This is a genomic window from Bacillus tequilensis, assembly GCF_012225885.1.
Taxonomy (GTDB): domain Bacteria; phylum Bacillota; class Bacilli; order Bacillales; family Bacillaceae; genus Bacillus; species Bacillus tequilensis.
This window is the reverse complement of the sequence record NZ_CP048852.1, coordinates 562,457-793,142: the sequence shown is the minus strand read 5'-3', so window position 1 is coordinate 793,142 and position 230,686 is coordinate 562,457. Positions and strand designations below refer to the sequence as shown.

The 230,686-nt window shown below is 44.3% G+C and carries 213 protein-coding genes, 4 tRNA genes, 3 rRNA genes, 11 pseudogenes and 3 riboswitches (2 of these 234 cut by a window edge); of the genes and pseudogenes, 80 read left to right on the top strand and 151 right to left on the bottom strand.

Going from position 1 to position 230,686, the window contains the following annotated elements; genetic code table 11:
- Positions 1–4,099 carry the 3' portion of a multifunctional 2',3'-cyclic-nucleotide 2'-phosphodiesterase/3'-nucleotidase/5'-nucleotidase gene (locus G4P54_RS04110; protein WP_167871862.1) on the top strand. 290 nt of this gene lie to the left of the window's left edge, so only the last 4,099 of its 4,389 coding nucleotides appear in the window; its start codon lies beyond the left edge, outside the window; it ends in the stop codon at positions 4,097–4,099.
- A 36-nt stretch (positions 4,100–4,135) separates the two neighbouring features.
- On the opposite strand, the gene G4P54_RS04105 is transcribed toward G4P54_RS04110, so the two are convergent.
- The 4 genes from G4P54_RS04105 to treP form a co-directional block, all read right to left on the bottom strand.
- A complete protein-coding gene (locus G4P54_RS04105) occupies positions 4,136–4,801 on the bottom strand; it encodes an NAD(P)H-dependent oxidoreductase (protein WP_167871861.1) in 666 nt (221 codons plus the stop codon).
- Between the two features lie 139 nt (positions 4,802–4,940).
- On the bottom strand, positions 4,941–5,657 hold the full coding sequence (gene treR / locus G4P54_RS04100) for a trehalose operon repressor (RefSeq protein ID WP_167871860.1): 717 nt from the start codon (positions 5,655–5,657) through the stop codon (positions 4,941–4,943).
- 20 nt (positions 5,658–5,677) lie between these two features.
- The gene (gene treC / locus G4P54_RS04095) at positions 5,678–7,366 is read right to left on the bottom strand and encodes an alpha,alpha-phosphotrehalase (protein ID WP_167871859.1); all 1,689 of its coding nucleotides are present in this window, start codon (positions 7,364–7,366) and stop codon (positions 5,678–5,680) included.
- A gap of 72 nt (positions 7,367–7,438) precedes the next feature.
- Positions 7,439–8,851, bottom strand: coding sequence for a PTS system trehalose-specific EIIBC component (gene treP / locus G4P54_RS04090; RefSeq protein WP_167871858.1), 1,413 nt, complete (start codon positions 8,849–8,851; stop codon positions 7,439–7,441).
- A 193-nt stretch (positions 8,852–9,044) separates the two neighbouring features.
- Here treP and G4P54_RS04085 point away from each other — a divergent pair, with 193 nt between their 5' ends.
- Genes G4P54_RS04085 through G4P54_RS04070 form a run of 4 tightly spaced genes read left to right on the top strand, consistent with a single transcriptional unit; the run spans position 9,045 to position 13,036 of the window.
- Positions 9,045–10,586: a spore germination protein gene (locus G4P54_RS04085; protein ID WP_167871857.1), complete on the top strand. Its 1,542-nt coding sequence runs from the start codon at positions 9,045–9,047 to the stop codon at positions 10,584–10,586.
- Positions 10,567–11,718 carry a Ger(x)C family spore germination protein gene (locus G4P54_RS04080; RefSeq protein WP_167871856.1) on the top strand — a complete coding sequence of 384 codons (1,152 nt, stop codon included), beginning with the start codon at positions 10,567–10,569 and terminating at the stop codon, positions 11,716–11,718. Before G4P54_RS04085 ends, G4P54_RS04080 begins: the two co-directional genes overlap by 20 nt.
- A 17-nt stretch (positions 11,719–11,735) precedes the next feature.
- Positions 11,736–11,936 carry a hypothetical protein gene (locus G4P54_RS04075; protein WP_167871855.1) on the top strand — a complete coding sequence of 67 codons (201 nt, stop codon included), beginning with the start codon at positions 11,736–11,738 and terminating at the stop codon, positions 11,934–11,936.
- Positions 11,937–11,959: 23 nt separating this feature from the next.
- Positions 11,960–13,036 (top strand): endospore germination permease, encoded by a 1,077-nt coding sequence (locus G4P54_RS04070; protein ID WP_167871854.1) that lies wholly within the window; start codon positions 11,960–11,962, stop codon positions 13,034–13,036.
- Here G4P54_RS04070 and G4P54_RS04065 read toward each other — a convergent pair.
- Together G4P54_RS04065 and G4P54_RS04060 are read right to left on the bottom strand one after the other, a co-directional pair.
- Positions 13,033–14,448, bottom strand: a complete 1,416-nt coding sequence (locus tag G4P54_RS04065) for an alanine/glycine:cation symporter family protein (RefSeq protein WP_167871853.1) — start codon at positions 14,446–14,448, stop codon at positions 13,033–13,035. The genes G4P54_RS04070 and G4P54_RS04065 overlap by 4 nt on opposite strands.
- A gap of 124 nt (positions 14,449–14,572) precedes the next feature.
- The gene (locus tag G4P54_RS04060; protein ID WP_167873821.1) at positions 14,573–14,965 is read right to left on the bottom strand and encodes a DnaJ family domain-containing protein; all 393 of its coding nucleotides are present in this window, start codon (positions 14,963–14,965) and stop codon (positions 14,573–14,575) included.
- Positions 14,966–15,222: 257 nt separating this feature from the next.
- Here G4P54_RS04060 and ltaS point away from each other — a divergent pair, with 257 nt between their 5' ends.
- Positions 15,223–17,172 carry a lipoteichoic acid synthase gene (gene ltaS, locus G4P54_RS04055; protein ID WP_167871852.1) on the top strand — a complete coding sequence of 650 codons (1,950 nt, stop codon included), beginning with the start codon at positions 15,223–15,225 and terminating at the stop codon, positions 17,170–17,172.
- Positions 17,173–17,204: 32 nt separating this feature from the next.
- On the opposite strand, the gene nagE is transcribed toward ltaS, so the two are convergent.
- Positions 17,205–18,563 carry an N-acetylglucosamine-specific PTS transporter subunit IIBC gene (gene nagE, locus G4P54_RS04050; protein WP_167871851.1) on the bottom strand — a complete coding sequence of 453 codons (1,359 nt, stop codon included), beginning with the start codon at positions 18,561–18,563 and terminating at the stop codon, positions 17,205–17,207.
- 171 nt (positions 18,564–18,734) lie between these two features.
- Here nagE and map point away from each other — a divergent pair, with 171 nt between their 5' ends.
- The 4 genes from map (at position 18,735) to G4P54_RS04030 (ending at position 20,455) form a co-directional block, all read left to right on the top strand.
- Positions 18,735–19,484: a type I methionyl aminopeptidase gene (gene map, locus G4P54_RS04045; protein ID WP_167871850.1), complete on the top strand. Its 750-nt coding sequence runs from the start codon at positions 18,735–18,737 to the stop codon at positions 19,482–19,484.
- A gap of 81 nt (positions 19,485–19,565) precedes the next feature.
- Positions 19,566–19,880, top strand: coding sequence for a DUF3243 domain-containing protein (locus tag G4P54_RS04040; RefSeq protein ID WP_024715759.1), 315 nt, complete (start codon positions 19,566–19,568; stop codon positions 19,878–19,880).
- Between the two features lie 109 nt (positions 19,881–19,989).
- The gene (locus tag G4P54_RS04035; protein ID WP_032682145.1) at positions 19,990–20,145 is read left to right on the top strand and encodes a hypothetical protein; all 156 of its coding nucleotides are present in this window, start codon (positions 19,990–19,992) and stop codon (positions 20,143–20,145) included.
- Between the two features lie 172 nt (positions 20,146–20,317).
- On the top strand, positions 20,318–20,455 hold the full coding sequence (locus G4P54_RS04030) for a YflJ family protein (protein ID WP_003239885.1): 138 nt from the start codon (positions 20,318–20,320) through the stop codon (positions 20,453–20,455).
- 39 nt (positions 20,456–20,494) lie between these two features.
- On the opposite strand, the gene G4P54_RS04025 is transcribed toward G4P54_RS04030, so the two are convergent.
- Positions 20,495–21,160, bottom strand: coding sequence for an MOSC domain-containing protein (locus G4P54_RS04025; protein ID WP_024715760.1), 666 nt, complete (start codon positions 21,158–21,160; stop codon positions 20,495–20,497).
- Positions 21,161–21,226: 66 nt separating this feature from the next.
- Between G4P54_RS04025 and G4P54_RS04020 the strand changes: the two genes are divergently transcribed.
- Complete coding sequence (locus tag G4P54_RS04020) at positions 21,227–21,502, top strand: acylphosphatase (protein ID WP_167871849.1); 276 nt, start codon at positions 21,227–21,229, stop codon at positions 21,500–21,502.
- Here G4P54_RS04020 and nosA read toward each other — a convergent pair.
- The 9 genes from nosA to G4P54_RS03975 all read right to left on the bottom strand — a co-directional run bounded on the left by nosA (position 21,493) and on the right by G4P54_RS03975 (position 31,769).
- Positions 21,493–22,584 carry a nitric oxide synthase gene (gene nosA / locus G4P54_RS04015; protein ID WP_167871848.1) on the bottom strand — a complete coding sequence of 364 codons (1,092 nt, stop codon included), beginning with the start codon at positions 22,582–22,584 and terminating at the stop codon, positions 21,493–21,495. The genes G4P54_RS04020 and nosA overlap by 10 nt on opposite strands.
- A 121-nt stretch (positions 22,585–22,705) precedes the next feature.
- Positions 22,706–23,500: an MBL fold metallo-hydrolase gene (locus tag G4P54_RS04010; RefSeq protein ID WP_167871847.1), complete on the bottom strand. Its 795-nt coding sequence runs from the start codon at positions 23,498–23,500 to the stop codon at positions 22,706–22,708.
- Positions 23,501–23,555: 55 nt separating this feature from the next.
- On the bottom strand, positions 23,556–24,857 hold the full coding sequence (gene citM / locus G4P54_RS04005; protein WP_167871846.1) for an Mg(2+)/citrate complex secondary transporter CitM: 1,302 nt from the start codon (positions 24,855–24,857) through the stop codon (positions 23,556–23,558).
- Positions 24,858–25,054: 197 nt separating this feature from the next.
- Complete coding sequence (locus tag G4P54_RS04000) at positions 25,055–26,014, bottom strand: tripartite tricarboxylate transporter substrate binding protein (RefSeq protein WP_167871845.1); 960 nt, start codon at positions 26,012–26,014, stop codon at positions 25,055–25,057.
- Positions 26,011–26,697 carry a two-component response regulator CitT gene (citT, locus tag G4P54_RS03995; RefSeq protein WP_167871844.1) on the bottom strand — a complete coding sequence of 229 codons (687 nt, stop codon included), beginning with the start codon at positions 26,695–26,697 and terminating at the stop codon, positions 26,011–26,013. The genes G4P54_RS04000 and citT overlap by 4 nt, the downstream gene beginning before the upstream one ends.
- Complete coding sequence (yflR, locus tag G4P54_RS03990) at positions 26,669–28,279, bottom strand: two-component sensor histidine kinase CitS (RefSeq protein ID WP_167871843.1); 1,611 nt, start codon at positions 28,277–28,279, stop codon at positions 26,669–26,671. Before yflR ends, citT begins: the two co-directional genes overlap by 29 nt.
- 123 nt (positions 28,280–28,402) lie before the next feature.
- On the bottom strand, positions 28,403–29,839 hold the full coding sequence (locus G4P54_RS03985; protein ID WP_024715768.1) for an anion permease: 1,437 nt from the start codon (positions 29,837–29,839) through the stop codon (positions 28,403–28,405).
- 127 nt (positions 29,840–29,966) lie between these two features.
- Entirely contained in the window at positions 29,967–31,229 is a 1,263-nt protein-coding gene (locus G4P54_RS03980) for a pectate lyase (RefSeq protein ID WP_167871842.1), read from the bottom strand.
- A gap of 192 nt (positions 31,230–31,421) precedes the next feature.
- Positions 31,422–31,769 (bottom strand): YflT domain-containing protein, encoded by a 348-nt coding sequence (locus tag G4P54_RS03975; protein ID WP_167871841.1) that lies wholly within the window; start codon positions 31,767–31,769, stop codon positions 31,422–31,424.
- A 242-nt stretch (positions 31,770–32,011) separates the two neighbouring features.
- On the opposite strand from G4P54_RS03975, the gene G4P54_RS03970 reads away from it, so the two are divergent.
- From G4P54_RS03970 to G4P54_RS03945, 6 genes are all read left to right on the top strand, one after another.
- Positions 32,012–32,380: a DUF3212 family protein gene (locus tag G4P54_RS03970; protein ID WP_024715771.1), complete on the top strand. Its 369-nt coding sequence runs from the start codon at positions 32,012–32,014 to the stop codon at positions 32,378–32,380.
- A gap of 108 nt (positions 32,381–32,488) precedes the next feature.
- Positions 32,489–33,436: a Fe(3+)-citrate ABC transporter substrate-binding protein YfmC gene (gene yfmC / locus G4P54_RS03965; RefSeq protein WP_167871840.1), complete on the top strand. Its 948-nt coding sequence runs from the start codon at positions 32,489–32,491 to the stop codon at positions 33,434–33,436.
- A 73-nt stretch (positions 33,437–33,509) separates the two neighbouring features.
- Positions 33,510–34,511 (top strand): Fe(3+) dicitrate ABC transporter permease FecD, encoded by a 1,002-nt coding sequence (gene fecD / locus G4P54_RS03960; protein WP_167871839.1) that lies wholly within the window; start codon positions 33,510–33,512, stop codon positions 34,509–34,511.
- Complete coding sequence (yfmE, locus tag G4P54_RS03955) at positions 34,508–35,509, top strand: Fe(3+)-citrate ABC transporter permease YfmE (protein WP_024715774.1); 1,002 nt, start codon at positions 34,508–34,510, stop codon at positions 35,507–35,509. The genes fecD and yfmE overlap by 4 nt, the downstream gene beginning before the upstream one ends.
- A 12-nt stretch (positions 35,510–35,521) precedes the next feature.
- Entirely contained in the window at positions 35,522–36,322 is an 801-nt protein-coding gene (gene yfmF, locus G4P54_RS03950) for a Fe(3+)-citrate ABC transporter ATP-binding protein YfmF (protein WP_024715775.1), read from the top strand.
- A gap of 95 nt (positions 36,323–36,417) precedes the next feature.
- Entirely contained in the window at positions 36,418–37,437 is a 1,020-nt protein-coding gene (locus G4P54_RS03945) for an NADP-dependent oxidoreductase (RefSeq protein ID WP_167871838.1), read from the top strand.
- A gap of 55 nt (positions 37,438–37,492) precedes the next feature.
- Here G4P54_RS03945 and G4P54_RS03940 read toward each other — a convergent pair whose 3' ends face one another.
- Together G4P54_RS03940 and G4P54_RS03935 are read right to left on the bottom strand one after the other, a co-directional pair.
- Positions 37,493–37,939 (bottom strand): GNAT family N-acetyltransferase, encoded by a 447-nt coding sequence (locus tag G4P54_RS03940; protein WP_167871837.1) that lies wholly within the window; start codon positions 37,937–37,939, stop codon positions 37,493–37,495.
- 70 nt (positions 37,940–38,009) lie between these two features.
- Positions 38,010–39,140 (bottom strand): DEAD/DEAH box helicase, encoded by a 1,131-nt coding sequence (locus G4P54_RS03935; RefSeq protein WP_167871836.1) that lies wholly within the window; start codon positions 39,138–39,140, stop codon positions 38,010–38,012.
- A gap of 174 nt (positions 39,141–39,314) precedes the next feature.
- On the opposite strand from G4P54_RS03935, the gene G4P54_RS03930 reads away from it, so the two are divergent.
- On the top strand, positions 39,315–40,871 hold the full coding sequence (locus G4P54_RS03930) for an ABC-F family ATP-binding cassette domain-containing protein (protein ID WP_167871835.1): 1,557 nt from the start codon (positions 39,315–39,317) through the stop codon (positions 40,869–40,871).
- Positions 40,872–40,990: 119 nt separating this feature from the next.
- On the opposite strand, the pseudogene G4P54_RS03925 reads toward G4P54_RS03930, so the two are convergent.
- The 7 genes and pseudogenes from G4P54_RS03925 to yfmT all read right to left on the bottom strand — a co-directional run bounded on the left by G4P54_RS03925 (position 40,991) and on the right by yfmT (position 48,599).
- Positions 40,991–41,144, bottom strand: a pseudogene (locus tag G4P54_RS03925) (hypothetical protein).
- A 538-nt stretch (positions 41,145–41,682) separates the two neighbouring features.
- A complete protein-coding gene (locus G4P54_RS03920; RefSeq protein WP_167871834.1) occupies positions 41,683–42,873 on the bottom strand; it encodes an MFS transporter in 1,191 nt (396 codons plus the stop codon).
- Between the two features lie 65 nt (positions 42,874–42,938).
- Positions 42,939–43,361 carry a MerR family transcriptional regulator gene (locus G4P54_RS03915; protein WP_162102991.1) on the bottom strand — a complete coding sequence of 141 codons (423 nt, stop codon included), beginning with the start codon at positions 43,359–43,361 and terminating at the stop codon, positions 42,939–42,941.
- A gap of 124 nt (positions 43,362–43,485) precedes the next feature.
- Complete coding sequence (locus G4P54_RS03910; RefSeq protein WP_024715782.1) at positions 43,486–43,932, bottom strand: YfmQ family protein; 447 nt, start codon at positions 43,930–43,932, stop codon at positions 43,486–43,488.
- Between the two features lie 122 nt (positions 43,933–44,054).
- Complete coding sequence (locus G4P54_RS03905; protein WP_167871833.1) at positions 44,055–45,944, bottom strand: ABC-F family ATP-binding cassette domain-containing protein; 1,890 nt, start codon at positions 45,942–45,944, stop codon at positions 44,055–44,057.
- Positions 45,945–46,267: 323 nt separating this feature from the next.
- Positions 46,268–46,672, bottom strand: coding sequence for a methyl-accepting chemotaxis protein (locus G4P54_RS21605; protein ID WP_373683402.1), 405 nt, complete (start codon positions 46,670–46,672; stop codon positions 46,268–46,270).
- Between the two features lie 469 nt (positions 46,673–47,141).
- A complete protein-coding gene (gene yfmT, locus G4P54_RS03895; protein WP_167871831.1) occupies positions 47,142–48,599 on the bottom strand; it encodes a benzaldehyde dehydrogenase in 1,458 nt (485 codons plus the stop codon).
- 247 nt (positions 48,600–48,846) lie between these two features.
- Here yfmT and bcaP point away from each other — a divergent pair, with 247 nt between their 5' ends.
- The 3 genes from bcaP (at position 48,847) to G4P54_RS03880 (ending at position 52,370) form a co-directional block, all read left to right on the top strand.
- A complete protein-coding gene (gene bcaP / locus G4P54_RS03890; RefSeq protein WP_167871830.1) occupies positions 48,847–50,232 on the top strand; it encodes a branched-chain amino acid transporter BcaP in 1,386 nt (461 codons plus the stop codon).
- Between the two features lie 89 nt (positions 50,233–50,321).
- Positions 50,322–51,029: a YjjG family noncanonical pyrimidine nucleotidase gene (locus tag G4P54_RS03885; protein ID WP_167871829.1), complete on the top strand. Its 708-nt coding sequence runs from the start codon at positions 50,322–50,324 to the stop codon at positions 51,027–51,029.
- 111 nt (positions 51,030–51,140) lie between these two features.
- Positions 51,141–52,370, top strand: a complete 1,230-nt coding sequence (locus G4P54_RS03880) for an MFS transporter (RefSeq protein WP_167871828.1) — start codon at positions 51,141–51,143, stop codon at positions 52,368–52,370.
- Between the two features lie 28 nt (positions 52,371–52,398).
- Here G4P54_RS03880 and G4P54_RS03875 read toward each other — a convergent pair whose 3' ends face one another.
- From G4P54_RS03875 to ltaS1, 6 genes are all read right to left on the bottom strand, one after another.
- Positions 52,399–53,334, bottom strand: coding sequence for a putative nucleotide-diphospho-sugar transferase (locus G4P54_RS03875; protein WP_167873820.1), 936 nt, complete (start codon positions 53,332–53,334; stop codon positions 52,399–52,401).
- Positions 53,335–53,348: 14 nt separating this feature from the next.
- Positions 53,349–54,512: a glycosyltransferase family 2 protein gene (locus tag G4P54_RS03870; RefSeq protein WP_167871827.1), complete on the bottom strand. Its 1,164-nt coding sequence runs from the start codon at positions 54,510–54,512 to the stop codon at positions 53,349–53,351.
- A 27-nt stretch (positions 54,513–54,539) separates the two neighbouring features.
- A complete protein-coding gene (locus tag G4P54_RS03865) occupies positions 54,540–55,451 on the bottom strand; it encodes a glycosyltransferase family protein (protein WP_024715790.1) in 912 nt (303 codons plus the stop codon).
- Positions 55,452–55,474: 23 nt separating this feature from the next.
- On the bottom strand, positions 55,475–56,443 hold the full coding sequence (locus G4P54_RS03860) for a GDP-mannose 4,6-dehydratase (protein WP_024715791.1): 969 nt from the start codon (positions 56,441–56,443) through the stop codon (positions 55,475–55,477).
- A 6-nt stretch (positions 56,444–56,449) separates the two neighbouring features.
- Positions 56,450–57,214: a glucose-1-phosphate cytidylyltransferase gene (locus tag G4P54_RS03855; RefSeq protein WP_167871826.1), complete on the bottom strand. Its 765-nt coding sequence runs from the start codon at positions 57,212–57,214 to the stop codon at positions 56,450–56,452.
- A 236-nt stretch (positions 57,215–57,450) separates the two neighbouring features.
- The gene (gene ltaS1, locus G4P54_RS03850) at positions 57,451–59,370 is read right to left on the bottom strand and encodes a lipoteichoic acid synthase LtaS1 (protein WP_024715793.1); all 1,920 of its coding nucleotides are present in this window, start codon (positions 59,368–59,370) and stop codon (positions 57,451–57,453) included.
- 498 nt (positions 59,371–59,868) lie between these two features.
- Between ltaS1 and G4P54_RS03845 the strand changes: the two genes are divergently transcribed.
- Positions 59,869–60,933 (top strand): DUF3900 domain-containing protein, encoded by a 1,065-nt coding sequence (locus G4P54_RS03845; protein ID WP_167871825.1) that lies wholly within the window; start codon positions 59,869–59,871, stop codon positions 60,931–60,933.
- A gap of 130 nt (positions 60,934–61,063) precedes the next feature.
- Here G4P54_RS03845 and G4P54_RS03840 read toward each other — a convergent pair whose 3' ends face one another.
- The 4 genes from G4P54_RS03840 to G4P54_RS03825 all read right to left on the bottom strand — a co-directional run bounded on the left by G4P54_RS03840 (position 61,064) and on the right by G4P54_RS03825 (position 64,003).
- Positions 61,064–61,753 carry a hypothetical protein gene (locus G4P54_RS03840; protein WP_167871824.1) on the bottom strand — a complete coding sequence of 230 codons (690 nt, stop codon included), beginning with the start codon at positions 61,751–61,753 and terminating at the stop codon, positions 61,064–61,066.
- Positions 61,754–62,055: 302 nt separating this feature from the next.
- Positions 62,056–62,700, bottom strand: a complete 645-nt coding sequence (locus tag G4P54_RS03835; RefSeq protein ID WP_167871823.1) for a Bax inhibitor-1/YccA family protein — start codon at positions 62,698–62,700, stop codon at positions 62,056–62,058.
- 108 nt (positions 62,701–62,808) lie between these two features.
- Entirely contained in the window at positions 62,809–62,976 is a 168-nt protein-coding gene (locus G4P54_RS03830; RefSeq protein ID WP_014476089.1) for a YezD family protein, read from the bottom strand.
- 154 nt (positions 62,977–63,130) lie between these two features.
- A complete protein-coding gene (locus G4P54_RS03825) occupies positions 63,131–64,003 on the bottom strand; it encodes an STAS domain-containing protein (RefSeq protein WP_024715797.1) in 873 nt (290 codons plus the stop codon).
- Between the two features lie 195 nt (positions 64,004–64,198).
- On the opposite strand from G4P54_RS03825, the gene G4P54_RS03820 reads away from it, so the two are divergent.
- The 3 genes from G4P54_RS03820 to hmoA all read left to right on the top strand — a co-directional run bounded on the left by G4P54_RS03820 (position 64,199) and on the right by hmoA (position 65,566).
- Entirely contained in the window at positions 64,199–64,681 is a 483-nt protein-coding gene (locus G4P54_RS03820) for a hypothetical protein (RefSeq protein WP_167871822.1), read from the top strand.
- A gap of 93 nt (positions 64,682–64,774) precedes the next feature.
- Complete coding sequence (locus G4P54_RS03815) at positions 64,775–65,137, top strand: VOC family protein (RefSeq protein WP_167871821.1); 363 nt, start codon at positions 64,775–64,777, stop codon at positions 65,135–65,137.
- A 102-nt stretch (positions 65,138–65,239) separates the two neighbouring features.
- Entirely contained in the window at positions 65,240–65,566 is a 327-nt protein-coding gene (gene hmoA, locus G4P54_RS03810; protein ID WP_167871820.1) for a heme-degrading oxygenase HmoA, read from the top strand.
- Positions 65,567–65,603: 37 nt separating this feature from the next.
- Here the strand turns inward: hmoA and G4P54_RS03805 are convergent, their stop codons facing one another.
- The 7 genes from G4P54_RS03805 to G4P54_RS03775 all read right to left on the bottom strand — a co-directional run bounded on the left by G4P54_RS03805 (position 65,604) and on the right by G4P54_RS03775 (position 69,332).
- Complete coding sequence (locus G4P54_RS03805; protein WP_167871819.1) at positions 65,604–66,299, bottom strand: DUF421 domain-containing protein; 696 nt, start codon at positions 66,297–66,299, stop codon at positions 65,604–65,606.
- Positions 66,300–66,562: 263 nt separating this feature from the next.
- Positions 66,563–66,835 (bottom strand): YesK-like family protein, encoded by a 273-nt coding sequence (locus G4P54_RS03800; protein ID WP_167871818.1) that lies wholly within the window; start codon positions 66,833–66,835, stop codon positions 66,563–66,565.
- Positions 66,836–66,887: 52 nt separating this feature from the next.
- Positions 66,888–67,430 (bottom strand): GNAT family N-acetyltransferase, encoded by a 543-nt coding sequence (locus G4P54_RS03795; protein ID WP_167871817.1) that lies wholly within the window; start codon positions 67,428–67,430, stop codon positions 66,888–66,890.
- A 120-nt stretch (positions 67,431–67,550) separates the two neighbouring features.
- Positions 67,551–68,120, bottom strand: coding sequence for a spore coat protein CotJC (gene cotJC, locus G4P54_RS03790; protein ID WP_003219494.1), 570 nt, complete (start codon positions 68,118–68,120; stop codon positions 67,551–67,553).
- Positions 68,121–68,134: 14 nt separating this feature from the next.
- Positions 68,135–68,398, bottom strand: coding sequence for a spore coat protein CotJB (cotJB, locus tag G4P54_RS03785; protein ID WP_024715804.1), 264 nt, complete (start codon positions 68,396–68,398; stop codon positions 68,135–68,137).
- Complete coding sequence (cotJA, locus tag G4P54_RS03780) at positions 68,382–68,630, bottom strand: spore coat-associated protein CotJA (protein WP_024715805.1); 249 nt, start codon at positions 68,628–68,630, stop codon at positions 68,382–68,384. The genes cotJB and cotJA overlap by 17 nt, the downstream gene beginning before the upstream one ends.
- 72 nt (positions 68,631–68,702) lie before the next feature.
- Entirely contained in the window at positions 68,703–69,332 is a 630-nt protein-coding gene (locus tag G4P54_RS03775; protein ID WP_024715806.1) for a TetR/AcrR family transcriptional regulator, read from the bottom strand.
- A gap of 248 nt (positions 69,333–69,580) precedes the next feature.
- On the opposite strand from G4P54_RS03775, the gene G4P54_RS03770 reads away from it, so the two are divergent.
- On the top strand, positions 69,581–70,564 hold the full coding sequence (locus G4P54_RS03770) for an amidohydrolase family protein (protein ID WP_167871816.1): 984 nt from the start codon (positions 69,581–69,583) through the stop codon (positions 70,562–70,564).
- A 57-nt stretch (positions 70,565–70,621) separates the two neighbouring features.
- Here G4P54_RS03770 and G4P54_RS03765 read toward each other — a convergent pair whose 3' ends face one another.
- The 8 genes from G4P54_RS03765 to G4P54_RS03730 all read right to left on the bottom strand — a co-directional run bounded on the left by G4P54_RS03765 (position 70,622) and on the right by G4P54_RS03730 (position 75,989).
- On the bottom strand, positions 70,622–71,470 hold the full coding sequence (locus tag G4P54_RS03765; protein ID WP_167873819.1) for an NmrA family NAD(P)-binding protein: 849 nt from the start codon (positions 71,468–71,470) through the stop codon (positions 70,622–70,624).
- Positions 71,467–71,910 carry a nuclear transport factor 2 family protein gene (locus tag G4P54_RS03760; RefSeq protein ID WP_167871815.1) on the bottom strand — a complete coding sequence of 148 codons (444 nt, stop codon included), beginning with the start codon at positions 71,908–71,910 and terminating at the stop codon, positions 71,467–71,469. The genes G4P54_RS03765 and G4P54_RS03760 overlap by 4 nt, the downstream gene beginning before the upstream one ends.
- Before the next feature lie 82 nt (positions 71,911–71,992).
- On the bottom strand, positions 71,993–72,577 hold the full coding sequence (locus tag G4P54_RS03755) for a TetR/AcrR family transcriptional regulator (protein ID WP_167871814.1): 585 nt from the start codon (positions 72,575–72,577) through the stop codon (positions 71,993–71,995).
- A gap of 108 nt (positions 72,578–72,685) precedes the next feature.
- Entirely contained in the window at positions 72,686–73,267 is a 582-nt protein-coding gene (locus G4P54_RS03750) for a spore coat protein (protein ID WP_167871813.1), read from the bottom strand.
- Positions 73,268–73,403: 136 nt separating this feature from the next.
- A complete protein-coding gene (locus G4P54_RS03745; protein WP_024715812.1) occupies positions 73,404–74,123 on the bottom strand; it encodes a YebC/PmpR family DNA-binding transcriptional regulator in 720 nt (239 codons plus the stop codon).
- 144 nt (positions 74,124–74,267) lie between these two features.
- Positions 74,268–74,441, bottom strand: coding sequence for a phosphatase RapH inhibitor PhrH (gene phrH, locus G4P54_RS03740; protein ID WP_167871812.1), 174 nt, complete (start codon positions 74,439–74,441; stop codon positions 74,268–74,270).
- Entirely contained in the window at positions 74,431–75,573 is a 1,143-nt protein-coding gene (gene rapH / locus G4P54_RS03735) for a response regulator aspartate phosphatase RapH (RefSeq protein WP_167871811.1), read from the bottom strand. The genes phrH and rapH overlap by 11 nt, the downstream gene beginning before the upstream one ends.
- Before the next feature lie 146 nt (positions 75,574–75,719).
- On the bottom strand, positions 75,720–75,989 hold the full coding sequence (locus tag G4P54_RS03730; RefSeq protein WP_240939738.1) for a lysozyme inhibitor LprI family protein: 270 nt from the start codon (positions 75,987–75,989) through the stop codon (positions 75,720–75,722).
- Positions 75,990–76,117: 128 nt separating this feature from the next.
- On the opposite strand from G4P54_RS03730, the gene yeeF reads away from it, so the two are divergent.
- The 10 genes from yeeF to G4P54_RS03680 all read left to right on the top strand — a co-directional run bounded on the left by yeeF (position 76,118) and on the right by G4P54_RS03680 (position 85,355).
- Complete coding sequence (yeeF, locus tag G4P54_RS03725; protein WP_167871810.1) at positions 76,118–78,127, top strand: LXG family T7SS effector deoxyribonuclease toxin YeeF; 2,010 nt, start codon at positions 76,118–76,120, stop codon at positions 78,125–78,127.
- A gap of 4 nt (positions 78,128–78,131) precedes the next feature.
- Positions 78,132–78,605 (top strand): antitoxin YezG family protein, encoded by a 474-nt coding sequence (locus G4P54_RS03720; RefSeq protein WP_167871809.1) that lies wholly within the window; start codon positions 78,132–78,134, stop codon positions 78,603–78,605.
- A 33-nt stretch (positions 78,606–78,638) separates the two neighbouring features.
- A complete protein-coding gene (locus G4P54_RS03715; protein WP_167871808.1) occupies positions 78,639–79,109 on the top strand; it encodes a TIGR01741 family protein in 471 nt (156 codons plus the stop codon).
- Between the two features lie 71 nt (positions 79,110–79,180).
- Entirely contained in the window at positions 79,181–79,651 is a 471-nt protein-coding gene (locus G4P54_RS03710; RefSeq protein WP_277348598.1) for a TIGR01741 family protein, read from the top strand.
- Positions 79,652–79,732: 81 nt separating this feature from the next.
- Positions 79,733–80,281, top strand: coding sequence for a hypothetical protein (locus G4P54_RS21215; RefSeq protein ID WP_240939736.1), 549 nt, complete (start codon positions 79,733–79,735; stop codon positions 80,279–80,281).
- Positions 80,282–80,494: 213 nt separating this feature from the next.
- Entirely contained in the window at positions 80,495–80,800 is a 306-nt protein-coding gene (locus G4P54_RS03700) for a hypothetical protein (protein ID WP_167871807.1), read from the top strand.
- Between the two features lie 189 nt (positions 80,801–80,989).
- The gene (locus G4P54_RS03695) at positions 80,990–82,117 is read left to right on the top strand and encodes a response regulator aspartate phosphatase (protein ID WP_167871806.1); all 1,128 of its coding nucleotides are present in this window, start codon (positions 80,990–80,992) and stop codon (positions 82,115–82,117) included.
- Positions 82,107–82,304, top strand: coding sequence for a hypothetical protein (locus G4P54_RS03690; RefSeq protein WP_167871805.1), 198 nt, complete (start codon positions 82,107–82,109; stop codon positions 82,302–82,304). The genes G4P54_RS03695 and G4P54_RS03690 overlap by 11 nt, the downstream gene beginning before the upstream one ends.
- Before the next feature lie 497 nt (positions 82,305–82,801).
- Positions 82,802–83,029, top strand: coding sequence for a hypothetical protein (locus tag G4P54_RS21210; protein WP_240939734.1), 228 nt, complete (start codon positions 82,802–82,804; stop codon positions 83,027–83,029).
- A 571-nt stretch (positions 83,030–83,600) separates the two neighbouring features.
- Positions 83,601–85,355, top strand: coding sequence for a retron Ec67 family RNA-directed DNA polymerase/endonuclease (locus G4P54_RS03680; RefSeq protein ID WP_240939732.1), 1,755 nt, complete (start codon positions 83,601–83,603; stop codon positions 85,353–85,355).
- A 1,294-nt stretch (positions 85,356–86,649) separates the two neighbouring features.
- Here the strand turns inward: G4P54_RS03680 and G4P54_RS03675 are convergent.
- From G4P54_RS03675 to srfP, 5 genes are all read right to left on the bottom strand, one after another.
- The gene (locus G4P54_RS03675; RefSeq protein ID WP_167871804.1) at positions 86,650–87,942 is read right to left on the bottom strand and encodes an AbiJ-related protein; all 1,293 of its coding nucleotides are present in this window, start codon (positions 87,940–87,942) and stop codon (positions 86,650–86,652) included.
- A gap of 769 nt (positions 87,943–88,711) precedes the next feature.
- Complete coding sequence (gene rlmD, locus G4P54_RS03670) at positions 88,712–90,094, bottom strand: 23S rRNA (uracil(1939)-C(5))-methyltransferase RlmD (protein WP_167871803.1); 1,383 nt, start codon at positions 90,092–90,094, stop codon at positions 88,712–88,714.
- A gap of 309 nt (positions 90,095–90,403) precedes the next feature.
- The gene (locus G4P54_RS03665) at positions 90,404–91,315 is read right to left on the bottom strand and encodes a diacylglycerol kinase (protein WP_167871802.1); all 912 of its coding nucleotides are present in this window, start codon (positions 91,313–91,315) and stop codon (positions 90,404–90,406) included.
- Positions 91,316–91,903: 588 nt separating this feature from the next.
- Positions 91,904–92,110, bottom strand: a complete 207-nt coding sequence (locus G4P54_RS03660; protein WP_167871801.1) for a hypothetical protein — start codon at positions 92,108–92,110, stop codon at positions 91,904–91,906.
- A gap of 470 nt (positions 92,111–92,580) precedes the next feature.
- On the bottom strand, positions 92,581–95,727 hold the full coding sequence (srfP, locus tag G4P54_RS03655; protein ID WP_167873815.1) for a surfactin resistance protein SrfP: 3,147 nt from the start codon (positions 95,725–95,727) through the stop codon (positions 92,581–92,583).
- A gap of 131 nt (positions 95,728–95,858) precedes the next feature.
- Between srfP and G4P54_RS03650 the strand changes: the two are divergent.
- Positions 95,859–96,756, top strand: a pseudogene (locus tag G4P54_RS03650) (TetR/AcrR family transcriptional regulator).
- Here the strand turns inward: G4P54_RS03650 and gatB are convergent.
- Genes gatB through gatC form a run of 3 tightly spaced genes read right to left on the bottom strand, consistent with a single transcriptional unit; the run spans position 96,743 to position 99,951 of the window.
- Positions 96,743–98,173: an Asp-tRNA(Asn)/Glu-tRNA(Gln) amidotransferase subunit GatB gene (gene gatB, locus G4P54_RS03645; RefSeq protein ID WP_167871799.1), complete on the bottom strand. Its 1,431-nt coding sequence runs from the start codon at positions 98,171–98,173 to the stop codon at positions 96,743–96,745. The pseudogene G4P54_RS03650 and the gene gatB overlap by 14 nt on opposite strands.
- 13 nt (positions 98,174–98,186) lie before the next feature.
- On the bottom strand, positions 98,187–99,644 hold the full coding sequence (gatA, locus tag G4P54_RS03640) for an Asp-tRNA(Asn)/Glu-tRNA(Gln) amidotransferase subunit GatA (RefSeq protein WP_024715827.1): 1,458 nt from the start codon (positions 99,642–99,644) through the stop codon (positions 98,187–98,189).
- A 16-nt stretch (positions 99,645–99,660) separates the two neighbouring features.
- Positions 99,661–99,951 carry an Asp-tRNA(Asn)/Glu-tRNA(Gln) amidotransferase subunit GatC gene (gene gatC / locus G4P54_RS03635; protein ID WP_024715828.1) on the bottom strand — a complete coding sequence of 97 codons (291 nt, stop codon included), beginning with the start codon at positions 99,949–99,951 and terminating at the stop codon, positions 99,661–99,663.
- A gap of 411 nt (positions 99,952–100,362) precedes the next feature.
- On the opposite strand from gatC, the gene opuE reads away from it, so the two are divergent.
- Together opuE and G4P54_RS03625 are read left to right on the top strand one after the other, a co-directional pair.
- Positions 100,363–101,841, top strand: a complete 1,479-nt coding sequence (opuE, locus tag G4P54_RS03630; RefSeq protein ID WP_167871798.1) for a proline transporter OpuE — start codon at positions 100,363–100,365, stop codon at positions 101,839–101,841.
- 105 nt (positions 101,842–101,946) lie between these two features.
- Complete coding sequence (locus tag G4P54_RS03625; RefSeq protein ID WP_167871797.1) at positions 101,947–102,645, top strand: MgtC/SapB family protein; 699 nt, start codon at positions 101,947–101,949, stop codon at positions 102,643–102,645.
- A gap of 242 nt (positions 102,646–102,887) precedes the next feature.
- On the opposite strand, the gene G4P54_RS03620 is transcribed toward G4P54_RS03625, so the two are convergent.
- From G4P54_RS03620 to pcrB, 5 genes are all read right to left on the bottom strand, one after another.
- Positions 102,888–103,889 (bottom strand): phosphotransferase enzyme family protein, encoded by a 1,002-nt coding sequence (locus tag G4P54_RS03620; protein ID WP_167871796.1) that lies wholly within the window; start codon positions 103,887–103,889, stop codon positions 102,888–102,890.
- A gap of 175 nt (positions 103,890–104,064) precedes the next feature.
- Positions 104,065–105,255: a CamS family sex pheromone protein gene (locus G4P54_RS03615; RefSeq protein WP_167871795.1), complete on the bottom strand. Its 1,191-nt coding sequence runs from the start codon at positions 105,253–105,255 to the stop codon at positions 104,065–104,067.
- Between the two features lie 15 nt (positions 105,256–105,270).
- Positions 105,271–107,277, bottom strand: a complete 2,007-nt coding sequence (ligA, locus tag G4P54_RS03610; protein WP_167871794.1) for an NAD-dependent DNA ligase LigA — start codon at positions 107,275–107,277, stop codon at positions 105,271–105,273.
- 23 nt (positions 107,278–107,300) lie between these two features.
- A complete protein-coding gene (pcrA, locus tag G4P54_RS03605; RefSeq protein WP_024715833.1) occupies positions 107,301–109,520 on the bottom strand; it encodes a DNA helicase PcrA in 2,220 nt (739 codons plus the stop codon).
- 61 nt (positions 109,521–109,581) lie between these two features.
- On the bottom strand, positions 109,582–110,268 hold the full coding sequence (pcrB, locus tag G4P54_RS03600; protein WP_024715834.1) for a heptaprenylglyceryl phosphate synthase: 687 nt from the start codon (positions 110,266–110,268) through the stop codon (positions 109,582–109,584).
- Between the two features lie 244 nt (positions 110,269–110,512).
- On the opposite strand from pcrB, the pseudogene G4P54_RS03595 reads away from it, so the two are divergent.
- Positions 110,513–112,107: pseudogene (locus G4P54_RS03595) on the top strand (FMN-binding glutamate synthase family protein).
- Positions 112,108–112,142: 35 nt separating this feature from the next.
- On the opposite strand, the gene G4P54_RS03590 reads toward G4P54_RS03595, so the two are convergent.
- Genes G4P54_RS03590 through G4P54_RS03580 form a run of 3 tightly spaced genes read right to left on the bottom strand, consistent with a single transcriptional unit; the run spans position 112,143 to position 115,224 of the window.
- On the bottom strand, positions 112,143–112,457 hold the full coding sequence (locus G4P54_RS03590; protein ID WP_003219429.1) for a YerC/YecD family TrpR-related protein: 315 nt from the start codon (positions 112,455–112,457) through the stop codon (positions 112,143–112,145).
- Between the two features lie 2 nt (positions 112,458–112,459).
- Positions 112,460–113,455: a DUF3048 domain-containing protein gene (locus G4P54_RS03585; RefSeq protein WP_024715836.1), complete on the bottom strand. Its 996-nt coding sequence runs from the start codon at positions 113,453–113,455 to the stop codon at positions 112,460–112,462.
- 26 nt (positions 113,456–113,481) lie between these two features.
- On the bottom strand, positions 113,482–115,224 hold the full coding sequence (locus G4P54_RS03580) for an adenine deaminase (protein ID WP_167871793.1): 1,743 nt from the start codon (positions 115,222–115,224) through the stop codon (positions 113,482–113,484).
- Between the two features lie 127 nt (positions 115,225–115,351).
- Here G4P54_RS03580 and G4P54_RS03575 point away from each other — a divergent pair, with 127 nt between their 5' ends.
- Positions 115,352–115,585, top strand: coding sequence for a YgaP family membrane protein (locus G4P54_RS03575; protein ID WP_167871792.1), 234 nt, complete (start codon positions 115,352–115,354; stop codon positions 115,583–115,585).
- 14 nt (positions 115,586–115,599) lie between these two features.
- Here G4P54_RS03575 and G4P54_RS03570 read toward each other — a convergent pair whose 3' ends face one another.
- Positions 115,600–116,856, bottom strand: a complete 1,257-nt coding sequence (locus G4P54_RS03570; protein ID WP_167871791.1) for an APC family permease — start codon at positions 116,854–116,856, stop codon at positions 115,600–115,602.
- 143 nt (positions 116,857–116,999) lie between these two features.
- Here G4P54_RS03570 and G4P54_RS03565 point away from each other — a divergent pair, with 143 nt between their 5' ends.
- On the top strand, positions 117,000–117,422 hold the full coding sequence (locus G4P54_RS03565; protein WP_167871790.1) for an Lrp/AsnC family transcriptional regulator: 423 nt from the start codon (positions 117,000–117,002) through the stop codon (positions 117,420–117,422).
- Between the two features lie 36 nt (positions 117,423–117,458).
- On the opposite strand, the gene purD is transcribed toward G4P54_RS03565, so the two are convergent.
- The 24 genes from purD to mneS form a co-directional block, all read right to left on the bottom strand.
- On the bottom strand, positions 117,459–118,727 hold the full coding sequence (gene purD, locus G4P54_RS03560) for a phosphoribosylamine--glycine ligase (protein ID WP_167871789.1): 1,269 nt from the start codon (positions 118,725–118,727) through the stop codon (positions 117,459–117,461).
- Positions 118,728–118,742: 15 nt separating this feature from the next.
- Positions 118,743–120,281, bottom strand: a complete 1,539-nt coding sequence (purH, locus tag G4P54_RS03555) for a bifunctional phosphoribosylaminoimidazolecarboxamide formyltransferase/IMP cyclohydrolase (protein WP_167871788.1) — start codon at positions 120,279–120,281, stop codon at positions 118,743–118,745.
- Positions 120,260–120,865, bottom strand: a complete 606-nt coding sequence (gene purN, locus G4P54_RS03550; protein ID WP_024715843.1) for a phosphoribosylglycinamide formyltransferase — start codon at positions 120,863–120,865, stop codon at positions 120,260–120,262. Before purN ends, purH begins: the two co-directional genes overlap by 22 nt.
- Positions 120,862–121,902, bottom strand: coding sequence for a phosphoribosylformylglycinamidine cyclo-ligase (gene purM / locus G4P54_RS03545; protein ID WP_167871787.1), 1,041 nt, complete (start codon positions 121,900–121,902; stop codon positions 120,862–120,864). Before purM ends, purN begins: the two co-directional genes overlap by 4 nt.
- Positions 121,903–122,002: 100 nt before the next feature.
- Complete coding sequence (purF, locus tag G4P54_RS03540; RefSeq protein ID WP_167871786.1) at positions 122,003–123,433, bottom strand: amidophosphoribosyltransferase; 1,431 nt, start codon at positions 123,431–123,433, stop codon at positions 122,003–122,005.
- Positions 123,409–125,637 (bottom strand): phosphoribosylformylglycinamidine synthase subunit PurL, encoded by a 2,229-nt coding sequence (purL, locus tag G4P54_RS03535; RefSeq protein ID WP_167871785.1) that lies wholly within the window; start codon positions 125,635–125,637, stop codon positions 123,409–123,411. The genes purF and purL overlap by 25 nt, the downstream gene beginning before the upstream one ends.
- Entirely contained in the window at positions 125,621–126,304 is a 684-nt protein-coding gene (gene purQ / locus G4P54_RS03530) for a phosphoribosylformylglycinamidine synthase subunit PurQ (protein ID WP_024715847.1), read from the bottom strand. Before purQ ends, purL begins: the two co-directional genes overlap by 17 nt.
- Positions 126,301–126,555, bottom strand: a complete 255-nt coding sequence (purS, locus tag G4P54_RS03525; protein ID WP_024715848.1) for a phosphoribosylformylglycinamidine synthase subunit PurS — start codon at positions 126,553–126,555, stop codon at positions 126,301–126,303. The genes purQ and purS overlap by 4 nt, the downstream gene beginning before the upstream one ends.
- Complete coding sequence (purC, locus tag G4P54_RS03520) at positions 126,548–127,273, bottom strand: phosphoribosylaminoimidazolesuccinocarboxamide synthase (RefSeq protein ID WP_167871784.1); 726 nt, start codon at positions 127,271–127,273, stop codon at positions 126,548–126,550. Before purC ends, purS begins: the two co-directional genes overlap by 8 nt.
- Before the next feature lie 74 nt (positions 127,274–127,347).
- On the bottom strand, positions 127,348–128,643 hold the full coding sequence (gene purB / locus G4P54_RS03515) for an adenylosuccinate lyase (protein ID WP_167871783.1): 1,296 nt from the start codon (positions 128,641–128,643) through the stop codon (positions 127,348–127,350).
- Positions 128,640–129,782, bottom strand: coding sequence for a 5-(carboxyamino)imidazole ribonucleotide synthase (gene purK, locus G4P54_RS03510; RefSeq protein ID WP_167871782.1), 1,143 nt, complete (start codon positions 129,780–129,782; stop codon positions 128,640–128,642). Before purK ends, purB begins: the two co-directional genes overlap by 4 nt.
- Positions 129,775–130,263: a 5-(carboxyamino)imidazole ribonucleotide mutase gene (purE, locus tag G4P54_RS03505; RefSeq protein ID WP_024715852.1), complete on the bottom strand. Its 489-nt coding sequence runs from the start codon at positions 130,261–130,263 to the stop codon at positions 129,775–129,777. Before purE ends, purK begins: the two co-directional genes overlap by 8 nt.
- 140 nt (positions 130,264–130,403) lie before the next feature.
- A riboswitch (purine riboswitch) is annotated at positions 130,404–130,505 on the bottom strand.
- A 79-nt stretch (positions 130,506–130,584) separates the two neighbouring features.
- Positions 130,585–130,782: an NETI motif-containing protein gene (locus tag G4P54_RS03500; protein ID WP_024715853.1), complete on the bottom strand. Its 198-nt coding sequence runs from the start codon at positions 130,780–130,782 to the stop codon at positions 130,585–130,587.
- On the bottom strand, positions 130,782–131,336 hold the full coding sequence (locus G4P54_RS03495; protein WP_024715854.1) for a DUF2179 domain-containing protein: 555 nt from the start codon (positions 131,334–131,336) through the stop codon (positions 130,782–130,784). The genes G4P54_RS03500 and G4P54_RS03495 overlap by 1 nt, the downstream gene beginning before the upstream one ends.
- Positions 131,337–131,550: 214 nt before the next feature.
- Entirely contained in the window at positions 131,551–131,718 is a 168-nt protein-coding gene (locus tag G4P54_RS03490; protein ID WP_032682149.1) for a Fur-regulated basic protein FbpA, read from the bottom strand.
- A gap of 158 nt (positions 131,719–131,876) precedes the next feature.
- On the bottom strand, positions 131,877–132,668 hold the full coding sequence (locus tag G4P54_RS03485) for a DUF6574 domain-containing protein (protein WP_167871781.1): 792 nt from the start codon (positions 132,666–132,668) through the stop codon (positions 131,877–131,879).
- Positions 132,669–132,853: 185 nt separating this feature from the next.
- The gene (pbuG, locus tag G4P54_RS03480) at positions 132,854–134,176 is read right to left on the bottom strand and encodes a hypoxanthine/guanine permease PbuG (RefSeq protein ID WP_167871780.1); all 1,323 of its coding nucleotides are present in this window, start codon (positions 134,174–134,176) and stop codon (positions 132,854–132,856) included.
- Positions 134,177–134,311: 135 nt separating this feature from the next.
- A riboswitch (purine riboswitch) is annotated at positions 134,312–134,413 on the bottom strand.
- Positions 134,414–134,554: 141 nt separating this feature from the next.
- Entirely contained in the window at positions 134,555–136,027 is a 1,473-nt protein-coding gene (locus G4P54_RS03475) for a DUF4179 domain-containing protein (protein WP_167871779.1), read from the bottom strand.
- Entirely contained in the window at positions 136,009–136,542 is a 534-nt protein-coding gene (locus tag G4P54_RS03470) for a sigma-70 family RNA polymerase sigma factor (protein WP_024715858.1), read from the bottom strand. Before G4P54_RS03470 ends, G4P54_RS03475 begins: the two co-directional genes overlap by 19 nt.
- A 110-nt stretch (positions 136,543–136,652) precedes the next feature.
- Positions 136,653–138,194: a glutamine-hydrolyzing GMP synthase gene (guaA, locus tag G4P54_RS03465; protein ID WP_162104278.1), complete on the bottom strand. Its 1,542-nt coding sequence runs from the start codon at positions 138,192–138,194 to the stop codon at positions 136,653–136,655.
- A 161-nt stretch (positions 138,195–138,355) separates the two neighbouring features.
- A complete protein-coding gene (locus G4P54_RS03460; RefSeq protein ID WP_167871778.1) occupies positions 138,356–140,566 on the bottom strand; it encodes a DUF4129 domain-containing transglutaminase family protein in 2,211 nt (736 codons plus the stop codon).
- A gap of 21 nt (positions 140,567–140,587) precedes the next feature.
- Entirely contained in the window at positions 140,588–141,769 is a 1,182-nt protein-coding gene (locus G4P54_RS03455; protein WP_167871777.1) for a DUF58 domain-containing protein, read from the bottom strand.
- Positions 141,769–142,731, bottom strand: coding sequence for an AAA family ATPase (locus G4P54_RS03450; RefSeq protein ID WP_167871776.1), 963 nt, complete (start codon positions 142,729–142,731; stop codon positions 141,769–141,771). The genes G4P54_RS03455 and G4P54_RS03450 overlap by 1 nt, the downstream gene beginning before the upstream one ends.
- Before the next feature lie 147 nt (positions 142,732–142,878).
- Positions 142,879–143,751: a manganese transporter MneS gene (gene mneS / locus G4P54_RS03445; RefSeq protein WP_167871775.1), complete on the bottom strand. Its 873-nt coding sequence runs from the start codon at positions 143,749–143,751 to the stop codon at positions 142,879–142,881.
- A gap of 411 nt (positions 143,752–144,162) precedes the next feature.
- On the opposite strand from mneS, the gene gabP reads away from it, so the two are divergent.
- From gabP to G4P54_RS03415, 6 genes are all read left to right on the top strand, one after another.
- Positions 144,163–145,572: a GABA permease gene (gene gabP, locus G4P54_RS03440; RefSeq protein ID WP_167871774.1), complete on the top strand. Its 1,410-nt coding sequence runs from the start codon at positions 144,163–144,165 to the stop codon at positions 145,570–145,572.
- Between the two features lie 150 nt (positions 145,573–145,722).
- On the top strand, positions 145,723–147,264 hold the full coding sequence (cotA, locus tag G4P54_RS03435) for an outer spore coat copper-dependent laccase CotA (RefSeq protein WP_167871773.1): 1,542 nt from the start codon (positions 145,723–145,725) through the stop codon (positions 147,262–147,264).
- Positions 147,265–147,361: 97 nt separating this feature from the next.
- Positions 147,362–148,351 carry a DUF4003 family protein gene (locus tag G4P54_RS03430; RefSeq protein ID WP_167871772.1) on the top strand — a complete coding sequence of 330 codons (990 nt, stop codon included), beginning with the start codon at positions 147,362–147,364 and terminating at the stop codon, positions 148,349–148,351.
- Between the two features lie 12 nt (positions 148,352–148,363).
- The gene (locus G4P54_RS03425; RefSeq protein ID WP_167871771.1) at positions 148,364–149,179 is read left to right on the top strand and encodes an alpha/beta fold hydrolase; all 816 of its coding nucleotides are present in this window, start codon (positions 148,364–148,366) and stop codon (positions 149,177–149,179) included.
- Between the two features lie 82 nt (positions 149,180–149,261).
- Positions 149,262–149,471 (top strand): cold-shock protein, encoded by a 210-nt coding sequence (locus G4P54_RS03420; protein WP_003234008.1) that lies wholly within the window; start codon positions 149,262–149,264, stop codon positions 149,469–149,471.
- A 183-nt stretch (positions 149,472–149,654) separates the two neighbouring features.
- Positions 149,655–149,804, top strand: coding sequence for a hypothetical protein (locus tag G4P54_RS03415; RefSeq protein WP_167871770.1), 150 nt, complete (start codon positions 149,655–149,657; stop codon positions 149,802–149,804).
- 31 nt (positions 149,805–149,835) lie between these two features.
- Here G4P54_RS03415 and G4P54_RS03410 read toward each other — a convergent pair whose 3' ends face one another.
- A complete protein-coding gene (locus G4P54_RS03410; RefSeq protein ID WP_167871769.1) occupies positions 149,836–150,882 on the bottom strand; it encodes a TolB-like translocation protein in 1,047 nt (348 codons plus the stop codon).
- 65 nt (positions 150,883–150,947) lie between these two features.
- On the bottom strand, positions 150,948–151,319 hold the full coding sequence (gene walM / locus G4P54_RS03405; protein WP_167871768.1) for a cell wall metabolism protein WalM: 372 nt from the start codon (positions 151,317–151,319) through the stop codon (positions 150,948–150,950).
- A 438-nt stretch (positions 151,320–151,757) separates the two neighbouring features.
- Between walM and bdhA the strand changes: the two genes are divergently transcribed.
- A complete protein-coding gene (bdhA, locus tag G4P54_RS03400) occupies positions 151,758–152,798 on the top strand; it encodes a (R,R)-butanediol dehydrogenase (RefSeq protein ID WP_167871767.1) in 1,041 nt (346 codons plus the stop codon).
- A gap of 46 nt (positions 152,799–152,844) precedes the next feature.
- On the opposite strand, the pseudogene G4P54_RS03395 reads toward bdhA, so the two are convergent.
- The 8 genes and pseudogenes from G4P54_RS03395 to gutB all read right to left on the bottom strand — a co-directional run.
- A pseudogene (locus G4P54_RS03395) lies at positions 152,845–153,543 on the bottom strand (MFS transporter); the annotation flags it as partial.
- 89 nt (positions 153,544–153,632) lie between these two features.
- Positions 153,633–154,604 carry an SPFH domain-containing protein gene (locus tag G4P54_RS03390; protein WP_167871766.1) on the bottom strand — a complete coding sequence of 324 codons (972 nt, stop codon included), beginning with the start codon at positions 154,602–154,604 and terminating at the stop codon, positions 153,633–153,635.
- Positions 154,605–154,634: 30 nt separating this feature from the next.
- The gene (locus G4P54_RS03385; protein ID WP_167873814.1) at positions 154,635–155,399 is read right to left on the bottom strand and encodes a TPM domain-containing protein; all 765 of its coding nucleotides are present in this window, start codon (positions 155,397–155,399) and stop codon (positions 154,635–154,637) included.
- Positions 155,399–156,424: a TFIIB-type zinc ribbon-containing protein gene (locus G4P54_RS03380; protein WP_167871765.1), complete on the bottom strand. Its 1,026-nt coding sequence runs from the start codon at positions 156,422–156,424 to the stop codon at positions 155,399–155,401. The genes G4P54_RS03385 and G4P54_RS03380 overlap by 1 nt, the downstream gene beginning before the upstream one ends.
- A gap of 65 nt (positions 156,425–156,489) precedes the next feature.
- Positions 156,490–157,173, bottom strand: coding sequence for a PspA/IM30 family protein (locus G4P54_RS03375; protein WP_167873813.1), 684 nt, complete (start codon positions 157,171–157,173; stop codon positions 156,490–156,492).
- A gap of 196 nt (positions 157,174–157,369) precedes the next feature.
- On the bottom strand, positions 157,370–158,332 hold the full coding sequence (locus G4P54_RS03370; protein ID WP_167871764.1) for a carbohydrate kinase family protein: 963 nt from the start codon (positions 158,330–158,332) through the stop codon (positions 157,370–157,372).
- 94 nt (positions 158,333–158,426) lie between these two features.
- Positions 158,427–159,803 carry an MFS transporter gene (locus tag G4P54_RS03365; protein ID WP_167873812.1) on the bottom strand — a complete coding sequence of 459 codons (1,377 nt, stop codon included), beginning with the start codon at positions 159,801–159,803 and terminating at the stop codon, positions 158,427–158,429.
- 73 nt (positions 159,804–159,876) lie between these two features.
- Positions 159,877–160,938: a sorbitol dehydrogenase gene (gutB, locus tag G4P54_RS03360; RefSeq protein ID WP_167871763.1), complete on the bottom strand. Its 1,062-nt coding sequence runs from the start codon at positions 160,936–160,938 to the stop codon at positions 159,877–159,879.
- A 202-nt stretch (positions 160,939–161,140) separates the two neighbouring features.
- On the opposite strand from gutB, the pseudogene G4P54_RS03355 reads away from it, so the two are divergent.
- A pseudogene (locus G4P54_RS03355) lies at positions 161,141–162,447 on the top strand (tetratricopeptide repeat protein); the annotation flags it as partial.
- A gap of 246 nt (positions 162,448–162,693) precedes the next feature.
- Here the strand turns inward: G4P54_RS03355 and G4P54_RS03350 are convergent.
- Positions 162,694–163,083 (bottom strand): hypothetical protein, encoded by a 390-nt coding sequence (locus G4P54_RS03350; RefSeq protein WP_167871762.1) that lies wholly within the window; start codon positions 163,081–163,083, stop codon positions 162,694–162,696.
- Between the two features lie 1,653 nt (positions 163,084–164,736).
- Positions 164,737–167,052: a glycoside hydrolase domain-containing protein gene (locus G4P54_RS03345; RefSeq protein ID WP_167871761.1), complete on the bottom strand. Its 2,316-nt coding sequence runs from the start codon at positions 167,050–167,052 to the stop codon at positions 164,737–164,739.
- Positions 167,053–167,096: 44 nt separating this feature from the next.
- On the opposite strand from G4P54_RS03345, the gene G4P54_RS03340 reads away from it, so the two are divergent.
- Positions 167,097–167,255 carry a hypothetical protein gene (locus G4P54_RS03340; protein WP_167871760.1) on the top strand — a complete coding sequence of 53 codons (159 nt, stop codon included), beginning with the start codon at positions 167,097–167,099 and terminating at the stop codon, positions 167,253–167,255.
- A gap of 168 nt (positions 167,256–167,423) precedes the next feature.
- Here the strand turns inward: G4P54_RS03340 and groL are convergent, their stop codons facing one another.
- Together groL and groES are read right to left on the bottom strand one after the other, a co-directional pair.
- A complete protein-coding gene (gene groL, locus G4P54_RS03335) occupies positions 167,424–169,058 on the bottom strand; it encodes a chaperonin GroEL (RefSeq protein ID WP_167871759.1) in 1,635 nt (544 codons plus the stop codon).
- Between the two features lie 48 nt (positions 169,059–169,106).
- On the bottom strand, positions 169,107–169,391 hold the full coding sequence (gene groES / locus G4P54_RS03330; RefSeq protein WP_003155970.1) for a co-chaperone GroES: 285 nt from the start codon (positions 169,389–169,391) through the stop codon (positions 169,107–169,109).
- Positions 169,392–169,629: 238 nt separating this feature from the next.
- Between groES and G4P54_RS03325 the strand changes: the two genes are divergently transcribed.
- Complete coding sequence (locus G4P54_RS03325; protein WP_167871758.1) at positions 169,630–170,364, top strand: CPBP family intramembrane glutamic endopeptidase; 735 nt, start codon at positions 169,630–169,632, stop codon at positions 170,362–170,364.
- Positions 170,361–170,552 carry a YdiK family protein gene (locus G4P54_RS03320; protein WP_003225680.1) on the top strand — a complete coding sequence of 64 codons (192 nt, stop codon included), beginning with the start codon at positions 170,361–170,363 and terminating at the stop codon, positions 170,550–170,552. The genes G4P54_RS03325 and G4P54_RS03320 overlap by 4 nt, the downstream gene beginning before the upstream one ends.
- Positions 170,553–170,589: 37 nt before the next feature.
- Here the strand turns inward: G4P54_RS03320 and tatC are convergent, their stop codons facing one another.
- The 4 genes from tatC to moaC are packed head-to-tail and all read right to left on the bottom strand — an operon-like array spanning position 170,590 to position 172,712.
- Positions 170,590–171,354, bottom strand: coding sequence for a twin-arginine translocase subunit TatC (gene tatC / locus G4P54_RS03315; protein WP_167871757.1), 765 nt, complete (start codon positions 171,352–171,354; stop codon positions 170,590–170,592).
- A gap of 6 nt (positions 171,355–171,360) precedes the next feature.
- Positions 171,361–171,534: a sec-independent protein translocase protein TatAY gene (gene tatAY, locus G4P54_RS03310; protein WP_003234072.1), complete on the bottom strand. Its 174-nt coding sequence runs from the start codon at positions 171,532–171,534 to the stop codon at positions 171,361–171,363.
- A 21-nt stretch (positions 171,535–171,555) separates the two neighbouring features.
- On the bottom strand, positions 171,556–172,203 hold the full coding sequence (locus tag G4P54_RS03305; protein WP_024715889.1) for a redox-sensing transcriptional repressor Rex: 648 nt from the start codon (positions 172,201–172,203) through the stop codon (positions 171,556–171,558).
- A complete protein-coding gene (gene moaC, locus G4P54_RS03300; protein ID WP_064812569.1) occupies positions 172,200–172,712 on the bottom strand; it encodes a cyclic pyranopterin monophosphate synthase MoaC in 513 nt (170 codons plus the stop codon). The genes G4P54_RS03305 and moaC overlap by 4 nt, the downstream gene beginning before the upstream one ends.
- 125 nt (positions 172,713–172,837) lie before the next feature.
- Between moaC and G4P54_RS03295 the strand changes: the two genes are divergently transcribed.
- On the top strand, positions 172,838–174,766 hold the full coding sequence (locus tag G4P54_RS03295) for an ABC-F family ATP-binding cassette domain-containing protein (RefSeq protein ID WP_167871756.1): 1,929 nt from the start codon (positions 172,838–172,840) through the stop codon (positions 174,764–174,766).
- A 222-nt stretch (positions 174,767–174,988) separates the two neighbouring features.
- On the opposite strand, the gene tsaD is transcribed toward G4P54_RS03295, so the two are convergent.
- The 12 genes from tsaD to G4P54_RS03235 form a co-directional block, all read right to left on the bottom strand.
- Positions 174,989–176,029 (bottom strand): tRNA (adenosine(37)-N6)-threonylcarbamoyltransferase complex transferase subunit TsaD, encoded by a 1,041-nt coding sequence (gene tsaD / locus G4P54_RS03290; protein WP_167871755.1) that lies wholly within the window; start codon positions 176,027–176,029, stop codon positions 174,989–174,991.
- A complete protein-coding gene (rimI, locus tag G4P54_RS03285) occupies positions 176,022–176,477 on the bottom strand; it encodes a ribosomal protein S18-alanine N-acetyltransferase (protein WP_024715893.1) in 456 nt (151 codons plus the stop codon). Before rimI ends, tsaD begins: the two co-directional genes overlap by 8 nt.
- Positions 176,478–176,486: 9 nt before the next feature.
- Positions 176,487–177,176 carry a tRNA (adenosine(37)-N6)-threonylcarbamoyltransferase complex dimerization subunit type 1 TsaB gene (gene tsaB / locus G4P54_RS03280; protein ID WP_167871754.1) on the bottom strand — a complete coding sequence of 230 codons (690 nt, stop codon included), beginning with the start codon at positions 177,174–177,176 and terminating at the stop codon, positions 176,487–176,489.
- Complete coding sequence (gene tsaE / locus G4P54_RS03275; protein WP_167871753.1) at positions 177,157–177,633, bottom strand: tRNA (adenosine(37)-N6)-threonylcarbamoyltransferase complex ATPase subunit type 1 TsaE; 477 nt, start codon at positions 177,631–177,633, stop codon at positions 177,157–177,159. Before tsaE ends, tsaB begins: the two co-directional genes overlap by 20 nt.
- A gap of 14 nt (positions 177,634–177,647) precedes the next feature.
- Positions 177,648–178,625 carry a thiamine-phosphate kinase gene (gene thiL, locus G4P54_RS03270; RefSeq protein WP_167871752.1) on the bottom strand — a complete coding sequence of 326 codons (978 nt, stop codon included), beginning with the start codon at positions 178,623–178,625 and terminating at the stop codon, positions 177,648–177,650.
- A gap of 184 nt (positions 178,626–178,809) precedes the next feature.
- Positions 178,810–178,886: transfer RNA gene (locus G4P54_RS03265), tRNA-Asp, on the bottom strand.
- A 63-nt stretch (positions 178,887–178,949) separates the two neighbouring features.
- Positions 178,950–179,026, bottom strand: a tRNA-Met gene (locus G4P54_RS03260).
- A gap of 21 nt (positions 179,027–179,047) precedes the next feature.
- Positions 179,048–179,163: ribosomal RNA gene (rrf, locus tag G4P54_RS03255) — 5S ribosomal RNA — on the bottom strand.
- Between the two features lie 133 nt (positions 179,164–179,296).
- A 23S ribosomal RNA gene (locus G4P54_RS03250) occupies positions 179,297–182,224 on the bottom strand.
- Between the two features lie 169 nt (positions 182,225–182,393).
- Positions 182,394–183,943: ribosomal RNA gene (locus tag G4P54_RS03245) — 16S ribosomal RNA — on the bottom strand.
- The 16S, 23S and 5S rRNA genes sit together here with 4 tRNA genes alongside, the layout of an rRNA operon.
- Positions 183,944–184,040: 97 nt before the next feature.
- Positions 184,041–184,114, bottom strand: a tRNA-Gly gene (locus G4P54_RS03240).
- 14 nt (positions 184,115–184,128) lie between these two features.
- Positions 184,129–184,205: transfer RNA gene (locus G4P54_RS03235), tRNA-Arg, on the bottom strand.
- A 320-nt stretch (positions 184,206–184,525) separates the two neighbouring features.
- Here G4P54_RS03235 and G4P54_RS03230 point away from each other — a divergent pair.
- Positions 184,526–185,379, top strand: a pseudogene (locus tag G4P54_RS03230) (manganese catalase family protein).
- Positions 185,380–185,490: 111 nt separating this feature from the next.
- Here the strand turns inward: G4P54_RS03230 and gmuG are convergent.
- The 8 genes and pseudogenes from gmuG to G4P54_RS03190 form a co-directional block, all read right to left on the bottom strand.
- Positions 185,491–186,150 (bottom strand): annotated as a pseudogene (gmuG, locus tag G4P54_RS03225) (mannan endo-1,4-beta-mannosidase); the annotation flags it as partial.
- 13 nt (positions 186,151–186,163) lie between these two features.
- The gene (gene manA / locus G4P54_RS03220; protein WP_167871751.1) at positions 186,164–187,111 is read right to left on the bottom strand and encodes a mannose-6-phosphate isomerase, class I; all 948 of its coding nucleotides are present in this window, start codon (positions 187,109–187,111) and stop codon (positions 186,164–186,166) included.
- Positions 187,108–187,998 carry an ROK family protein gene (locus tag G4P54_RS03215; protein ID WP_167871750.1) on the bottom strand — a complete coding sequence of 297 codons (891 nt, stop codon included), beginning with the start codon at positions 187,996–187,998 and terminating at the stop codon, positions 187,108–187,110. The genes manA and G4P54_RS03215 overlap by 4 nt, the downstream gene beginning before the upstream one ends.
- A gap of 28 nt (positions 187,999–188,026) precedes the next feature.
- Positions 188,027–188,740, bottom strand: a complete 714-nt coding sequence (gene gmuR, locus G4P54_RS03210) for a transcriptional regulator GmuR (RefSeq protein WP_167871749.1) — start codon at positions 188,738–188,740, stop codon at positions 188,027–188,029.
- A gap of 149 nt (positions 188,741–188,889) precedes the next feature.
- Positions 188,890–190,287, bottom strand: coding sequence for a glycoside hydrolase family 1 protein (locus G4P54_RS03205; protein WP_167871748.1), 1,398 nt, complete (start codon positions 190,285–190,287; stop codon positions 188,890–188,892).
- A gap of 18 nt (positions 190,288–190,305) precedes the next feature.
- Positions 190,306–191,634: a PTS cellobiose transporter subunit IIC gene (gene celB, locus G4P54_RS03200; protein ID WP_024714018.1), complete on the bottom strand. Its 1,329-nt coding sequence runs from the start codon at positions 191,632–191,634 to the stop codon at positions 190,306–190,308.
- 18 nt (positions 191,635–191,652) lie between these two features.
- Complete coding sequence (locus tag G4P54_RS03195) at positions 191,653–191,985, bottom strand: PTS sugar transporter subunit IIA (protein WP_024714017.1); 333 nt, start codon at positions 191,983–191,985, stop codon at positions 191,653–191,655.
- Positions 191,985–192,296: a PTS sugar transporter subunit IIB gene (locus tag G4P54_RS03190; RefSeq protein ID WP_024714016.1), complete on the bottom strand. Its 312-nt coding sequence runs from the start codon at positions 192,294–192,296 to the stop codon at positions 191,985–191,987. Before G4P54_RS03190 ends, G4P54_RS03195 begins: the two co-directional genes overlap by 1 nt.
- Before the next feature lie 177 nt (positions 192,297–192,473).
- A riboswitch (purine riboswitch) is annotated at positions 192,474–192,573 on the top strand.
- A 54-nt stretch (positions 192,574–192,627) separates the two neighbouring features.
- On the opposite strand from G4P54_RS03190, the gene pbuE reads away from it, so the two are divergent.
- Complete coding sequence (gene pbuE / locus G4P54_RS03185) at positions 192,628–193,794, top strand: purine transporter PbuE (protein ID WP_024714015.1); 1,167 nt, start codon at positions 192,628–192,630, stop codon at positions 193,792–193,794.
- Between the two features lie 14 nt (positions 193,795–193,808).
- Here the strand turns inward: pbuE and G4P54_RS03180 are convergent.
- A pseudogene (locus G4P54_RS03180) lies at positions 193,809–194,428 on the bottom strand (YdhK family protein).
- A gap of 158 nt (positions 194,429–194,586) precedes the next feature.
- A complete protein-coding gene (locus G4P54_RS03175; protein ID WP_167871747.1) occupies positions 194,587–195,564 on the bottom strand; it encodes an HD domain-containing protein in 978 nt (325 codons plus the stop codon).
- Between the two features lie 80 nt (positions 195,565–195,644).
- Between G4P54_RS03175 and G4P54_RS03170 the strand changes: the two are divergent.
- The 3 genes and pseudogenes from G4P54_RS03170 to G4P54_RS03160 form a co-directional block, all read left to right on the top strand.
- Positions 195,645–195,746: pseudogene (locus G4P54_RS03170) on the top strand (GNAT family N-acetyltransferase); the annotation flags it as partial.
- A 267-nt stretch (positions 195,747–196,013) separates the two neighbouring features.
- The gene (locus G4P54_RS03165; protein ID WP_167871746.1) at positions 196,014–197,402 is read left to right on the top strand and encodes an alkaline phosphatase family protein; all 1,389 of its coding nucleotides are present in this window, start codon (positions 196,014–196,016) and stop codon (positions 197,400–197,402) included.
- A gap of 65 nt (positions 197,403–197,467) precedes the next feature.
- Positions 197,468–198,172, top strand: a complete 705-nt coding sequence (locus G4P54_RS03160; protein WP_167871745.1) for a membrane lipoprotein lipid attachment site-containing protein — start codon at positions 197,468–197,470, stop codon at positions 198,170–198,172.
- Positions 198,173–198,214: 42 nt separating this feature from the next.
- Here G4P54_RS03160 and G4P54_RS03155 read toward each other — a convergent pair whose 3' ends face one another.
- The 3 genes from G4P54_RS03155 to G4P54_RS03145 all read right to left on the bottom strand — a co-directional run bounded on the left by G4P54_RS03155 (position 198,215) and on the right by G4P54_RS03145 (position 201,624).
- Positions 198,215–199,402: a macrolide family glycosyltransferase gene (locus G4P54_RS03155; RefSeq protein ID WP_167871744.1), complete on the bottom strand. Its 1,188-nt coding sequence runs from the start codon at positions 199,400–199,402 to the stop codon at positions 198,215–198,217.
- Positions 199,403–199,561: 159 nt separating this feature from the next.
- Positions 199,562–200,824 (bottom strand): glycoside hydrolase family 18 protein, encoded by a 1,263-nt coding sequence (locus G4P54_RS03150; protein WP_167871743.1) that lies wholly within the window; start codon positions 200,822–200,824, stop codon positions 199,562–199,564.
- Positions 200,825–200,949: 125 nt separating this feature from the next.
- Complete coding sequence (locus G4P54_RS03145; RefSeq protein ID WP_024714008.1) at positions 200,950–201,624, bottom strand: GntR family transcriptional regulator; 675 nt, start codon at positions 201,622–201,624, stop codon at positions 200,950–200,952.
- 248 nt (positions 201,625–201,872) lie between these two features.
- Here G4P54_RS03145 and G4P54_RS03140 point away from each other — a divergent pair, with 248 nt between their 5' ends.
- On the top strand, positions 201,873–202,610 hold the full coding sequence (locus G4P54_RS03140) for a sulfite exporter TauE/SafE family protein (RefSeq protein WP_024714007.1): 738 nt from the start codon (positions 201,873–201,875) through the stop codon (positions 202,608–202,610).
- A 34-nt stretch (positions 202,611–202,644) separates the two neighbouring features.
- Here the strand turns inward: G4P54_RS03140 and G4P54_RS03135 are convergent, their stop codons facing one another.
- From G4P54_RS03135 to G4P54_RS03125, 3 genes are read right to left on the bottom strand one after another with little or no spacing between them, the layout of a single operon-like run.
- Entirely contained in the window at positions 202,645–203,853 is a 1,209-nt protein-coding gene (locus G4P54_RS03135) for a Bcr/CflA family efflux MFS transporter (RefSeq protein WP_167871742.1), read from the bottom strand.
- A gap of 30 nt (positions 203,854–203,883) precedes the next feature.
- A complete protein-coding gene (locus tag G4P54_RS03130) occupies positions 203,884–204,054 on the bottom strand; it encodes a hypothetical protein (RefSeq protein WP_167871741.1) in 171 nt (56 codons plus the stop codon).
- 34 nt (positions 204,055–204,088) lie between these two features.
- Entirely contained in the window at positions 204,089–204,295 is a 207-nt protein-coding gene (locus G4P54_RS03125; RefSeq protein ID WP_240939726.1) for a hypothetical protein, read from the bottom strand.
- A gap of 209 nt (positions 204,296–204,504) precedes the next feature.
- Between G4P54_RS03125 and G4P54_RS03120 the strand changes: the two genes are divergently transcribed.
- Positions 204,505–204,999, top strand: coding sequence for a MarR family transcriptional regulator (locus G4P54_RS03120; RefSeq protein ID WP_167871740.1), 495 nt, complete (start codon positions 204,505–204,507; stop codon positions 204,997–204,999).
- A gap of 15 nt (positions 205,000–205,014) precedes the next feature.
- Complete coding sequence (locus tag G4P54_RS03115; RefSeq protein WP_014112842.1) at positions 205,015–205,644, top strand: nitroreductase family protein; 630 nt, start codon at positions 205,015–205,017, stop codon at positions 205,642–205,644.
- 37 nt (positions 205,645–205,681) lie between these two features.
- On the opposite strand, the gene G4P54_RS03110 is transcribed toward G4P54_RS03115, so the two are convergent.
- The 4 genes from G4P54_RS03110 to G4P54_RS03095 all read right to left on the bottom strand — a co-directional run bounded on the left by G4P54_RS03110 (position 205,682) and on the right by G4P54_RS03095 (position 210,292).
- Positions 205,682–206,422 (bottom strand): SDR family oxidoreductase, encoded by a 741-nt coding sequence (locus G4P54_RS03110; RefSeq protein ID WP_024714004.1) that lies wholly within the window; start codon positions 206,420–206,422, stop codon positions 205,682–205,684.
- Between the two features lie 20 nt (positions 206,423–206,442).
- On the bottom strand, positions 206,443–207,045 hold the full coding sequence (locus G4P54_RS03105; RefSeq protein ID WP_024714003.1) for a TetR/AcrR family transcriptional regulator: 603 nt from the start codon (positions 207,043–207,045) through the stop codon (positions 206,443–206,445).
- A 134-nt stretch (positions 207,046–207,179) separates the two neighbouring features.
- Positions 207,180–209,837 (bottom strand): MMPL family transporter, encoded by a 2,658-nt coding sequence (locus G4P54_RS03100; RefSeq protein ID WP_167871739.1) that lies wholly within the window; start codon positions 209,835–209,837, stop codon positions 207,180–207,182.
- Positions 209,834–210,292 (bottom strand): MarR family transcriptional regulator, encoded by a 459-nt coding sequence (locus G4P54_RS03095; protein ID WP_167873811.1) that lies wholly within the window; start codon positions 210,290–210,292, stop codon positions 209,834–209,836. Before G4P54_RS03095 ends, G4P54_RS03100 begins: the two co-directional genes overlap by 4 nt.
- A gap of 163 nt (positions 210,293–210,455) precedes the next feature.
- Here G4P54_RS03095 and dinB point away from each other — a divergent pair, with 163 nt between their 5' ends.
- The 6 genes from dinB to cotP all read left to right on the top strand — a co-directional run bounded on the left by dinB (position 210,456) and on the right by cotP (position 215,803).
- Entirely contained in the window at positions 210,456–210,968 is a 513-nt protein-coding gene (gene dinB / locus G4P54_RS03090; protein ID WP_167871738.1) for a damage-inducible protein DinB, read from the top strand.
- Between the two features lie 179 nt (positions 210,969–211,147).
- Positions 211,148–212,524, top strand: coding sequence for an amino acid permease (locus G4P54_RS03085; RefSeq protein ID WP_167871737.1), 1,377 nt, complete (start codon positions 211,148–211,150; stop codon positions 212,522–212,524).
- A 321-nt stretch (positions 212,525–212,845) separates the two neighbouring features.
- Positions 212,846–214,489, top strand: coding sequence for an ABC-F type ribosomal protection protein VmlR (gene vmlR / locus G4P54_RS03080; protein ID WP_167871736.1), 1,644 nt, complete (start codon positions 212,846–212,848; stop codon positions 214,487–214,489).
- A gap of 341 nt (positions 214,490–214,830) precedes the next feature.
- Positions 214,831–215,103 (top strand): spore germination protein, encoded by a 273-nt coding sequence (locus G4P54_RS03075; RefSeq protein WP_167871735.1) that lies wholly within the window; start codon positions 214,831–214,833, stop codon positions 215,101–215,103.
- Positions 215,104–215,116: 13 nt separating this feature from the next.
- The gene (locus G4P54_RS03070) at positions 215,117–215,359 is read left to right on the top strand and encodes a spore germination protein (protein ID WP_024713996.1); all 243 of its coding nucleotides are present in this window, start codon (positions 215,117–215,119) and stop codon (positions 215,357–215,359) included.
- Between the two features lie 12 nt (positions 215,360–215,371).
- The gene (gene cotP, locus G4P54_RS03065; protein WP_024713995.1) at positions 215,372–215,803 is read left to right on the top strand and encodes a spore coat protein CotP; all 432 of its coding nucleotides are present in this window, start codon (positions 215,372–215,374) and stop codon (positions 215,801–215,803) included.
- A 10-nt stretch (positions 215,804–215,813) separates the two neighbouring features.
- Here the strand turns inward: cotP and G4P54_RS03060 are convergent, their stop codons facing one another.
- Positions 215,814–216,521 carry a DUF421 domain-containing protein gene (locus tag G4P54_RS03060; protein ID WP_167871734.1) on the bottom strand — a complete coding sequence of 236 codons (708 nt, stop codon included), beginning with the start codon at positions 216,519–216,521 and terminating at the stop codon, positions 215,814–215,816.
- A 214-nt stretch (positions 216,522–216,735) separates the two neighbouring features.
- Here G4P54_RS03060 and G4P54_RS03055 point away from each other — a divergent pair, with 214 nt between their 5' ends.
- The 4 genes from G4P54_RS03055 to G4P54_RS03045 all read left to right on the top strand — a co-directional run bounded on the left by G4P54_RS03055 (position 216,736) and on the right by G4P54_RS03045 (position 218,497).
- A complete protein-coding gene (locus G4P54_RS03055; protein WP_167871733.1) occupies positions 216,736–217,320 on the top strand; it encodes a DUF421 domain-containing protein in 585 nt (194 codons plus the stop codon).
- 125 nt (positions 217,321–217,445) lie between these two features.
- Entirely contained in the window at positions 217,446–217,685 is a 240-nt protein-coding gene (locus G4P54_RS03050; protein ID WP_024713992.1) for a spore germination protein, read from the top strand.
- Between the two features lie 49 nt (positions 217,686–217,734).
- Entirely contained in the window at positions 217,735–218,028 is a 294-nt protein-coding gene (locus G4P54_RS21205) for a hypothetical protein (RefSeq protein ID WP_240939723.1), read from the top strand.
- Between the two features lie 232 nt (positions 218,029–218,260).
- A complete protein-coding gene (locus tag G4P54_RS03045) occupies positions 218,261–218,497 on the top strand; it encodes a spore germination protein (RefSeq protein WP_167871732.1) in 237 nt (78 codons plus the stop codon).
- Between the two features lie 1,043 nt (positions 218,498–219,540).
- On the opposite strand, the gene G4P54_RS03040 is transcribed toward G4P54_RS03045, so the two are convergent.
- The 4 genes from G4P54_RS03040 to G4P54_RS03025 all read right to left on the bottom strand — a co-directional run bounded on the left by G4P54_RS03040 (position 219,541) and on the right by G4P54_RS03025 (position 222,168).
- Positions 219,541–219,879, bottom strand: a complete 339-nt coding sequence (locus G4P54_RS03040; protein WP_167871731.1) for a thioredoxin family protein — start codon at positions 219,877–219,879, stop codon at positions 219,541–219,543.
- 179 nt (positions 219,880–220,058) lie between these two features.
- Positions 220,059–220,448 (bottom strand): DoxX family protein, encoded by a 390-nt coding sequence (locus G4P54_RS03035; RefSeq protein WP_007609195.1) that lies wholly within the window; start codon positions 220,446–220,448, stop codon positions 220,059–220,061.
- Positions 220,449–220,583: 135 nt separating this feature from the next.
- Positions 220,584–221,522, bottom strand: coding sequence for a ring-cleaving dioxygenase (locus G4P54_RS03030; protein WP_167871730.1), 939 nt, complete (start codon positions 221,520–221,522; stop codon positions 220,584–220,586).
- A gap of 25 nt (positions 221,523–221,547) precedes the next feature.
- Positions 221,548–222,168: a nitroreductase family protein gene (locus G4P54_RS03025; protein ID WP_167871729.1), complete on the bottom strand. Its 621-nt coding sequence runs from the start codon at positions 222,166–222,168 to the stop codon at positions 221,548–221,550.
- A 427-nt stretch (positions 222,169–222,595) separates the two neighbouring features.
- Here G4P54_RS03025 and mneP point away from each other — a divergent pair, with 427 nt between their 5' ends.
- The 4 genes from mneP (at position 222,596) to G4P54_RS03005 (ending at position 226,291) form a co-directional block, all read left to right on the top strand.
- Positions 222,596–223,489 (top strand): manganese transporter MneP, encoded by an 894-nt coding sequence (mneP, locus tag G4P54_RS03020; protein WP_024713987.1) that lies wholly within the window; start codon positions 222,596–222,598, stop codon positions 223,487–223,489.
- A 112-nt stretch (positions 223,490–223,601) separates the two neighbouring features.
- Positions 223,602–224,414 carry a MerR family transcriptional regulator gene (locus G4P54_RS03015; protein ID WP_167873810.1) on the top strand — a complete coding sequence of 271 codons (813 nt, stop codon included), beginning with the start codon at positions 223,602–223,604 and terminating at the stop codon, positions 224,412–224,414.
- Between the two features lie 82 nt (positions 224,415–224,496).
- On the top strand, positions 224,497–225,186 hold the full coding sequence (locus tag G4P54_RS03010) for a DUF554 domain-containing protein (RefSeq protein ID WP_167871728.1): 690 nt from the start codon (positions 224,497–224,499) through the stop codon (positions 225,184–225,186).
- A gap of 202 nt (positions 225,187–225,388) precedes the next feature.
- A complete protein-coding gene (locus G4P54_RS03005) occupies positions 225,389–226,291 on the top strand; it encodes a carboxylesterase (RefSeq protein WP_167871727.1) in 903 nt (300 codons plus the stop codon).
- Positions 226,292–226,728: 437 nt separating this feature from the next.
- On the opposite strand, the pseudogene G4P54_RS03000 reads toward G4P54_RS03005, so the two are convergent.
- The 3 genes and pseudogenes from G4P54_RS03000 to ydfH form a co-directional block, all read right to left on the bottom strand.
- A pseudogene (locus G4P54_RS03000) lies at positions 226,729–226,989 on the bottom strand (MMPL family transporter); the annotation flags it as partial.
- A 214-nt stretch (positions 226,990–227,203) separates the two neighbouring features.
- Positions 227,204–227,845, bottom strand: a complete 642-nt coding sequence (gene ydfI, locus G4P54_RS02995; protein WP_167871726.1) for a two-component system response regulator YdfI — start codon at positions 227,843–227,845, stop codon at positions 227,204–227,206.
- Positions 227,838–229,061, bottom strand: coding sequence for a two-component system sensor histidine kinase YdfH (gene ydfH, locus G4P54_RS02990; RefSeq protein ID WP_167871725.1), 1,224 nt, complete (start codon positions 229,059–229,061; stop codon positions 227,838–227,840). The genes ydfI and ydfH overlap by 8 nt, the downstream gene beginning before the upstream one ends.
- A gap of 243 nt (positions 229,062–229,304) precedes the next feature.
- On the opposite strand from ydfH, the gene G4P54_RS02985 reads away from it, so the two are divergent.
- The 3 genes and pseudogenes from G4P54_RS02985 to G4P54_RS02975 all read left to right on the top strand — a co-directional run.
- Positions 229,305–229,454 carry a hypothetical protein gene (locus G4P54_RS02985; protein ID WP_167871724.1) on the top strand — a complete coding sequence of 50 codons (150 nt, stop codon included), beginning with the start codon at positions 229,305–229,307 and terminating at the stop codon, positions 229,452–229,454.
- A complete protein-coding gene (locus G4P54_RS02980; protein ID WP_167871723.1) occupies positions 229,451–229,627 on the top strand; it encodes a hypothetical protein in 177 nt (58 codons plus the stop codon). The genes G4P54_RS02985 and G4P54_RS02980 overlap by 4 nt, the downstream gene beginning before the upstream one ends.
- A 14-nt stretch (positions 229,628–229,641) precedes the next feature.
- A pseudogene (locus G4P54_RS02975) lies at positions 229,642–229,825 on the top strand (carboxymuconolactone decarboxylase family protein); the annotation flags it as partial.
- 41 nt (positions 229,826–229,866) lie between these two features.
- Here G4P54_RS02975 and G4P54_RS02970 read toward each other — a convergent pair.
- Positions 229,867–230,571, bottom strand: a complete 705-nt coding sequence (locus tag G4P54_RS02970) for an ArsR/SmtB family transcription factor (protein ID WP_167871722.1) — start codon at positions 230,569–230,571, stop codon at positions 229,867–229,869.
- Between the two features lie 89 nt (positions 230,572–230,660).
- Here G4P54_RS02970 and G4P54_RS02965 point away from each other — a divergent pair, with 89 nt between their 5' ends.
- Positions 230,661–230,686, top strand: the start of a protein-coding gene (locus tag G4P54_RS02965) for a flavin reductase family protein (RefSeq protein ID WP_167871721.1). It continues 598 nt past the right edge of the window; only the first 26 of its 624 coding nucleotides appear in the window; the start codon lies at positions 230,661–230,663; its stop codon lies beyond the right edge, outside the window.

Sequence of the window (230,686 nt, the reverse complement as noted above, 5' to 3'; positions counted from 1 at the left end):
CTTGATTCAAGGGAATCCGCTGGGCGAATACGCGGTGAAATATGAAAAAGAAGACATTATCTCGGGCGCGAAAACCCACCCGATCATCAGCGTCATGAATGCGCTGAAATACGACGCCGGCACACTGGGCAATCATGAATTTAACTACGGGCTCGACTTTCTCGACGGCACGATCAAGGGAGCCGATTTCCCGATTGTCAATGCCAACGTCAAAACCACAAGCGGTGAAAACCGATATACGCCGTATGTCATAAAAGAAAAAACCGTCACTGACGAAAACGGCAATGAACAGAAAATAAAAGTCGGCTACATAGGCTTTGTCCCGCCGCAAATCATGACGTGGGACAAAAAGAATCTCGAAGGTCAGGTGCAGGTGCAGGATATCGTAGAATCAGCCAATGAAACGATCCCGAAAATGAAGGCGGAAGGCGCGGATGTCATTATCGCCCTCGCCCACACCGGCATTGAAAAACAGGCGCAATCATCCGGCGCAGAAAACGCCGTGTTGGATCTTGCCACCAAAACGAAAGGCATTGACGCGATCATCTCGGGCCATCAGCACGGACTCTTCCCTTCCTCCGAGTACGCGGGTGCCGCCAAATTCGACGTTGAAAAAGGAACGATTAACGGCATTCCGGTCGTCATGCCAAGCAGCTGGGGCAAATATTTAGGCGTGATTGACCTCAAACTCGAAAAGACAGACGGGTCATGGAAGGTGGCGGATTCCAAAGGCAGTATTGAACCCATTGCCGGCACTGTCACATCCAGAAATAAAACAGTCACAAACACCATCCGGCAAACCCACCAAAACACATTGGAATATATCAGAAAACCAGTCGGCAAAACAAAAGCAGACATTAACAGCTACTTTGCACAGGTCAAAGATGATCCCTCCATCCAGATCGTGACCGATGCGCAAAAATGGTACGCCGAAAAGGAAATGAAGGATACCAAATACAAGGACCTCCCGATTTTGTCCGCAGGGGCGCCGTTTAAAGCAGGCGGCAGAAACGGAGCCAATTACTATACGAACATTCCGGCCGGAGATCTTGCCATAAAAAATGTCGGTGACTTGTATCTTTACGATAATACCGTTCAGATCGTCAAGCTGACGGGCAGCGAAGTCAAGGACTGGCTGGACATGTCGGCAGGCCAATTCAATCAAATTGATCCGTCAAAAGGCGGCGATCAAGCCTTGCTGAATGACAATTTCCGCTCCTATAATTTTGACGTGATTGACGGCGTCACATATCAGGTCGATGTGACAAAACCGGCGAAATACAATGAGAACGGAAAAGTCATTCACGCGGACTCATCCCGGATCGTCAACCTTTCCTACGATGGCAAGCCGATCAGCCCAAGCCAGGAATTTCTTGTGGTCACCAATAATTATCGTGCGTCCGGAGGCGGCGGCTTCCCTCACCTGACGAGCGATAAGATTGTCCACGGCTCCGCTGTTGAAAACAGACAGGTGCTGATGGATTACATGATTGAACAAAAAACAGTCAATCCAAAAGCGGACAACAACTGGTCAATCGTGCCCGTTTCCGGAACGAATGTAACATTTGAATCCTCGCTTTTGGCGAAGCCTTTTGCCGATAAAGCGGACGATGTCGCTTATGTAGGTGAGTCTGTGAATGAAGGCTATGGTGTGTATAAGCTGCAATTCGATGATGATTCAAATCCTGATCCGCCTAAAGATGGACTGTGGGATCTGACCGTCATGCACACCAATGATACGCACGCCCATCTCGATGACGCGGCGAGACGAATGACGAAAATCAACGAAGTGCGAAGCGAAACAAACCACAACATTCTCCTTGATGCGGGAGATGTATTTTCCGGCGATCTGTATTTTACAAAATGGAACGGTTTAGCCGATTTGAAAATGATGAACATGATGGGCTATGATGCCATGACCTTCGGAAACCACGAATTTGATAAAGGCCCGACAGTGCTTTCTGATTTTCTAAGCGGAAACAGCGCGACCGTTGATCCGGCGAACCGCTATCACTTTGAAGCGCCTGCATTTCCGGTCGTCAGCGCAAACGTAGATGTGTCAAATGAGCCCAAGCTGAAATCATTTGTCAAAAAGCCGCAAACCTTTAGGGCGGGTGAAAAGAAGGCGCCCGGCATCCACCCTTACATTCTGTTAGACGTTGACGGTGAGAAAGTTGCCGTATTCGGACTGACAACGGAAGATACAGCCACCACATCAAGCCCGGGTAAAAGCATCGTCTTTCATGATGCGTTTGAAACCGCGAAAAACACAGTCAAAACGATACAGGAAGATGAAAAAGTAAATAAAATTATCGCTTTGACCCATATCGGCCACAACCGTGATCTTGAGCTGGCGAAAAAAGTGAAAGGCATTGACCTGATCATCGGCGGACACACTCACACCCTCGTTGACAAAATGGAAGTCGTTAACAATGAAGAGCCGACAATCGTGGCACAAGCAAAAGAATACGGCCAATTCTTGGGGCGCGTCGATGTCGCGTTTGATAAAAACGGCGTTGTGCAAACAGACAAATCAAATCTGAGCGTACTGCCAATTGATGAGCATACAGAAGAAAATGCAGAAGCAAAACAAGAGCTCGATCAGTTCAAAAGTGAATTAGAAGACGTGAAAAATGAAAAAGTCGGCTATACGGATGTGGCGCTTGACGGCCAGCGTGAGCATGTGCGCACGAAGGAAACAAATCTCGGAAACTTCATTGCGGACGGTATGCTGGCAAAAGCGAAAGAAGCAGCCGGTGCCAGAATAGCGATAACAAATGGCGGCGGCATCAGAGCCGGAATTGACAAAGGTGATATTACACTCGGCGAGGTGCTGAACGTGATGCCGTTCGGCAATACGCTTTACGTGGCCGACTTAACCGGAAAGCAAATTAAAGAAGCCCTTGAACAAGGCTTAAGCAATGTGGAAAACGGCGGCGGCGCTTTCCCTCAGGTGGCCGGAATTGAATATACCTTTACATTAAACAACAAACCTGGACACCGTGTGTTAGACGTGAAAATTGAATTGCCTAACGGAGACAAAGTTGATCTACATACGGATGATACCTTCCGTGTGGCAACGAATCATTTTGTCGGTGCCGGAGGAGACGGATATTCTGTCTTTACTGAAGCGTCCCATGGTGAAGACCTTGGCTACGTTGATTATGAGATTTTCACCGAACAGCTGAAAAAACTAGGAAACAAGGTCTCTCCTAAAATTGAAGGACGGATCAAAGAAGTATTCCTGCCGACTAAGCAGAAGGACGGCAGCTGGACACTTGATGAAGACAAATTTGCGGTTTACGCTAAAAATGCCAACACACCGTTTGTCTATTACGGAACACATGAAGGCTCTCAAGAGAAGCCTATCAATCTCAAAGTAAAAAAAGATCAGGTCAAACTTTTGAAAGAAAGAGAGTCAGATCCTTCATTGACGGTGTTCAACTACTGGTACAGCATGAAAATGCCCATGGCGAACCTCAAAACAGCGGATACCGCAATCGGAATTACGTCAACGGGAGAATTGGATGCTTCACTTGCAGATGTGTACGACTTTACAGTGAGGCAAAAAGGAAAAGAAATAAAATCATTCAAAGAGCCCGTTCAGCTTTCGCTTCGCATGTTTGACATTGAAGAAGCTCATAATCCAGCCATTTACCACGTCGACCGGAAAAAGAAAGCTTTCAAAAAGACAGAAAACGGATCAGTAGAAGATGATATCGTTACAGGATACACAAACCACTTCAGCGAATACACGATTTTAAATTCCGGTTCGAATGACAAACCGCCGGCGTTTCCGTCTGATCAGCCGACAGGCGGTGATGACGGCAGCAATGGAGGAGGCTCTGACAAACCGGGCGGAAAACAGCCGACTGATGGAAACAGAGGAAATCAGACACCTCCCGGCACGGATCCGACAAACGGCACTGGTGGAAACGGATCAAGCGGATCAGGCACTGACGGCCCGGCTGGCGGCTTGCTTCCGGACACAGCCACATCCATGTACTCCATCCTTTTGGCCGGATTTCTGATCAGTGCACTCGGAACGGCATTGTACTTGTATCAGAGAAGAAAACAGAGTAAAGCAAATCAGGCATAAAAAAGAGCTGCTCGCTAAGCGAGCAGCTTTCTTTATTTACACCCATTTCACAACATCTTCAACAGCAGATCTTGTTTTCGGGCGAGGGTCTCTTACACGGTAACCGAATGCCGCCATCACAGAAATATCAAAGCTTCCGTTTTCCAGAAGGCCTTCCTCTTCAAGAATGCGGTGAATGTGATCATACTGGAAGCCTTCGATCGGGCAGGAATCAACACCGATTTGCGCAGCGGCAGTCATCATGTTGCCAAGCGCGATATAAGTTTGTTTAGATGCCCAGTCAAACAGTGTTCTGTCGCTTTCAAGCAAATGCAAATCGTTTTTCTGGAATTCTTCTGTTTTGCTGATGTAGCCTTCGGACACGTCTTGCGGCATTTGTTTGACTTCTTTTAAATGACGTTTGATGTAGTCCGCATTATATTTGATATCCTTCGCGGTACGTGCAAGAATCAGGACGAAATGGCTTGCTGTCGGAAGCTGCTTTTGCGCGCCCCATGTGTATTCGCGAAGCTTCTCGCGGAATTCCGGATTTTGTACTACAACGAATTTCCAAGGCTCAAGGCCGAGTGAACTCGGTGAAAGTCTTCCTGTTTCTAAAATAAATTCAAAATCGCTGTCTGATACTTTTTTATTCGGGTCAAATTCCTTTGTCGCATGTCTGAAATTGTATGCGTCCAGAATTTGTTTCTTTATATCTGCCATGTGAAACACCTCTCCTTTTAGTTACTCTCATCTCTATTGTAGCCATTATGATAAAAAGTAAAAGTACGCACATTTTTGTTGGATAGTATCAATTTTGATACTAAACAAAAAAGCGCGCTGCCGCAGGCAGGCGCCTCTCTCATTTCCCCCGCCGCGCAAAATCGACAAACCTGAATTTGTCGAGACGGTGTCTGCTTTCTGTATATTGAAACAGACTCGTATCCTCCAAAAAGACGTAGTTTCTCACCACGACCATATGGTCATAGCCGCGTAAATCGAGCAGCTCTCTGTCCTCGTCCGTACACGGCTCAGCGACAATTTCTTTTTGGGCATAGCTGATCGAAAGACCGAGCTCTCCTTCTAGATATTCATATATGGAGTTTTCACAGATTTCTTTCGTCAGGTGAGGGACATGCTTTCTGAAAAAGTAATCTTTATCCAAAATCACATGTTCCCCGTCAATCTTTCTGGACCTGATGACTTCCCAGATGTCCTCATTCGGAGTGGCCTGGAGCTGTTTTTGGATCAGCTCTGACGCAGGCTCCAGTCCAAATTTGTGTACAGTTGTTTTCGTTTCTTTGCCAAGCGTTTGCGCGAGCTCCTTGAAGCTGACAAGGCCTGAGACGGGAAACTGCATTTTTTCACGGTTGAGAACGACAGAGCCCTTCCCCCTGATTTTCTGGATATAGCCGTTTTGCGCAAGCATGTGAAGCGCCTTTCGGACCGTTTCTCTAGATGTATCGTACTGTGCGGTCAACTCATGTTCAGACGGAAGAATCTCCTCTGCCTTCCAACGGCCGGCTTCGATTTCCTGTGCGATGTTTTTATAGATTGCGATGAATTTATTCACCTTCATTATGGACCACCCAGCTTAGTTTAACACGCTTTCGTTAAACGATAAACAATGGACTCATACGGGCGGAGCGTCATGTTCTGCAGTCCTTCCCTCACCCCATCGTTTGTCAACAGCACCTCTGCATTCCACTCGTCAGGCGCTAATGAATCCGGCAGTGTAAAGGCTGCCTCTGTCCCGTAAAAATTATTGATGACGAGCAGCTTTTCATTGCCGCCATGTCTGAGATACGCAAAAATGCTTGGATCATCCTTTGCGATTAACTCATACGTCCCCTCTGTCACAATGTCATATGTTTTGCGAATTTGAATCAGCTTTTGATAATGGTAAAACACCGAGTTTTGGTCCTTCAGCGCGGCTTCGGCATTGATTTCCCGATAGTTTGCGGCGACCGGTATCCATGGCGTGCCCGTTGTAAAACCGCCATTCTCCGTATCATTCCACTGGACAGGCGTTCTGGAATTGTCACGGGATTTCGCCTGTAAAATCGCTGTAATCTCGTGGTCAGCTATCCCTTTTTTCTTGAGAGCGTGATACACGTTCAGCGATTCGACATCCCGGTAGGAGCTGATATCCTTAAACTTCGGATTAGTCATTCCCAGCTCTTCACCCTGATAGATATAAGGCGTGCCCTGCATCATATGAATGGCGGTAGCGAGCATTTTTGCCGATTTCACCCTGTGCGCGCCATCATCTCCATATCTCGATACAACACGCGGCTGATCGTGATTGCACCAGAACAGAGCGTTCCATCCCCCTCCCGCATGCATCCCCGTTTGCCACTCGGATAAGATCTCCTTCAGCTTCAAAAAGTCAAACGGCGCCAAAGCCCATTTTTCGCCGTTCGGATAGTCAACCTTGAGATGATGGAAGCTGAACGTCATATCGAGTTCTTTATTTTCGGGATTTGTATAACGGATGCAATGGTCTACCGTCGTTGAAGACATCTCACCGACCGTCATACTGTCGTAATGCGAAAACACCTTTTCGTTCATTTCATGCAGATATTCGTGCACCCGCGGCCCGTCCGTGTAAAAGGAACGGCCGTCGCCTCCGTCTTCTGCATCAAGAAAGCGCTGATCTTTAGAAATCAGGTTGATGACATCAAGCCTGAAGCCGTCTATTCCCTTTTCAAACCAAAAATGCATCATGTCATAGACATGCTTTCTGACCTCTTCATTTTCCCAATTCAAATCAGCCTGTGTCACATCAAACAGATGCAAATAGTATTGGCCTGACGCTTCGTCAAGCTCCCATACCGAGCCGCCGAATTTCGACTCCCAGTTTGTCGGGACAGAACCGTTTTCCCGCTGGTTTTTCCATATATAAAAATCACGGTACGGGCTGTCCTGTGAAGAGATCGCCTCTTGAAACCATTTATGCTCTGTTGATGTATGGTTGACGACAAGATCCATGACGACTTTCAGGTCTCTATTATGTGCTTCTGTCAATAACCGCTCAAAGTCCTCCATCGTCCCGTATTCAGGATAAATCGTGTAATAATCACGAATGTCATACCCATTATCATGCTGCGGAGAATCATAAATCGGCGTCAGCCAAATGACATCCACCTGAAGTGTTTTTAAATAATCAAGCTTTTCAATAATGCCGTTCAGATCGCCGACACCGTTTCCCGTCGTATCGTTAAAGCTTTTCGGATAAATTTGATAGACCACAGCTTTTTTCCACCATGGCGTTTGTTCTGTTTTCAACTGTCTCCACCACCGTTTTTTAGAGTAAAAATGGGAAAAGGGAACGTTAAAACACGTCCCGCTCCCCATTGATTATGTTCGTTTGAATCTGGCATACGCGTATGTGCCGGCAAACGGCACGATCAATACAATCGCCATCCCGATCGCAAACGCGCCCCAGTACTGGCTCATGATTGAGAAAATCCCCGGCACGCCGCCGACACCGACGGAGCTTGCCAGTACACCTTGAGAAGAAATGTACATTCCGGCAAGCCCTGAGCTGACCATCGCAATGATAAACGGGAATCTGTATCGCAGATTTACCCCGAAGATGGCAGGCTCTGTAATGCCGAGATAAGCTGAAATCCCTGATGTGAGGGAAAGGCCCTTTTGTTTCTCATCCTTCACGATAAACATCATAGCCAGCGCAGCCGAGCCCTGTGCGATATTAGAAAGCGCCAGCATCGGCCATAAAAATGTGCCGCCGAGCTTTGAGCCGATGAGCTGCAGGTCAACTGCAAGAAACGTGTGATGCATGCCGGTAATCACGAGTGCCGAGTAGAAACCGCCATATAACAAACCGCCCAGTGCGGCAAAAGAGCCGAACACAGAGATAAGCCCCGAAGTCAGCATGTTTCCGATCGCAAATGTAATTGGACCGATCATAATAAAAGAGGCAAAGCCTGTGACGAGAAGCGTAATCGGCGCGACAACGAGCAGCTGTATGCCTTCAGGAGTGCGTTTTGTTAAAAACGTTTCAATCTTCGCCAGCAAATAGGAGGCTAGCAAAATCGGGAGCACCTGTCCCTGATAGCCAACTTTCTGCACCTCAAGTCCGAACAAATTCCATACAGGGATCTTACCGCTTTGTTCAGCGGCACCATATCCCCACGCGTTCAGCAAATCAGGATGCACGAGCATCACGCCGAGCACAATGCCAAGGAGCGGATTGCCGCCGAACCGTTTGACGGCAGACCAGCCGATTAACGCAGGCAGAAACGTAAAGGCCGTGCCTGCAATCAGGTTCATCATATTCGCGAGATCCGCCCACTGCGGATAGACTTGCACAATCGATTTTGTGCTGAAGAAAATGCCCTGCGCTGTTAAAATGTTATTGATTCCCATCAAGAGACCCGCCGTCACTATCGCAGGCAATATAGGAATAAATATATCTGCAAGCGTTTTCACAGCACGCTGCAAAGGATTCATATTTTTTTCTGAAGCCTTCTTCACTTCATCCTTTGTTGACTCCCCAATCCCCGTTTCCTTAACCAATTCTGCATATACTTTGTTGACGGTTCCCTGGCCGATCACAACCTGAAATTGCCCGTTTGTCGAAAACGATCCTTTTACTGCGTCAATTTGATCAAGCATCTCTTGGTCAACTTTGCTTTCATCTATTAACGCAAAGCGCAAACGTGTCACACAATGAGTTGCCGCTGCAATATTTTCAGCACCGCCGACTGCTTCAACAATCTGCCGTGCCGATTTGTTCAGTTCCCCCATGCCAACCCCTCCGTATCCGTTTTCATAACTTGTATATACAAATCATAAGTTTATTGTAATCTTGTATATACATGTAGTCAATCATTTTTTATAGCGCTTTCATCCTAGTTCGGGAATATCTAAAACAGACAAGGATACCCTAAAAGTCACAAACATTTTTTGGATAAGACATTGAAAAAGCAGGGTGAGCCTCATGAATAAACGCGACAAAACGCTTCAGCTCATCAAAGAGCTTGAAGACAACAAGGACAGACCAATCTCTCCCGATTTAAAGGAAAACCTCGATATGCTGACCTTATTAACAGAAGGCTGCTCAGACATCGTATTCAGACAATTTGACTTTGGAAACGGGCTGTGCGGATTTATTGTTTATATCGAAGGGATTGTAAAATCTGAACATATTCAGGATCACGCCCTCCGCCCTTTCTTGAGGCATTTGACGGATCAGATAGAAGAGCATGAAGAGGCATTGCAAAATACACTATCGATTGCAAGCGTTGCATCAGAAACAAGTGTAAGCAAAGTGGCTGAATCCATTATTGAGGGGAACGCGGTTTTATTTGCCGAGGGACATTCAAAATGCCTGATCTTAAAAATAAAAGGCGGCCAAAGAAGAAGCATTGAAGAACCGATAACAGAATCGACCATCAGAGGATCGAGAGAGGGCTTTACTGAAAGCCTCAGGGTCAATACCGCTCTCGTGCGCTTTCGCGTCAAAACGCTTCAGCTTAAAATGATTTCGTTTAAAATCGGCACAAAAACCAAAACCGACATTGTGCTGGCTTATATTGACGGGATTGCCGATCCGAAAGTCATTGACAAAGTGAAGAAAAGAATCAAAAAGATCAAGATTGATGCTGTTTTAGAAAGTGGATATATTGAAGAGTTTATCGAAGACGACACATACTCGCCCTTCCCCCAGCTGCAATATACGGAAAGGCCGGATACTGTCTCCGCCCAGCTTCTCGAAGGCAGATTTGCCATTTTCACAGATAATACGCCTTTTGTCATAACAGGGCCGATCACGTTTTGGCAGCTGATGCAGGCCAGTGAAGATTACTACGAGCGTTATTTGATGTCTAACTTGATCCGCTGGCTTCGCTATATGTTTTTAGTCGTTGCTCTTTATTTGCCGGCTATTTATGTCGCCGTTATTACATACCATCAGGACTTAATGCCGACAAACTTAATGTTCAGCGTGGCATCTTCCCGTGAACCGATTCCTTTCCCCGCCATCGTGGAAGCATTGATTATGGAAATTTCTTTTGAGGCTCTCCGTGAAGCGGGCGTGCGCCTTCCGAAAACCATCGGCCAGACCGTCAGCATTCTCGGCGCCCTTGTCATCGGGACGGCCGCCGTTGAAGCGGGAATCGTGTCTGCCCCCATGGTGATTATCGTATCGTTAACAGGGATCGCGTCATTTACCATTCCGCGTTTCAATTTAGCCATCTCTATCAGAATGCTTCGTTTCCCGCTTATGTTTTTGGCGAGTATTTTCGGGGTATTCGGCATCATGCTAGGCACGATTATTTTAGTGCTTCATTTATGCAAGCTTCAATCTTTCGGCATTCCTTATTTATCGGGGATTTCTCCGTTTAAACGTGATGAAGTAAAAGATATATTTATCCGGGCGCCGTGGTGGACGATGATCAGAAGACCGGGCACGTATTCGCGCGGCAAGGGGCGGAAGGGAGCGAAAAGAGAGGACCCTCAAGATGAAGAAAATAATATATAAGTGTGTTGCGCTGTTTCTCGTTTGTATGTTTCTGGCAGGGTGCTGGGACCGGACGGAAATCAATGACATCGCGTTCATTGTCAGCTCAGCCATTGATAAGAAAAAAGATCAGTATCGAATAGCCATGCAGATTCCCTTGGTTGGCCAATTAGGCGGACAAACAGGGGGAGGCGGAGGGACTGCCGGCTCGGAAACATGGTATGTAGATTCAGCCTCCGGCACCACGATCAGGGAAGCGAACAACAAGCTGCAAACCTCCTTGTCCCGAACGATCAATACGTCCCACAGACGTACGGTCGTTATTGGAGAGGCTATGGCGAGAGAAGGCGTCGCTCCAGTCTTTGATATTTTATCGCGAAATCCGCAAAACAGATTAACGGCGCTGATTTTAATCAGCCAGGGCGAGGCGCGGGACATTTTAAACACTGATGTGCAGATGGAACAATTTCCGGCGGAAATGATTCGCGAGCTGGCCATTATGGCTTCAAAGCGCCCTGTTTTTTTAAGCAGGTTCATGTCTGACCTATTAGAAAAAGGAAGCGACCCCTATGCACCGGTCATTACCGGATCTAAAACAAAACCCGGAGGGAAAGGGAAATCTAATTTAAAAATTGACGGACTTGCCATCTTTAAAAAGGACAAATTAGTGGATATTTTTAAAGATGACCATATGACAGCCGCCCAGATTTTGCTGAATCAAGCCCGGCAGCCAGAATTCATACTAGACCTTCCGAATCAAATGGGGAAAGCGTCCATTCAGCTTCAACAGTCCAAAGCTTCCTTTCATGCGGCTGAAAAAAACGGAAAGCTGTCGATGACAATTGAGGTCAGAGCCAAAGGAATTATTATGGAAAACCAATCCACCTATGAGACGAGAGAAAATGACCAATTTTACATCATACAAAAAGCTTTAAACAGAGCTGTAAAGGAAAACGTGATCAGCACCGTTCACCGGCTGCAAAAGCTCGAGGCAGATCCGGCCGGCTTTCAAGACCAGACCATCAGAAGTATGGACACGAAGAATCTGCAGAAAATGAAATGGGATAAGGTTTACAAGGACATGGAGATTCACGTCATTCCCATTGTGACGATTGAGCAAGGCGGTGTCTTGTATAAAACAATCAGCCATTAATGGAGGTGTGCGTCAGAATGATCAGCTATATCATACAGACAGTGATTGTGTGCATTGCCATTTACGCATACGAATGGAAAAATTTTCGTTCTGCTAACACTGCAACAAAATGGGCCTTCAGCCTGCTGATCGCAGGAAGTGCTTTTTTGTGGATTTATATGAGAGTGAATCCCCTGCTTCCGCGGCTGGGATACCTGTTTAAATATATTCCGTTTTAAACATGAAAGAAAGGACGTGCTTTATGGATAAGACCTCTGCATATCAAGGATTATTTTTCGGAGCGCTGTATACGTTAGCGGTTGGATTGAAGCATGCCCCGATCCTCATGATCGAATCGGCAAAACAAAACGCCTGGCACAGCTACATCCTCGGCGTTCTCACGGTGATTCCAGCACTCTGGCTCATGCACAGGCTGATGAAAAAGCATCACGATAAAAATATCTATGAGCTGCTAAGCGATTCCTCGCCAATCGCCGGCCGTTTTATCATTTTACTGTTCTCATTGTATTTCCTGTTAATCAACGCTCATGATATCCGTTTTTTCATCAATTTGATTAACATTTTATTTCTTCCGAGAACACCGATGACCGTGCTTGGCGCCGTTATTATCTTTGTTGCGATATGTATTGCCAGAGAAGGCAAAGAAACAATGACCCGAATGGCGCAGATTTTCTTATTTCCATTCGGCACTCTGGTCTTGCTACTTCCATTTACGCTGGTCACACAAATTGAACTGCAAAACTTGACACCGGTCTTTGAAGGTCCGATCCAGTACCTTCAATCAGGATTTTATGCGTTTGGGACAATGGGGGAATTAATCATCCTTCCGCTCCTCTTCTCAAGCAGGAGCATCCCGCTGAAACATTCCATTATCGCAATCCTCCTGGGCGCTTTATTGCTTGCCGTCATGTTATTTTGTTCAATTTCTGTCTTTGGCCCAAACCTGACATCTACTTTCTTTGATCCAGCCTATATGGTAATCAGGCAAATCCGCATTACTGATTTTCTCGATCGCTCAGACCTGATCATCGCGGCCTTATGGATTCCGGTGATTATGGTAAAGATAGCCGGGTCGCTTTATATCGTGGTATACGGACTTTCCCTTTTACACTCAAAAATCGATCAAAAAGCCATATACACACCGGCTGGCATGTTTTCGCTCGTATGCAGCTTTTGGTTCTTCCTCAATACAAATCAGCTGATCGACTTTAACAGAATAAAGCCGGTCATTAATGTAGTGATTTCCCTTCTGCTGCCTTTATTCATCTATTTGATCATGAAAACGAAAGCGATGTTCGGCGCCAAAGCAAAACACTAAGAATTTTTGGCTTCTTTTGTCTGATAAACTTGGTTCTGTTTCGTTTTCCCTCTATCTTTTAGGTAATACTGTTCGGATGTGAAAAATTCGGTGTATAGTTCTTTGACCTTTCTGCTCAATAACAACAGCGCAATCACATTTGGTACGAGAATAAAAGCTAACGCTAAGTCCAGAAAGCCCCAGATGGCTTTTGCTCCGCCTCCGGCACCTATGATAATAGCGGCTAAATAAATGAATTTGAGCACATGTCCTGCCAGCCGCCCGAACAGAAATTCAGCTTGCTTCACGCCGTAAAAAATGACAACCATAATGGTCGATACAACAAAGAAAACGAGGGAAATCGAAACGAAGTACCCTCCGCCAGCACCGAAATAGTGCTGAAACGCAGCCGTTGTCAATGCTGCCGGGTCATGTAAGGCGTTTTTCCCTGTCCAGACACCGGATGCAAGGACGACAAAAGCAGTGGTGGTGCAGATGATCAAGGTGTCAACGACAATGCCGATCACAGACCAGAACCCCTGCCTGACAGGGTGGTCAGTCATGGCCGCGGCATGTGCAATCGGAGCTGTTCCCATTCCGGCTTCGTTAGAATACAGCCCGCGGGCAAATCCCCAGCGAACGGTTTCAGCAAGCGCAGCACCTGCGAATCCCCCAACTGCTGAAGAAGAGGTAAACGCGTTCGAAAAGATGAGAGAGAAAAAGGCCGGCACTGATGACAGATTCATGAGAACGATCAGGAAACCTGCTCCTGCGTATGCCCCTGCCATAAGCGGCACGACAAGCTCTGTTACTTTCCCGATCCGCTTGACCCCTCCTATGACCACTAACCCGATCAAAAACGCAATGGCAATTCCTGCGTATATTTTATTGAAAGAAAACGTTTCGGCAAGCGAGACTGAAACCGAATTCCCTTGAACCATGATGCTAGGGATCAGCTCAATGATCAGCGCAACAGAAAAAAATACGCCGAGCCATTTCATGCGCAGCCCTTTTGTTATGTAATACATCGGTCCTCCGACAAATTCTCCCCGCTCATTTTTTTCTCTGTAATGAACAGCAAGCACACTTTCAGAAAACTTAATTGCCATTGCGAATAAGGCAATCAGCCACATCCAAAAAACCGCACCGGGTCCGCCGAACATTATTGCGGCAGGCACACCGACAATGTTCGCCGCTCCGATTGTTGAGCTAAGAGCTGATGTCAACGCTTGAAGCGGCGTGACTGTTCCCTCTCCCTTCGGCTTTTTTCCTACGCTGCCGATTGTCTGTTTGAAAATATATAAAGGATAGCGAAATTGAAAGCATTTCAGCAAAATGGTGAAATACAGTCCCGTCCCAGTCAGCAAGATGATTAACGGCGGGCCCCATAGCCAATCAGATATACGCGTTACCCATTCCAATAGTTGTTCCATCCCATCACCCTTTTCGTTTATGAGTCATTTCCCCGCAGACCGATAAACATAAACCTTGAGACAGCGACCGCTGGAACAAAAAGAGGATGGCTTTTATCAATCGCCATCCTTCAGACAAGAAAAATCAGCTTGAGGAAGGTCTGCTTCGTCCAAGCCGGTCATATACTTTATCCTTATAAAAAGCGGAAGCAGGCTTTGAAAACATGCTTTTCTTGTCGACAAGCTTATCAAGCTTCATCTGCTTTTCGGTTTTTTTTCTGATTAATTGCTCGCGTTCTTTTTCGTTATAGCACTTTGCGATTAAATGGTCTAAGGTCATGAGCTCTTTTTTGAGCGCGCCCTCGTCCTCTGTCATTCCCGCATTTTTTAACATGCGATAACCCATGCGGAGCGACTCCGGCAAGTGTGCCGCGTCATCCTTTGGCAGCGGCTTTCCCATCCCCGGCAGGTTTTCAAATTCCCCGTCTTTGATGGCGCGCTTAATTTTATCTTCAGACACAATGTGGGCAAAATCCATCATTCCACCTCTTTTCATTTATAGCTTATATGTTATCATACAGCGGCCAAAATACCATTTTATCCCTTTGTTTCTAGGAATAATCCTTATTTTACATTTGGCAATATGAAGGCTAAACGTTGATTTGACAGCGTTTTTCGCCACTTTCTTCATCGTGCGATTTTCACTTTTCTAATCTGCTGATTCGTGTTATATTGGATACGTTCGTTTTTTCTATCGTTTCGCTCGAACTGTGATCGGAAAAAAGGAGTGTAACAATGAAAACATTTATAAAAGAAAGAGGACTGACCTTCTTCCTAATTGCGGTCGTCCTGTTATGGATCAAAACGTATGTCGGTTATGTCCTGAACTTCAATTTAGGAATAGACAACACGATACAAAAAATATTGCTTTTTGTGAATCCTCTCAGCTCAAGCTTGTTCTTTCTTGGCTTTGGACTCTTGTTCAAGAAAAAATTACAGCAGACAGCCATTATAGTGATTCATTTTTTAATGTCTTTTTTACTGTACGCAAACATTGTGTACTACAGATTTTTTAATGATTTTATTACAATTCCGGTCATGATGCAGGCTAAAGCAAACGGCGGCCAACTCGGTGACAGCGCATTTTCGCTGATGAGACCGACTGACGCCTTTTACTTTATCGATACGATTATTTTGATCATCTTGGCGATCAAAATGAACAAACCTGCCGAAACGCCCAGTAAAAAATCGTTCCGAATCATTCTTGCGTCTTCGATTCTTGTGTTTTTAATCAACTTGGCAGTTGCGGAATCAGACCGTCCTGAATTGCTGACAAGATCATTCGACCGAAACTATCTTGTGAAATACTTGGGAACGTACAATTTCACGATTTATGACGCTGTGCAGAATATCAAATCCAACAGCCAGCGCGCGCTTGCCGATTCCAGCGACGTAACGGACGTAGAAAACTACATGAAAGCCAATTATGACGTGCCGAATAACGTGTATTTCGGCAAAGCTGAAGGAAAAAACGTGATTTACGTTTCTCTTGAATCTTTACAGTCGTTTATTATCGACTATAAAATTGACGGCAAAGAAGTCACACCGTTCTTAAATAAACTGGCGCATGATAACGAGACGTTCTACTTTGATAACTTTTTCCAACAAACGGGACAAGGTAAAACATCCGATGCGGAATTTATGATGGAAAACTCTCTGTACCCGCTGGCTCAAGGTTCAGTTTTCGTAAACAAAGCGCAAAACACACTGCAATCTGCTCCGGCGATTCTAAAATCTAAGAATTACACGTCTGCTACGTTCCACGGAAATACACAGACGTTCTGGAACCGTAACGAAATGTACAAAGCGGAAGGCATCGATAAATTCTTCGATTCTGCTTACTATGACATGAACGAAGAAAACACGAAAAACTACGGCATGAAGGACAAACCGTTCTTCAAAGAATCAATGCCGCTGTTGGAAAGCTTGCCGCAGCCGTTCTATACGAAGTTCATTACCCTGTCCAACCATTTCCCATTCGGAATGGATGAGGGCGATACAGACTTCCCGGCTGGAGACTTTGGCGACTCTGTCGTCAACAACTACTTCCAGTCAGCCCATTACCTGGATCAGTCCATTGAGCAATTCTTCAATGACCTGAAAAAAGACGGGTTATACGATAAATCGGTTATCGTGATGTACGGAGACCACTACGGTATCTCTGAAAACCACAATAAAGCGATGGCCAAAGTGCTTGGCAAGGACGAAATCACTGATTATGACAACACTCAGCTTCAACGGGTGCCGCTCTTTATCCACGCTGCCGGCGTGAAGGGCGAGAAAGTTCATAAATATGCCGGAGACGTCGATGTGGCTCCGACCATTCTGCATTTGCTCGGAGTGGATACGAAAGACTATCTGATGTCCGGTTCTGATATTTTATCGAAAGAACACCGTGAAGTGATTCCGTTCCGTAACGGAGACTTTATTTCACCAAAATATACGAAAGTATCTGGCAAGTATTACGATACGAAAACCGGAAAAGAACTTGATGAATCCGAAGTCGACAAGTCAGAAGACTCCCTCGTCAAGAAGGAACTTGAAATGTCCGATAAAATCATAAACGGAGACCTGCTGCGTTTCTACGAGCCGAAAGGTTTTAAGAAGGTTAACCCTTCCGATTACGATTACACAAAACATGGCGAGGATTCTTCCGAAACGTCAACAGACGGTGAAAATAAATAAGTAAAAGCGGAGAGGATGCCCTCTCCGCTTTTTTATTTTACCGCAGCTCTCAATTCCTCAGCCGCAAATTCCACATTTGGCCCAATGATCACTTGAACCGATTGCCCGCCTGATTTGACGACCCCTTTTGCGCCGGCTTTCTTTAGCAGCGCTTCATCCACTAAAGCGGTATCTTTCACAGTCAGCCTCAGCCTTGTGGCACAATGATCAATGATTTGAAGGTTTTCTTTTCCGCCGAGCCCTTTCAGCATGATGTTTTCATTGATATCCTGAACGGTGTTTTCATCCAGCACTTCATCCATGTCATCATCTTCCCGTCCCGGCGTTTTTAAATTCAACGCCTTAATCAGCACATAAAACACAATAAAGTATACTGCCGCATAGCATATACCTACCAGAAGCAGAAGCAGCGGTTTTTCTGCAATTCCGTAGCTGAGCACATAATCGATGGCTCCAGCTGAGAAAGAAAAACCTGAACGGATGCCAAGCCAGTTGACGATAAATAAAGACAGCCCGGTTAAGATCGCGTGAACCACGTATAAAAGCGGAGATAAAAACATAAATGCAAACTCAATCGGCTCTGTAATTCCTGTGATAAACGCAGTCAGGGCAAACCCGATCATCATTCCCGCCGTCGCTTTCCGTTTTGACGGCTTTGCAGTTACCACCATAGCCAGACAAGCCGCCGGCAAACCGAACATCATGATGGGGAAGAATCCGGTCATATATGTGCCCGCAGTCGGATCTTTTGCGAAAAAGCGCGCCAGATCCCCTGTCACGCCGTTATATTCTCCGAACTGGAACCAGAAAATATTGTTCAGCACGTGGTGAAGGCCTAGCGGAATTAACAGCCTGTTGAAAAGGCCGAATATGCCCGCCCCGATGCCGCCGAGTCCCAGCATCCACTCACCAAACGAGTTTATGCACGATTGAATCGGCGGCCAGACGACTCCGAATATGCCGGCTAAAATGATCGTAATAATGGCTGTGATAATCGGCACAAGCCGTCTTCCGCTGAAGAATCCAAGATACTCAGGCAGCTTTGTATCCTTGAAACGGTTATACGTGTAACCGGCAATTAATCCGGCGATGATTCCCCCAAATACCGCCATATTGTTTGTTTTATCAATTGTCTTTGTCGCCGCGTCAAGCATCAGATACGAAATCGCCCCTGATAAACCCGCGGCTCCATTGCTGTCCTTTGAAATGCCGATAGCGATTCCGATCGCGAAAATAAGCGGCAGATGATCAAAAACCGCCGTCCCCGCTTGATAGACAAACGGGATATTAAACACATCCTCTCTGCCAAGCGCAAGGATAATTCCCACAGCAGGCAGTACCGCAATCGGAAGCATAAATGACTTCCCAAGCTTTTGTAAAAATGAAAGCATGCCCATCCCCCTCATACCCTTTTTTTTTCAAATATACCATACAGGATATCTAGTGATCTATACCAGTTTTACCAGGGTATTTCTTTTTTCCCAGGTCCGTGTGTTTCCTATTTTTAAGACAGTTGTGGTAAGCTTAAGCTAGATTATTTAAAAAGAAAGCAGGAATGACAGATGATTGTAACAAACGATCAAGAATTAGAAGGACTGAAAAAAATCGGAAAAATCGTGGCGCTTGCGCGTGAAGAAATGAAACGGAAAGCAGAGCCCGGCATGAGCACAAAAGACCTCGACCTGATCGGAAAAGCGGTGCTTGATGAGCATGGCGCTGTTTCAGCTCCTGAGAAGGAATACGACTTTCCGGGTGTGACATGCATTAGCGTAAATGATGAAGTGGCTCACGGTATACCAAGCACCTCCAAAATTTTAAAAGCGGGAGATCTTGTGAACATTGACATCTCCGCTGAATTTGGCGGCTTCTATTCCGACACAGGCATCTCATTTGTGCTCGGTGAAGGAGAAGAACGCCTTCATAAGCTTTGCCAATGCGCGGAAAACGCTTTTCAAAAAGGGCTGCAGCAGGCAAAAGCAGGAAAGCGCCAAAACCAAATCGGGAGAGCCGTTTATCATGAGGCACGTTCTCAAGGCTTTACCGTCATCAAAACCCTGACCGGCCACGGAATCGGCCGAAGCCTGCATGAAGCGCCGAACCACATCATGAACTACTATGATCCATTTGATAACGCGCTTTTCAAAAACGGCACAGTCATCGCGCTTGAACCGTTTATTTCAACGAAAGCGGAAACGATTGTTGAAGCTGAAGACGGCTGGACGTTCAAGACACCGGATAAAAGCCTGGTTGCCCAAGTTGAACACACGATCGTCATTACAAAAGACGAACCGATTATCCTGACAAAACTGTAAAACACATTCCGGGCTGCCGGAAGGTTTACCCTCCTCCCATTACAGGTAAACCATCACTATTCTGCTGGAGGAGGTATAGCCATGAACAGAGATCAAGAAAAAATCCAAATTAAAAACGAAATGGATGCCATGCACGGCACAACAAAAGAAGAAATTTTACAAGACTTTGAGGAATTTAAAGACTATCTGAGCAAACAAGTGAACCGAGGCAAGAAGCTGGGATTGGATGACGGCAAGCTTGTGAAAAGCGCCGCGATCCTGGGAGACCGCCTCGCAAAGCATGAAGAGCCGCAAAACAGTGAAGAAATGCTGCTGCAGGAGCTTTGGAGCGTTGCGGACGAAGATGAGAAAAAACATTTGGCACAGCTGCTGGTCAAATTGGTTGATAAACAATAAACACACGAGCCGGGCGCATATGCTGCCCGGCTTTCTTGATATTGTCACAGCCCGGCTCCTCCAGATATGCTACACTACTATTATGTCTGTGAAAGGAGCCTTTATTTGCATGTGGTTTATTATTTTCGGCATTATTTTCTTTATTGAAGGCATTATGATAACCGTTTACGGCGTGAAGAAAAAAAACGGAATGCTCACATATATCGGCATTGTGTTCAGCATTATGACATTTGGCGTTGTCATGATGAAACTAACCGGCCATTAAATCATATTCAGCTTTTGCTCCGCATATACATACAGAAGAACATTCGTACAGATAGTGCGAAAGGCTCAGTTTTTCCCGCACCTCTTTTCAGCATCTTTTTATGGATGTTACAATGCCAATCGTTTGGTAAAATCCTCTCCATTGGGAGAGATAGGGAAAGGAGTTTTCTGACATGCATTACGGCAGTAAAGGCTGGTATGTGGCAGAATTAAAAAAGCAGGGGATCACGCACCATGAAGGAAGAAAGCTTCAAAGCTATAAAACCTATTTTCTTGCCAACCTGCTCGAAACAAAGAAAAAACAATCTTAAACATTGAAAGCCGCGCAAGTTGATATGCGCGGCTTTTTTTTATTCAACCGGCAGCAGCCTGTCCCTTTTTTTCATAAAGGACGATCTCCAGCTTGCCGACAGTGCATCTTCACTTAAAATCCGTTCAATGGCAGCGAGATTTTTTGCATCATGGTAGTTGATGCGGTTGGCAAATTGGACGGATATGGCTTTCTCCCCTCTGGACAGCAATTCAAGTTTGGCGCCGGGTGCCACCCTGCCCTCTTCCAAAACGCGAAAATAAAAGCCGGTATAGCCGGTTTGCTGAACCTTCAGCACCATTTCCTTTACGCCAAACTTTTTCGCAAGCTTTACACACGGCTGGCGCGGCTGGCTGACTTGAACAACGGCTTCATCAAGCTGAAACACATCCCCGATGCAAACGGTCTCCTCAGTCAGGCCAGCGATCGTCAGATTTTCACCAAATGCGGCGCTGGGCAGCGGTCTTGAGAGGAACTCTTCCCAAAATGGATAATGCGCGGCTGGGTAAACACAGACAGCCTTATCAGGCCCGCCGTGATTGATGAGGTCCGCCTGTCCGTCTCCTTCAAAATTCGTCCGATACAGCATGACAGCGGAATCAGCCGGCCGCTTCATGATGCCGGTTTCGATTTTCTTGCCATCATACTCAAGCGTCTGCGGCTTTCCCAGATTAAGAGAAAGGACAGAATAATGCGCTGGCTTCATACAAACACATCCCCTTTACAGGTTGTAAAATGATTGATTATCATAAAAAGAAAAGGTGGTTTTTACATGCTTCAATACCGAATCGTTGCAGACGGCCGGGTTCAAGGTGTAGGTTTTCGCTATTTTGTTCAAATGGAAGCCGATAAGCGAAAACTGGCCGGCTGGGTCAAAAACCGCGATGACGGCCGGGTCGAGATTTTGGCAGAAGGCCCGGAAAACGCCTTACAATCGTTTCTTGAGGTCGTAAAGAAAGGCAGCCCTTTCTCAAAGGTTACCGACATCTCTGTCACTGAATCCCGCAGCCTCGAAGGCCATCATCGATTTTCCATTGTTTATTCGTAAGGCTTATCCTGATAAAAGTAATTCGGTTTAACGATTGAGTTGTCATAGGACCGGTGGAAAATATGAGTGGCAGCGGGGGAAATCGGCGGAATCAGCCACGTCCAGTCCCCCGTCAGCTTTCTGCCCGCTTCTTCCTCCTGTTCTTCAAACCGTTTAAACTGGCTTGCAGCTGTATGATGGTCAACAATGCTGACACCTTGCTTTTTATACGAGTGCAGCACAGCTTTATTCAATTCAACAAGCGCTTGATCCTTCCATAACTCCATGTTGTAATCTGTAGAAATCCCGATAACGGACGCCACTTTTTTGAGCTTATCATATCGCTTTTCATCCGCCAGGTTTCTCGCGCCGATCTCTGTGCCCATATACCAGCCGTTAAACGGTGCGGCATTATAATGAATACCCCCGACCTCAAGCTTCATATCAGAAATAATCGGCACACCGTACCATTTCAGCTCCAGATCAGAAAACGCTTCGATTTCAGGATGTGTGATTGGAACCTCAATCACAAGTGAACGCGGCAGCTCATACCAGACTGGCTGCTCATCGCCTTTCATGCGAAAAATGAGAGGCAGCAGGTCAAAATCCGATCGCTCTCCGCGCCAGCCGAGCCGCTCACAGGCTGCAGTCAGGGAACGTGAAGCCGGGTCGCCGATTCTTTCTCCGTCTGATTCATATCCGGCGTACCGGATCAGCTGATGATTCCAGATTTCCACTTGTTTTTCACCCTTCTCTTCCGGAGGGAAAATCGTAATGCACGGTCTGATTTTACCATTATTGGTTGCGGTTTCAATGTGATGAAAGAGGGCGTCTCGCACATCTTCCTTCGTCCGGACGTCACGTCTGTCGATGACATTCAGCGAATTCCAAAACAATCTGCCGATGCAGCGGTTGCTGTTTCTCCAAGCCATTTTCGCTCCGTGCTCGATTTCTTCCTTCGTATGCACATAGCTTCCGGTCCGGGCAATTTCACTTTTGATGTCATCGAGACGGTCTTTCACTTCCTCCTCCTTCCCCAATTCCTGATAGCATGCGGCAATAAACGCTTTCGCTTCGTTCCAGAGTATTTCTTTTTCTTCCAACAAACTCTCTCCTTCAAATCGCTTCATGCTTTTCATTGTATCGTTTTTAAGCGGTAAGACAAATGATTTTTCTTTATATTCTTGAAAAGACAATAAAAAAACACCCGCACATGTGCAGGTGTCAAAGAGACGATAAGCGATTTGCCAATTCAGTTAAGTCGCTTCGAAAGTTTTTGCCGGTCATCGGTATGCCGTGCCCCGTCAGCAGCGCTTCCGGTTCAAGGCCGGCAAGCTTCTGAATAGATTCGGCAGCCGTCTCTGTGTCAGGCGTGAAATAAGCCGGCGGCCCGTGAAGCTCTTGTTTTTGAATCAAGACGTCTGCCATTTTCTCTTGTTCCACTGTAATGACAGCATCCCCTGCCACAAGCACGCGTCCGTCCTCGCGGAATAATGAAATATGGCCGGGCGTGTGTCCCGGGGTCGCAATCCACATCCACTCGTCAAGAAACGGAACGGAGCCGTCTTCCGGCAGCGCCTGCACATGTGAGGAAATATCGATGGAGTGCCGGGGAAACAGCGGCGACAGCTTGGCGACCAGCCCGCTTTTGCTGTCAGGACGAGCCGGAGGATAATCGTCTTTTCCTGTGACATAAGGCATTTCCCTGGAGTGGACATAGACAGGAACATCCCAATGCTCAAGGATTTCTTCTATCGCCCCGATGTGGTCAAAGTGCCCATGTGTGAGGATCATCGCCTTCAGCTGAAAATCGTCGCCGAATCTTTGTTGGGCTTCATTGACAATCATGCCGGCTGATTGAGGCATGCCGGCATCAATTAATACAAATGAACGGGATTCAGAGGGCAGCTGAATAAAATAGACATTCGCAATTTGCACGGTCAACCCGTATACCCCTTTTGCCGCTTCGAACCCCGTGCCGCTTCTGACAGAAGTCAGCGGCATATAAGGATCACTCATAATGACACCTCCGAATTGTTGTATACCGTTAGTTTGTGTCATTAGTCCTGAATTATCATACGGAAATAGAAATCGCACCGATCAATAGAGCGATAGCCGTCATGACGATCACCGCGAGAACCGCCCACTTCAATGCGAATTTTTGATGGTCGTCAATAGAAACTCCAACAAGCCCGACAAGCAAATGCGTGGATGGGACAAGCGGACTCAGCATATGAATTGGCTGGCCGATAATAGAAGCTCTGGCAATTTCCACTTTATCCACACCGTATGCGACAGCTGTTTCTGATAAAATCGGCAGCACCCCGTAGAAATACGCGTCATTCGGCATTAGGAATGTAAAAATACCGCTTGTTAAGGCCACAATCGCCGGGATCAGTCCGCCCATTTGTTCAGGAATCATCGACACAAGCGAAATCGCCATTTCATCAACCATTTTGGTGCCTGTCAAAATCCCCGTAAAAACCCCCGCCGCAAAAATCATGGAGCCGATGGCCAGAACGTTGCTGGAATGCGCCGAGATTCGCTGTCTTTGATGCTCAAGATTTGGATAGTTCACAATCAGCGCAATACAGAACGCAATGACAAACAGTACGGTTAAACTGATTTTACCCGATACTAAACATCCCACCAAAGAAAGCGTTAACAATAAATTGAACCACCAAAGCTTCGGACGCTTCCATTCATCTTCAATTGCAGCCGCCGGTTCATCGGCATTAGCCGGCTGTTTTAATTCAATCACGCCAAGGCGCTTTCGCTCCGCTTTTCCAAGCACGTACGCAACCGCAGCCATACAAAGCATCCCGCTTGCGATGACAGGGATCATCGGCCCTGTAAGCTCAGCCGGATCAACCCCCAGCGCGCTCGCCGCCCGCGGCGTCGCGCCTCCCCACGGAATCGTGTTCATGATCCCCATGCCGACTCCCGCGATTCCCGCCAGGATAATCGGCCGGATGCCAAGCATCAAATAGAGCGGAAGCATCGCGCTTGTCGTAATCATATACGTTGTCGAACCGTCTCCGTCCAAGGCGACGAGCATCGTAAGAACCGCTGTCCCAACAACAATTTTCAACGGGTCGCCTTTGACCAGGCTTAAGATTTTGCCAACCACAGGGTCAAACAGGCCTGTATCAATCATCATTCCAAAATATAAGATCGCAAACATAATCATGACCGCAGTCGGCGCGACTTGCTGAATCCCCGAAATCATCATGTCCCCGACTTCAGTAAATCCAAATCCGGCGATCAGCGCAAACACAATCGGCGTCAAAACCAATGCTGTTAAAACAGAAAGCCGTTTTGTCATGATCAATGCCATAAATACAAGCATCATAAGAAAGCCCCAAATTGCTAACACACCCATTCCCCCTCAAATGAATCCGCTTACATTTTTTTCTCCCTTACTCCCTTTTTATCTTACCTTTTTGCCATCGTATGGGAAAACCAACCGCAAGTAAATAATTTGGTTTTTTTGTATTTTTAATTTTTTAAAACCGTTTTGTTCTTTTTGATCAATTTAGATCACGACAAATAGATCCCGGATATTCCGGAATCTTAATTTCCTGTCATAATGCTTTGATAAAAAGTTGTTTGCTGTTCAAGAAACCGTTTCGTTTCCCTGCTGTTCAAATAAAAGCTTTCCCCGTCCTGATCGTTTATTTTCCGCTTCCACTCGGGTGAGGATGTGACCTTCTTTAGAGCTTGGTCCCAGTATGAAATCTCTTCTTCAGACATATTTTTCGGGCCCAAAACCCCTCTCCAATGAGAAAACACAAACGGGATCCCCTGCTCCTTCCACGTCGGTACATCCGGAAAACCGGGAAGTCTTTTATCAGACGTTACAGCAGCTAACGTGAGATCGCCGCGCCGCTCATATGTTTTCGCTTCAGACACGGTCATTGAAGCTGCTTCTATCTCATGTCTGATCAGCGCCTGAATGAGCTGTTCACTGCTGTCATACTGCAAAAATTGAATAGTAAAAGGATCAATGCCGTACATATCCGCCGCGCTGACGAACGAAAGCTGATCATCATTGCCAAACCCCGGTGCAAAGCCGATTTTCACCTTGCCTGGATTCATCTTAATCTCATCCAGTAAATCCTTGCCGTTTGTTAACGACGATCCTTTTGGCAAGGCAACCGCCTGCCATTCCTTGGAGAGAATGGCAAGCGGCGTAAAATCGCTCATTTTTAATTTGCTTTGTCTGAGAATGTCGTTGCTCAGGATTAAACTGGATGTCATGCTGATGATCCGTTTACTGCTATCATTGACATATTTCCAGCCTTTCTCTCCCCCGCCGCCGGGTTTATAGACGATATGAACATCGCCCTTCACGATCTGCTTCTGCCGCAGAACGGATTGGATCGCCTGTGCTGTGACATCCCAGCCGCCAGAAGGCTCGGCGGGGACAACAATTTCAATCGGCCCGTCCGGCAGGCGCGGCGCAGCCGCCTGCCGGATATCACCCTGCATAAAGAGTAATAGCGCAATGAATAGAAGTATACTTCTATTCATATCTCATCCGCCGCCAAATAATATTTTCTCTCCGGCCTGCCGATAATCCCGTATTCAAGTTCGGCTCTTGCTTCTTCCTTTGACACAAGGTACTCGGCATAGCGGCGGGCAGTCGTTCGTGACGCCCCCATTTTTTCCCCAAGCTCTTCCGCTGTCATTCCTTCTGACGCATTCAGAAGCACTTCCTTAATGTTCCGCAGTGTAATCGAATTAATGCCTGTCGGCAAATCCTCAACCGGCAAAGATGCCTTCACACCGTTCCCAAAAATATGATCGATCATGGATTGGCTGACCTCTGGCTGAGATAAAAGCAGCCTCCTTTTTTCTTTATACTGGAGCAGCACCTGCCTGAACTTATCAGCCGTTACGGGTTTGATCAAATAGTGGGCTATCCCTGCCCGGAGCGCTTCTTGTAAGTGACGGGTTTCTGTTGCCGCTGTGATGATCATAATATCCACTTCGGGAAAACGGCTTCGTATCTCAGGAATCATTGATGTCCCCAGCTCGTCCGGCATATAAATATCCAGCAGAAGCAAGTCTGCCTTTTGTTCCTCCAAAAGCGCCATTGTTTCTTTGCCGTTTGCCGCCTTGCCGATAATCTTGAATCCATCAAGCTGTTCAATTAATCTCTCATGGATTTGCGCAACCCGAAAATCATCCTCCGCAATCGCGATGTGAATCAAATGGATTCCCCCTTTGTTTCTCCTTCGGTATAAATACAGTGAATACCGCACCGCCGTTTTTTTGATTCGCCAGTTCGATCCAGCCGCCCAGTTCATGCACTGAATCCTTAACATTGGCCAGACCGTAGCCTCTCTTCATCCCCTTTGAAGAATAGCCTCTTTGAAACACAGCTTCGATTTTATCAGGCGGAACACCCGGACCTGTGTCCGACACTTCGATGACAATGTCATGCCCCATATCCGTGATGAAAACCACTGCCTCCTTCACACTTTGATCAGCTACAGCTTCGAAAGCGTTATCAATTAAGTTGCCGATAATGGTAATGAGATGGGACAAGCCGATATGTGCAGGAAGAGGCGCAAGCGAGCTGTTCTCATCGATAGACAGCTTGACCTTCTTTTCCGATGCCTTGCTTATTTTCCCTAACAAAATGGCCTGCACCTGCTGTGAATGGATGTTATGGAATAAGAGATCATGCTGTTCATTTTGTATCGCATATTCTTCTTTAATCAGATCAATGGCTTCCTCATACTCGCCAAGCTCAAGCAGCCCTAAGATCGCGTAAAGCTTATTTGAAAATTCATGGGTCTGCGCTCTGAGATCCTCTGAATATTTGCGTACCTCTGTCAGTTTGTCGATCAGCTTTTTCAGCTCTGTTTTCTCCCGGAAACTGACGACAATCCCATACGTCTGCCCGCCTTGCGTCATCACTTTCGTATTGATAATAAATACTAGATCGTTGACACTTACTTCCTGGTTTGGCTGCATGTCTCCTTGTTCAAGCACACTTTTAAGCCCGGCGCCCGGCATGACGTCTTCAATAGGAAGATGGATCACAGGCTCGGGAAGCTTCAGCATCTCAGCCGCCGACACGTTCATCATCGTGACGACGCCTTCACGGTTGGTAGCAATAACCCCTTCTCGAATTGCGAAAAGCATTGCATTCCTCTCCCGATAAAGAGACGCAATCTCATGCGGCTCAAGGCCAAGCGTATCCTTCCTGATGCTTTTCGCCAGCGCGGCGGCACCGGCAAATCCGAGGAGCAGCACAAGAACAGCAATCACGCTCAAATTTCTTAGATGTTTTTTAATGCTTTGCTCTGTCTCCGTCTGCAGAAAATCAACGGATACGCTGCCAATCACCTGGCTGTATCCCTTCTGCTCTTTCATAATCGGCGCGCTCCCTCTAATCACCAGCCGTTCATCCGCTTTTGTTTCAGAAACATGCGAGCCGCCAAACAACATTTCTCTGCTGCGCTCCAGCTTCATTTGGGCACTTTTACCCGTAGTGCTCTGAATGTCTCCTTTTTCGTCCAAAATATAAATGGCATAAGCGCCAGTCTGTTCTTTCATCTGTTCAATGACCTCTTGCGCCTCAGCCTCGTGTCCGCCTTTAGCCGGCGGCATATAGGAAATGGTTCTCGCTGTCTGAACCGCAAGCTGCTCAGCCTGCCTTCGTTCTTCCTGTGTATGCTGAACAGCTAACGTAATGGTCAGCACACCAATGACAAAAACCAGCAGAGCCGCAATCAGCCCCATTATTTTTGTTTGCAGGGAAAAATGGAACCGCTTTTTCACCACAGCACCAGCCGTCCTTTCTACCTAGATCATACCATTTTCCGCGGGTCATTTTCTCATTTTTCAAAATCTATTTCTTAAACAGGGGAAAATAAAAAAGGCAGACCGCGGTCTGCCTTTTTCTTTCTACCATATTCCCAGTACTTTCCACCATAATCCGCCGATCACAAGCCATACGACAATATGGACGATCGAGAGAATAAATCCGATGGACCACCATTTGCTTTGCGGAACGTAGCCTGCTCCGAAGAAAACCGGAGCCGCTCCAGCACCATAGTGAGTCGTTGACCCGAACAAGTTGCTGAAGAAGGCGAGGCTGAGCGCTGCGAGAAGCGGCGGTGCGCCCGCTGCCACGATGACAGCCAAAAACGCTGAATACATCGCGCTGATATGGGCTGTCGCACTTGCAAAGAAGTAGTGTGAATAGAAATACACAACAATTAAAATGAAGAATGCTAAAATCCAAGAGAATCCTGATACGGATGATTTCATGGCATTACTGAACCAAGACACCATGCCCAGCTCATTCAAGAAGTTGGCCAGCATGACAAGCGCCGCAAACCAAGTGAGCGTATCCCAAGCGCCCTGTTCTTTTTTGATATCATCCCAAGTCAGAACCTGTGATAATAAAAGAACGGCCAAACCGATCAATGCGGTTGTGGTCGCATCGATGTTGAAGCTGCCGCCAAAAATCCAAAGCGCAAGCACCAAAAGAAAAACGATAACCATGGAAAGCTCTGATTTCTTGAACGGTCCCATTTCTTTCAGTTTTTCTGTTGCGATTTTCGCCGCATCCGGTGTTTCTTTGATTTCCGGCGGGTACAGCTTGTAAATCACAAGCGGTGTGATGATTAAACTTACAAGTCCCGGTACAATCGCGGCAATCGCCCAGCTTGTCCATGTTAAGTCCACCCCTGCGACATCATGGGCCAGCTTGGCAATCAGCGGGTTCGCCGCCATCGCCGTTAAGAACATAGCAGATGTGATCAGATTCCCCTGAAAACCGGTTTTTAATAAGAATGCGCCGATTTTTCTCTCTGTTCCATTTGCCGGACTTGATCCGAATGTTTCGGATAATGATCTGATAATAGGAAAGATAATGCCTCCTGCACGCGCCGTGTTACTTGGAATGGCAGGTGAAAGTATTAAATCACTGAACAGCAGTGAATAAGATAGTCCAAGGGTTTTTTTCCCGAATTTCTGAACGAATACATACGAAATTCTCGCACCAAGCCCGGTTTTGATAAATCCCCGGGAAATAAAGAATGCGATGACGATAAGCCAGATGGTCTTATTCCCGAATCCGCTTAATGTATCCTCAATTGATAGTGTTCCAGTTAGTGCAGTAACCGCCAATGCAAAAATGGCAATTGCACCCATTGGCAAGGGCTTGGAGATAAAGCCGATAATTGTCGCGACAAAGATCGCAAACAAATGCCAAGCTTTAGGTTCAAGTCCGGACGGAGCAGGAATAAACCAAATGATTAGTCCCACAGCGACAGTAATAAGCAATGGAACAAGCTTTACTGCTGACTGTTTTCCTGCGTCTTTTTCTGAAGCCATAAATAGGTCTCCTCCTATATACTTGTTTTCCGATCCCCTTTCCCATTCTACTACTTAACTAAGTTAATAAACATTTTAATTAATTAAAAAACACAAAGGTGAGCAGCCCTTTGTGTTTTTCATTTTCTTAATTTAGTTTACCCGCCCCCGCTTGAGCTATAACATTCGATTTCACATTCGCGGAAGCATCGATTGTTCCGTGCAGAGACGGCGTCCAGCCGACAGAAGAACTCAGTCCGTTTGCAGCCGATGCGTTGATCTCCGCGCCGTTCAGCAATGTGCCGGAATCATATAAAGCCGTTCCCCCGCTGAACACGCTGATCGTTTTAGCAGCTGACAGTCCCGGCACGTCAATGACATTGTTTTGGGCATAGATTTTAGAGGACTTTCCGATTCCCCACGCATAGCTGAAGGCATAGTCTGAGGAGCTTGTGCTGCCTTCATAATAGTTATTGTATACGTGCACCTGTCCGAAGCGGACTCTCGGTGCGCGCTGGACGATATTTTTGTAACGGTTATGGTGAAGCGTGATTTTTAATTTGCCGTCATCGGATGTTTTGCTGTCGCTTGATCCGAAAATGGAGCTTTTATCATGATCGTGATAATCGTTGTAAGACATCGTGATATAGTTCGCGCCGTTAGAAGCATCTGTTTGCCCGTCATGATGCTGATATTTTCTGCCGAAATACTTTGGTGATGTGCTGTCCGGACGGGAGCCGTCATTAAATGTACAATGGTCAATCCATATGTGCGTGCCGCCGTTTATCGTGATGTTGTCGTATTGCGAGTTCCAGTTTCCTGAGCTGCCGTCAGTCGGGTCCCACTGCGGAAAATAATCATAGGCGTCCTGGAACTCAAGATTGCGGATAATGACATTATCACTCTTGATCTGGAAGTTTCCGCCCGCGATTTTGGCATTTGTTCCCGAACCGACAATCGTCGTATTCGCAGGAATGTCGAGCACCACACGTGCTTTTTGATTTTTCTGAGAGCGCTCTCTCGCCTCTTCTTGTGCTCCCGAAGGCTCTTTTTTGCCCCATGTGCCAGGATCATAGGCTTTCAAATATTTGTCCAACTCGTACTCTGGATCTTTATAGTCATTTAGGCCGAGCGGCTTCAGATCGTCATCCACGTTCATGTCAATTGTTCCCTTGATATAAATAATTTTTGGCGTTGTGTTGGTGTTCTTGCCTAATGCCGAGACAAGCTGGTTTCTGTTGCTGACGGTATACACGTTCGAGGACGATGCTTTAGATCCGCCTGTCGTGCCGGTTGAATACGCGCCCCAGCCATTATTTGACCCTAATGCCTGATGGCCTAAATCAGTTGCATTCGCCCCAGCCGGAGTCAACCCTAAAAACAGCGCCGTGGCTAACATCACTTTTTTCATTCACTATGAACCCCCATTTTCTATTTCGTGAGATTTTATTCCAATTTCTCACGAAAATATAATAGCAAATTGAGGGACATCGAGAACCGAAAATGTACCGCTATCTTATTGCGGCATTGTGCAAAACATCCGCCGCAAAGACCGCAAAAAAACCCAAAAGGCCGGAGTTTGCCTTTTGGGTTAGTCCCTGCATTATGCCCAGGATTTCACTTTTTCATTATCTGTCACAAAGAGAAGCACTTTCCCTTCATCTAAACGTTTCTCAAATTGAGCGGCTTCATCTTCAGAAAAACCGATTTCATGAATTTTATTTCGAAGCTCGTCGCCTTTTTTATTAAACATATTTCCTACCGCGTGCTTGAGACCTGTTTCTTTGGCTCCGATCGTGTTGGCGTTTGTGTTGTCTGCCAGCCGTTCCGTTCTGTCATCGTCGTGAGATAAGACGTATACATCCTCTTTCGCAACACCCATTTGCTGTAATTCTTCTACATCCTTCATGAGCTGTTCATCGTTTGTATACTCTTTTACAACTGGTTTCATTCCGATATTCCTCCTTCATGTTTTCTATATTTGTTTTATACCCGATCGCATATTGATAAAACAGATTTCAGAACATTGAAGAGGAAAACAGGAAGAATGGTAGTAGCCATTTATTTTACGCTCATGGTAAAGTAATAGGAAAGCAAATATTTTCAGAAAAGTCAAAACAGTAGAGAAACTGCTGCCCGGAGCAAACGATCATGAATGGCTGTCTTTATCTGTACGAGCAGGAGGTATGTCTAATGCAATACTTTTCACCAGAACAGCAATACAATGCGTGGGTTGTAAGTGATTTAGTCAAACAGATTTTCCATCAGCGATCCGGCGGTTCACCCGGAATTCACGAGCTTGCAGTCTTTGCCGAGGAACATTTTCAAATTGATATCGACTTTGTTTTCTCCATTATCATGAATATCGGTGATATTGAATTCGCACTCGCAGAAGAAATAGAAAAGAAATTGTCCGGCTATCTCGGCGCTCTCCTCCCATATGTCAACGCTGATATGCTTAAAACCTCTAAAGCCAACGCCAATGCGTTTTTGTCCCAGAGACACGGCAATGCAGTATACCATTTATTTGTGCCTGATGAAGCTTTTATGAAAAAGCAGTGAAATTGCAGCTTTCTTTACTAAAAAAATATTGACACGATAAGCCATGCTATTATAGTGTTTACATGTGATAATGATTCTCATTACTAAATCTAAAAAAGGAAGAATGACATGCGCACCTATTCTAACAAGTTGATTGCCATCATAAGTGTTTTATTGATTGCCTGCTTCATTGTATCCGGCTGTTCATCCAGCAAAAATAACAGCGGAAGCGGCGAAAGCAAGTCTAAGGATTCAAGAGTGATCCAGCATGAAGAAGGAAAAACGCCAGTGAGCGGCACACCTAAACGGGTGGTTGTCCTTGAGCTTTCATTCTTGGATGCTGTTCATAACCTTGGCATTACGCCAGTGGGCATCGCCGATGACAACAAAAAAGATATGATTAAAAAGCTTGTCGGCAGCTCCATTGATTATACATCTGTCGGTACACGCAGCGAACCGAATCTTGAGGTGATCAGCTCCTTGAAGCCTGATTTAATCATCGCTGATTCTGAACGCCATAAAAACATTTATAAACAGCTGAAACAAATCGCCCCGACGATTGAATTAAAAAGCCGGGAAGCGACATATGACGAAACGATCGACAGCTTTACAACCATTGCTAAAGCATTAAATAAAGAAGATGAAGGAAAAGAAAAGCTTGCCGAGCACAACAAAGTCATCAACGGCCTAAAAGCGGAGCTTCCGAAAGATGAAAACCGCAGCATTGTTCTCGGGGTTGCAAGAGCTGATTCGTTCCAGCTTCACACGTCATCATCCTATGACGGAGAAATCTTTAACATGCTCGGTTTTACACACGCTGTGAAGTCTGATAAGGCCTATCAAGAAGTCAGCCTCGAGCAATTGAGCAAAATCGATCCTGATATCTTGTTCATCTCAGCCAACGAAGGCAAGACCATTGTAGACGAGTGGAAAACGAACCCGCTTTGGAACAATCTAAAAGCGGTGAAAAACGGACAAGTCTATGATGCGGACCGTGACACTTGGACAAGATTCAGAGGCATCAAGTCTAGTGAAACAAGCGCCAAAGACGTGCTGAAAAAAGTGTATAATAAGTAGGACAAATGAGAAGCGAGGGGGAAATCCTTGCTTCTTCGTTTTTGCAACCAGACGCAGTAAGGAAGTGAGACTGTTGTATCATTCAGCCAAACGGCGCTCATCATCAAGACTGATGATGTTCATCATCGCATTGATTATTTTTATATTCGGGCTTGGGCTGAATCTTTCAGTGGGAGCCTCAGACATCGGCATCATAGATTCATTGAAATATCTTTTTGTATGGGACGGTTCAAAGGAACAGCTCATCATCTCTACTCTTCGCCTTCCCCGCACATTAATCGGCGTTTTCGTCGGTGCCAGCCTGGCCGTAGCAGGGGCGCTGATGCAGGCCATGACGAGAAACCCTCTCGCTTCGCCCCAAATTTTCGGTGTGAATGCAGGCGCATCGCTTTTTGTCGTTGCTTCTCTCGTCATTTTGCCGCAATCTCCCTATTCCTCCGTTGTATTCGCGTTTGCGGGTGCGGCGGCAGGCGGCGCGATTGTGTATATGATCGCCTCATCCGGCGGAATGACGCCTGTTAAGCTTGCGCTGTCGGGAATGGCGGTGCATTTGTTCCTTTCCTCTATGACTCAGGCCATCATTATTTTAAATGAGTCTGGTGAGGATGTACTTTATTGGATGACAGGCGCGATAGACGGAAGCAACTGGCAGGATGTCATGACCATCGCCCCGTTTTCTGTCATCGGCATCGGACTGGCTCTCGTGTTTTCCGGTTCTGTTTCTGTTCTCGGTCTCGGAGATGAAACAGCAAAAGGGCTTGGGCAAAATATGAGCGGCATCCGGATTCTGATCAGTTTTATCATCTTAATTCTTTCCGGCGCTTCCGTAGCCGTCGCGGGACCGATCGGCTTTGTCGGGCTGCTCGTTCCGCATATTGTCCGCAAGCTGATCGGTGAACATTATCAATACGTCCTCCCGTTTTCGGCGCTGTTCGGTGCCATTTTGCTGGTATACGCAGATGTTTTGGCCAGATGGATTGCATTTCCTTATGAATCACCGGTCGGCATCGTCACCGCGATTATCGGAACACCGTTCTTCTTATATTTGGCAAGGAAAGGGCGAAATCTGAAATGAAGAAAACAACCAGTAAACAAAAACGCCCCTTGCTGGCGATACTCATATTGGCCGTGATTCTGATCGTTCTGTCCGTCATCAGCATCGGCTTCGGCGCATTATACATTTCACCGGATGCGGTGGTCACGAATTTGCTTGGATTGGATCATTCCTTTGAATTCATCATCCAGCAATACCGTCTTCCCCGAATACTATTAGCGATTTTGGCCGGTGCCGGGCTTGCCGCGGCCGGAGCGATTTTACAGGGTGTGATCCGAAATCCGCTCGCTTCCCCGGACGTTGTCGGCATTTCTAAAGGATCAGGACTTGCGGCGATGGCAGTGATTCTGATCTTTCCTGAATCACCGGTGTACGTGCTTCCGTTCTCCGCATTTGCCGGAGCAGCCATTATTGCTGTACTATTATTAATGATAGCCCGAAAAAAGAGCATTCAGCCCTCTTCACTGGCTTTATCAGGCATCGCCTTAGGCGCGGTCTGCCACGCCGGGATGCAATATATGATGGTGAAGTTTCCGGGTGACGTGAATGCAGCGCTCATTTGGCTGACAGGCAGCCTCTGGGGAAGAAACTGGGAAGAGGTCAAACTGCTTGTACCATGGCTTTTGATTCTTTTTCCGATTGTCTGCATTCTCATACCGAAGCTGGATCTGATGTCTCTTGGCGATGAGCTGACGCAGGGTCTTGGCGAAAACGCAAACCGGCTGAGATTCATCCTGATTTTCACCGCGGTTGCGCTGGCGGGAAGCTGTGTAGCCGTCGTCGGCTCAATCGGTTTTATCGGCTTGCTTGCTCCGCATATCGCCAGACGGCTTACTGGAGAAAAAGCTAAATATTTACTTCCTGCTTCAGCATTGATTGGTGCTATTATATTATTAATTGCAGATACGTTAGGGCGCGGCCTCATGCCTCCGGTTGAAATACCGGCCGGAATATTGACAGCCGTGATCGGCGCGCCTTATTTCTTATATTTATTGAAATTCGAAGCGAGGAAACAGTAGGGAGAGGATACCATGGGAAAACTGGCTGCAGACCAGCTCACTCTTTCATATGACAGCACAGTGATTATTGACGGAGTAGACTTACAGATAGAAGAAGGAAAAATCACTGCGCTCATCGGCGCCAATGGCTGCGGGAAATCAACAATCCTCAAATCACTCGCCAGGCTGATGGCTCCAAAAAGCGGAACAGTGCTATTAGAAGGAAAAGATATACACCGCCAGCCGTCAAAAGAAGTCGCAAAAAAGCTGGCCATTCTTCCTCAATCTCCTCAGGCGCCTGAAGGATTGACGGTAGAGGAATTATGCTATTTCGGCAGACATCCTCACAAAAAGCTGTTATCCAAGCATACCCAAAAGGATCATGACATGGTGGGATGGGCGCTGGAAGCAACAGGCATGATTGAGCTGAAGGATCGGACGCTGGATGCCCTGTCAGGCGGCCAAAGACAACGAGCATGGATTTCCATGGCGCTTGCTCAAGGCACTGATTTGCTTTTGCTTGATGAACCGACCACGTATTTAGACATCTCACACCAGATTGAAGTGCTTGAGCTGCTGAAAAAGCTGAACCGCGATCATGGCCGCACCATTGTCATGGTGCTCCACGATTTAAACCAGGCCGCTCAATATGCTGACTATCTGATTAGTGTGCTGGACGGAAAAATATACAATGCCGGAACACCGGAAGATGTGTTTACCCAGCCATTTTTCCGTGAAGTCTTCGGCTTGGAATGCTGCATTATGAGAAGCCCGATCGACCAAAAGCCCATGTGCCTGCCGACGGGACTGTGCCCGAAATTACGGGCGAAATGAAAAGGAGAGGAACCCCCCTCTCCTTTTTTGTATGCTTTGTATTTCTTCCCCTATCCATGTTACAGTGGTGTCAATCAAGCGATAGGAGGATGAAAATGACAGCATCTCAGCAGCAAATTCAATTAGCAAGGCGGCCGGAAGGCGTTCCCGTTCATGAAGACTTCCGCTTTGAAACCATTCCGGTCCCCGAGCCGAAGCAAGGGGAAGTGCTTGTCAAAACGCTTTATGTATCGGTTGATCCTTACATGCGCGGCCGTATGCAGGATACAAAGTCATATGTTGAACCGTTCACCTTGGATGAAGCGCTCTCTGGCGGAGTCATCGCTGAGGTCTTGTCAGGCGGCGATCATCTGAAAAAAGGCGATATCGTCATCGGAAACCTCGCCTGGCAGGAATTTTCCGCTGTGAGCGAGTCTGCCTTGCGGAAAATAGATACAAGCCTCGCTCCCGCTTCAGCCTATCTCGGCATTCTGGGCATGACCGGCTTGACGGCATATTTCGGACTGCTGGATATCGGGCGCCCGAAGGAAGGAGAAACTGTGGTTGTCTCCGGAGCTGCCGGAGCCGTCGGTTCAACGGTCGGGCAGATTGCCAAAATCAAAGGCGCGCGAGTCGTCGGCATCGCGGGATCTGATGAAAAAATCGCGTATTTGAAACAGAAGCTGCAATTTGACGAAGCCATCAACTACAAAACAGCTGATGATATCCAAAAAGCGCTTGAGGACGCTTGTCCTGACGGTATCGATGTGTATTTCGACAATGTCGGCGGGCCGATTTCAGATGCGGTCATGAACCTGCTCAATGAATTCGCCCGCATTCCGGTGTGCGGCGCGATTTCTTCCTACAATGCGGAAAGCGAAGCAGACGACATGGGCCCTCGTGTCCAATCAAAGCTGATTAAAACGAAGGCGCTGATGCAAGGGTTTATCGTAAGCGACTACTCTGATCGTTTTTCTGAGGGGGCAAAACAGCTGGCTGAATGGCTGAGAGATGGAAAGCTCCATTACGAGGAAACGATCACAGAAGGCTTCGAAAACATTCCTGACGCGTTTTTAGGCTTATTTAAAGGTGAAAATAAAGGGAAACAGCTGATCAAAGTCACTGATCCGAGTTAATATACTGATGAAAACAAGGAGGGTTTTTCGCCCTCCTTGTTGTGTTTATTCGAGGTCAGCAGCGGAGAGTCAAAGTAAAATACCCATCGTCATCAGGTTCCGTTTCTTCCAGTTTAAAGCCAACTGCTTGAAAGCAAGCCAAACTGATTTGATTGTCTTCTTCGATGCTTGCAGTCCATTCCCGCACACGAGAAAATTCAGGTTCGTTCAGCAGTTTTTTTAATATCTGTTTTCCGTACCCTTGAAGCCGATACAGAGGATTGACAATCAATCCAATATACGTCTGCTTCTCTCCAAACTCAATAACGGCCATGCCCGCCGTCAGCTGTCCATCATACGCCATGAGGATCGTATCGTCTTCATCTTCACTCACTCGTTCATACCACGCCTTTAATGGCAGCATCGCATCCATTCTCCGCCTGGTATCCTCATTCTCAAACCAGTGTTTAAGGATTTCCAGCTCAGACTCCTTCATGATTTGAAATCTGTCTATTGAAGCCATTTCCTCACTCCCTCGTATCGTCTTTTCTATTATTTTACAACAAAAAAAAGAGGGCTTTCCGCCCTCCTTTTTATTTTGTCTTCAGTTTTCCGCCTGTATAAACAGCTTCACTCAGCTCCACGCCAAGCTTCTTCGCCATTTTTTTCAGCTTTGATTCTTCCAGTTTCGTAACAAGGCTCAGCACGCTGCCTTCTTTTCCGGCCCGGCCTGTTCGGCCTGATCTGTGAACATAGCCATCTTCGTCAGGAATATCGGCATGAATCACGTACGGCAGATTTTCAATATCCAAGCCGCGTGCGGCAATATCAGTTGCCAATAAGAGCGGGAATTCTCCGTCTTCGAATGCGGCAATGATTTTCGCCCGCTCCATCTTTTTCGCTTCACTATGCAGAACACCGAGATCAACGTGGTGATATGCAAGCTTTTCCGCATATACACTCAGGTTGCCGATGTCTCTCACAAATACGAGTGCCTGCATGCCTTGAAGTCTCGATAGCTTTTGCAGCAGCTTCACTTTATCGCGCTGCTCGCAAATCAGATATTGATGCTTCACTTTCCCGGCCTCCGTCTTGCTTCGCTGCACCTTCAACACCTCAGGCTCTTGCGCGAGTTCGCGGAGCACATCCTCTGTTTCCTTTTTGAGCGTGGCAGAAAAACATAGAAGCTGCCGGTCTCTTAATGTCGTTTTAATGATTTGTTTAATCGTTTCACGATGCTCCGGCAGAATCAGCTGATCCGCTTCATCAAGTACGATTGTTTTCACTTCATGCATTTTGAGTTTCTTTGCTTTAATCAGTTCAAACACCCTGCCCGGCGTGCCGACAATGATATGCGGGTGTTTTTTCAGTTTTTCGAGCTGCTTTTTCACATTCGCCCCGCCGATTAAGGAAGCCGCGCGCAGCTCTGATCCCGCTTTCCAATCCTGAATCACCTGAAAAATCTGCATCACCAGCTCACGCGAAGGCGCTAAAATGACTGCCTGCGGATGCTTCTGATCAGGCTTGATCCGTTCCAAAACCGGAAGCGCATACGCCAGCGTCTTCCCTGTTCCTGTCGGCGATTCTGCAATGACATCCTTTCCGTCCATGATCAGGCGGGCTGCCTGCTCCTGTACAGGAGTTGGCTTTTGAAAGCCGGAAGCATTCCAATTCTCTTGTATAAATGATTGTGCATTATGTAAAAATGGCCAAGTTTGCGTCATTTTCGTTCTCCTCAATTCCTGAAATCTATTCCATAGTATCTCAAAACCTCGCCCGGAACGCAATTTTTCTTTTTCTTTCCTATACCTTTCAACATTCTGATTCCTCCTTTATAATCAAAAGGGTGAATATTACACGCCGATTGTGCGTGTTTGATAAACGATAGAGGTGTAAATATGAGTATTTTATCTGTAAAGGATTTAAGCCACGGCTTCGGTGACCGTGCCATTTTTAATAACGTCTCCTTCCGCCTGCTAAAAGGCGAACACGTCGGGCTGATCGGCGCAAACGGTGAAGGAAAATCGACCTTCATGAATATTATTACCGGAAAGCTTGAACCTGATGAGGGGAAAGTTGAGTGGTCAAAAAATGTTCGTGTCGGTTATTTGGATCAGCATACCGTGCTGGAAAAAGGAAAATCCATTCGTGACGTCCTGAAAGACGCGTTCCATTATTTATTTGCGATGGAAGAGGAAATGAACGAAATTTACAACAAAATGGGTGAAGCAGATCCCGATGAGCTCGAGAAGCTGCTTGAAGAAGTCGGCGTCATTCAAGACGCGCTGACGAACAATGATTTTTATATCATTGATTCCAAGGTGGAAGAAATCGCCCGCGGCCTCGGTTTGAGTGATATCGGTTTAGAGCGTGATGTCACTGATTTGAGCGGCGGACAGCGCACCAAGGTTCTTCTCGCTAAGCTTCTCCTTGAAAAGCCGGAAATTCTGCTTCTCGATGAGCCGACCAACTACCTTGATGAGCAGCATATCGAATGGCTGAAACGCTACCTGCAGGAATACGAGAACGCGTTTATCCTGATTTCCCACGATATTCCGTTCTTAAACAGCGTCATCAACCTGATTTATCACGTTGAAAATCAAAAGCTGACACGCTATGTCGGCGACTACCATCAGTTTATGGAAGTCTACGAAGTGAAGAAACAGCAGCTTGAAGCCGCGTACAAAAAGCAGCAGCAGGAAGTCGCTGAGCTGAAGGATTTCGTTGCCCGCAACAAAGCGCGTGTCAGCACGAGAAACATGGCAATGTCCCGCCAAAAGAAACTCGATAAGATGGATATGATTGAGCTTGCGGCAGAAAAGCCAAAGCCAGAATTCCATTTCAAGCCGGCGAGAACGTCAGGCAAGCTGATTTTCGAAACGAAGGATCTCGTGATCGGTTACGATTCCCCGCTGTCACGTCCGCTCAATCTCCGCATGGAGCGAGGCCAAAAAATTGCTCTTTACGGCGCGAACGGAATCGGAAAAACGACATTGCTGAAAAGTCTGCTTGGCGAAATCCAGCCGCTCGAAGGTTCGGTTGAACGCGGCGAGCACATCTATACCGGCTATTTCGAGCAAGAGGTCAAAGAGACAAATAACAATACGTGTATCGAAGAGGTATGGAGCGAATTCCCTTCTTATACCCAGTATGAAATCCGTGCCGCATTGGCCAAATGCGGACTGACGACAAAACATATCGAAAGCCGCGTCTCCGTATTAAGCGGAGGCGAAAAAGCGAAAGTCAGATTGTGCAAGCTGCTTAACTCGGAAACAAACCTGCTTGTGCTCGATGAGCCGACAAACCACTTGGATGTCGACGCGAAAGAAGAACTCAAGCGCGCCCTCCAAGAATATAAAGGCTCGATTCTGCTGATTTCCCATGAGCCAGAGTTTTATATGGATATCGCGACAGAAACGTGGAACTGCGAGTCTTGGACGACGAAGGTGCTTTAATTCATAAAAAAATCCGCCTGCTGAAGGGCGGATTTTTTACTGCCATTTTTTCTGAACGATTCTCAAAATCTCTCTGTCTTTTAAAATGAGCTGCAATGGCGATGTGAATTCATCAAGTGTCAGCTCTCTTTTGGCAGACAACTCAAAGTCCTCCTCATCAGCCCAAGCGGTGAACCACTCAACTGAAAAGCTGTTTTTCATGACGCTGTGTATGTATTGATAGAGCGTTTCTAAACATTTTAAATCTAACTCTGTAGGTACTGGTTTGTCCATTGCAAAAGTGCCTAAATATTCATGAATTTGTACTTGATAAGGTAAAGTGAGATTATTAGAAAAATTTCCAATTTCTTCAACATAAATACCAGCTGCCTCAGGCCCTGTCCTTACTGGATGACCTTTATTAGTTGTAGCTTTTGTATGACCAAAAAAACCTGTTTTTAATGGTTTTTTTGCAGCTAGATAATAAAATTGAGTCATTTTTTCTCTTTTCCTTCCTGTTTTAATACTATAATATAAATTAATGACATCAACTATTCATAATACAAGAGACGGCCGCTGGGGAATATGCGAGGTTATGAAAGTCTCAAGAGGCGGCTTTTATAAGTGGTGGAAAGATTGGAATGCCTTCGGAGAAAACATTGGAAGGCCAGGATTAAAAATATCCTGAACGATGCCCCCGGAAACTGAAAGGGAGCAATAGTTACAGACGTGTAAAAGATACTTTAATATCGTGATTCCAATAGAAATTAAACGACCTGAGCCCATCATGTACATATAGGACTCAGGTCGTTTAAAACCTTTTTATTCCTTTTTAATGACCCGCCTTAATCCCAGCAAGGTGTTTACGTCCCATGAGAAGGACAAGCATGCCGACAAAAACAACGATACCGCCGACTGTATATGGTGTGCTTGCGGTGAAGTGTTCTGACAGCATTCCCGCAATCCACGGAGCGAGTGCGCCGCCGATGAAGCGGACTGAGCTGTAGGCTGAAGACGCGATTGAACGTTCAACCGGCGCAGAACCCATCACAGCGGTTGTCATGATCGTATTCACCATACCGAGGACAGCACCAGCGATAACGATACATGTAATAATCAAAGTCTGATGGTCTGTCCAAACCCCCATGACGATGAGAATGACCGCAAAAGCGATAAAAAGTACGACGAGCGAACGCACTGTACCCAGCGCTTTATGCACGAGCGGGGCGGTAAAGACTGACGTAACCGCCAGCAAAAGGCCCCAGCCAAAGAAGACATATCCAAGACCATGTTCATCTAAATCCAGAACGAACGGAGAATAAGCAAGCAAAATAAAAAATCCAAAGTTGTATAAGAATGCCGATACCGCCATCGTTAAAAGGCCTTTATATTTGAGCGCCTTCATCGCATCAAACACACCGACGCGTTTCGCCGGTTTCGGTAATTTTGGCAGCATCAAAGAAATTGCGATTAACGCAATAAACATCAGGACAGATACTCCGAAAAACGGTGCGCGCCATGAAATGCTTCCAAGCTCTCCGCCTGCAAGCGGTCCGACAGAAATCCCAAGACCGAGCGCAGCCTCATACAAAATAATCGCTTTTGCACTTCCCCCGACTGACACGCCGACGATAACCGCAAGCGCTGTAGAAATAAACAAAGCATTCCCTAATCCCCAGCCGCCGCGATAGCCGACTAGCTGAGCAATGGAGCCTGAACTGCCGCCAAGCCCTGCAAATACAATAATAAAAATAAGTCCGAGAATTAACGTCCATTTCGCTCCGATGCGGCTGGAAATGGCTCCTGAGAAAAACATCATAAATCCGGTTACAAGCAAATAACTTGTAAACAAGAGTGATACTTCACTAGGTGAAGCATGTAATTGTGCGGCGATTGCCGGAAGAATTGGATCGACCAGCCCGATTCCCATAAAGGAAATCACACAGGCAAACGCGACAGCCCATACAGCTTTCGGTTGGCTGAGCAAGCCTGTTTTCTGATTCACTTGTTTTGTCTTATCCATTTGACCTGACCTCCATCTTTATTCCATTAAAAGAAACGCTACTAAAATAGCGTTTAACAAATTTTTCATTCGATTGATTGAATGGCACGTTCCGCTTTATCGTTCATGTCTTGCAGACGTTTTTTAAAGCTTTGGAATGTGCGGATTTTCTCGTCAATCAAATCCAGCTGGTGATTCAGGGTTTCCTGAATTTCCTCTAGTTTTTCTTTCCGTTCCTTTGGATCCAGTGACAACAAATACCCCTCTTTGTTTAACTCTAGCTGGCGGCTGGTTTCCATGAAATGCTGAAGCTCCTGAAGGGAAAAACCAAGTACCTCTTTTGTATTGATGACTTTCTCAAGCTCCTCCATATCATCCTCTGAATAAAGTCTTACGCCGCCATCCGTCCGTTTCGGCGCCGGAATCAGGCCGATTTCTTCATAAAACCGTATGGTCCGCTTTGTCAGCCCGCTTCTTTTGGCTACTTGATCAATCTTCATCCATTCCAAGGTAAATCCCCCTTCGCCGTTTCTGTTACCATTATACACCTTTTGAACCTTAACGTAAACGTTAAGTTTTGAAAAGCCATAAAAAAAACGGGCAGCATCAAGCACCCGTCTTTCACTTTCCTATTTAAGCTAAACTTCCTGTCACTGACAGAGACTCTTTTTGAAGGCTTTCAGAAAGCAACTGATACGCAATCACTTTCTTCTTGTACTGTTTCACGACGTCGATATGGTCGTCGTAGCGATACACAAACAGCTTGACATCATGTTTGCCTTTTTTCGTATCTATCACCAGCGGCGTACCGCCATTTTCCGGATGCAAATAACGCTCTTCGTCACCTGGATAAATATAATATTTCTCCAGAAAGACAGCTTCGTTAAATTGGTCAATCACTTTCTGCTTTTCTTCACCCTCGAGACGTTTTCCATCTAGTGAAAGAACAGCATGTTCGTCATTCAGCTTGGCGTGCACCGCAAATTTGCTGAGCAGCCATTCTATGACGCCTGTTGGAAGACAGGTTAATAAAATTTTCACCAAACTCATGAGGATTAACATCACGATCACCCATGTCATACTTCATCATCTCCAATAGTTTTCCATGTGACGCTGACACACGATTCCATCCTATCATAAGCAGGGTGCCTCGTTTTTGTACATTATGTGAAAAAACAAGGCCTTCTGCGGGCTGCGCTTTTTCAGCTATCCAGCTCTTCTATCATGAGGGACAATTCTGTCCAGCGGTCCATCGCGTCCTCAAGCTCCTCCGCAGTTTTCGCCTGTTCAGCCATCAGCTCTTGGATTTTTCCGAAATCACTGCCTGCTGCGGCGATGTCAGCTTCAAGCTGATCATGCTTTTCTTCCAGCTGGGCGATTTTATCTTCAATGCCATCCCATTCAAGCTGATCTTTGTAGGAAAGCTTTTTCCGTTTTTTCTTCGGCTCAGCTTCGGCCGGCTTGTCTTCAGCAGCCGGTTTAGCAGCGATTTTTTTCGATTTTGACTCCTCCATATAGTCGCTGTAGGAGCCTTGGAAGCGGGAAATAACACCGTTTCCTTCAAACACAATCAAACGGTCGACGACACGGTCAAGGAAATAACGGTCATGGGATACGGTGATGACGACGCCGGGGAACTGGTCAATATAATCTTCCAAGACGCTTAATGTTTCAGTATCCAAATCGTTCGTCGGCTCATCGAGAAATAGGACATTCGGCTCCTGCATGAGAACCTGCAGCAAGTATAAACGGCGTTTTTCCCCGCCGGACAGCTTGCGGATGTACGTTTGCTGCATCGAGCGCGGGAAGAGGAAGCGCTCCAGCATTTGTTCAGCTGTAATGATATCGCCATCAACTGTTTTGACGATCTCCGCCGTTTCTTTTATATAGTCAATGACCTTTAGCTCGCCATTCATTTCACTATGATCCTGAGTATAGTAGCCGATTCTGACAGTCTGTCCAATCGTAATATGGCCGCCGTCTGGCGCATGACGGCCGGCAAGCGTGTTTAAAAGCGTTGTTTTTCCGATGCCGTTCGGTCCGATGATCCCGATCCGTTCACCCGGTATGACCAATTCATCAAAGCGGTCGACAAGCATGCGGCCGTCATAAGCGATCATGATATTGTCCGCTTCAATGACCTGTTTGCCAAGACGGTGAGAGCCAATCGCAAAGTCGAGTGAACCCGATGACTGAGGGCCTTTCTGCTCCTTAAGCGTCTCCACTCGGTCAATTCTCGCCTTTTGCTTTGTGGAGCGGGCTTTCGCTCCCCGTCTGAGCCAAGCCAGTTCGCGGCGCAGCAGGTTTTGCCGCTTCGTTTCCTTTTGCTCAGCCTGCGCTTCACGTTCCGCGCGTTTTTCTAGAAACACTTCATAGTTGCCTTTGTATGTGTAGAGGCTGCCTCGTTCAAGCTCATAAATACGGTTCGTGACACGGTTTAAGAAATACCGATCGTGCGTCACCAGCATCACAGAGCCGGGATATTGACTTAAATACCCTTCAAGCCACTCAATAGTTTCATTATCCAAGTGGTTCGTCGGCTCGTCTAAAATGAGCAAATCAGCGGGCTGGATTAAGTTTTTCGCAATCGCCACCCGTTTTTTCTGACCGCCTGAGAGCTCGTTGACCGGTTTTGTTACGTCGTTAACACCGAGCTTAGACAAAACGGTTTTCGCCAGTGTGTTCGCATCCCACGCGTTGTTCGCGTCCATTTTCGCCTGCGCTGCCAGCAGATGTTTCTGGCGCTGTTCATTTTCGGGATCTTCCCCCAGTTCATACAGCGCTTTTTCATATTCACGCAAGGTTTTCATTACAGCTGATTCACCGGAGTAGATATGCTCCAGCACAGTTTGCCCCGCAGGCAGCTCAGGGTCTTGATGAAGAAATTCGACGTGTACGCTGCCGGATTTGGTGATGTCTCCCTCTTCGATAGATTCCAAGCCTGCAATCACTTTCAGCAGCGTGGATTTTCCTGTTCCGTTCGGCCCGATTAATCCGATTCTCTCATTCTCTTCAATATGAAAGGAGATATGGTCAAATAATGTTTTATCTCCGTATGTTTTATATACATTTTCCGCTTTTAGTATGCTCATGGTTCCTATCAATCCTCACGTAAGTTCATGTGTACATTTTAAATCAGCCGTCTGAATAAAACTAGTAAAACGTCAGACATATTTCATGGAAATGCAGGATAGAAAAAGACCGGGGACATTTGTCCCCGGTCACAGATTGTTGACAAAAGCCTAAAACGTTTTAGGTTTTTGTCCTCTTTTCAGCGTGATTGAAAACCCTTGAATTCTAGGAAGGGCGAGCATCGGAGCGAATGTCCTTATTCGTGAACACCGACGCGCAGGTCTGAGAACGAATGCGAAGGTTTGCCGACACGCTGAAACCGGGGACATTTGTCCCCGGTCTCTTATTCTTCCTCAAGCGCTTTTTCTGCCATTTTTGCGAGATGCTGCGCGCTTCCTGAAATCTCCTGCATCGTGGCTGAGATTTGTTCAACAGCAGCGGCTTGTCCGTCTGTATGCTGATTAATCGACTCAATCGATTCCTCCAGCCCTTTCAGCAGGCTGTGGATTTTTTTCGTGATCTGGTCAATCTGGCCGACATTTTCTTTCGAATGCGTCGCTAGCTTTCTGATCTCATCTGCCACGACAGAGAAGCCTTTTCCTGACTCCCCTGCTCTCGCCGCTTCGATCGCGGCGTTCAAACCGAGCAGGTTGCTTTGGTCAGAAATGCCTTTCACGGTTACTGAAATATCAGCGATTTCACCGGCGCTTTCACTTACCTTTTTCGCCTGAGAAGAAATGCCTGTCATTTGAGATGAAAATCCGTTGATTGATTCAGAAATATCTGAAATGGCAGCAGCCGTTTGTTCAACGACAGCTGATAAGCTTTCCGCCACATCATGAAGCTTTGACGACTCCTCAAGGCTCGTTCCGAGGCCGACGCCCCCTATCACTTTTCCATTCTCGTCGTGGAGCGGGATGGCACGCGCGATCAATGGGAAGCCGAACAATTCTTTCGGAACCATGCTCGCCTTCTTCTGATTGCTGCGGATGGCGTCTGTGATAATGTCACCTTTTTGCAGCGGATCGCCGGCTTTTACGTTCAGAGAAAAGGTTTTGGCCGGTATATTCACGAGCAGTTTTTCCGTATCGTAAATGCCGATTGTAATATCATCCTGTACCAAACTGTTTAAATATGGGGCTACTTTGATAAACGCGTCAAGAAGGTCTGCGGTTTCTTTTTCGGTTCTTATGCTCAATTCCATTCACTCCTTTTGATTAATAAGGGAAGCTGCGTTTCTCGTGCTGGACCGAAATCCATTTCAGTGTCGTAAATTCTTCGAGGCTCCATTCACCGTTCAAACGGCCGAGGCCGGATTGCTTTTCACCGCCGAAGGCCACATTCGGTTCATCATTGATGGTCGTGTCATTGACGTGAATCATACCTGTTTCAATGCGCTTCGCAAAAGCCACGCCGCGCTCAAGATTTGACGTATGTACGGCACCGCTCAAGCCAAACGGGGTTTCGTTCGCAATGTCCACAGCTTCGTCTTCTGAATCAAATTTCATAAAGGAGACGACAGGCCCGAACAGCTCTTCCTTGGCAATGCTCATGAACGGTTTTACATCTTTTAAAATCGTCGGTTCTACGATCGTTCCGTTAAATCCGCCAAGCTTCACTGGAACAGCGCCTTCTTCAATCGCTTGCTCTACAGATTTCATCAGACCGTCCGTCTGTCTGCTGTTGATTAATGGCCCGATAATCGTATCTGGGTCCATCGGGTCACCGACCTTCAGCGTTTCCACTTTTGCCTGATACAGCTCAAGGAACTTGTCATAAATAGAAGAATGAACGAGCACACGGTTGGCTGACATACAAATCTGCCCTTGGTGTGTAAATCGGCTGAACACCGCCGCGTCAACCGCATATTCTATATCTGCATCCTCAAGCACGATAAATGCGCTGTTGCCGCCGAGTTCAAGAAGCGGCTTTTTAAAGTGCTTCATCGCAAGCTGGCCGATGTAGCTGCCCACTTTTGTGGAACCTGTAAATGAGATGATGCGCGGCACCGGGTGTTCGACAAAGCTGTCTCCGATTTCCGCAATATCAGTGACAACGACATTCAGCAGCCCCTCTGGAATTCCCGCATTCTCAAAAATTTTCGCAATCAGCGTACCGCCGCAGATCGGCGTTTCTTCATGCGGCTTCAACACGACGCCATTGCCGGCTCCGAGCGCGGGCGCCACTGATTTCATAGATAAAAAGAATGGGAAGTTAAATGGACTGATGACACCGACAACACCTGCCGGCACACGATATAATCTGTTTTCCTTGCCGTCTATTGTTGACGGAAGAATTTTTCCTTCCATGCGGACAGGGAACGTTGCCGCTTCTTTTATGATGTTTTTGACAAGCCCGATTTCAAAGGCCGCTTTGAGCCTTGTTCCGCCAAGCTCCTCCATAATCAAATAAATGATGGCTTCTTCATTCTCTTCAATATACGTAACGGCTTTTTCTAAAATGGTTCTTTTCTCGAACGGATTGACCGCATCCCATTTTTTCTTCGCCAGCGCCGCCGCCCTATACGCTTCATCTACATCATCAGCAGTCGCTTTTTTGAAGGATGTGAATGTTTTTTGGGTATAAGGATTTTTGTTTTCCAATACATTTGGGCTGCTGCCCTCCTGCCATTTACCGCCAATAAACTGTTTATTCAATTCTTCATATTGAAACATGGTCAGCATCTCCTTTATAACCTCAAGTCAAAATATGGGCGAATCTATTTTTTCTATCGGTTCGCCGTGCATAAACTTGAATATCATATTACTAAAAATTACTATTCTATGATACGCCAACGCTTTTTCGCTTCTATCATTTAAAGTAGAAAAATATGTGATTGACTGCGCCAAATTTCGACAATATAATACAACGAGAACTGCATATAATGATTAGAATATTTCGAATTTTCCAGGAGGAACTTTGATGAGTTCATTATTTAGAAAAAAACCGCTTGAAACATTGAGCGCGCAGAGCAAGTCAAAAAGCCTTGCCCGTACGTTGAGCGCATTTGATTTAACCTTGCTTGGCATCGGCTGTGTCATCGGTACAGGGATTTTTGTCATTACAGGAACAGTGGCTGCAACCGGAGCGGGTCCCGCTCTCATCATATCGTTTATTTTAGCAGGGCTCGCCTGTGCTCTTGCTGCCTTCTGTTATGCTGAGTTTTCGTCTTCGATTCCGATTTCGGGAAGCGTGTACTCATACTCCTATGTGACACTCGGCGAACTGCTCGCCTTTTTGATCGGCTGGGATCTCATGCTTGAATACGTTATTGCGCTGTCGGCGGTTGCCACCGGCTGGTCTTCTTACTTTCAATCACTGCTTGCCGGCTTCAACCTTCATCTTCCGTCCGCACTGACGGGAGCGCCTGGAAGCACGCCGGGCGCCGTGTTTAACCTTCCGGCCGCAGTGATCATTCTCCTCATCACTGCGATTGTCAGCAGAGGCGCCAAGGAAAGCACACGCTTTAACAATGTCATCGTACTGATGAAAATTGCGATCATTTTATTGTTCATCATTGTCGGCATTGGTTACGTCAAACCGGATAACTGGTCTCCTTTCATGCCATTCGGGATGAAAGGCGTCATTGTCAGCGCGGCAACTGTGTTCTTCGCGTATCTCGGATTTGACGCGGTTTCTAACGCTTCCGAGGAAGTGAAAAATCCGCAAAAAAACATGCCGGTCGGCATTATTACAGCTCTTGCCGTCTGTACCGTTTTGTACATCACGGTATCGCTTGTGCTGACAGGCATGATGCCTTATACGAAATTGAATGTCGGTGATCCGGTGTCCTTCGCGCTGAAATTCGTCGGCCAGGACGCTGTTGCCGGAATTATTTCTGTCGGTGCCATTATCGGGATTACGACGGTTATGCTCGCTTTGCTGTACGCTCAGGTTCGTTTGACATTTGCCATGAGCAGAGATGGCCTTCTGCCTGGGGTGTTCGCAAAGGTTCATCCGTCATTTAAAACGCCGTTCCGCAACACATGGCTGACAGGTATCGTTGCGGCAGGAATCGCCGGGTTTATTAACCTCGGAACGCTGGCCCATCTGGTGAACATGGGGACGCTGGCCGCGTTTACGGTCATTTCGATTGCTGTCATTGTGTTAAGAAAGAAACACCCGGAAATCAAAGCGTCCTTCAGAGTGCCGTTCGTTCCGGTCGTGCCGATTATCAGCGCAGGCATCTGCCTTTGGTTCATGTACAGCCTTCCCGGTATCACGTGGCTTTCATTTGTGATCTGGATCGCTGTCGGAACGCTGGTTTATTTCCTGTATTCACGAAAACACAGCTTACTAAATCAATAACCTTTTCAGCCGGCGGTGCCTCACCCGCCGGCTTTTTCCTTTTTTTATGTGCTATACTTTCAGTACATATGCAGAAAGGGAGACAACTGATGAAACAATACCGCACTCTATTATTTGATGTAGATGATACCATCCTTGATTTTAAGGCGGCAGAAGCATTGGCGCTGCGTTTGCTGTTTGAAGATCAAAATATTCCTTTAACAGATGAAATGAAGAGGCAGTATAAAACAATCAATCAAAGCCTATGGAGAGCTTTTGAAGAAGGAAAGATTACACGAGATGAAGTCGTGAACACCCGTTTTTCCGCTTTGTTCAAGGAATACGGTTATGAGGCGGACGGCGCTTTGCTTGAGCAAAAATACCGCCGTTTTCTTGAAAAAGGGCATCAGCTAATGGACGGCGCCTTCGATCTCATCTCAAATCTGCAGCTTCAGTTTGATTTGTATATCGTGACAAACGGCGTGTCTAAGACGCAATATAAGCGTCTCCGTGATTCAGGATTGTTCCCGTTCTTCAAGGATATTTTCGTATCTGAAGACACAGGGTGCCAAAAGCCAATGAAGGAATATTTCGATTACGTGTTTGCACGGATACCCCAATTTTCAGCGGAGCACACATTAATCATTGGCGATTCACTCACTGCTGATGTGAAAGGCGGACAGCTCGCCGGGCTTGATACTTGCTGGTTTAACCCTGACTTGAAGCAAAATGAATTAGAGATCATGCCAACATATGAGATTCGCGAGCTTGAAGAGCTGTACCGCATTTTGAATATCGAACATTCCGTCAGCTGCTAATCAGGCTGACGGTGTTTCTTTTCAAAGAGTCTTTTTCCCTCTTGATAAATTCTTCACCTTATGAATAATATGGTGGTATGCTTTTACTATATATGTAAGGAGGAAACTCATTTGGCTATCGCCGCCCCGCTAAAAGAAAAAACAGTTCAAAAACCCGGCACCACCGTGTATCCGATTTTGATTATCATCGGAATCTGCCACATGCTCAACGATTCGCTGCAAGCCGTGATTCCAGCCATGTTCCCCATTTTGGAGCGCTCCATGAGCCTGACGTTTACACAGCTTGGCATCATCGCTTTTACATTAAACATGGTGTCATCTGTGATGCAGCCTGTCGTCGGCTGGTATACCGATAAACAGCCCCGGCCTTACGCGCTGCCAATCGGCCTGACTGCGAGCATGCTCGGCATTTTGGGCCTTGCATTTGCCCCGTCATTTGTCACGATCTTATGCTGTGTGTTTTTCATCGGATTAGGCTCGGCCATTTTCCATCCGGAAGGCTCCCGTGTGGCGTATATGGCCGCTGGCACAAAACGCGGTCTCGCCCAGTCGATCTACCAGGTGGGCGGAAACTCAGGTCAGGCGATGGCGCCTCTGATCACCGCGCTGATCCTTGTACCGCTCGGACAATTCGGCGCCGTTTGGTTCACGCTTGTCGCCGCGCTCGCTGTTATGTTTCTGCTGTATATCGCGAAATGGTACGCCGCACGTCTCGGAAATTTTGCCCAGAAGTCCGGCAAACAAAAGAAAACGGCCGACAACACGGCTATCACCAAGTCTGTTGTATCTGCTCTTATCATTATTATTTTTCTCATTTTTGCTCGTTCTTGGTATACGAGTGCGATTGGCAACTTTTACACATTTTACGCGATGGATACATATCACGTAAGCATTCAGCAGGCGCAGAGCTATATTTTTGTCTTTTTGCTGTTCGGCGCTGTCGGCACGTTTCTGGGCGGCCCTCTTGCAGACCGATTCGGAAAACGCTTCGTGATTCTCGGTTCGCTGCTCTGCTCGGCGCCGCTGGCGATTTTTCTTCCGTTCGCAGGCCCGGTGATCGCCTATGGCGTACTCGCATTGATCGGCTTGGTTCTGATGTCGAGCTTTTCCGTAACGGTTGTCTACGCACAGGAGCTTGTCCCTGGAAAAATCGGCACAATGTCCGGTTTGACCGTCGGGCTCGCCTTCGGAATGGGCGCGATCGGCGCTGTAGCCCTGGGCGCTCTGATTGACGCCGCAGGACTGACCCCGACAATGCTCGCCATCGCCTTTCTCCCTGTTCTCGGCATCCTTGCCTTCCTATTGCCGAGTGATCAGAAGCTGAGAGAATGGCATAGCTAAAAAACCCCTGCCGCTTGGCAGGGATTTTTTAATCCAGCTGTATAAAATGAGTGTCAGGCACTGCATGCTTCGGGATAAAGCCATCCGCAAAGCCGGGAAACGCCGACTGTATTTCGTCAATCCATCTCTTCAGACTTAAAATATACGGCATATAAATCATCTCAATTGTCGCTTCATCTTCAATCCGGTAGTACCAGCAAAGATTAAACTCTTTTTCCGTCACCAGTGTAAACCCCGAGAAATGATAGAAAATCAGCGGCGTTTCATCTATATACACGCGCCCGTCCTTTTGCCCGACCTTATAGTTTTCGATATTCCAAAGCGCCGTATTGGCTCCGATTGATTTGACAACATGCACATCCTTGTACTGCGCCGGCCATGTCTCCACATATCTTTGATCACCGTACGTCTTTCGTTCCGTATCCATCTCTACCGTACAAAAGGCAATGCAGTCCTGTCTCCACTGCCACACCGCTTCATAGGCTTCATCGGTATTCCCGGCACCGACAAAGCCCGTGTTATAACGGCCGGTCCGTTCATAATAGGACATGAACCGCGGCGAGTTGCGGTGATCAGTCAAATACAGAGAAGCCGTCGGGTTTTCTGCAAAAAGATGTGCCGGATCAGAAAAGAAAAACAGATCGGTATCCATATGGGCAAAGTATTCTGCGTCCTTCCACTTGCTCATGACATGGAACAAAAAAGCGGGCTTCAATGTCCAGCAATATTCATGAAACGTTCGATTGCTTTTCGCTTTCAGCAGCTCCGGGTCTTCCATTTCATGCAGCCGCACAAAGGTCACATGCTCCCATGGCACGTGCTGAAGCAATTCATACGCTTTCTGGTCGACACACAGCACATACAAATGAAAATCATCGCAATGCTCATGGAGAGAATGAATCATGGGCATAAGCTTAAAGATATGCGTCCTTGACACTATCGTTGAAAAATGAAATGTATTCACCATACCACATCCAATTATCTAAGATCCACGTGCAGCAAATCGTTGACAAGCGCATACAGCGCGTTAGCAAAATCGTTCACGCCAAGCTTCTTCTTCGCTTTTGGCAGAAGCTTGCGGACAGATTGCAAATCAAAGTTGTTCGCCGTCACCCTTGGGGCTTTCTTTTGCCAATCCGGATCAATGTTGCGCTCTTTGACAACATGGAGAAGCTCAAGAAACAGATTCAGCAGCATGTCGTATTTCTGAGATTCCAAAAGCTTATGAATATCAGTCATGATGCCGTTTGTCATGTCAGGCGGGAACGGCCCGTTAAAAGCGAGATGAACGTCTAAGGAGTTGATGTTGTTGTATTTATCGCACATATAGGCAATGTTTGCCCGAATATCGTCTACAGACTTACAATTGCTCGGGTGCTCCTGGTGAACACTGACAATGTCTCGATGCAGCCTGAACGTCAGTCCGGCCTGATGAAGCCTGATCCCGAGGTCATAATCCTCAAACCCGTACCGTACAATGCCTTCATCAAATAAACCGAGGTCAACCACATGCTTGCGTTTAACAGAGGAATTATTCGTGATAAAAAAACGCCATGGCATATGATAGCCTTTCAAATCATCTCCGTACTCATCTAAAATCCGTTTGAGCACGTGGATAAAGTCGGTATCGAGGTCAAAGCTTTTGTCCAGGAAGCTTCCGTTCTTGATATCCGCTTCATTCAGCAGCTTTTGTTTGTCTTTCTTCGGCATTTCGTCTATGAGCTTTGCGAGCTGTTCCTTATGTTCGTCTTCAAACCGTTCATAATAAAAACTGTAGATCCGTTTCCAAAACAAACCGCACACGACGAGATCCTCTTCATTCTCATGCGCTTTGATATGCTTTGCCACAAGGTCCTTTGCCGCAAGCATATCGCTGTCATGGAAAATCAGGATATCTCCTCTGGCATTGCGAAGCGCCTGATTTCGCCCGTACGCGATGCCTCTGTTTTCTTTAATCCGTATAAAAATCAGCGGAAAATCCGCTTGAAACGACTCAAGCATCGAGAGCGTCCCGTCTTCAGAGCCATTGTCCGCTACAATGACTTCGAATTCCTCATCGCACTCCTGCTGATTTAATGACAGAAGGCTGTTATAGAGACGTTCCTTTGAATTATATGCAGGAATAATAACGCTTGCTTTCACTTCATTTCACTTCCTGTATTTACTCATTTATTTGTTGTCATCTTTTGAAGCAAAACCGTTAAATTCAGGGTCTAACGTTTTGATATGCTGAATGATATGCGGCAGTGTCTCTTGGTACAGCTCATGCACAAACGGCAGGTCTGTGCGGGTTGTTTCATGAATCTGTTTGATTTCATTCATGCTGACGATTCGATATCCGCTGAAATGGTAAAAGATCAGCGGGCTGCCATCCTCCAGAACGATCCGGCCATCCTTCCAGGAAAACGTGTGCTGACCGTAGTTCCAGTGGCCGATGTTCACACCGGGTGTCGTAATGTCGCACACATTCGGAAACAGCTCAGACATATAATCCAAATAGCCCTGATCGCCGAATTTCCCTTCACCCGGGGCATTTTTACATTCCTCAAGACAGCGATTCTTCCACCACTCCAAGCAATCCGTACCCGCATCATCATGCTTAAAGCTGATAAAGCCGGAGTTATATTTGCCTAAAAGCCGCTGCAGCATGTCAATCTGCTCTTTCTCAAAGGAAGGGATGACGATATCCCCCCGTGAAAGCAGCACCGAGCAGTCCGGCTGGTTTTCAAAAATTGGTGATGGATCTGCATAGAAAAAGAGATCCCCGTCAATATATGTCACACGATCCAGCTCGGGATTGCTGTTCAGCACCGCTTGCAGAAAGATCGGCTTCATCGTCCAGCAGTACTCGCTTTGATCTCTCGTTTCCTTGAGCTTCAAGAGCATTTCATTTTCAAGGGCGGCCACAGGCACAAGGTTCAGCTGCTTCATCGCAAGCTTCTGTAAAACGCGGTGCGTATCCTCATCCATGCACAGCGTAAAAATCGGACTGTCCTGATCAACTTGCTCTAACGACTTAAATAAGGCGACTGCCTGATATAATCTCCCTTTTGATAAAACGGTGCAATACGCGCTGGCCACAGTGATGTTCACCTCGTTTCACATTACTTGTTGAAGAATTCCGTATACCATTCAATCGTTTTTTCAAGTCCTTCATCAATGGTGTAGGCCGGGGTCCAATTCAGCAGCTTTCTTGCTTTTTCCGCGGATAAATATTGATGTTTGATTTCATTGCTTCCCTGATTCAGCACTTTCGGCTCCAGATCACTGTTCATTTTCTTCAAGATTTTTTCTACCAGTTCAAGTACGGTCAGCTGAATTTCATTGCTGAAATTAAAGGCCTCTCCTGCAAGATTGTTTTCTTCCATTTTTTCTGCCAGAAGCAAATAAGCCTGAACGGCATCTTCAATATAGAAGTAGTCCCGGACAAAGGTGCCGTCGCTGCGGATTTCAGGCGCTTCTCCGTTCAGCACAAGCTGAATCGTCTGCGGAATGATACGGTTGAAATTCAAATCCCCGCCGCCATACAGGTTCCCGCAGCGCGTGATGCAGACCGGAAGCCCGTATGTGTGAAAATACGTGTGGCTGATCAGGTCTGCGCAGCTTTTTGAGACGTCGTACGGATGCTTGCCTTGCAGCGGCATATTCTCATCGTACGGAAGGTTTTCTTGATCGCCGTAAGCTTTATCACTTGAAGCGACAATCACGCGCTTGATTAACGGATGCTTCCGGCAGGCTTCAAGAACATTCCACGTGCCGAGAATATTCGCTTCAAAGGTGGAAATCGGGTTGCGGTTTGCCACGCCGACAATCGCTTGTGCAGCGAGATGAAAGACAGTATCAATTTCATACTCGCCAAGCGCGCGTTCAATGACAGGCAAGTCTTCAAGAGACCCTCGCACGACATTCATTTTCTTGATATGTTCCCCCTGATAAAGGTTGGATTGAGGCACATGATCCCTGACAAGTCCCGTCACGTTTGCGCCCTGTTCGATCAGCTCTTTTACTAAGTAACTTCCTAAGAGACCTGTACACCCCGTAACAAATACATTTTTATTTTTCCAGAAACTCAAATCAGTTCACCATACCTTCCATACTTGTTGTCCTTGATCCCACATCTTGTTGACTTCTAAAAGGTTTTTATACGTATCGATAGCCGTCCAAAATCCGTAATGGCGGTACACGGCAAGCTCTCCGTCTTTGGCAAGGTTCTTCAGCGGTTCATCTTCGAACATTGTGTTCCCGTTCTTCGGCAAATAATCGAAAACCTTGGGACTGAGAACGAAGAATCCGCCGTTGATGATTCCGTCACTCGATGTCTTTTCAGAAAATGTTTTCGCCATGCCGTCCTTCACCGTCAAGGTGCCGAACTGCGAGACTTTGTCAATGCCGGTGACCGTCGCGGCAGCACCTTTTTCCTGATGATAGCTGATGAGATGGAAAAGATTAATATTGGCCAGCCCGTCCCCATAGGTAAGCAGAAACGTTTCATCGCCGATATAGTCTTTTGCCTGCAAGATTCTTCCGGCTGTCAGCGTGTCTTCCCCTGTCTCCAAAAACGTAATTTTCCACGTTTCAGGCTGCCCCAGCATCTGCACCTCTCCCGTAGAACTGTCAAGAGTCAGGCTGTTGTGCTTCCATTCATAGTCGAGAAAGTATTCTTTGATTTTTTCTCCTTTATAGCCTAAAAGCAGAATAAACTCGTTTACTCCGTAGTACTGATAGATTTTCATAATATGCCATAGAATCGGTTTGCCGCCTATCATGGCGAGCGGTTTAGGAATGTCATTCGTAACTTCACTCATTCTCGTTCCTTTTCCGCCGCAGAGAATGACCGCTTTCATCTCTACCCCTCATCTCTATGAATATTGAGTTCGAAACCTGGTACATCTTTACAATCTATCAAGACGTTTCCCCGATAATTTGTCCGACTTCAATACCGGTTTCAAAATCTACTGTAATGATATGAGAGAAAAGCGGTCTTGGTGACCAAATGAAATCTATTTTTTCAAGTTGGTTATGTAACCAAAAAAAGAGCCTTGAGCGAAGGCATTGCGCCCGCTCAAGGCTCTTTCTCGTCTTATTTGATTTCTTTTTCCCTGCCGTAATGATAATCAGATGGATCAACGGCTTTGAAATCGCTGAGTTTGTGGAATCTCAGCAAGTCTTTGTACAGGACACTGTCTGAAAGACTCAGCTGCTGGCTCACTCTTGCTTTCAGATTCTTCGTTTCTTCATTCGCTTTCAGTTTTTCACCAGTCTTCGTATCGTAAATGATATTATCGACAGATGTATACTTCGGCGTCACAAAGTCACCGTTTCTGAATGCCACTGTATCATCGTGGTCTTTAGAGAATAAATCAGTACCGAAATTGATATATTTCTGAGAATCAATTCCTTCTAAATGCAGAAGTGTCGGCGTGACGTCAACCTCGCCGCCATACGTATGGTTCACTCCGCCTTTTTTGCCAGGTACTCGGATCATCAGCGGCACGCGCTGGTTCTGCGCATTTTGATAACCTGTGATCTCTTTTCCAAGAATCTCTTTCATCGCACGGTTATGGTTTTCAGAAATACCGTTATGGTCACCGTAAATCATGATCACTGAGTTGTCATATAAGCCGGCTTTCTTCAGCTCTTTGAAGAATTGCTCTAAGGCCTCGTCAAGGTAACGGGCAGTCTGGAAGTAGCTGTCGACTGTGTCATCACCGGTTGTCGCTTTTTTAAGAGACGCATCTTTTTCATCCAGATTAAACGGATAATGGTTTGTCAATGTAATCAAATGCGCGTAAAACGGCTGTTTCAGAGACTCAAGTTTTGGAATCGATTCTGTAAAGAACGGTTTATCCTTAAGTCCCATGTTAATGACATTTTCATCTGACATATCATACGTGCTTGCGTCAAAGAACTTGTCATAACCGATATGTTTGTATATCTGGTCACGGTTCCAGAACGATTTGTAGTCACCATGCAGGACAGCGCTTGTGTAGCCTTCCTTCTGGTCTAAAATCGCAGGAAGCGACTGGTATGTGTTTTCGCCTTTTGTCACAAACGCGGAACCTTCAGGAAGCCCGAAGATCGAGTTATCCATTGTCAGCTCGGCATCAGATGTTTTTCCCTGGCCTGTCTGATGGAAGAAGTTATCAAAATACGTCACATCTTCCCCGCCGTGTGCGAGTTTATTCAAGAACGGCGTCACCTCTTCACCGTTCAGCTTATAATTAATCAGGAATGACTGGAAGCTCTCCAGGTGAATCTTAATGATGTTTTTGCCTTTGGCAGAGCCGAAATACTCGGCATTCGGTTTCGCATAATGAGACGTCGTATAATTCTCGACGCTTGTTAAGTCATCACTGCTCGCATAGGCTCTTTGCGTTTCCGCTTGAGCCGTCTGCACGCCGTCATAAATGGTGTAATTGTAAAGACCTATATATTTGACAATATAATTGCGGTCAAACGTTCTTGTCAGCAGCTCCGGACGGTCTTTTTCCGCAAAGTGCAGGTTAATGAAAAACAGTGCGATCCCGGAAAGGATCACTAAAGATGCAAAACGTTTTTTCATTTTGAATTCTTTTAATTCTGGTCTCCAGATCAATACCGCAATTAAAATAATGATATCTAAGAAATAGAAAATATCATGTCCGGCCATGATACTGAAAATCCCGTCTCCCATGTTTCCGACGTTGCCGGACTGTTTAATGTTCGGGAACGTCAAGAAATCGTCAAAGAAACGATAGAATAAAATATTTGCGTATAACACAAATGTCATGATGAAATCGATAATCAGCATGATAATGGCTGATTTACGCCCTTTCGCAAGCAAAGCCAGTCCTAAAAAGAAAACGGCGCTTGAGAATGGGTTAAATATCAGGAGGATCTCCTGAGTTGTGCCTTTTACCCCAAGATTAAATTCAGTCTTGTAGGATAAATACGTTTTTGCCCAAAACAGTATAACAGCCAGCACAAAAAAGCTAAGTTTGTAAGAAAAAAGTTTCTTCATGGCAACCTCTACTTTCTTAAATCACTTTAAGTCTTTATTCATATTTACCTGCTCTTTATCCTGCCTTCCAATTCCTTCTTTCAAAAAAAAATCAAGGCATCACACAACAAATAAATACACCGGGCAAGCCGGAATATTTATGTTTTGCACCATACCATTTGTATTACATCCATTTCAAAACCAAACACTGGACGAAAGAACCCTTCGTTTCGTTTCACATTTTTTCTCAGAAAATAAAAAAAGAATTTCTTTTGTCGTGTGTGCAGGGGAAAAAAGAAATAGATACTGAGTATAAGAATAACATAAACTAGCAAAAACGAAAAATAGGTTTTGCAGACAGTTGGGCGGACTGTCGTTATTGTATGCGCGGATGTTTAGTGTGATCACCATTTTTTTAAAAGGGCATGGCTTTGTCCACTTATTCCCTGATTGACGTACAATCATCGTTTTTTCTATACTTGAGAAGCTGTACAATACGTGAATAAGGTGAGTTCATATATGGATTTTGAAATTCGGTTTTTATCCTTTTATGTCATACAGGTGGAAGGCAAGGATGAGCAGGCGAATAAGCAGTTCAAGCATTTTCAAACCCTTGATATGGCTGAATTTGAAGAAAGCGAGCTGAAGGACTTTCTCGACGGAGAGCTGAAAAAAATCGTCAAACGGAAAGCCGAGCGCCATCCGCAGTCTGAGCAAGTGCCGACAAAAATCGGCCATTTTATCGTCGAGCCCGGCCACGAGCTCGATTCCAACCCGAATTACAACATGTTTAACCGCGCGCGTCTGGCGGAAACAAAAGAAGACTTTAACGAGCTGAGCGAGCAGTTCGTCCGCACATATCTCGACACGAGCGCCGTCCGCGGCGGCGTGTTTCTCGTCGCCTCAGCCGTGCCGAGAAAATATTTCGACGAGTCATTTGTCTTCATTATGAAATGTGATTTTGAGCCGAAGGTCGCCCGCATTTCAGACAGATCTTCTCTCATTAAAAAAGTCGAAATGGCGATCACGACAAAAAATATGAAAAGCATCCAATATCCGTACATGCCCGAAGAAGGAATGGTTGAGGAAGGCGAGCTGAAAATCCACCAGGCCTCGCACGCACGCTATTTTGAGGACTTTCTGAAATTCGTCGAGTACGGAGAATCGATGCCGGAAATCATGAAAAACCAGGTCATGAATATGGTGCAGGAACACGTCTACGAGACATTTGAAGACAACAGCGAAGAACTCAAGCAGTTTGAGCACGATATCGAAATATGGGAAGCAAGCGAAAAACGGGAAATCCAAGAACGCCTCGACACCCATCAGGTCATCGAAGCCTCCGCCCAAATCATCGAGCACACGCCAGAGGCCGAGCTGAAAATGAAAGTCGGAGAAACAGAAATTAAGGGATTGTTAGCCGATTTTGGCGACTCAATTCATCTCGCAAAAGTAAACGGACGCTATGTCGCGCTGATTGAAGCCGAGACGATTTCGTTTGAGAAGGGCAGTTCGCCGGTGGAGTTTTATAAGCCTGAGGGGCTGCATGAAGTGATTGAGCGGATACGGAATAAAGGGATGTGAGAGGAGTACTAAGTACTTCTCTCTTGTTTATAGAAATGTAGTTCAGTTAGTAAGACCATATTAAAGATTTTAATATGCACATCAAATTATTTACACTTATTTCATCCAATATCTGTTAATGTAGTTATCATCAGAAAAGTTTCCCTATATTGGTTAAAGCTTTTATTAGATTAAATGTCTTTCCAACTATATTATCAGCTGAATCAAGTATAGTTCCTGCCCTTCCGACTTTTTCCATTGCGGTATCAAAAAAGTCATCTTTTTTTGGAAGCTCTTTATCATTCTCTAAACCATTTCCAGATTCATTAACTGCATAATTCTGAGCTGATATTTCTTTATTTTTTTCTGACTCAAGTCTCTTTTCATATAATTCATTCATTATCTTATATTGAGCTTGCTCCCTATAAAATTCAAAATTTCTTTTTGGTAACTTTATGTATGTCTCAAATGTGCCATTTTCTATCAGTAGTTTTGCTAAATCAATTTCAGAAGTCACTCTTTCGGCAATTGTAGACGTTCTTTGAAAACGCTGATTCTCTAATAAGAAAATTCTAAACGAATAAAAATCGACCACATTATTACAATGCAGAAAAACTTCGAACTCAAGTTCCATTAGCCGCTTTCTCAAATATGCAGGTAGTTTTAAATAAACTACTTGAAGCTTATTGGAAAGTTGAAATAAAGTAGGATGATTAAATACATACTCACTATCTTTTAGTATTCCTCCCTTTAAATACTCCATAAATGCCTTAAAATATTTCTCAAATACTAGTTCAAATTCCTGAACCTGCTCTAATAATACATCTTTATGCTTTTCCATATTTCCCCCTCATTCTTAACAATTTTTTCGACATTAAGCGAACCTGTTTAATTACTTAATAGACTAATATCTTCTTTATAACTATATCAATTCTTGCACTTCATTTACCGATAATAACCATAAATTCGATTATAGTATAACCTAATAAATCATAATTTTAATTCCTTAAATATACAAAATAAGAAAAGTCCAGAATCCCTTCTGAACTTTTCCTATTTAATCTCCTTCTCTCAACACCGCCCAGCACTCCCAATAACTCTCCACCTGCAAAAAGCGCCTATCCAAAGACAGGCGCTTTTTCATTAATCATCACTGTTCAAAATGCCGAAGAAGCGAAGCAGGTTGATGAACAAGTTGATAAAGTCAAGGTACAGCGATAATGCCATAACCGGAATTAAGTCTTCCGTAATATGGCGATGTTTGATTTGGTTCAAATCATACAAAATGTAAAGGGAAAAGACGATGGTTCCGATCACGGAATACGCCATCATCGCCGCCGAGTTTAACGGGCTGAAAATGTTGAAGATTCCAACCACTGCCAGCGCGATCACCGCGACCAGCAGAAATGACCACAGGAAGGATAAATCCTTCTTCATTTTTGCGCCGATTGTACCGAGAACGGCAAAAATGATAAATGTAGAACCAAACGCTTCAAGCACGACATAGGCGCCGGCGATGGAGGCGTAGTGGCTCACAATCGGAAATAACGTAATGCCGGAAACTAAGGCGAATGTATATACAAACGCATACCCGACCGCTTTTCTTCTGCGCATCCAGAAGGCCAGAATAATCATCCCCACTTCTAGAATAGAAAGAGGCAGCATCAAAGCGACAGGAACAAATTGGCCGATAAAAAGACCGACAGTCGCGATCAGCAGTGTGAAGACAAAAACTGTCAAGATGCGCTGCATGATCGATTGCTTATTCTCGTGAACTGTAGCTTGCATATCAAAAATCCTCCTAAAAAATGATCTTAAAGGTCTATTATATAAAAATTGGATGAAATATGTATATGTTTTAAGGAGAATTTAATGAAAACAAGCACCCATATGCGATCACTTTGATTCTTTCCTTTTCAGCGAAAAACGGTGCTTTTCTATTTTTTCAATCTGGGTCACCTGAGAATCATGAACTGTAATCTGAACGGTACCGAAATCGAGCGTTTCCAGCGAACTGATTATTTTTTCAATCACTTCCGGATCGATAGTTGATTTTGAAACCAAAAGACCTTCCCCCTCGTTGAATATGTTTTAATTCACAGTATTCTTATAAGAATTATAATATTATGTTTTTTTCGATAAATCAATGATGATTTCTGTTTAAATCAAAAAGGCATATGATCACCCGTTGGCGGACAATCATATGCCTGAAAACTTCCTATTTGTTTCCTTCCAATTCTTCAACAATACAGCGGACACCCATGTTTTCTAATGCCTGCTTCAGCGTGCCGTACGTTTCATATTCACTGAAATCAAGTCCCAATTGAATGGATGTCTGAGCCACATCCGGTCGAATCCCTGAAAATACAGCTTTGATGCCTAGCAAGAAAAGCGTTTTTGACAGGTTGTACAATTGCTGCGCCACCATGGTATCCACAATCGGAACACCCGAAAGATCAACGACAAGGCTTGTGATTTTTCTCTCGATACAGCGGACCGGCACTGTTTCCAAAATGACCCGTGCCCGTTTTGTATCAATGGAGCCGATAAGCGGTAATATCCCGATTCCATCTGCAACGGAAATCACCGGGCAGCCAAGCTCAGAAATCAGTTCCTGCTGAGATGTGAGCCTCAGCAGCATAAATTTTTGATACTGCTCGGAAAACTCAATAATCAGCTTATCGAACGACTGATTGACAATGCGATTCCATCGGTCGGCATCCTCATTTGTGACAATCTCCTGATTCTCTTTGATAAACGAAACGACCGCATCCCAGAAGGAGATTCTGGAATTTGATATGGCTTCCACTACCTCATGCACCTGAACATCCTGCTCTACCCTGTTTTTCGCAACGTTTTGCGCCCATTTTGTCATGTTTTCTTCAAAATCGGTTTGATCCTCCAGAAATGCGCTTGCGATTGTTATATTGGTAAATGTATGTTGCTCGGTTAAAAGCGTTTTCGTTTCTTCACTTAATTGGTCGGCGGAATATAGCTCTCCTTTTAGCTGGCAGCGCAAACTGAACCATTTCTCAGTAATATCCGCAGTGTTGTCTATGATATATTGATATAATAATTGATCGATATTCACGGTCTGTCTCCTTTTTCGTAATAGAAGCACTTTCATTATAAAATGATAAATCGAAATTGTGAATAAGACTAGGGAAAAATCGAATGATTCTGCTCTCAGAGCGCATTCCAATTTCACCCATAGGCCAACGCACAAATAAAGTCCCTTCGCATAAACTGCAAATGTATAGTTTACAATGAGAAAGGACGTTATCACATGTATTATGTTGATCCTTATATGTTTGACAGTCAGTTCTATGAGCCGTGGCCTGTTTTTGAATATGAATACCGTTATCCAAATGGTTTTGGTTCTCCATGGCCTGGCGGCAGCGTGGTGCCGGGGATGGGCGGCAGCGTGGTGCCAGGGATGGGCGGCGGCCCTGCTCCCGGCATGGGCAGCGGCGCTTCTCCGGGCAGCGTCAGTGCGCCGCAGGGACCTCCTCCTTCCCAAATCCCAGCGAAACCCCAAAAACCGTTGGGCCCTCAAGGAGCCGTTTTATTGGTGGAACCCGTCACCATTCGGCCCTGCCTCTTCCGGTTTACCTATGTTTGGCTAACCAACGGCCGCTCATTTTGGTTCTATCCGATTACCCTTGGCAGAAGATCCGTCGGCGGCTTTTATTGGGATGCTTCACGGCGCCGCTGGGTTTATTTCGCCTTAGACACAAATCGGATCGATGTTGTGAGCTGCTCATTTTAATCGAAAATCAGCCGGTTTCCCGGCTGATTTTTTATGTTGCTTTTGCCGTAAACAGGTTATATTATAACTATCTTTCAAATTGGAGGTTTCTCTATGATCAAACAAATTGGCACTGTTGCTGTATATGTAGAAGACCAGCAGAAAGCGAAGCAATTTTGGGCGGAGAAGGTTGGCTTTGATATTGCGGCAGACCACCCGATGGGACCTGAGGCAAGCTGGCTTGAGGTTGCGCCAAAAGGAGCCGAGACCCGTTTAGTTATTTACCCGAAAGCCATGATGAAAGGCTCTGAGCAAATGAAGGCTTCGATCGTGTTTGAATGTGAAGACATCTTTGGTACATACGAGAACATGAAAGCAAACGGTGTGGAATTTCTCGGTGAGCCCAATCAAATGGAATGGGGCGCTTTCGTTCAATTTAAGGACGAAGATGGGAATGTGTTTTTATTAAAGGAATAAACTGTTGCGCACGGTGATTCGATTCGCCCTGCACTTCCTTTGACACTGAGAATGAATTTCATTTACAATTATTCATATATGAGAATGATTGGAGAGAGACAAATGTTTGTTCAGTTGAGAAAAATGACGGTAAAAGAAGGCCATGCAGATAAAGTCATTGAACATTTCAGCGCTGAAGGAATCATTGAAAAACAAGAAGGCTTAATTGATGTGACAGTCCTTGAAAAGAACGTCCGCCGCGGTGAGGAGGAAGTGGTAGTCATGATTCGCTGGGAATCTGAAGATCACTGGAAGCAATGGGAAAAAAGCGATGCGCATATCGCCGGACATAAAGCGAACAAAGGCAAACCAAAGCCTGACTATCTGATCAGCACTGAAGTCAGCATGTATCATGTACGTGCTGTCAAACAAGGGACATACAATCAATAAAAAGCTTGCGCCTTGCCGCAAGCTTTTTTTATGAGCGTCATGTTGATCTGCTTTGTTCGTATGTTACGGTATACAGCGGTTTATTTTTGTGCCATTCTGCAAATAACACGTCCTCCGTCTTATCAATGTTCTTCTTGTTCAATTCCTGCTTCAGCCACTGTTCATCCACACCCGCTTCCTTCAGATTATCCCGGACGATTTCTCCGTCTATGATCAAAGTGATCGGCAGTGAGACGGACTTCTGAGGAATCTGCAAATCCTTATTTGTCGGTTTGTCAAAGTCGGATTTTGGGAGCACGCTGATCATCCCATTTGTTTCGAGAATCGCATATTCTACCTCTTGAATCGAGAAGCTCCCCGCTTGCCTCAGAAGGCTTTGGAGCTGGTTAATGTCCATCTTGTTTTTCTTCAATACTTTATATTGAAGTTCCCCTTTGCGAATGACAATATTCGGCTCACCCTCCAAGAACTTTCGTGACGATTTCATTTTTTGCGTAATAAATTCAATAATATAAATCAGCACACCCCACAGCAGCGAAGCAAAAATAATTTCTTTGATCTTGATTTCATGATCGTAGACGGCATTTCCGACCAATTCCCCTAAAATTAAAGCAGAAATAAAGTCAAACGGTGTAATTTGAGAAAATTGGGTTTTCCCCAGAAGTTTCAAGATGATAAATAAAATGCCTAAACCGCATATCAGTTCCACCGCAACACTTAAATAATTACCCATATTGATAGCACCTACTTCTTGATAATACTATCAGTATGGTCAATGATCTCTTTTCTAAACCGGAAAAGCTCCCCTGCTGAAACAAGCAGTACGTTCAACGTTGTATTGTGCTCTGGCACATAAAAAGCCGCTCTGCATCACTGTGACAAACGGAACCATCAGGGAAAACGCTTTCTTTTTAAAGTGTTATGTACTTCTGCTTTCAAAAGAAAATCCCTGCCGCTCTGCGAAACATTCGACATCCTGAGAGACAGCCTCACGCCTTACTTTTTTATGTATGGCAGAATGGCCCTTCCGATCAAATATCCCGCAGCCGCTCCGCAAATAACATTGAATCCGAGCATTCCGAGCCCAGCCCCCTCCCAGCCGCGTACATACACGAGGCTGTACCAGATCGCAAGCGCACCAAGGACAACCAGCCCGGCCAACATCCATTCCGGCCATCTCCTGCTAGGAAGCTTCTTCCGTAAAAAAACAGATACGCCAGCGAACAGACAAGCCGTGACGATCCCTGTTGCAAATATAATTGGCCACATCGACAGCCCTCCCTTTTCTAAAAAAGACAAAAAAGCCTCCTGCAAAGGACGCTTATTCTGCCGAAATCTCCTTCTCAAACAAATGATATCCGGATGCATCAGCACCCATGAATTCATATCCCATACGTCGATAAAAGGAGTGCAACGCGTCATTATCAGCGACACAGTCAAGCCGGATACGTGTTTTCTCCGGAAAGTGTATACCCGTCTCTGCCCATTGAAGAACGCGCGCGCCAAGCCCCTGCCCAGCAAACCGGCGGCTGACCGCGAGACGGTGCAAATACACGGACTCCCCATGGCCATCCTCTCCCCAAAGCTTTCGGTCCCACTCGCTTGGTTCCGTCAAGAGCATCACGACAGCCGCAAGCTCTTCATCTTTTTTAAACACAAACACATGTCCGCTTTCAATCGAACCCGTAATATCATGTGTATCCTGGCCTTCCAGCAGTCCGCTCCATTGTGTTGAACCTCGGTACCGCAGCCATTCAGCTGTTCGGACAAGCAATCCCGTAATCGCTTCTGCATCCTCATACACGGCCGGACACGCGCGAATTCCGTCAGTCAGCATTTCATTCGTAATCGTAAAAGATGACATAAAGGCCTCCCAATCAAAAATAAGCTTGCACACACCTTGATTATAATGCAGACCAAACAGCAAAAACAGACCATTTTCTCTGTATGTAAAAGGGTGTAGAAAGAGAGGCCAATCTGCCCATTAGAAAATTTTCTTTTTATCCCGCTCTTCTTTTAAAATCTCAACCGCTTCTCTGAAGCGCATGGAGTGCACAATTTCACGCTCGCGCAAAAAACGCAGAGAATCGTTCAAGTCAGGGTCATCCGAGATATCAATCAGCCATTGATACGTCGCCCGCGCTTTTTCTTCTGCCGCAATGTCTTCGTATAAATCGGCAATCGGGTCGCCCTTCGCCTGAATATAGCTCGCAGTAAACGGAACCCCAGCCGCGTTGTGATAAAAAAGCGCGCCATCATGATTGGCGTAGTGATCGCCAAGCCCCGCTTCACGCAGCTGCTCAGGCGTGGCGTCTTTCGTTAACTTATAGACCATAGTCGCAATCATTTCCAAATGGGCGAATTCCTCCGTGCCGATATCCGTTAAAAGTCCGATGACCTTATCAGGAATCGTATAACGCTGGTTCAAATACCGGAGCGCCGCGGCCAGCTCGCCGTCCGCTCCGCCATACTGCTCAATCAGATACTTCGCCAGCGTCGGATTGCACGTACTGACTTTGACAGGGTATTGCAGCTTCTTTTCATACACCCACATTCAGGCATACCTCCTTATACTTGCCACGGCCAAGGCCCTTTACCCCAATTCCAATCCTCTCCCGCAGGACTTGTGCCGAACTGAAAAAGCGGCCCGTAAGAGGATTCGAACTGTCTTTTTAAGTGCCTTGAATAGCCGGAATATTGATTGAATTGCTTCAGCGCATCTTCATCATGAGGATGTGTATTTAAATAAAGGCTCAGCTCAACAAGCACAAAATCAGCGGCCTGGATTTGTTCAAGCTGTCGGTAATATTCGTCATCAACCTTTTTTGCCATATACGTCTCCCCCTCGATAAGGGTTTTCATAAAAATCATAGAGATCCTTCCAAAGGGTGCCTTTCCTCAAAGCCTCCATCGGCGAAAACTGCTCCATATGCTCAGGCTGAAAGGTCATATAGAGATTGGGCGGCGTTCTGTAAAATTTCTTTCCTATGGGCGGGCAGGGATCAAAACGGCTGTGAAAGGGTGTGTATGATTTGACAGGCGTAAACGGCTGCATATCCTTCATTCCGGCTCCTCCTTTCTCAAAAGCAATGACCTTAATAGGTATGAAGCCGGAACCATGATTATGACTGAAACTTTAATAAGGAAGCTTCACCTGTTCCTCGATCCCCGCGATACGGAGCGGGCCCAGCAGCGTTAAACGTGTTAATTGATTCGCCATAAACAACGGGCTGTACTTCATGCCGCTCTCCAGCCAGGAACAAATCACACCGATATGAGCGGACGTGATATAGCTGACGAGTATCTCTTTCGGCACCTGGAGCATGCTCTCAGATTCCTCAATCGATGAGAGCAATTCCTCGTAAATTCGTTTTTGAACGAACTCCGTCATAAGGCTTCTGAATTGCGGCAGCCCTCTGTCGCTCAGCATGACTTGGAAGTATTCGGCATGTTCATGGATGTACTCAAAAAGCTTTACAAAAGATACAGGCGGATGATCCTCATCAATACTGACCGGTTCGGCCGGTGTTTCCGGCTTTACCTGCCGAATCAAATCATCGAGAACCTCGGTCATGCTTTGAAACAGAAAATCCTGTTTATCCTGGTAATGCAAATAAAAGGTGCCGCGGGTCAGATCCGCTTTTTCCGTAATTTCCTGAATCGTTATCGAGTTGGCGTCTTTTTCTTTCAGAAGGGTGATTAAAGCATCTCTTAAATATTTGTTTGTTCGTCTGATTCTCGGATCAACTTTATGCTTTTTAGACATTTTTTTCCTCCCTGTCTAACTTTCATTTTCTTATGGACAAATCATTCGTATGTGTCTATTTCTATACATTTGGGCGCTCTCTGTTTATTGACCTATTCTCAAAATCTACTGTACCATGAACGTACATCCTGTACATGATGTAAAGTAATGAACATAATGTTTAATAATGACCTAAACGAAGCTTCGTTCCTTAAAATGAGTGCACTCCATCTGAGCTCACAAGCTATATAAAGAGAGGAGTCTTTTGCATGAAAGGAAAAATCGCATTAGAAGAGCATTGGGAATCTCCTGACTTTCCGGCTACAGGAAGCCACAATTTTACTGACGATGAGTATTTCAGCGCTGTTCAAACACGATTGCAGGAATTCGAGAAACGGATTGAAGACATGGATCGAAACGGCATCCAAACGTCAATTCTCTCATTGACACAGCCTGGTATCGAAGGCATTACTGATCCTGACAGAGCGGTGAAACTTGCAAAGCAAATGAATGATCACGCTGCGGAATTCTTCGTTTGTAAGCATCCTGACCGCTTTAAGGCATTTGCGTCAGTGCCGCTTCAAGATCCTGAAGAAGCCGCGAAGGAACTCGAACGGGCAGTAAACGAGCTCGGCTTTGTGGGTGCCTTGGTCAACGGATACAGCAACATCGGCGACGAACACACCGCCCAATATTTAGACGAGCCTCAAGTGCGCCCTTTCTGGGAAAAAGCCGCACAGCTGCAGGTTCCCGTCTATCTGCATCCGCGTATCCCGCTGCCGCATCAGCAGCGCATCTATGAAGGCTACGAAGGTCTCCTCGGCTCAGCATGGGGCTTCGGTTTTGAAACAGCTACACATGCCATCCGCCTGATGCTCAGCGGCCTTTTCGACGAATATCCTGATTTGACTGTGATTCTCGGACATTTGGGAGAGGGCCTGCCGTTTACATTGCCGCGGGTTGAACACAGACTCCGCCATCAGCGTCCTGAAACCCATGGAAACCATAAGAAAGCGCCGACTGAATACCTTCGCAACAACTTTTATCTCACGACCAGCGGCGTGTTCAGAACACAAGCCTTAATTGATACATTGTTAGAAGTCGGCTCAGACCGCATCTTATTTTCAGTCGACTACCCGTATGAAACGATGGAAGAAATCTCATCTTGGTTTGACCAATGTCCAATCAGTGAAACAGACCGATATAAAATCGGCACTGAAAATGCGGCTAAACTTTTTCAATTCAATCAATAAAAAGAAGACCTTCGGCAAAGCCGAAGGTCTTTCTAGATCAATCAGTCCAAAATAAAATCAACGTTGCCAGTATGCAGCATGAGCAGCCGCAAACTCAGTCAGTGAACGAGGTTCTTTTCCTGTCACACGCTTCACAGTATCTGTTACCCGATGCTCTGCACCATACCTGATCGCTTCATCCAGCTCCGCCATAAAGTGGGCATAATCCGCCGGCAAACCTCCTGCCTCCATTTTATGCTGCAGCTCGGAACGAGAAATGCTGACATGCTCCACCCGGCGTCCCGCCGCAGCTCCAATGATCTCCGCCGCTTCGGCATAGCTCAGCGCCTCGGGCCCTGTCAGAATATGATGTGTTTGATGAGGGACATCATCAATCAAAGCTCGCACGGCAGTTTCTGCGATGTCATCAGCGTCGATAAATCCAAGTTTTCCTTCACCCGAAGCCGTGATGATGCGCCCCTCCGTTTGAATAGACATGCGATGCTGGACATTGATGAAGTTTTGCATAAAATAAGAAGGCCGGAGCACCGTCCATTCAGGAAAATCGCGTACTTCCTGATGAAGCGCGCCAAATACAGGCCCATCCTCAGGGACAACAGACGCACTTTGCATCACGACACGCGTTGCACCGAGACGCTTTGCCTCCTTTAAAAAGGGAAGCACATAAGGAGCAGGGTCAAGCACACCAACCGGGGCAACAAGATAGATTTGTTTCACCTGTTCCAAAGCAGTCGTAAAACTGGAGGCGTCCTTCCAATCAAAATACACATATTCAGCATCAGCAAGCTCCCCCTTTTTCCGGCTCGCAACCCGCACCCTGTACCCAAGATCTAGTAAACGGCTGGCAATTCGGCTGCCGACTGTGCCGGTCCCGCCCGTAATTAAAATCGCATTCTGTTTCATTATTTTCCACTCTCCTCTGTTTGCAAAAATGATCCTCCAAATGCTTCTTTTACAACAAGCGGATTCCAATAATCCTTATAATGCATAATGCGGCCGTCTTTTGTTTCGATAACACTGATATAGCTTTGGCGATAAGGCCGCCCAGTCTCAATCACATGCCCGTCACATTGAAACTCCGCAATGATCGTATTCGTATCAGCCGACCGGTACACTGTCGGAGCCGTAATTGAAGAAAGGTGGATCTGCTTAGGATAATCCTTAATATAATTGTAAATGGCCGCTTTTCCTTCTATTCTTTTCGGTGACCCCTCCGGCGCATACGGAAACTCAAATACGGCATTCTCATCCCAAAGCTCCGTCCAGCTCTTCATGTCCTTCTCAAGCATATACGCCATAAACTTTCCCAATGTGTCACATGCCATTTCAAATTCATTCATCTGCATTCATCATCACCTCATATTTTATTTTAGACCATTCAGTCCGAAAAGTGCATAGATAGGCAAAGCATTCTTTACCCAAAAATAGTTAGTCAAGTACAGATAAGCTCACGTCAACATGCTCCTGAAGCCGGTCCAGATCAGCCGTCACTTTAGCGACAAACGTCAGAGACAGCCTGCTCTGATTCAAATAACGGGCAAGCGCTGATATATCAGTGCCTTCTCCAGTCAATTCTCCTTGATCCCTCGCTCTTAAAAGCGCCTGATAAAAAGCGTCCTCAAGCTGCTTGGACTGTCCTTCAAAATACCGGGCAAGCTCAGGATCATGCGGGATCTGTTCAATCGCGCTGTTGATGATGTAGCACGCCTTCGCACGTTCCGGATCTTTAAGGACATTGACACCTTCCTGAAAAATAGCATGAATGGCTTCCTTTACAGATCCAGGCGCCTCAAGCCTTTCGATCACGGCAGCGTTTTTTCCCTCAAGATACGTTTTCACAGCTGAAAGAAACAAATCACGCTTCGTTCCATACGTATCATACAAACTTTGGCGCGCAATGCCTAAATGAGAAAGCAGCTCCTGAAGCGACGTGCCTTCGTAGCCATATTTCCCAAAAACCTCTATCGCTCTGTGCAGAACAAGCGCTGTATCAAATTCTTTATTCCTTCCCAAATGATCATCACCTCCTTAAACAAAGATTACTACTTTCCAGACTGATCAGTCAATAATAATTAGAAAAAACACCCTTGGTCACCAAGAGTGTTCCTTTTTAAACAGCTTTTATTTATGGCCGTCTTTTCCCCAGTGACCCATATGGTGGTGATGGTGGCCGTAGTTGCCGTCATGATGATGGTGGTGATGCCCATAATTGCCGTCATGATGATGGTGGTGATGGCCGTAGTTGCCGTCGTGGTGATGCTGATGATGGTGGCCGTAGTTGCCATCATGATGATGGTGATGATAATTATCTTTGCCGTCATGATGATGATGGTGATGTCCAACGTTCTCATGATGCATGCTCGGATAACTTACAGTTCCCGGCGAGCCCGCATAGCCGCTTGGATAACCGCCGGATCCCGGGAAACCTCCATACATGCCGGATCCCGGGAAACCTCCATACATGCCGGATCCTGGGAAACCCCCATACATGCCGGATCCCGGGAAACCCCCATACATGCCGGATCCTGGGAAACCCCCATACATGCCGGATCCCGGATAGCCTAGCCCTCCGTACATGCCAAATCCAGGACGGCCGATGCCATAGCCCGGAAAAGCGCCAAAGCCAGGTCCGCCGATGCCATAGCCCGGAAAAGCGCCAAAGCCAGGTCCGCCGTAGATCTGTCTTGTATCAGTATCAGTCATATTCACTCTCTCCTTCACGTAGGTTACAGTCCAGAATATGAAAATAACTGTCAGATCGTATAGACGGCTGCCCATATAAAGCTCATACAATTTCAAGGACAAAAAAAGCAGGCCGTAAAAACAGCCTGCTCATTTCTTATTCACCTAAATCAACGTTGTGGTATACCTGCTGAACGTCTTCCAAATCCTCTAACGCGTCAATCAGCTTTTCAAACTGTTCCTTCGCATCATCTGGAAGCGTCACTTCACTTTGCGCAAGCATCGTCAGCTCGGCAACCGAGAATTCCTCAACGCCTGCGTTTTTAAACGCCTCCTGCACCGCGTGGAATTGATCCGGCTCGGCATATACGATCACACTGTCATCCTCTTCTAAAATGTCACGGACATCGACATCCGCTTCCATCAGAATTTCAAGCGCTTCGTCAGCTGTTTTGCCATCCACACCGATAACAGCCGTCGCATCAAACATGTAAGCAACTGATCCGCTCACACCCATGTTTCCGCCGTTTTTCCCGAACGCCGCACGCACTTCCGGCGCCGTACGGTTTACATTATTCGTCAGCGCATCAACGATGATCATTGATCCGTTCGGACCGAAGCCCTCATAACGGAGTTCATCGAAATTCTCTTCCGCGCCGCCCTTCGCCTTCTCAATCGCACGTTCAATGATGTTTTTCGGCACACTGTACGTCTTCGCGCGCTCAAGCACAACCTTCAGTGCCTGGTTAGATTCCGGATCAGGCTCGCCCTGCTTCGCCGCCACATAAATCTCACGGCCAAACTTTGCATAAATCCGACTCGTATTTGCGTCCTTAGACGCCTTCTTCTCTTTAATATTGTTCCACTTACGGCCCATGATGTTCCACTCTCTTTCATATATATCAATCTGTATATTGTGATTCACTTTATCCATTATACCTTAAATGGTTTGGTTGTTTCGAGTGTCTTGCGTTAGAAATAGAAGGAATTGCTGCATCTTCCGTAAAGCAAGAAAAAAGCCCTAGCTAAGGGCTTTTTTCTGATCACTCAGTTTGTGAGGGGAATGATCAATATACGTCGTGTTTCGATCCGTTGATTCCTTAAAGCCGCCGAAGTTTGTCAGGAATGGAAACGAAATGCTTCCGAACAGCAGAGCAACAGCAAGACCCATCATCACTTTTTTCTTAATAAGCATATAAACACTCTCCTTTTTGAATATCTTCTTGGGCTTTCAGCACTTTTCGATAAAACACAGCGGCGTATTCAAAATGACAGCGGCTTTCAAAAACAGCGGCAGCACTGCGGGCACACGCTTCAATGTAAGCGTGCAGGTTCTTTTTTTCGAAATAGGCCAACATATCAAAGATTTTGGATTCATCAATACTCTCTTTATAGACGGCCTGCAAGAACAAATACAATTTTTTATAAAAATGGCGAGACCCCGTTTTTGGATATGTTCTAATACGACCTAATCCTTCTTCTATAAACTGAAACGCCTTTTGCGTTTGGCCTGCTTTACATAAGGTCCAGCTTAAGCCAAACAAGACTTTCGGAAGCAGATCAGTGACCGTTTCTCTGCTTAGTTTCGCCGCTTTTTGGAAGTATTGTATAGCCATTTGATCATTTCCTGATCGGTCATAACTATTCGCAATGTTCAACAAGGAAATGGCGGTAAACCGGTCGTTTTGAATGTCCTTTGCCAATTCCAGCGCAGTTTCTAAATGCGGGCGCGCTTTTTCATAATGCTTGAAATCATCATAGTTGCCGGCGATCACAAACAAGCTTTGTATGGTTCTAATGCTGTATAGGGGATGTTTTTGATAAATGTCTAAGGCTTGAAGAATATGATACATCGACACATGGTTTTGCTTCATATGGTAATACGCTTCCGCCACTTTAAAATGGAATTCCGCTTTCTCGATTTCATCTGACACAAACGGCAGCTCTTTCTCCGCCTCGCGATAAAACCCAATCGCTTCCACATATTCTTTCTGTTCAAATTCATACATGCCGCGGAAAAACAAAGAGTAATATTTCAAAAGGCCTGTGAGTTTTTTCTGAGGAGTTTCAATTGTTTCTAGAAGCTCTGTCACTGTAGGGCGATTCCCGTATGTTTGTCCCGGCTCTAAATAATCCAGCATCAGCTGGTGCCGAAAACACATCAGAGAATAATAGATCAGCAAATCCTGATCCTCTTCCATTTGCTGAATGTCCTGCTCCACCTCCGCTTTCAGAATCTCAGCATCCGGAACACTGAATTGACGAATCATCTTGTACCATTCATTAATCTTAACACCAACACGCGAAGACGGTATAGCTTGACTCAACGGCTTCCCTCCTTTTCTGTAAGATATGTCACATTCTATCAATCCCAAATTTTGAAAACAATACAAAAGGAAGAAATTGCTTTTTCATCCTGTCAATTTGTTTTTCTCCGCAAAAAAGACCCTTTACGCAAGGGTCCCATGACATTCTATTTCATATACGAATTCACCAGCCCGTAACAGCGCTCTTTCGTCTGTTTAGCAAGCTCTTCCGTTTGGACGACTCGGGATAATGAACCCCCGCCCTCCTCATCATATCGTTTCTGGGCCGCAGCATCCCTATCCTTTATCCATTGACGCTGTTGAATTTTTAAAGCCGCCATGTCTGAAGCGGAAAGCTGCTTTTGCAGCACGCCGTATATCTCGTTCAGCAAGGCATCCCACATTTGATAGCTATAGCCATGATCTTCTATCATCATATCAAAACAGTGCACTTAGACACATGCCAAATGACTCATTTTTCCACCAGAACACGTTCTGACCCCCACCCTCATCCCGCACCGTGGTAAAATTTTGATATCGAGCGAACAAAAGAAGGGAAATGGTCATGAAAGTATTTGAAGCGAAGACACTGCTTTCGGAAGCGACAGACCGTGCAAAAGAGTATAAAGAACTAAGAACGCAAATCGTCAACTTGAAAAAAGCGTTAAAAAGCGTCGCTGATCTCAGTGACAGCGAATTCTCAGGAAAAGGCGCCAGCAACATCAAAGCCTTCTACCACGACCATGTAGGCGTCACCGACCAATGGATCGACTACATTGACATGAAAATCGCATTCTTCAACAGCATCGCCGGAGCCGCCGAGGACAAAGGCCTCTCAGACGCATACATCGAAGAATCCTTCCTGGAGCACGAACTGGCAAATGCCCATCAAAAATCAAAATCCATCATGTCCGAACAGAAAAAAGCAATGAAAGACATCCTGAACGACATCGACGACATCCTCCCGCTCGACCTGTTTTCAACAGAAACCTTCAAAGACGAGCTGGCCGATGCCAACGACAAACGCAAAAAAACACTGGAAAAATTGGACGCCTTAGACGAAGACCTAAAGACAGAATACGCCCTGTCAGAACCAAACGAACAATTCATCAAATCCGACTTTCAAAGGCTCCAAGAAGCAACGGGCAAAGGCAAAAACGCCACACCCATCCACTACAACGCCAAAGCGTACCGTGAGAGCGACATACATAAGAAAAAAGGCGACATTGAAAAGCGGACTGAGGCTTACTTGAAGGTTAAGAAAGAGGAAGCGAAGGAACGCGAGATTGAAAAATTAAAAGAAAGACTGAAAAACTACGATTATGCGGATGCCGATGAATTCTACGAAATGGCAAAAACGATCGGCTATGACAATCTAACAGCAGAACAGCAAAGATACTTCACCCAAATTGAAAACACGCGTGAACTTGAAGCAGGCTTCAAAGGGGTTGCCGTCGGCCTTTATGATTCCGGAAAGGATGCGGTCACAGGCCTGTGGGATATGGTCACAGATCCGGGCGGAACCGTTGAAGCCATTACAGGAGCTGTGGCTCACCCGATTAAAACGTATGAAGCCATTTCAGCGGCAATCGAAGAATCATACCAAAAAGACATGGTGAATGGTGACACCTACTCACGAGCAAGGTGGGTTTCATATGCGGTTGGCACTGTTGTCACATCAATTGTCGGCACAAAAGGCGTAGGAGCCGTCTCAAAAACTGGCACAGCCGCCAAAGTGACGGCCAAAGTCAAAACAGCGGCAAGCAAATCAGCAACAGCTCAAAAAGCCATAACGGTCTCAAAACAAACCGTTGATCACATCAAACAAAAAGCAAACACAGGCATAGAAGTATCAAAAAAACACGTCAAAACCAAATTAAATCAAATCGGAGATCTCACACTTGCGGATATTCTCCCCTATCATCCCCGTCACGATTTAGTGCCGGCAGGCGTTCCTTACAACGCAGTCAACGGGGTCACGCTTAAAGAAGGACTTCAGAAATTCGCCAAGATCATCCTGCCGAAACCGTACGGAACGTCATCAAGCGGAAGACGAACTCCAGCGCCAGTTGTACCGCCGGTAACCGTTAAATACGGCGAGCATTACGCAAGATGGAGCAGAAAGAAAGTGCTGAAGCCGAATATCGTTTATAAAACAAAAGAAGGCTACACGTACACGACTGACAGCTATGGTAGAATTACAAGTGTCAAAGCAGACTTGCAGCTAGGAGAAGCAAAACGAAACCAATATGCACAGACGAATGCTGGAAAGCCTCAGGACCGAAAGCCTGACGATGACGGCGGCCATTTAATCGCCACCCAATTCAAAGGCTCAGGCCAGTTTGACAATATCGTGCCGATGAATTCTCAGATTAATAGAAGCGGCGGGAAATGGTACAAAATGGAGCAAGTGTGGTCAAAGGCATTAAACGGACAACCTCCTAAGCAAGTAAAAGTTAATATAGAACCCGTTTATCAGGGAGATTCACTAAGACCTGTATTATTTAATGTTGAATATAAGATAGGTAATCGTAGAGCGAGACAAGTTACTATAGAAAATAAACCGGGGGGTTAATCTAATGGAAACAAAAAAGATGGAAGTTCTATATCAAAAGATAGCAGAACAAATTAATGATATGATCCCTTCCGAATGGAGCAAAGTTGTTCTTTATGCAGAAATATTAGACGGCTCCAGAGAAGTGTATTTTTTCTTTCAAACACCAGAAAACGATGAATATATATACTCTCACGACATTCCAGAACAATTTCTAGTTAGTAAAAAAATTTATACAGAACTATTATTAGATCTTCAAGAGTTATTTAAACAGTTACACAATGAATTTAAAGAAAATAATCCCGAAGCATGGACAAATTTGACCCTGAAGCTTGAAAGCACTGGAACGTTCTCAATTAATTATGATTATGAAGATGTTATTGAATCTGATTTGGACGAATACGAAAGACAAATGATTTGGGAGTTCAATAACTTGGGGATTTTCCCTGAAGACGAAGAGGACAAAGAATTTGTTAAGGATTATCTAAATATTAAATAATGCCATCTACAATTCAAAGGTAGAGGATCATCAATGGAAACTGAAAAAATAGAACAACTATATCAAAAGATTGCTGAACATCTAAATGAAATGATTCCATCTCAATGGGAAAAGATCGTTTTATATGCTGAAATACTTGATGACTCAGCAGATATATACTTTTATTTTACAACACCAAATAATAGTGATTACTTATATTCTCATTATATACCTGAACAATTTAATGTAAGCGAAGAGATTTACGATCAACTGCTGATTGAACTTCAAGAGCTATTTGAAGAACTAAAAGAAGAATTTAAACTAGGCAACCAAGATATTTGGACTAATCTCACTTTAAAATTAGAAAACACCGGAAAGTTTTCAATTGATTATAATTATGATGATGTTTTATCCTCGGAACTTGATGACCTTCAAAGACGAGATATTTGGAAATATCAAAATTTAGGGATATTGCCTCAAGAAGAGGACGATAAAGAATTTGTAATAAACTACTTCGGTCTATAAATCAAAAATAGCCCTTCTCTGCTGGGCTATTTTTGATAACTAAGATTTCTCGACGATTGAAGGTGAAAAGATTGAAAACTAAAAAAATGCAAAATTTGTATCAGCTTATTAGTCAGAAATTAAATGACATCATACCTTGTGAATGGACAAAAACATATCTTTATGCAGAAGTATTAGATGATTCCACAATGGTTCTTTTTCACTTCAGAACACCAGAAAATAATCAAATTATTTATTCACAAGATATACCTAACCATTACAACGTAAGCAAGGATATTTTCAAGACGTTGTTAAGAGAATTAAGAGAACTTTTTGAAGAATTAAGAACTGAACACAGAAATAATAACGATGATGTTTGGACTAACCTTACACTAACATTGGATCGTAGCGGAGAATTCCAATTAGATTATAATTATGATGATATTTTAGCATCAGAATTAGATGGATATGAAAGAATCGCAATATGGGAATATAAAAACCTTGGTATATTGCCTGAAGATGACGATGATAAAGAATTTGTAATTAGCTACCTCGGTCTATAATTAAAAAATGGCTCAGCCCTATTCTGCTGAGCTATTTTTTATAAACCAATCTAAAATAAAGAAATTTCAGAGGTTTTCTATATGAATATATTGATTATAAATACAATTAGTAAACTCTATAATGAGGCTAACCTTTCTCAAGACAATTATCTATCATTATGCAAACAACCTATAACACTACCAAAAGAAATAAAGTCATTTGTAAAAACAATGAAGATACAATTTGAGAATATAAGCATGGGTGAAATATGGCCTTCAGCTGCCTTTCAGTTTGAATTTCCTAAATATGAGAAGAATGAGTTTCATGTAGACTATACCAGTAAACTTATAATTTCAAAACTGGCTCCTGTTTATTACCTGCAGCACCAATTCACAATAGAAAATGTTGATCCCGAAAGAGCAGCTCCCGTGTTAGATGGTTTCAGTACACAATCTTATTCTATGTCTCAAAAGAAACTAGACACAAAACTGAATCAAATCTTAAAAGAAATGGGATACAACGCTCTTAATTATCCAGAAATGAACGAAGTCATTTGTAATCTTGATATAAACCCAGAGCCTTTATTCGGTCCCCAAGTCACGGTAGAACTGGCATTATTTCATGATTTGCTAGAGCTTTGTCCAGAGTAGCAATGCTGGAAGATGAGTCTTTTTTGGTGAATGAACTGAATGCATTATACAAAAGCATAGCTGAAAACGTTAACGAAACACTGATTGCGTTTGAATTTGGTATTGATGAAAATGAATTCAAAATTTAATGTAGTAATTTGGTATCCTTTCTAAAGCCCTCTTACTTGAGGGCTTTATTTTTATCTCATCTCACTTTATAAAAGGAGCATCACCTTGACAGTAAGAAAAAAATTAATAAAACAAATTAATTTAACAATCACAGCAATAAAAACAAACAATCCAAAGAATCCAACTCCAATGGTGAAAAACATATTGAAAAGATACGAAGAGACAAAAGAATTTATCCAACATTCAACAGAGGAACAATTCGAAGAAGACCTCTCTAAAGTTAAAAATAAACTAGATACTCTGACAAGAGCATATCTAGAATCAGCTAACGACTACATGAATCCTATGCTCAAAGAAATGCATAAGACAGAAAAACTACTAAAAGAGTATGACAAAACTGCTCAGTCGTAATAACCGCAATCCAAAATTCAGAAATTGAGATCACTCTAACCTCCACAACACCAAATATAACGCGAAACACCCAAACTGCCTTTTGCGGATCACACCGAAAATTTTTTTTGCGGTCTCTCAACCCCTTCCTATTAAATTTCTGTATTGATAAAATTTACATAATTAGTGAGAAGAGGAAGGGTGAGGAGTTTGGGCACGATTTCGTCTCCGCACGTTGGGATGAAAATTAATGAGTGGAACCGGCATATTCAAAAGTTTAATGTGACTGACGCTGAAATGCTTAAAGCTGAGATCGAACGGGACATTGACATCATGGAAGAAGACCAAGACCTCTTGATTTACTATCAGCTCATTGCATTTCGCCATCAGCTTATGATTGACTATGTGATTCCATCTGAAGGAAACCAAATGGAGTTATCACAATATTTAAAGAGAATTGAAGGCAGCAACAGGAAGATGGAGAAACTCGTTGAATACTACTATTACTTTTTTCAAGGGATGTATGAATTCAAAGAGGGCAATTTCTTAAGTGCCATTACATTCTATCAAAAAGCGGAAAACACAATTCCCTATATTTCAGATGAAATTGAGCGGGCGGAATTTTATTTTAAAATGGCTGAAGTGTTTTATCATATGAAACAAACCCACGTATCCATGCACTATTCTTCCCAGGCGTATAACATTTATAAAACGCACGACCTTTACTCAGTCCGCCGCATACAATGCCATTTTGTGATCGCAGGAAACTACGATGATCTAGAAAGTCATGAAAAGGCGCTCCCTCACCTTGAACAGGCACTCAAAGGCGCACGGCTGCTTGAAAGCAAAAACAAGCGGATTTACGGACAAGCTTTATTCAATATCGGAAATTGTTATCTTAAAATGAGCGAATTGACGAAAGCAGCCAAATACATGGAGAAATCGATACTACAATTCAAAAAATCAAATTTCAACAACTTGACACAAGCTTACCACGATTTAGCCTTAATTTATTTTCTACAACGTAAACAAGACCAGGCAATGGATTGTTTCAGGAAAGGCGTACGCTTCGCATGTAAATTCGGCGATGGCCTATTTAAAATTATGTTTGAAGGGTTGCAAGCGCTGTTTATCAAAAAAGGAGAGGCGTCCATTTTATTAAATGTTTTCAACAAATTAGAGACATCCCAGGGATATCCTTATATGGAAGAGTTGGCATTATTAGCCGCAAAGTTTTATACTGAAATTGGGCAGATGGATGATTCTGTTATTTGTTTCAAAAAGATGGTTCATGCCCGCAAACAAATTCAGAGAGGGGATTGTTTGTATGAAATTTAAACTGACGTTGTGCGCTGTAGTTGCTTTGATCGGTGTAAGCTTTATCAGTTCTTCCTTAGGAAATGAAGTAAATGTGGCATCCAGAAACATGACAAGCAAAGCTGCAAACGATTCAACGAACTCCCTAGCAGACAAAGCCATCTTTGACAAAGAAATAACGATTGCAGAAAACGGAACGCTTGGGTAAGGACAAGACGCAGCTTAGGCTGCGTCTTCTTTTCTGAAGAATGTGATTACAAGGTGATAGTATGTTTTACGTTGAAACTCTCATATGTAAACCAAACAAACTCATAACCGATTTATCTGATTTGCCTAACAAGATCGATACTTATTTTATACCTATTGATCATTTCCATGAACTAAGAGAAATAAAAACTAGATCTTGATTTCAACTATATAGACGGAGCCATTCAATTCAAATACGGGGATCAATATTTGCTGGATGTTATACATTGAGACCTAGTTAGTCGATCAATTATAGGCTTACTTACTGAATGTAATGGAAGAGGTTTTAAATAAAGGCGAAGGAGAAACTTATTTTCCAGATCAGCCTTTAAAACTACATATGAAAACAATCTCAACCGATTTAATGCTTTTTCATATTGAAACACAAAAAAAATTGTATTGCCTAAACAAGCATGTTTCAGTACTTTACTAACAGAGGCTCTGGCATTTTTTAAATCGATGGATAAAGTTTATGATTATCACTGCCACTATGAATTAAACAAAATAAAAGACTTAAAAAAAAGATTGGTGGAAGCGATGTATAACCAATTAAGAGAAATTGTAAATCTCTTAGAAAAGAAAAATAGCCACGGTCAAACAAATATACTTTCTGTTGAACACTTCAAAGAACAACAAGACAATCTAAATGACTTATCTGCAATAATAAACGATATGGATAACTTTTAAAAAAGAGTAAACGCATTGATCTTAACAATGTTCAAGATGCTGATCAACTCCTGTTCGAAATCCACCAAATGATGACCTCACTATGAATGGCATATATCCGAAATTAGTTTTAAATATAAAATTATCAAGAAAAACAAAGAAACTTAAGCCTTTTCTAAGTTCCAACACAGTCACACACTCCACTTGTGATGAGTGCTGTCGGTCAATAAATTAAGAGTAGTAGAATTCACCTTTGAAACAGAAATAAATACTCTCATGCACTAAACCAATATTTAAATGTATTATACTTAGAAATACACTAGCATTTAAACTATAAGATGAAGAATCAACGACCCCATATAAGAAGTAAAATTTTGTATTGAAGATTATTTATGATTATAAAAAATTAGTGTATAATCTTATATGCGTGTGGCTAGATTTTTTCGCTTGTGTTTCGCAAGTGTTGACAAAAATGGTAGAGGCATTTGCTTCTCCGACTCTCCGTATTACCATGTCGGTAAATTTGCTGATGTGTACAGTTTTCAACGCCTAATGAGTAGCCACACGTTATTAATTGAGGGAGTATTAGATAATGAAATTTAACGATATAGAAACACGAAACGACCTTGCAGATTTTCTGAAAATTCCAAAAAGTCAGCTTAGTTACTTATTGTATTTTAAAGACGTTAATAATTCATACACATCGTTTGATATAAGTAAGAAAAATGGTGGCATACGTAAAATTAAAGCTCCAACAGACGAACTAAAAGAAATTCAAAGAAAACTTGCAGAAGCCCTATACAAACATAGGGAAAAAAAGCAGAATAATAACAACATCTCTCATGCATTTAAAAAAGACAAGAGTATTATAACAAACGCAAAAATACATCGTAATAAAAGATTTGTTTTGAATATTGATTTAGAAAACTACTTTGAAAGTTTTCATTTTGGTCGTGTCAGAGGTTTTTTTGCTAACAATAAAAATTTCCTCCTACCTATGAAAGTAGCCACAGTTATAGCACAAATATCATGTTATGATGGAAAGCTACCTCAAGGTGCTCCAACGTCTCCTATCATCTCAAACTTAATTAGTGAGATACTTGATCGAAGAATAATGAAAATTGCAAAGAAATATAAACTGTATTATACACGTTATGCGGATGACTTAACGTTTTCGACCAATGATAAAAATTTTTCAAATCTACAAACGGAATTCTATGAAGAAATATCTGAAGAGATAACAAACTCTGGATTTAAAATTAATGATAAAAAGAACAGGTTACAGTTTAGGGATTCTAGACAGGTGGTAACTGGACTTGTTGTTAACAAAAAAATAAATGTAAATAGGATTTATTACAAGGAAACCAGAGCAATGGCTCATCAACTCTATACACATGGAAAGTTTGAAATTAATGGTGAACCCGCCACCCCTAATCAGTTAGAAGGAAGATTTTCCTTTATAAATCAACTAACTTGGTACAATAACAAAATAGATGGTGAAAAACATACTTTTTATAATTTAAGTTCGAGAGAATTACAGTATCAAAAGTTTCTATTTTATAAATATTTTTTTGCTAATTCCAAACCATTAATTGTAACGGAAGGTAAAACGGATATAGCGTATTTAAAATCGGCATTAAAGAATCTCTATGCAGAATATCCTAATTTAATCAATAGAAATAGTGATGGAACATTTGAGTTCAAAGTATCTTTTCTAAAAAAAACAAAGAGATTAGCATACTTTCTAAAGATTAACCAGGATGGCGGCAGTGCACTAAATAATATTTATGATTTTTATAATGATAGAAAAAGGAACAAGTCTACTCCTAATTATCTGCGTATTTTCAAGGAATTAAGTAACACTTCACCGGAAAACCCTGTAATTTTAATGTTTGATAATGAAATTAAAAGCGAGGGAAAAAAACCTATAGGTAGTTTTCTTAATCATGCAAAGCTTAATTTTAAAAAGAAGACCAAATTAAGCAATGATTATATGGTTGATATCGTAGATAATCTATACCTCTTAACTGTACCTTTAGTAAAAGGAAAATCAGAATGTGATATAGAGGACTTATTTGATGATGGTGCTCTTTCACAAATAATTGATGGAAAAGAATTCACTAAAGAGAATGACTATGATCACTCAAAATACTATGGCAAAGAGATCTTCTCAAAGTATGTTGAATCTGACTATTCCAATATTAACTTTGATAGATTTAAATCGGTCTTAGATAATATGAACTTTATAATAGACACATACAAGAAAGAACATTTAAATAAAGAACACAGTTTAGACACAATAAACACAGATAACAGTAATAAGGATCAAGTTCCTTTAGAAGTATAGTTTTTAAAAAATGGGCTTCACTATAGTGCGGTCCATTTTTTTGTTAAAAATTTTTCATACCTTGTAATATATTATATTGTTTTATAACTATAATATTTTATCTTCAAAAAATGAAAGAGGATGTGCATATGGACAAAGAAACCTTTTTTACAAATGCAATTATCAGAAAGAGTACAAGAAGTTAATAATCCTTTTACACGACTATGATTAAAAATAATTCAGTAAACAAATCGGTATTCCTTCAGTTATATCAGTAAATATGAAATAGATGCATGAAGGGGACTATCTGTATTATAAAGCTGACAAAAAATACTCTCCACTCAAGAAAGAATTTTTAAATCCTAGGAACATCCACGATGCTCTAAAAAAGCCAATTAAACATGTTGAAGAAAAAGAGTTCCTTTTTCTTAATAAACGAATCTACAACAAGGGTTTAAAGTATGCTAACAAGAGCACCATGATGAATACCGAAGTGTACGAGGAATTTAGCAGCTTTTGCGAGGAATATTACTCACATCTAAAAATGCAGGATGTAATTGGTTTTTAAAATTCACGTAATTATTACCATTATAGAAAATCCACCTATCTTTCTAACAAATATGCACTATTATTATTTAAATTTCTATTTAAAAAGGTCCTAATTATTAATTCGTAACTTTTAAGATAGAGATAGACAATAAGTGCCCTTAATTACAAAAACTGCCAACTTACTGTAGCAGCTTTTTGTATTAATCTATTGTTTTTCTTTTATTAAACAAAATTGAAATCGGACAATTCCTGTTTATAAATGAGAGTTTTTGGAAATTATTCAAAATGTTTATTTTCAAGCCAATATAAGTCGATGAAAAGAAAAGGCCGTTTACTTCTTTTGCTATAATTTCATAGCCTTCTCTCCTATCAAATCTATTATTTCTCTTCGAGTATTTATGTTTTAACCAGTCTATTAATTGAAAAAAAGCATTGAGAGATAGGATTGCCAAACTTTTGTATCTGTATTACTCTTGTTAATCACTCATTCCTCAATCTTAATTTTTTAATGTGAGTTCCGTTGATTCTGTCTACCTTTTTGCTTTCTCTAATAATATTAACATTTATTTTAACTAACTCTATTTCATAAGAATATATCAATAAATATGTAAACGTAATATTCTTTTACTGATAGAGGAAAGGTTAAATGTAATCATATAGTTCTGTACAGGAAGCAACAATCATTTAAGTCTCTCACTTCCCTTTAATCAATAAAATAGTGACATTCTCACTATAGTAGCCGAAAATTGTTCTATTAACAGTTATATTAAATCACTCCTCCATTATCCAAATATCGAATGGCGGTCGTGATTAAAGAAAGGCAACGCTTGTAAAAATAATGGTAATGTCTATTATCCTCAATATCAACTTTTGTGGTTTCGTGATGACGGATCCTAAAGTTGTTTCCGATTTTTGTAAGCTCGTGAAATTCATTTTCAAATAATTTTTTAAAGGGTTCCTTGTTACTACTCATATCTTCAGTAATTCTATTTATTGATTTTTTCTTATCTAGCGTTGGTGAATAATATGTCTTTAGTCTTTCCAAAGCATCCCAAAGTTTTTCAACAGCAATATTTAAATTCTCTTTCTCATAATACCTACTAGCTTCCTGAAGTAGTTCTTTCAGTCCTGCCTCGCCAATCGAAGCCCATGAACTATTTGTTATGTGACTAGTTACCAAGCTTTCAATTTTTCCATTATTTAACCTCAGAGAAATACTATTCAAATTAAATATTGTATTAATATCTGCCGCAAGATCACTATTACAGTACTTTTCAAAAAACTCTATTGCATCTATCACATTATAAGGCGAAGTGGACAGGACAAATTCTTTGGGGCTATCAGTTTCGACATATTTATTCTCTTTATTAAAGCATTTGGGAGTATAAAACATCTTTATATCTTGAAGAATTTCTTCACTTACTAAAACATCATATTCCCATCCCGTTTCGCTTACCTTTCTAATTCTGGAATCATATTTCTCAAAGATTTTGTAAATTTGATTTCTTGCTTCCCGTTTAATTTTAAATACTATTTCTTTCTGCTTTATCGCTTTCTTATTTCTTTGAGAAAAAGGAACAAACATGTAATTTTCTGCTTGATATATTCTCCAACTATACACATCACGGTTGGAGATTTTCTCGGCAGGATATAGTTCATAGCCATCATGCTGTAATAATTTATTTATCTCAGTAAGAAAATCCATCCAATACCCTTTTTCAATTCTAACTGCCGGATGAAATATTTCACAAATAAATCTCAAGTATATTTCATCGTTCCCATCTTTTAAATGAAACCGTTCGTCCTCAAACACCCAACAATATGGGTAATCATTATTGTTTATCGTGTGTTGCCATATATCACCTTCAGCATCTGAAAATCTATAATCAGAACTTGGCATACTTTTTAAATCATATAATCTTTTTAGAAATTCAATCTCATCCATTTGTCCGGAATAAGGATAAGTAACTTTTTTCGTTTCAAATATTTCTTCTATATCCATTCCGTTTTGAAACAAATCAAGAATATCACGCTTTGTAATCTCGCTAATCCGGTTCACAATTACGAATCATTCCCCTTTCAATATTATCCAAAAGAAAACTACTTGCATAAAACAATTTCAAACAATAAGTTTTGTCTTCCACTATAAAGTTTATGTATGCTCTAAATCTTTGTTATCAAAGCAAAGGGGCATTCCCAATCTATTTAGCCTTCTCATCAGAAATGGTTTTAATAGGGATTTCCATAAATCCCCTTCTTTATGTTTGTATATTTAACAGACATAAAACTAAACTTGGCAAGTATAGGGTAATTTTTTGAACAATAAATAGCTCTAATACCCTTTACAGAAGAGAGAAGATAATATAGCGGTCTTTTCAAAAAATAACTTTGATTTTTTAATATAGGCTTCTGTAAAATCATATTACAGTCCAAGCAAGCACTAAAAACATATACCTCATTGGATGAATTAATCATCAGGAGGAACATACGTGGTGAGATTCAATATGAGGAATACAAAATGCTCATTGATTACAAAAATTTACAGATTAAAGAGCTAATGAAGAAAGAGTAACATTAGAAAAAAGGTTGCTTGATTAAAGATAAAACGATGGCCTATCAAAGCTGATTCAGCAAATTAAGGAATCACTAAAAAAACTGTCCTCGATGAAAAAATGGTACACAAACTTATAGAACGAATAGAAAGAAATAAAAGAAGATGGAAGTCCGAGAATTTTTTAAAGGTTCTCGGATCACTATATATCTTCTTTTTTACTCAATAATTCTCATGAATTCTAGGTCTGATTTATAATTTCTTTTTTTAGTGTTGATTATTCGTCGTTTAGTACAAGCAATGCACAACACTCCACATGATTCGTATGCGGAAACATATCCACAGGCTGCACTTCGCGCGTCTGATACCCGCCATCCTCAAGCACTCGCAAATCTCTTGCAAGCGTGCCAGGATTACACGACACATACACCACCCGCTTCGGTTTCATCTCCACAATCGTGCGCAGGAGGGCTTCGTCGCAGCCTTTTCTTGGCGGGTCGACGACGAGCGTGTCGGCCGTAATGCCTTCTTCGTACCACTTTGGAATCACGGTTTCCGCTTCACCGACCGCGAACTCTGCGTTTGTGATGCCGTTTAATTCAGCGTTTCTTTTAGCATCTTCAATTGCTTCAGGCACTATTTCTACGCCGTACACTTTTCTCGCCTGCTTTGCCAGAAATAGAGAAATCGTGCCGATGCCGCAGTAGGCATCGATGACAGTTTCTTCCCCTTGCAGCTCAGCATACTCCAGCGCTTTGTCGTAGAGCACTTTGGTTTGCTCTGGGTTGACCTGGTAGAACGATCTGGCGGAGATGGCGAATTTGACGTCTCCGATGAGGTCGTAGATGTATTCTTCGCCCCAGATGACGTTTGTTTCGTCCCCAAAGATCACGTTTGTTTTGTTCGGGTTGATGTTTTGCACGATGGATTTGACGTGCGGGAATTGCGCTGTGATGTCTTCAATGATCCTCGCTTTGTGCGGGAAGTCGTTTGTTCTTGTGATGAAGACGATCATCATTTCGCCTGTAACGACGCCGTATCTGACCATAATGTGGCGGAGCCAGCCTTTGTGGCGTTCTTCGTTGTAGGCTTTGATGCCGTAATTTGCACAGATGTCTTTGACGGCTTGGACGGCTTCGTCGTTTTTGGATTGCTGGATCAGGCAAGCGCTCATGTCAATGATGTCATGGCTTCTTTGCTGATAGAATCCGGCGACGAGTCCGCCTTCTCGTTCTCCTACCGGCACCTGTGCTTTGTTTCTGTAGTTCCACGGGTCTTCCATGCCGAGTGTCGGGTGCACGGTGACGTTTGACAGGTCCAGCTTGCCGATGCGTTCTAAGACGTCTTTGACTTGTTTCTGTTTAAACAAGAGCTGGCCTTCGTACGTCATGTGCTGAAGCTGGCAGCCTCCGCATTGTTTGTAAATCGGGCATGGGGCGTCGGTTCTATGAGGGCTTTCTTCCTTCAGCTCGATCAGGCGGCCGAAAGCGAACCCTTTTTTGACGCGTGTCACTTTGATTTGGGCTTTTTCCTCCGGAAGAGCGTTCGGCACGAAGATCGGGAAGCCCTGCACCTTTGCGACGCCCGCTCCTTCGTGAGTCAAATCCTCAAATGTCACGTCGTAGTATTCATTTTTTTCTACTGGGGGTTTCATTTTCATGTATGTTCACCTCTTGTTTTAAGCGAAAGAAAAACTTGGCCTATTCAAGCCAAGTTTCAGCGTGTAGGCAAACCTTCGCATTCGTTGTCAGTCCTGTGCTTCGGTGCTCACGTAAAAAGATCAGCGGCTAAAAACTAGAGCGTCCTGCTCAAACGCCGCTGTCACCGCATCCTGCGGAAGTGCGCCCGATGCTCGTCCTTCCTAGACTTCAAAGGTTTTCAATCACGCTGAAAAGATGACAAAATCCTAAAACGAAAACTGTTTTAGGATTTTGTCAACATTCTGAGCTTGGCTTACAAAGCCAAGTTTTTAGTCATCCAGCTGTTCCGCTTTCTCCTTCGGCATGATGACGTGAATGTGCCGATACAAATTCACGAATTCGCCGGGCAGCATGCCGCCGTACTCGCCGTCCAGGTTCAGCTGCATCTTTTCTGATACATTGACTTTCACGCGGTTCGCTTTTGTATAAATAATGTGCTGGTCGTTGATGTGTTCGCCGCGAAGCGCCATCGTTGCGACCCTGATAAATTCAGCTAGATTCGCTTTCTTTAATATAACCAAATCAAACATGCCGTCATTCAGGCTGGAATCCGGCGCGAGTTTTTCGAACCCGCCGACGGAGTTTGTCAGCGTGACCAAAAACAGCATGATTTCACCTTGAAACAGCTTGCCGTCATATTCAATCTCGACTTCTGTCGGACGAAGTGAAGGCAGCATTTCCATTCCCTTTAAATAATAAGCAAGCTGGCCGAGCATCGTTTTCAGTTTGCTTGGCACGTCGTACGTCAGCTCCGTCAGACGGCCTCCTCCGGCGATATTGATAAAATACTGGCCGTTCACCTGTCCGATATCAATCGGGCGGGAAACGCCGTTAATGACCGTATCTGCCGCTTTTAAAATATCCTCACGCGGAATGCCGAGCGCTCTGGCGAAGTCGTTCGTTGTGCCGACAGGAATGACTCCGAGTGTCGGACGGTTTTCTAAAGGCGCAAGCCCGTTAACGACCTCGTTGATCGTTCCGTCCCCGCCTGCCGCAATGATCAGGTCAAACTCACGCAATGCCGCATCCTTGGCGGCGTGTGTTGCGTCTCCCGCGCATGTTGTCGCATGGGTGGAGGTTTCATAGCCGGCTTGTTCAAATTTTTGCAGGACCTGGGCAAGATGCTTTTTAAAAATCTCCCGTCCCGAAGTCGGATTGTATATTATGCGTGCACGTTTCATTATCTCATCATCCTACTTAAGAGTATCCGATCAATTTTTACACTAACAACCTTTAATTATACTATGAGTTAAAAAAATCGCAACAAAATGTACATAATCTTACAGGTAAAAACGCATAAAACTGATTCTTGTTTTGTACTTTTGTCATTCTTTCCATCCTTTCAGCTTGATTGAAAACCCTTGTAGTCTATGAAGAGCAGAGTTCCACCGATGCGGTGACAGCGGCGTTTGAGCAGGAGGTCTTTTTACGTGAGCACCGACGCGCAGGTATGGCAACAAATACGAGGATTTTGTTTTTTTGCTCCGTTCCCGTTTCTTGGGGAACTTCGCCAATACTTCATATGCGATCGGCATGATTAAGAGTGAAGGACTCATGAACTAGTCAGCCGAAACGAACAACATTGAAAATGAACTTGCGCGGAAAATCCTTACTGCCTTCACATGTACCAGTCAAAGAGATCATTTGAGGACATTCCCTCAAGTCAGATTGGGTACTTCGACAACATGGTAAACCTCTATAGTCAGACATAAAAATACTTGCCGATGACATAACCATTATCGACAAGCTAAGCAAGTAAAAATCTGCTTTTATTTGTTTTTTGCTTTTTTCTCTTTAATGATGCTGAAAAGTACTAAGATAATAACACCTGCACACACAATATAAAATAAGAAATTAGTGATGGGATTTTCAATATTTTTAAGAAGAAATATTAATCCTATAATTACTATCGGTATGATCCAGGTTAGCCATTTTATTACCTTAGGGTTTGGCTCACTATTTCCTTCAGGTTTCATAATTACCTCCTAATTATGCAAAAGGTCTCTATCTTTAACAAAGCGTAACATAGGATATTTTTGTTAAACAGCAACCATAGTCGCAACTAATGAAAAAACATTAATGTTTTCAATATCCAACAAGCAGCTGTAGAATTTCCTGTTACCACAAGAGCTTCTTAGTAGCAGCCAGGCATCTTATAAACTTATGTGTATATTAAGGTATCTGAGTGCAATCCCTAAATATAGATATTTAAATCCAATGGTTTTACACCTAGTTCCTTAAAAAGACAATCTTGTATAACAATTTATTGTAAGGGGGAATATAGAGAATCTCCTTTCTGTATTGTTCAGTAATAACTCGGTAAGTCCGCTTTTCTTTATGATGAAGAAGATTTAACCATTCTGAACCTTTTTTCCTTTGAAAGAAAAAACCTCTTAGAATGGAGCATTATCCATCGTCCATTCTAAGAGGTATATGTTATATCATCTTACTCTTCTTCGGTTCCCGGTTTTTTCTTGCGGAACTTCGCCAATACTTCGTATACGATTGGCACGATTAAGAGTGTCAGAAGCGTTGAACTGATCAAACCGCCGATAACCGTTACGCCGAGTCCTTTAGAAATGACCTGGCTTCCGCCTTCGAAGCCTAGCGCTAATGGAATCAAGGCGCCGATTGTCGCGATGGCTGTCATCAGGATCGGACGGAGTCGTGTAGAGCCGGCTTCCAGGAGCGCTTCTCTCGTAGACAGGCCTTCCGCTTCCTTATGAATCACGCGGTCAATCAAGACAATCGCATTCGTGACAACGATACCGATCAGCATGAGCATACCGATCATGGCGTTCAGACTGATCGTTTCACCTGATACATAAAGTCCGACAAGGGCACCGATGACTGTGAACGGCAATGAGAACAGGATCGCAAATGGCGCGAGTGCTCCGCCGAATGTAATTACGAGCACAAGGTACACGATCGCTATTGCTGCCAGCATCGCTAAACCGAGCTTCGTGAAGGAATCAGCAATATCTGCTGATACGCCTCCTGTGTCAATCGATACATTATCAGGAGGGTTAAGCTTATCCACTTTCTTCTGAACCTCAGCTGATACGGCTGTGACGTTGTCAGATGCAACCTCACCTGTGACATCTGCATAGACTTTTCCGTCACGTTTTGAAACAGTATCTGATGTTGATCCTTCTTTCACTTTTGCAACATCGCCGATTTTGACTTCCTGGCCAGTCGCAGATGTGATCTTTTTATTCTCTAAATCTTTCACACTCTTATACTGGTCTTTTTCAGTCTTAATGTTCACATCAAGCTCTTTGCCGTCTTTTTTCACGGTTGTGAGCGGTTTTTGTGATGTTTGCGTCATTAAGGCCTGAGAAATTTGAGACGCCGTTAAACCGAGTTTGCTTAATTTTTCTTGGTCAGCGACAAATGTGTACTCATCATATGTGCTTGAAAGGCCTGAGTTTACGTTCTTCAGATCCTTTTCATCTTTCATGATTTTTTCAATGTCGTTGACCGTGTCTTTAATGTCGTTTTCTGAATCGCCATACACATAGTATGTTAATTCGTTGTTATTGCCTGAAGAGCTGAAGTTTTGTGACTTCCATTCTCCGCGGTCAGATTGCTTTTGGATTTCCTTCAGCACGTTGTCTTTTTCTTTATCAAAATCAGGCGTGTCGCTTTCATATTTGATATAGAATAACGCACCGTTTGAATCTCCCCCGGCAAGCGGGCTGCCAGAGCCTAATGAATACTGAACGGTATCAACATGCTTGCGGTCAAGCAGGATTTTTTCCGCTTTTTCAGCTTCATCTTCAGCTTCTTTTTTCGTTTCTCCAGGCTCTGGGCTGTAAGTAAGCTGTACCGTTTTTTCTTCTTGGGACGGCAGGTAGCTGGCACCGATTAACGGTACAAGGAACAAGCTTCCAAGGAGCATCAGAACAGCGATGATAGACGTGATCCATTTATGGCTCAGCGCCCAGTTCAATACTTTTTTATAGATGTTTGCAAGTCTTCCGGGTTTGTGCTCTTTCGCTTTAATCGGCGCGCCTGTTAATGATTTTTTGAACAGGCTGTGTGCGAGCATCGGCACAAGCGTGATCGAAATCAACAGGGATGCGGCAAGCGCAAATACAATCGTTAAGGCAAACGGGATAAACAATTCACCGATTTGTCCGCCTACAAGTGCGAGCGGCAGGAATACCGCGATTGTTACGATCGTCGATGACATGATCGGTTTGAACATTTCTTTCGTCGCTTCACGCACTAAGGCTTTTCCGCGGAGCGGCTCATCCTTGAGTCTCATGCGGCGGTAAATGTTCTCGATCACAACAATGGAGTCATCGACAACCCGTCCAATCGCAACAGTCATTGCGCCAAGCGTCATGATATTCAGTGTGATATCAAGCTGCTGCAGCACAAGAAGTGCGATGAGCAATGATAATGGAATAGAAACAATCGAAATTAATGTTGATTTGATATCTCTTAAGAATAAGAGAATGATCACAATCGCAAAAATCGCGCCAAAAATGGCTTTGCTTAACATCGTTTCAACTGACTGTGTGATCGGCTCAGCCATGTCGAGTGTTGCGCTGTAGTTGAAGCCTTTATGGTCTGCTTTGAACTGCTTCAGCTCGGCTTTGACATTATCGGCAACCTCTACTGTATTCGCATCGTTTGCTTTGACGATGTTAATACCGATGCTGTCTTTGCCATTTGTGCGTGAAACAGATTCAGCTTTTTTCACATCTTTCAATGTGGCAATGTCAGAAAGCTTGACCGTCGGCACATCTGTGCTTGCGCTTTGCTGCGCCTGTGCCGCCGCTGCAGCTTGTGCACTTTGCGCCGCCGCTTGAGATGCTGCGCTGCCGCCTGCACTTGAAGCAGATGCCGTCGGGATTCTCATATTCTTCAAATCTTTAATGGTTTCAATATCTCCGCTGACAACGACAGATTTTTCTTTATTTCCGAATGTGTACAATCCTAGCGGAGTTGTTACATCTGAACCTTGAATCACTTGCTTGACCGTATCTTCATCAAGGCCGTATTCTTTCAGTTTGTCTTCTTTGAAAGAGAATTCAACCTCTTCCACCTGCTGGCCTGATACTTGGACGGAGGCAACGCCTTCTAAGCCTTCAAGCTTAGGAACGAGGCTGTCTTCCACTTGTTTTGTCAGGTCTTGCAGGTTGCCTTTATCGCTGGACACGCTTAGCGTCAGAATCGGGAAGGAGTTCAAGCTGTAGCGTGAAATTTCCGGATCCTTCGCGTCATCAGGAAGGCTGACATTATCTAATGCTTCAGCCGCTTCTGTTTTCGCTTTGTCCATATCTTTCTCATAGTCATATTCAATCATGACAGACGATGCGTTTTCATAGGACGTTGAAGTCACTACACTGACCCCGTCCAAATTCTGCACCGCTTGTTCAACCGGTTTGGTCACCTCATCAGCCACTTGGCTTGGAGTCGCGCCCGGATATGTCGTGCTGATTGTCAGGTAAGGCATGTTCACGTCAGGAATGGATTCTTGCTTCATATTCATACCCGCATACAAGCCGGCTGCCGTTACAATAATCGTCATCAGCCATACAGCGAATTTGTTTTTCAGAACAAAATTAATAACGTGATTCATCATATCCTCCATTACATTTTTTATTGACTGACTGGTCATTCTATATAATACTAAACGTTATAATGCAACAACGTCAACTCATATATCAGAAAATTTTACTAAATTTTTCAAGGGTTAAGGGGAAGCACGTCATGAATGAAAAAAAAGAGAAAATCATAAAAACCAGCATTCATTTGTTTGCGAAAAAAGGATTTGCTGCCACGACGATCCAGGAAATCGCCAGCGAATGCGGGATCTCAAAGGGCGCTTTTTATTTGCACTTTAAATCAAAAGAAGCGCTGCTGTTATCCGCCTGTGAATATTACATCGGAATGTCTATGAAAAAAATGAAAACTATAGAAGAAGATCTCGCCGGGAAGCCGCCTAAGGAAGTGCTGAAAAAGCAAATTGGCGCTCAGTTTGAAGATTTTCGTGATCATAAAGATTTTATCGTTCTTTTGCTTACCGAAAATATCATTCCGGAAAATCAAGAAATCAAGCAATACTTTTACAAAGTAACCACGGAGACGGATAAGCTGTACCGCAATGCCTTGCTGGCATCTTATGGTGAAAAAATCGAGCGGTACGTCGCAGATTTGTCTATTATGACAAGAGGCATTGTGCATTCCTATATGAATGTGATGGTATTTAACAGTGAGCTTACAATTGATGCAGAAGAAATCTCATCATTTATCGTCGAGAGACTGGATGATCTTGTACAGGGGCTGAGCCATACAGCTCTCAATCCGATCGTGCCAAAAGACATTTTCAATCCGATGCCTGCGGGGAAAGACCAATTGCTTGAGAGCATTCAGAACATAAAAGAACACAGCGCGCTGCCCGAGGATATCACCGTGTCACTCGATGTTATCGAGGAAGAACTCGCTCAGGATAAACCGCGCAAGCCGATTATTAAAGGCATGCTCTCCAATTTGACCGGAAGCAATGACGAAGAAGTTGAAAAGCTTCGGGCTTCCATTTCTATATTTATCTCGATATGACCAAAAAAAGCAGCCCCTGCGGGCTGCTTTTTTGATTAGCGTTTTTTAATTTCTTCAAGCAGGATTTTGTTGACCATCGGCGGGTTGGCTTGTCCTTTGGACGCTTTCATAATCTGTCCGACAAGGAAACCGATCGCGCGGTCTTTCCCGTTTTTAAAGTCTTCGATTGATTGAGGATTGTTGTCAAGCGCCTCTGTGACAAGCTTCAGAAGCACGCCTTCGTCAGAAATCTGCACGAGGCCTTTCTCTTTCACAATCTTCTCAGCGTCGCCGCCTTTTTCAATCAGTTCTTTAAACACTTTCTTCGCGATCTTGGAAGAAATAGTTCCTTTTTCGATCAATTTGATCATGCCGGCAAGGCCTTCAGGTGTCAGGGCAACATCGGCAAGCTCTTTTTGCTCAGCGTTTAGGTAAGCTGACACTTCACCCATCAGCCAGTTGGACGCTTGTTTCGCTTCAGCGCCTTTTTGTACGGTTTCTTCGAAGAAATCAGCCATTTCTTTTGTCAGCGTCAGAACCATCGCATCGTATGCAGGCAAGCCAAGCTCTTCGATATAACGCTTGCGGCGCTCGTCCGGAAGCTCAGGAATGCTTGCTTTTACGCGTTCCTTCCATTCCTCATCAATGTAGAGCTCGACAAGGTCTGGCTCAGGGAAGTAACGATAGTCGTCAGACCCCTCTTTGACACGCATGAGAATGGTTTTCTTCGTTGCTTCGTCGTAACGGCGCGTTTCCTGCTGGATAACGCCGCCGGAGAGAAGAACCTGCTCCTGGCGTTTTTCTTCGTGCTCAAGGCCTTTTTGAACAAACGCAAAGGAGTTCAAGTTTTTCAATTCTGTTTTTGTGCCGAATTCCTCTTGGCCGATCGGGCGAAGAGAGATATTGGCGTCACAGCGAAGTGAACCTTCTTCCATTTTACAGTCAGAAACGCCTGTATATTGGATGATGGATTTCAGCTTTTCAAGATACGCGTACGCTTCTTCCGGCGTGCGGATATCCGGCTCAGATACGATCTCAACAAGCGGCGTTCCCTGACGGTTGAAGTCAACAAGAGAATAGCCGTCGCCTGTGTGCGTCAGCTTTCCGGCATCCTCTTCAAGGTGAAGGCGTGTGATGCCGATGCGTTTTGTTTTTCCGCCGACTTCAATTTCGATCCAGCCATTTTCGCCGATTGGCTTATCAAATTGAGAAATCTGATACGCTTTCGGGTTGTCCGGATAGAAATAGTTTTTACGGTCAAACTTCGTATCCGTTGCGATCTCACAGTTAAGCGCCATAGCGGCTTTCATTGCGAATTCAACAGCTTCTTTGTTCAGAACAGGCAGAACGCCCGGATATCCGAGGTCAATGACGCTTGTCTGCGTGTTCGCCTCCGCGCCGAACGGCGTTGGAGAGCTTGAGAAAATTTTTGATTTTGTTTTTAACTCGACGTGGACTTCAAGTCCGATTACCGTTTCAAAGTTCAATTTTTTTCACCCCTTACAATTCAGGTTTTGCTTTATGATGGTCTGTCGCTTGTTCAAATGCATGAGCAACGCGGTATACAGTGCTTTCATCAAAGTGTTTTCCGATGATTTGCAGTCCGAGCGGAAGTCCGTCTGCTAATCCGCATGGCACGCTGATTCCAGGTACGCCCGCAAGGTTGACCGGAATCGTTAAGATATCGTTTGCGTACATTGTGAGCGGATCTTTCGTGTTTTCACCGATTTTAAACGCAGGTGTCGGTGTAGTTGGTCCGACAATAACATCATATTTCTCAAATACGTCTTCGAAGTCTTTCTTAATCAACGTACGCACCTTTTGCGCTTTTTTGTAGTACGCATCGTAGTAGCCTGAGCTTAAAGCGAACGTTCCGAGCATGATCCGGCGTTTGACTTCATCGCCGAAGCCTTCTGAACGTGTTTGCTTATAAAGGTCGATCAGGTTGTCCGCATTGTCAGTGCGGTAGCCGTAGCGAATGCCGTCAAAGCGCGCAAGGTTCGCTGACGCTTCTGATGAAGACAGCAGGTAATATGTCGCAAGCGCGTATTTACTGTGCGGCAGAGACACTTCTTCCCATGTAGCGCCGAGGCCTTCAAGCACTTTCAGCGCGGCAAGAACAGATTCTCTCGCTTCTTTGCCGACACCTTCACCAAGGTATTCTTTCGGAACAGCGATTTTCAATCCTTTGATATCGCCAGTTAATGAAGAAAGAAAATCAGGCACATCCACATTTGCGCTCGTGGAGTCCATTTTATCTACGCCGGAAATTGCTTGAAGCAAGAATGCGTTGTCCTCAACCGTACGAGTAATCGGTCCGATTTGGTCTAATGAAGACGCAAATGCGACCAGCCCGTAACGAGACACGCGTCCGTATGTAGGCTTTAATCCGACAACCCCGCAGAAAGATGCCGGCTGACGGATGGAGCCGCCTGTGTCAGAGCCAAGTGAAAACGGAACTTCTCCCGCAGCGACCGCAGCAGCTGAACCGCCGCTTGAACCGCCGGGAACTGTATCGAGGTTCCAAGGGTTTTTCGTCAGCTTGTAAGCTGAGTTCTCGGTAGATGATCCCATGGCGAATTCGTCCATGTTCAATTTTCCGATTGTGATCGCTTCAGCGTCTTGGAGGCGCTGAACGACTGTAGCATCGTAGATCGGATCGAAGTTTTCGAGAATTTTGCTGGAGCATGTTGTGCGCAGCCCTTTTGTTACGATATTATCTTTTACGCCGATCGGCATACCGAAGAGAAGACCGTGCTCAGTACGGCTGTCAACCGCCTCGTCAAGCTCCTTCGCGTACGCGCGCGCTTTTTCTTCATCTAATGCCAAAAAGGCTTGTACCTTATCATCCACCGCTTGGATGCGTTTATAAGACTCGTCAACAAGATCAGAAATCTTAATCTCTTTTTTATGTATGAGCTGTTTTAATTCTGTGATTTTGTGATCAAATAATGACATTCCTTGTGTCCCTCCTTTAGTCCAGAATTGATGGCACACGAATATAGCCGTCTTTATGGTCAGGCGCATTTTTCATGACATCCTCAACCGGAAGGCCTTTACCCGCTTCATCTTCTCTCATGACATTTTTCATTTTCAGCACGTGAGTTGTAGGCTCCACATTGTCTGTATTAACCTCATTCAGCTCCTCGGCAAATGAAATGATGCTGTCAAGCTGTTCAGTGAACATTTTTGCTTCTTCGTCAGTAATTGCAAGTCTCGCAAGGTGCGCAACGTGCTTTACTTCTTCTATTGAAATTCGTGACATATGATCCACCTCCACATATTTCTCCGTTAAGTCATATAATACTGATCATATCAAAAACAAGCCCTTTAAAGCAACACAACGCCTTAGGGCGAGCCTGTGTTTTCGAAACAATACCCTATATATTTTATACTAAAAAGAGACAAAGGAGAAACGAAATATTTTTCTGAAAATTTTTACTTTAATTATTTTTGAAAGCGTTTTATTCTTTATTCCCTTCTAGGTTTACGCCGGTATTTCTTGCTGATCACCCAGGTTTCATCGCTTGAATGGCTGGGAATACTTTGTTAGGTTAAGTTACCAAGTGCACCTGCAAAAGAATTTCTTTTGTTTTGCACTGAGCCAGACTGCTTAACTGGCACCATCAATTTGAGAGGTGATGCAACATTATTAGAAATGAAGAGAGGGTAAAACGTGAGTATTGAAATTATTATATCGTTAGGAATTTATTTTATTGCCATGCTGTTAATCGGCTGGTATGCATTTAAGAAAACGACTGACATCAACGATTACATGCTTGGAGGAAGAGGCCTCGGACCGTTTGTCACTGCTTTATCTGCCGGTGCGGCGGATATGAGCGGATGGATGCTGATGGGTGTTCCCGGCGCGATGTTTGCGACAGGGCTTTCTACCTTATGGCTTGCTTTAGGTCTTACAATCGGAGCGTATTCAAACTACTTGCTGCTGGCTCCAAGGCTGCGTGCTTATACGGAAGCGGCGGATGATGCGATTACGATTCCTGATTTCTTTGATAAACGTTTCCAGCATTCTTCATCACTGCTGAAAATCGTATCCGCTTTAGTTATCATGATCTTTTTCACATTGTATACCTCTTCCGGTATGGTATCGGGCGGACGGCTGTTTGAATCTGCCTTTGGCGCGGATTACAAATTAGGCTTGCTTTTGACTACGGCTGTTGTCGTATTATACACATTGTTTGGCGGTTTCCTTGCTGTCAGTCTGACTGACTTTGTGCAGGGTGCGATCATGTTTGCAGCACTAGTGCTTGTGCCGATCGTTGCTTTTACCCACGTGGGCGGCGTTGCTCCGGCTTTCCATGAAATTGGCGCTGTTAACCCACATTTATTGGATCTCTTTAAAGGCGCGAGCGTCATTAGCATTATTTCCTATTTAGCCTGGGGCTTGGGCTACTACGGGCAGCCTCATATTATCGTCCGATTTATGGCCATTAAAAACATTAAAGACTTAAAGCCTGCGCGCCGAATCGGCATGAGCTGGATGATCATTTCAGTTCTCGGTTCTGTCTTGACAGGTTTGGTCGGTGTTGCTTATGCCCATAAATTCGGAGTTGCTGTAAAAGATCCGGAGATGATATTCATTATCTTCTCTAAAATCTTGTTCCACCCTTTAATTACAGGATTTTTATTGTCAGCTATTTTAGCTGCGATTATGAGTTCCATCTCCTCACAGCTCTTAGTCACAGCAAGTGCTGTGACAGAGGATGTGTACCGGACGTTTTTCAGACGAAAAGCTTCCGATAAGGAGTTGGTCATGATCGGGCGTCTGTCTGTACTAGTGATCGCCATTATTGCGATTCTTTTATCCTTGAATCCGAGCAGCTCCATTCTTGATTTGGTCGGATATGCCTGGGCCGGCTTTGGTTCAGCTTTCGGGCCTGCGATTCTGCTCAGCCTGTATTGGAAGCGGATGAACGAATGGGGCACGCTCGCTGCGATGATTGTCGGGGCTGCGACCGTGTTGATCTGGATTACAACCGGGCTGGCAAAATCAACCGGCGTGTACGAAATCATTCCTGGGTTTATCCTCAGCATGAGCGCCGGCATCATTGTCAGTATGATCACAAAACGTCCCGCAAAAGCTTCTTACCGGTTATTCGGGGTTATGGAAAAGCTGTTAAAACGCAAAAGGTAAACAAAAAGCCATCAAGCGCCGCTTGGTGGCTTTTGTGCTCTTGTTTTGCTATAAATACTGTGAGAGAATCATATTTATTTAAAAACATCTTAGAGAAGGGAGAATTTGCTGTTGAGCTGGTATATTGATCCTAATATTTTATTAAAACTGGGCATTGCCACTTTGATTGGCATGGTCATCGGGCTTGAGCGTGAATTAAAAAATAAGCCGCTCGGATTAAAAACCTGTATCGTTATCGCCGTCAGCTCATGCATGCTGACGATCGTCAGTATTAATGCGGCATATCATTTCCCTAAATACTACCGCATCATGATGGACCCGCTGCGTCTGCCGGCACAAATCATCTCCGGCGTCGGATTTATCGGGGCCGGTGTCATTCTGCGAAAAAGCAACGATGTCATTTCCGGCCTGACGACATCAGCTATGATCTGGGGGGCAGCGGGGCTCGGGCTGGCAACGGGAGCAGGTTTTTATAAAGAAGCATTTGCCAGCCTTCTGTTCATCCTGATCAGTGTGGAATTTCTGCCATGGGCGGTCAGAAAAATCGGTCCCGACCGCCTGCAGGAAAAAGACATCCGCATCAGAATGTCGCTCTCTGATAAAGACAAAATGACAGAGATTTTAAAAGAAATGAAGAGAAGAGATATCAAAACACACTCCGTTCGGATCGACGACCTGGGCGAAAAGGAATTTCCAATCATGGAAGTGAAGGTCCGCGTCCATAAAAACAGGTACACGACCGATGTCTACTATGACATTAAAGACATCGAAGGCGTGGTCGGCGTAAAATGTGATACATTATAAAAGCCAATGGGATATGAATCCCATTGGCTTAGATTGTTGACAAAATCCTAAAACGGTTTACGTTTTAGGATTTTGTCATCTTTTTTCAGCGTGATTGAAAACCCTTGAAGTCTAGGAAGGACGAGCATCGGAGCACAGCGAATGTACTAATTCGTGAGCACCGATGCACAGGACTGACAACGAATGCAAGGGTTTGTCGACACGCTGAAGCCAATGGGACATGAATCCCATTGGCTTTTTATCTACATCAGTACAGAAAAATCAAATGCTGTGATCGGTGTGCGATTCTCTATATCTCTTCTGAAACCGGCCAGCATTTCTTTTTCCTCTTCTCCAATTGTGTTAAGGTCAAACATCTGATGCAGCAATCCGTAAATCAGCATATGGCGAAGGCGAAGGAAATCAGGTATCCTTTTCAGCCACGCAGGATCAAGATCATTTTCCTCCCAGTACCCTTTCATAAAATGCGTCATAAATTCCTCTGTAAACGCAGTTTTATCTTCATATGGCACAACCGGGTACCACAGCACATTGTAAAGGAGAATGCTGATATCGTTAATGAACCAATTGTAGCCGATATCGTCAAAATCAAATGCTGTGATTTTGCCATGATCCCAATGGAAATTCCCATGATGAAGGTCCGCGTGCACCAAGCCGTAGCTGTCGCGGCTTTTCGGCAGCCGCCGCAGTTCATTCATCAGAGAATCGGCTTGCTGAAACACCTTTGTCTGATCTTCAGGCACATACTTTCTCAGCTTCAATTGCTCCTCTTCATCCCATTCCTGTCTTTTAAAAGCGGGATTAGTCAGTTTGTAGCTTTTTGTCAGGCTGTGCATCTTACCTGTGTATCTGCCAAGCTCATAAAATAGCGTTTCATTCCAGTCCGATTCATCCACTTTCTGCCCAGGCGCTTTCTCATACACTCTCACTAAAAAGGCCCCGCCGTTTCCGTCCGGCACTTCTTCAACGTCTTTTCCGCTCAATGACGGGAGTGGTTTGGCAACTGAAAGTCCGCCTTTCGCCAGGTGACGGAGCCATTCCATCTCTCCCTTAATGTAATCAGTAGTTCTCCGAATGGTATGGGTGATCTTTAAAATATAAGATTGATTGTCTTTCATCCATTCATAAACATAGTTTTCCGCATCAGCCAGAAAACGCGCCTGCCCTTTTGAGAAACCGTATTTCACCGCTGCCTCTGCCAAAACCTGTTCTTCATGATATATTTTTTTGATTTCTTTATGCACGTTTAACTTCCTTTCCTTACTATAGTTTTGATATCGACTGTTTTCACACGAGTGCCAGCATCAACATACCTCCCCTTGATTTGTGTTTTAGCAGAAGCGGAAACACCTTCCTTTTCCTGTTAATTGTAACATAAAAAACCCTTGTGCCATATTGGCACAAGGGTTGCTTTGTTTATCAGTCATAAATGTGAACAGTCGGCTCTTTATCTCCCGCATTGCGGATAATGACCGCTTCCTGCCCGTCTGAGGAGGTGATGTTAACTTCGACATCAACTGAGCCCTTGGAGTAGTAGTCCATCACTTCACCCGTTAAGAACTGGGTAAACGCGACAACTTCACTTTTTCCGTAAAATTGCATTGGGATGTCAATCTTTATTTTCTTCATTTCATCATTTTCATACAGCGCTGTACCGACAACGCCTGTGTAGTTCGGGAAATATTCTTCAATTGAGTTTTTGAAGCGCTTAAAGACCTCGGAATCATCCGGGTACTTTTCTGCTGTGGTTGTATCCGCCGGATAGAATACATATTTTTCATTGATGTCATCCCAATTTGAGATATCAGCAGAGCCTGCCTTGACCTCTGTTTTGGCGATGAAGTTCCCCGGCACAATCGATGTTTTTGACGCCTGTTTATAAAGCGCGACTGTGATCGGCACATTCTTCAAGTTGTCTTTTTTACGGAGGCGGTTAATGACCTCCTGTGCGATTTTTTCTCCTTGTTGGCGGAGCGTGCTTTCTTTAATCTCCACTTCTTTTTGAGGATCGCCTGTTTTTTCGCGATAATAATACACGGAGTTTAACGCCAGTCCGATCATCACACCGCCAAGCTGAATGGAATTCTTGTCTTTTCTGACTAGATAATCGTGCTCCAGCATGGAAGCTAAATAAACCGGGCTGCTTTGGTTCTTTTCTTCTGTTGAACCAGAGCTCGGAAGCGCTGGGTTCAAGCCTTCATTTTTAAAGTTTTTATCTGCTTTTTCGGCTTTTTTCAGATCAGAGCCTGTTTTTTTCCGTGCCAGCCAGCTTAATACAGTATCTTCATCTAAATATTGCCCTTCTTGGAACAGATAATCGTCAGTCGAGAAAGAATCTTGGGCAAGACGCATCAGCCCTGTTTCAAACTCATCAATGTCAAGTCTTGTATTCAGCTGTTCCGTTGTTAAGCCGCGCGCCTTTCCTGCCTTAAACGGCAGCACCATTTTGTAATAGGAGTCAGAGATGTTATATTTCGGGACAATCGCTTTTTCTGACGATTTCGCCGTCTTTTGTGTGATCTCCTCCTCCTTCTTCCCCCCAAAACCTGACGAGCAGGCAGACAGCATTAACACTGCCGCCGTTGCCGCCATTACCAACGTCTTTTTCAATAGAAAACACTCCTCTTATTTCTTTAGCTCTCCCATTAACTGTTCTTCATTCCATACTTCAATGTTCAGCTCTTGCGCTTTTGTCAGCTTGCTTCCCGCCGCTTCTCCAGCGATGACCAAGTCTGTGTTTTTGCTGACGCTGCCGGTCAGTTTGCCGCCGAGCGCTTCGATTTGCGCTTTGGCATCGTTTCTTGACAGTTGTTCAAGCTTTCCTGTCAGAACAATGGTTTTACCCGCAAAGTAAGAATCGCTGTCCTCTGCTTTTACTTTTTTCGGGCCTTTGTAGAGTGTGTTTACGCCCAGCTCTTGAAGTTCATCGAGGAGTTCAAGCATTTCTTCTTTATGAAAATAAGTGATGACCGCGTCAGCCATTTTTTCACCGATTTCATCGATTGCGAGAAGTTCCTCTTTTGAGGCTTTTTTCAGGTTTTCAAGGCTTTCAAAATGCATGGCGAGCGTTTTTGCTGCCTTTGATCCGATAAAGCGGATGCCAAGACCGAACAGCAGACGCTCTAACGAATTTTCTTTTGACTTTTGGATAGAGCTGATCAGGTTTTCAGTGGACTTTTCGCCCATGCGTTCGAGCTGGATGACCTGTTCCTTCGTCAGCTTATACAAGTCCGCCACATTGTGGACAAGGTCTTCCTTAAACAGCTGTGTGATGACTCGCTCGCCGAGCCCGTCAATGTTCATGGCATTGCGGGAAACGAAATGGATCAGCCCTTCCCGGATTTGCGCCGGGCATTCCGGATTAATACAGCGAAGCGCCACTTCTCCTTCGATGCGGACGAGCTCACTGCCGCATTCAGGACACTCCGTTGGCATGCTGAATTCCTTTTCTTCTCCTGTCCGCTGTTCAACGAGGACATTCACGACTTCCGGAATGATATCGCCCGCTTTTTTGACGACGACTTTATCCAAAATCCGAATATCCTTCTCTTTAATTAAATCTTCGTTATGAAGGGATGCTCTTGAGACCGTTGTGCCGGCAACTTTTACCGGCTCCAATACCGCGGTCGGCGTAATCACACCCGTTCTGCCGACATTTAATTCGATATCGAGAAGCTTTGTTACAACCTCTTCAGCAGGAAATTTATACGCGATCGCCCAGCGCGGGCTTTTCGCGGTGAAACCAAGCTCCTCCTGCTGATCAAGAGAATCGACTTTAATGACGATGCCGTCAATTTCGTACGGGAGGTCAGCACGCTTCGCCTGAAGCTCATCGATCAGCGCAATGACTTCCTCTATGCTGCCGCATTTCTTACGTTCCTGATTCGTTTTAAATCCGATTTCGTCGAGAAAATCAAGCCCCTGGCTTTGTGTCTCCACACCCATCTCGTCAAGCTCCGCTATACTGTAGACGAAGATATCGAGGTTTCGTTTCGCCGCAATTTTCGGATCAAGCTGTCTGAGTGAGCCAGCGGCTGCATTTCGCGGATTGGCAAACGGTTCTTCTTCATTTCTGATCCGTTCCTCATTGAGCGCTTCAAACGAACGCTTCGGCATATACGCCTCTCCGCGCACTTCGATCGACAGCTTACGGTTCATTTTGAGGGGGATACTGCGGATCGTCTTCAGATTCTCCGTAATATCCTCCCCCGTCGTGCCGTCACCTCTTGTGGCCCCTCTGACAAAATAGCCGTCTTCATAACGGAGAGAAACAGCAAGACCGTCTATTTTCAGCTCCACATTATACGCCACATCGTCGCCGACGGCTTGGCGCACCCGGCGGTCGAAATCACGAAGATCATCAGCATTAAAGGCGTTGCCGAGACTAAGCATTGGCGTGCCGTGGGTGACTTTCTGAAACGCTTCAAGCACGGCACCGCCGACACGCTGCGTAGGAGAGTCAGGCGTTCTGAGGTCTGGGTGCTCCTCCTCGATCGCAATCAGCTCCTGCATCAATCTGTCGTATTCGGCATCAGGGACGCTCGGTTCATCTAAGGTGTAATATTCATAGCTATACTTGTTGATGGTGCGGCGCAGTTCGTCTGCCCGCTGCTTCGCTGTTTCTTTGTCCATCTGTTTCTTCCTTTCCTCTTCAATTACTGCTTTTCAATAGGGGCGAATGCCGCTAACAGGCGTTTCACACCGACAGGGCTCGGGAAGGCAATATCGAGCTCCGTCCCTTCTCCTTCGCCTTTCACACTGACGACAGTTCCTGTTCCCCATTTTTTATGGCCCGCTTTATCTCCGACTGCCCAGTTTAAGGTGTCGCCGCCTGTTTTGCTGGCGTAGGATACCGGACGTGAAACAGGGCCGCGTCTCGGCTGCATTTTTCTCGCGGATGGCGCTCTCGTTTCTTTTTTCTCATTTAGGTTTTCCAATAAATCATCCGGTATTTCAGCAATAAAGCGAGATTCCGGGTTCATATTTGTTCGGCCAAACAAAGTGCGCATTTTGGCGTTGGTCAGATAAAGCTCCTGTTCCGCTCTTGTAATCCCAACGTAAGCAAGGCGGCGTTCTTCTTCCATTTCCGCTTCCTCCATTAATGAACGGCTGTGCGGGAAGACACCTTCTTCAAGCCCCATCAGGAAAACAACCGGGAATTCCAGTCCTTTTGCGGCGTGCAGTGTCATCAGGGTGATTGCATCCTTGCCGCCGGACTCCTCTTCTTTCTGATCAAGCTGATCGATGTCTGCGATCAGCGCCAAATCTGTGAGGAACGCAACGAGTGTCTTGTCTTCGCTTTTCTGTTCAAAGTTTTTCGTTACGGACAGGAACTCGTCAATGTTTTCTAAACGGCTTTGGGCTTCGATTGATTTCTCAGCCTTGAGCATTTCTCTGTATTCCGTCTTATCAAGAATTTCTTCCGTCAGCTCTGTAATCGATAAATAATCCTGCATATTGGTGAGGTTCTCAATCATCTGCCTGAAGCTGTCGAGCGCGTTGGCCGCCTTGGCACTGACACCGATAAAATCGACCTGCTGAATCGCTTGGAAAAAGGACACGCCGTTCATCGCCGCATATGAAGCGATTTTTTCAAGTGATGTCGCGCCGACTCCGCGCTTGGGCACATTAACAATGCGCGTAAAACTGATATCGTCATCCGGATTGGATACGAGGCGCAGGTACGCGAGAATATCTTTAATTTCTTTTCTGTCATAGAACTTTGTGCCGCCGACAATGTTATAGTTCAAACCCGCTTTGAGAAGCGTTTCCTCAATCACACGGGATTGCGCGTTTGTCCGGTACAAAATAGCGATATCCGACAGTTTTCGCTTGCCTGTGCTGTAAAGCTGATGAATTTTACCGGCCACAAACTGTCCTTCGCCGAACTCATTATCTCCGCGGTAATAGGAAATTTTGATGCCTTCATCGTTCTCCGTCCACAAATTTTTCGGTTTGCGGTTTGAGTTGTTTTTAATGACCTCGTTAGCCGCCCGCAAAATCCGTTTTGTTGAACGATAGTTTTGTTCAAGCAAAATCACGCTTGCATTCGGATAATCTTTTTCAAAAGAAAGGATGTTGGCGATATCCGCCCCGCGCCATCTATAAATCGACTGGTCGGAGTCCCCGACAACGCAAAGGTTCTGGAAACGCTCCGCAAGCTGTTTGACGAGCATGTATTGGGCTCTGTTCGTATCTTGATACTCATCGACGTGGATATACTGGAATTTGCGCTGATAAAATTCAAGCACTTCCGGCACACGGTCAAACAGTTTAATCGTCGTCATAATTAAATCGTCGAAATCGAGCGATTGGTTTTTCAAAAGCTTCTTCTGGTAATCTGTGTATACATCGCTGACGACCTGATCGTAGTAGCCGCCGGCAACTTTAGAGAATTCCTCCGGTTCGGTCAATTCGTTTTTCGCACTGCTGATCGTGCCGAGGATGCTTCTCGGGTCAAACTTCTTCGGATCAATATTGCGCTCCTTCAAAATCCCCTTAATTACTGAAAGCTGGTCAGCCGTATCAAGAATGGAGAAATTGCGGTTGATCCCGATCCGGTCGATATCTCTGCGCAAGATCCGCACGCACATGCTGTGGAATGTGGAAATCCAGATATCGTCCGCGCCGGGTCCGAGGATGCTTTCCACACGTTCTTTCATTTCTCGCGCCGCTTTATTTGTAAATGTGATCGCCAGAATGTTCCACGGCGCCACATGCTTTTCCGCCATTAAGTAAGCGATTCTGTGTGTCAGGACACGCGTCTTTCCGCTTCCCGCTCCCGCCATCAGCAAAAGAGGGCCGTCCGTTGTTTTGACAGCTTCCTGCTGAACGGGGTTTAATCCGCTTAGTAATTGATTGCTAATATAATTCAAAATTCGTTCACCCGCCTATACAAAACATATGTTCTATCATAAACCAAATCCGTACAATTTACTACTCGCCTTTTACAGCCGCTACTGTTTTCAAAGCCCGGTCAAAATCTTCATACACCGCATTGCCCACAACGATCACGTCGGCATGCTCTGCATATTGCTTTGCCGTTTCCGCATCCTTGATGCCGCCGCCATAAAACAGGGTGGAGGTTTCCAATACAGCCTTCGTTTTCTTCACGGCTTCTATGTCGCCAAGCATGCCGCTGTATTCCAAATAAAAAATGGGAAGCTGCAGCAGCTCAGATACACGCGCATAAGCGGCAATATCGTCAATGCTCAAATCAGCATCTGCTTCAGTCAATGCCGCGGCTTTGCAATCCGGATTTGCGATGCAGTACCCTTCCGCCGCGATTTCTTCCATTGACATCAGTTCACCGTATTCCTTCATGGCTTTCTGATGCATGCCGACAATCCAGTCCGCGTTTTTACTATTTAATACACTCGGAATAAAATATAAGTCAAATCCGGGAACGATCGCTTCAATCGCTGACACCTCAAGGACACACGGCACCAAAAACCGTCTCACCTTAGACATCATCCGCAGGACATTGTCCTCTGTCACACCATCGCTTCCTCCGATAATGACCGCATCCGTTCCCGATTCACAAAGAATCTCCAGTTGTTCATCAGGCAAATCTTTATTTGGATCAAGCTTAAAGACATGCTTCCACTCCGTTACATCGTACACGTCATACGTTCCTCCATTCGTTTGTTACCATTTAAACATTATAACAAATTCACATAGCGCGGAAAAACGGAAAAAGCCGTTAATCTCGTTATTCACTGAAAAAGGTGTTTTGATTCTTTTTTCATAAAAAAAGAGAGCTCCAGAAAGCTTTTCAACGCTTCAAGGCCTAGGTAAAAGATTCTTCTGTTATTGTTTGGAAGGCATTCAACTGTGGAAATGGTTACATAAAAAAGGAGACTGACAGATGGAAACGATTATCATTGCACTCATCGCATTTATCATCGGGATCATTGCCATCCCCATTATGTTGTTTGTCTGGCTCTACATAAAGGATGAAAAACAGCAGGAGCACTCAATCCTTCGCAACTATCCCGTCATCGGCAGGTTCCGGTATATCCTTGAAAAAATCGGGCCTGAGCTCAGACAGTATTTATACAGCAATGACAATGAGGAGCAGCCTTTTTCACGAAAGGAATATGAGCAAACTGTCATCTCGGGCAAATACAAAAGCAGAATGATGGGCTTTGGATCTGTAAGAGATTTTGACAAACCGGGCTATTTTATCCGTAACGCCCTGTTTCCGAAACAAAAAGAGGAATTGCGTGTCAATCAAACACCTAAAATTGATACCCAAATCTATCACCTTGATGCTGACAATCTGTTCAGACGCAAGGAACACGCCGAACACATCAAAGCCGATCCGTTTTTCCTCCACCCTGATGATGTACAGGTGATCGGCGAGCATACATGTGAGAAGCCTTTTTATGTGAAAGGATTAGTCGGCCAGTCTGCCATGAGCTACGGTTCCCTTGGAGAACGGGCAATTACGACGCTCTCAAAAGGGCTTCATCAAGCTGGCGGCACATGGATGAATACAGGTGAAGGGGGTTTATCTGAGTATCATGTAAAGGGCGGCGCCGATATCATTTGCCAAATCGGGCCGGGCCTTTTTGGCGTACGCAAAAGAAACGGAGAATTTTCGTGGGAGGAGTTTAAAAGAAAAAGCAGGCTTGACCAAATTAAAGCGTTTGAGCTGAAGCTGGCGCAAGGAGCTAAAACCCGCGGCGGCCATGTGGACGGCGCCAAGGTATCAGAGGAAGTGGCAGACATTCGGAATGTCGAACCAGGAAAGTCGATTGACAGCCCGAACCGCTTTCATGAATTTTCAAGCGTTCCTAGCATGCTCGACTTTATTGAGAAACTTAGAGATGTGGGACAAAAGCCGGTCGGAATCAAACTTGTCGCTGGCCATCCAGACGAATTGCACGAGCTTTTTTCTTATATGAAGAAAAGCGGAAAGCATCCGGATTTTATCACGATTGACGGGAGTGAAGGCGGTACGGGAGTGAAGGCGGTACGGGAGCTTCCTTTTATGAGCTCGCGGACACAGTCGGCCTTCCGATTATGACAGCTCTCCCTATTGTGGATACACTTCTTAGACAATACGGGTTGCGCAGCCACCTGAAAATCTTTGCTTCCGGCAAGCTCCTGACTCCTGACAAAATCGCGGTCGCATTAGCTCTCGGCGCTGATTTTGTTAACATTGCACGCGGCATGATGTTTTCGGTCGGCTGCATCCGCGCGCTCGTGTGCCACACCAACACTTGTCCGGCGGGTGTGGCGACAACAGATCCAAAACTGCAAAAAGCACTGAGCGTTGAGGAAAAACAGCACCGTGTTTGCAACTACGTCATTTCACTGCGCGAGGGACTGTTTAACCTCGCAGCCGCAGCCGGGATCCATTCGCCTGTCTGCTTTTCCAAAGAGCATGTTGTCTATCGAAAAGAGAATGGCAGCATCGTTGATATCGACAAACTCATTCATCAATTTGTTTCATAAGAAAACCGCCCTTGCCGAACGGCAGGGCGGTTTTTTTATTTAGAAGAAGACTCCGTTTCGGTTTCCTTCACACGGTCAAGCGCCATTTCATAAGCGTCATTTCCGTAATTTAAGCAGCGTTTCACACGGGAAATCGTAGCCGTGGAAGCGCCTGTTTCTGTTTCAATCTTATGGTACGTGTTTCCTTCGCGAAGCATGCGCGCCACTTCAAGGCGCTGAGCCAGCGATTGAATTTCGTTAATTGTGCAAAGATCATCGAAGAATCGGTAACATTCCTCCAAGTCTTTCAGCGATAAGATTGAGTTGAATAACTGGTCCAATTCTTTGCCGCGTAATTTATCGATTTGCATCGTTACACACCTTCTCCTTTACTAATGGAAGCCGCATCGAGATCAGGCACGATATTAATCCAAGTCTTTCCTGGCACAAACGGCAGCCATTTGCCGTCTTTCACCGGCACAATTCTTCCGTTTACTTGTTTCCAGTCTGTTTCAATGACGTTTCCGTGCTGAAACAACAGACCTTTCCCCCCTGATTCCAGGTCGATGTCCCGCCTTCCATCTTGATCAATAGTACGATGGCTGGCTTCAACAATGAAAATATTTTGCATTGCAACCGGCTTTCCGGTTTCCCGGTCTGTCGTTATGACACCATCAGAGCTTCTTGTATACGCTTCAGCTTTTTTATCATAATTGTATTCGACAAGATTTGTAACGTTCTTTGTTCCATAATCTACCCGAACATTATAAGATTCATTTGCAGGTTTTGCTTCTGATGTTTGAAACAGCAGCGGATCTGTTTTCCGCTTCAGCTCATATCCCTTTTGCTCCGCCGCCTTTTTTATGTACTCATAAGACGTGTAGGAATTGTGGGGAGGTTTGCTGAAATCAGCTCTCCAAAATAAGCTTCCGTCAAAATCCAATCCGTTCATATAATCGGCAGCTCCGGATTCAAGCTGCTCTTTGGCGCCGGGACTCCAGCCGTGATGGACAAATATGCTGTCAAAGCCATTGCTGAGAGTGACGAAATATTCCCGCGCGCTCCGCACAGGTCCGACAGTTTCAGGCATCTGGCTTTGGAAAATAGCCAGAAATCTTGTAATTTGCCCTTCGGCAAGGGCCTCTATGACAATGTCGGCTTTAGACAGTCCTGATTGCGGCCTCGCCTTCGGGTGATTGTTCACCACAACAGCAACAGGCCGGCGTTCAGTCACCTTCTGTTCAGTCTCCAGTCCCGTCAAAGGAGCCTTCGGCTTCTTTGCAGATTCCGGGACAGCATCCTTCTGCTGGCAGGATACAAGCAGAAAAAACACGAAACACAGCACGTAAACTGTCAACCATTTTTTCATATGTCGGCTCCCCGCTCTTTTATATTTTAACGCATTATCGACGGAAAGAGTACAGTTTTTTTCATGACGTCGAAGATTCCTCTCGGCGTAATGCGTATATATGGAAGGTGTGTACTTTGCAAAAAGAGCAGCGTATAGACGGGATCGCAAAATTGATAGCCTCTATCTGCCAAAAGATCTCTCAGCTTTTGTTCCTTCTCAAGCACGTCTTCATACGCTTCCGAAGCGGCGCAGCCGCACAGCGCAAGCGGAAGTTCATACAGAATTTTTCCGTTTTCCGCTAGAACGATTCCTCCCCCGATTTCTTTCATGCGAGCGAAAGCGAGCAGCATATCCGCTTTGTTTTTTCCAATCGCGACAATATCGCCTGTCGTCGTAAAGGAGCTCACAAATCCCTGCACGCTTGAGGCAAAGCCTTTTATCATCGTATTGACGCGCCACTTCCCATGTTTATCAAGCATTGTCAAATAACTTTCATCATGGTCAAACGAGAGCTGTTCCATCGAATTGTCGATCTCAATCGTATACGGCTCCATGATCACCTCATTCCGCATTTTCACGCCCATCGGCATCGAAAACTGCAAATCATCCATCGTCATATCATATGAAAGCTCGAGCGGGACAAGACCGCCTTTGTTCCAGTCCGTTTTTGTAAACGCCTTCATATTACAGCCGTCCTTACGAAGAATGATCCCTTTTGACAGCACGGTCACTGGATTCGGATTTAACGGATCTTCAAGTATGTTCAGTGACGCCAGTCTTCCCGGTCCGGCCACACCTAAATAATCATCCATTTGATAATACTTTGCAATATTAAACGTTGCCATATTGTAGGCATCGATTGCCGGAACTCCTTCTTCTAACGCGATGCGGATCAGCTCGTTTGTCATGCCGTTTTTATAAAAATTCGGCGTCGCGCCGTCTGTCGTGTAAAAGAAGTGGTCATAATAGCGGAAGCCCTTCTCATGCAGCTCCTGCAAGATCTTTCTCATATCAGGGCGAATAGAAGAATTCCGAAGGGAAACATAGTAGCCCAGTTCCAGCCTTCTCATCACATCCTCGCCTGTCATTGCTTCATGATCACAATCAGCTCCGAACAGTTTCATTTTTGTAAGCGTTTTATCCGAAGCGCCGGGAAAATGGCCTTCAATGCGTTTCCGCAGCTTCTTTGTAGCTTGCATGCAGTGAAGCATTAAATCATCACCATCCACCAAACGGGGCCATCCGGTCATTTCACCGCCTTGAATGACATCCGGATGTTCAATCCACTGCTTTCTGACATCAAACGGAAGAACGTGATCCTCGTTCCGAACTTCGGTTTGGAGGTCATAGCGTGACCACCAAAAATACTGAACAGGCTGCTTTTTAAGTTCACTCAAAATCGTAAGCGCTTTCTTTTTTCCGCTTTGTAAAAGCAAAAATAAGTTATCATTCACAAATGTTGTTGTTCCATATTGAGACACATATTCCGCCAGCGTTTGGGGATTATATATTTGAAAAGGATGTGCGTGCGGTTCGATATACCCTGGCACAATGTATTTTCCTTCACAATCAATCGTATGAATTTCTTCGGCTCTATTCGGAAGTTCATGACCCACATAAACAATGCGGTCCTGATAAATCCAAATGTTTTTTTTCAGCCATTGTTTTACATATGGATTTAAGACGAGAGCATTCCGTAAAAGGAGCGTTGGAAGCAGCTTTGAGTCTACAACATCAACCTGTGCCCTGATGTCTTTGTTTTTCCAGTTAAAGGTTCGTTCGGACATTCACATACTCTCCTTTACATGTATTAGACTCATGGTATCACATCCTTCCTCATCTCGCACGGTAAAAACGTTACAAATTTTTGAAGGTCCAGTTAAAAAACTTTTAAGCGAAAAGGAGCAGATTTCCATGAAGCCAAACATCAGTCTCATCAATGCCGTCTTCAGAATCGCCTGCGGACTGACGGTTATGTCAGCCGCCAGCGCAAAGTTTACGAAAAAACCTTGGTGCAGAATGCATCTCTTTTACATCTTCATGGGGGCAATGAAAGCAGGTTCGGGAATCCTGCGCTTCTGTCCTGTGACCTACATGTTTCAAAACAGCGCTTCCGGCCATAACGAACAGAAGCACCAAAACAGATAAACAAAAAAGCTTGCTCACGATTCGTGAGCAAGCTTTTTCTTTATATAGAGATACCCTGCGGCCCCCAGTACTGCCGGATAAAGGAGTGCCCAGCCGCTGAATGAGTAAATCACTGCACACGCCGCAAACGCCCCGAGCGCCATCCACCAGCCTGAATCTCTCCAGCTCAGCAGCTTCAGCGCTGCAGCCATTGTCCATATGTAAGATGCGATAAAAGCCGCACTCGGTCCTTTTAACAGAGTCGTCAAATCGATTTGAAACAGGCTATGCGATATCAGCACTAAACCAAACACTGCGGCCAGCGCTGTCAATACACGGATAGGCGTATGATTTGTCTTGCCGAGTTTTCCGAAATAGACGGGAATGTGCCCTTCTCTCGCCAATGCGTACACCATTCTGGAAAAACCCGCAATATTGGCGTGAATAGTCGCGAATGTGATAAACAGCGCTAAACATACCGTTACATATACACCGCTTTCCCCAGCTCCTTTTGATATGAGCATGGCAAGCGATGCGATTTCTCCATTTTCTCCATAAGAATGAGTCCCTATCGTCACAAATGACAGCAGGATGTACAGCCCTGCCACACAAGCCGCTCCCAAGAACAAGCTGATTGGGACATCTTTTTCAGGGCGATGAAATTCCTCAGCCAATGGGGTAATCATTTCCCAGCCTACAAATGAGAAAAAAATCATCACAGAAACAGATCCCGCGGCAGGCCAGCCATGCGGAAGAAACGGCTGAAATTCTGCTGCTTTGACATGAGGCAATGACACGGCAACCGAAGCGACAAGCAGAAATACGATGACACACATGACGAGTGTACTGATGTTCGCGGATAGTTGAATGCCTCTCATATGAAGCAAAATTGAGACAATCAGCATGCAGCCAGCAATCAAAGTAATCTGCCAATCGGAAGCCTTTGTGATGTAACTGATGTAATGCGCGCCAGTCAAAGCGATGATGGGAACGCCGATCGGAACGGACCCTAACATGATCCAGCCCAAAACCGTTCCGGCTTTTTTCTGAAAAGCCAGCTGCACATAAGCTGTAATTCCTCCCGCACTGGGCGCTATTTTCACAAGCCGGGCCAGCGTGCCGACAAGAAGAAAAGATAAGAAAGACATGAACACCCAAACAAATAAAGAAGCGGGACCGGCTGCGTCAGCTGTGACAGACGGCAGAATTAATATTCCGCAGCCTAAAACGGCCCCAATCGTTAACGCCGTCCCTTGTATCCAAGTAATCGAACGCTGTAACTCTGGCAACATGATGCCTCCTCTCCCATTGATGGCTTTATTATAGGAAAAATAAGACGGCACCCATATGCTACAATGAAGGTAAATCAACAGCATCACCTTATGATGAAAGGAATTTTCTTTCATTCGCCTAAATATGTAAAGGAGCCAGACAAATGGACGATACAGACCTTCAAATTCTCTCGCATTTGCAGCGAAATGGCAGATTAACGATGGTTGAGCTGGGAAAGCTTGTCGGACTCAGCTCGCCAAGCGCAGCGGAACGTGTCCGGAAGCTGGAAGACAAAGGAGTGATTACCGGGTACAGCGCGAATATCTGTTACGAAAAACTAAACAAGCATGTCACCGCTTTTATCCTGATGGAGCCGAAAAGCTGCAAACACTACGCGGCCTTTGCCACAGCGCACCCGGATGTGGCTGAAAATCACCGCATTACAGGGATGTACAGCTATGTGACAAAAGTGGTGACAGAATCGGTACATACGCTTGAGGATTTTATTGACGCCTCGATGGCCCATGGCAAACCGACCACACTTGTTGTGCTTTCTTCCTCCGCTCAGCACCCCGCTTTTGTATAACAAAAAACCCGCAGCTTAATTCTGCGGGTTTTGCACTTATTTTTGAGCAGCCTTTAAAGCGCGTGCCCCAATGTCTTTTCTGAAAAAGAGTCCCGGCTTGATGATCTCATCAACCGCTTTGTACACTCGGTCTCTCGCCGCTTCAAACGTTTCATCAAAAGCCGTCACATTGGCGACGCGGCCGCCGTCTGTGACGAACTCTCCGCCTTCTGCTTTTGTTCCGGCGTGGAAGACCACAACCTGCTCAGTTTCTGCTGCAAGGCTTCCGATCGGCGTGCCTTTCGCGTAGCTTTCCGGATATCCCTCTGAAGCAAGCACAACACTCACTGCCGCGGTATCCTTCCATTTCAAGTCGACTTCCTTATCATCTAAAAGATCAAGAAGCACCTGTACCAGATCAGATTCCATGCGCGGAACCACGACCTGTGTTTCCGGATCGCCAAAGCGGGCATTAAATTCGATGACCTTCGAGCCGTTTTCAGTGAGCATCAATCCCGCGTACAAAACGCCAGTGAAGGAACGGCCTGCTTCTACCATGGCTTTTGCGGCGGGCTTGACGATGGTTTCTACTGCATGGCGGACCGTTTCTTCAGAAATTTGCGGAACTGGCGAGTAGGCGCCCATGCCGCCTGTATTCGGGCCTTTGTCTCCGTCAAACGCCCGCTTGTGATCCTGGGCAATGACCATTGGATACACTTTTTCCCCTTTGACAAATGCCATCAGAGAAAACTCTTCACCAGACAGAAATTCTTCAATAACAACAGACGCACTTGCATCACCGAACTTTTCATCCTCAAGAAAATCATGCAGGCATGCGATAGCTTCTTCTTCTGTCATGGCAACCGTTACGCCTTTTCCAGCTGCAAGCCCATCTGCTTTGATGACAATCGGAGCGCCTTTTTCCTGCACATATGCCTTTGCTTCTTCAAAGGACGTAAACGTATCGTATTCTGCGGTCGGAATGTCGTATTTTTTCATTAAATCCTTAGCAAACTGTTTGCTTCCTTCGATGATGGCAGCGGCTTTTGACGGACCAAACACACGCAGACCCGCTTTTTCGAACTCATCCACCAGACCTTCAATTAAAGGAACCTCAGGGCCGACAATGGTCAGGCCGACTTGATTTTCTTTTGCAAACGAGACAAGCCCGGCGTGGTCGTTTTCCTCAATGTTTACAAGCTGTGCGGAAGTTGCCATGCCGTCATTTCCAGGAGCGGCAAATACGTTCTCAACGAGGCTGCTTTGCGCTGCCTTCCATGCCAGCGTATGTTCTCTTCCGCCTTTACCGATAATGAATACATTCACGTCGTTTTCATCCCCTTAATGTTTGAAGTGTCTGATGCCGGTTAATACCATGGCAATACCGTATTCATCCGCTTTTTTGATGGAATCCTCATCGCGCACAGATCCCCCCGGCTGAATAATGGCCGTAACGCCAGCTTTTGCCGCTTCTTCAACCGTATCCGGCATCGGGAAAAATGCATCAGATCCTAGCGCGCTGCCCTTCGCTTTTTCTCCTGCTTGCTCGATTGCGATTTTTGCCGATCCGACGCGGTTCATTTGGCCCGCTCCCACACCGGCTGTCATGTTGTCCTTCGCGAGAACAATCGCATTTGATTTCACATGCTTGACGACTTTCCAAGCAAGCTTCAAGTCTTCCCACTCTTGCTCGTTCGGCTCTCTTTTTGTCGGGATGCTGATCTCCGCATCATCGAAGCCGTGCATATCTAAATCTTGAATGAGCAGTCCGCCTTGAACGGAAGTCAGCTGTTTTTCCTTTTGAACGGCAGCAGTCACATCAAGCGTCAGCAGACGAAGATTTTTCTTCGCAGTCAGGATGTTAAGCGCTTCTTGACTGAATGAAGGCGCAATGATGATTTCTAAGAAAATGCTGTGAAGCACTTCGGCAGTTGCCTTATCCACTTCACGGTTCAGCGCGATAATGCCGCCGAAGATCGATGTTTTATCCGCTTCAAACGCTTTGTCAAACGCTTCTGCGATCGTTTTTCCTGTCCCTACACCGCACGGATTCATATGCTTCACGGCCACCGCAGCCGGCTCAGTGAATTCACGAACAATTTGAACTGCCGCGTCCGCGTCTTTAATGTTGTTGTAAGAAAGCTCTTTTCCGTGGAGCTGTTTCGCTTGCGCAATGGAGCCTTTGACAGGAAGAGCCGTTTGATAGAAGGTCGCTTCTTGATGCGGGTTTTCTCCGTAGCGAAGCGATTGTTTTTTCTCGAATGTCACAGTGAACTGCTCTGGCTCTTTTTCACCGACAACATCTGTCAGATAGTCAGCGATCAGCGCATCATACGCCGCAGTATGACGGAATACTTTTGCCGCCAGCTCGCGTTTTTTCTGAAGTGATACGCCGCCCTCTTCTTTGATTTGATTCAGCACTGGGCTGTAATCCGCCGGATCGACGATAACCGTCACATCCTGATGGTTTTTAGATGCCGCACGCAGCATGCCCGGTCCGCCGATGTCGATGTTTTCAATCGCTTCTTCATATGTGACATCTTCTTTAGAAATCGTTTCTTTAAATGGATAAAGGTTGACGACTACGAGGTCAATCGGCTGAATCCCGTGTTCATTGATCTGCGCCATATGCTCTTCATTGCCGCGTACCGCCAGAAGGCCGCCATGAATATTCGGATGAAGTGTTTTCAGCCGTCCGTCCATAATTTCAGGAAAGCCTGTCACTTCAGAAATTCCGATGACATTCACACCGTTTTCTTGAAGAAGCTTTTTCGTTCCGCCGGTTGAGATGACTTCAACGCCAAGCTCTGTTAATTCTTTTACGAAAGGAACAAGATTTGTTTTATCTGAAACACTGATTAATGCACGTTTAATGGCCATGCCTTTTCACCTCTGTTATTTAATCCTAATAGCTGTTTAATCACACTTGGATACCATTTATGCTCAAGCCTGTGAATCTGCTGTTCAATTGTTTCCAACGTATCGCTTTCGGCAATTTCGATTGCCTTTTGAGCGATGATTGGTCCTGTATCCATTCCTTCATCGACATAATGCACGGTAATCCCTGCAACCTTCACACCCGCGCGATACGCCTGTCCGACTGCGTCGATCCCCGGAAACGCGGGAAGAAGCGACGGGTGAATATTGATGATTTTTCCTCCGTATGCCTGAAGCAGCGTATCACCGATCAGCCTCATATAGCCGGCAAGAACAATCATTTCAGCGTCATGCAGATGAAGCTGTTCAATAATCGCCCGCTCAAATGCGGCCTTGTTTTCGTATGACTTCGGCTCAAATGCAAAGGATGGAATTTGGTGCTCTTCCGCTCGTTCGATGACTTTCGCCTGCGGTTTGTCGCAAACGAGAAGCGATACGGACGCATCCCAGTTCTCCTCTTTCATCCGCGTGACGATGGCTTCGAAGTTTGAACCGTTCCCGGATGCAAATACAGCGAACTTTTTCATGAAAGTGCCGCACCGCCGAATGTGACGCCTTCGCCCTGTTTCACACGCCCGATCAAATAGGCTTTTTCGCCATGGCTTTCAAGTGTGCCGATCACATCTGTCAAATGCTCCTCTTTGACTGCCAAAACAAAGCCAATTCCCATATTAAAGACGTTAAACATGTCTTCTTCCTTCAGCTTGCCATACTCTTGCAGGAAAGAGAAAATCGGCGGGATCGGCCATGAGCCGTGATCGATTTCCGCGCTTAAGCCTTCTGGAAGCATGCGCGGGATATTTTCGATAAATCCTCCGCCTGTGACGTGCGCCATGCCGTCAATTTTTCCGCTTTTCACCGCAGCAAGCACCGGCTTCACGTAAATTCTTGTCGGTTCAAGCAGCTCCTCGCCGAGCGGACGGTCAAACGGTTCGTATGTTGCATCAAGATCCAGCTCCGCATCGTCCAGAAGCACTTTTCTCACAAGGGAAAATCCGTTGCTGTGAAGACCGCTAGAGCTGAGGCCGATCAAAAGATGGCCCTCCTCGATGTTTTCACCCGTCACGATTTCGTCCTTTTCCACTACTCCGACTGAGAAACCGGCAATATCGTATTCATCAGCGGTATATAGTCCCGGCATTTCAGCCGTCTCGCCGCCGACTAAGGCTGAACCTGACTGCTCACAGCCGTCCGCCACACCTTGTACGATTTGCTCTATTTTCACAGGTTCAGCTTTGCCGACCGCTAAATAATCAAGGAAAAACAGCGGCTCTGCACCTTGTGCCAACACGTCATTGACACACATTGCAACAGCGTCCACGCCAATCGTGTCATGCTTATCCATGGAAAAAGCAAGCTTTAATTTTGTGCCGACACCGTCCGTTCCCGAAATTAAAACGGGTTTTTGATAAGGTAACTCAGACAGGTCAAACATGCCGCCAAAGCCGCCAAGACTGCCCATAACGCCAAGCCGTTTTGTGCGCTCCACATGTTTTTTCATTCGTTTTACAGCTTCATATCCGGCTTCGATGTCAACTCCTGCGTTTTTATATGCTTCAGACATCCTATTCACTCCTTTAAGGCGCTTTTCAAAATATCTCCCCGAACGAGGGCAGAAAGAGAAAGGCAGCCGAACTGCGCTGCCTTTATGTCATTTTCAAGTTTTATTTGGTTAATACTGCTTCTTTTACATGAGGAAGCACTGTATCCTGATAAATTTCAGTCGGATATTTTCCTGTAAAGCAAGCGAGACACTGTCCGCAATTAGAATCTTCGTATTTTCTGCCGATGCCTTTCAAGAGCCCATCCACACTCAAAAATGAGAGGGTGTCTGCTCCGATTTCCTGACGGATTTCTTCAACTGAATGTGATGAAGCGATTAATTCTTCATGTGTGGACGTATCAATGCCGTAAAAGCACGGATGAGCGATCGGCGGTGAACTGATTTTCACATGCACCTCTGTCGCACCCGCTTCTCTGAGCATCGTGACAATCCGGCGGCTTGTTGTTCCTCGCACGATAGAGTCATCTACCATGACGACACGTTTGCCTTCCACAACCCCGCGCACCGCAGACAGCTTCATTCTCACGCCTTGCTCGCGCAGAGCCTGGGACGGCTGAATAAATGTTCTCCCGACATAGCGGTTTTTGATTAAGCCAAGCTCATACGGGATGCCTGTTGCTTCTGCATAGCCGATCGCCGCAGAAATACTGGAATCCGGAACCCCTGTTACGACGTCAGCTTCAACTGCGGATTCCTGAGCCAGCATTTTGCCAAGGTTTTTACGCGCACTGTGCACGTTAATACCGTCAATGTTGCTGTCAGGTCTGGAGAAATAAATGTACTCCATGCTGCAAATGGAACGGTTGATATTCATGGAAAAACGCTCTGATTTCATGCCTTCATCATTGATGATCAGCATTTCACCCGGCTCTACCTCACGAAGGTACGTTGCGCCGACGACGTCAAATGCGCATGTTTCTGAGGCGACCACATAAGCGTCGCCCATCATGCCGATTGACAGCGGTCTTAGCCCGTTCGGGTCAAGCGCGATGATCATTTCTGTTTCGGTCATAATCAGGAATGCGTAGGCGCCTTTCAGCATGGAAAGCGCGTTTTTTATTTGATCCTTCAGCGTGAAGTGGCCGCTTCTTTTGATCAAGTGAGCCAAAACCTCTGTGTCCGAAGAGGTTTGGAAAATGCTCCCTTGATTTTCAAGCTGCTGCTTCAGCTGAGTGGCGTTGACAAGGTTGCCGTTATGGGCAAGCGCCAGGCTGCCGTTGTTTTGGGAACGGAAGAGGAGCGGCTGAACATTTTCATATCCGCCTCCTCCAGCCGTTGCGTAACGAACGTGCCCGATAGCGCCTTTTCCCTTTACTTTGCTGAGCTCGCCATTTTGGAACACTTCAGTGATCAGCCCTTGGCCTTTATGCGCCGTCAGTTTTTCACCGTCAGTTGCGACAATTCCCGCGCCTTCCTGGCCTCTGTGCTGGAGGCTGTGGAGGCCGTAATACGTGATTTGCGGGGCTTCTTCATGTCCCCAAATCCCAAATACGCCGCACTCTTCATTTAAGCCTTTGATTTCAGCAAGCATGGGATAGCTCCTTTCCATGCGCGCTCAAGCTCTTTCGTTTGCGCATGAATCAATTGTTGTCCGTCTTGGTTTTGAATCGCCAGAAGTCCGTCAGCCGTTACCTCACCGATATGAACCGCATCTTCCACCGCTGCTTCAAACGCTGATTGGTGTTCTTTTTTCACCGAAACGACGAAACGGGATTGAGATTCAGAGAATAATAACGCCGCTTCCCCTTCAACAGTCACGTTGGCGCCAAGGTTTTCCGTCGTCATGACACTTTCTGCAATCGCTACGCCTAAGCCGCCTTCAGATACGTCATGCGCAGATTGAACGAAGCCTTTTTTAATCGCATCAAGCAATGCTCTTTGACGAGACAGCTCTACATCAAGATCGATTTGCGGCGCTTTGCCGTAAATGCTGCCTTCTGTCATTTTTTGCAGTTCGCTTCCGGCAAACTCAGGTTTTGTTTCGCCGATCACGTATACGAGATCTCCCGCTTGTTTGAAATGCTGTGTTGTAATGTGTGCTGTATCTTCAATTAAGCCGACCATGCCGATAACAGGTGTCGGGTAGATCGCCGTGCCGTTTGATTCGTTATAAAGCGATACGTTTCCGCCGATAACCGGTGTGCTGAGAACATTGCACGCCTCGCTGATGCCGTCAGCCGCTTTTTCGATCTGCCAGAAGATTTCCGGCTTCTCCGGATTTCCGAAGTTAAGGTTGTCTGTGACTGCAAGCGGTTCTGCACCTGAGCAAATGATGTTGCGCGCCGCTTCAGCAACAGCGATTTTCCCGCCGACTTCAGGATCAAGATAGAGATAACGCGCGTTACAATCAGTCGTCATCGCCAGCGCCTTTTTCGTTCCGCGGATTCTGAGAACACCTGCATCAGACCCAGGAGCGACAACTGTATTCGTCCGCACCATGTAGTCATATTGATCGTAAACCCACTCTTTGCTTGCGATCGTCGGCTGCTGGAGGAGAGCCTTCAGTGTTTCATTCGCATCCTCAATTTGAGGAGCCGGAACGTCTGTCTCTAAAAACTCGCGGTAGTACGCAGGCTCTTGAGAAGGCTTATGGTAAACCGGCGCATCTTCTGCCAAGGCATCAACAGGCAGCTCGCACACAATCTCTCCTTTGTGTGTCAGGCGAAGCATTTTATCATCTGTCACCCGTCCGACAGAAACCGCTTCAAGATCGTACTTGTCAAAAATATCGATGATTTCCTGTTCACGTCCGCGCTCGATGACCAAAAGCATCCGTTCCTGTGATTCAGAAAGCATCATTTCATATGCAGTCATGCCTGTTTCACGCTGAGGAATCAGGTCAAGGTTCATTTCAATACCGGAGCCGGCTTTACTTGCCATTTCCGCACTTGAGCTTGTTAAACCGGCAGCTCCCATATCCTGAATGCCGACTAACGCATCGCATTGGATGACTTCCAGACATGCTTCAAGCAAAAGCTTCTCCATAAACGGATCGCCGACTTGGACAGCAGAGCGTTTTTCTTCAGACGAATCAGACATTTCTTCAGAGGCAAACGTAGCGCCGTGGATTCCGTCACGCCCTGTTTTCGCTCCCACGTACATGACTGTGTTGCCGACACCCTTCGCCTGGCCTTTTTTGATGTCTTCATGGTTGATTAAACCGACGCACATGGCGTTGACGAGCGGATTTCCTTCATAGCTGCTGTCAAACTGCACTTCTCCGCCGACTGTCGGGATGCCGATACAGTTGCCGTATCCGGCGATACCCGCTACTACTTCTTCAAACAAGTACTTCACGCGCGGTGAAGTCAGTTCACCAAATCGAAGAGAGTTCAATACAGCGATTGGACGGGCACCCATTGAGAAAACGTCACGGATAATGCCGCCTACGCCAGTCGCAGCGCCTTGGTAAGGTTCGAGAGCTGATGGGTGATTATGTGATTCAATTTTGAACACAACCGCTTGGTTGTCACCGATATCAACAATTCCGGCGCCTTCCCCTGGTCCTTGCAGCACACGCTCGCCGCTTGTCGGGAATTTACGCAGAATCGGCTTTGAGTTTTTGTAGCTGCAATGCTCTGACCACATGACAGAAAAAATTCCGATTTCTGTGTAGTTCGGCAATCTGCCAAGAATGGATTCAATCAATGCAAACTCATCATCACTGACACCCATTTGCTGATACAGTTTCTCTTCTTTTATTTGTTCTTTACTTGGTTCAAGCAGTAGTGACATGAGTTTCCCTCCAATTTTTCACGATAGACTGAAACAATGTAAGACCGTCGGCGCTTCCAAGCAGTTCATCGACCGCGCGCTCAGGGTGAGGCATCATGCCTAATACGTTGCCTTGCTCATTCACGACACCGGCAATGCCGCTGACGCTTCCGTTAATATTGGAGCCGTATGTGAAAGCAATTTGATTGTTTTCTTTCAATGAAGCAAGCGTTTCATCATCACAGTAGAAATTCCCTTCACCGTGGGCAACCGGAATTGTAATCGATTGACCCTTTTCGTAGGAAGCTGTGAATAAGGTTTCGTCGTTCTGCACAATCAATTCAACCTGACGGCAAATGAACTTCAAATCTTTGTTGCGTCTCATTGCGCCTGGCAGAAGGCCGAGCTCCTGTAAAATCTGGAATCCGTTGCAGACGCCAAGAACCGGTTTTCCTTCAGCCGCCGCCTGTTTGACAGCTGGCATAATATTCGCAAATCGGGCGATAGCACCGCATCTCAAGTAATCGCCGTAAGAAAATCCTCCCGGAATTAACACGCCGTCGAAGCCGTCAAGGCTTGTTTCCTCATGCCAGACGTACTCCGCTTCATGGCCGAGCTCATCCTTTACAGCATGGTACATATCGATATCACAGTTGGAGCCGGGTAACACAATCACCGCAAATTTCACTGTGCGACTACCTCCTCAACTTCATATCTGTAATCTTCAATCACTGTATTCGCAAGAAGTTTTTCGCACATTTCTTTCACCAGCACGTCAAGATCGCGGTCAGATTTTTCAATGGTAAGCTCCATGTATTTCCCGATGCGCACATCCTGCACTTCGTTGTAAGTCATACTGTGCAAGGCATGCTGGACAGTGCTTCCTTGTGGATCTAGCACACTTTCTTTTAAGCTGACATAAACTTTTACTTTATACATGATGAATGCCTCCCAGTCTTTTGAAAATCTCTTCGTATGCGTCGGTTAAGCTTCCCAGATTGCGTCTGAATAAATCTTTGTCCAGCTTTTCGTTCGTGTCTTTATCCCACAAGCGGCATGTGTCAGGAGAAATTTCATCCGCCAATAGCACCTGCCCGTCTACATCTAAACCGAATTCAAGCTTGAAATCTATTAATCTGACGTGACAATCGTCAAAAATGCTTTGAAGCTCTTCATTTACTGTTTTTGTGATAGACTTGATCGTTTCTACCTGCTCAGGAGCGGCCGCTTTCAAAAGCCAAATATGATCTTCTGTGATGAGCGGATCACCCAGCGCGTCGTCCTTGTAATAAAACTCGATGATCGGCTGTTCAAGCTCGGTGCCTTCTGGAATGCCGAGACGTTTGGACATGCTGCCTGCCACAACGTTTCTGACGACGACTTCAAGCGGCACAATCGTCACTTTTTTAATAAGCTGCTCTGTTTCAGAAATGCGCTCGATAAAGTGGTTGTGAACGCCTTTAGCGTGAAGATGCTTGAAAATCAAGCTGGAGATCTCGTTATTTAAGCGCCCTTTTCCGCTGATTTCTGCTTTTTTCTCGCCGTTGAAGGCAGTGGCAGAGTCTTTATACACGACATACAATGTGTTTTCGTCATCGGTTTTATAGATTTTTTTTGCTTTTCCTTCGTATAAAAGTTCATTCTTCACAATATTCACGGAAGGCCTCCTAACCCGAATGTTGGGAATTTTCAAACTGCGGCGGCATAGAAGAAGCCGCCTAAAAGCTTCTTCTATGCCAAACCTAAACGTTCAAAGATCAGATCAACATTTTTCAGATGGTAATTGTAATCAAAGCAGTCAGCAATTTTTTCCGGAGAAAGACGAGACGTGATTTTCTCTTCCGCTTCCACAAGCTCACGGAACGGCACTTGTTTTTCCCATGCCTCCATTGCTTTTGGCTGTACTGTATCATAGGCTTCTTCACGAGTCAGGCCTGTGTCAATCAAAGCAAGCAGTACGCGCTGAGAGTAGATAAGGCCGAGAGTGCGGTCCATGTTGCGCTTCATGTTTTCCGGGAAGACGGTTAAGTTCTTCACGATGTTGGAGAAGCGGTTCAGCATGTAGTTCAGCGCGATTGTCGCATCCGGAAGAATAATCCGTTCTGCTGATGAATGAGAAATATCGCGTTCATGCCATAATGGAACATTTTCGTAAGCCGTCATCATGTAGCCGCGGATGACGCGCGCAATGCCTGTCATGTTTTCAGAGCCGATCGGGTTGCGTTTGTGCGGCATTGCAGATGAACCCTTTTGCCCTTTCGCGAAAAATTCCTCAACTTCGCGTGTTTCACTTTTTTGCAGTCCGCGGATTTCCACAGCGAATTTCTCAATGCTGGTCACAATTAAAGCAAGTGTCGCCATATAGTCAGCATGGCGGTCACGCTGAAGGGTTTGAGTTGAAATCGGTGCTGCTTTCAATCCGAGCTTCTCACATACATATTGCTCAACAAACGGGTCAATGTTCGCATATGTGCCGACAGCGCCGGAAATCTTCCCAACCTCGATGCCTTCTTTGGCTTGTTTGAAACGCTCAAGATTCCGTTTCATTTCCTCATGCCAAAGCGCAAGTTTCAAGCCGAATGTTGTAGGCTCGGCGTGTACACCGTGTGTGCGCCCCATCATGACTGTGTATTTATGCTCTTTTGCTTTTTCTTTTATAATGTCAACAAATCTCTCAAGGTCCTTGAGCAGAATATCGTTTGCCTGTTTTAATAAGTAAGAAAGAGCAGTGTCTACAACGTCAGTTGACGTTAAGCCGTAGTGCACCCATTTTCTTTCTTCGCCCAGCGATTCGGAAACGGCGCGTGTAAAAGCGACAACGTCATGGCGCGTGTCCTGTTCGATTTCTAAAATACGGTTGATGTCAAATGACGCGTTCTCACGCATGACCTTTACGTCTTCTTTTGGAATGACGCCAAGCTCTGCCCATGCTTCACAGGCGAGAATTTCCACCTCTAACCATGCTTGAAATCTGTTTTCATCCGTCCAAATCGCGGACATTTCAGGTCTTGAATAACGTTCAATCATTCTGCTTGTCCTCCGTCTCTATTCATCCATTTATTTGTGATCTCCTGAATCCAGCGGTCTTCAGGCTGCTTCATAAATGTAATATGCCCCATTTTGCGGCCTTTTTTGATTTCATGTTTTCCATATATATATAGCTTCGCTTCTTTTAAAAGCTCCGGCTCTTCCTCCACAAGCTTTACTTCATCACCGAGGAGATTGACCATCATACCCGGCTTCAGCAAATCTGTTTTCCCAAGCGGGAGGCTGCATACCGCCCTGATATGCTGTTCAAACTGGCTCGTTTCGCAAAGGTCGAGCGTATAATGCCCTGAATTGTGCGGTCTTGGCGCCAGTTCATTGACCAAAAGCTCGCCGTCTTCTCTCAGGAACATCTCAACAGCAAGCGGCCCGACAAGATTGAGCTCTTCTGCAAGCCTAACAGCCAGCTCAGCAGCCTTCTTCTGAATTCCTTCCTCCACCCGTGCAGGCACGATGCTTTGGAAGAGAATATTGTTGTGGTGAATGTTTTCAGCTGCCGGAAATGTTGAGATTTCACCGTTTGCCGATCTGACAACGATAACCGACAGTTCCATTTTAAAAGAAACCCAGCTTTCGAGAATGCAAGTTCCGTGTTCTAAAAGAGCGGCAGCCTGCTCCATTTGCGTCTCTTCCTTGATCACAAATTGGCCTTTGCCGTCATATCCGCCGCGGCATGTTTTCAGCACTGCTGGAAGCCCGAGCTCCTGTACCGCCTGTTTCAGTTCATCCTTTGTATGGACGATTCTGTACGGTGCGACTTCACAGCCCGCTGCTTGAATTGCTTTTTTCTCTGTTTCACGGTTTTGGGTGATGAGCAGCAGCTCACTTCCTTGCGGGAGATACGCATAATCCTTTAGCCAATGCAGCGCGTCATAGTCGATGTTTTCAAACTCATACGTGATGATATCGCTGATTTCAGCCAATTTCCGAATCGCTTCACGGTCATTGTAATGAGCGGTAATTTCGATATCCGCAACCTGCCCGCACGGCGAATCTTTCACCGGATCAACGACAGCGACTTTATACCCCATTTGTTTGGCGGACACAGCCATCATTTTCCCAAGCTGTCCGCCGCCGATAATGCCGATTACAGCACCCGGATAGATGATTTGATTAGACAAGCTGATCACTGCTTTCTAACACCGTCTGTTTTGTATTTTCTCTTCTCTCATCCAGCTTCCGGGCAAGCTCTTCGTCAAAAGCTGACAAAATTTGCGCCGCTAACAGGCCTGCGTTCACAGCGCCCGCTTTGCCGATGGCTGTTGTCGCAACAGGCACGCCTCCTGGCATTTGGACGATGGAAAGAAGTGAATCCAGTCCGTTCAGCGCTTTGGACTGAACCGGGACTCCAATGACCGGCAGTGTCGTTTTCGCCGCCGTCATCCCCGGAAGATGAGCCGCTCCTCCGGCACCGGCGATGATCACCTTGATGCCTCTTTCTCTGGCCGTTTCAGCGTATTCAAACATCAAATCAGGCGTCCGGTGAGCGGAAACGACCTTTTTTTCGTACGGAACATTAAGTTCGTCAAGTACGTCGCATGCATTTTTCATTGTCTCCCAATCGGAAGTGCTTCCCATGATGATTCCTACTAGCGGCTGCATTCTGTCCCCACCTTCTCATGCTTTTGTTTTCAGAAAATAAAAAATACCCGCTCTGCATTGCACTTATGAGGAAGCAATACAAACCGGGCATGGTACATGTATCGTCAGTCGTTCGCTTCTGCGATATATCCATGTCAGTTTTATCGATCACTTTCCTGCATAGTCCGGCAATTTACGGTTGCCGGGTAGAAACTTATGGGCCATATTCCCAAGATTATATGAGGTCGTGTTTTGATTTCATGTTTATCTTAACAACGGACATGGATAATGTCAACGATATTATCGAACGATACGAAATTTCTTCCTACTAATGTTCGTGTTTTAGATCAACTTCCCTTCAAATACGATTTTTTTCCCGCACGGAACAATCTGAATTGACCCATTTTCCTTTTGTTCCATAAAAATAGGCTCTTCCATTCGCCGCACAGGCAAATATCCTTCTTCTTTCATTTGCTGAAGCACCGCATCAATGGTTTGCTGCTCTGTCACTTCAAACTTTTTCTTCTTTGGTTTTGCCATTATTCTTTAATTCTCCTCTTCTTCACTGCTTTGACCCAGAAGCCGCCATGGATTGTTTTGGGTTCATACGCAATAATAAAGGCTTTTGGATCTATTGTTTTAATCGTATCATACAGCTGGAGCTCATATCTTCTCGGTGTCAGAATCTGAAGGGCGGTGCGGTCGCCTTCAAGCCCGCCGGCCACCCAGTTTGTCACGCCGTAGCCTTTTTCCCGAAGCTGCTTCGGAAGATCAACATCAAGCTCCTTCGTAATCACGTTGACCATCATATAGCCAAGTGCCAGTTTTTCTTCTATTTTCATGCCGACAATTACGCCAAGACCGTAACCGAGCGCATATGCGATCACGTTTTGAATCTGGTCTAAGTTATCGAGCACAAGACTCAGCCCCATCACATACACCAATATTTCAATCGTACTGATGCCGGCCGCATAATAGCGCTGGCCTTTCAGCGTTAATATCATTCTTATTGTGAAAAATGATACATAAACAATATTAATAATGAGAATGATGAGAACCATGGCTGCTCCATTTGATAAGACGGTTTGCATCATTTATGTTACCCCCTACTCTTCAGCTTGCATAAAGCATTCATATTCTACTAGAGAAACGGACCGTTTACAATGAGCTGAAGCCGTCAGCCTAAAGAAAATAATTCAGCACGCTCTATGAGTTGGAACAGTAGTAGTTTACCCTCTTTCTCACTTTTTCAACACCAAAACAAAAAAGCCCGCTTTTCACAGCAGACTCACCTCTTCTCATCTATTGTCAGATCTCTTTTTTTACTTTCAGAAGGGACTTGTATTCTTTCTCAAGCTCACTCAGCGTATAATCGGCCAGCTGTTCCCCTCTTCCCTGATAAAATTCCGAGAGCAGTAATTTGGTTTTTAAAAACTGTTTCTTTTGATTAATCGCTTGGCGAAGTAAATCAGCCATGTCCATCATCCTCCTTAAATCTAAAGGTTTGTGCACTGGACGCTTACAGCATTTTCCTCATCATACATGGATTAGTCCTACAAATCAATTGGGTTTTTTAGATATATTTGTAAAAAGTGTGACAGCAAAAAACCGGCTGTGGACAGCCGGTTTTTTCATTAAAGCGGGATCAGCGACGCCGTGAAATATTCAGAAATAAACGGCCAAGTCACCGCCGCAAACAGCAGCGCTACCGCAACCACAGCGAATACACAATAGATATAGTCAATCGGTGCATCGTGTGCCGCCTGATGCAGACGCTGCACATACAGCGCCATCATGAAAAAGATCGAAAACAAGATCAGCACTGTAAACAGAACTGTCAGCATCGGGACATTCACGATCGCAAAGATCAGCCAAAGGATTGAAACAGCAATGACCGGCACAAGCAATGAACCCAAACCGGCAGCCGCTTCTCTGAACGTCACCTTCTGCTTTATCATATAACGAGAGACGGCCCATACAGCAAAGACCATTACCGCAAAAAAGATCAGCAAATACACAAGAACGACTAAAAATCCGTCATAAAACGCATGATGGCGTTCTCCAAACCCGAGCGGCCGATTCCAGCTCGCCTTTAATTGGAACCAATTCCCAATTGAAAAGATCATACTGAATATAAGCATTGAAATCAGACCATATTTATAATGAGAAAAACCATCCGCCACGACGGTTTTCGCCGGTGATTTTAAAATTGAGAACGCAAAACCGCAATATCTGTTGATGGCTGCCCATACAGACGCAAGCTTGTCTTTAACAGCTGATTCACCGCGTTCCTTGTGCGGTTTCTGCTTTTGCTTGCTTTGCCTGCTCGCCTTTCTGGACATCCTCGATAGCGGTTCTTCATCTGCATCTATTCTTTCACTCTGGTTCATTTCTTCTTCAAACATTTCTTTTCTTTCTTCCGTCATGTCAGCAACTCCTATCAAAAAAATACGGCGGAAACTCTTATATAAGGTACCGAAGCCTTCCTGAACAGTCAAGTCATTTCCATTTAAGTAAATCATGGCGGCACATCTACATGACGGTATATCGTATGAAATGGTTTTACTTTTCGCAACAAAAAAACCAGCTGCCAGCAGCTGGTTTTTATTCCTTATTTTAAGAAGATAAAGTACAGGATAAATACGACAAACAATCCGTACATGATCGGATGAACCTCTTTGGCTTTTCCTTTGCACACCATTGTAATCGGATAGAAAATAAATCCGATGGCAATCCCAGTCGCAATGCTGTACGTTAACGGCATCATGATCATGGTAAGGAAAGCGGGAACGGCCACCTCGAACTTATCCCAAGCGATTTTGCCAAGCGGCGCTACCATCAGCGCACCGACAATAATAAGCGCCGGCGCTGTTACATTTGAAGTAACGACTGATAGAAGCGGCGAGAAAAACGTAGCCAGTAAAAAGAGAATACCTGTTACAATCGCCGCAAATCCTGAACGGGCACCCGCAGCGACACCTGAGCTTGATTCAACGTAAGAAGTTGTTGTAGACGTACCAAGTACGGCACCGATCACAATGGAAGATGAATCGGCTAAAAGCGCACGGCCCGCACGCGGCAATTTGTTTTCCTTCATTAAACCAGCTTGAGTCGCCACAGCAACAAGTGTGCCCGCTGTATCAAAAAATCCGACAAACAAGAACGTTAAAATGACGATCAGCATCTGCACGGAGAAAATATCCGGCAGGTGAATCCACGCTTGTCCGAACGTCGGCGCAAGGCTCGGCACGCTGCCGACAATATGTGTCGGAACCGGAATCAGCCCGCAGATCATACCGGCAACCGCCGTCAGCAGCATTCCGATAAATACGCCGCCGTTTACGCGGAGCACCATTAAAATAACTGTTACAATCACACCGAAAATCGTTAACAGCACAGAACCGCTGTGAATGTTTCCGATGGTGACGAGTGTAGAAGGGTTTGCAGTGATAATTCCTGATCCCTGCAATCCAACAAATGTAATAAATAGACCGATACCCGCGCCGACTGCCAATTTCAGTTCAGGCGGAATGGCGTTGATGATTTTTTCACGAAAACCTGTTAAAGAAAGAGCAACGAAAATAAGACCTGAAATGAAAACACCAGACAAAGCTGCCTGCCACGAAATGCCCATACCGAGGACGACAGAAAACGCAAAAAACGCGTTCAGCCCCATACCGGGCGCGATGGCAATCGGATACCTCGCGATCAATCCCATTAAGATACAGCCTGCTGCCGACGCCAGCGCTGTCGCTGTAAAGACCGCGCCCTGGTCAATTCTCAGCGCCTCCGGAAAATCTTTCACGCTCTCCAAAGCAAGCGTAATTGGATTGACGAACAGAATATATGCCATAGATAAAAAAGTCGTTAATCCGCCAATGATTTCATTGCGATAGCTGGTGCCCAGCTCATCAAACTGAAAATACGTTTTCAAGCTATTTGACTCCCTTCACTCTTTGCTATTTATCCTGCCCTGAAATCGCCAAATAAAAAACGCCCCAATACATTTTGGGACGCTTGACTACAGACCGATTTCAGTTTGAATAAATAAACGTGTTTTATTTATATCAAACGAAAGAAATGTTTACGTAGTCAAGCCATTTACGGTAGCTTGGTAGAGACTTGCGGGCCATATCCCCGCGATTATACGAATTCATCTTATTTGATTTCTGTGTCTATTGTACCAACATCAATTTGAAATGACAATATAAATAACGAACATTACTTGTTAAAAAAATTGGTTTATTCGTCTATTGACTAAATGGGCAACACATGTAAAAACCGTATGCATGACTGCATACGGCTTTTCAACTTATGATGATTTTTTTTCACCAGGCTGCTTCACCTGATGCACTGGTACAGTAAACGAGAATGGCTTTAGTTGAATAAGATCATTTATAACACCTTTATCGATATACAGACCATACTTATCAAACTCAAAATGTTTTAAAGACAGCTTATCAAGATAGGCATCATCCAGTTCAAAAGTGGATAGCATTTCGGCTGTGTTCATATTTTTCACTTTAGCTGTATTTGCTTTCAAATAATAACCTTCTTCATAATAAGCCAACGGATCAGCCCATGATTTCATTTTTTTCATATCACCAAGGCCAATCGTTTCACCTATATTCACTAAATCATTTTCATCCATGCTTGAGGTATCAATTCCAGTGAAGCGGTATTGTACCAATACTTTTCTTCCTTCTTGTTTCATGTTATTGATTTCAATTCCTATGTTTTGATGGTTTGTTTTTGAAACATGGAACGGCATCTCAGCATTTAGCGGGACGATTTCACTGCCCTCTGCCTCAGATTTAATATCTGCTATTAATGTTAGCTTTTTCGCTTTTGGATTGATTGGTGATTCTAACTGTGTTTGTCCTTTTACTCTTACTGTTCTCTCGTTTATTTTTCTTCGGTCCCCAAGTTCGATGTTTGACTCTGTCATCTCATATGTGTTTCCTAAATCATCTTTGACTTCGTTAATTTCAACCGAATCATTTTTTGCTATGCCTTGATAATCTATTGTAAATTGAAGGACAGATCCGAGCTTTCCATTCTCCACTTGAATATTGGAAAATTGATAACGATTATGATAAACGGATACCGATTTTGAGCTTTCTAAATAACTCGCTTTCTTTTTGATAATTGGCAGTTTGAACCTCCAATTTCCCTGTATTTCATTGATATGAGTAATCACAAAGGGTACGGTTTCCCCATTTTTTATTTGAATGCCATTTGTATAAATCCTTAATTGTCCTGCATATTGTTTGTTGTTTATTTTTTTAAGCACTAAGGAATCGTAGTTAATTGAAAAATTGTCGTTATAACTCACTTCGTCCACATCATACATGAGCTCTTTTTCATCAGACTGGAGGTTATCAACAGTAAAGTTATAGACAAGCTGTCCGGCATCGTAATAGGAGCTGTTTACAGAAACGGTGATTCCTCTGGATTCAGCCTTTTCATTCAAATCTGTGACCAAATTGCTTTCAAACAATGATAGGCCAACTTTATCTTGAAAATCTTTATAAATTTGGCCGACAATGGGTATGCTTCCCATCGCTTTGTTTACAGATGGCAGAAAAAGACCGGACGTGAAATACAATATACATACGACAGCAGCAACAGCGATTCCATTAGTAATCCTTCGTCCCCATTTAAAACGGCGTCTGCTGTTACTGTCATTTTCAGCACGAACGACAGCTTGATGTATTGCCTTTTTTAGCGCTTTCTTTGGCACTTCTATGTCATCAAATATCTGCTTCACTTGGTGTTTGTCCATTTGTTTTGATCCTCCTTTTCCAGCTCTTGTTTCAATGCTTTTCTCGCTCTATGTAAATGGGTTTTGATCGTGCCTTCTGCCATTCCTGTTTGTTCAGCTATCATTGAAATCGAATAATCTTGAAAATAGTAGAGCTGAATCGTGAGCTGAACATGTTCATCAAGTGAATCAATCGCATTTCGCAAATCCATGTATTCCTCTATATTGGCTTGATCGGTTCCAGTATCATGCTGCTGCTCAAACGGAACCAAATCGCCTTTCTTTTTATTCATGGCAAAAATGGAATTGATCAATATTCGGGTTAGCCATGTTAAAAAATACTTTGGCTCTTTTAGTTTTTCTATATGAATAAAAGCTTTATAAGCCGTTTCCTGTACAGCATCAAGTGCATCTTCTTTATTTCTCAAATAAAGATAGGCTGTTTTATATAAAGTATCCTGATGTGCCAGCATAAGCTTTTCAAAGGCGCGAGTATTTCCTTTTCTCGCCTTTGTAATCAATCTTTCTTCCTTCACCTTATCCACCTCCTATGTTGTTAGATACAAAAACTGCCGAAACGGTTTCAAAAAAGCAACAAAAAAACGTCCCTTTTTGTAAAAGGGACGTTTTTCTCGTTTTTATTGATTTATTCCCACTCGATCGTCGCAGGCGGCTTACTTGTAATATCGTACACCACGCGGTTAATGTGCTTCACTTCGTTTACGATACGTGTCGAAATGACTTCAAGCACATCCCACGGGATACGCGCCCAGTCAGATGTCATGCCGTCGATTGATGTGACGGCGCGGATTCCGATTGTGTAATCATATGTTCTTGCGTCACCCATAACACCAACGCTGCGGATGTCAGGAAGAACAGTGAAGTATTGCCAGATATCACGCTCTAATCCATGATTAGCAACCTCTTCACGGAGAATCGCATCAGATTCACGAACGATTTCCAGTTTTTCTTCTGTTACTTCGCCAAGAACGCGGATTCCGAGTCCCGGTCCCGGGAAAGGCTGACGCCATACGATATCATCCGGAAGGCCGAGCTCTGTGCCAAGCGCGCGCACTTCGTCTTTGAAAAGCGTGTTTAACGGCTCGATCAGTTCAAACTGCATGTCTTCTGGAAGGCCGCCGACATTGTGGTGAGATTTGATCGTTTGCGCCGTTGCTGTACCGCTCTCGATGATATCTGTGTAAAGCGTTCCTTGTGCAAGATAGTCGATGCCTTTGAGCTTGTCCGCTTCATCATCGAACACGTAAATGAATTCATTACCGATGATTTTGCGTTTTTGCTCAGGATCAGAAACGCCTTTAAGTTTATTTAAGAATCTGTCTTTTGCGTCTACTTTAATCACGTTCATGTTAAAGCCTTCGCTGAATGTTTTCATGACACCTTCAGCCTCGCCTTTACGGAGAAGACCATGGTCTACAAAGATACAAGTCAGCTGATCGCCGATCGCTTTATGAATCAAAGCAGCCACAACAGAGGAATCAACGCCTCCGCTTAGCGCGCAAAGAACCTGCTTGTCTCCGACTGTTTCACGGATTTTTTGCATTTCGATTTCAATAAAGTTCTCCATTGACCATTTGCCTTCACAATCGCAAACGCCGAATACAAAGTTTTTCAGAAGGTCATTGCCGTACTCAGAGTGGCGCACTTCCGGGTGGAACTGAACGCCGTACCATTTTTTGTCCGCTTTGCTCATCGCTGAATTCGGGCAGTGATGGCTTGTCGCATCAACAGTGAAGCCTTCAGGAACTTCTACAACCAAATCGCCGTGGCTCATCCAAACCACTTGTTCGTTCGGAAGATCTTTGAACAAATCAGGTGTGCCTTCGATGCGGATGTTTGCTTTTCCGTATTCGCGCTGGCTTGCCGCTTCCACTTTACCGCCAAGGTAATGAGTCATCAGCTGCATGCCGTAGCAAATTCCCAAAACAGGAACATCAAGTTCGAAGATTTTCTCATCACAGCGGAAAGAGTTTTCATCATACACACTGTTTGGACCGCCGGATAAAATAATTCCTTTTGGATTCATTTCTTTAATTTCTTCAGCCGTCAATGTATGGGGATGCAGCTCGCTGTATACACCGAATTCACGGATACGGCGTGTAATCAGCTGGTTATACTGACTGCCGAAATCAAGGACAAGAATCATTTCATTCACTAACTTTGTCATGGTTGTCACCTAATCTCCTCTAAGTTTTTTGACACAGAAAAAAACGAGGACAGATATGAAGCTCGCTCCGCCCTCTTTGGCAAGGCCGTTTGCCGGAGTCCGGCAACTCGCTCCCAGACTCCGATAATATTCACTAATTCTAACAACACGTCGATAAGCGGTCAAGACCATCTTCTTTTAATTAAATTTTCCCATAACTCTCTGGAATCATTCCAAAGCGCTGCCGAATCTTCATTTCTGTAAAGCGCCCGTTCATAGCGTAATGTCAGCTTTGACATGTCTTTTGAGCCGGATTTTCCATCGATTCGTTTTGCATAATCACGCAGCGTTTCACTGTCTCGTTTCGGCAGCCCTCTTCTCTTCAGCTGTTTCAGCAGCGCGCCATACGCTTCAAAAAATACGTGCTGATCACTTCGCTGCTTCAATTTTCTCACAGCGAAAACAGGAATCCATAACGAACGGAAAACATACAGCAATACCGCTGCCACGAGGAGAACCACAAGGATTGCGAGCGCCAGATACCAGCCCGCCCCGGCGTTTGTATGTGAAGCGGACGGTTTTTTAGAAACCGCTGTCTCCCGTTTTTCCTTTTGTTTTTCCTTTTTTTCCGGCTGTTTTTTCTCTTCTTTCTGTTCGTCTTTCGTTTTCTCCGGTGAGCCGCTGCTGCCACTGCCGGAATCCTTTGTGTCAGAAGAAGTAAACTGAGCCGGATTCGTAAACCCTTTCGTCGGCTCAAATGTGACCCAGCCCTGTTTCGGAAAATACACCTCTACCCAGGAATGGGCGTTGTTATTTGTCACTTTGTAGATGCTGCCGTTTTTGTTTCCGGCTTCTTTATATTGGCCGGATGTATACCCCTTTACCCAGCGGGCCGGAATGCCGGCTGAACGCAGGAGCACCACCATGGCGGAAGAAAAGTTATCACAATAGCCCCTCTTCGTTTCAAACAAAAATTGATCGACATAATCCTCATCATCTTTAGGGACAGTCACTTTTTCTGTTTCATATGTGAACGCATTGGATCCTAAATAATCCTCAATCGCTTTCACCTTATCGAACATATTATCGTGATCCTGAGTGAGTTTGGTTGCGAGTGATTTCACCCGCTCTGGCAGCGAATCTGGCAGCTGCATATAACGATCGCTGAATGTGTATTCGTCGCTGTTGTTTCTCACTTTTACCTTTCTCAGCTCATCCAGTTTGTAGACAGGAGAATTGTACGTTACCGTATAGCTTCCCATATTTCTGACCTCACCTGCTTGTTCACTGATCGGAGAAATTTGTTCCGTGTTCCCGTTCATTTCAAGTGAGACAGCCTGCTTTGGCTGAATGGCTTTTGCGCCGATCGGATACATCACATGGTTATACCCGTAGTGCTCATCAACTTTCACACGAATGACTTTACGCTCTGTCGCAACCTTATGGTCAAACCAAAGATTTTCAACGTTTCCTCCGCTAAGCTGATATGACATGCCTGTATCTGTTTCAACCCAGCCTTTTCCTGTATACGTATCCTTCGTTTCCACACGGAAATAGGTACGCTCTTTTCCCTGCCAGGTGAAAACAAGTGTATGATCCTGCTGAAATGGACCGCCGAGTGATTCATCGTGGTTTCCGTATCCGATTTTGCTTTCTCCAGCCGGCACCTGATTTTGATTCGTGATTTTTTTGAGAAAGGGTACTGGATCAGGCCAAGCCGGCTCTGATTTCGGAGCAGCAAGTCCGAATCCCGCCGCAGCCAAAACCAATACAGATAAAGGAAGAAACCATTTCAGGACAGATGTTTTTGACAGTGTGATTCTTTCCATCAGCTTGATGCGTTCTAAGTATAAAAGGCCCAGCATAAAGAAACCGACCACCACGATACGGATGACGGCAAAAGTGGCATCATATGGCGTAAAGGTATCAAGAATCGTAATATACGCTACTGTCATCATAAAGAAAAACAAGATTCTTCTCTGGTAAATCACCCAATAATGAAGGAGATAGACCAAAAGCCACAGCAGCACAAAAAACAGCAATGTCCGAAACGAAGGAATCATATCATTCCATTGCCCTGATTGAATCAGCGTGATATTTAAATAGACATCCTGCAAAAAAGAACTGACCCAGCTCAAGTCAAATATAGAACCTTGATAAAACAAAATGTGTATCGAGATCAACGTAAATAACACACAAAAAGGAACGGTGACAAACCACCTCATCCTGAAAAAAGTCAGCAGAAACGTCAAGCCGATAAAGACAATAAAAAAGCCTGTATGTTTCGTATTAGTAAAATTGTCAAGCGGCCTGAGCCACTCCCACAGCAATAAAAACGCCAGAAAATAAAATAACAGCAAGCTCAAACGGCTTCCCTTCTGATCGTGCGGCATGCGCAACCGTCACCTCTCTTTCTAAACAACACGCGAAACTCGTCCGTCCCTCATGACCTGAACTCTGATTTGACGTTTAAGCATGCGTTCGATCATGACATTTTCCGCTTGAGAAAGCTCAGCATCTTTCTCTTTTGCCAGTATCACTGTAACCCGGCCTCCTTCGGCTGCTGCCATGTTCAGTAAATCTTCAGTAATCTGTCCCGTGACGATCACTTTGTCAGCCTGGCGAACAGACGGCTTCCCCAGCTCTTCCCGTACATAATGGCTTACCGGGTCAGCCGCATCACAATGAGCGACGGCTAAATGCCGAAGCATGCGCTTAAAATGCTGCTCTCCCTCCTGAATAGGAAAAACCGTTTTTTCCTTTCCGATTGAGGCCAAGCCTGTCCCCGCGCCATTTTTTAAAACAGAATGAAGAATCGAAGCGGTCACAGAAACGACCTCTTCGAATGCTTCACAGGAAAAGCGGTCCATGAGAAGAAACAGATTTTTGCTTCGAGACGGTTCAAATTCCTTCGTCATCAGCTGGCTCCGCCGCGCAGAAGTTTTCCAGTCTAATGCAGCAAACCGGTCTCCCGGCTGATAATTCCGCACACTTGCCGCAACTGAGGAATGTCGCTGATGAATCGGAGAAGAACCGCTTACACCGTCTTCCTGATGCCTCTCATTCACTTGGTAAGGAATACGCTGAAAGGATGGATAAACAAACAGGGTATCCTCCAGCTCATAAAAAGCTGTTTTTTCAACTAAACCGAGAATATCTCCGGTCCGCACCCTGACAGCATGAAAATGATGTTCTCCGCGCGGCACCCGAGCTAGTTCATATGACATCGTCATCCTCCGTTTAAACCAAGGAAAAACGAGCCGTTTGGCCGCGGCTGACTCGATTCCTTCCGCAAGGCAATCTTCAACCACCATATACATCAGGGGAAACGGCAGTTTTCTGGTAAGCGTAAGAGAAACGTGCAGCCTGTCTCCGGCATGCAATTGTGTTTTAGCCATTTGCCGTGATGCTTGAAAAGAGCGAAGCGGGTATAACGCAAGCAGTCCGGCATACACGACAAAAGGGAGAAACGAGTAAAACAAAAACCAGCTGACAAAGCCGCCTTGAAACATCGCGTAAGAAAATACAGCAGCCGTTAATAACGTTAATACAATCAGCTTCCATCCATATCCAAACCATTGCAGTTTCTTATTCATCAGCGAACCGACGACCTTTGAACCGGCACCTTCACAGCTGACATAATCTCCCGTATGATCGTTTCTGCCTCGATTCCTTCAAACTTCGCCTCTGGCCGCAGCAGCATCCGGTGCGGAAGCGTAAAAGGAGCCAAATATTGAATATCATCCGGAATTACATAATCGCGGTGATGCAGCAACGCGTATGCTTGGGCCGCTTTCATGAGAGCGATTGATCCGCGCGGACTGACGCCTAATTGAACAGAAGCATGCTGTCTCGTTTTCTGCACGATTTCAACAATATATTCTTTTATGCTGTCATCAGCGCGGACATTTTGCACTTCCCGCTGTAAACGGATGAAGTCATCTTTTGCAATAACGGCCTCAAGCGTCTCAATCGGATGGCTTTTTTCCTGAAGAGATAGGACTTCCAGTTCTTCATGAAAGGACGGATAACCCATGCGCAGTTTGAATAAAAAACGGTCAAGCTGTGCTTCCGGCAAAGGATAGGTCCCTTCATATTCCACCGGGTTTTGCGTTGCCATCACAAAAAACGGAGCGGCAAGCGGCATCGTATGGCCATCCACCGTTACGCTTCCCTCTTCCATCGCTTCAAGCAAAGCCGACTGTGTCTTCGGAGAGGTGCGGTTGATTTCATCGGCCAGCACGATATTTCCCATAATCGGGCCGGGACGGTATTCAAACTCCATCGTTTTCGCATTATAGATGGAGACGCCTGTTACATCAGATGGCAGTAAATCCGGAGTGAATTGGATTCTTTTGAAATCAGCGCCGATTGTCTTTGCCAGCGCGCGGACCATCATTGTTTTTCCGACTCCGGGTACATCCTCAAGCAGCACATGGCCTTTTGCAAGAATGGCTGCTAAGCTGAGTATGGCGATGTCTCGTTTTCCAACCATTACTCTATTCATATGTTCAACTGCTTCCCCCAGCAAAGGATGCAGGTCTTCTTGGTATGCCATTCTTTTCCTCCTAGTCATCTACAAAATTCTTCATATTGTAACCTAACTTTACCACAAAAAGCGATCTGTATAAAAAAACGATTCTAGCAAATTGTTTCCAATAAAACAGGAAAAACACAAAAAAGCTTCCTGTGACAGGAAGCTCAATTATTTGTGCTCTAAAGGCTCCATATGAACATGCGAATAATCAATCGCATGCTCCTCCTTCATCTTCCGCTCAATTTCATTGGCAATCTCGTGGCTTTCCGTAATATTTAAATCGGCTGATACTTCAACCACCACATCAACGTATACCGTACTGCCCAAGTATCTCGCTTTAATGTCTTTTAATCGGCTCACACCCGATATCCTTTCGATCGTCTGTTTATAAGCTGAAATGTCCTTTACGTCGAAGCCATCTGTCAAAGAGTGAGATGATTCTTTAAAAATATCCCATGCCGTTTTGCAAATGAGAAGACCGATCACAAACGCCGTAACCGTATCAATCCAGGCAAGATCGAATTGCGCAGCCGTAATTCCGATAAATGTGCCGATACTGACGAATGCATCTGATTTATTATCAGCCGCCGCAGCAAGGAGCGCTTTGCTATTCACTTTTTTGGCCAGCCTTTTATTGTACTGGTAGACTGCGAGCATCAGGGCTGCTCCGCCCGCTGCCGTCCATGCCGCAATCATATCCGGCGTCTCTTCTTTCGCAGAAAAAATAGACTCCCCGGCGCTGAACAGCACTTGCAACCCAACAACCATCATAATAAAGGAGGCGATAAGCGATGCGATTGTTTCCGCCCGAAAGTGGCCGTATGGATGATCTTCGTCAGGAGGCTTTTGAGAGATGCGCAGTCCGATCAGCACAGCCACCGAAACAATAATGTCAGTCGTGTTATTCAAACCGTCCGCAGTAAGTGCTTCCGAATGAAAAAGATAGCCGATCAGGAGCTTCATCGCAGACAAAACAAGATACGCGGCAATGCTGACCAGCGCTCCGGATTCGCCTTTTTTCAGTTCATCATATCTCTCCATACATAAAACCCCCTCTCCGCTCGCGTATTCCTATTTTTATGATACAAAGCTGAACCGCAGTGGGTCTACAGAAACATGATTCACCCGCCACAGGAAACTAGTGACGATGGAACACTTTTTCTCTAAGCCAATTTATTTCCCATCCCAGAAATCTCTTCAAGCCCAGTAATATCAATGCTTCTCGCAATCAAACATTTTAAAAATGATATCAAAGGATAAATATGAATCGTTGCCGGAACATTTTTTCTTTTTCATCCGAGCATGTCTGCTAAAAACACCGCAAACAAACCCTACAAATTTGAAATAAACTGTTATATTTTCTTACAGGATTTTTCGACAAATTGTATATTTATGATACAGTTTCAATTATCATAATATTCAGTAACATATGTTTTTTAAAGGAGGTAACTTATGAACCAGTCTCAATCAGGATTAAAAAAGGAATTAAAGACACGCCATATGACCATGATTTCAATCGCGGGCGTGATTGGAGCCGGCCTATTTGTAGGCAGCGGCTCAGTGATTCACTCGACCGGGCCCGGTGCCATTGTTTCTTACGCGTTAGCCGGATTATTGGTCATTTTTATCATGAGAATGCTCGGTGAAATGTCTGCCGTAAACCCGACGAGCGGGTCGTTTTCTCAATACGCTCACGATGCCATCGGACCGTGGGCAGGATTTACAATCGGCTGGCTGTATTGGTTTTTCTGGGTCATTGTCATCGCCATCGAAGCCATTGCCGGTGCCGGCATTATTCAATATTGGTTTCATGATATTCCGCTGTGGCTGACAAGTTTGATCTTGACGATCGTGCTCACCTTGACAAATGTCTACTCCGTTAAGTCTTTCGGTGAGTTTGAATATTGGTTCTCCCTCATTAAAGTTGTTACTATTATCGCTTTTCTCATCGTTGGTTTTGCTTTTATTTTTGGCTTTGCGCCAGGCAGTGAGCCAGTCGGTTTATCCAATATTACAGGCAAAGGCGGATTTTTCCCGGAAGGCGTCAGCTCCGTATTGCTCGGCATTGTCGTTGTCATCTTCTCCTTTATGGGAACAGAAATTGTTGCCATTGCAGCAGGAGAAACAGCCAACCCGATCGAATCGGTGACAAAGGCGACCCGATCCGTTGTATGGCGCATTATCGTCTTTTACGTTGGCTCTATCGCCGTTGTTGTCGCGCTTTTGCCTTGGAATTCAGCAAATATTTTAGAAAGCCCTTTCGTCGCTGTACTTGAGCATGTTGGGGTGCCGGCAGCCGCGCAGATTATGAACTTTATCGTCCTCACAGCCGTACTCTCTTGCCTGAATTCAGGTTTGTACACCACATCCAGAATGCTGTATTCACTTGCAGAAAGAAACGAAGCGCCGCGCCGTTTTATGAAATTGAGCAAAAAAGGCGTTCCCGTTCAAGCTATTGTTGCCGGAACATTTTTCTCTTATATCGCGGTCGTCATGAACTACTTCTCACCGGAAACCGTCTTTTTATTCTTAGTGAACTCATCAGGCGCAATCGCTTTACTCGTCTATCTTGTCATCGCTGTTTCTCAGCTGAGAATGCGAAAAAAACTCGAAAAAACAAATCCGGAAGCATTGAAGATCAAGATGTGGCTCTTCCCTTTCCTAACCTACTTGACCATCATCGCCATCTGCGGAATTTTAGTATCTATGGCGTTTATTTCTTCCATGAGGGATGAACTGCTGCTGACAGGCATCATTACGGGAATTGTTCTCATCTCTTACCTTGTGTTCAGAAAACGCAAGGAGAGCGTGAAAGCAGCAGCCAAGCCAGTCACACGGCAGCAGCCGGACATCCTGCCTTAATGCTGATCAAATCCTAAACGGCCTGCCGTTTAGGATTTTGTATTTTTTTCTTCGGTCAGGCATCGCACGCAGATTTTTTTGTAACCATCACGCCCTTATTGTCATTAACTATAGTACCAATTTGGAAAATTTAGATAAGGACAGATGAAAATGACACTTGAAAAATTTGTTGATGCTCTCCCAATCCCAGATACGCTAAAACCTGTACAGCAATCTGATGACAAAACGTACTACGAAGTCACCATGGAGGAATGCTCCCATAAGCTTCACCGCGACCTCCCCCCGACCCGGCTGTGGGGCTACAACGGCCTATTTCCGGGGCCTACCATTGAGGTTAAAAGAAATGAAAATGTTTATGTGAAATGGATGAACAACCTCCCTTCCACACATTTGCTGCCGGTCGACCATACGATTCATCATAGTGACACCAAGCATGAAGAGCTGGAAGTCAAAACCGTTGTTCATTTACACGGAGGCGTTACGCCGGCTGATAGTGACGGGTATCCGGAGGCTTGGTTTTCAAAAGACTTTGAACAAACAGGCCCTTATTTTAAAAGAGAGGTTTATCATTACCCGAATCAGCAGCGCGGTGCTATTTTGTGGTATCACGATCACGCCATGGCGCTCACCAGGCTGAATGTGTATGCCGGACTTGCCGGCGCGTATATCATCCACGATCCAAAGGAAAAACGCTTTAAGCTGCCTTCCGGCGAATACGACGTGCCGCTTCTGATCACAGACCGCACGATCAACGAAGATGGCTCTTTGTTTTATCCAAGCGGACCGGAAAACCCTTCCCCGTCACTGCCTAATCCCTCAATCGTTCCGGCTTTTTGCGGAGAAAGCATACTCGTCAACGGGAAAGTATGGCCATATTTGGAGGTTGAACCGAGGAAATACCGCTTCCGCGTCATCAATGCCTCCAATATGAGAACCTATAACCTGTCACTCGATAATGGAGGAGCATTTATTCAGATTGGTTCAGACGGAGGGCTTCTCCCGCGCTCTGTTAAATTGAACTCCTTCAGCCTTGCGCCCGCTGAACGTTACGATATCATCATTGACTTCACAGCCTATGAAGGACAATCGATCATTTTGGCAAACAGCGCCGGCTGCGGCGGTGACGTCAACCCTGAAACAGATGCGAATATCATGCAATTCAGAGTCACAAAACCATTGACGCAAAAAGATGAAAGCAGAAAGCCAAAGTACCTCGCTTCATACCCTTCAGTACAGAATGAAAGAATACAAAACATCAGAACATTGAAGCTGGCAGGCACACAGGACGAATACGGCAGACCCGTCCTTCTTCTCAATAACAAGCGCTGGCACGACCCTGTCACAGAAGCGCCAAAAGCCGGCACAACGGAAATATGGTCCATTGTCAATCCGACGCGCGGAACACATCCTATTCACCTGCATCTGGTCTCCTTCCGTGTGATAGACCGGCGTCCTTTTGATATCGCGCGTTATCAAGAAAGCGGGGAATTATCTTTTACCGGGCCGGCTGTTCCGCCGCCCCCAAATGAAAAGGGCTGGAAAGACACCATTCAAGCGCATGCAGGTGAAGTCCTGAGAATCGCGGTGACATTCGGGCCGTACAGCGGACGATACGTATGGCACTGCCATATTCTCGAGCATGAAGACTATGACATGATGAGACCGATGGATATAACAGATCCCCATAAATAATCGACAAACTTGCCTCTTGCGGGCAAGTTTTTTCTATATGAAACTTTTGGCCCCATTTCTCGTATAACATAAAAACAGCAAAAAGGAGCTGCTTTTTATGCTGACAAACGACCTGAATGAAAAAACGAGGCAATACATTTCCATTTATGCCGAATTAAAATCAAAATTAAAATGGAAAGTTGCACACGATCAGATATTAATGCTCATTTCTTCTGCATATATTGTGAATAAAAGAGAGTTTGATTTTCAGCGCTTTTACGATTTGAGCAGCTATATCAAATCAAACATCGGCAGCTTCTCAACACTCAATTCACACCATCGTTTTACTGTTGCTTCCATTCTGGACATTCATTTTCAGCATGAGGCAAAGCAAACGTTTCTGACTTTCATCGATGGATACAACGAGATGATTAGACTTGGCTACAAACGGGACATTTTCACGTACCTTTCCGCCCTTATTATACTCACCGGCAAATCCGAAGCCAGCAATCAAAAAGAACAGATGAACATGGGGCTTGCTGTTTATCAGCAAATGAAGAAAAATCATTATTTCCTCACGTCAACTCAGAATATTCCGCTTGCTGTATTGCTCGCCAAGAACGGAAAAGGTTTGCAGGCGCTGGATAAAGCGGAAACGTGCTATCAGCATCTGGCAGCAGGCGGATTTCGCAAAGGCCAGCACTTACATCAAACCAGCCACATCCTTGCCCTGCACACTGAAAAAGACGCGGAAACGCTTGTTTTGCAATGCAGAAAGCTGTTTCAAGCCATCACTGAGTCTTACAAAAAACCAAAGGTTGATCATTACCCTGAGCTTGCTCTGCTCACATTTCTGAAAGAGCCTGATATCAAAACTGTTCTTGCCATCACACAAGAGCTGAACCAAGAAAAACGATTCAAATGGCAAAAGGAAATGAATTTCAAAATTGCTGTCAGCCTATATCTCAGTGAGCGTATGGAGAAAAATCTGCTGATCGAATCCGGACTATACACAGCTATCGAAACGGCCATCCAAGCACAGCATGCATCCGCGACAGCTGTCATCATCGGCTCAACAGCAGCCGATCATTCTCATGACGGAAACTAGAGGAGGAGAAACATGCCATACATCACATTAGAAGATCAGACACGACTGTACTATGAAACGCATGGGAGCGGCACACCGATCCTATTTATACACGGTGTACTGATGAGCGGACAATTTTTTCACAAACAATTTTCAGCACTTTCCGACAATTATCAGTGTATTCGTCTCGATCTTAGAGGACATGGCGAATCTGACAAAGTGCTGCACGGACACACCATTTCCCAATACGCCCGTGATGTAAGAGAATGTCTAAAAGCATTGGAGCTCGACCGTGCCGTGCTTGCCGGCTGGTCAATGGGCGCTTTTGTGGTATGGGATTATTTCAATCAATTTGGGAATGATAACATACAAGCCGCAGTGATCATTGATCAATCCGCTTCCGACTATCAATGGGAAGGCTGGGAGCACGGTCCGTTTGATTTTGACGGTTTAAAAACGGCGATGCACGCCATTCAGACCGATCCGCTGCCATTCTACAAAAACTTCATCCATAATATGTTCCAAGAACCGCCTGCTGAGACAGAAACAGAATGGATGCTGGCAGAAATCCTCAAACAGCCGGCTGCGATTTCAAGCACGATCCTATTTAACCAAACGGCTGCTGATTACCGCGGCATTCTTCAAAACATCAATGTGCCGACATTGCTGTGCTTTGGAGAAGACCGCAAGTTTTTCTCTGTTGCTGCTGGAGAACACTTGCATAGCCTCATTCCAAATTCGACGCTTGTCACCTTTTCTAAAAGCAGCCATTGCCCGTTTTTAGAAGAACCGTGCGCTTTTAACAGCACACTCCTCTCCTTTTTAGATAAGCTGATTGGAAAGTCATAAAGAAAAAGGAATTAGGAGATTAGGCAAAAGTATGAGACAATAAGAAATGTGCAGTAAAATACATGAGGGAAGAAGTGACTTTATGTCTTACTATAACAAACGTAATCAAGAACCGCTGCCTAAAGAAGATGTGAGTACATGGGAATGCACAAAAGAAGACTGCAACGGCTGGACCCGAAAAAACTTCGCCAGCAGTGATACGCCATTGTGCCCTTTGTGCGGAAGCAAAATGGTCGACGGCATTCGTTCATTAGTGAATCTCCAAAACAACAGCCAAACGAAAACAAGCTAGTTCTTCCCTATAATAAATGCAGTCTCCCGCAAGCAAACAATCCTCGAACGGAGACGTTAATTATCCAGAATGAAGGTTTCACATCGCAAGAAGCCGAAATTTGAAAGAAGCCCAAAACGGAAAATGTTTCGGGCTTTTCATTTTGTTATCATGGTATAATATGGATAATAGAGAGGTGATAATGTGATCACAAAACAGCAGCAAAAAGACCTGAAAAAAAGAGCTCAGTTCAAAAAGCTGAATCTTACAATTAACTCATATGTTGAACTTCTGTTTTTTTCGATACCTTTGATCCATCTCTTTAAATGGCTCGGATCATTCCTTGTCCATTAAAAAACCACTCAGCCCATGCCGAGTGGTTTTTTTAGTTGATGACAAAAAAGCTGTTGATGATGCCGTTCGGATTTTCCCACACTTTTTTATACGTCTTATTTTCAAGATTATAGGAATAAATCGTCCTCACCTTGGCTTCACGCCCTGTTTCATCCTTTAGCTTTTTAGCCCCCTTGGCTTCAGCAAGAAAATAAATGTTCTTGCCATCCATAGAGAACTGCGGCTGGGCGTCAATTAACAGCTTGAAGGATTTTTGATTTGAAATGATGGTTTCATACTTTTTCGTATCCGCATTCAGCATCTGAATAGAAGCGGTTTGCTCCGTGCCTTTTTGTGTATAAGACGTAAACAAAATACGTTTATCATCATCAGAAACAGCAATATCGCTGATAAACTGGTCAAGGCTCTTAAGCTCATCAAATTGGGTTTGGCGGCCTGCCGCAAAATGAATCGTTGTCGGTTCAGGATCGATCCCCTTCTCGTTCGCTTCATCTGTTTTCTTGTAGTCTTCTTCCACAGAATAATGGAGCATTGCAAATGAATCCGTTTTTTTGTTATAAAAGAAGCTGCTGACGCTGTCATCCTGATCTTTCACGGCGGGATAAAGGTTTTTATACTTCTTCGTTTTCAGATCAAAAGCTGCGATCCGGAAATTGCTTTCGTCCGCTTTTCCTAGACGGAAATAGATGGTTGAACGGTCCTTTGACAAAAACAAACTGTCCGCACTCTCCGCGCCTTTATAAAGCATCGTCTTTTGATTTGACTTTAGATCAAGCTTAAAAAGCCTCATTTCATTTTGATCATTATTGCCCGTATAATAAAGCACCTGCTGCTTCTGATCCAAGGCAAATGCCGGATAGCTGGTCAGCTTTTCCTCATGGATCACCTTGTCATTTTCGTAATACTTCGTCAGGAGATCAGTATTTGTAATCGAAACAAGCAGCTTATCACCGCTTTCCGTATGTACTGAAACACCGGCAGCGTTCTCATGGCCTTGATCCTTTGCAGCATAAAACGCAAAACCCGCCGCAGCGGCTGCGATCACGACAATTAACAATAATACGATTCTATTTTTCATCTTTTATCTCCACCAATAGAAAAAGCAAGAATATGACTTCTTGCTTTACAGATTATGTATGTAGATTAATAGCTGTAATGTCCCGCTACCTTTCCTCTGCTTAATGGGTATCCAAGCGCTTTAAACGCTTTAGGGCTTACATCCAGGACTGCATGAGGCATTCTGCCAACATCATTTTTATAAACCGTAATCACCTTTTTAGGTTTCGCTTTTGCATAAGCTCTGATTTTTGTCCCGTTTCTAGGAACATCAAATCCGAGTTTTGTCGCACAATCCCAATGTCCAAGTTTTTTACCTGAAGAGCCTTTTTTCCCGACTCCATTATACCAAGTAATATTTCCGTTCACATGTTTCGCACTGGCATCTGATGAAAAACTCAAAGCGCTCAAAGTACTTCCTACTAAGATAAAAGCGGCTAAAATGACTTTCTTCAACATTTCGTCCCCCTGTTTGTTAACATCTAGGAAAATTATACACGATGAACCAGTATTTTTTTATTTCATTATCCTTACAGTAATGTTACAAAATCAGAAAAAAGGTCTCTTCTAAAATAAACCATGGAAGATTATCCTATTATAATTGCAGTGTTAGCGTTATAATTGTTAATAGAGTAGTTATCGCATTCAATATGAACGAACCATTACCGTATTGTTCAAACCAAATTCATAATTATGTAAACGATTCATACTCTCTTATAAAGAAAAAAGAGTGTGCGAGACTCTTTTTTCTTCAAAGTTTCTTTTTTCAAAAAAAACGTAGATTATATTATATAAAAGTTTCATTTCTTTTTTGGTTTTAAAAATGGCGATTTTGTGAACAGTTCATATTGATCAGTGCGGAATTACTCATATAAAAAGATATAGGAGTGGTAATCCATGAAGGCAGCAAGATGGCATAACCAAAAGGATATCCGTATTGAAAATATCGAAGAGCCAAAAACGGAGCCGGGAAAAGTAAAGATCAAAGTCAAATGGTGCGGCATCTGCGGCAGTGATTTACATGAGTACTTAGGCGGCCCGATCTTTATTCCGGTTGACAAACCTCATCCGTTAACCAATGAAACAGCGCCTGTCACAATGGGCCATGAATTCTCCGGTGAAGTGGTTGAAGTTGGCGAAGGCGTTCAAAACTATAAAGCAGGCGACCGCGTCGTAGTCGAACCGATTTTTGCAACACACGGCCACCAAGGCGCATACAACCTTGATGAACAAATGGGATTCCTCGGCTTAGCCGGCGGCGGCGGCGGTTTCTCTGAGTACGTCTCTGTAGATGAAGAGCTGTTGTTCAAACTTCCTGATGAATTATCATACGAACAAGGTGCGCTCGTTGAACCTTCAGCGGTTGCTTTATACGCTGTCCGTTCAAGCAAAATTAAAGCCGGCGACAAAGCGGCTGTGTTCGGCTGCGGCCCGATCGGACTTCTTGTGATTGAAGCGCTGAAAGCGGCTGGTGCGACTGATATTTACGCTGTTGAGCTTTCACCTGAACGTCAGCAAAAAGCTGAAGAGCTTGGAGCGATCATTGTTGATCCATCTAAAACAGACGATGTCGTCGCTGAGATTGCAGAACGCACAGGCGGCGGTGTTGACGTAGCATTCGAAGTCACAGGCGTTCCAGTGGTATTACGACAAGCGATCCAATCAACTGCAATCGCCGGTGAAACAATCATCGTCAGCATTTGGGAAAAAGGCGCTGAAATCCACCCGAACGATATCGTCATCAAAGAACGTTCAGTCAAAGGGATTATCGGGTACCGCGACATCTTCCCTGCTGTATTGTCATTAATGAAAGAAGGCTATTTCTCAGCTGACAAACTCGTCACGAAAAAAATCGTGTTAGACGATTTGATCGAGGAAGGCTTCGGTGCTCTTATTAAAGAGAAAAACCAAGTGAAAATCCTTGTCAGACCTAACTAATGAACTTAAAAAGAATCCGCGCTCGTATGCGGATTCTTTTTTTATCTTATCCAATCGCTTCAGCACCGGACTCTTTCTTTGTCTCGCCTCGTTTATAAATGCGGAAGTTTTCCTCCAGCTGTTCAAGCAAAATTCTTTTCGTTTCCGGCAAAAATGTCTTCACAAACAGGATTGAGCAAATACTTAATACAACGAAGATAAAAAACGCTACGGCCAGCAATATCGGGAAAGTGAAACTGACTGCAAAGTTCACCCCCCCACAGACAGAATACCGTGATAACTCCCAGACCGTGAAGGCGAAACGGGCAAATCTCAGAAAGCATCAGCCGTGTCACTGGTGAAATTGCGCCCTGCTGAAAAGCAAGAAATGTAACCGTTAATACGGGACCACCACATATGGAAGCGCCGGCGATCCTTCGAGTAAAAACGAGAACATCCCGATTAGCCATAATATCGCCGCCGTACCGATCAAGCCTGTCATCAGTCATCAGCATCGGCCCGGCGGCCTGCTTTACCAAGAAGCGGAAATTCCAATAAACACAATCCGGCAAACCCACGAAACCACAGCTTTTTAAACGTCGCTTTGTCAAGCTGATCTTCTTTTTCGAAAGCGAATTCAATTCCTTGCAGCTCAGCTGCCGCCCGCTTTTCACCCCTTATTTTTTAATACCCGCAACGCCTCTTCTTTTCTCCCTTTAGAAACGAGCCAGCGAGGACTTTCAGGCATTCTGATCATGCCGAAAAAATAAGGATTGGCCTGTTCAGGAGCAGATAGACAACGCATAAAAAAAGCCCCGAGTGTCTGACCACTCCGGACTTTTCACTGTATCATTCTCACACAAGCTTTTGGCCGCAATTCGGGCAAAAATTAGCTTCACCGGTTTTTGTGCCGCAGTTCGGACAGAAATTGGGTTTGCTTCCGCTGCCAGATGACTGTGACCCTGATGACTGCGCCTGCTGATTCTGATTCATTTGATTCATCATCTGGTTGGCCATATTCATTCCCATCATCATTCCAGCCATATCAGAAGCCGTACCGCCTCCGCTCATCTTTCCGGACGCCATTCCATCCGTCATTGAAATTTGCTGGTATCTGTTTACATCCCCAACCATGCCATAGGAAGCGTTCTTTGTAATCATATCTTGAACCTCTTGAGGGTAATTAAAGCTCATGATTTGAAAACCAGTGACCGTCATTCCGTCGCCGATTAATTGCATATCTAAGTCTTCTTGAATCCCCTTCGCAATGTCAAAAGCGTTGGCTTGGAGATTAAACATGTCTTTCCCTTCTCTAGTGATCCACTTCATAAGAAGCTGATCCAGAATGGAAGTGATCCGGGTTTTAATATCCTCTACAAAATATTGATCCTTCACGCCGGCGATTTTATCAATCAAGCTGATATAGTCCTGCACCTTGAAATTAAATGTGCCGTTTGCGCGAATCGGCATCCCGCCAGGCATTCCCGCTGCCGGAATATTTATCGCCTGCTTTGTTCCCCATCTTACGGTAAATTCCTTCGTATTAACAAACAGCACCTCGGCGCGCATGCCGCTGTTAAACCCAAACTTAAAGCCCTTTAATGTTGATAGGAATGGAATAATCTCAGATTCAATATCATAATCACCGTCATCTTGAAACATCCCTTCGACCCTGCCATTGCTCAAAAACACAGCATCCTGCCCGGGACGAATGATTAAACGGCTCCCTTTTTTAATTTCACGATTGTTCCATTTATAAAAAATCATATCATCTCTAAATTCTTCCCACTCAACCACGTTCGCTAATTGATTTCTGAAAAACGACATTATGCCTCTCCCTTTCTCTATTTCTTACTTTTAGAAACTGCCGCGGCTTCCGCTGTATGACGTACCGCCTTTCGTAACCCCGCCATCGCCGCTGTCTTTATCATTTGACGGTTTTCTTTCTCTCGTTACAGTTGTTCTGATATAGGTGTCATATTGATCAATCACATCGGACGTACGATGATCCATATATGTATTCCCATTAACCGTTGCTTTGCCGCCTGCATGATAAAGCATGATTGAAACCGCGATGCCTCCGACTGCGATGGCAACAATGAGCTGAAACCACCATGTAAAGAATATGTTGTCGGGATTGATTCCCGGTTTTATGCCCATATCTTTATAAGAAAGCTGAATATATGTCTGAAAAGCTTTGAAATAATCTTGATTTGATAAATCAGATGAAATCGTATTTCTGATGCTGTTTAGCCTGCTGTTATCCAAATACTTTTCAGCTTTTTTGTAGCCGGTGATGAATACCTCTCTGTTTGCCATATCGAGCGTTAGTATGGCTGTACTGCCTTTTCCGTAACGATCATAAAAGTCGCCGGCATAATCGGCAATATCCTCACCGTTCGTGCTTTTTGTCGTAATAATGATGAAATCAGTGTCTCTCTTTGCCCCCAGCTCTGCCGAGAGAGATTCGAGTTTTTTGATTTCTGCTTTTGATAATAGATGAGCATGGTCATACACATGCTGCTGTGATTCAGAAGCTCTTGCCGCTTCAATTCCCAGTACCGGCATTATGATGAAAACAGCCAGCACAACAAGAATCGCTTTCCCGAAAAATCCCCGCATCAAAATCCGCCTCCCATCATCAATGAGACGAGCTTCAACGCAAGAAATGTCCCGCCTGCTATTCCGCTAAACCACGCCGCCACTTTTCCTGAACTGATCGGCGGCTTTCCGACAACCTTGCCTGTTTGCCCGTTCATCGCAAAAGTATGCTCTGCTCTTTCATAATTGTAACTGACCATCCAAACGGGAAGCAGAACGTAAAAGCTGTTCACGTTTTTCGTGTGAATATGTTTGTCCCTCACATTGACTGACGTATATCCGGAAAAAGAAGAATGTATGTATGAATCTATATAACTGCTGACTTTCTCTTTTGCCCTCGGAAAAAGCTCCTCATCTGTATAATTGTATTTTTCCGCAATATAACCGGCCAAATATGCCGTTTGAAAGTCTTTCAGCTCATCGTATGAATAAGGCTCCAATTTATCCATTAATTCATCTTTCATTTTTTCAGAGGCATCGACAGGGATTTTCAAATAATCGAGATTGATATCACGAAACGCTTCAAAGTGCTCTGTTTCCGTGCAAATATAATCCCCTTCTTCATATTGATGGACTCTGGTACAGTTCGCTGTCACCTGTACTTCACTATTTAAATCAAACATCCAAAATGGAATATACATGCCGGTGATGCTTTTAATACGATCGGCCGACATGAAACCTCTTGGTGTCAGAAGACCTTTTTTGCACCACTTTCGAAATGCCTGCTCTGCTTCTTGTTTACTGATTGTAAATGGAATAACCTTCGCCGGCGCCAAATGTCCTGATAAACGATCGGCAAGTATAGCAGCACCTCCGCAAAAACTGCACGTCGTCGCTGTCGTTTCAGCTTCCGTCATTAAAACGGCACCGCAGTTTTCACATTGATATTCCTTTGCTTCATCATCAGAAAACCGCGCCGCAATGTTTTCTTTCGGAAGGCTTTCAATATTGTCCTGTCTTCCGCAGCTGCCGCAGGATAACGACCCGGATTCACTGTCAAATGCCATATCACTGCCGCAGTTCGGGCACTTATAAGATATTATCATTACCGTTCCCTCTCACATCTTATGATAAAATGTGCCGCAGCCGAAAAGCTGCGGCCTCCTATGTATTATTTATCGAGCATCATTTTCGCTTTTAACGCCGCAAGTTCATCATCCACCTGACTTGAACCGGCAGTATCATATTTAGCAGTCAGATCATCAATATCATCCTGCGGAGCGCTGTTCAGTTCAGCCATTGCATTCGCCTGATCAAGCGCCTTATTTATTTTGTCCTCCATTCTGCCGAATGCAGACATTGATTGGCTGGCACCCGAAACAGAAGCGCCCAGCTTGTTCATTCTATCTTGTGTTTTCGCTACTGCCCACTTCGCCTTGATCATATTTTTGCGTGCTTCCAGCTCTCCAATGTCAGACACCAGTTTGTCATGCATCTTTCTCATTTGCGCGGCATTGGCAGCAGCCATTTGATTCGCTGTCTGCAGCTCAGAAAGCTTTGATTCCAAAGTTGTTTTTCTTTCAAGGAATGTTCTCGCATCGCCTTCATTCCCCGCTTGGAGCGCCTTCATCGCATAGCTTTCCATTTTCTCCATGTCTGCCTGGCATTCACGTAATTCTCTTTTTGTCCTTTGCTCCTCAGCCATAACGGCTGCTGTTTCTGCCTTTACCTTAGACAAATCGCTATTCATGTTTCTTAAATATTGATCTGCCATTTTCTCTGGATTTTCAGCCTTGTCTAACAAAGCATTCATATTCGCCGACATAATATCTTTGAATCTCGTTATTATACTCATCATGTGGTTCCTCCGCTATTTCATTAAACTTCTTACTACATATACTATTTATTATCGTTAAAAGTTTCACATTTTTAATAAAAAGTGACATTCCAATAGAAAATACATAACTTTTTACCCGAATTTAACATTTAAGCACAATATGAAAAAGGATGCATCCCAAAGTCCTAAGACTTTCAAGAAACATCCTCGATTGTCACAAATGAACTTCAATCTCTTCCATGCTGGGCAGTGCATCAATCGCCCCGATTTTAGTGCACACAAGAGCGCCCACCTTATTGGCAAACGCCACAATCTCACGCAGCTTCGCAAAATCAGCATCAACAGATTGAATGTGGTCCGTGTTTGCCAATTGATATAAAGCGGCGCCGACAAAAGCGTCTCCCGCTCCCGTTGAGTCAATTGATGTAACTGGAATACTCGGAATGATTTCTTTCTCCTTCCCATTCGAAAGAAGCGTCCCGCTTTTCCCAAGTGTCACAGCAACAATCTTGGCTCCGATCTCATGAAGGATCGCTACACCCTTTTCATGATCCTTCACACCGCTGATAATCTCAAGCTCCTCGTCACTGACTTTCACAAAATCACTTACAGTAATCGCTTTTTTTGCGACACTTACAAACTCTGAAACCCTTCCCTTCCATAAATCCTCACGATAGTTAGGGTCAAACGAGATAAACTGTCCCTTATCCTTCGCAATCAACATCAGCCGTAAATAGGCTGAACAAAACGGATCTGACAGCAGCGCCGTTGCAGAGCCGAAATGAAGGACTTTCGCTTCGTTTAATTTTGCCTGGTCTATATCCTCCAGCGTAAACAAAGCGTCCGCGCCTCGATTAAAAACAAAATCGCGCTCTCCATTTTGTTTTAATGAAACAAAAGCAAGCGTTGTTGGCGCTTTCTCATCCATGACCAGCATAGAAGTATCGACGTGTACAGCGTCCAACGTTTGCTTCAGAAAATACCCAAACGGATCCTTGCCCACTTTTCCGCTGAAAGCCCCGTCTCCGCCCAGTTTGGCAATCGCTGCCGCCACATTCGCCGGTGCCCCGCCGGCACTTTTTAAAAAATGACGCCCTTCCATTAAATCAACATCAACATCGGTACAAATGAAATCAATTAACAGTTCTCCAATACAAACAACAGAATGACTACGCATATGATCACACTCATTTATCTTTTCTAGATTACAGTCTCAGTATATTACTTTCTGCCATAAATACAATATTGAATATTAAAAATTTTACATCTATTTATCTCGCAGACCTTTTCTCAAGCTCAGAGATGATGTGCTTATATCTTTTTTCAGTTAAAGGATAGAAGGCAATGAGAATAATAGAAAGCAAAATGAAAAATCCCGGAATCAAAGCATTCATGTTTTTAATCGCATTCAATGACGCAACTGTCTGGTCTGCATTCGCCACATATCCGGCGATTCCTAAATAAATGGCCGAAAATGACCCGGCTAACGCCACACCCAGCTTATTAATAAAGCTCATGCTCGAAATCACCACTCCGTCGGCACGAACTCCTGTCTTCCATTCCGCATAATCGACACAATCCGCAACCATTCCCCACGCAAGCGTGTTCAAAGGCGTTGTAAAAAATCCCGAAGCGAAAAGCCAAACGAAAATGAGTGTAATTGAAGAATACGGCGTAAAATGCAGGCCGGCGTAAGAAATAATCGATAGAGCCGCCGTGATGATCATGACTTGTTTTCTGCCCCACTTTTCAGAAAAGAAAGGAATAAACAGATTGCTGATCAGCGCTGATCCGAAAAATAAAACAGTGCCTATAAACACAAATTCTTTATGGTTCACATTATACGTAAAATAGTACACCATTGTGCTGAGCTTCATATTAAACCCGATCGCAAAAGCCAAAAATGACGAAGTCAGCATCAGTAAAGGTTTGTTTCGAAACAAAACAGACAACGTCTTTTTGATCCCTTGTTTTTTTCTCTTTTTAGGCTGAATCCGCTCCCGCACAGTAAAGAAACTAAATAGATGTAAAACGATGCTGACCGCCGCATAGATGAGCGCCGTCATCTGAAATCCAAACGCCTGATCCTCTCCTCCGAAAACAGTTGCAAGCGGTGTTGCACAGGAAATCGATAAAAGGATGCCGATATACACCAAAATCATCCGGGTTGTGGTCAGAATCGTTCGTTCCTCCACAGAATTTGTTATCCGCCCCGTTAAGCTGTTCACCGGAATCGTTTGCATACTAAAGGACATCCCAAGCAGAATATAGGTGATGTACGCATAGACCATGTTTCCCGTCTCACCTAAATGAGGCGTCGTGAAGCATAAAAACGTAAATAACGCAAAAGGAAATGCCACCCACAGCAAATATGGCCTTGCCTTTCCCCACCTTGTGTTCGTTTTGTCTAAAATCAATCCCATAATCGGGTCAAAAATAGCATCCAGCACCCGCACAACTAGAAACAAAGTGGCGATGACCGCAGGCTGAATGCCGCCGACATCTGTATAATAGAATAGCAGGTATGCGTTTACAAACTGAAAGATAATATTATATGACATATCACCGAACCCATAGCCGATTCGCTCAAACCAGGACAGGCCATGATGCTTCATATTCAATGCCGTTGCTTTTTCTGTTTCCATCATCATTTCCCACCCCAAGAATCCGTTTTCATTTTTGATAAGCAAGAGGGAGAATGCAAAGATCCTCCCTGTTTAATCAGCAATTTGGATATACCATCACTTTTAAGCATTCATTTTTGTATTGAAGGGCGCGTTCCATCGCCTCCTGCGTCTGCTCCAGTGAATATTGGTCCGTTATAAGGTGCTTCGTGTCCACAATCCCGGAAGCGAGAAATTCGATTCCCTTCGGATACGTATTGGCATACCGGAAGATCCCGTAAATATCAATCTCGTTATCCGCAATAAACGGCACATTGAGCGGAATCTCGCTTTGCGAAGGCAAACCGACAATCGCCAATTTTCCGCCCCGGCGTACAGAAGCCAGTGCGGGTTGCAATGCCGCTGGATTCCCCGCTGTTTCCCAAGCAACATCAACGCCTCTGTCATTTGTAATGGTTTTAATCTCTTCAAGCGCATCCTGTTCACGAATATTGATGACATGAGTCGCGCCCATTTTTTTCGCAGCCTCTAACCGCAGCGGCTCTAAGTCAGTCACGATAATTGTGCCTGCCCCAAATGCCTTAGCTGCCGCAACAGCCATTAACCCCACAGGCCCCATTCCCATAATCGCAATCGTTGATCCGGGCTGAAGCTTTGTTCTCGCCGCTGCATGAATGCCGACAGAAAATGGTTCAATCAAAGCCGCATCTTCATAGGAAAGTGAATCCGGGATCGAAAAAACGAAGTCCTGACGCATTTTGATGTATTGAACAAACGCGCCATCTACCGGCGGTGTAGCCAAAAACTGTACATCTGGGCAAAGGTTATAGCGCCCTTCCTTACACGCCTCACAGCGTCCGCATGTGACACCAGGTTCAACAGCAACGCGGTCTCCCACCTTGAACTGGTCGACAGACGATCCGACGGCGGCAATTTCACCCGCACATTCATGGCCAAGGATAAACGGTTCTTCCACCACATAGTTGCCGATTCTGCCGTTTGTATAGTAATGCAGATCCGATCCGCAAATCCCGACAGCCATCACCTTAATCAACACTTCATCATGATTGATGTCAGGCACAGGCAATGTTTCAATTTTGATCTCTCTTGTGCTGTGCATAACAGCCGCTTTCATGCTTTGAGGTACTGTGTGAGTCATTTGGCAAATTCCTTTCTTTAGAAAATAAAATGTAAGTGCATACATTTTTGTTTTCTATGTTACTGCCCCCATTTTATCTGCTTTTCAAGACGTGCAAAAGCCTTTCCTGCTGTATAAAGGACAGCCGCACTGTACTTTATTATTTTCTCATATACCCAAAACGCTGGATTGATAAAATAGTACTAATTGGAGGTGCAGGCTTATTGCTGAACTTGAAAACCGAAAACAATTTGCACAACTGCTGGCACCTGTCGTCAAATCGCTCAAGCTTCATCCTGATTATAAAGTCAGAAGGAAAAAGGGACAGTCTTACATAGACAAAATCGCGCGCAAGCTGGGAATCTCCGCAAACATGATCAAATGGATCGGACAGATGGGTGAAAACTATATTCCCGGAAGGAGCGACGATGGAAAACTGTTCGGGGTGATATAGATCATTCTCGACAAGACTGACTTCGCTATCGAGTGGTTGACCGATCTGCTGGAAACGACCACCATCCCAGTCATCAAACCTGCCTTGCCAGTATGGGTGACGTCTTGCCTCAAAAAAGCGAAAACACTGCGAAAAGATGGGTCATTCGGAGCTCCAAGTGAAAATGAAATTGAAAACACAGTAAAACGGCTGTTTCATGACATGCCCGGCTATAAAACGAATGCGCTTACAGAACAGCCTATTACGCATAACTTACTGACACGCTAGGCCGGACACTTTATCGGGCGCAGCTTTGATATGGAAGCGATACGGCAATGGATGCTTTCTCCGTCACCAGTCTGTTTAATCACTGGCTGGGCCGGCATGGGAAAACCACAATCGCTCTTGAAGCCGCCTATTCCTGTGTAAATAATTCTCCAGGTTGGCAGCATTCAACAGCATTATTTGGGTCAGCGCTGATTGGAAAGAATTGAGCTTTAGCGATTTCTTAAATACTATCCCTACCAGCTCGGGCGCACAGCACAAATAGATAAATCAATCAATGAAAAACGGTTCGTCGTCCGCAATGCGTTGGCCACGGCCTAAAGGTTCTTGAACAATCTGACGCTCACGATGCCCATGATCTAAAGGTTTGGGGACATGCACTCAAAGCAAGGCTGTTTTTTAAAAGCCGGGCAACAGGAAAAAGCAGAAGTGATTTTAAATGAAATCGAAGACCAACCGATTTCCCCCTACATTTCAACACAGGATTCTGCTGGTACGCGGAGATCTAAGCTTTGCGAGAGGTCATCATGAAGAAGCCATTCAATTATACGAAGCGGCAAATGAAATCAGCTCCACGTTGACGGCAAAAAAACGATAGAAGCCTACTTCAATCTGGGTGTCGCTTACGTGAAATGTTGTCAGTTTGAGAAAGCAGAACAAGCCTTTGAGCAGATGCTCTATGACAAACATAACGCGAATCAGGTTGAACTGATCTACTATCACTACGTAATGGCACAGCTGTTGTATCGTACAGGAGAGAAAACGAATGCAATGGAAGCTAATCGATCCGTATGATTGATTCGTGGGAGCCTGGGATTGGGATTCGGGATGAGGTGGAGCAAATGGATATTCTCATTTATAAGACAACTACATTGCGGCTAGCGATACGAGCTTTGAAAAACACTCATGACCTTGTTGTTTTTAAAGATAAAAAGGTATCTTTATCAGTACAGTGAATTGATTAAGATACCTTTATTGAAAAATTAATATTTCACAGAATGACAAAGTTCTAAAGCTAAACTTTTTAACAACAAGAGGTTAATACTTATACAGCCGTATTAATGCTGGACTGTAATATAATGTTTTAGTTCACCTGACCAATATCTTCCTCCCCACTCCTGTGCAACGTACACATCATACTTACCTGCAGGAAGATTTTTCGTTGAAAAACTCACACGAAAATTACGTGAACCAATACTATGCAAAATATCTTTTCTGGCTATTACTTTACCTTTATTATTTGCTAAAATTACTGAAAAGCCATTATCTAAATCCCTAGCCAAAGTACCCGTAACCACAATGGAAGTAGCTCTTTTCGTATATGTATTAGCATCTGTTTTAAATTTGATTGTACCTTTCGAATCCATAGCTAATGCTTCTGACCCGCCTGCGAAAATGGCAACTCCCAAAAGTGCTGCTGTAAACAGGGTCATTACTAACTTTTTCATCTTTAGAATTCCTCTTTTCTTTTTAATATTTTAAATCTACAATTATAATAACATATCCCCCTAAAAAATATAGGTTTTTCCATATCTTCCTTCTGAAAAATGAATAAGTATGATAGAAATTTATTAAAATTAATGTAAATTAAGATTCTTTTGAAAAAAATCTTGTTTTAATCTATTTGAAATAAGCTTAAAATTTGAAGTATCATCTATAAAACCTTTGCCAAGGTGTCTAATAAAACCATATACACGAATAAAAGATTACAAAGTGCTAGACAAATACAATTTTAGAAAAATTTTAATTTCTCCCATTACTCCCAAGTCTCTATTGAAAAAATTAAAATTTATAAGTTTCTTATATTATATGAACCTAATATAGAGTGTTTTCTGAGTTGTAATAATATATTTATACCTGCTTTCAAAGTAAAATTGCAAATACCTGTAAAAAAATAGTTGCGAAGAATTCCTGAAACATATAAGTATCAAAAAATTATGCATAAATGTTCTCTTAGCATGGGGAGGAAATCAACAGCATACTTTCGATATATCTAGACTCATTCAATTAAATGGAACTTAAAACAATAAAATCCCATCTTTAGTAAACCCAACTTGTATAGAAACAATTTCTCCACAAGCCTTTTTGTTTTATAAAGATACCTTTAATTATTATATTCTGCTTTAAGAAACAGAAAATAGCTCCCATATGCCTAGCTCTGCTTGTTTAGGGAACGTGAGTAATCTTCTTTATATTCTAGTAGGCGGATGTGAGGAGAATTTGTAAGTTGGTTGTATTTTCATAAAGCTAGCGCATTTCTTCCAGTTTATAATGAGTGGTGCAGAATATTATTTCGTTGATATTCAATCCAAGAAACCATCTGTTACGCCCTATTAAAATAAATTTACCTTTAGAACTGTCTATCTAAACAGATACCATGAAGATATCCGTGAATATCATTTAATGAAATCAGCAGATTCCTTCATTTCACCATATTAGGATTTAACTTATTTATGATGAAAAAGATTTATGTATTAATCAATTTTTTAAAACAGTGAACCTCTTTGTATACGATCCGTTTAGGCAAATCAAATTCAGCTTATGCCGAAAAGAATTTCTTGTAAAAAAGAAACCGGTCTTTGAAGTCTACTATTTTCAAAATGGATATTCCATTGAGAAATAAAAGGGCTGTTGAGTTTTTGAAAGCTTAGTCTTACTTTTAGTAATCTTTTATAGCTTTATCATACTTCTAAAATTTTAGTTTTGACCAAATGTAGTATGGTTATACATAATCGTTACTTCCCGACTAAACCCGCCATCAAAAGGCCTGCTACGATCAATAATAGGAGTAAAAGAATACAGAGTGCCAGGATAAAAATAGAGAGATACTTAGCAATCCCTTTAGGTGCTTTGAATGCTATAATACCCCCCACAACTATCCCTAGAATTCCAAGCGCCCAATGGATATAGGGTAGAAAACACAATGTGAATAACAGCATGATAAGTGACACTATCCCTAAATATTTCCTCATGTTTTCCCCTTTCTTTCCTTCCATTAAATCAAAAAGAAAATTGAACTTATAATTTGTTGTATATTCTTAAGATCTTAAAATATAGAGTACCATATTTTTTGAAATGTATGGTACTCTACTCTAAATTTTCTATTCACTTGCTACAAGGTCTAGTATTTTATCAGCAAATGCATTTGCCATAATTTCTCCCTCTTCTTCCGTATAATAAGGGACTTCCATTTGCATTGAACCCCTTAGGGCTACCCTTGCCGCTGTAATATCAGGATTATCTCCAATCATAATATTACTCGCATTCAGTCTCAAATTATTTTCATTACTATTAAATTTATTTTTATAAAATAGCTTATATCTTGAGGAAACAAGACTATTATAATACTCTTGAACTGCATTTAAAATTGGCTTAGTGTTATTATTTAATAAGATCTGCGCGATGTTAATAGCATCGATATCTCCAAGGAAATCCGAATTATCAAAGTTGCCAGCCGATGTTTTTATACCGATCAAGTCGTAAGCAGCTTTATATGTTCTTGTTTCATTGTCGCCACTATACTTATCTCTATTTTTATATACATCAGCAGCAACAGTAAATAAATCACCACCCCACCCTGCTAAATCTTGTTGTGTAGTTCCAACTAACGGAAGATTCGCATACAATAGAGCAGATAATGTAGCCATAAGATGAGGAAAATCAATAACTTCAGATTTCGAAACGGGATCAGTTGCATAGACAAAACTATTTTCTCCTACAGCACTAATAACATATTCCTCAAAGTCTTTATCAAATTGTCCAGAAGTTAATGTCCATATTAATGATTCATATCTTTTGCGACGATAATAGTTGGTTGTAAGCTTATTCGCTTGATTGATATCATTGTTTGTATATTGAAGGCCTAAAAGTTGAATTTCATATAATTGCTTGTATAGCTCTTGATTGAGATCAGTTGAGAAATCAAGACTTGAAGCCCCATTATCAAGTCCCGACTTAATATTATTGTCTATTTCAATTTTACTGTCTCCTGAACCAACACTAATAGTTGAAATTTGATCGAATGCCCAATTTTTTGGCAATGGATAGCCTAAATTTGCACTAAATCCCGTGGACATATCACTTACAAAACTGGTTGTTGCCCAACCTTTCTGCGATACTTGACTGCAAACATTCCGGGCACCATATATTCCAACGTTATAACGATTCCCCAGATATTTCATTTGTTCATTAATGCCCTTAAAGTGTGGAAGAATTTTGTTAGTTATATCATCTCCTAAAGCGTCAAAATCCACGGCAAAATATATTGTTGTTCCATTTTTAAATCCATAATTTTTGGCAGCTGTAAAAGCATCTTGAGCATCTCTTTTCCCTTGAGCTTCACTGAAATGACTTGAATTATTCCCATAAGTTTGATATATCGGAAAAACAGTTAAACCAGCATTAAAAATAGTTTTTAATTCGCCAGGTTTTATTTTTTTCTCCAATCCTCCTGGAATGTCTACAAGATAACGACCAATTGTTTCATAGCCTGCATTTTTTAAAGCTTTAGCTCTAGCAGGCGTAACTTCTGTTATACAATCACAAGCTGTACCCTTGCGATTAGGATCTCCTTTACTCTGCAACAAAGAAAGCCAAGTTTGTTTTCCTGTAACTCCATCGGATGGCAACTTAACAAACTGTTGGAATTCACTAACTACATTTTTTAATAGTGTACTGTACTGTCCATTGAATTCTCCTGGATTGAAATCATTTACATATAATGCATATTGAAGGAGCTTAACAAAGTTTGCATTAGTACTTCCTATGCTCAGAGTTGGTAAAAGGTTGGTCGTAGAAGGCCCTATTGATCCCGTTTGTAGAGAGGGAGCAATTCCCTCTTCTGTTTGAATACCGTATATTAAAGCTTTATTAGTCCCTCTTTGGTAGTAACCATCACATGGTTGGACTCCAGATGTTTTGTAATATTTTGAATTAAGATCTCTTTGCATTTCTCTAATTCTAGAATTACCACCAGATGTGAGCACATAAGCATCCATAGTTAAAAATGCTTTAAATATATAGGAATAAACTTTCCCGTCACGAATAGGCAGTCCCGCATCAGTTTGTAATTTAATTACTGCAGCTTTAGTCCCTTCTCCAAAAGTTCCTGTAAATCCAGTTGGATTGTAACCTTTACAATACATTGCTCCTTGAAGAATTAGCACAATTCTTTTTCCTTTGTCATCAGTAGGAATACGCCCAATTTCCATTTCTCCCCATGATTTGTACGCTACTTCAGTTCCTGGTCCAAAATTATCAGCAGGTGTAGAGATTCCAAGTTCAATTTGCAAAGCCCTAGTTAAAGCATACATCGTGGACCAACCAGTTTTCCCATTTTCAGGTGCTGGAACGAAGCCAGGCTTTCCAGAGTAAGCAGCATTTACCCAGAGTTGTACTTTCTGAATCATTTCATCCATTATAGTCACCTCTTTTATAGTATTCATGTCTAGGTGGCAAGCGTATGACAAGAAAACCCTTCTCAGTTGAGAAGGGTTTCATCATAATATGGCAAACTTCATCAATAGGCTTTTTATGCATTAAAATACTTATAAATGAAAAATTAAGACCTTTTGAATTAATACATGCAATTCTTGAAAAAGGTAAGCGGAGTCAACAATAAAATATATACCTACTTCTCACCTTATAAATAAAAAAGGATGCTTCTTCTAAAGTCCAGTAGACTTTTGGAAGCATCCTCAATGAATGTTATCTTTTTGTTATTTTTCCAGCTGCACGGGTGATAAAAAACGGTCAAACCCTTGGTATATCAAGGGTTCTTGCCGTTTGATTACATCATGCCACCCATTCCGCCCATTCCGCCCATATCAGGCATTCCTGCGCCGCCAGCGTTTTCTTCTGGCTTGTCAGCGACTACGGCTTCTGTTGTTAAGAACATTGCAGCTACAGACGCAGCGTTTTGCAGAGCTGAGCGTGTAACTTTTGTTGGGTCAACGATACCTTTTTCGATCATGTTTACCCATTCGCCAGTTGCAGCGTTGAAGCCTACGCCGATTTCTTCGTTTTTGAGGCGCTCAACGATGACAGATCCTTCAAGCCCAGCGTTGTGTGCGATTTGACGGATTGGCTCTTCAAGCGCGCGAAGCACGATGTTGATACCTGTTTGCGCATCGCCTTCAGCTTCAACTGCAGCGACTTTGTTATATACATTTACAAGCGCTGTACCACCACCGGATACGATGCCTTCTTCAACAGCTGCGCGAGTTGAGTTCAGGGCGTCTTCGATGCGAAGTTTACGCTCTTTCAGCTCAGTTTCAGTCGCAGCGCCGACTTTGATGACAGCTACGCCGCCAGCAAGTTTCGCAAGACGCTCTTGTAATTTCTCTTTGTCGAATTCAGAAGTTGTTTCTTCCACTTGAGCGCGGATTTGAGTCACGCGGGCAGAAATTTTGTCTGTTTCGCCAGCGCCTTCCACGATTGTTGTGTTTTCTTTTGTAACGACAACTTTAGAAGCGCGTCCCAATTGTGTGATTTGAGTAGATTTCAGATCAAGGCCAAGATCTTCTGTGATGACTTCCCCGCCAGTAAGGACAGCGATGTCTTCGAGCATTGCTTTACGACGGTCACCGAAGCCAGGAGCTTTAACGGCAACAGCGTTGAATGTGCCGCGAAGTTTGTTCACAACTAGTGTTGCAAGTGCTTCGCCTTCAACATCCTCAGCGATCAGAAGCAATGGTTTGCCTTGCTGAACAACCTGCTCAAGCACAGGAAGGATTTCTTGAATGTTTGTGATTTTTTTGTCTGTGATTAAGATGTAAGGATTGTCAAGAACCGCTTCCATCTTATCAGAGTCAGTCACCATGTAAGGAGACGCATATCCGCGGTCGAATTGCATACCTTCCACAACTTCAAGCTCAGTTGTGAAGCCTTTAGACTCTTCGATTGTGATAACGCCGTCGTTTCCTACGCGCTCCATTGCTTCAGCGATAAGGCTTCCGACTTCCTCATCAGCAGCAGAGATCGCAGCAACCTGAGCGATAGACTCTTTGCCTTCGATTGGCTTAGAAATTTCTTTTAAGTTTTCAATCGCAACGGTTACAGCTTGTTCCATACCTTTACGCACGCCTACAGGGTTAGCTCCTGCTGTTACGTTTTTCAGGCCTTCACGGATCATTGCTTGCGCAAGAACTGTCGCAGTTGTAGTACCGTCACCGGCAACGTCGTTTGTTTTGCTGGCTACTTCAGCCACAAGCTTCGCACCCATGTTTTCAAACGCATCTTCAAGCTCGATTTCTTTTGCGATTGTTACACCGTCATTTGTGATTAACGGAGAACCGAATTTTTTCTCTAGAACCACGTTGCGTCCTTTTGGTCCTAAAGTTACTTTTACAGCATCAGCAAGTGCATCGACACCGCGAAGCATTGCGCGGCGAGCTTCTTCACTAAACTTAATTTCTTTTGCCATGTTTACAAGACCTCCTCAAAAGTTTTAAGTATTGTTTATTTAAGAAAATTAGCCGATAACAGCTAAAATGTCGCTTTCACGTAAGATTAAGTATTCAGTACCTTCGTATTTCACTTCAGTACCTGCGTATTTTGAGAAGATAATGCGGTCGCCCTCTTTTACTTCTAAAGCAACGCGCTCTCCGCTTTCTAACACGCGACCTGAACCAGCTGCCACGATTTTGCCTTCTTGCGGTTTTTCTTTTGCAGAATCCGGCAACACAATTCCGCTGGCAGTTTTTTCTTCAGATTCTACGAGTTCAATGACAACGCGATCACCTAATGGCTTTAACAATGTAATAACCTCCTCAATAGTATGAATATGTAATTTTAGCACTCGGCACTAAAGAGTGCTAACACAATTATTATAATAAAGAATCTCACTTCCAATTTCAAGTGATAAGATAAAAAAATTTTCACGCTTACATGATTCTTTTCAGCTCCTTTATCCGTTAGCTTTTTCACCCATGATTCGATTATGTTACAATAGCTGTAGATAAACGAAACCCACTTAACAAAGGAGTACATATCATTTGCGAAAACAGTATTGGTTTATTATTTTGACATATGTCATTATGCAGTTTTCCTCCATAATCGCGATTCCCTTGTTATTTAAATTCGGGTATGGCGAAGGACAGCCGACAAAAGAGAATTTGCTGCACGCGCAAGGATTATGGTCCGTTATCAGCTTTATCGCCTGTCTCGTTGTCGTTCTGCTCATTCTGAGAACTGTTCCGAAAGAAACACTGCGAAACGGACAGAGGGACTCAGTCGGACTTTCTATTCTGTGGGCGATAGCCGGTTTTTTCATTGCCCTCTTCTCTCAAGGAATTGCGGGCTCTATTGAATATTATGTATTTGGCATCGGAAGAGAATCAGAAAATACACAAGCCATTCTGAAAGTCATTCAGGCAGTCCCGTTTATGATTATCGTTTCTTCTGTCGTCGGGCCTATATTGGAAGAAATCATCTTCAGAAAAATCATTTTCGGTGCGCTATACGAAAAAACGAATTTCTTTTTCGCAGGACTGCTCAGCTCGGTTATTTTCGGGATTGTGCACGCTGATTTGAAGCATCTTCTTCTTTATACAGCAATGGGGTTTACCTTCGCCTTCTTGTATGCAAGAACAAAACGGATATGGGTGCCGATTTTTGCCCATTTAATGATGAATACATTTGTCGTCATCATGCAGCTTGAGCCTGTTCAGAAATACCTTGAACAGCAGAGTACACAAATGCAATTGATTATTGGAGGATTATTTTTATGAGAAACCCGGTAGTTTGGGGAATGATCTACTTTGCCGTAGGGTGCATCTTTACTTATCTTGCCGCAAGCTCGCCAGGCAGCATGTGGTCATTTTACTCCATCCTGCTGATGGTGTTCGCCGCTTACAACATCAGCATTTCTTTTAAGATGTTCGCCTTTTCTTTTAAAATCAAAAAGAATCAGAAATAAAGAAAATCCATTTCTCTCATGAGAAATGGATTTTTTGTTATTGTCCCGAAGACACGTCCTGATCGGCAGCACTGCTTTTCTGCGCCTTCCGATATGCGGCCTTCGATATAAGAATACTGATTTCATATAAAATCAAAAGCGGTACAGTCACCATCATATGGGACAAAAGCTCAGGCGGAGTAATCAGGGCAGCGATCACAAGCAGCGTAAAATACGCATACTTTCTGATTTTCGCTAAGAACATCGGTGTCACAATTCCAAGCCTGGTCATAAACATGAGGATAACCGGCATTTGGAACAGCAGTCCAAACGGGATCGTCAGCTGCAGAAGAAAATGAAAATACTCATTAATTCCGATCACCTGATTGACATTCAAGTCCTGAGAGATCCGCTTCATAAAATCAACAACAAAAGGAAATAAAATATAATATGAAAAAGATAAGCCCGCTAAAAACAGCAAAATAGAGATCGGAATGTAGCTGAGCGTCACTTTGCGCTCTTTCTCATAGAGGCCCGGGCTCACAAACGCCCAAAGCTGATAAAGAATAACCGGCGAGGTCAGGACAATGCCGATGATAAACGCAAACTGCATAAACACATAAAGCGGGTCTGTCAGGTTAAACGCATTTAGCGTAAGCTGCTTCGCTTCATCTGTTTCTTGCAGATACACAATAATCGGCTTCGCTAAAAAGAATCCAGCGATGAAGAAAACGACAAACGCCAGCGCCACAATCAGCAGCCGTTTTCTAAGCTCAGCAATGTGCTCCAGCAGCGACATTTGATTCACTTTCATTCGTGTCATCCTAACTTACTGATCTTCTTTCTTTTTTTCCTCTTCGTCACTCGTTAATCCTTTAGTAGCGTTTTTGAATTCACGAAGTGTGTCTCCCGCAGCTTTCCCCAATTCAGGCAGCTTTTTAGGACCGAAGATAATCAGTGCGACGATTGCGATAACAGCAAGGCTTCCAGGACCGATCGGCATATTTGGGCTCCTCCTTTCCCTCTATTCGATTTCCTCTAAAACTGAATAATGCTTCAAGAAATACACCAGTGACTGAAGCTCAACAGCTAAATCTATATGATGAATTCGAATGTGTTCCGGCACATTCAAACGGGCCGGCGTAAAATTAAGAATTCCTTTGATTCCTAACGCGACCAATCTGTCTGTAATCGATTGAGCGGCAAAGGCTGGCACTGTAAGAATGGCGACTGATTCATCTTTCACGTGTTGTTCAAGGTCATCAAGGTTATAGACGGGCACGCCGCCTATCTCAGTTCCTATTTTACTCTCATTTACATCAAAAGCCATAGAAATTTTTGTGTTATTATTTTTTGTGAAATTATAATGAAGAAATGCCGTTCCCAAGTTCCCGACACCAATCAAGATCACATCTGTCATCTCATCCTGATCAAGCGTTTTCCGGAAAAATGACAGCAAATAATCCACATTATAACCATATCCTTTTTTGCCAAGAGCTCCAAAATAGGAAAAATCCCTGCGAATCGTGGCAGAATCAACCTTTACGGCATCACTGAGTTCAGCGGATGAAACGCGCTGTTTTCCTGACGCATGCAGATTCTTTAAAAAGCGATAGTAAAGCGGCAGCCTTTTTGCCGTCGCCTGCGGAATTTTTGATTGATCCTTATTCATTTTTGGTCCTCCAAATTATACTCGGATAGTTCCCTTTTAAAATCACCATTTTTCCCGCCCGTCTTCTCCAGCAAGAAAGTAGGGCCGATGACCATCCCCTTATCAAGGGCCTTGCACATATCATAAACGGTAAGAGCGCACACCGATGCAGAAGTGAGCGCTTCCATTTCCACACCTGTACTCCCTTTCGTTTTGACCTGTGCTTTTATATGAAGTATAACTTCTGTTTCTTTTATTTTCCAGTCAAACGATATATCTACCCCGCTCAATGAAAGCGGATGACACATCGGAATGATGTTAGACGTTTGCTTTGCGGCCATAATGCCTGCCACCTGGGCAACAGCCAGTACATCTCCTTTGCCGATATCGTGACTTTGTATTTTCTCGTACACTTCATTCTTCATGTGTACGCTTGAAACAGCTGCCGCTGTACGGACAGTCGAAGATTTTTCGCTGATATCCACCATCTGGGCTCTACCCTGTTCATTAAAATGAGAAAATCCATTCATATTCAAACTCTCCTTAAACAAATCATACACTATTTCTTTCTCTATGTCTTATTCGGCCAATGTATTGTTTGCTGACTCCTGATTCATAAGCTACACTTAACTTATTATAGCAGAGGTGAAATAATATGATGATCTTACAAATTAATCAGCTGTCCAAATCATTTGGCGCTGATACTATTTTAAACAATATAAAGCTGGAAGTCAGAAATCGCGATCGCGTCGCCATTGTAGGTAGAAACGGCGCGGGAAAGTCCACGCTGCTTAAAATTATCGCAGGCCAGCTTTCGTATGAAAAGGGCGAAATTATTAAACCGAAAGATATTACAATGGGGTATCTTGCCCAGCATACGGGCTTGGATTCTAAGCTTACCATAAAAGAAGAGCTGCTGACTGTTTTTGACCACTTAAAAGCAATGGAAAAGGAAATGCGGACTATAGAAGAAAAAATGGCGGCAGCTGACCCGAGTGAACTGGAAAGCATCATGAAAACCTATGATCGGCTTCAGCAGGAATTCAGAGATCAAGGCGGCTATCAATATGAAGCAGATGTCAGATCGGTCCTGCACGGCCTCGGCTTCAGCCATTTTGACGATTCAACACAGGTGCAAAGCCTCAGCGGAGGTCAGAAAACAAGGCTCGCCTTAGGTAAGTTGCTTTTAACACAGCCTGATTTGCTTATTCTCGATGAGCCAACGAACCATCTGGATATTGATACGCTAACCTGGCTTGAACATTATTTGCAGGGCTATTCAGGCGCCATTCTCATCGTTTCGCATGACCGCTACTTTTTGGACAAAGTGGTAAACCAAGTATACGAGGTATCAAGAGCGGAAAGCAAAAAGTATCACGGCAACTACAGCGCTTATCTCGACCAAAAAGCTGCGCAGTATGAGAAAGATATTAAAATGTATGAAAAGCAGCAAGATGAAATCGCCAAGCTTCAGGACTTCGTAGATCGAAATCTGGCCAGAGCCTCTACCACCAAAAGGGCGCAAAGCCGCAGAAAGCAGCTGGAGCGAATGGACGTCATGTCAAAACCGCTCGGCGATGAAAAATCGGCAAATTTTCACTTTGATATTACAAAACAGAGCGGAAATGAAGTCCTGCGTGTTCAGGATCTCACAATCAGCTATGAAAACCAGCCGCCGCTTTTAACAGAAGTGTCGTTCATGCTGACAAGAGGAGAAAGCGCGGCGCTTGTCGGGCCTAACGGAATTGGAAAATCGACATTGCTGAAAACATTAATAGACGCCCTAAAGCCAGATCAAGGAACGATCTCATTCGGATCAAATGTCAGTGTCGGCTACTATGATCAGGAGCAGGCCGAGCTGACTTCCTCTAAACGTGTCCTTGATGAGCTGTGGGATGAGTACCCCGGTCTTCCGGAGAAAGATATCAGAACGTGTCTCGGGAATTTCTTATTCTCCGGAGATGATGTACTGAAACCCGTCCATTCACTCAGCGGAGGTGAGAAAGCAAGACTGGCCCTTGCAAAGCTGATGCTGCAAAAAGCTAATTTTCTCATCCTCGATGAACCGACGAACCATCTGGACTTGGACAGCAAAGAAGTTCTCGAAAACGCGCTGATTGATTATCCAGGCACACTGTTATTTGTCTCACATGACAGATATTTTATTAACAGAATCGCCACAAGAGTATTGGAGCTTTCCGCAAACCATATAGAGGAGTATTTGGGAGATTACGATTATTATACGGAGAAAAAATCAGAGCAGCTTGAGCTGGAGAAAATGAATCAGCAAGAGGAAGTCGAAAAAACACCAGCTGCGGTGAAGTCTGACTCAAAACGTTCATATGAAGAAGAAAAAGAATGGAAAAAGAAAGAACGCCAACGGCTCCGGCGGATTGAAGAAATTGAAGCCGCTGTTCAAACCATTGAAGAAAACATCAGTCACAACGATGAATTGCTATGTGATCCGGAAGTCTATCAAGACCATGAAAAGGTACAAACCATCCATGCAGACAACGAGAAGCTCAATCAGGAGCTGGAATCTCTTTTGTCTGAATGGGAAGAACTATCTACAGAAGAAGATTAAAAAAAGTCAAGCACCTCTTTTTAGAGGTGCTTTTTATCCACAGAAAATAATCTTATAAAATAAGTAAGCGCTTTATACACATTTTCCACAAAATATTCTGAATTTATCCACTTTATTAACAGTGTCTCCACCCCTTTATCCATCTATATTTCTATACTTACTCACAGACATGTGGATAAATTGAGAATTATCTGTTAATAAAAAATAAAAAGCCCCACGCCATTAGGTCGTGAGACTTTGATAAGAAGTCAATTCAAGGCCGGGCTGGCCATTCATATCATATGCACCGCGAATTCCCTTTTCAAAAGCAATAGTACCAGCAGCAGCGATCATTGCAGCATTATCCGTGCATAACGCTAACGGAGGAATGACAAGCGCAATTCCTTCATGCTGGGCAAATTCCTTTTCTAATGCGGCTCTGAGGCCTCTGTTTGCCGCTACTCCTCCGGCTAAAAGGACCTGTTTGACACCATATTCCTTTGCTGCACGTGCCGTTTTTGTCACTAAAACATCAATCACGCTATTTTGGAAACTGGCAGACAAATCTTCCGGAGCAATCTCTTGTCCTTTTTGAGATGCATTATGAAGCGTATTGATCACCGCAGACTTCAACCCGCTGAAGCTGAAATTGTAAGAGCCTTCTTCGAGCCATGCGCGAGGAAGCGGAATATTGTCATTCCCTTTCTCAGCAAGCTTGTCAATTTGCGGTCCACCCGGATATGGCAATCCCATCGTCCGCGCCACTTTGTCGTAAGCTTCTCCTGCGGCATCATCCAGAGTTTCCCCAATGACTTCAAATGACCCGTGTTCCTTCATATAAACCAATTCTGTATGGCCTCCAGAAACGACCAACGCCAGTGCCGGAAACACTATCTCTTCTACAAGACGGTTCGCGTATATATGACCGGCTATATGATGGACGCCAACTAACGGAATCTGATGCGCAAAGCTTAATGCTTTAGCAGCATTCACTCCGATAAGAAGCGCTCCTACCAGTCCCGGACCTTCCGTTACTGCAATTGCATCAATATCACTATACGTCATGCCGGCTTTCCGAAAAGCTTCTTCTATGACCAACGTGATTTGCTCAACATGATGTCTTGAAGCAATTTCCGGAACTACGCCTCCAAACCGCTTATGGCTTTCAATTTGAGAAGCTACTACGTTCGAAATGATTTCTTTCCCGTTTTTCACGATAGCCGCTGCTGTTTCATCACAGCTTGTTTCTATTCCTAATACGTAAATCTCTTTTTGCTCACTCATTTATCGTCACCCACATAATTAACGCATCTTCCCCGTTATCAGTATAATAGTTCTTTCTAATTCCGCCGGGCTGCATCCCGAATTTCTTATATAAGCCTTGAGCAGGATGATTTGAAACCCTCACTTCAAGTGAAAGCCGTCTTGCGTCTTTTTCCTTGCACAGTTCAACCGCTGAGCGAAAAAGCGTTTCTCCTAAAGACTGGCCGCGATACGCCGGTTTTATTGCTATATTTGTTATTTGTGCGTCATCCATCACAATCCAAATCCCGCAATATCCCGCAACATGGCCGTCCTTTTCAATCACAAGATAATGAGCATACGGATTTTCCTGCAGCTCATGATAAAACGAATCCTTTGTCCAAGGAGACGTAAAGGAGGATGCTTCGATTTCGTATACGTGATCAATATCATTAAGCTGCATGTTTCTGACTGCTGCTTTAGTTTTCATCCTATCACCCTACTTTTGACTTTCAATCCATTTCGCTTCAGCTTCTGCCAGCCGCAAGTAATCCGGGACAAGCCCATGAACATCAGCTGCGTCCTTTTCCGCACCTAGAAAAGCCAATTCTGAAGGACGCGGGTTATGCTGAGCAGCTGTCCCAATAACCCCTTTTGTCCCAAGCATATCCTCTATCATCTGCTTGTGAATAGACGTATCATGACCTAAAAACAAAACAGGTCGATCCTTTTCTTTTAGCATCTCCAGCCATTCGGCCAGCATCACATTTTGATCTGAAACCACTTGCTCCAAAAGCCCGTTTTTGTATTCATACAGACCTGTATACACCTGTCCCCGTCTTGCATCAAAAATAGGGCTGATCAGACCGTCAAAATGCCGTCCATTTGCCGCAAGCGCCTCAAGGCTTGATACAGCAGCAATCGGAATGTCTAAAGACCAGGCAAGGGTTTTGGCGAGTGTCACACCGATTCTTACTCCTGTGTATGAACCAGGTCCTTTTGCAACGACTATTTTAGAAAGATCCTGCGGCGTCATATCACAATCATTCAGCAATGAATGAACAGCAGGCATCGCTCTTACAGAATGGTTCTTTTTCAAATATGTAATGTGTTCTGCGATGACAGTATCTTCTCGAAGCAATGCAATGCCCAACGTATAATTTGAAGTATCAATTGCTAATATTGTCATGTCTACTTATCTCCTCACAAAGCATTTCATACCGATCCCCGACAGCAGTAAAGGTCATTTCCCGCTCATCGCCACCAGCTCTTTTGATGACAATTTGCAGTCGCTCCTGCGGCAGCTGTTCTTCGATTAAATGGGCCCATTCAACGAGACAGACACCTTGCCCGTGAAAATATTCATCGAGTCCCAAATCTTCACTTGCATCTTCCATTCTATACACATCCATATGATAAAGAGGGAGCGCACCATCGTTATATTCTTTTATAATTGTAAAAGTCGGACTGTTTACAACACGTGTAATGCCAAGTCCTTCCGCAAAACCTTTCGTAAAAGTCGTTTTTCCGGCTCCTAAATCGCCCTCTAATGTCAGGACATCTCCCGGTTTAGCAAACGATGCCGTCAGCTTTGCAATCGCCTTTGTTTCTTCAGGATTTACAGTTCTCCACTTTAATTGCTTCACACGAGTCACCTGTCTTATTTAAAATGATTATATCCTTTTTTCTCTAAGGTCATTGATGTTTTATCTGTTTTTAGAATTACGTTTGATTCTGTTTTTTCTCTGACATGGCCAATCTTTGTAATGGGCAGTTGACGCATTTCACACTCCTGCTTCAACACTTCCCAATCAGCCCCCGAAACCGTCCCCGTCAGCTCAAAATCCTCACCGCCAAACAAAGCCCATTCTTTCCAGGCAGAATCCAGCTTATGCAAGTCAGAATGGACTGGGAGCATGCCATCATCAATTTCAATTGAGACACAGCTGGCTTCTGCAATCTCATTAAGTTCACTTGCTAATCCGTCACTAATATCATTTAAAGATGCCCGCTTAAAACTTGAGCATAATCTGCCGACGCTTACTCTTGGCTCAGGCCGTTTATGCCTGTGGATAAAGTAATCCGTTTCCACAAATGCGCTTTGAGGATGAGTCTCTCCCAGCAATAAAGAAAGTCCTGCTGCAGAAGAACCGATTTCACCTGTTACAAACACAATATCATTCGGTTTTGCCAAGCTGCGCAAACAAGCCTGTCCCTTTTCAACTTCACCAATCACAGTGACTGTAACGACTAATTTGTCAGCGGTAGAAACTGTATCGCCGCCAATCAGATCCATATGATATAGTTTCGCCAGTTCATTCATTCCTTCATACATTTCCTTGATTTCAGACTTCGTCCATTTTGAAGGTATCGCAAGCGATACCAAATAAAATTTAGGAATGCCTCCCATTGCAGCAACATCGCTTATATTAACGGCTAACGCCTTATACCCGATATCTTCAGGTGAGGAATAGTGTAATTTAAAGTGCACATCTTCTACCAGAGTATCAACACAAACAATTTCCTGAACGCCGTGTTTCGCAGTGTAGAGCGCTGCATCATCACCTATTCCTACATCAACGGAAAAATGGTGAATGGTTCGCGGAGTAATGCTATGTATCAAATCAAATTCATCCATGAACCAAAACCCCCTTTTCAACTCAACCTGCTTATGTCTATATGCTCCTTCTTAGTGTATCGAATTTTGCTAGAATATCCAAGATATTGCCGATATAAAGAAAGCTTGGCTATGACACCAAGCAGAAAATACAGTAAAAGAAAACACAAAAAAAACGAAAACATGATCGTTTCGTTTACAATAATGGCGGTCCGGACGGGACTCGAACCCGCGACCTCCTGCGTGACAGGCAGGCATTCTAACCAACTGAACTACCGGACCATATTTATATAATGAATTATTTTGAGTTGCACCCTTTGGGCACTCCTTATTTCATAAATAATTTGGTTGCGGGGGCAGGATTTGAACCTGCGACCTTCGGGTTATGAGCCCGACGAGCTACCGAACTGCTCCACCCCGCGATGATATAATTTAAGATAAAAGCTTGGCGGCGTCCTACTCTCACAGGGGGAAACCCCCGACTACCATCGGCGCTGAAGAGCTTAACTTCCGTGTTCGGTATGGGAACGGGTGTGACCTCTTCGCTATCGCCACCAAACAAATGCCTTCAAGATGAAGGTACTGGGCGTTTCTCACAGGATGTGAGAGCCCTTAGCGGAGTTTCCTTACTTTTCCGCTGTTAGAGAGGTGTTCTCTCAAAACTAGATAACAGGTATGACATCATTCAACATGTGGTTAAGTCCTCGATCGATTAGTATCTGTCAGCTCCATGTGTCGCCACACTTCCACCTCAGACCTATCAACCTGATCATCTTTCAGGGATCTTACTTCCTTGCGGAATGGGAAATCTCATCTTGAGGGGGGCTTCATGCTTAGATGCTTTCAGCACTTATCCCGTCCGCACATAGCTACCCAGCGATGCCCTTGGCAGAACAACTGGTACACCAGCGGTGCGTCCATCCCGGTCCTCTCGTACTAAGGACAGCTCCTCTCAAATTTCCTGCGCCCGCGACGGATAGGGACCGAACTGTCTCACGACGTTCTGAACCCAGCTCGCGTACCGCTTTAATGGGCGAACAGCCCAACCCTTGGGACCGACTACAGCCCCAGGATGCGATGAGCCGACATCGAGGTGCCAAACCTCCCCGTCGATGTGGACTCTTGGGGGAGATAAGCCTGTTATCCCCGGGGTAGCTTTTATCCGTTGAGCGATGGCCCTTCCATGCGGAACCACCGGATCACTAAGCCCGACTTTCGTCCCTGCTCGACTTGTAGGTCTCGCAGTCAAGCTCCCTTGTGCCTTTACACTCTGCGAATGATTTCCAACCATTCTGAGGGAACCTTTGGGCGCCTCCGTTACCTTTTAGGAGGCGACCGCCCCAGTCAAACTGCCCACCTGACACTGTCTCCCCGCCCGATAAGGGCGGCGGGTTAGAAGGTCAATACAGCCAGGGTAGTATCCCACCGATGCCTCCACCGAAGCTGGCGCTCCGGTTTCCAAGGCTCCTACCTATCCTGTACAAGCTGTACCAACATTCAATATCAGGCTGCAGTAAAGCTCCACGGGGTCTTTCCGTCCTGTCGCGGGTAACCTGCATCTTCACAGGTACTATAATTTCACCGAGTCTCTCGTTGAGACAGTGCCCAGATCGTTGCGCCTTTCGTGCGGGTCGGAACTTACCCGACAAGGAATTTCGCTACCTTAGGACCGTTATAGTTACGGCCGCCGTTTACTGGGGCTTCAATTCGCACCTTCGCTTACGCTAAGCGCTCCTCTTAACCTTCCAGCACCGGGCAGGCGTCAGCCCCTATACTTCGCCTTGCGGCTTCGCAGAGACCTGTGTTTTTGCTAAACAGTCGCCTGGGCCTATTCACTGCGGCTCTCTCGGGCTTGCACCCTAACAGAGCACCCCTTCTCCCGAAGTTACGGGGTCATTTTGCCGAGTTCCTTAACGAGAGTTCTCTCGATCACCTTAGGATTCTCTCCTCGCCTACCTGTGTCGGTTTGCGGTACGGGCACCTCTCACCTCGCTAGAGGCTTTTCTTGGCAGTGTGGAATCAGGAACTTCGCTACTATATTTCGCTCGCCATCACAGCTCAGCCTTATGGGAAACGGATTTGCCTATTTCCCAGCCTAACTGCTTGGACGCGGATATCCAATACCGCGCTTACCCTATCCTCCTGCGTCCCCCCATTGCTCAAATGGTGAGGAGGTGGTACAGGAATATCAACCTGTTGTCCATCGCCTACGCCTTTCGGCCTCGGCTTAGGTCCCGACTAACCCTGAGCGGACGAGCCTTCCTCAGGAAACCTTAGGCATTCGGTGGAGGGGATTCTCACCCCTCTTTCGCTACTCATACCGGCATTCTCACTTCTAAGCGCTCCACCAGTCCTTCCGGTCTGGCTTCACAGCCCTTAGAACGCTCTCCTACCACTGTTCGAAGAACAGTCCGCAGCTTCGGTGATACGTTTAGCCCCGGTACATTTTCGGCGCAGAGTCACTCGACCAGTGAGCTATTACGCACTCTTTAAATGGTGGCTGCTTCTAAGCCAACATCCTGGTTGTCTAAGCAACTCCACATCCTTTTCCACTTAACGTATACTTTGGGACCTTAGCTGGCGGTCTGGGCTGTTTCCCTTTCGACTACGGATCTTATCACTCGCAGTCTGACTCCCAAGGATAAGTCATTGGCATTCGGAGTTTGACTGAATTCGGTAACCCGGTAGGGGCCCCTAGTCCAATCAGTGCTCTACCTCCAAGACTCTTACCTTGAGGCTAGCCCTAAAGCTATTTCGGAGAGAACCAGCTATCTCCAGGTTCGATTGGCATTTCACCCCTACCCACACCTCATCCCCGCACTTTTCAACGTGCGTGGGTTCGGGCCTCCATTCAGTGTTACCTGAACTTCACCCTGGACATGGGTAGATCACCTGGTTTCGGGTCTACGACCACGTACTCATGCGCCCTATTCAGACTCGCTTTCGCTGCGGCTCCGCATCTTCTGCTTAACCTTGCACGGGATCGTAACTCGCCGGTTCATTCTACAAAAGGCACGCCATCACCCGTTAACGGGCTCTGACTACTTGTAGGCACACGGTTTCAGGATCTCTTTCACTCCCCTTCCGGGGTGCTTTTCACCTTTCCCTCACGGTACTGGTTCACTATCGGTCACTAGGGAGTATTTAGCCTTGGGAGATGGTCCTCCCGGATTCCGACGGAATTTCACGTGTTCCGCCGTACTCAGGATCCACTCAGGAGAGAACGAAGTTTTGACTACAGGGCTGTTACCTTCTATGGCGGGCCTTTCCAGACCTCTTCATCTACCTCGTTCTTTTGTAACTCCGTACAGAGTGTCCTACAACCCCAAGAGGCAAGCCTCTTGGTTTGGGCTGATCCCGTTTCGCTCGCCGCTACTCAGGGAATCGCATTTGCTTTCTCTTCCTCCGGGTACTTAGATGTTTCAGTTCCCCGGGTCTGCCTTCTCATATCCTATGTATTCAGATATGGATACCACTCCATTACGAGTGGTGGGTTTCCCCATTCGGAAATCTCCGGATCAAAGCTTGCTTACAGCTCCCCGAAGCATATCGGTGTTCGTCCCGTCCTTCATCGGCTCCTAGTGCCAAGGCATCCACCGTGCGCCCTTTCTAACTTAACCGTTAAAAAGAATCACTATGTGATATCTTGTCTTACTAATTGAATGTGATGTCTACTGTTATCTAGTTTTCAAAGAACACGTTTCGAAGGAATGATCCTTCAAAACTAAACAAGACAGGGAACGTTCTGTTTATAAGACCCAAGGTCTTATATTCCGTATATATCCTTAGAAAGGAGGTGATCCAGCCGCACCTTCCGATACGGCTACCTTGTTACGACTTCACCCCAATCATCTGTCCCACCTTCGGCGGCTGGCTCCTAAAAGGTTACCTCACCGACTTCGGGTGTTACAAACTCTCGTGGTGTGACGGGCGGTGTGTACAAGGCCCGGGAACGTATTCACCGCGGCATGCTGATCCGCGATTACTAGCGATTCCAGCTTCACGCAGTCGAGTTGCAGACTGCGATCCGAACTGAGAACAGATTTGTGGGATTGGCTTAACCTCGCGGTTTCGCTGCCCTTTGTTCTGTCCATTGTAGCACGTGTGTAGCCCAGGTCATAAGGGGCATGATGATTTGACGTCATCCCCACCTTCCTCCGGTTTGTCACCGGCAGTCACCTTAGAGTGCCCAACTGAATGCTGGCAACTAAGATCAAGGGTTGCGCTCGTTGCGGGACTTAACCCAACATCTCACGACACGAGCTGACGACAACCATGCACCACCTGTCACTCTGCCCCCGAAGGGGACGTCCTATCTCTAGGATTGTCAGAGGATGTCAAGACCTGGTAAGGTTCTTCGCGTTGCTTCGAATTAAACCACATGCTCCACCGCTTGTGCGGGCCCCCGTCAATTCCTTTGAGTTTCAGTCTTGCGACCGTACTCCCCAGGCGGAGTGCTTAATGCGTTAGCTGCAGCACTAAGGGGCGGAAACCCCCTAACACTTAGCACTCATCGTTTACGGCGTGGACTACCAGGGTATCTAATCCTGTTCGCTCCCCACGCTTTCGCTCCTCAGCGTCAGTTACAGACCAGAGAGTCGCCTTCGCCACTGGTGTTCCTCCACATCTCTACGCATTTCACCGCTACACGTGGAATTCCACTCTCCTCTTCTGCACTCAAGTTCCCCAGTTTCCAATGACCCTCCCCGGTTGAGCCGGGGGCTTTCACATCAGACTTAAGAAACCGCCTGCGAGCCCTTTACGCCCAATAATTCCGGACAACGCTTGCCACCTACGTATTACCGCGGCTGCTGGCACGTAGTTAGCCGTGGCTTTCTGGTTAGGTACCGTCAAGGTACCGCCCTATTCGAACGGTACTTGTTCTTCCCTAACAACAGAGCTTTACGATCCGAAAACCTTCATCACTCACGCGGCGTTGCTCCGTCAGACTTTCGTCCATTGCGGAAGATTCCCTACTGCTGCCTCCCGTAGGAGTCTGGGCCGTGTCTCAGTCCCAGTGTGGCCGATCACCCTCTCAGGTCGGCTACGCATCGTCGCCTTGGTGAGCCATTACCTCACCAACTAGCTAATGCGCCGCGGGTCCATCTGTAAGTGGTAGCCGAAGCCACCTTTTATGTTTGAACCATGCGGTTCAAACAACCATCCGGTATTAGCCCCGGTTTCCCGGAGTTATCCCAGTCTTACAGGCAGGTTACCCACGTGTTACTCACCCGTCCGCCGCTAACATCAGGGAGCAAGCTCCCATCTGTCCGCTCGACTTGCATGTATTAGGCACGCCGCCAGCGTTCGTCCTGAGCCAGGATCAAACTCTCCGATAAAAGTTTGACTGACTACGCACATCGCTGTGCGATTTGTTTAAAAATGAATTAACAGGTACGTTTTGTCTTGTTTAGTTTTCAAAGATCATTCAATTAATGGAGCGGGTGATGAGAATCGAACTCACGACATCAGCTTGGAAGGCTGAGGTTTTACCACTAAACTACACCCGCGTGGTATTTTGTATTGGCGCGCCCGAGAGGAGTCGAACCCCTAACCTTTTGATCCGTAGTCAAACGCTCTATCCAATTGAGCTACGGGCGCTTATCAAGCGACTCAACTATCATACTATCATTTGATGTTGAAGTCAAGAAGTTTTTAAAATGTTTCTTCTCGAATGTTTAATTCGACTTTTCTTATTATACACATTTTAAAAATCTTGTAAACACCTTAGAAAAACTTTTTTTGTTTTTCGTTTTGTTTCACGCTGTTCATCAGCGACGTTTAATAATATACCATGCCCGTTTTATTTGGTCAACACTTTCCCTATATTTTTTATTATCTTTTTTCACATATTTAATGTATATATTTCATCTCATCTTACAAACAATATAAAAGATCACTTGAGAGGGAATGAGGCGTGTATGTATTACTACAAAGAAGAACTGATAAACATCATTAAACCGGATAAGCCAGATCCGGCAGCTGCAAAGGTCCTGCAGGAGATATTAGGCGGTCATTACGGAGAAATGCGTACGATGATGCAGTTTTTTTCCAAAGCTCGAATTTCAGAGGAAAGCAGAAACAGTACCGCGATTTGCTGCGTGGCATTTTTTTAGAGGAGATTGCCCACGTTGAGCTGGTGCAAAACACAATTAATGCTTTATTAGATGAATCAGGCGGTGAAGGTGTCGGCAGTCAAGGTGCAGATCAGGCACCACTTAATGAAGCTGTTAAACATGCTAATCCTCATCATTATATTATTGGGGCGCAAAGTTCCCTTCCTGTTGATGCAGGGGGCAATCCGTGGAACGGGTCATGGGTGTATAACCACGGAAACTTAATTACCGACCTGTTGGATAACCTGCTTCTTGAGTCAACAGGCGTGCTGCAAAAAACAAGGATTTACGAAATGAGCACGAATCAGACGTTTCGGGAGACTCTTGCTTTTCTTATTGTACGCGACAATGCTCACCAAAATGCGTTTGCGAAAGCACTCGAAACATTGGGCGTTGAGTGGGCGAAGCTCTTACCTGTGCCGAATTACGACATCAATAAATATCCTGAGTGCAGAAAATATGTCGAATTGGGCTACCACAATGCACAATTTAATTTCAGATTGGATGAAACAAGAATCGGAGAAATCTATCAAGGAACATCTCCAAGCAGAAATGGCGGAGAGTTACAAGTGATAGACCCTCCGGCAGGTTTCCCTGTTCCAGTGCTTCCGGAAATGCCAAATGAACACAGCCCTGGGTTAGGCGATATGAATGCCTGATCAGGTGTGATGGTGCTCAAGAAAACTCTTGAGCACCTTTTGCTTTATATTCACTCAATGATAGGCGTTAAAGAATCTCCATTCCATATTTCTCCCTTATTGAATGTCCGAATGATAGATTTTCTTGTAGAGCTGTTTATATAGAGAGATTCTTACATCATCTTTTTGATTATATGATGTAAGTCCCCACCAAAACCATTCACCGTTCATTTCATGCAGCGGCCTGAACAGAACAGGGACACCTTGGTTCCCCAACTCTTAAAGTCTGTCAGCAATTTTGCTGAGCATGGCATTCAGCCGCTTCCCTTCTGCTGTTGAAGAGTCCAATATGTTCTTATGCTGATCGTTTGTAATTTGGTTTTAAAATGCCCTGACTGAATAGCAGGATTTGCCAGGTGCATACTGATTTGCGGAATTCCCCCCGCTTTTCCCATACGATAGCAGCTCGCTGTTGCAGTTTACATCAATCGAATCTTCAATATTTGCTGTTTCAAGCCACCCTCTTGCATAATCACAGCCGTAAATAGCAGGTGATTGTCCGGCTGCACTTCGGATTCCAGCTTTACTCATAGAGAATGGGTCATGACTGTAACCACCGAATGCTCCGGAAAGGACTCTGTTTTCTGTTCGGTTCTGCAGATGAGCAAGCCAATTCATGACTGCTTTTGTTGTCTGCTGTGCATGAAGATTTACAGGCGACATAGTATGCGCTTCAATCGGTTTTGCAAAAATGAAAGACGCAAGTAAAACGATCAAGGATAAACAAATCAAGCTCCCCCATTCGTTAAGGATGAGATATGATCAAATCACATGTTCCTTCTATTGAAAATTCGCCAAAGCGCGCAGGCAAAATAAAGTGTGAGCCTTCATTACACTCATACTGAATACCATGATTTACGATTCGTCCTGATCCGCTCAGAACACTCCCCAGCAAATAACTTTGCTGAGAAGGAAAAACAGCTCGGCCCCTAACCTTCCATTTGTACACTGAGAAATAATCCGATTGTACATAAACGGTGATGACCGCATTTTCAACTTCTTTCACTTCCGGTGTATGCACTTTCTCAATATGCGGTATTGTAACGACTTCCATAGCTTTTTCTATATGAAGAGTTCTTTTTTGGCCTTTGTCATCGCAACGGTCATAATCGTATACGCGATACGTTGTATCAGAGTTTTGCTGGATTTCAAGGACAAGGGTCCCCTCACATAAAGCATGGAGCGTACCGCTTGGCACATAAAAGAAATCTCCGGGCTTGATTTTGATTCTCCTCAGCAGTCCGTTCCAATCACCGCTTTCGATACGATGTTTGAATTCTTCCTTTGTGCTTGCGTGATGCCCCAAAATCAGTTCCGCATCCTCTTTGCAGTCAATAACATACCAGCACTCTGTTTTTCCGAGATCCCCGTTTTCGTACAGTATCGCATAATCATCATCAGGATGTACTTGCACGGAAAGATCCATGTTAGCGTCCAGCAGCTTTACTAAGAGCGGAAACACCTTACCATCTGGAAAACCGAAAACCTCCGGATGATCCTGCCATACCTGATCCAGTGTCTTTCCTGACAGCGGGCCGTTTTTAACAGCCGACGAGCCATGGGCATGTGCAGAAACGGCCCAGCACTCCCCTGTTTTTGCTGAGGGAATCGAGTAGCCGAAAGTATCACGAAGCGCTGTTCCTCCCCATATTCTTTCTTTAAAGACAGGCTCCAAAAATAAAGGATGCTTCATGTTCGCACCTCTCCGGCTGCTTTTAAGGCCTGATCCGCTAAAACAAGCGTGCCGATGATTCCGGCATTTCTGTCTAAAAGGGGAGGAATGATATATGATCTTATACTATCTGATAATTCAGAAAAAATTAAATAGCTGTTCATCATTTTCGGTACGTATTGATAAATATAAGGAAACACTTGTTTCTGATTCATGACGCCGCCGCCAAGAATGATTTTTTTAGGGGCAAGGATCAAAATATACTGAACCAGCGCTTGGGCAATATAATAGCCTTCCAGTTCCCAGACTTGATTGATAGCTGATAAATCAGCAGCTTTTTTTCCCCAGCGTGCTTCTATGGCAGGACCGGAAGCCAAACCTTCAAAACAATCCTTATGATATGGGCATTTCCCTTGGTATGTGTCATCCGGGTGCCGCCGGATATAAATATGACCCATCTCTGGGTGTGACAGCCCTTGAAGGAGCCTGCCCTCTACAATTGCGCCCGCACCGATGCCAGTGCCAATCGTGATATACAGGCAGCTGTCGAGATCCTGCGCTCCACCGAAAAGGAATTCCCCCAGCGCCGCAGCGTTGACATCCGTACTAAATCCGACTGGGATTTTCATTTTGTTTTTAATGGTTTGCAAAAAGGGAAAGTGTCTCCAGCCCGCTTTCGGCGTAGCCATAATGGTTCCGTATGTTCGACTGGTTTTATCAGTATCAACGGGACCAAAGGAGCCGATGCCGATGGCCTGTAGTGAAAATTGGTGAAAATATTGAATCACTTTCTCTATCGTTTCTTCCGGCATCGTTGTGGGAATCTCTATTCGGTCAATAATCGTTCCATCCTCTTTACCGACGGCACAAACAAACTTTGTGCCGCCTGCTTCAATACCGCCAAGCATCCAGATGGCCTCCTTGTTATCTCCGCGATCAGCGCCGTATGTTTACCGAAGTGACGACAAATTTGTCATGCCGATGACGTGAAAAGGAATATTCAAATGGAATGCCGTTATCTAAGAAGCCCACATGTTCGACTTCCAGAATCGGATCATCCTGTTTGCAGCCAAGATGCTCCTGGTCAATTTGATCAGATTTACAGGCTCTGATTTTCCGGTGCGATCCGGCTATTTTCAGATGCAGCTCGTTTGTGATGTGGTTGTAGACCGAATCATGTAGGACGTCATCATTAATGCCCGGTATTAACTGAGTGGGCATATATGTTTTTTCCAATACGTAGGGCTCTCCCTCCACAATCCGCAGCCGGACGACATAATAAACCGGTGTCTTCTGATCGATAGATAAATGGGCGGCCACTTCTTCGGTCGGAAATTGCACTTCAAACTGAATGATCTTGCTTTTGATTTCCTTATCTTTCAACAGGTTGGTCAATCCAAGGATTTCATTACTCACCACATGGACTTGGTCATCCTGTATTGCTGATTGAATAATAAACGTGCCATGGCCCCGTTTTCTGAAAAGCAGCCCTTCGGCAACTAAATTATCCAAGGCTCTTTTCATCGTCATGCGGCTTGAATTGAACTCTTTTGCAAGAGATATCTCATCGGGAATCGGCTGATCGATCGGATATACGTTATTTTTGATTCTGCTTCTCATTTCATTTGCAATGATTTCGTATTTATTCATTGGTATCCTCCGGCAGCTGTTAAAGTTTGATATCACATAATCTTCTTTACGGATATCATAAGTTCTTTTCCCTCTTTCATCAATGCTGCGGCTGGCCGTGAGCTCTATTCATCCTGATGATTGCCGGAAGATCTGTATCTTTTGACATGCTAGAAACCGTTTTGCTCAGCAACCTCTTTGAACCATTTTCCGCTCTTTTTGACGGTTCTTTCTCCGTCTTTCTCGAGATTGACTGATACAAACCCGTATCGGTTTTTGTAGGCATTGGTCCAAGACCAGTTGTCCATAAACGTCCATAGATGATAGCCTTTCACGTTTGATCCTTCCTGTATGGCGCGATGAATCCATTTGAGGTGCTCCTTGATAAACTCAATCCGGTAATCATCTTGAATGATGCCTTGCTCATCCCTGAAACGTTCTTCGCCTTCGACCCCCATGCCGTTTTCTGAAATAAAGCACTCGATGTTCCCGTAGTTTTCTTTTAAATTGATCAAAATATCATATACGCCTTTTTCATAAATCTCCCAGCCGCGGTGCGGATTCATTTTGCGGCCCGGCATGACGTACGGATCAAAATACCTGTCTGGGAAAAAAGGAGCATCAGGGTTTGGAAGATGTTCTTTTGCTTTTACACGTCTCGGCTGATAGTAATTCACGCCTAACAGGTCAACCGTATTGTGCTTGATGACCTCAAGATCTTCTTTTTGATATTCAGGCACAAATCCCTCACTCTCCAAAATCTCAACCAGCTCTTTTGGGAATTCCCCTTTCACAGCAGGGTCTAAAAAAGATCTGTTAAAAAATGCGTCCGCTATTTCTCCCGCTTTTACATCGGCCGGATGGCTGCTTCTCGGGTATGAGGGCGTCAAATTCAAGATGATACCGATTTTCCCATCCTGCTTCATTTCCCTGTAAGCCTGAATCGCACGGGCACTCGATAGCAACGTGTGAAAACCGACCTGGACAGCCTCTTGAAAATCGACCTTGTTTGGATAATGGAAATCATATAAGTATCCGCCCTCTACGGGGACGATCGGCTCATTATGCGTGAACCATTTTTTCACCTTGTCGCCAAACAAACGGAAGCTTGTTCTTGCATAATTTTCATAAGCGTCAACCGTTCTCCTGTTTACCCAGCCGCCGTTTTTTTGAAGTTCCATCGGCATATCAAAATGAAACAAATTGACAAAAGGCTCTATTCCGTTAGCGATCAACTCATCAATGACACTATGATAAAACGCTTCAGCTTTCGCATTGATCTCGCCTGTTCCGTTTGGTATTAAACGCGACCAGGAAATCGACAGCCGGAATGAGTTGTGGCCAAGCTCTTTCATCAGCCTGATATCTTCTTTGTAGTTGTCGTAAAATTGAGATGTCGTCGCGGGTCCGACTCGATCAAAAAATCGATGCGGTTCTTTTTCAAACCAATAATCCCATATGTTCTGCCCTTTTCCGTCTCTATCGGCGGCACCCTCCGTTTGTGTTGCCGAGGCGGATGATCCCCACCAAAAGTCTTTCGGAAAGCGATATTGTTCTGTTTGCGTCAAAGTCTCTCTCCCCTTTTGTCACATTTTGATATTGTTATCATTTTGCTGAGCAGCCGTTTCCTGCACAGCCTGTTCTTTTTCTTTTGCCAGATGTAATTTATCCATTGCTTTCAGGAACGGAAACCATATCACGAAGACAATCAGCAGGTTCACAAGCTGCATCACGCCCCCCATGATCGAGTTCGTCGCCATCATGCCATTAATAAATAATGGAACCGTCCACGGCACCGTCACACCAGTCGGAGGCGGGACGAGCCCGGCTGACATAGCCAGATAGGTGACGAGCGTAACAATCATCGGCGCCAATACCCAAGGCACAAGAATGATCGGATTCATGACAATCGGAAGCCCGAAGATAATCGGTTCGTTTACGTTAAAAATACCGGGCGCGAGGCCAAGTTTGGATACTTGCTTCATCTGCCTGCTTTTCATGAATATAAGGATTATGAACACAATCGCAAGCGTCATCCCGGTTCCGCCCATCCCTACTGTATAAATCTCCATAAACGGTTTTGAAATAATATGGGGAATTTCTTTTCCCGCTGTGTATGCAGAAAGGTTTTCGACCTGCAGTGTATTCCAGATCGGGTCCATCACAGAGTTGATAATGATCTGTCCATGCAGACCGAAAAACCAAAGAATTTGAATGAAAAACACGGCAATCAGCGTCGGAATGATACCGCTTCCAAGTCCGACAAGCGGAGCCTGAATCGCATGATAAATGATGTCGTGCATATTTGTTTTAAAAAGCTGTGTCACCAGAACGTTAATCAGCAGAAATACGGTCAAGGTAATAAAAGCCGGAATAAGTGCTGCGAATGATTTTGCTACAGCAGGCGGAACACCGGCAGGCATTTTGATGGTCAGGTTTTTTTGAACGATTCTTCTGTAAATTTCACCGGAAAGAAACGCCGTTATCATACCAAGAAACATCCCCTTTGCACCGAGACGGTCAACCGGGATAACGCCTGTAATGGCATCCCCTGTTTCCGGCTGAACGATAAATGGTGTTAAGAGCAAAAAGGAAACCAATGCGATCGCTCCGCCAAATACAGCTTCGACCTGATAGCTTTTTGACAGGTAATAGCCTATCCCGAACACGACAAAGACAGACATAATGCCCATAGTCGCCGTAGACGCTATGCCGAACTGAGACTGAAACGACGTAAGCATTGAGGCGTTCATCAATTTGTTTAAAAACGGAAGGTTCGTTAACACGACAAAAATGGACCCGAAGATCGTAAGAGGGAAAGCCAGCATAAATGCATCACGCAGCACTTGCAAATAGCGGTTATTGTTTAACCTCCCTGCAATTGGAACAAGGAATTGGCTGATTTTCTCGAACACCCTATCCACCCCGATTTTTTATAGATTCTTTGTTTCAAAGAGATCAAGCAGCTCTTTCACTAATTCCTTCATGGTCAACGTTGACATCAGGTGATCCTCTGCATGCATGAGCAGCAAGGAGAATGCGGCTGCTTCTCCGCCGGATTCTTTCTGTATCATTTGAAAGTGAATGTCATGGGCTGCTGATAAATCCTGCTCAGCCTTGGAAATGAGGGCATCGGCCTCTTCCCTGTTCCCTTCTTTGTAGGCGCGCAGTGATTGCATGATGCAGCTGCGGGCATTTCCGCTGTGCAGGATAAGCTGAAAACTGATTTGTTCGCCTGTTAAATCCGTGATTTTCATCTGTTCCATTATTGATTCTCCATTAATGACAATGCCTGCTCATACGCTTTTTTGCCATCTGCCATTCCATAGGCCATCATGTCAATGACCTCAACCCGAATGCTGTATTGATCCGCCTCTTTTTGCAGTTCGCTTTTCAGAAAGCTCATTTGCGGGCCGATCAAAACGGCATCCGCTTTTTTCATGTCTTCTTTCGCCTTATCCTGGCCGACAGCCCAAATCTCCGTTTCATCACCGATGGATTGTGCGTATTCCTTCATTTTTGTCACCAATAAACTGGTGGACATTCCTGAACTGCACGCAAGTAATATTTTTTTCAATTGCTATCCCCCCTTATGATTAAAACGCTTACAATTTATATTATAGTCATTAATTTTTAAATGTCTATACTTTTAAAAATATAAATATAATCATATGCTCATTCCGTTCACCGCTTTGTAAATTTTTCTATGGAAGATTCACTCACAATGTGTTACACTCTTCAACAGAAACGCATCAATTAAATAGCTATGATCACTTGTATAACCTCAATAATATGGTTTGAGGGTGTCTACCAGGAACCGTAAAATCCTGATTACAAAATTTGTTTATGACATTTTTTGTAATCAGGATTTTTTTATTTGTCAAAACATTTAAGTAAAGGAGTTTGTTATGAATTTTAAAGTTTTTCTGCTTGCAGCTTCTACGATTGCAGTCGGATTGGTTGAGTTAATTGTAGGAGGAATTCTTCCTCAGATCGCAAATGATTTAGACATTTCCATTGTCTCAGCCGGGCAGCTGATCAGTGTGTTTGCGCTGGGATATGCAGTGTCAGGGCCGCTGCTTTTGGCTTTGACTGCGAAGATTGAGCGCAAGCGTTTATATTTAATGGCCTTATTTGTTTTCTTCCTTAGCAATCTTGTAGCCTATTTCAGCCCGAATTTTGCGACGCTGATGGTATCACGGGTATTGGCTGCGATGAGTACAGGGCTGATCGTTGTGCTTTCATTAACGATTGCCCCGAAAATTGTAGCGCCTGAATACAGAGCGCGCGCCATCGGAATTATTTTCATGGGATTCAGTTCCGCTATCGCATTAGGCGTGCCGCTTGGCATCTTGATCAGCAATTCCTTCGGATGGCGGATTTTGTTCCTTGGCATCGGCCTGTTGGCGCTGGTCTCTATGCTGATTATTTCAATCTTTTTCGAAAAAATACCAACGGAGAAAATGATTCCTTTTCGGGATCAGCTCAAGACGATTGGCAATCTGAAAATCGCGAGCTCGCATCTTGTCACGATGTTTACCTTGGCGGGGCACTACACGCTGTATGCTTACTTTGCGCCGTTTTTAGAAGAAACTCTTCACTTGAACTCTTTCTGGGTCAGCATTTGTTATTTCCTTTTCGGGATATCTGCTGTGTGCGGAGGTCCTTTCGGAGGAGCGCTTTCTGACCGGCTTGGTTCCTTTAAGAGTATTTTGCTGGTGACCGGTTCCTTTGCCATCATTATGTTCTTACTGCCGCTGTCCACATCGTCCATGATTTTCTTCTTGCCTGTCATGGTGATTTGGGGACTTCTGAGCTGGAGCCTCGCCCCCGCTCAGCAAAGCTATTTAATTGAAATTGCGCCAGAGTCGTCTGACATTCAGCAAAGCTTTAACACGTCGGCCCTCCAAGTCGGAATTGCCCTTGGCTCAGCCATTGGCGGTGTTGTTTTGGAGCAAACGGGCACTGTTGTCTCAACGGCATGGTGCGGCGGATCGATCGTCATCATCGCTGTCCTGTTTGCCTTCATTTCTTTAACAAGACCTGTTCAGACAGCAAAAAAATCCTCCTTGTAAAAGGAGGATTTTTTTTATGATTTAGCTGAAAGCTCGTCTTCTGTGACCCATTTGTGATTTTTCATTTTTTCACCGCTTGTTGTTGATGTATAGTCAACCATGTATACGGTTGTTTTTTCAGCGGAGTCGATCTCGGCTGTCGCTCCCTTCATGCCTTTCATATGAGAAGCCTCTAAGATCACTTGATCTCCGGGGTTTAATGTTTTATCTCCCGCGTCTTTGATTTCTTCCTGAATCACCCATTTATGATGATCCACACGCTGTCCCCCGTTTGTCGGAGTATATGATACAGCATAAGCTGTCGTGTCATAGGCGCCTGTCACTGTAGCGTCCGCACCTTTCATGCCTTTCATATGAGATGCATTGATGACCACTTGGCTGCCTACTTTATATTTTGGATTTTTAGATTCCTGTAATCCCGCTGGTACGTCAGCTGATCCGGAATGTTCCATTTCTTCATGTGATGAAGAACCTGAATGCTTTTCAGATTTGCTTTCTTTCGCGCTATTGTCAGCGCCGCATGCTGATAACACAAAAACCAGAGATAACATCAGAATTCCCAGTGCTTTTTTAGAGATTTTCATGTTCATTCTCCTTTGCTTCATTTTTCACTGTAACTGTTGCCCGCAGACAATAAAAACTCATATCCGCAAGCAAACTGCCCTCTCGATAATACTATACCCCCGAATGGTATGTAAATACGCTGATATTCTCATAAAACGGTCCCTCAGTTTGTCCTATTCCCTTTAGTTTGCAAAATCAAACATGAAAAAAGCCGCTGTGACGCGGCAATTAGTGATGCAACACTTTTATATACACACCTTTTTTCGCTTTTTGATAAGCGTCCTCGCCCCATCTTCTGATGTTTTCAGATACCGCAGAGGCTTTGACCCATTCGCCTTGATGAAAAATGGATGGATCGATGAGGCGCATTTTCTTCTTTTGATGGAAATCATACTGGATGTCATCTTCTTTTACTCGGATGCAGGGATGGATATGTGCAAGCAAGCTCAGCACTTCTTCATTTTTGGACGCGTGCAGGATGTCGAGTACCTCTTGATCCGTTTTCAGCAGATCTTCCGCGGATATGACATGGTGACGCAGCGCAGCCTTCAACGTTCGTGCTACATATTCATAGCCATATACATTCACGGGATTCAAAAAGAAATCAATCACTTCTTTGTAATATACACTGACAAACCATTCAGCGGCTTCGATACCATCCGGAAACATCCTTCCGTTTCTCACAATGAGATGATCCAAAAAGGTTTGCGCTTCATGCAGACTAATGTGCCCATATCGGCACATGTCACGCAGCGTATAGTCTGTCCGATCGGCACAGAGCTCCGGTGCGGGCTGTTCGAGCAATGTCCATCTCGTATCGTCTGTTAAAAGCTCTTCGGCATCATATCCGTGTTTTTCTAGAATTCCCGGAATCTCAGATTGAAAAATGACTTGTTGAAAGATGTTTTCATGGTAGTCTTCCGCTTCATTTTCAAAAACAACATCGACGACATGAGAAAAAGCTGTGTGCGACACATCGTGAAGCAGGCCTGCTATCTGCTCTTCTATCGTTCCTCCCAGCTTTTTGATGAGAAGCATCACGCCGATGGAGTGCTCATACCGGGTCACATCCCACTTTCGATTCACTAAAAAGCTCGCTCCGCCTTGATAGATTCCTTTTAACCTTTGCACCGGCTCGCTCTTGATAAGCTCTTCCAGCACTCCGTCTATTTGGTGCTGTCCGTAAATGATATCGTTGATTTCCATGCCGTCACCTCAACATCTATTTTCATATTATTATATCTTGTATATATTGATATTAGCTATTTTCTGAAAGGAGGATTGCGATGAAGATCGTCCCTAGCAATGAGTTGCCGAAACATATGATGACTGATTTTTTTGCCAAGCATTGGGGTTCATCCGAGATGGTGATTTCCAGCGGTATTTTTCTGCAAAGTTTAATCCCTCGCATTATTGAACGCTTGGTTTGATCAAATCCTTACCTGCGGCCAATACCTATTCTTTCTACTGCATTCTTTAGTCATATCGTTCTCTCCTTCCAAAATTCCCACAAAGGGAACCTCAATATTTGGCAACAGCAGTACGACCAATTCGCCTTGTAAATCCAATCTTTAAAATCGATTAATATTAGCTTAACAGTTTAAAAATATAATGAGGTTGTAATTGAGATACATATATTTTAGGAGGTTATCCAGTTGAAAAAATTCCCGAAGAAATTACTGCCTATCGCGGTTTTATCATCTATTGCGTTCAGCAGCTTAGCCAGCGGAAGTCTTCCTGAAGCCAGCGCCCAGGAAAAGAAAAAGGGGAACCAAGGCGAAACGAAGAATGTTATCGTTCTGATTGGTGATGGAATGGGTGTGTCTTATACGTCCGCTTATCGCTACTTAAAGGATAATCAAAAGACAAAAACTGTGGAGCCTACGGCTTTTGACCAATATTTAGTCGGCCAGCAAACGACTTATCCCGATGATCCTGAGGAAAACGTGACAGATTCTGCAGCCGCGGCAACGGCTATGTCTGCGGGAATTAAAACATACAATAATGCGATTGCGGTGGATAACGACGGGTCAGAGGCCAAAACAGTACTTGAAGCGGCAAAAGAAAAAGGAAAATCAACTGGGCTTGTGGCCACTTCAGAAATTACACACGCCACTCCCGCCTCTTTCGGTTCACATGATCACAGCCGGAAAAATATGAACTCCATTGCCAATGATTATTTCGATGAAATGGTCAACGGCAAGCACAAAATTGATGTCCTTCTCGGCGGAGGAAAAAGCAATTTTGATCGCAAGGACCGCAATTTGATCAAGGAATTCAAAAAAGCGGGATACAGCTATGTGGATAACCGCAAGGACATGCTGAAAAATAAAGACAGCCAAATTCTCGGCCTATTCGCTGACGGCGGCCTTCCTAAAAAGATTGACCGCACGAAGGACATTCCATCATTAAAAGATATGACAAACACAGCGATTAAAAAATTAAGCAAGGATAAAGACGGTTTTTTCCTCATGGTGGAAGGCAGCCAGATTGACTGGGCGGGACATGACAATGATATCGTCGGCGCCATGAGTGAGATGGAAGACTTCGAACAAGCTTATAAGGCGGCTATTGATTTTGCCAAAAAAGACAAACACACATTAGTTGTCGCAACGGCTGACCACTCCACCGGCGGGTATTCCATTGGTGCGGACGGTATCTACAACTGGTTCAGTGAACCCATTAAAGCGGCAAAGCGCACACCTGACTTTATGGCAGAAAAAATCGCTGACGGCGCGGATGTTGAAAAGACACTAAAAACATACATCGATCAAAAGAAATTGGCTCTAACAAAAGCCGAAATTCAATCTGTTGAAGAAGCGGCCAAATCGAAGGAAGTGCTGGATATCGATAATGCGATCGAGACCATTTTCAATAAACGCTCACACACCGGCTGGACAACAGGCGGACATACCGGTGAAGATGTTCCCGTCTATGCGTACGGTCCGTCTAGTGAAACATTTGCCGGCCAAATCGATAATACAAAAATCGCCAAAAATGTCTTCAAGGCTTTACAATACAACATTAAGATTAACGATAAGTAAAAGAATACAAGGTGGCCCGTTGCTTGTATGAAGTAACGGGCTTTCTTTTTAATGGAGGAATCATCATGAAAAGAATTCTTTCAATTTTTATTTTTGCCATCATACTTGCGGGCTGCTCAGCAAATGTAAGTTCAGAAAAACCAAATACGGGCGGAGAGCAAGCGGTAAAAGCCACAAAGCAAAACACGTCCTCTCAAAAAGACAGTTCAGATGAGTATCAGCCTAATTCCCAAGTAACCGATGACCGGTCATTGCTGAAGGTTGGCCAAACGTTTTCTGATGACAAAGGAAAAGCTGTCTTAAAGAATATCAAGCAAGTGAATCAAACATATAAAATGGGCGACGTGGAGCTAACAGTAAAAGAAATGAAGCTGATTCATTTGCGCCCGGACTACAGCATGATTGATTATTTTCACGTGTTAACGCACGCTGAAGAGTTTGATTTCGTTAAGGTCTTCGTTGAGATCAAAAACACCTCTTCAAAGAAAGTAAATGTTGCGCCAATTGCCTTGATGAAAACAAATACAGGGGAGACCTTTGATTGGAACAAGGATATTTATCTGGAAGGATTAAATGGTGAATTGGAAGACAGAGCCGAAAAGTCCGGAAACCTTGGCTTTATTGTGAACGCACCAAGCGGCCATGCTCATGATAAAGATGCTGATAAGAAAAAAGCGGAGATCAAGTGGATCGAAATCACAACAAGTGACGTCTTTGACCACAATCATAAGAAAATCAGCGATGCTCAAAAGATCAAAATCAAGTTTTAAAAAATGAACTCCCGTGCCAAAATAGATACGGGAGTTCTTTGCTTATTTGTTTTTTTGGCGAATCAATTCATCAATCCGCTCCATCACTTCTTCCATGTCCATGCACTCTTTGAAGCTTTGATTGATTTTTTTTATGCCTGCCGTATACTGATCGCTGTGTAAAACCTCATCAACAGCCTGTTTTAATATTTGAACATTGACTTCATCTTTAGAGATGACATAGCCTGCATGGAGTTCAGAGAGGCGCTGCGCCACCATCGGCTGATCCTTGTCATGAGGCATGACAACCAGCGGCACGCTGAAATGAATGCCTTCATTTACGCTGTTCATTCCTCCGTGTGTAATAAACACATCAGCATGCTCCAGCACTTCCAGCTGAGGGACATACGGAGCGATGATAAAGTTTTCCGGCGCCTGCTTTAATTTGGTCAGATCCGCTTTTTCTCCGGCAGCGATGACGACTTTCCCGTTAAATCCGGAAAATGCGTCAATACAAAGGTTGAAGAATTCCTCCGTATTGTTCAGAACAGTCCCCATTGAAATATAAATGACCTTTTCACCTTTTAGCTGTTCAATCGGGAAATCTGTATTCTCCGCTCTCTTCGGAAAGCTCGGACCGATAAACAGACATTCATCCCCGAAACGATCACTTTCAGGCTGAAAATAACGGCTTGTATACACCACATTCAATTCCCCTTGATTGTTCATGAATTGAACCAGGTTTTTCGGGGCGACACCATACGTTTTTTTCATTTTTGCCAAAAGGTCTTCGCACTCTTGATCCACTTCAAGCGGTGCTCCTGATTCCGGATGCAGCGGCAGGGTTTTCAGATGCTCTTCGCCAAACAGGAAGGACGCTGATGAAGAAACACCCGGGATATCTAAGTAGTCCCTCACCAACTCTCCCGCGCCGAATTTATCATAATACACAAAATCAAATTGAATGTTCTTAGATAAGTCTTTCACAATTTGTAAAATATCCAGCGAGGTTTTGATATGGATTTTTAAGAAATCAAGAATGCCATTGGGCGAACCGATATGAATAGGTGTTGTTCGCAGCAGATCCCGATGAAGATGGACAGTTGCTCCGACTGCTTCTAATCGTTTTTTGTATTTTTCAGTGGAAATATAATGCACATCATATCCCTTATCGGAAAACGCTTTTGTGATACCTAAGGTAGGATTCACATGGCCTTCCGCAGGAAAATTTAATATTAATACTGATTTCATTTTGACAGCTCCCTCTCACATCGCATTCTGGTGTTTTTATTTGATCAGACACTACTAATCGTAAAATGGGAACGCACCCCCATGCAAGGGACAAATGATTGAACGATTCTGCTCCTGTAGGCTGAATCAAAAAAAGACACCTAGCTCTGGTGCCCCTTTTTATACCTTTCTGATCGTAAAAAATTTCCGCAGAAGCCATGGGCCTGGCGTGAAGCCCAAGGTTAACTGCCAAGCGCCTATAGCCTGCAATCTATATTCGCGGACGATCTGCATCTTCCGGCTCATGCTTCTGACATCTTCAAACCATACTTCGTGCGTTCGCCCCTGCTGATCACTGTACCGGAAAAACGGTGATTGATATTCGGCTGAATATTGGATCGGGGCTTGGTACCTCATCGCTCTTTCGATTGCGTTTTGATTTGAAATCGCTGAAGCAACTGTGCCCTGCTGGTATGGGGTGATCCAGTCGTACCCGTAGAGCGGGACTCCGATAATGATTTTCCTGCTCGGCACCTGCGCAATCGCAAACTCAATGGTTCTCCTGATCTCAGTAATGGGTGCTACAGGGCCCGGCTCACTTCCGGCATGATGCCAATCATAAGCCATAATAAACATATAATTGACAACCGCTCCTATTCCTCCGTAATCATAGCCTCTCAGCCATGGAATATTATCATTTGTTTTTGCCGGAACAGCTATTGTCAGCACATACCCTCCCGCCTGAAGACGATTCCTCAGCTGACGTAAAAATCCAGTGAAAAGATCACGGTCCTCGGCGCTTACACGTTCAAAATCGATTGTCACACCGCCATATCCTTTTGTGGATACTAAGTCATAAATATTGTTGACCAAATTGGTTCTTGCTGTCGGGTTATTCAGGACTTGGTGAGCGAGTTCTGTACTGAACCCTGTTGATGTAAGGTTCGTTATGGTGGCAAGCGGGGTCACCCGTCTTTGCCATGTTGCCTGAATAGCGGCTGTGTCATTCAATTGGTTTGCAATGTCGCCGTTAGGTGCAATATGGTATTCGAAAATCGATATCGAAGACGAATATGGTGCATAATCATTGATTAGCTCCCGATCAAGGTCAGGGTTTCGAAGCACGTAAAAACTTAACGTGCCCGCAATGTAATTTGAAATAGAAGGAATAGTTATTTTTGCTCCCGCTTGTAACGCATTTGGACTGATGCCAGGGTTCGCAGCCCGCAGCCGTTCTAAAGGAACAAACGCTTTTGCTGCAATGGCGGTCAGCGTGTCCCCCGGCTGGACTGTATATACGTAAAGAGGGATAAGCAGAGCCTGCCCCGGCACGATATTTGTCTCTTCTAAACCATTCACACCCCGGATTCGGTCAACAGAAGCACCGTATCTTCTGCTTATGGAAAACAAAGAATCACCAGGCCCGACGATATGGATAAACATGTTTAACCCCCATTATTCGTTAGTCAATCCATCATAAAATCTTATTAATCGGGTCTCTTATATATGTAGGTAAGCACATAAAAAATACCAAGGGTCGACTTCCCCTTGGTACCTGATCACGAAAATCAATTCTCTTTTCCTTCCTCAAGCACTCGCTTCAAATGCTCACAGTCATGATTGAAATGAGCCATCACATACTGTTTGGCCGCTTCTTTGTTTTTCTTTTTCACTTCTTCAAATATCTTGCGGTGTTCATTCAGTATCGTTTCTGCACGGTGATCGCCGGTATAATTGAGAATTCTGCAAAAGTGAATCAGATCATTTACATGTTCAAGCAGATTTTTCAAATGCCGGTTATGGCTGAAATCAACAAGCAGCTCATGAAACTTTTGGTTTAAACGGATAATTTCCGTATCTTCCGTGCCATTGTGAATGGCTTTCTCTGTTGCTTCAAGCTGTTTTTCAAGTATGGCAAGCTCTTCTTCAGCCGCTTCGTCTATGACTAATTCGACTGCCAGCTGCTCCAGCGGAATTCTGATTTTATAAATTTCATCAACATCTTTTGCCGTTAACGACGTGATAGAAAATCCATTTCGGTCATCTGCTTTTAACAAACCGTCTTTCTCAAGCAGCCGCATCGCTTCCCTTATCGGTGAGCGGCTGACGCCAAAGCTTTTCGCCAGCTGTGTTTCGTTTATCCGTTCCCCCGGCTTAAAAGTCCCGTTGAAGATCATTTTTTTCAGCTGGTTATAAAATTGCAGGTAGTAAGGAGTCGGTTTGTCTAATTTAAAATCGTCCATATATAATACCTCTTTTGAATATATTCAAGGGCTTTTCTTCATCAAAATCATATAACAGATAGTAATGGGAAGCAACAAACAGCCTTGTCAGATCTCACAAATTAAGGTACGATATGTTTGCTGAACGACGGTCGACGGACTACTGACAACTGAAAAATCCGCGTGTTTTTCATCGTCAATAGGACACCATACCTCCGCCAAAATAGCGCACTATTATATTTTTATATCTTTTCAATGGAGGACAAAATATGCTCATTATTCTTGTTATGTTTCTTCTCGGAATTATTTTAGGTTTTATTGGTGCCGGGGGAGCAGGCTTTGTCATTGCACTTTTAACGCTTCTTTTCCATATTCCGATTCATACGGCGCTGGGCACTTCCCTCGCCGGCATGGCTTTCACCAGCTTATCAGGGGCGTACAGCCACTATCGTGAGGGCAACATTCAAATAAAAATCGGCTTAACAGTGGGATGCTTTGCTGCGGTTGGCTCATTTTTCGGCGCCAAGCTGACATCTTTTATTCCGGCTGATTTGCTTCACTACTTGACGGCCGGGATGTTGTTTTTATCAGCGATTCTTATCTTAATCAGATTGTTTCTTTTAAAAGAGAAGGCTCAAATGAATCAGAGCACTCTTTCAACGTATACGAGAGCGGTCATCTTAGGAATTGTAGCCGGCATTCTTTCCGGCACGTTCGGCATTGGCTCGGCGCCTTTTATTCAAATCGGTTTAATGATTATGCTGAATCTGTCCATCCGCCATTCCGTCGGAACGACGATGCTTGTGATCATTCCTCTCGCTGTGGGAGGAGGCATCGGATATATCTCAGAAGGATTTGTCGATTATGTCCTGCTGATCAAAGTTCTGGTTGGCACAATGTGCGGTGCCTATGTAGGCGCGAAGTTCACCAACCTTATGCCAAAGGCGGTCTTAAAATCAGCCATCTTTTTGACTCCGGCGATTGCGGGCCTGCTGTTGTTATTCTAAATAAACAAAAAACCTGACGTGACGTCAGGTTTTTTTATGAGTTTTGCTCCGCTCGTTCTTTCGTTAATCCAAAAAACGCGAGCGAGCCGATGACCGCTGTCACAAACATGATCGCTCCCATTGGAATGGCTGTTGTCTCATTAATGCCTACTAGCGGCGACACGATCGAACCGAGGAGCAGCGGAAGCATGCCAAGCATCGCACTTGCGCTCCCGGCGCGGTGCCCCTGCTTTTCCATGGCCAGCGTAAACGTGCTGGTCAGAACCATGCCGATCGTAATCATGTAAATGAAAATGGATATGACTAATGCAGCAAGCGGGCCGTGAATCATCGTCATGGTCAAAAGCACAGCAGTCGCAATCATAGCCGTAATGGCCGCCGTGCGAAGGAGACTTTTTTCATGAATGATTCCGCCAAAGCGCCCGATAATAAAGCTGCCCGATATAATCGCCAGGCCGTTAATGCCGAAAAGAATACTAAACACCTGCGGCGACACTCCGTAGATATCCTGGTATACAAAAGGCGTGCCTGACACATATGCGAAGCTTCCCCCGTGAATAAATCCGACCGTTAACGCGTACCCCATAAAGGACCGATCTTTCAGCAGGCTGCCCATCGTTTTAACAGATGTTCCGATTGAGCTTGGAATCCGTTTTTCCGGCGGCAGCGTTTCTTTTAGCCTCAATGCAATCAGAAGAACAAGTAAAAATCCGATGATCATTAACACGTGAAAAATTGTGTGCCATGATGCGAACGGCAAAAGCAAAATGGCACCGCCTGTCATAGGCGCGACCATTGGCGCAACAGCTGTAATCACCATTAGCAGCGAGAAAAATTTAGAAAGCTCTCTTCCGGTAAACACATCGCGGACGATGGCGCGAGACAGCACAAGCCCTGCGGAAGCGGTAAATCCCTGTAAAAAACGCGCGGCCACTAATGTTGTAATATTGGGCGACAGCGCACAAAACAGAGACGATAACGCAAATAAAAAAATACAGATTAATAGCGGTTTCCGCCTTCCCTGTGCATCACTGACCGGCCCAACGATCAGCTGGCCGATCGTCAGCCCAACCAGACAGGCTGTTAAACTTAATTGTACAAGTGAAGCATTTGCTGATAAATCATCCGCGATTTCAGGAAAACTCGGCAAATACATATCTATATTAAGCGGGCCCAATATAGCAAGCATGCCGAGCAAAAACGCCAATGCCAAGCGTTCTTTTCCAGTTGGATTGTGCAGCATGTTATCAAACCTTCCCTTCAACCTAGTCCCTCATCTAAAATGGATGTCAGCTCCAACGATGGATTGAAGCTGTAAAACATTTGTATATTGTATCATAACTTTCAGCCTGTGAAAGCCGCTTAAAGCTTGAATGAAAGACAGAAAAAAATCAGGGTTTTTCAGCCCTGATCCGGGAAGTGCCAAGCCTATTTTTTGGCCCATAATCGCACACCCGCCATAAGAAGTACACCGCTAATCACAGTAATGAAGTGGTCACCGCAAAATCAAGTCCGAACGATTCCGGATCGGTAATCCGCTTGCCAAAAACAGCACCTGCCACACAAGACAGCACCCGGCACGCATACCCTGTAAGATTTAAGCCGAACATCCAGCGGCCGTTAATCGGCTCGTGTTTGACAATCTTATTGGAAGCAACACCGAACGATTCACCTGTCACCATCATCAGGAGCACATGCTCTCTTTCGGAGACGCCTTGCAGTTGGCAGGATCAACTCCGCACAGCTGCATCAACTCGTCTGAAGAAACGGCCAGCTTTTTTCTGCTGATGTTTTATTCCGAGCCGCAAGGATGACAAAAACCTCCCAGTTTTCATCTCCGGGAGGTTTAAATGTGCAAATGGCTTGCAATATGAAATCAATCGTTGTATATTAATTGACGTGTCAATCATTGATATATCAATTAATAGTTTTGACAAGAAGGAAGGGATGGGTTTTGGCGTCATTTTGTTCAGAAGAAGCCGAGATTTTATATCAGCTGCAAGGCGTGAACAAGGTGATTGGCGTGAAGTTCGAAGCATGCACGGGCATCAGCCAATCTCGTTTGGAATTGCTGACATTGCTTTATCATGCAGATGAGATCAGTCAAAGCGACCTTCAAAAGAAAGTAAATATTGATGGCGCAGCCGTCACGAGACATCTGAAACAGCTGGAAGCCAAAGGCATGGTCTCAAGACGGCGTAAGCCTGAGGACAACCGCATCACCCTTGTTCGATTGACAGACCAAGGAAGAGAGCGAATCGAGTCCTCCAAGAAAGAAAAGGAGCGTTTCATGAAGGAAATGCTCGCAAATGTAAGTGCAGACGAGCGCCGCCTGCTCATTGATGTGCTGGCGCGCATGCGGAACAACATAAACAATATTGAAGCATAAGAGGAGTGTATCAACATGATAAAAACAAATGATTTTATGGAGATTATGAAAGGCCGCCGTTCTATTCGCAACTATGATCCGACAGTGAAAATCAGTAAAGAAGAAATGACAGAAATCTTAGAGGAAGCAACAACCGCACCTTCTTCTGTTAACGCACAGCCATGGCGTTTTCTCGTCATTGACAGCCCGGAAGGAAAAGAAAAGCTCGCACCGCTCGCAAGCTTTAACCAAACACAAGTCACAACATCATCTGCTGTCATCGCTGTATTTGCAGACATGAACAATGCAGACTACTTAGAAGAAATTTATTCTAAAGCCGTTGAACTCGGTTACATGCCGCAGGAGGTCAAAGACAGACAAATCGCCGCGCTGACTGCTCATTTTGAAAAGCTTCCGGCACAGGTGAACCGTGAAACGATCCTGATTGACGGTGGTCTTGTTTCAATGCAGCTGATGCTGACTGCACGCGCGCACGGTTACGATACAAACCCGATCGGCGGTTACGATAAAGAAAACATCGCAGAAACATTCGGACTAGATAAAGAACGTTATGTACCGGTCATGCTTCTTTCTATCGGAAAAGCAGCAGACGAAGGCTACGCTTCCTACCGTCTGCCGATTGATACAATTGCAGAGTGGAAATAAAACAAAGAGCCCAGGGATATGTCCCGGGCTCTTTGTTTTAAATAAAGCCGCCGTTCACGCGGATCGTCTGGCCTGTAATCCATTGTGATTTTTCACTTACAAGGAACTCGATGACATTTGCAATATCTTCGGGTTCGCCAATACGGCCGAGTGCGACGGTCTTTTTCAGGCCTTCAATTTGCTGCTCGGTTTTGCCCACAGTAAACAGCTCAGTGTTCACCGGCCCAGGCGCAACCGCGTTAATGGTAATTTGCTTTACAGCTAATTCTTTTGCAAGCTGGCGGGTGAATTGCTCGACCGCCCCTTTTGTTCCCGCGTATACGCTGTACGTCGGAAACATTTGACCGACGACGGATGTCGAGAAGTTGATGATTCTCCCCTTTTCCTCCATGTATTTCATCGCTTGCTGGCAGGCGAAAAACGTTCCTTTTACATTGAGATTAAACTGCTTGTCGAAGTCTTCCTCTGTGACTTCTTCGATTGGCTGATAAATATTGACGCCCGCATTGTTGATTAAAATATCTACTTTTCCAAAGGCCTCGATGGTTTTTGTAAACAACGACTCGACGCCGGCTACCTTGCTGAGGTCGGCTTGGATGGCTACAGCTTCTCCGCCCTTTTTCTTAATGCCTTCCACAGCCTCTTCCGCTTTTTCCGGGCTGCTTGAAAAATTAACTGCGACTTTGATGCCGAGATCAGCCAGCTGTTCGGCAATCGCACGGCCTATCCCTCTTGAAGCCCCCGTTACTATCGCTGTTTTTCCTTTCACCTGTTCCATGTATGTCACCCTCCGATTGATTACGATTTTTCTGTAAAAGCCAAAAAACCATTTTCAAGCAATGACCAAACACTTTCAAATTCCTCTTCAATCGTGCCTTTTTTCCACTCGTACGCATGAGCGGGATGGTGAAAACGTTCTGTTGCGAAAAAAATGCCTCGCGCGAGCACTTCATGATCATTTGATTTCGTGTCACATTCCTTCAAAAGGACACTCAGCTGCTTGACCATATGAACAATGCTATTATTGACCATCTCAGAGCATTCCCCCGTCACTTTCGCATACATGGCAAATAATTCTTCATCTTCAGCAGCATAATACTGCTTAAGTGTAAACAATTTTTTGATATAAGCTTTCACATGCGCAGCGCCTTTTAGTGAAGAATCCTCATATACAGCGGTAAGAGGCGCGATGATCTTTTCATTGAGCCACATTTCAGTCGCCGCTTCTAAAATCTCTTTTTTGCTTTTGAAATGGCGATAGATCGTTCCATGGCTTACATGTAATGCTTTCGCTACATCCGTGATTGATGTTTTGGCGACACCAAAACGCCTTAATGTTTCTTCTGTCGCTGTCAGTATTTGTTTTTTGGTTAACACGTCACCTTCTGAAGATCTATTCATAGTGCTGCGGCTTTTCAGGGCCGCATGAGACACCTCCTTGAGGACATATTAGCAGAACCAAAAACAAATGACAAATATTTATTTTTGTCATTTGTTATAAAAAAAGAGTGATGAAATTCATCACTCCTTCTCGATTATTCTTTTACTTTCTTCCTGCCAAACGGCCACCAGTTCCCTTCCCCAAAGGTCACGATGATTGCCGGCATGAACAGCGGAAGAATGACAAGGCCGTACAGCAAGAGTCCGATAATGATGACACTTGCCACCTGCATCAGCGTATTGACGCCTGAAGGCATCATCGCCGCAAACGTGCCGGCCAAAATAATGGCAGCCGTTATAATGACGGACCCCATTTTGCTCATTGATCTGACGACACCCTGCTCAATGCCCATTCGCACCTCTTCCTTAAATCGGTCCAGCAGGAAGATTGAATAATCCACGCCTAACGCGATCAAGATAACAAAGCTGAAGAACGGTACTGCCCAGCTGATGCCGGCGTTTCCTAAGCCGTTTACAAATATTAATTCTGTGATCGATATCGACGTATAGTACGTCAGCAGCAGTGACGCAATCATATAAATCGGCATGATCATGGAGCGGAACAAAATGGTTAAGACGATAAACAGGCCAATAATCATGATCACCATTGTTCTGGAGAAGTCCGTTGTGGACAGCTCTTTTAAGTCCGCGTTCATACTCGTGACCCCGCCGTATACGATCTGAGAGTCCTCGAAAGGAGTGCCGTCAACTTCGTTTGCGACGGCTTTTTTGATCTGGTTTATTGTCGCAATGGCTTGTTCTGAATAAGGATTGGAATCCAGGACGACGCTTAATTGCACGCCTTTTCCGTGTGCAAAGGAATATTGGTCAATGGCCTTCTTGAAGTCTTTGTCCTTCATAACTTGGTCAGGAAGGAATATGCCTGTATCCCTTACGGTTGGGCTTTTGCTCATGTCCTCTAACACGTCACTGGAAGCTGTCATGCCGTCAGAGACTTTTGTCAGGCCATCATTTGCGCTCTTTACGCCACCGGCAAGCTTCTTCAGGCTTTCTGACAAGGTTCCTGCTTGCGCCTGCTGGCCTGTGAGCTGCTGGTTCGCTTGTTCAAGTCCGGCTTGAACCTGGCCTAGCTGTCCGCTGATTGCTGTAAGCTGCTGTGCGGTCTGAGCAGTATTACCGGTTTGAGAAACCTGTTTGCTCACGAGCTGCAGCTGCTGATTGATTTTGCCCAAGCCCTCTGCCGCATCGCCAAGTGAACCGCCGGAGCCGCTATTTGAGGCTGAACCGGTTTGCCCCGCCATTTGATTCAATCCATTTTCTATATCTGTTAAACCGCTTTGGACATCGGCAATTCCTTTCACCGTCTTATCCAGTCCGTCTGAAACTGAGCCTAGCTGTTTATCAATATATAAATCTTTGATTTTTTCACCGGTCGGCTGCGTGATGGTCATGACAGAGTCAACATGATCGACTTTTTCGATCGCTTTGCTGATGTTTCCGAGATAAGGGATTGTATCAGCTGTTGTGAGATCTTTGTCTCCTTTCACGACAACATTGATCGGAAACGCTTTTCCTTCACCGAATCCATCCTTAATGGCCTCAAGAGCTTTTATGGATTTATAATCGCTGCTGATTTCCGCAGTCGAGTCGAATGAAATCTGGTCATCATAGGTCAAGATGAACGGAAGTGTGATCATGACCGTGATGACAATAAACAGAAACGGACGAGCGACGGAATGTCTGCCGAGAAACGCCCATAACTTATTGTCACTGTGCGACAGCACTTTCTTAGAAGGCCAGAATAATTTTTCCCCAAGTGTCACCATAAATAATGGCAGCAATGTGTAGAGGATGATCATTAGAATTCCGACACCAACTGCGACTCCCACTGCGGATTGGAAAATCGCAAACTTCGCAAATCCTAAGGCGGAAAATCCGATCAATACCGCAAATCCGCTGATAAATAAGGTTTTTCCTCCTGTACGGTAGGCGATAAGCGCCGCTTCTTTTTTGTCATGACCGTTTGCCAATTCTTCACGGAATCGGGTCAGAAGCAGAATGCAGTAATCTGTTCCGATACCGAACAGGATGGCGACTAAGAAGGTTTGGGTAAACGTCGAGATTGGAAAATCAACATTGTACACAAGGATGCCCAGTATGGATTGACTGATCAGATACGAGAAACCGACAACAACAATCGGGATAAAAGGCGTCACAACAGATCGGAACACGATCAGCAGTAAACCGATGATCAGGCAGACTGTGATCACTTCCGTTTTCTTAAGCCCTTCCTCCGAGCTGTGGGCGAAATCCTGATTGATGAGAGAAGCTCCCGTAATATACGCTGTCAAATCATCAGGGACGATTTTATAAATGTCATCCGCGATTTTTTCCGCTTTTTTATCGGAACCTGTGATCGTAACAGGAATGAGGACGGTTTTCTTGTCTTTTGATATCAATTGGTCTTTGACTTCTTTTTCCGCTGTCAGAGGAGACGTGACCTCTTCCACACCGTCGATCTTTTTGATTTTATCGATCATGGCGCGGAGCTGGTCCTCTGTTTCTTTCTTTAAAGCGTGGTTTAAAGGAAAGACTACACTGATCGAATGATTGTCTTCTCCTGCTTGTTTTAAAATGGCGTTTGCTCTTTCTGAAACAGCATCAGCGGGAAGCTGGGCCTGCCCCTTTTGATTGGCCAGCTCCGTCAAGTTCGGAGAAAATAAACTCAATACGACGGTAAGTGCCAATATAACGGCTGCAATTGCCCATTTGAATTTGATGATGGCTCTCATTCTGCAGAATCTCCTCCTTTAAATTTGCTTTTGAGAATGGTGAATATCTCTATAATGGAATTCAAATGTTCCTCGTCTATATCATCGATCAGCTCCTTAAGAGCGTTAAAGATGGCTGCATCTAACTCTTCCATGATGTGTTCACCGCTGGCTGTGATGTTAATCAGCTTAGAGCGCTTATCACTTTTCACCGGACAGTCATCCCATTCAACAAAACCCTTATCGATCAGCTTTTTCAGTCTGTTAGAAATCGCGCTCTTATGTACATTTTGATACATGGCCAGACTGCCGGGAGAGGCTGGGCCTTTGACTTTTAAGATTTTCAGCAGGTCTGCTTGTTCCTTTGAGATATGCTTGAAGACATCCTGATTGATTTCACGATGCACAAATTCTGTCCCTTCAAGCAATACTTCCACAAACAGGTTTATCGCCTGACATAGCTTTTGTTCATTCAACATCTTCCCCTCCTCATTGTAGTTTATCCCTCTAAACTTTATGATCAATGGTAATTAGTTTATTCCCCTAAACTATGTCTGTCAATATATTTTATTTTCGAATCCAACCGGAACGTTTGTTCGTTTATAATAGGAGTTATCAACGCGAAAGGGGAAAATGAACATGTCAGATTTTTTATTAAAACTGTATGAATATAACGTGTGGGCCAATCAGCAAATATTCAACCGATTAAAAGAGCTGCCAAAAGAGGTGTACCGCCAAGACATGCAAAGTGTGTTTCCGTCGATCTCCCATGTGCTGTCTCATGTGTATCTTTCTGATCTCGGCTGGATTGAAGTGTTTTCCGGCAAAAACATGAACGATGCTTTGGCGTTAGCTGAACAGCTTAAAGAGCAGACAGAGGCAAAAGAAATGGAGGAAATGGAAGACCTGTTTCTGAAGTTATCCGAGCGATATACATTATTTTTACAGCAAAAAGAACAGCTTAATAAACCTCTCCACATTCAAAACCCCTCAGGCGGAATCATGAAGACGGCTGTTTCCGAGCTGGTTCCCCACGTTGTCAATCATGGGACATACCACCGCGGCAATATCGCGGCAATGCTGCGGCAGGCAGGATACGCATCCGCTCCGACAGATTACGGGCTCTACCTGTATATAAAAAAACAAAATTAGCATAAAAGAAAGCGGCTCCTAAATGGAGCCGCTTTTTTATGGATGCATAGTCCAAATCACATTAAAATTTCTTTTCATATTTCCTGTATAGTAAAAAAGATAGAAATTTTAGTGTTATAATAATCATTAAAACATATTGCTGACTCAAATAAACAATTTTCAATGGAGGAACAAACAAAGTGACAGATGACATGAGGAAAGACAATATAAATCAGCAAAAATTGGAGAGAGGCTTAAAAAACAGGCACATCCAGCTCATCGCCATCGGCGGGGCCATTGGGACGGGTTTATTTCTCGGCTCAGGAAAATCGATTCATTTTGCCGGACCGTCGATTTTATTTGCTTATATGATCACGGGAATCATTTGCTTTTTAATTATGAGATCGCTGGGTGAACTGCTGTTATCGAATTTGAACTATCACTCCTTTGTTGATTTTGTACAAGATTATTTAGGTGATATGGCAGCCTTTATCACCGGCTGGACCTATTGGTTCTGCTGGATTTCCATTGCGATGGCTGATCTGACAGCCGTCGGGCTTTACACTCAATATTGGCTCCCGGGTGTGCCGCAATGGGTGCCCGGCTTAATCGCTCTCATTATTTTACTGATTATGAACCTGGCAACCGTCAAGCTTTTTGGAGAATTGGAATTTTGGTTTGCTTTAATTAAAGTCATTGCTATTTTGGCGCTGATCGTCATTGGCCTTGTGATGATTTTCAAAGGTTTTTCCACAAGCTCAGGGGTCTCCAGTTTCACAAATCTCTGGAGCCATGGAGGCATGTTCCCGAATGGCATTCACGGGTTTATCCTTTCATTCCAAATGGTTGTGTTCGCCTTTGTCGGCATTGAGCTGGTCGGACTTACGGCCGGTGAAACAGAAAACCCTGAAAAAGTCATCCCTAAGGCGATCAACAATATCCCTGTCCGGGTGCTGCTTTTCTATATTGGCGCTCTTCTTGTGATTATGAGCATCTATCCTTGGGATGTCATCAATCCAAGCGAAAGCCCATTCGTACAAGTATTCGTCGCCGTTGGCATCGTCGGGGCGGCAAGCATTATCAACTTTGTGGTATTGACATCTGCTGCTTCAGCTTGCAACAGCGCTGTCTTCAGTACAAGCCGTATGGTCTATTCACTGGCGAAAGATAACAATGCGCCTGAATCCATGGCAAAACTGACTCAGCGAAAAGTGCCCAGCAATGCGTTGTTCTTTTCAGCTATCGTGATTTTAATCGGTGTCACGTTAAACTACATCATGCCAGAAGGCGTATTCACCCTGATCACAAGCATTTCAACCGTCTGCTTTATCTATATTTGGGGTATTACGATCATCTGCCATATGAAATACCGAAAAACAAGACCTGAATTAGCAAAAACAAACAAGTTCAAGCTTCCGCTTTATCCGTTTACAAATTACGTGATTCTTGCGTTCTTGGCGTTTATTCTTGTAGTGCTGGCATTGGCTCAGGATACTCGTGTTTCCTTATTTGTCACACCGGTTTGGTTTATTTTGCTGATTGTGATTTATAAAGTGAGAAAAGCGAAGCATCAATAAGCTCCGCGGCTCCTGCCTCAAAAATGAGAGCAGGAGTTTTTTTGATGAAAACGACCTTTGCTTTTGAATTTGAAGGTATGCTATAGTGTGTGTAATGAAAACAAGAAGGGATGATGGGTGGACAATGATTAACTAATCTTATTTTTGCCGTTTGAAATCAATATTTCAAATCAGAAAAAATAGGATTAGTCTGCCCATTTTCTATATATACGATATAGCTATTGATAAAAAATAGCTTATTTGATCATGCAAGGCGCGGCTAATCCTTCCAACACATTTGGGAGGATTTTTTTGATTCTCCCTTTAAAGCGAGGGATATCGATGAAAGAGATCGTAACATTAACAAACGTCAGTTATGAAGTGAAGGATCTGACTGTTTTTAAAAACGTAAATGCCAGTGTTCAGCAAGGAGATATTATTGGTATTATCGGCAAAAACGGCGCTGGGAAATCTACGCTGCTGCACCTCATACACAATGACTTAGCTCCTGCACAGGGACAAATCCTGCAGCAGGATGTAAAAATGGCGGTGGTTGAACAGGAAACTGCGTCGTATTCCTTTACGGATCAGACACCCGCCGAAAAAAAACTGCTGGAGAAATGGCGTGTACCCGTTCGTGATTTCCAACAATTAAGCGGCGGCGAAAAACTGAAAGCAAGGCTGGCGAAAGGACTGTCAGACGATGCAGACCTTTTACTCTTAGATGAACCAACAAACCACCTTGATGATAAAAGCTTGCAATTTCTTATTCAAGAGCTGAAAAGTTACAGAGGGACTGTGATTCTTGTTTCTCACGATCGTTATTTTTTAGACGAAGCCGCAACAAAAATATGGTCACTTGAAGCTCAAACCCTGATTGAATTCAAAGGAAACTACTCTGGGTATATGAAGTTCCGGGAAAAGAAAAGACTCGCCCAGCAGCGTGAATATGAAAAGCAGCAAAAAACGGCAGAACGGATTGAAGCGCAAATGAATAAGCTTGCTTCATGGTCGGAAAAAGCCCATGCCCAATCGACGAAAAAGGAAGGGTTTAAAGAATATCACCGTGTCAAAGCGAAGCGTACGGACGCCCAAATTAAATCCAAGCGGAAGCGGCTTGAACAAGAGCTGGAAAAAGCAAAGGCGGAACCCGTTGAGCCGGAATATACTGTCAGTTTTTCAATTGATACGACCAAAAAAACAGGAAAACGCTTTTTAGAAGTTCAGCATGTAACGAAGGCTTTTGGCGAAAAAATCCTCTTTCAAAACGCACATTTTACAATTCAGCACGGCGAAAAAGTTGCGATCATAGGCCCCAATGGCAGCGGAAAAACAACATTGCTGAAAATCATTCTGGGACAGGAAACGGCTGAGGGAAGTGTATGGGTGTCTCCATCCGCAAATATCGGCTATTTAACGCAGGAAGTGTTTGATTTGCCTTTAGAACAAACACCTGAAGAGCTATTTCATAATGAAACATACAAAGCAAGAGGACACGTTCAAACCCTGATGAGACACTTAGGTTTTACAGCTTCTCAATGGACGGAGCCGATCAAGCATATGAGTATGGGTGAGCGGGTAAAGGTCAAGCTGATGGCGTATATGCTGGAGGAAAAAGACGTGCTGATTTTAGACGAGCCGACAAACCATCTCGACCTGCCGTCACGCGAGCAGCTGGAAGAAACACTGTCACACTATAGCGGCACATTGCTGGCGGTGTCACATGACCGCTACTTTCTCGAAAAAACAACAAGCAGTAAACTCGTCATCTCGGACAATGGCATCAAAAAGCAATTGAGTGACGTTCCAGCGGAAAGAAATAACCGGGAGGAGCTTCGGTTAAAGCTTGAGACAGAAAGACAAGAAGTACTGGGAAAGCTCAGTTTTATGACGCCGAATGATAAAGGCTATAAGGAGCTGGATCAGGCTTTCACTGAACTTACGAAGCGGATGAAAGAGCTGGATCAATCAGATCAAGAAGACTGAATGGGGATCGCATTGAATGATAGGAAAAAGGACAACCGCCGTTGTCCTTTTTTCTTTATATTTTCAAAACCTCCGTGATCTTAACATCAAGTATGAAACAATAACGTATGGAGTGTTGGCTTACTGCGCACCCGCTCCGACTCTTGCATTCTCTCCTTTATTTTTAGGAATTCATTCAGGTGTTTTTCAGTTGTTTCTTTCCTTTTGCATTTGATTTCAAAATGAATTTTTTTAACGAGCATCACTCCCGGGCGAGGCAGAGTTTCGCCTATAATTACAAGGAACAATTGGGTGCGGCGGCGCATACTGTACTGTACAGAATCATGGAAGGGTGTGATAGGATGCCGTCTGCAGTAATCAACCTGTATTATTTGAAGATCAACAGCATTTCGGGCAATGGTTCAATTACAATAGGCGAAGCCGCATATAACAGCCCTACCAACAACCAAAAATCTCAAGGAACCAATTCTTCTTTCGGTGATACATCACCTACAGAATCCGTAATGGAAAATTTCTTAAACGATCCTGATGTAAATGACCAGACATCTATCGGCAACTCTGATACATCCAATGTTAATGCTCCTCCGATTGCACCACCGCCAATTTTAGACTAAAGGGGTTTCGTTTATGCCATATCAAATTAACATCGCAAATATTAAGATCAACGGCGTCACGCAAAACGGAAATATAGATGTCGGCCCAACCGTGCACAACAGCCATACAGCGAACAGCAAATACTTTGGAGCAAACTTTTCCTTAGGTGATCTTTCGCCAACGTCTTCACTTTTAAACACTGGAAATATTGATTCAGACGTCAGTGACCAGGACCAAATCGGAAACCCTTCTGCACCGATTTCAAATCAAGTTTAAGGAGAATTTCATATGGATTTCGAAAAAATTCGAAAGTGGCTTGAGATTACGAATGAATATAAGCAAAGTGACTTTTGGACAAATGTGCTTAAGTATAAAGCTCCTCAGCAATTTTTTAATTCCGATGCTTCTACGCTCGTTTATGACTTTTATCAAGATGAAGAGTATAACTTTATCATTGTGGAAATGCCCGGCGTGTATGAGGAGGAATTAACGATCCGCTTACTTTCTAAAACCGAGCTGCTGATCAAAGGAACCGTCACGCCGGTTTTCCCCGCCGAAATGGAGGTGCAGCGTGAACGGTATTACGGCGAAATTGAGCGGACGATTCAGCTTCCTGAAGCCACTGAATTTCATTTATTACAATTTCAGATGTTAAACGGACTGCTGCACATTTCGTACCCAAGACATGTCGAAAACATTGCGTTCACTAAAGGGCTTTAATAGGCCTTCCTCATTCTTTATCGATAGGGACTGATATATGGTCTTTATATTGATCCACATAAATATGCCCATTGCCGAGCAAAACCGCGTATACGATATCTTTTACCGTTACATCTCTTTTTTGCAATTCTTCAAAAAGCCAGGATTCCGTCAAATGATTTTGCATCAAATTATTCTCAATGATTTTTCCGTCCACAATCAGCTCTATCGGCAGTTTATTCTCACTATTAACCTCGATCATTAAATCCTGTTTTGTCACATACCGGAATTGCGGTTTTCTTAACACAGTCAGCTGGCCATTCGTCTCAAGGATCGCAAAAAGAACTTCTTCGATATTGAAAATTTCCTTTTCACGCAATTGCTGATTTAAATAGTCAAGTGTATAACGCATTTTCCTCATATTTGATTCGAGTATCTTCCCGTTTTGAATAAGTACTGTTGGATCGCCGGCAAAGAATTTTCTCAGCTTCCTGTTCTTTATCGCCAGAAACGAAATAAGAAAAATGGTCAGCACAAAAATGCTAAACGAAATGGCCATATTGTGAGGTTTGATTTTGGTATTGTATGCCAGCCCGGCAGCAATCGCCCCCAGTGTGATCGCTGCAATAAAATCAAAAATCGTCATCTGAGAGATCGTCTGCTTGCCTAAAACTCTTTCTGCAATTAACAACAAGCCAACGCTGGCAACGGTTCTAATGACAACTTCTATTTCAATCATATTAAGGCACTCCCCAATTACCAAATGGTTTGGATAAAAATCTCCTGCTGATGTCATTGTTTAACTTATTGTATCCATCTATACCAATAACATTGGCCAGACCAAAATATCGTGTACATACAGAATGAATCGTCAGCCTTTCGGATATATTAAATCGCGAATGGCTGCATAGCCGCTTCATGACAAATCCATTACTCATTGGTCAGGTGGTCGCATGAATTTTACTTGGGAAGCTTTTGTTCTCATTATAGCCGGAGTTATTTTACTCAGAATTTCAGGAAGAAAATCAATCGCACAAATGACCTCAACTCAAACGGTTGTCATGATTTCTATCGGAACCATTATCGTTCAGCCAATCATTGAAAACAGCCTCGTCAAAACATTGATCGGCGCGGCGATTTTCACAACGACACTTATCCTTATGGAATGGCTTCAGATTCGATTTAACATAATTGAAAAGATGCTAACCGGAAAGGCAAAAATTGTGATTGAAAACGGGCAGCTTCATATTGAAAATTTAAAGAGGATGAGACTTACAGCTGATCAGCTTGAAATGCAGCTGAGACTCCATGGCGTAACAGCCATACAAGATGTCAAAAAAGCGACATTAGAAGCAAACGGCCAATTGGGATTAGAATTAACCGCTGATGCTAAGCCTTTAACAGTCAGAGATCTCAAACAACTCATTCACCCGGATTTCTTAAGGAAGGACGGACAAGCCCAGAATTCAGGCAATCAGAATATTTTTGATGAAATTGGTAAAAAGCATAAAAAAGAGACCCCTAAAAAACTGCATTAAAAAGCGCTTGGGGATTTATGTAGTTTTATGTCTATCACCGTATGTTTTTGCCGTTTTGTTTAAGCAGTTGCCGCTCATATGCCATATTGTATAAACAGCAATAATCGAGAGGAGAAGAGAGATGAATGATGAGATGCACTGTAATTATTCATTCGATATCCGGAAACAGCGTTTTCAATAATGGCTCTGCACTTTCTATCAGCCCGTTCTCTGTGTCTAAAACAACAGAGGGTGCCGGAGGAGGCAATACAGGAATGGTTTTTGAACGCACCTTTTCCAGTCAAACAAACTCCTCAAACAACCAAGCCTTTAATCAAAATATCGCAAATGCGATTCAAGAACTGATGAACCAGATTTTAACGTAGATTTTTCATCGTTTACCAAACCAGATATTTTCACTTACTGAGGTGCCGTATGTATTTTCCAAATATCCACACAAACTTTTGGGATGCCGTGATAGCTGTTCCAACAATCATCTTGATCACCCAAATTCTCAAAATGTTGCTGAAGATCCCCAAAACATTTGTCCCGTCCGCCGCCTTGATAATAGGCCTAGCCATTTCGATTTTTATAAGCCATCGACACAGCCTCTTTTCCGGCATATTTATGGGCTGGTTTTACGGCTACGCCGCTATCGGTTCCTACTCATCTTTGAAAACCACAATCATATCCTTTAGGCAAAATAAAAATGAAACGCCAAATTCTTAGATGACAATCATGATCTGCCGCCTGAACTTAGTCAGGCGGCTATTCGAGCGGAATCTTGCTGTTCAAAGAATATGTTCTCTCTCATCGCTGTCTTGAAGTTACATATAATTTTTACCGTTAAGTTTAAGCTAATATCTAAAAATGAAATATCCTATGAGTACAAATCCAAAATAATAGATTGTCAGCGGTCTCGGTGTGTCATGTATTTATGAATGAAAGGAGCCTTTGGAGCATGCGATCTCAAATCAACATCTCAAATTTCACCATAAACGGAATCACACAAAACGCCAATGCCGATATTGGGCAAAACTTGCAAAACAGCCATACAGCGAACAGCAAGAATTACGGAGTGAATTTTACACTGGGCGATTATTCCCCCTCTACTTCGATTATCTTTTCAGTAAATTTTGATAATGATAAAAGTGATCAAGGACAGACTGATAACCCCTCTTCACCTAGTGAGGAATAAAAAGACGCACAAAAAAAAGAACTCGTTCTGAGTTCTTTTTCATCTTACTTCTTAGGTTTGTCTTGTTTGATGTGAGGCTTCTTTGCTGAAAAGCCCAATGACATTCCACAGGATGAGCGCGGAAGTTATGATGAGGTGAAGGGTACTGATGTGTTGATGGGTAAATAACTTATATCCCAAGACTGCTCCTAATGCTATGATGCAGAAAAGATTAATCCATTTGCTCCAGCCCAATTTCAAAAAGCTCCTTTTTGTTTAACTGTTCAATGCCAAACAAATCTTTGGCCCATTTCATTATGACTGATAAAGAAGCGAAAAGATATAAAAAATTCCCAATTCATTCCTTAAATCTTTCTTAACAGCCTATGTGCCCAAGCCTGTTCATTCATTAAACTTGCGATTTTCTTTTCGTCGATATATAGAATCTGTTTGAGCTGATTCCTTACTAATGTTTGCCGCAACAGTGAATGATTTTGGCTCATGTGAATTTCGAATCCTTTTACTCCTTTATGTAAGCCCGCCAAAAATGCAGGATCTACATCATCTCATTTGTGCGAGCTGTCCGGACTTTCATACTTCAATACAAGTCTTCATAGAGTCAGCCAGTTCTTTCTCATCCTCTAAAAGCTCCCCATAAACGTGATCCGCTGTGTCTTTCCAACAGGCATTGTCAGCACTCATCAAGAGCGGTAAGTGGTTGCAAACAGCATGCCTTCATTCATTGAAAACAACGTGGCAAAACCGTTTTCCCGGATGACATCATGAGCTTCTGATTCGGTAAGTTGAAATGGGGCTGAATAAACCTCCTTTCTGGTTAAGGAGCGAACTGACATTTTCAAAGGTACGGATTTGAATAAATACATATGTCGCAGTAAAAAATATGATTTTTGCTTTTCACCATGATCGTCCTAAATACAAACAGCCATCTTACATCACGCATGGTATCCAGCTCTTAAAACAAGCATGGAGGGCAGTGTGACACAATCCCTATCATGACAAAAAGCCCCTTAAAGGGGGCTTTTCATTTATAAAGTATAAACACTTTATTCATCTTGATATATCTGATAAACCCTTTTCAGCCTTTCTTCGAGCTGTTCAAAATGAACAAAGCGGGCTTCTCTCAGAAACTCAGTCCCATCAATGAACAAAAGAAGCACTGGGACAGTGAAGACTGAAAATCTGCCGGCAACCTCTTCTACCTCGTCAGCATTGATATGCCCCAATTTGATATGTGGAAACTGATCCAATACTTTTCTGAGCTGCGGGAGAACAGCGTGACATACTGTACAGGCGGGTCTTGAAATGTAGATAAAACTGAATCGGTGCTGTTTAATAAAATTCTCTATAGAATCTAATGAATGTAAGTCTGTCAGCTCTTTCATCAAAACCCTCCTTCAAATCGGCCCGTCTTTCATGAACAAGCTCATCCATACGCGTACATTCACTATACACATTTATATGGATCATATCCGCTTTTTTGCTTTGCAGAGCACCTTAATGTTGTGCTTGAAAAATAAAAGAACAGTTACTGCTTTTCAGTAACTGTTCTTAGATCCTTATATTAAAAATGCAAAGCGTAAGCTCCTGAACCGATAAGTGCAACTCCGATGGAGACTGCAATCAGCACCAAGTTATATTCAAAACCGCCGGCACCGTTCGCAAACCCTTTCGCTCCATGGACTTTTACAATGGCACCTAACATAATGATCGTTATGATAGCAGCTCCAAGCGGGAGGAATACACCTAAAATAAATAAAATTCCGCTTGCGAGTTCCCCGAGGCCTGATAAAGCGGCCGCGGCATTGCCTGGTTTAACTCCAATTGATTCGAACCATTGTCCGGTTCCTTTAATCCCGTATCCGCCAAACCAGCCGAATAATTTTTGTGATCCATAAAACAGAAACACCACACCAATCATGATACGAATAAGCAACAATCCTGCATCTTCCATTTTTAATCTCTCCTCGTTTTTGTTGTAATATGATATGCTGAAAGGCAGCAGTCTGATTCTTTTCAAGTACCGGCCAGCAACATCGGTTGAATACATGTCTCTTTCTTTTTCTTCATGCGTCAGCAGTCATTAAGACTAATCTAGTTCTCTCACTTCAAACGGCAGCAGCCCTTGTTCAATTTGTGCCCGGTGCGGTTCATACTGCTCAGGGAGCATCAATTTGCCGCCCATCGTTTCTTGTGTTTCATCATGTGCAAAACCCGGGGGATCAGTAGCGATCTCAAAAAGAATTTCCCCATGCTCTCTGAAGTAAATCGCATTAAAATAGTTTCTATCCCGAACCGGGGTCACACCATATCCATGGGCAGCAATATATTTTTGCCAATCTAATTGATCTTCGTCATCATCGGCCCGCCAAGCAATGTGATGGACCGTGCCGACACCCATTTGCCCGCGGCCGATAGGCGTTAACTTAAGATCAATCACATTTCCGATATCACCGGCAGAGTGATAACGAATGAAGTCTCCTTCCTTGCCGACTCGCTCCAGTCCCATGATGTTTTCTAACAGTTCACCTGTTTTTTCAGGCTGTGCTGATAACAGGGTTGCACCGCCAAAGCCTTTAATGGCAACATCCGGGGTTACATCTCCGAAAGTCCACGTATTGGCCTCCCCTGCTTCTCTTTCCACGATTTCTAAATGCAGGCCATGGGGGTCAACAAATTCTATATATTGTTCTCCAAAACGCTCGATTTTTGTATATGGCACGTTGAACTTTTCAAGTCTCTTTTCCCAAAATGCCATGGCACCGTTCGGCACGACATAAGAAGTCACGCCAACTTGGCCGTCTCCAATGATGCCTTGGCGGGCGCCCGCCCATGGAAAGAAGGTGATAATTGTTCCCGGCTTCCCGCCTCCATCCCCAAAATAAAGGTGATACGTACCTGGATCATCAAAATTGACCGTTTGCTTGACCAATCGCAGCCCCAGCACTCCCGCGTAGAAATCAGCATTCTCTTGAGGGTGACCGACAATTGCTGTAATATGATGGATTCCCATCGTTTTTTTAGCCATTTTTATCCCTTCCTTTACATAATATTTAGATATACTCTACAAACTCATTCACAGGCTTCCGGTAGCCGCGCGGCCTTCTGCTTTCTGTTTTTTCTTTCCCGATTGTAATCATCATCACAACCTCAAACCGGTCATCTATGTTCAAAATCTGTTTCACGGCTTCAGCATCAAACCCTATCATCGGACAGGTATCCCAGCCTTTTTCCTTAGCACTCAGCATAAACATCATCGCAGAAAGCGAAGCATTTCTTATCGCCTCATCTCTCTTAAATGGTTCTCCCCTGTTTTCATAAAACGAAACGGTGTCTTGAACCATATGATCATACTCTTGTTTATTGAGTACCCCCAGCACCTTTAATCCTTCATAAATGTCAGCCGCTTGCTGGTATGCCTGCTTATCTCCTAAAACCAAAAGAACCGCTGATGAGCTAAACACTTTATATTGTCCGTTTGCGGCCTGCTTCAGCTTTTCTTTTACATCCGGGTCAAGAACCGTCACATATTTTGTATGCTGCAAATTAAAAGCTGATGGAGCCAACGCAACCAATTCAAACATTTCGTTGAGTTCATCTTTCGTGATTGGATGATCCGGAAGGAAATTGCTTGCAGATCTTCTTTCATTCACCAGCTGTACAAATTCAGCCATTTCTCTCGCACTCCTTTTTATCTCGAATCCGAGATATTATGGTATAAAAAATCAAAGCATATGATCAAAAAAACGAAGCGTTCTCTTCCCTGATCTTTTCGTGATTCAAACGATCGGCAGGTTCTTATCCTGCACTCTAATTAAATTATCTCGAATTAAAATATCTTGAATATGAGATAATAATAAAAGATAAATACTTAAATGTCAACAGTTCATTTTCAAATTCAGCGGAATTTTTCTGTGTGCTGTTTAGCCCTGCTCCAACTTTTTTTCTGTCACCTTATTTATTAGCAAACAGGAAACAACGTTGCTATAGACCCACTCGAAACTGAATTGGTATGATAAGCAAAGTGATTACACAAGAAAGGATACGGAGAGCGAATCAAAAGCGCTCCTGTTTTTTTGTGCAGTTTTATAGGAGGACAAAATGACGAGTGAAAGAGAACAAATAAGCAAAAAAGTCGCTTTGATTGCATTGATAGCCAATCTGATCTTAATGGCAGGAAAGATCTTTTTTGGACTGATAGGCGATAGTGAAGCCGTTTTTGCCGACGGTATACATTCTGCAGCGGATGTCGTGGCTTCGATTGCTGTCCTGGCCGTGATCGGCATTTCTAATAAGCCGCCCGATCAAGACCATCCTTTCGGGCATGGCAAAGCTGAGGTCATCAGCGAAGCGATTGTAGGAATAATATTAGTGCTCGTTTCCGTGTATATTCTAATAGAAGCGATTTCGTCCTTTGTTGAAGGTCCAAGCGTTCCGCAATACAGCGCATTGTTTGCGGCTCTGATTTCCTACGTGGCTAAGCAGATCTTATATCGTTATTCGATCAAACAAGGGGAAAAATGGAACAGTAAAGCGATTATAGCGATTGCATACGATCATAAAGGCGATATCGTTGCCTCTCTTGCCGCTTTTATCGGCGTCCTATTGGCGATTATCGGGAACACCCGCGGATGGTCCTATCTGTTGTACGCCGATGCAATTGCCAGTGCCATCGTGGCGTACCTCATTTTTAAGATTTCAATGGAATTAATCAGGCCGTCTGTTGACGTTCTCATGGAGAAAAGTGTTGATCCTGAACTGATAGAGGAATATAAAGCAGTTATTTTGCATTGTCCTCAAGTCAAACGGCTCGATAAAATCCGAGCGAGAGAACATGGCCACTATAAGTTGCTTGATGTCCGGTTATCTTTGGATCATGATTTGACGATTAAGCAGGGACACGATATTGCCCGCGAAATCCGAAATGAAATCAAAAGTCACTTTTCAGATGTTGAAGAAGTGCTCATTCATGTGAATCCTTATTTTGAAGAATGAAAAAGCTCCTTTTTAAGGGAGCTTTTTCTTTATGCAGCAAACTTTACTCTTATAACCCACTGTACTATATAATGTGGATGTAGCAAATCATAAGGATAGAAAGGTTGTTAGAATGAAGGAATTTTTTTCGATCGGAGAAGTTTCAAAGCTGTTCAATGTGAAAATCTCAGCACTTAGGTATTATGATGAGATTGGTCTTTTGAAACCTGAATATAAAGACGGGCAAACCAACTATAGATATTATTCTACCCAGCAGTTTGAGCGGCTGGATACCATCAAATATTTGAGGACTCTAGGTCTGCCAATCAATAAACTCCTTGATTTTTATAACTCTCAAAATACAAACACGCTGATTGATTTACTAAAAAGCCAGCAAACTGAAATTGATCGCAAAAAGAGAGAATTGGAGCGCATTGAAAAAAAGATTTCCCGCCGGATCATCCAAATAGAAGATGCCGTTCACACGCCATTACATCACATTTCAAAAATCAAACTTCCCGCAATACGTGTGGCTTACTTACAGCATGAATATATTCTCGGCCATGATATCGAACATTCATTAGCACAGTTGAGAACTCATCTGAATGTGAACGAAGACATATTCATAGGCAAGATAGGTTTGTCCATTTCAGCCGCAAATGTAAAAGCAAATCAGTTCGACAAATATTCCAGTATATTCATGATACTTGAAGATGAAACTGAAAAAACCTCATCAGAAATCACTTTTCCTTCAAGAGAATATCTTCAAATTCGGTTTAAAGGGTCGCATCCGGAAGCCGAACCATATTACAAACAGCTGCTGGCCTATATAAAAGAACAAAATTATGAAGTAGCCGGGGACTCAATTGAAGTCACACTCATTGATTATGGGATTACAAATAACCCAAACCATTATGTGACTGAAATCCTGTTGCCAATAAAATGAATATGTTTGTAAACTCCCTTGACTCTCTACTAACTGGAGGGTTTATTTTTTATGCAGAAATCATTATTGGAGGAGACAACTTATGTTAGGAACCATATTCAATACCGTTATGATCATTGCAGGAAGCATCATCGGAGGGATATTCAAAAAAGGCATGAAAGATGAATTGCAGGATATCCTGATGCAGGCAATGGGATTCGCCGCAGTCGCGCTGGGGATCAATGCCATTGCACAGCATTTGCCTGATAGTCAATATCCCATTCTTTTTATCGTGAGTTTAGCCCTTGGAGGATTGCTCGGCCAGAGCATCAATCTGGAATTGCGATTCACCAAGCTGGTGAACAAATTCTCTAAAAGCAATTTAGCGGAAGGGTTATCAACTGCGATCCTATTATTTTGTATCGGTTCGCTGTCAATATTAGGCCCGGTTGAAGCCGCTTTGCATGGAGATTATACATACCTCCTGACAAACGGACTGTTAGATGGGATTACCTCCATTGTGCTCGCTTCAACCTTTGGCTTTGGAATAGCAGCCGCTGCCATTGTATTATTTGCCTGGCAGGGCTCCATCTATTTATTTGCTAAACTAATGGAGAGCGCGCTCAACACAGACCTTATAAACGAAATCACAATAGTAGGAGGCATCCTCATCCTCAGTTCAGGAATAAGCATTCTGGGAATCAAGAAATGTAAAACGATGAACCTGCTGCCTTCCCTATTGATTCCGCCTGTTGCCCTTTTTATGATTCATGTGTTTGGATTGCGGTTTTAATGAAGCGGCTCCCAAAAAGGAGGTTAATATTCTGTTATATTGATTTTCAATAATCTGTTCTAATCATTTTATTTCTTTTTTATCTTGGATTTGACGTCAAATAACCCCTGTATTATATTGTAAATAAAGGCTGTTATATCAAACTCAGACTCCCCATCACGAAACGGCACCTTCATTAAACAAAATTGGGAGGGGCATTTATATGTCAAATCATTCATCTAGTATTCCCGAATTAAGCGACAGCGGTATCCGCTATTATCAAACTTATAATGAAAGCCTTAGTCTTTGGCCAGTCCGCTGCAAATCATTCTACATATCTACTCGTTTTGGTCAAACACATGTGATTGCTAGCGGGCCAGAGGATGCTCCGCCGCTTGTATTACTCCACGGAGCATTATTCAGCTCGACGATGTGGTATCCCAACATCACCGATTGGAGCAGCAAATACAGAACATATGCAGTTGACATTATAGGTGATAAAAACAAGAGTATTCCTGAGAATTTAAGCGGTACGAGAACGGATTACGCCAATTGGCTTCTTGATGTGTTTGACAATCTGGAGATCGAAAAGTCCCGCATAATCGGGCTTTCGCTTGGCGGCCTCCATACGATGAATTTCCTTTTCCGTATGCCTGAGAGAGTAAAAAGCGCAGCTATACTGAGTCCGGCAGAAACGTTTTTGCCATTCCATCACGATTTTTACAAATACGCTCTTAGTCTTACAGAGCCGAATGGGGTTGAGAAATTCTTAAGTTGGATGATGAGAGATCGCAATGCTCTTCACCCGAATTTTGTGAAGCAGTTTCAGGCAGGAGTGATGTGGCAGGATGGATTAAGAAATCCAAGCCCTAAAGCAGATGGATTTCCGTATGTTTTCACTGACGAGGAATTACAGTCAGTACAAGTCCCCATACTATTATTACTAGGTGAACATGAAGTCATCTATGATCCCCTCTCAGCCTTACACCGTGCTTCTTCGTTAGTTCCCGGTATCGAGGCGGAAATCATTAAAAATGCCGGCCATGTCTTATCAATGGATCAGCCGGCGTACGTAAATGAACGTGTAATGCGTTTTTTCAATGCAGAAACAGGCATTTCACGGTAAGTGCTTATAAGATAGTGATTTGCATCCTTAAAGACCTTCAATATGCTTCTAACCGGGCATTTCAAAAAATAGAGTCTCTCTAATGGACTCTATTTTTTTACAAATCTAAAAAATAAGCATCCTCCTTTTCTCTTATTTCCTTGGAGTGATGTGGCAATAAAATCTTCTATAGTTCAGGTAAAGGAACACCCATGATCTCCCTGTATTTTTGAATAGGGGTGACCGTATCCCATTTGCCAAGTGACCTAAAAAATCAAAAGCATCGTCTAATGAGCATTCCGAAATTTGTCAGTTTGAAACAAGGTTCCATCCATTAGCCAAAATAAGTGATTGCGTCATAAGCTGTCTCCTTTTTTAACTGCCGACTTCATCTTCTACACACTACAAGAAATAACTGTAAAGCAAAAAAGCAGATCATGAAAGATCTGCTTTCTCTATTACACACTGATTTGTTTCTGTTGTTCATGATCGATCTCTGGCTGTATTTCCTTCGTGAGTTGATGCCCCTCTATGTCCATAGTCGGAATGATCTTGTCTAGCCATTTCGGCAAATACCAGGCTGCATTCCCCATCAGTTTCATCACACTTGGAATCAGGGTCATTCGCACAATAAATGCGTCAAAGAGCACACCAAAGGAAAGAGCTAATCCGTTGGCTTTCACATTAGCTTCTCCGGCAAAGATAAATCCTGCGAAAATGTGATTGCCAGCCCTATCGAAGCAACTAACACAACGATCCACGCATATATGACTTTTAGACGATGGCGAGCAACCCATCCTCCTCATTTATATAACATTCTTGACATGATAATCTCCTTTCAACACATTGCTTGATCACATTCCTTCTCATTCACATTGAAATAAAAAAACGTACATTCGGTCATGTACGTTTGGGCAAATTTCAAATATGAAGTTATTTGTCTAATGTCAAAATGCCTCTTTGCATGGCAATCGTCACGGCTTCCGTTCTTGAACTTGCGCCTAATTTATTGTAAATGGACGTTAACCTGGACTTTATTGTTCTCTCTGAAACGCCCAAATCAAAGGCGATCGCTTTGCTTTTAAGGCCCTTGGCAATTGCTTTTAGAACAATGACTTCTTTTTCTGTCAGCTGCGTATCACTGCTCTGTTTTTTCATCCGCTCAAATTGGATGTCTTGCAGACGTTTTAAGATATCAGGCTGCAGCAGCACGTTTCCTCTTATTGCTGCATCCATGGTATGAAAAAGGGTTTCTGAACTCGTATCCTTCAGCAGATATCCTTTCGCGCCTAATTCAATTCCTTCAATCATTAAGTGATCTTCATTATACGTAGTCAAAATAATGATAGGGATGTCGTGTTTTTCTTTTATTTGTTTAATGGCTTCCAACCCGCTCATCTCTGGCATATACAAATCCATGAGAATGATATCCGGTTTTAAATCATCTGCAAGGCGGACTGCCGTTTTGCCATTTTCGGCCTCTCCTATGATGGTGTAGTGATCATTCGTTTCTATTAAAAGCTTTAGACCTTCCCTCACGACAAGATGGTCATCAACGATTAAAACCTTATTCATCTTGTATCTCTCCCTGAATTGGTACAGTGATCTCAATTTGTGTTCCTTTAGATTTTGTACTTTTGATATTAAATTGGCCATTCATGGCTCTGACGCGTTCTTGTATGCCAAGAAGCCCATAATGTCCTCTCTTTTTCTTGCCCTTTTCAACATCAAATCCTTTGCCATTGTCCTTGACTGTTAAATGGAGCTTCCCCTTATCATCATCCCAAATGGATACCGAAATCGATTCTGCTTCAGCATGCTTTGCTGCATTCGTTATGGATTCTCCAATGATGAAATAACAGTTTTCAACTGTACGAACGTCTAACACCTGCTGTAACCTGTAGTCTAAAAACCCCCCCATGCCTGTCGCCTCTTGAAAATGATCCATTAGTGAGGTAATTCTTTCTTTTAAAAAACCGATTTCCTCTGATTTGCTGCGCAGATCATCAATCGCTGAACGTGCGTCCGCTAATGTACCTCTCACTCTTTTCATCGATTGCTGAATGATTTCTTTCGCTCTCTCTGTGTTGCCTTTCGTGAGATGAACATGAATAGCATCCAGCTGCATATTTAAACTGACCAGCCCTTGAGCAAGCGTATCGTGTAAATCCCGGGCCATACGCTGTCTCTCGTTTTGCAGTGTCAGCTGCTCGACCTGCTGATGAGCTAGCTCCAGTCTTTCGAGAGTCAGCTGGGCTTTTATCTTTTCATCGACTTGGGCAAATAATGTTGCAGCATAGGTGATGATAACGATCATGATAGGCGCAGCAATGACAATAAAATGCAAATATTCACCTTTGTGAATCTGATGCGGCACATTGATTGACAGCAAAAGCAATAAATAAAGGATGAGGAAAGTCCTTCTTCTATCGGCCATTCCTGCAATCTGTCCAATCAAAAATGCATAAAGGCCAACGATGACCAGCACTAAGAAGCCAGTCATGACATTGGCAAGTGTAAAAGTGATCAAACCTTGCAGTGCAAAGTATAGAATGACGCTTTTCTTAACCCAGCGATATGAATGCCAGTGCAGAAAAGAAAAAACAGCCATCAATATCGTAAACACATTAAACAATAAAATGGACCAGCTCGCAGTAATAAATTGCAGCACGACAGAGGCTACATAGATCATGAGAATAAAAGCCAGCCCCGGCACTCTGAGCGCAAGCATGTTTAATGCCCGTCTATCATGTGTGTAGTATTTTTCTTTGAATGGATTCCTTATACGCAAACCGCATTCACTTCCTTTCCATTGGCAGAAGCGATATACACTCGAACCACATATACATGTTTCCCATCATTTTATAGGAAGAGAAGGCACTCAACAATACAAAGATACAGTGAAGCATTAGCGTTTCCAACATGTGATGATTGCCCAAACGTACATAAGCGTTCTGCCTTTATGTACGTTTTATCTTTCCGAGCTTACATTTACAATAATAAGGAAGTCACTATTTTGAAGGAATGATCATCATTGAAATCGATTGATCTCACCATTTTATCATTAAAAAGAAAAGGAATCCGGACTGAAAAAGTGTTAAAAAATCAGCGCCTTGATCGATTAAGCAATGAGAAAGACAAAAATACTCAATCAAAAATCACATTCAAGGAAAAAGAGGAATGAACATGTATTGGTTTTTAGGTGCTTTATTATATTTTCTCATCGGTACTTGTATATTCATTGGAATCATTAAAGACAGTCACTCAGACTCGTGGATCCTGCTTGCATTAGCAGCTCCGCTCATCATTGTTGGCTATCCCTATTTTTATTCAAAGCAGCTTCTTGCCAAAAGATAGTAAAATAATGCCATAAAGAGAAAGATGCGCTCGTACTGTGTGAACACATCACGCTGATCCCAACTAAAAGGATTCCCAACGAGCTATATCATCGAGTGCGAAAACATTATGATGAAAGACCTTGTGCTCATCATCAATCAAATAAACAGTTGGAATCGCATCTCTATTGCTATGGGAAATCAAGCAACTTCGAGATAATAAGAAGGGGTAAGATTTTATCGTATCTCACCCCTTCTTTCTCATTCTCTTACATCAAAAGTTCCCTCAATATTCACTTTGAAGTACTTCCCAAATGCGGCTTTCCCGCTTTGGGTCATCCTAATCGCTCTCGTTTTAGGCATACGAACGATCCATTCTTCTTCCAACATTCGTGCCAATAGGGCGTTTCCTAATGCTCCTGCAAGATGATGCTGCCGTTCACTCCAATCCAAACAGCAGCGGGCAAAAGCTCTCCTCTTATTTCGCTGCTGCTCTTCGTTGATGCCTAAACTTAAAAAGAACAAAGAACCCTCTGACGTCATCTCAAAGTTTTGATCGACTTTTTTTAACATCCCCTGCTCAACTAATGAATTTGTGATTTGCACACCCACATAACCCGCCAGATGATCATAACAGCTTCGGGCGAAATGCAAGTCACTTTTTCCTTTTGAACCTTTTAAAGATGTGACTTTGGCTTTAGGCGCTATACAAAGCAATTGTTCAATCACGTTTGCAGTATCTGAGTTAGACAATCTGTAATACCGATGCCTTCCGTGCTTCTCTACGCTGATTAGCTTTTCTTCAAGCAATTTTTTCAGGTGAAAACTTGCGGTTTGAGGTTTAATATTAGCGAGATATGCAAGCTCTCCTGCGGGGTGTATCCTTCCATCCATTAGGGTGAGAAGAATGGACGAACGCGAGGGATCAGATAGCAGCGAAGAGATTTTTGCGATATTAGGATTCATGGTTTTCCTCCTTACATTCATATTTCGATGATAGTTGAAATGTTAAACCTTTACAATAGGAATGGAATCATGACAAGGAGGAATAAGCGTTGGATATTGAGAAACAAGACACTCT

Coding starts and splice junctions, on each gene's coding strand:
- G4P54_RS02980 (WP_167871723.1), top strand. CDS start 229,451: ATGAACATGTATTGGTTTTTAGGTGCTTTATTATATTTTCTCATCGGT.
- G4P54_RS03060 (WP_167871734.1), bottom strand. CDS start 216,521: ATGATTGAAATAGAAGTTGTCATTAGAACCGTTGCCAGCGTTGGCTTG.
- G4P54_RS03985 (WP_024715768.1), bottom strand. CDS start 29,839: ATGGCTTCAGAAAAAGACGCAGGAAAACAGTCAGCAGTAAAGCTTGTT.
- G4P54_RS03370 (WP_167871764.1), bottom strand. CDS start 158,332: ATGCGTAGTCATTCTGTTGTTTGTATTGGAGAACTGTTAATTGATTTC.
- G4P54_RS03820 (WP_167871822.1), top strand. CDS start 64,199: ATGTATTATGTTGATCCTTATATGTTTGACAGTCAGTTCTATGAGCCG.
- rlmD (WP_167871803.1), bottom strand. CDS start 90,094: ATGAAAATGAAACCCCCAGTAGAAAAAAATGAATACTACGACGTGACA.
- G4P54_RS03105 (WP_024714003.1), bottom strand. CDS start 207,045: ATGAATAGATCTTCAGAAGGTGACGTGTTAACCAAAAAACAAATACTG.
- G4P54_RS03005 (WP_167871727.1), top strand. CDS start 225,389: ATGTCAAATCATTCATCTAGTATTCCCGAATTAAGCGACAGCGGTATC.
- tsaB (WP_167871754.1), bottom strand. CDS start 177,176: ATGACAATATTAGCAATTGATACTTCAAATTATACGTTGGGCATTGCA.
- bdhA (WP_167871767.1), top strand. CDS start 151,758: ATGAAGGCAGCAAGATGGCATAACCAAAAGGATATCCGTATTGAAAAT.
- G4P54_RS03910 (WP_024715782.1), bottom strand. CDS start 43,932: ATGACATGGGTGATCGTGATGTTAATCCTCATGAGTTTGGTGAAAATT.
- rimI (WP_024715893.1), bottom strand. CDS start 176,477: ATGAAAACTAAAGCAGCAGTCAGAAACATGCAGCTTAATGATATTGAT.
- G4P54_RS03385 (WP_167873814.1), bottom strand. CDS start 155,399: ATGCGGGGATTTTTCGGGAAAGCGATTCTTGTTGTGCTGGCTGTTTTC.
- G4P54_RS03450 (WP_167871776.1), bottom strand. CDS start 142,731: ATGGCATACCAAGAAGACCTGCATCCTTTGCTGGGGGAAGCAGTTGAA.
- G4P54_RS04080 (WP_167871856.1), top strand. CDS start 10,567: ATGAAGAAAATAATATATAAGTGTGTTGCGCTGTTTCTCGTTTGTATG.
- ydfI (WP_167871726.1), bottom strand. CDS start 227,845: ATGAATAAGGTTTTAATCGTTGATGACCATCTTGTCGTGAGGGAAGGT.
- G4P54_RS03345 (WP_167871761.1), bottom strand. CDS start 167,052: ATGGATGAAATGATTCAGAAAGTACAACTCTGGGTAAATGCTGCTTAC.
- G4P54_RS03575 (WP_167871792.1), top strand. CDS start 115,352: ATGAAGCCAAACATCAGTCTCATCAATGCCGTCTTCAGAATCGCCTGC.
- G4P54_RS04085 (WP_167871857.1), top strand. CDS start 9,045: ATGAATAAACGCGACAAAACGCTTCAGCTCATCAAAGAGCTTGAAGAC.
- G4P54_RS04070 (WP_167871854.1), top strand. CDS start 11,960: ATGGATAAGACCTCTGCATATCAAGGATTATTTTTCGGAGCGCTGTAT.
- gatC (WP_024715828.1), bottom strand. CDS start 99,951: ATGTCACGAATTTCAATAGAAGAAGTAAAGCACGTTGCGCACCTTGCG.
- G4P54_RS04030 (WP_003239885.1), top strand. CDS start 20,318: ATGCATTACGGCAGTAAAGGCTGGTATGTGGCAGAATTAAAAAAGCAG.
- vmlR (WP_167871736.1), top strand. CDS start 212,846: ATGAAAGAGATCGTAACATTAACAAACGTCAGTTATGAAGTGAAGGAT.
- mneS (WP_167871775.1), bottom strand. CDS start 143,751: ATGGAGAGATATGATGAACTGAAAAAAGGCGAATCCGGAGCGCTGGTC.
- G4P54_RS03485 (WP_167871781.1), bottom strand. CDS start 132,668: ATGACGGAAGAAAGAAAAGAAATGTTTGAAGAAGAAATGAACCAGAGT.
- G4P54_RS03835 (WP_167871823.1), bottom strand. CDS start 62,700: ATGCAAGCTACAGTTCACGAGAATAAGCAATCGATCATGCAGCGCATC.
- G4P54_RS03665 (WP_167871802.1), bottom strand. CDS start 91,315: ATGAAACGTGCACGCATAATATACAATCCGACTTCGGGACGGGAGATT.
- G4P54_RS03495 (WP_024715854.1), bottom strand. CDS start 131,336: ATGATGCAAACCGTCTTATCAAATGGAGCAGCCATGGTTCTCATCATT.
- G4P54_RS03500 (WP_024715853.1), bottom strand. CDS start 130,782: ATGGCAAAACCAAAGAAGAAAAAGTTTGAAGTGACAGAGCAGCAAACC.
- G4P54_RS03420 (WP_003234008.1), top strand. CDS start 149,262: ATGTCTTACTATAACAAACGTAATCAAGAACCGCTGCCTAAAGAAGAT.
- purM (WP_167871787.1), bottom strand. CDS start 121,902: ATGTCTGAAGCATATAAAAACGCAGGAGTTGACATCGAAGCCGGATAT.
- G4P54_RS03155 (WP_167871744.1), bottom strand. CDS start 199,402: ATGAAATCAGTATTAATATTAAATTTTCCTGCGGAAGGCCATGTGAAT.
- G4P54_RS03075 (WP_167871735.1), top strand. CDS start 214,831: ATGCCGTCTGCAGTAATCAACCTGTATTATTTGAAGATCAACAGCATT.
- G4P54_RS03760 (WP_167871815.1), bottom strand. CDS start 71,910: ATGCAGATGAATGAATTTGAAATGGCATGTGACACATTGGGAAAGTTT.
- G4P54_RS03855 (WP_167871826.1), bottom strand. CDS start 57,214: ATGAAAGCGGTCATTCTCTGCGGCGGAAAAGGAACGAGAATGAGTGAA.
- G4P54_RS03410 (WP_167871769.1), bottom strand. CDS start 150,882: ATGAAAAATAGAATCGTATTATTGTTAATTGTCGTGATCGCAGCCGCT.
- treP (WP_167871858.1), bottom strand. CDS start 8,851: ATGGGGGAACTGAACAAATCGGCACGGCAGATTGTTGAAGCAGTCGGC.
- G4P54_RS03375 (WP_167873813.1), bottom strand. CDS start 157,173: ATGAGTATAATAACGAGATTCAAAGATATTATGTCGGCGAATATGAAT.
- G4P54_RS03905 (WP_167871833.1), bottom strand. CDS start 45,944: ATGAGCATACTAAAAGCGGAAAATGTATATAAAACATACGGAGATAAA.
- G4P54_RS03150 (WP_167871743.1), bottom strand. CDS start 200,824: ATGTTTATCCATATCGTCGGGCCTGGTGATTCTTTGTTTTCCATAAGC.
- G4P54_RS03750 (WP_167871813.1), bottom strand. CDS start 73,267: ATGACTGATACTGATACAAGACAGATCTACGGCGGACCTGGCTTTGGC.
- G4P54_RS03425 (WP_167871771.1), top strand. CDS start 148,364: ATGCCATACATCACATTAGAAGATCAGACACGACTGTACTATGAAACG.
- G4P54_RS03920 (WP_167871834.1), bottom strand. CDS start 42,873: ATGGATAAGACAAAACAAGTGAATCAGAAAACAGGCTTGCTCAGCCAA.
- G4P54_RS03320 (WP_003225680.1), top strand. CDS start 170,361: ATGAGAAACCCGGTAGTTTGGGGAATGATCTACTTTGCCGTAGGGTGC.
- G4P54_RS03195 (WP_024714017.1), bottom strand. CDS start 191,985: ATGGAACAGATGAAAATCACGGATTTAACAGGCGAACAAATCAGTTTT.
- gutB (WP_167871763.1), bottom strand. CDS start 160,938: ATGACTCACACAGTACCTCAAAGCATGAAAGCGGCTGTTATGCACAGC.
- G4P54_RS03145 (WP_024714008.1), bottom strand. CDS start 201,624: ATGGACGATTTTAAATTAGACAAACCGACTCCTTACTACCTGCAATTT.
- G4P54_RS03845 (WP_167871825.1), top strand. CDS start 59,869: ATGGATTTTGAAATTCGGTTTTTATCCTTTTATGTCATACAGGTGGAA.
- guaA (WP_162104278.1), bottom strand. CDS start 138,194: ATGACAAAGTTAGTGAATGAAATGATTCTTGTCCTTGATTTCGGCAGT.
- walM (WP_167871768.1), bottom strand. CDS start 151,319: ATGTTGAAGAAAGTCATTTTAGCCGCTTTTATCTTAGTAGGAAGTACT.
- groL (WP_167871759.1), bottom strand. CDS start 169,058: ATGGCAAAAGAAATTAAGTTTAGTGAAGAAGCTCGCCGCGCAATGCTT.
- G4P54_RS03585 (WP_024715836.1), bottom strand. CDS start 113,455: ATGAAAAAATGGTTGACAGTTTACGTGCTGTGTTTCGTGTTTTTTCTG.
- gmuR (WP_167871749.1), bottom strand. CDS start 188,740: ATGAATAAATACGAAATCATTGCAAATGAAATGAGAAGCAGAATCAAA.
- ltaS (WP_167871852.1), top strand. CDS start 15,223: ATGAAAACATTTATAAAAGAAAGAGGACTGACCTTCTTCCTAATTGCG.
- G4P54_RS03940 (WP_167871837.1), bottom strand. CDS start 37,939: ATGGCTTCAATAGACAGATTTCAAATCATGAAGGAGTCTGAGCTGGAA.
- hmoA (WP_167871820.1), top strand. CDS start 65,240: ATGTTTGTTCAGTTGAGAAAAATGACGGTAAAAGAAGGCCATGCAGAT.
- manA (WP_167871751.1), bottom strand. CDS start 187,111: ATGAAGCATCCTTTATTTTTGGAGCCTGTCTTTAAAGAAAGAATATGG.
- cotP (WP_024713995.1), top strand. CDS start 215,372: ATGGATTTCGAAAAAATTCGAAAGTGGCTTGAGATTACGAATGAATAT.
- G4P54_RS03930 (WP_167871835.1), top strand. CDS start 39,315: ATGAGTATTTTATCTGTAAAGGATTTAAGCCACGGCTTCGGTGACCGT.
- G4P54_RS03015 (WP_167873810.1), top strand. CDS start 223,602: ATGAAGGAATTTTTTTCGATCGGAGAAGTTTCAAAGCTGTTCAATGTG.
- G4P54_RS03980 (WP_167871842.1), bottom strand. CDS start 31,229: ATGAAAAAAGTGATGTTAGCCACGGCGCTGTTTTTAGGGTTGACTCCG.
- G4P54_RS03680 (WP_240939732.1), top strand. CDS start 83,601: ATGAAATTTAACGATATAGAAACACGAAACGACCTTGCAGATTTTCTG.
- G4P54_RS04075 (WP_167871855.1), top strand. CDS start 11,736: ATGATCAGCTATATCATACAGACAGTGATTGTGTGCATTGCCATTTAC.
- yfmT (WP_167871831.1), bottom strand. CDS start 48,599: ATGTTTCAATATGAAGAATTGAATAAACAGTTTATTGGCGGTAAATGG.
- G4P54_RS03045 (WP_167871732.1), top strand. CDS start 218,261: ATGCGATCTCAAATCAACATCTCAAATTTCACCATAAACGGAATCACA.
- G4P54_RS03475 (WP_167871779.1), bottom strand. CDS start 136,027: ATGGACAAACACCAAGTGAAGCAGATATTTGATGACATAGAAGTGCCA.
- G4P54_RS21205 (WP_240939723.1), top strand. CDS start 217,735: ATGTATTTTCCAAATATCCACACAAACTTTTGGGATGCCGTGATAGCT.
- cotA (WP_167871773.1), top strand. CDS start 145,723: ATGACACTTGAAAAATTTGTTGATGCTCTCCCAATCCCAGATACGCTA.
- G4P54_RS03215 (WP_167871750.1), bottom strand. CDS start 187,998: ATGCTTGGCGGTATTGAAGCAGGCGGCACAAAGTTTGTTTGTGCCGTC.
- G4P54_RS04035 (WP_032682145.1), top strand. CDS start 19,990: ATGTGGTTTATTATTTTCGGCATTATTTTCTTTATTGAAGGCATTATG.
- G4P54_RS04065 (WP_167871853.1), bottom strand. CDS start 14,448: ATGGAACAACTATTGGAATGGGTAACGCGTATATCTGATTGGCTATGG.
- G4P54_RS03815 (WP_167871821.1), top strand. CDS start 64,775: ATGATCAAACAAATTGGCACTGTTGCTGTATATGTAGAAGACCAGCAG.
- G4P54_RS03125 (WP_240939726.1), bottom strand. CDS start 204,295: ATGATGGTGACAGGTGAATCGTTCGGTGTTGCTTCCAATAAGATTGTC.
- cotJA (WP_024715805.1), bottom strand. CDS start 68,630: ATGAAGGATATGCAGCCGTTTACGCCTGTCAAATCATACACACCCTTT.
- G4P54_RS02970 (WP_167871722.1), bottom strand. CDS start 230,571: ATGAATCCTAATATCGCAAAAATCTCTTCGCTGCTATCTGATCCCTCG.
- G4P54_RS04010 (WP_167871847.1), bottom strand. CDS start 23,500: ATGAGTGATCCTTATATGCCGCTGACTTCTGTCAGAAGCGGCACGGGG.
- G4P54_RS04060 (WP_167873821.1), bottom strand. CDS start 14,965: ATGGATTTTGCCCACATTGTGTCTGAAGATAAAATTAAGCGCGCCATC.
- G4P54_RS03115 (WP_014112842.1), top strand. CDS start 205,015: ATGATAAAAACAAATGATTTTATGGAGATTATGAAAGGCCGCCGTTCT.
- G4P54_RS21210 (WP_240939734.1), top strand. CDS start 82,802: ATGGATAAAGTTTATGATTATCACTGCCACTATGAATTAAACAAAATA.
- G4P54_RS03945 (WP_167871838.1), top strand. CDS start 36,418: ATGACAGCATCTCAGCAGCAAATTCAATTAGCAAGGCGGCCGGAAGGC.
- G4P54_RS04020 (WP_167871849.1), top strand. CDS start 21,227: ATGCTTCAATACCGAATCGTTGCAGACGGCCGGGTTCAAGGTGTAGGT.
- purL (WP_167871785.1), bottom strand. CDS start 125,637: ATGTCACTACTGCTTGAACCAAGTAAAGAACAAATAAAAGAAGAGAAA.
- G4P54_RS03305 (WP_024715889.1), bottom strand. CDS start 172,203: ATGAATAAGGATCAATCAAAAATTCCGCAGGCGACGGCAAAAAGGCTG.
- G4P54_RS03730 (WP_240939738.1), bottom strand. CDS start 75,989: ATGATGATAGAAGATCATGGCTATAGCTATCAAATGTGGGATGCCTTG.
- tatC (WP_167871757.1), bottom strand. CDS start 171,354: ATGACACGAATGAAAGTGAATCAAATGTCGCTGCTGGAGCACATTGCT.
- tatAY (WP_003234072.1), bottom strand. CDS start 171,534: ATGCCGATCGGTCCTGGAAGCCTTGCTGTTATCGCAATCGTCGCACTG.
- G4P54_RS03840 (WP_167871824.1), bottom strand. CDS start 61,753: ATGGAAAAGCATAAAGATGTATTATTAGAGCAGGTTCAGGAATTTGAA.
- G4P54_RS03775 (WP_024715806.1), bottom strand. CDS start 69,332: ATGTCTAAAAAGCATAAAGTTGATCCGAGAATCAGACGAACAAACAAA.
- yeeF (WP_167871810.1), top strand. CDS start 76,118: ATGAAAGTATTTGAAGCGAAGACACTGCTTTCGGAAGCGACAGACCGT.
- moaC (WP_064812569.1), bottom strand. CDS start 172,712: ATGAATGGATTTTCTCATTTTAATGAACAGGGTAGAGCCCAGATGGTG.
- bcaP (WP_167871830.1), top strand. CDS start 48,847: ATGAGTTCATTATTTAGAAAAAAACCGCTTGAAACATTGAGCGCGCAG.
- G4P54_RS21215 (WP_240939736.1), top strand. CDS start 79,733: ATGAATATATTGATTATAAATACAATTAGTAAACTCTATAATGAGGCT.
- ligA (WP_167871794.1), bottom strand. CDS start 107,277: ATGGACAAAGAAACAGCGAAGCAGCGGGCAGACGAACTGCGCCGCACC.
- tsaD (WP_167871755.1), bottom strand. CDS start 176,029: ATGAGTGAGCAAAAAGAGATTTACGTATTAGGAATAGAAACAAGCTGT.
- ltaS1 (WP_024715793.1), bottom strand. CDS start 59,370: ATGAAGAAACTTTTTTCTTACAAACTTAGCTTTTTTGTGCTGGCTGTT.
- treR (WP_167871860.1), bottom strand. CDS start 5,657: ATGAAGGTGAATAAATTCATCGCAATCTATAAAAACATCGCACAGGAA.
- G4P54_RS03795 (WP_167871817.1), bottom strand. CDS start 67,430: ATGTCATCTTTTACGATTACGAATGAAATGCTGACTGACGGAATTCGC.
- gabP (WP_167871774.1), top strand. CDS start 144,163: ATGAACCAGTCTCAATCAGGATTAAAAAAGGAATTAAAGACACGCCAT.
- G4P54_RS03460 (WP_167871778.1), bottom strand. CDS start 140,566: ATGCCGCACGATCAGAAGGGAAGCCGTTTGAGCTTGCTGTTATTTTAT.
- G4P54_RS03025 (WP_167871729.1), bottom strand. CDS start 222,168: ATGGCTGAATTTGTACAGCTGGTGAATGAAAGAAGATCTGCAAGCAAT.
- G4P54_RS03430 (WP_167871772.1), top strand. CDS start 147,362: ATGCTGACAAACGACCTGAATGAAAAAACGAGGCAATACATTTCCATT.
- mneP (WP_024713987.1), top strand. CDS start 222,596: ATGACGAGTGAAAGAGAACAAATAAGCAAAAAAGTCGCTTTGATTGCA.
- G4P54_RS03380 (WP_167871765.1), bottom strand. CDS start 156,424: ATGATAATATCTTATAAGTGCCCGAACTGCGGCAGTGATATGGCATTT.
- G4P54_RS03110 (WP_024714004.1), bottom strand. CDS start 206,422: ATGGAACAGGTGAAAGGAAAAACAGCGATAGTAACGGGGGCTTCAAGA.
- G4P54_RS21605 (WP_373683402.1), bottom strand. CDS start 46,672: ATGACAGGCATTTCTTCTCAGGCGAAAAAGGTAAGTGAAAGCGCCGGT.
- G4P54_RS03350 (WP_167871762.1), bottom strand. CDS start 163,083: ATGAAAAAGTTAGTAATGACCCTGTTTACAGCAGCACTTTTGGGAGTT.
- G4P54_RS03580 (WP_167871793.1), bottom strand. CDS start 115,224: ATGTCCGAACGAACCTTTAACTGGAAAAACAAAGACATCAGGGCACAG.
- purB (WP_167871783.1), bottom strand. CDS start 128,643: ATGATTGAACGTTATTCAAGACCTGAAATGTCCGCGATTTGGACGGAT.
- G4P54_RS03715 (WP_167871808.1), top strand. CDS start 78,639: ATGGAAACTGAAAAAATAGAACAACTATATCAAAAGATTGCTGAACAT.
- G4P54_RS03055 (WP_167871733.1), top strand. CDS start 216,736: ATGAATTTTACTTGGGAAGCTTTTGTTCTCATTATAGCCGGAGTTATT.
- G4P54_RS03885 (WP_167871829.1), top strand. CDS start 50,322: ATGAAACAATACCGCACTCTATTATTTGATGTAGATGATACCATCCTT.
- thiL (WP_167871752.1), bottom strand. CDS start 178,625: ATGGATGAATTTGATTTGATACATAGCATTACTCCGCGAACCATTCAC.
- G4P54_RS04040 (WP_024715759.1), top strand. CDS start 19,566: ATGAACAGAGATCAAGAAAAAATCCAAATTAAAAACGAAATGGATGCC.
- G4P54_RS03340 (WP_167871760.1), top strand. CDS start 167,097: ATGACAAGAAAACCCTTCTCAGTTGAGAAGGGTTTCATCATAATATGG.
- G4P54_RS03565 (WP_167871790.1), top strand. CDS start 117,000: ATGGACGATACAGACCTTCAAATTCTCTCGCATTTGCAGCGAAATGGC.
- G4P54_RS03570 (WP_167871791.1), bottom strand. CDS start 116,856: ATGTTGCCAGAGTTACAGCGTTCGATTACTTGGATACAAGGGACGGCG.
- G4P54_RS03805 (WP_167871819.1), bottom strand. CDS start 66,299: ATGGGTAATTATTTAAGTGTTGCGGTGGAACTGATATGCGGTTTAGGC.
- G4P54_RS03770 (WP_167871816.1), top strand. CDS start 69,581: ATGAAAGGAAAAATCGCATTAGAAGAGCATTGGGAATCTCCTGACTTT.
- cotJB (WP_024715804.1), bottom strand. CDS start 68,398: ATGGCAAAAAAGGTTGATGACGAATATTACCGACAGCTTGAACAAATC.
- G4P54_RS03975 (WP_167871841.1), bottom strand. CDS start 31,769: ATGAAACCAGTTGTAAAAGAGTATACAAACGATGAACAGCTCATGAAG.
- G4P54_RS03070 (WP_024713996.1), top strand. CDS start 215,117: ATGCCATATCAAATTAACATCGCAAATATTAAGATCAACGGCGTCACG.
- G4P54_RS03175 (WP_167871747.1), bottom strand. CDS start 195,564: ATGGAAATCAACGATATCATTTACGGACAGCACCAAATAGACGGAGTG.
- G4P54_RS03100 (WP_167871739.1), bottom strand. CDS start 209,837: ATGAGAGCCATCATCAAATTCAAATGGGCAATTGCAGCCGTTATATTG.
- G4P54_RS03490 (WP_032682149.1), bottom strand. CDS start 131,718: ATGGCTGATTTACTTCGCCAAGCGATTAATCAAAAGAAACAGTTTTTA.
- purE (WP_024715852.1), bottom strand. CDS start 130,263: ATGCAGCCGCTAGTAGGAATCATCATGGGAAGCACTTCCGATTGGGAG.
- G4P54_RS03010 (WP_167871728.1), top strand. CDS start 224,497: ATGTTAGGAACCATATTCAATACCGTTATGATCATTGCAGGAAGCATC.
- G4P54_RS03455 (WP_167871777.1), bottom strand. CDS start 141,769: ATGAATAAGAAACTGCAATGGTTTGGATATGGATGGAAGCTGATTGTA.
- pbuE (WP_024714015.1), top strand. CDS start 192,628: ATGAATTTTAAAGTTTTTCTGCTTGCAGCTTCTACGATTGCAGTCGGA.
- G4P54_RS03800 (WP_167871818.1), bottom strand. CDS start 66,835: ATGTGGCCAATTATATTTGCAACAGGGATCGTCACGGCTTGTCTGTTC.
- G4P54_RS03720 (WP_167871809.1), top strand. CDS start 78,132: ATGGAAACAAAAAAGATGGAAGTTCTATATCAAAAGATAGCAGAACAA.
- yfmC (WP_167871840.1), top strand. CDS start 32,489: ATGCGCACCTATTCTAACAAGTTGATTGCCATCATAAGTGTTTTATTG.
- G4P54_RS03135 (WP_167871742.1), bottom strand. CDS start 203,853: ATGCTGCACAATCCAACTGGAAAAGAACGCTTGGCATTGGCGTTTTTG.
- G4P54_RS03970 (WP_024715771.1), top strand. CDS start 32,012: ATGCAATACTTTTCACCAGAACAGCAATACAATGCGTGGGTTGTAAGT.
- srfP (WP_167873815.1), bottom strand. CDS start 95,727: ATGAATCACGTTATTAATTTTGTTCTGAAAAACAAATTCGCTGTATGG.
- purN (WP_024715843.1), bottom strand. CDS start 120,865: ATGAAAAAGTTCGCTGTATTTGCATCCGGGAACGGTTCAAACTTCGAA.
- purS (WP_024715848.1), bottom strand. CDS start 126,555: ATGTATAAAGTAAAAGTTTATGTCAGCTTAAAAGAAAGTGTGCTAGAT.
- cotJC (WP_003219494.1), bottom strand. CDS start 68,120: ATGTGGGTGTATGAAAAGAAGCTGCAATACCCTGTCAAAGTCAGTACG.
- G4P54_RS03745 (WP_024715812.1), bottom strand. CDS start 74,123: ATGGGCCGTAAGTGGAACAATATTAAAGAGAAGAAGGCGTCTAAGGAC.
- purH (WP_167871788.1), bottom strand. CDS start 120,281: ATGGCCATTAAACGTGCATTAATCAGTGTTTCAGATAAAACAAATCTT.
- G4P54_RS03365 (WP_167873812.1), bottom strand. CDS start 159,803: ATGATGGAAACAGAAAAAGCAACGGCATTGAATATGAAGCATCATGGC.
- G4P54_RS03140 (WP_024714007.1), top strand. CDS start 201,873: ATGCTCATTATTCTTGTTATGTTTCTTCTCGGAATTATTTTAGGTTTT.
- dinB (WP_167871738.1), top strand. CDS start 210,456: ATGTCAGATTTTTTATTAAAACTGTATGAATATAACGTGTGGGCCAAT.
- gatA (WP_024715827.1), bottom strand. CDS start 99,644: ATGTCATTATTTGATCACAAAATCACAGAATTAAAACAGCTCATACAT.
- G4P54_RS04000 (WP_167871845.1), bottom strand. CDS start 26,014: ATGAATAGAAGTATACTTCTATTCATTGCGCTATTACTCTTTATGCAG.
- purF (WP_167871786.1), bottom strand. CDS start 123,433: ATGCTTGCTGAAATCAAAGGCTTAAATGAAGAGTGCGGCGTATTTGGG.
- yfmE (WP_024715774.1), top strand. CDS start 34,508: ATGAAGAAAACAACCAGTAAACAAAAACGCCCCTTGCTGGCGATACTC.
- map (WP_167871850.1), top strand. CDS start 18,735: ATGATTGTAACAAACGATCAAGAATTAGAAGGACTGAAAAAAATCGGA.
- G4P54_RS03660 (WP_167871801.1), bottom strand. CDS start 92,110: ATGAAACCTGAAGGAAATAGTGAGCCAAACCCTAAGGTAATAAAATGG.
- G4P54_RS03040 (WP_167871731.1), bottom strand. CDS start 219,879: ATGAAAGAGCTGACAGACTTACATTCATTAGATTCTATAGAGAATTTT.
- yfmF (WP_024715775.1), top strand. CDS start 35,522: ATGGGAAAACTGGCTGCAGACCAGCTCACTCTTTCATATGACAGCACA.
- phrH (WP_167871812.1), bottom strand. CDS start 74,441: ATGCTTATTAAGAAAAAAGTGATGATGGGTCTTGCTGTTGCTCTGCTG.
- G4P54_RS03050 (WP_024713992.1), top strand. CDS start 217,446: ATGATGAGATGCACTGTAATTATTCATTCGATATCCGGAAACAGCGTT.
- G4P54_RS04025 (WP_024715760.1), bottom strand. CDS start 21,160: ATGAAGCCAGCGCATTATTCTGTCCTTTCTCTTAATCTGGGAAAGCCG.
- G4P54_RS03160 (WP_167871745.1), top strand. CDS start 197,468: ATGAAAAGAATTCTTTCAATTTTTATTTTTGCCATCATACTTGCGGGC.
- G4P54_RS03035 (WP_007609195.1), bottom strand. CDS start 220,448: ATGGAAGATGCAGGATTGTTGCTTATTCGTATCATGATTGGTGTGGTG.
- G4P54_RS03030 (WP_167871730.1), bottom strand. CDS start 221,522: ATGGCTAAAAAAACGATGGGAATCCATCATATTACAGCAATTGTCGGT.
- G4P54_RS03935 (WP_167871836.1), bottom strand. CDS start 39,140: ATGACGCAAACTTGGCCATTTTTACATAATGCACAATCATTTATACAA.
- G4P54_RS03390 (WP_167871766.1), bottom strand. CDS start 154,604: ATGTCGTTTTTCAGAAATCAATTAGCGAACGTGGTTGAGTGGGAAGAA.
- G4P54_RS03690 (WP_167871805.1), top strand. CDS start 82,107: ATGAAATTTAAACTGACGTTGTGCGCTGTAGTTGCTTTGATCGGTGTA.
- G4P54_RS04105 (WP_167871861.1), bottom strand. CDS start 4,801: ATGGCAGATATAAAGAAACAAATTCTGGACGCATACAATTTCAGACAT.
- nagE (WP_167871851.1), bottom strand. CDS start 18,563: ATGCTTTCATTTTTACAAAAGCTTGGGAAGTCATTTATGCTTCCGATT.
- G4P54_RS03295 (WP_167871756.1), top strand. CDS start 172,838: ATGATGATCTTACAAATTAATCAGCTGTCCAAATCATTTGGCGCTGAT.
- G4P54_RS03590 (WP_003219429.1), bottom strand. CDS start 112,457: ATGCAAATCGATAAATTACGCGGCAAAGAATTGGACCAGTTATTCAAC.
- G4P54_RS03130 (WP_167871741.1), bottom strand. CDS start 204,054: ATGGGCCAAAAAATAGGCTTGGCACTTCCCGGATCAGGGCTGAAAAAC.